The 230686-nt window shown below is 59.9% G+C and carries 208 protein-coding genes and 3 tRNA genes (1 of these 211 cut by a window edge); 104 read left to right on the top strand and 107 right to left on the bottom strand.

Annotation, left to right across the window (positions count from 1 at the left end):
- Positions 1 to 759, top strand: partial view of a M48 family metalloprotease gene (locus tag QD357_RS06165; RefSeq protein WP_107109814.1) — the 3' portion only. Its footprint begins 702 nt before the window's first position; 759 of the gene's 1461 nt are visible here — the last part of the coding sequence; the start codon falls outside the window, past its left edge; it ends in the stop codon at positions 757 to 759.
- Positions 760 to 885: 126 nt separating this feature from the next.
- Here QD357_RS06165 and QD357_RS06160 read toward each other — a convergent pair whose 3' ends face one another.
- From QD357_RS06160 to QD357_RS06140, 5 genes are all read right to left on the bottom strand, one after another.
- Positions 886 to 1749, bottom strand: a complete 864-nt coding sequence (locus QD357_RS06160; protein WP_107109952.1) for an RNA polymerase factor sigma-32 — start codon at positions 1747 to 1749, stop codon at positions 886 to 888.
- Between the two features lie 406 nt (positions 1750 to 2155).
- Positions 2156 to 2728, bottom strand: a complete 573-nt coding sequence (locus QD357_RS06155; RefSeq protein ID WP_107109815.1) for a CarD family transcriptional regulator — start codon at positions 2726 to 2728, stop codon at positions 2156 to 2158.
- A gap of 400 nt (positions 2729 to 3128) precedes the next feature.
- Positions 3129 to 3467 carry a ferredoxin FdxA gene (gene fdxA, locus QD357_RS06150; protein WP_107109816.1) on the bottom strand — a complete coding sequence of 113 codons (339 nt, stop codon included), beginning with the start codon at positions 3465 to 3467 and terminating at the stop codon, positions 3129 to 3131.
- Positions 3468 to 3674: 207 nt separating this feature from the next.
- Positions 3675 to 4079 carry an RNA-binding S4 domain-containing protein gene (locus tag QD357_RS06145; protein WP_107109817.1) on the bottom strand — a complete coding sequence of 135 codons (405 nt, stop codon included), beginning with the start codon at positions 4077 to 4079 and terminating at the stop codon, positions 3675 to 3677.
- Positions 4080 to 4082: 3 nt separating this feature from the next.
- Positions 4083 to 7250 (bottom strand): helicase-related protein, encoded by a 3168-nt coding sequence (locus QD357_RS06140; RefSeq protein ID WP_414124115.1) that lies wholly within the window; start codon positions 7248 to 7250, stop codon positions 4083 to 4085.
- A 1291-nt stretch (positions 7251 to 8541) separates the two neighbouring features.
- Between QD357_RS06140 and QD357_RS06135 the strand changes: the two genes are divergently transcribed.
- The 3 genes from QD357_RS06135 to QD357_RS06125 all read left to right on the top strand — a co-directional run bounded on the left by QD357_RS06135 (position 8542) and on the right by QD357_RS06125 (position 9341).
- On the top strand, positions 8542 to 8697 hold the full coding sequence (locus QD357_RS06135; protein ID WP_107109819.1) for a DUF3309 domain-containing protein: 156 nt from the start codon (positions 8542 to 8544) through the stop codon (positions 8695 to 8697).
- Positions 8698 to 8742: 45 nt separating this feature from the next.
- The gene (locus QD357_RS06130; RefSeq protein ID WP_107109820.1) at positions 8743 to 8997 is read left to right on the top strand and encodes a YMGG-like glycine zipper-containing protein; all 255 of its coding nucleotides are present in this window, start codon (positions 8743 to 8745) and stop codon (positions 8995 to 8997) included.
- Positions 8998 to 9167: 170 nt separating this feature from the next.
- Entirely contained in the window at positions 9168 to 9341 is a 174-nt protein-coding gene (locus QD357_RS06125; protein WP_181316111.1) for a hypothetical protein, read from the top strand.
- 45 nt (positions 9342 to 9386) lie between these two features.
- Here QD357_RS06125 and QD357_RS06120 read toward each other — a convergent pair whose 3' ends face one another.
- Positions 9387 to 10112, bottom strand: coding sequence for a beta-ketoacyl-ACP reductase (locus QD357_RS06120; RefSeq protein WP_107109821.1), 726 nt, complete (start codon positions 10110 to 10112; stop codon positions 9387 to 9389).
- Between the two features lie 209 nt (positions 10113 to 10321).
- Complete coding sequence (locus QD357_RS06115; RefSeq protein ID WP_107109822.1) at positions 10322 to 11503, bottom strand: acetyl-CoA C-acetyltransferase; 1182 nt, start codon at positions 11501 to 11503, stop codon at positions 10322 to 10324.
- A gap of 238 nt (positions 11504 to 11741) precedes the next feature.
- Here QD357_RS06115 and phaR point away from each other — a divergent pair, with 238 nt between their 5' ends.
- Positions 11742 to 12314 carry a polyhydroxyalkanoate synthesis repressor PhaR gene (gene phaR, locus QD357_RS06110; protein WP_107109823.1) on the top strand — a complete coding sequence of 191 codons (573 nt, stop codon included), beginning with the start codon at positions 11742 to 11744 and terminating at the stop codon, positions 12312 to 12314.
- 96 nt (positions 12315 to 12410) lie between these two features.
- Here the strand turns inward: phaR and QD357_RS06105 are convergent, their stop codons facing one another.
- From QD357_RS06105 to mtgA, 5 genes are all read right to left on the bottom strand, one after another.
- Positions 12411 to 12818 carry a hypothetical protein gene (locus tag QD357_RS06105; RefSeq protein ID WP_107109824.1) on the bottom strand — a complete coding sequence of 136 codons (408 nt, stop codon included), beginning with the start codon at positions 12816 to 12818 and terminating at the stop codon, positions 12411 to 12413.
- Positions 12819 to 12982: 164 nt separating this feature from the next.
- Positions 12983 to 13168 (bottom strand): 50S ribosomal protein L32, encoded by a 186-nt coding sequence (gene rpmF / locus QD357_RS06100; RefSeq protein ID WP_003543812.1) that lies wholly within the window; start codon positions 13166 to 13168, stop codon positions 12983 to 12985.
- A 179-nt stretch (positions 13169 to 13347) separates the two neighbouring features.
- Complete coding sequence (locus tag QD357_RS06095; RefSeq protein ID WP_107109825.1) at positions 13348 to 13995, bottom strand: glutathione S-transferase family protein; 648 nt, start codon at positions 13993 to 13995, stop codon at positions 13348 to 13350.
- 12 nt (positions 13996 to 14007) lie between these two features.
- On the bottom strand, positions 14008 to 14736 hold the full coding sequence (locus tag QD357_RS06090; protein ID WP_107109826.1) for a DUF1868 domain-containing protein: 729 nt from the start codon (positions 14734 to 14736) through the stop codon (positions 14008 to 14010).
- 88 nt (positions 14737 to 14824) lie between these two features.
- Positions 14825 to 15535, bottom strand: coding sequence for a monofunctional biosynthetic peptidoglycan transglycosylase (gene mtgA / locus QD357_RS06085; protein ID WP_107109827.1), 711 nt, complete (start codon positions 15533 to 15535; stop codon positions 14825 to 14827).
- A gap of 217 nt (positions 15536 to 15752) precedes the next feature.
- On the opposite strand from mtgA, the gene QD357_RS06080 reads away from it, so the two are divergent.
- Complete coding sequence (locus tag QD357_RS06080; protein ID WP_107109828.1) at positions 15753 to 16667, top strand: polyprenyl synthetase family protein; 915 nt, start codon at positions 15753 to 15755, stop codon at positions 16665 to 16667.
- Positions 16668 to 16711: 44 nt separating this feature from the next.
- On the opposite strand, the gene QD357_RS06075 is transcribed toward QD357_RS06080, so the two are convergent.
- On the bottom strand, positions 16712 to 17740 hold the full coding sequence (locus QD357_RS06075; protein ID WP_107109953.1) for a GlxA family transcriptional regulator: 1029 nt from the start codon (positions 17738 to 17740) through the stop codon (positions 16712 to 16714).
- 116 nt (positions 17741 to 17856) lie between these two features.
- Between QD357_RS06075 and QD357_RS06070 the strand changes: the two genes are divergently transcribed.
- Positions 17857 to 19251, top strand: a complete 1395-nt coding sequence (locus QD357_RS06070) for an FAD-binding oxidoreductase (protein WP_107109829.1) — start codon at positions 17857 to 17859, stop codon at positions 19249 to 19251.
- 197 nt (positions 19252 to 19448) lie between these two features.
- Positions 19449 to 20090, top strand: coding sequence for a LysE family translocator (locus tag QD357_RS06065; RefSeq protein ID WP_107109830.1), 642 nt, complete (start codon positions 19449 to 19451; stop codon positions 20088 to 20090).
- Positions 20091 to 20123: 33 nt separating this feature from the next.
- Here the strand turns inward: QD357_RS06065 and ispG are convergent, their stop codons facing one another.
- Entirely contained in the window at positions 20124 to 21377 is a 1254-nt protein-coding gene (gene ispG, locus QD357_RS06060) for a flavodoxin-dependent (E)-4-hydroxy-3-methylbut-2-enyl-diphosphate synthase (protein WP_107109831.1), read from the bottom strand.
- Positions 21378 to 21506: 129 nt separating this feature from the next.
- Positions 21507 to 22706, bottom strand: a complete 1200-nt coding sequence (locus QD357_RS06055) for an MFS transporter (RefSeq protein ID WP_107109832.1) — start codon at positions 22704 to 22706, stop codon at positions 21507 to 21509.
- 254 nt (positions 22707 to 22960) lie between these two features.
- Here QD357_RS06055 and QD357_RS06050 point away from each other — a divergent pair, with 254 nt between their 5' ends.
- Positions 22961 to 23833, top strand: a complete 873-nt coding sequence (locus QD357_RS06050) for a DMT family transporter (RefSeq protein ID WP_107109833.1) — start codon at positions 22961 to 22963, stop codon at positions 23831 to 23833.
- A 144-nt stretch (positions 23834 to 23977) separates the two neighbouring features.
- On the opposite strand, the gene QD357_RS06045 is transcribed toward QD357_RS06050, so the two are convergent.
- A complete protein-coding gene (locus QD357_RS06045; RefSeq protein ID WP_107109954.1) occupies positions 23978 to 24490 on the bottom strand; it encodes a BA14K family protein in 513 nt (170 codons plus the stop codon).
- 160 nt (positions 24491 to 24650) lie between these two features.
- Between QD357_RS06045 and QD357_RS06040 the strand changes: the two genes are divergently transcribed.
- The 4 genes from QD357_RS06040 to QD357_RS06025 all read left to right on the top strand — a co-directional run bounded on the left by QD357_RS06040 (position 24651) and on the right by QD357_RS06025 (position 27536).
- On the top strand, positions 24651 to 25130 hold the full coding sequence (locus QD357_RS06040) for a GNAT family N-acetyltransferase (RefSeq protein WP_107109834.1): 480 nt from the start codon (positions 24651 to 24653) through the stop codon (positions 25128 to 25130).
- A 112-nt stretch (positions 25131 to 25242) separates the two neighbouring features.
- Complete coding sequence (locus QD357_RS06035) at positions 25243 to 26016, top strand: amino acid ABC transporter substrate-binding protein (RefSeq protein ID WP_107109835.1); 774 nt, start codon at positions 25243 to 25245, stop codon at positions 26014 to 26016.
- 81 nt (positions 26017 to 26097) lie between these two features.
- Positions 26098 to 26778, top strand: a complete 681-nt coding sequence (locus tag QD357_RS06030; RefSeq protein ID WP_107109955.1) for an amino acid ABC transporter permease — start codon at positions 26098 to 26100, stop codon at positions 26776 to 26778.
- Positions 26775 to 27536 (top strand): amino acid ABC transporter ATP-binding protein, encoded by a 762-nt coding sequence (locus tag QD357_RS06025; protein WP_107109836.1) that lies wholly within the window; start codon positions 26775 to 26777, stop codon positions 27534 to 27536. Before QD357_RS06030 ends, QD357_RS06025 begins: the two co-directional genes overlap by 4 nt.
- 116 nt (positions 27537 to 27652) lie before the next feature.
- Here QD357_RS06025 and aidB read toward each other — a convergent pair whose 3' ends face one another.
- The 3 genes from aidB to QD357_RS06010 all read right to left on the bottom strand — a co-directional run bounded on the left by aidB (position 27653) and on the right by QD357_RS06010 (position 32877).
- Positions 27653 to 28474, bottom strand: a complete 822-nt coding sequence (aidB, locus tag QD357_RS06020) for an AidB family quorum-quenching N-acyl homoserine lactonase (RefSeq protein WP_107109837.1) — start codon at positions 28472 to 28474, stop codon at positions 27653 to 27655.
- 82 nt (positions 28475 to 28556) lie between these two features.
- A complete protein-coding gene (gene pyc, locus QD357_RS06015; RefSeq protein ID WP_107109838.1) occupies positions 28557 to 32018 on the bottom strand; it encodes a pyruvate carboxylase in 3462 nt (1153 codons plus the stop codon).
- A 118-nt stretch (positions 32019 to 32136) separates the two neighbouring features.
- Positions 32137 to 32877 carry a helix-turn-helix transcriptional regulator gene (locus tag QD357_RS06010; protein ID WP_107109839.1) on the bottom strand — a complete coding sequence of 247 codons (741 nt, stop codon included), beginning with the start codon at positions 32875 to 32877 and terminating at the stop codon, positions 32137 to 32139.
- A gap of 367 nt (positions 32878 to 33244) precedes the next feature.
- On the opposite strand from QD357_RS06010, the gene QD357_RS06005 reads away from it, so the two are divergent.
- Positions 33245 to 35014, top strand: a complete 1770-nt coding sequence (locus QD357_RS06005; protein ID WP_107109840.1) for a glucan ABC transporter ATP-binding protein/ permease — start codon at positions 33245 to 33247, stop codon at positions 35012 to 35014.
- 448 nt (positions 35015 to 35462) lie between these two features.
- On the opposite strand, the gene QD357_RS06000 is transcribed toward QD357_RS06005, so the two are convergent.
- The 15 genes from QD357_RS06000 to QD357_RS05930 all read right to left on the bottom strand — a co-directional run bounded on the left by QD357_RS06000 (position 35463) and on the right by QD357_RS05930 (position 58997).
- Complete coding sequence (locus QD357_RS06000; RefSeq protein ID WP_107109841.1) at positions 35463 to 36554, bottom strand: porin; 1092 nt, start codon at positions 36552 to 36554, stop codon at positions 35463 to 35465.
- A gap of 343 nt (positions 36555 to 36897) precedes the next feature.
- A complete protein-coding gene (locus tag QD357_RS05995) occupies positions 36898 to 38112 on the bottom strand; it encodes an OpgC family protein (protein ID WP_107109842.1) in 1215 nt (404 codons plus the stop codon).
- A gap of 191 nt (positions 38113 to 38303) precedes the next feature.
- The gene (locus QD357_RS05990; protein WP_107109843.1) at positions 38304 to 46814 is read right to left on the bottom strand and encodes a GH36-type glycosyl hydrolase domain-containing protein; all 8511 of its coding nucleotides are present in this window, start codon (positions 46812 to 46814) and stop codon (positions 38304 to 38306) included.
- A 424-nt stretch (positions 46815 to 47238) separates the two neighbouring features.
- Positions 47239 to 47922, bottom strand: coding sequence for a helix-turn-helix domain-containing protein (locus QD357_RS05985; RefSeq protein WP_210318822.1), 684 nt, complete (start codon positions 47920 to 47922; stop codon positions 47239 to 47241).
- Positions 47923 to 48196: 274 nt separating this feature from the next.
- Entirely contained in the window at positions 48197 to 48355 is a 159-nt protein-coding gene (locus QD357_RS05980) for a hypothetical protein (protein WP_181316113.1), read from the bottom strand.
- Between the two features lie 167 nt (positions 48356 to 48522).
- The gene (locus QD357_RS05975) at positions 48523 to 48717 is read right to left on the bottom strand and encodes a hypothetical protein (RefSeq protein ID WP_107109844.1); all 195 of its coding nucleotides are present in this window, start codon (positions 48715 to 48717) and stop codon (positions 48523 to 48525) included.
- A 164-nt stretch (positions 48718 to 48881) separates the two neighbouring features.
- Complete coding sequence (locus tag QD357_RS05970; RefSeq protein WP_107109845.1) at positions 48882 to 49631, bottom strand: ABC transporter ATP-binding protein; 750 nt, start codon at positions 49629 to 49631, stop codon at positions 48882 to 48884.
- Positions 49628 to 50461 carry an ABC transporter ATP-binding protein gene (locus QD357_RS05965; RefSeq protein WP_107109846.1) on the bottom strand — a complete coding sequence of 278 codons (834 nt, stop codon included), beginning with the start codon at positions 50459 to 50461 and terminating at the stop codon, positions 49628 to 49630. Before QD357_RS05965 ends, QD357_RS05970 begins: the two co-directional genes overlap by 4 nt.
- Entirely contained in the window at positions 50458 to 51384 is a 927-nt protein-coding gene (locus tag QD357_RS05960; protein ID WP_107109847.1) for an ABC transporter permease, read from the bottom strand. Before QD357_RS05960 ends, QD357_RS05965 begins: the two co-directional genes overlap by 4 nt.
- On the bottom strand, positions 51381 to 52448 hold the full coding sequence (locus tag QD357_RS05955; protein WP_107109848.1) for an ABC transporter permease: 1068 nt from the start codon (positions 52446 to 52448) through the stop codon (positions 51381 to 51383). The genes QD357_RS05960 and QD357_RS05955 overlap by 4 nt, the downstream gene beginning before the upstream one ends.
- 21 nt (positions 52449 to 52469) lie before the next feature.
- Positions 52470 to 54110: an ABC transporter substrate-binding protein gene (locus tag QD357_RS05950; RefSeq protein ID WP_414124114.1), complete on the bottom strand. Its 1641-nt coding sequence runs from the start codon at positions 54108 to 54110 to the stop codon at positions 52470 to 52472.
- A gap of 38 nt (positions 54111 to 54148) precedes the next feature.
- The gene (locus tag QD357_RS05945; RefSeq protein ID WP_107109850.1) at positions 54149 to 55216 is read right to left on the bottom strand and encodes a dipeptidase; all 1068 of its coding nucleotides are present in this window, start codon (positions 55214 to 55216) and stop codon (positions 54149 to 54151) included.
- A 175-nt stretch (positions 55217 to 55391) separates the two neighbouring features.
- Positions 55392 to 56417: an ABC transporter permease gene (locus tag QD357_RS05940; RefSeq protein WP_107109851.1), complete on the bottom strand. Its 1026-nt coding sequence runs from the start codon at positions 56415 to 56417 to the stop codon at positions 55392 to 55394.
- A 33-nt stretch (positions 56418 to 56450) separates the two neighbouring features.
- Entirely contained in the window at positions 56451 to 57992 is a 1542-nt protein-coding gene (locus QD357_RS05935) for a sugar ABC transporter ATP-binding protein (protein WP_107109852.1), read from the bottom strand.
- 75 nt (positions 57993 to 58067) lie between these two features.
- A complete protein-coding gene (locus QD357_RS05930) occupies positions 58068 to 58997 on the bottom strand; it encodes a sugar ABC transporter substrate-binding protein (RefSeq protein WP_107109853.1) in 930 nt (309 codons plus the stop codon).
- A 387-nt stretch (positions 58998 to 59384) separates the two neighbouring features.
- Between QD357_RS05930 and QD357_RS05925 the strand changes: the two genes are divergently transcribed.
- A complete protein-coding gene (locus QD357_RS05925) occupies positions 59385 to 59891 on the top strand; it encodes a DUF1993 domain-containing protein (RefSeq protein WP_414124113.1) in 507 nt (168 codons plus the stop codon).
- Positions 59892 to 59912: 21 nt separating this feature from the next.
- Here QD357_RS05925 and QD357_RS05920 read toward each other — a convergent pair whose 3' ends face one another.
- The 4 genes from QD357_RS05920 to QD357_RS05905 form a co-directional block, all read right to left on the bottom strand.
- Positions 59913 to 61469: an alkaline phosphatase family protein gene (locus QD357_RS05920; protein WP_107109855.1), complete on the bottom strand. Its 1557-nt coding sequence runs from the start codon at positions 61467 to 61469 to the stop codon at positions 59913 to 59915.
- Positions 61447 to 62430 carry a UDP-glucose 4-epimerase GalE gene (galE, locus tag QD357_RS05915; RefSeq protein WP_028751579.1) on the bottom strand — a complete coding sequence of 328 codons (984 nt, stop codon included), beginning with the start codon at positions 62428 to 62430 and terminating at the stop codon, positions 61447 to 61449. Before galE ends, QD357_RS05920 begins: the two co-directional genes overlap by 23 nt.
- A gap of 122 nt (positions 62431 to 62552) precedes the next feature.
- Positions 62553 to 62741 carry a hypothetical protein gene (locus QD357_RS05910; protein WP_107109856.1) on the bottom strand — a complete coding sequence of 63 codons (189 nt, stop codon included), beginning with the start codon at positions 62739 to 62741 and terminating at the stop codon, positions 62553 to 62555.
- A 130-nt stretch (positions 62742 to 62871) separates the two neighbouring features.
- Complete coding sequence (locus tag QD357_RS05905) at positions 62872 to 63438, bottom strand: cytochrome b (RefSeq protein WP_107109857.1); 567 nt, start codon at positions 63436 to 63438, stop codon at positions 62872 to 62874.
- A 237-nt stretch (positions 63439 to 63675) separates the two neighbouring features.
- On the opposite strand from QD357_RS05905, the gene QD357_RS05900 reads away from it, so the two are divergent.
- Positions 63676 to 64962 carry a nucleotide sugar dehydrogenase gene (locus QD357_RS05900; protein ID WP_107109858.1) on the top strand — a complete coding sequence of 429 codons (1287 nt, stop codon included), beginning with the start codon at positions 63676 to 63678 and terminating at the stop codon, positions 64960 to 64962.
- Positions 64963 to 64969: 7 nt separating this feature from the next.
- Here QD357_RS05900 and QD357_RS05895 read toward each other — a convergent pair whose 3' ends face one another.
- On the bottom strand, positions 64970 to 65902 hold the full coding sequence (locus QD357_RS05895; RefSeq protein WP_107109859.1) for an NAD-dependent epimerase/dehydratase family protein: 933 nt from the start codon (positions 65900 to 65902) through the stop codon (positions 64970 to 64972).
- Between the two features lie 189 nt (positions 65903 to 66091).
- Between QD357_RS05895 and QD357_RS05890 the strand changes: the two genes are divergently transcribed.
- Both QD357_RS05890 and QD357_RS05885 read left to right on the top strand, forming a co-directional pair.
- Positions 66092 to 66667, top strand: a complete 576-nt coding sequence (locus QD357_RS05890) for a sugar transferase (protein ID WP_107109860.1) — start codon at positions 66092 to 66094, stop codon at positions 66665 to 66667.
- Positions 66668 to 66878: 211 nt separating this feature from the next.
- The gene (locus QD357_RS05885; RefSeq protein WP_245407529.1) at positions 66879 to 68213 is read left to right on the top strand and encodes an O-antigen ligase family protein; all 1335 of its coding nucleotides are present in this window, start codon (positions 66879 to 66881) and stop codon (positions 68211 to 68213) included.
- 23 nt (positions 68214 to 68236) lie between these two features.
- On the opposite strand, the gene QD357_RS05880 is transcribed toward QD357_RS05885, so the two are convergent.
- The 6 genes from QD357_RS05880 to QD357_RS05855 all read right to left on the bottom strand — a co-directional run bounded on the left by QD357_RS05880 (position 68237) and on the right by QD357_RS05855 (position 73396).
- Positions 68237 to 69373 carry a glycosyltransferase family 4 protein gene (locus tag QD357_RS05880; RefSeq protein ID WP_107109862.1) on the bottom strand — a complete coding sequence of 379 codons (1137 nt, stop codon included), beginning with the start codon at positions 69371 to 69373 and terminating at the stop codon, positions 68237 to 68239.
- A gap of 123 nt (positions 69374 to 69496) precedes the next feature.
- Positions 69497 to 70045 (bottom strand): dTDP-4-dehydrorhamnose 3,5-epimerase, encoded by a 549-nt coding sequence (rfbC, locus tag QD357_RS05875; RefSeq protein WP_107109863.1) that lies wholly within the window; start codon positions 70043 to 70045, stop codon positions 69497 to 69499.
- Between the two features lie 67 nt (positions 70046 to 70112).
- Complete coding sequence (gene rfbA / locus QD357_RS05870) at positions 70113 to 71000, bottom strand: glucose-1-phosphate thymidylyltransferase RfbA (RefSeq protein WP_107109864.1); 888 nt, start codon at positions 70998 to 71000, stop codon at positions 70113 to 70115.
- A gap of 79 nt (positions 71001 to 71079) precedes the next feature.
- Positions 71080 to 71979, bottom strand: a complete 900-nt coding sequence (rfbD, locus tag QD357_RS05865) for a dTDP-4-dehydrorhamnose reductase (protein WP_107109865.1) — start codon at positions 71977 to 71979, stop codon at positions 71080 to 71082.
- Positions 71976 to 73043: a dTDP-glucose 4,6-dehydratase gene (gene rfbB, locus QD357_RS05860; protein WP_107109866.1), complete on the bottom strand. Its 1068-nt coding sequence runs from the start codon at positions 73041 to 73043 to the stop codon at positions 71976 to 71978. The genes rfbD and rfbB overlap by 4 nt, the downstream gene beginning before the upstream one ends.
- A 270-nt stretch (positions 73044 to 73313) precedes the next feature.
- Positions 73314 to 73396 (bottom strand) — tRNA-OTHER (locus QD357_RS05855).
- A gap of 294 nt (positions 73397 to 73690) precedes the next feature.
- Between QD357_RS05855 and QD357_RS05850 the strand changes: the two genes are divergently transcribed.
- From QD357_RS05850 to QD357_RS05835, 4 genes are all read left to right on the top strand, one after another.
- Positions 73691 to 74455, top strand: a complete 765-nt coding sequence (locus tag QD357_RS05850; protein ID WP_414124112.1) for a toprim domain-containing protein — start codon at positions 73691 to 73693, stop codon at positions 74453 to 74455.
- Positions 74448 to 75983: a phage/plasmid primase, P4 family gene (locus tag QD357_RS05845; RefSeq protein ID WP_414124111.1), complete on the top strand. Its 1536-nt coding sequence runs from the start codon at positions 74448 to 74450 to the stop codon at positions 75981 to 75983. The genes QD357_RS05850 and QD357_RS05845 overlap by 8 nt, the downstream gene beginning before the upstream one ends.
- Positions 75984 to 76385: 402 nt before the next feature.
- Positions 76386 to 76610, top strand: coding sequence for a hypothetical protein (locus QD357_RS05840; protein ID WP_414124110.1), 225 nt, complete (start codon positions 76386 to 76388; stop codon positions 76608 to 76610).
- 9 nt (positions 76611 to 76619) lie between these two features.
- Positions 76620 to 78641, top strand: a complete 2022-nt coding sequence (locus QD357_RS05835) for a hypothetical protein (RefSeq protein WP_414124109.1) — start codon at positions 76620 to 76622, stop codon at positions 78639 to 78641.
- On the opposite strand, the gene QD357_RS05830 is transcribed toward QD357_RS05835, so the two are convergent.
- Positions 78638 to 78820: a hypothetical protein gene (locus tag QD357_RS05830; RefSeq protein ID WP_414124108.1), complete on the bottom strand. Its 183-nt coding sequence runs from the start codon at positions 78818 to 78820 to the stop codon at positions 78638 to 78640. The genes QD357_RS05835 and QD357_RS05830 overlap by 4 nt on opposite strands.
- Positions 78821 to 78895: 75 nt before the next feature.
- Here QD357_RS05830 and QD357_RS05825 point away from each other — a divergent pair, with 75 nt between their 5' ends.
- The 7 genes from QD357_RS05825 (at position 78896) to QD357_RS05795 (ending at position 83852) form a co-directional block, all read left to right on the top strand.
- Positions 78896 to 79447: a hypothetical protein gene (locus QD357_RS05825; RefSeq protein WP_414124107.1), complete on the top strand. Its 552-nt coding sequence runs from the start codon at positions 78896 to 78898 to the stop codon at positions 79445 to 79447.
- Positions 79448 to 79463: 16 nt separating this feature from the next.
- Positions 79464 to 79643, top strand: coding sequence for a hypothetical protein (locus tag QD357_RS05820; protein ID WP_414124106.1), 180 nt, complete (start codon positions 79464 to 79466; stop codon positions 79641 to 79643).
- A gap of 96 nt (positions 79644 to 79739) precedes the next feature.
- Positions 79740 to 80966 carry a phage major capsid protein gene (locus tag QD357_RS05815; RefSeq protein WP_414124105.1) on the top strand — a complete coding sequence of 409 codons (1227 nt, stop codon included), beginning with the start codon at positions 79740 to 79742 and terminating at the stop codon, positions 80964 to 80966.
- Complete coding sequence (locus QD357_RS05810; RefSeq protein WP_414124104.1) at positions 80966 to 81487, top strand: HK97 family phage prohead protease; 522 nt, start codon at positions 80966 to 80968, stop codon at positions 81485 to 81487. Before QD357_RS05815 ends, QD357_RS05810 begins: the two co-directional genes overlap by 1 nt.
- Positions 81484 to 82632, top strand: a complete 1149-nt coding sequence (locus QD357_RS05805; RefSeq protein ID WP_414124103.1) for a phage portal protein — start codon at positions 81484 to 81486, stop codon at positions 82630 to 82632. The genes QD357_RS05810 and QD357_RS05805 overlap by 4 nt, the downstream gene beginning before the upstream one ends.
- 4 nt (positions 82633 to 82636) lie before the next feature.
- Complete coding sequence (locus tag QD357_RS05800) at positions 82637 to 82822, top strand: hypothetical protein (RefSeq protein WP_414124102.1); 186 nt, start codon at positions 82637 to 82639, stop codon at positions 82820 to 82822.
- Positions 82812 to 83852 carry a tyrosine-type recombinase/integrase gene (locus QD357_RS05795; RefSeq protein ID WP_414124101.1) on the top strand — a complete coding sequence of 347 codons (1041 nt, stop codon included), beginning with the start codon at positions 82812 to 82814 and terminating at the stop codon, positions 83850 to 83852. The genes QD357_RS05800 and QD357_RS05795 overlap by 11 nt, the downstream gene beginning before the upstream one ends.
- 59 nt (positions 83853 to 83911) lie before the next feature.
- Here the strand turns inward: QD357_RS05795 and QD357_RS05790 are convergent.
- The 3 genes from QD357_RS05790 to QD357_RS05780 all read right to left on the bottom strand — a co-directional run bounded on the left by QD357_RS05790 (position 83912) and on the right by QD357_RS05780 (position 85423).
- A tRNA-Gln gene (locus tag QD357_RS05790) sits at positions 83912 to 83985 on the bottom strand.
- A 249-nt stretch (positions 83986 to 84234) separates the two neighbouring features.
- Positions 84235 to 84870 carry an NrsF family protein gene (locus tag QD357_RS05785; protein ID WP_107109867.1) on the bottom strand — a complete coding sequence of 212 codons (636 nt, stop codon included), beginning with the start codon at positions 84868 to 84870 and terminating at the stop codon, positions 84235 to 84237.
- Entirely contained in the window at positions 84857 to 85423 is a 567-nt protein-coding gene (locus QD357_RS05780) for a sigma-70 family RNA polymerase sigma factor (protein ID WP_107109868.1), read from the bottom strand. The genes QD357_RS05785 and QD357_RS05780 overlap by 14 nt, the downstream gene beginning before the upstream one ends.
- A 388-nt stretch (positions 85424 to 85811) precedes the next feature.
- Here QD357_RS05780 and QD357_RS05775 point away from each other — a divergent pair, with 388 nt between their 5' ends.
- Positions 85812 to 86102, top strand: coding sequence for a DUF2282 domain-containing protein (locus tag QD357_RS05775; protein WP_107109869.1), 291 nt, complete (start codon positions 85812 to 85814; stop codon positions 86100 to 86102).
- Between the two features lie 55 nt (positions 86103 to 86157).
- On the opposite strand, the gene QD357_RS05770 is transcribed toward QD357_RS05775, so the two are convergent.
- A complete protein-coding gene (locus QD357_RS05770; protein ID WP_107109957.1) occupies positions 86158 to 87114 on the bottom strand; it encodes a hypothetical protein in 957 nt (318 codons plus the stop codon).
- Between the two features lie 477 nt (positions 87115 to 87591).
- Here QD357_RS05770 and QD357_RS05765 point away from each other — a divergent pair, with 477 nt between their 5' ends.
- Complete coding sequence (locus tag QD357_RS05765) at positions 87592 to 88515, top strand: DUF1003 domain-containing protein (RefSeq protein WP_107109870.1); 924 nt, start codon at positions 87592 to 87594, stop codon at positions 88513 to 88515.
- A gap of 121 nt (positions 88516 to 88636) precedes the next feature.
- Here QD357_RS05765 and QD357_RS05760 read toward each other — a convergent pair whose 3' ends face one another.
- Positions 88637 to 88909 carry a hypothetical protein gene (locus tag QD357_RS05760; RefSeq protein ID WP_107109871.1) on the bottom strand — a complete coding sequence of 91 codons (273 nt, stop codon included), beginning with the start codon at positions 88907 to 88909 and terminating at the stop codon, positions 88637 to 88639.
- 284 nt (positions 88910 to 89193) lie between these two features.
- Between QD357_RS05760 and QD357_RS05755 the strand changes: the two genes are divergently transcribed.
- Positions 89194 to 89412: a hypothetical protein gene (locus tag QD357_RS05755; protein ID WP_028751596.1), complete on the top strand. Its 219-nt coding sequence runs from the start codon at positions 89194 to 89196 to the stop codon at positions 89410 to 89412.
- A 915-nt stretch (positions 89413 to 90327) separates the two neighbouring features.
- Entirely contained in the window at positions 90328 to 90636 is a 309-nt protein-coding gene (locus QD357_RS05750) for a hypothetical protein (RefSeq protein WP_107109873.1), read from the top strand.
- A gap of 41 nt (positions 90637 to 90677) precedes the next feature.
- On the opposite strand, the gene QD357_RS05745 is transcribed toward QD357_RS05750, so the two are convergent.
- Positions 90678 to 90767, bottom strand: a tRNA-Ser gene (locus QD357_RS05745).
- A gap of 307 nt (positions 90768 to 91074) precedes the next feature.
- Here QD357_RS05745 and rplU point away from each other — a divergent pair.
- From rplU to QD357_RS05725, 4 genes are all read left to right on the top strand, one after another.
- The gene (gene rplU, locus QD357_RS05740) at positions 91075 to 91392 is read left to right on the top strand and encodes a 50S ribosomal protein L21 (protein WP_028753733.1); all 318 of its coding nucleotides are present in this window, start codon (positions 91075 to 91077) and stop codon (positions 91390 to 91392) included.
- A gap of 32 nt (positions 91393 to 91424) precedes the next feature.
- Positions 91425 to 91694 carry a 50S ribosomal protein L27 gene (rpmA, locus tag QD357_RS05735; protein WP_028753734.1) on the top strand — a complete coding sequence of 90 codons (270 nt, stop codon included), beginning with the start codon at positions 91425 to 91427 and terminating at the stop codon, positions 91692 to 91694.
- Positions 91695 to 91820: 126 nt separating this feature from the next.
- A complete protein-coding gene (locus QD357_RS05730; protein WP_107109886.1) occupies positions 91821 to 92456 on the top strand; it encodes a GNAT family N-acetyltransferase in 636 nt (211 codons plus the stop codon).
- Positions 92453 to 93040, top strand: a complete 588-nt coding sequence (locus tag QD357_RS05725; protein WP_107109887.1) for a GNAT family N-acetyltransferase — start codon at positions 92453 to 92455, stop codon at positions 93038 to 93040. The genes QD357_RS05730 and QD357_RS05725 overlap by 4 nt, the downstream gene beginning before the upstream one ends.
- 44 nt (positions 93041 to 93084) lie before the next feature.
- On the opposite strand, the gene QD357_RS05720 is transcribed toward QD357_RS05725, so the two are convergent.
- Entirely contained in the window at positions 93085 to 93936 is an 852-nt protein-coding gene (locus QD357_RS05720) for an endonuclease/exonuclease/phosphatase family protein (RefSeq protein WP_107109888.1), read from the bottom strand.
- A 181-nt stretch (positions 93937 to 94117) separates the two neighbouring features.
- On the opposite strand from QD357_RS05720, the gene obgE reads away from it, so the two are divergent.
- From obgE to modC, 7 genes are all read left to right on the top strand, one after another.
- A complete protein-coding gene (obgE, locus tag QD357_RS05715; RefSeq protein WP_107109889.1) occupies positions 94118 to 95239 on the top strand; it encodes a GTPase ObgE in 1122 nt (373 codons plus the stop codon).
- Positions 95236 to 96405 carry a glutamate 5-kinase gene (proB, locus tag QD357_RS05710; protein ID WP_107109890.1) on the top strand — a complete coding sequence of 390 codons (1170 nt, stop codon included), beginning with the start codon at positions 95236 to 95238 and terminating at the stop codon, positions 96403 to 96405. The genes obgE and proB overlap by 4 nt, the downstream gene beginning before the upstream one ends.
- A complete protein-coding gene (locus QD357_RS05705; RefSeq protein ID WP_107109891.1) occupies positions 96398 to 97681 on the top strand; it encodes a glutamate-5-semialdehyde dehydrogenase in 1284 nt (427 codons plus the stop codon). The genes proB and QD357_RS05705 overlap by 8 nt, the downstream gene beginning before the upstream one ends.
- A gap of 37 nt (positions 97682 to 97718) precedes the next feature.
- Positions 97719 to 98300 (top strand): nicotinate-nucleotide adenylyltransferase, encoded by a 582-nt coding sequence (locus QD357_RS05700; protein ID WP_245407539.1) that lies wholly within the window; start codon positions 97719 to 97721, stop codon positions 98298 to 98300.
- Between the two features lie 678 nt (positions 98301 to 98978).
- On the top strand, positions 98979 to 99776 hold the full coding sequence (gene modA, locus QD357_RS05695; protein WP_107109893.1) for a molybdate ABC transporter substrate-binding protein: 798 nt from the start codon (positions 98979 to 98981) through the stop codon (positions 99774 to 99776).
- Between the two features lie 87 nt (positions 99777 to 99863).
- Entirely contained in the window at positions 99864 to 100565 is a 702-nt protein-coding gene (gene modB / locus QD357_RS05690; RefSeq protein WP_107109894.1) for a molybdate ABC transporter permease subunit, read from the top strand.
- Positions 100562 to 101635, top strand: a complete 1074-nt coding sequence (modC, locus tag QD357_RS05685) for a molybdenum ABC transporter ATP-binding protein (RefSeq protein WP_107109895.1) — start codon at positions 100562 to 100564, stop codon at positions 101633 to 101635. The genes modB and modC overlap by 4 nt, the downstream gene beginning before the upstream one ends.
- A 6-nt stretch (positions 101636 to 101641) precedes the next feature.
- On the opposite strand, the gene QD357_RS05680 is transcribed toward modC, so the two are convergent.
- Positions 101642 to 102034 (bottom strand): winged helix-turn-helix domain-containing protein, encoded by a 393-nt coding sequence (locus tag QD357_RS05680; protein ID WP_107109896.1) that lies wholly within the window; start codon positions 102032 to 102034, stop codon positions 101642 to 101644.
- Positions 102035 to 102308: 274 nt separating this feature from the next.
- On the opposite strand from QD357_RS05680, the gene rsfS reads away from it, so the two are divergent.
- From rsfS to QD357_RS05650, 6 genes are all read left to right on the top strand, one after another.
- Complete coding sequence (gene rsfS, locus QD357_RS05675) at positions 102309 to 102755, top strand: ribosome silencing factor (RefSeq protein WP_107109958.1); 447 nt, start codon at positions 102309 to 102311, stop codon at positions 102753 to 102755.
- A gap of 115 nt (positions 102756 to 102870) precedes the next feature.
- Positions 102871 to 103353, top strand: coding sequence for a 23S rRNA (pseudouridine(1915)-N(3))-methyltransferase RlmH (gene rlmH, locus QD357_RS05670; protein ID WP_107109897.1), 483 nt, complete (start codon positions 102871 to 102873; stop codon positions 103351 to 103353).
- Between the two features lie 180 nt (positions 103354 to 103533).
- Complete coding sequence (locus tag QD357_RS05665) at positions 103534 to 105009, top strand: murein hydrolase activator EnvC family protein (RefSeq protein WP_414124100.1); 1476 nt, start codon at positions 103534 to 103536, stop codon at positions 105007 to 105009.
- On the top strand, positions 104999 to 106327 hold the full coding sequence (locus QD357_RS05660) for a S41 family peptidase (RefSeq protein ID WP_104824886.1): 1329 nt from the start codon (positions 104999 to 105001) through the stop codon (positions 106325 to 106327). The genes QD357_RS05665 and QD357_RS05660 overlap by 11 nt, the downstream gene beginning before the upstream one ends.
- Before the next feature lie 221 nt (positions 106328 to 106548).
- Positions 106549 to 107733, top strand: a complete 1185-nt coding sequence (locus QD357_RS05655) for a divergent polysaccharide deacetylase family protein (protein ID WP_107109899.1) — start codon at positions 106549 to 106551, stop codon at positions 107731 to 107733.
- Between the two features lie 16 nt (positions 107734 to 107749).
- Positions 107750 to 108289: an RNA pyrophosphohydrolase gene (locus QD357_RS05650; protein ID WP_107109900.1), complete on the top strand. Its 540-nt coding sequence runs from the start codon at positions 107750 to 107752 to the stop codon at positions 108287 to 108289.
- A 146-nt stretch (positions 108290 to 108435) separates the two neighbouring features.
- Here the strand turns inward: QD357_RS05650 and bfr are convergent, their stop codons facing one another.
- Both bfr and QD357_RS05640 read right to left on the bottom strand, forming a co-directional pair.
- Positions 108436 to 108921 (bottom strand): bacterioferritin, encoded by a 486-nt coding sequence (gene bfr / locus QD357_RS05645; RefSeq protein WP_146144011.1) that lies wholly within the window; start codon positions 108919 to 108921, stop codon positions 108436 to 108438.
- Positions 108887 to 109144 (bottom strand): (2Fe-2S)-binding protein, encoded by a 258-nt coding sequence (locus QD357_RS05640; protein ID WP_343070018.1) that lies wholly within the window; start codon positions 109142 to 109144, stop codon positions 108887 to 108889. The genes bfr and QD357_RS05640 overlap by 35 nt, the downstream gene beginning before the upstream one ends.
- Between QD357_RS05640 and QD357_RS05635 the strand changes: the two genes are divergently transcribed.
- A complete protein-coding gene (locus QD357_RS05635) occupies positions 109025 to 109321 on the top strand; it encodes a hypothetical protein (protein ID WP_343070017.1) in 297 nt (98 codons plus the stop codon). The two genes, QD357_RS05640 and QD357_RS05635, sit on opposite strands and share 120 nt — an antisense overlap.
- Before the next feature lie 18 nt (positions 109322 to 109339).
- On the opposite strand, the gene QD357_RS05630 is transcribed toward QD357_RS05635, so the two are convergent.
- The 3 genes from QD357_RS05630 to QD357_RS05620 are packed head-to-tail and all read right to left on the bottom strand — an operon-like array spanning position 109340 to position 115246.
- Positions 109340 to 112813 (bottom strand): error-prone DNA polymerase, encoded by a 3474-nt coding sequence (locus QD357_RS05630; protein ID WP_107109903.1) that lies wholly within the window; start codon positions 112811 to 112813, stop codon positions 109340 to 109342.
- Complete coding sequence (locus tag QD357_RS05625) at positions 112810 to 114237, bottom strand: Y-family DNA polymerase (protein WP_245407542.1); 1428 nt, start codon at positions 114235 to 114237, stop codon at positions 112810 to 112812. The genes QD357_RS05630 and QD357_RS05625 overlap by 4 nt, the downstream gene beginning before the upstream one ends.
- 40 nt (positions 114238 to 114277) lie before the next feature.
- Positions 114278 to 115246 (bottom strand): ImuA family protein, encoded by a 969-nt coding sequence (locus tag QD357_RS05620; RefSeq protein ID WP_245407530.1) that lies wholly within the window; start codon positions 115244 to 115246, stop codon positions 114278 to 114280.
- 163 nt (positions 115247 to 115409) lie between these two features.
- Between QD357_RS05620 and QD357_RS05615 the strand changes: the two genes are divergently transcribed.
- Entirely contained in the window at positions 115410 to 115847 is a 438-nt protein-coding gene (locus QD357_RS05615) for a metallopeptidase family protein (protein WP_107109905.1), read from the top strand.
- A gap of 19 nt (positions 115848 to 115866) precedes the next feature.
- Here QD357_RS05615 and QD357_RS05610 read toward each other — a convergent pair whose 3' ends face one another.
- Positions 115867 to 116073: a DUF1737 domain-containing protein gene (locus QD357_RS05610; protein ID WP_107109959.1), complete on the bottom strand. Its 207-nt coding sequence runs from the start codon at positions 116071 to 116073 to the stop codon at positions 115867 to 115869.
- Between the two features lie 122 nt (positions 116074 to 116195).
- Positions 116196 to 117146: an HpcH/HpaI aldolase/citrate lyase family protein gene (locus QD357_RS05605; RefSeq protein ID WP_107109906.1), complete on the bottom strand. Its 951-nt coding sequence runs from the start codon at positions 117144 to 117146 to the stop codon at positions 116196 to 116198.
- 126 nt (positions 117147 to 117272) lie between these two features.
- Between QD357_RS05605 and QD357_RS05600 the strand changes: the two genes are divergently transcribed.
- The 11 genes from QD357_RS05600 to QD357_RS05550 all read left to right on the top strand — a co-directional run bounded on the left by QD357_RS05600 (position 117273) and on the right by QD357_RS05550 (position 127315).
- A complete protein-coding gene (locus QD357_RS05600; RefSeq protein ID WP_107109907.1) occupies positions 117273 to 117503 on the top strand; it encodes a hypothetical protein in 231 nt (76 codons plus the stop codon).
- Positions 117504 to 117685: 182 nt separating this feature from the next.
- Positions 117686 to 118294, top strand: coding sequence for a 3-isopropylmalate dehydratase small subunit (leuD, locus tag QD357_RS05595; RefSeq protein WP_107109908.1), 609 nt, complete (start codon positions 117686 to 117688; stop codon positions 118292 to 118294).
- 189 nt (positions 118295 to 118483) lie between these two features.
- Positions 118484 to 119302 carry a sugar phosphate isomerase/epimerase family protein gene (locus tag QD357_RS05590; protein ID WP_107109909.1) on the top strand — a complete coding sequence of 273 codons (819 nt, stop codon included), beginning with the start codon at positions 118484 to 118486 and terminating at the stop codon, positions 119300 to 119302.
- Between the two features lie 262 nt (positions 119303 to 119564).
- Positions 119565 to 120677 carry a 3-isopropylmalate dehydrogenase gene (gene leuB, locus QD357_RS05585; protein WP_107109910.1) on the top strand — a complete coding sequence of 371 codons (1113 nt, stop codon included), beginning with the start codon at positions 119565 to 119567 and terminating at the stop codon, positions 120675 to 120677.
- A 131-nt stretch (positions 120678 to 120808) separates the two neighbouring features.
- A complete protein-coding gene (locus QD357_RS05580; RefSeq protein ID WP_245407531.1) occupies positions 120809 to 121564 on the top strand; it encodes a phosphatase PAP2 family protein in 756 nt (251 codons plus the stop codon).
- Positions 121565 to 121763: 199 nt separating this feature from the next.
- Positions 121764 to 122507 (top strand): lipid A 1-phosphatase LpxE, encoded by a 744-nt coding sequence (lpxE, locus tag QD357_RS05575; RefSeq protein ID WP_107109912.1) that lies wholly within the window; start codon positions 121764 to 121766, stop codon positions 122505 to 122507.
- Between the two features lie 319 nt (positions 122508 to 122826).
- Positions 122827 to 123120, top strand: a complete 294-nt coding sequence (locus QD357_RS05570; protein ID WP_107109913.1) for an ArsR/SmtB family transcription factor — start codon at positions 122827 to 122829, stop codon at positions 123118 to 123120.
- Between the two features lie 161 nt (positions 123121 to 123281).
- Positions 123282 to 124031, top strand: a complete 750-nt coding sequence (locus QD357_RS05565) for a glucose 1-dehydrogenase (RefSeq protein ID WP_107109914.1) — start codon at positions 123282 to 123284, stop codon at positions 124029 to 124031.
- 303 nt (positions 124032 to 124334) lie between these two features.
- A complete protein-coding gene (locus QD357_RS05560; protein ID WP_107109915.1) occupies positions 124335 to 124844 on the top strand; it encodes a Dps family protein in 510 nt (169 codons plus the stop codon).
- A gap of 327 nt (positions 124845 to 125171) precedes the next feature.
- Positions 125172 to 126206 carry an aspartate-semialdehyde dehydrogenase gene (locus QD357_RS05555; RefSeq protein ID WP_104824905.1) on the top strand — a complete coding sequence of 345 codons (1035 nt, stop codon included), beginning with the start codon at positions 125172 to 125174 and terminating at the stop codon, positions 126204 to 126206.
- A gap of 287 nt (positions 126207 to 126493) precedes the next feature.
- On the top strand, positions 126494 to 127315 hold the full coding sequence (locus QD357_RS05550; RefSeq protein WP_107109916.1) for a lytic transglycosylase domain-containing protein: 822 nt from the start codon (positions 126494 to 126496) through the stop codon (positions 127313 to 127315).
- A 75-nt stretch (positions 127316 to 127390) separates the two neighbouring features.
- On the opposite strand, the gene QD357_RS05545 is transcribed toward QD357_RS05550, so the two are convergent.
- Entirely contained in the window at positions 127391 to 128032 is a 642-nt protein-coding gene (locus tag QD357_RS05545) for a carbonic anhydrase (RefSeq protein WP_107109917.1), read from the bottom strand.
- Between the two features lie 72 nt (positions 128033 to 128104).
- Entirely contained in the window at positions 128105 to 128980 is an 876-nt protein-coding gene (gene pdxY, locus QD357_RS05540) for a pyridoxal kinase PdxY (protein WP_107109918.1), read from the bottom strand.
- A gap of 294 nt (positions 128981 to 129274) precedes the next feature.
- On the opposite strand from pdxY, the gene QD357_RS05535 reads away from it, so the two are divergent.
- Positions 129275 to 134065 (top strand): NAD-glutamate dehydrogenase, encoded by a 4791-nt coding sequence (locus QD357_RS05535; RefSeq protein ID WP_107109919.1) that lies wholly within the window; start codon positions 129275 to 129277, stop codon positions 134063 to 134065.
- Positions 134066 to 134213: 148 nt separating this feature from the next.
- Positions 134214 to 135602: an MFS transporter gene (locus QD357_RS05530; RefSeq protein ID WP_107109920.1), complete on the top strand. Its 1389-nt coding sequence runs from the start codon at positions 134214 to 134216 to the stop codon at positions 135600 to 135602.
- A gap of 157 nt (positions 135603 to 135759) precedes the next feature.
- Here QD357_RS05530 and purH read toward each other — a convergent pair whose 3' ends face one another.
- The 4 genes from purH to htpX form a co-directional block, all read right to left on the bottom strand.
- On the bottom strand, positions 135760 to 137376 hold the full coding sequence (gene purH / locus QD357_RS05525) for a bifunctional phosphoribosylaminoimidazolecarboxamide formyltransferase/IMP cyclohydrolase (protein WP_183940098.1): 1617 nt from the start codon (positions 137374 to 137376) through the stop codon (positions 135760 to 135762).
- 89 nt (positions 137377 to 137465) lie between these two features.
- Positions 137466 to 139112, bottom strand: a complete 1647-nt coding sequence (locus QD357_RS05520) for a heparinase II/III family protein (protein WP_107106356.1) — start codon at positions 139110 to 139112, stop codon at positions 137466 to 137468.
- Positions 139113 to 139262: 150 nt separating this feature from the next.
- Complete coding sequence (locus QD357_RS05515) at positions 139263 to 140663, bottom strand: RsmB/NOP family class I SAM-dependent RNA methyltransferase (protein WP_414124125.1); 1401 nt, start codon at positions 140661 to 140663, stop codon at positions 139263 to 139265.
- Entirely contained in the window at positions 140654 to 141640 is a 987-nt protein-coding gene (gene htpX / locus QD357_RS05510; protein ID WP_107106358.1) for a zinc metalloprotease HtpX, read from the bottom strand. Before htpX ends, QD357_RS05515 begins: the two co-directional genes overlap by 10 nt.
- Before the next feature lie 108 nt (positions 141641 to 141748).
- On the opposite strand from htpX, the gene QD357_RS05505 reads away from it, so the two are divergent.
- Both QD357_RS05505 and QD357_RS05500 read left to right on the top strand, forming a co-directional pair.
- On the top strand, positions 141749 to 141967 hold the full coding sequence (locus QD357_RS05505) for a DUF1674 domain-containing protein (RefSeq protein ID WP_107106359.1): 219 nt from the start codon (positions 141749 to 141751) through the stop codon (positions 141965 to 141967).
- A gap of 73 nt (positions 141968 to 142040) precedes the next feature.
- On the top strand, positions 142041 to 143048 hold the full coding sequence (locus QD357_RS05500) for an alpha/beta hydrolase family protein (RefSeq protein ID WP_107106360.1): 1008 nt from the start codon (positions 142041 to 142043) through the stop codon (positions 143046 to 143048).
- Between the two features lie 74 nt (positions 143049 to 143122).
- Here the strand turns inward: QD357_RS05500 and acs are convergent, their stop codons facing one another.
- Complete coding sequence (gene acs / locus QD357_RS05495; RefSeq protein ID WP_107106606.1) at positions 143123 to 145081, bottom strand: acetate--CoA ligase; 1959 nt, start codon at positions 145079 to 145081, stop codon at positions 143123 to 143125.
- A gap of 222 nt (positions 145082 to 145303) precedes the next feature.
- Here acs and QD357_RS05490 point away from each other — a divergent pair, with 222 nt between their 5' ends.
- The gene (locus QD357_RS05490; RefSeq protein ID WP_028753780.1) at positions 145304 to 146011 is read left to right on the top strand and encodes a DUF1013 domain-containing protein; all 708 of its coding nucleotides are present in this window, start codon (positions 145304 to 145306) and stop codon (positions 146009 to 146011) included.
- Positions 146012 to 146070: 59 nt separating this feature from the next.
- Here QD357_RS05490 and QD357_RS05485 read toward each other — a convergent pair whose 3' ends face one another.
- Positions 146071 to 146730 (bottom strand): YggS family pyridoxal phosphate-dependent enzyme, encoded by a 660-nt coding sequence (locus QD357_RS05485; RefSeq protein WP_107106361.1) that lies wholly within the window; start codon positions 146728 to 146730, stop codon positions 146071 to 146073.
- Positions 146731 to 146930: 200 nt separating this feature from the next.
- Between QD357_RS05485 and leuS the strand changes: the two genes are divergently transcribed.
- Genes leuS through holA form a run of 3 tightly spaced genes read left to right on the top strand, consistent with a single transcriptional unit; the run spans position 146931 to position 151124 of the window.
- A complete protein-coding gene (gene leuS, locus QD357_RS05480) occupies positions 146931 to 149561 on the top strand; it encodes a leucine--tRNA ligase (RefSeq protein WP_107106362.1) in 2631 nt (876 codons plus the stop codon).
- Positions 149551 to 150072, top strand: coding sequence for an LPS assembly lipoprotein LptE (gene lptE, locus QD357_RS05475; protein WP_107106363.1), 522 nt, complete (start codon positions 149551 to 149553; stop codon positions 150070 to 150072). The genes leuS and lptE overlap by 11 nt, the downstream gene beginning before the upstream one ends.
- Positions 150073 to 150086: 14 nt before the next feature.
- Positions 150087 to 151124: a DNA polymerase III subunit delta gene (gene holA / locus QD357_RS05470; RefSeq protein WP_107106364.1), complete on the top strand. Its 1038-nt coding sequence runs from the start codon at positions 150087 to 150089 to the stop codon at positions 151122 to 151124.
- 14 nt (positions 151125 to 151138) lie between these two features.
- Here the strand turns inward: holA and QD357_RS05465 are convergent, their stop codons facing one another.
- From QD357_RS05465 to hemE, 8 genes are all read right to left on the bottom strand, one after another.
- Complete coding sequence (locus QD357_RS05465) at positions 151139 to 152023, bottom strand: ParB/RepB/Spo0J family partition protein (RefSeq protein WP_107106365.1); 885 nt, start codon at positions 152021 to 152023, stop codon at positions 151139 to 151141.
- A 31-nt stretch (positions 152024 to 152054) separates the two neighbouring features.
- The gene (locus QD357_RS05460) at positions 152055 to 152852 is read right to left on the bottom strand and encodes a ParA family protein (RefSeq protein ID WP_107106366.1); all 798 of its coding nucleotides are present in this window, start codon (positions 152850 to 152852) and stop codon (positions 152055 to 152057) included.
- 19 nt (positions 152853 to 152871) lie between these two features.
- Positions 152872 to 153489: a 16S rRNA (guanine(527)-N(7))-methyltransferase RsmG gene (rsmG, locus tag QD357_RS05455; RefSeq protein ID WP_107106367.1), complete on the bottom strand. Its 618-nt coding sequence runs from the start codon at positions 153487 to 153489 to the stop codon at positions 152872 to 152874.
- A 25-nt stretch (positions 153490 to 153514) separates the two neighbouring features.
- On the bottom strand, positions 153515 to 155395 hold the full coding sequence (mnmG, locus tag QD357_RS05450; protein ID WP_107106368.1) for a tRNA uridine-5-carboxymethylaminomethyl(34) synthesis enzyme MnmG: 1881 nt from the start codon (positions 155393 to 155395) through the stop codon (positions 153515 to 153517).
- Between the two features lie 107 nt (positions 155396 to 155502).
- On the bottom strand, positions 155503 to 156822 hold the full coding sequence (gene mnmE / locus QD357_RS05445; RefSeq protein ID WP_107106369.1) for a tRNA uridine-5-carboxymethylaminomethyl(34) synthesis GTPase MnmE: 1320 nt from the start codon (positions 156820 to 156822) through the stop codon (positions 155503 to 155505).
- A 243-nt stretch (positions 156823 to 157065) separates the two neighbouring features.
- Positions 157066 to 158331 (bottom strand): transcription termination factor Rho, encoded by a 1266-nt coding sequence (gene rho, locus QD357_RS05440; protein ID WP_004127423.1) that lies wholly within the window; start codon positions 158329 to 158331, stop codon positions 157066 to 157068.
- A 201-nt stretch (positions 158332 to 158532) separates the two neighbouring features.
- A complete protein-coding gene (gene hemJ, locus QD357_RS05435; RefSeq protein WP_107106370.1) occupies positions 158533 to 159105 on the bottom strand; it encodes a protoporphyrinogen oxidase HemJ in 573 nt (190 codons plus the stop codon).
- On the bottom strand, positions 159083 to 160117 hold the full coding sequence (hemE, locus tag QD357_RS05430; protein WP_107106607.1) for a uroporphyrinogen decarboxylase: 1035 nt from the start codon (positions 160115 to 160117) through the stop codon (positions 159083 to 159085). The genes hemJ and hemE overlap by 23 nt, the downstream gene beginning before the upstream one ends.
- 399 nt (positions 160118 to 160516) lie before the next feature.
- On the opposite strand from hemE, the gene QD357_RS05425 reads away from it, so the two are divergent.
- From QD357_RS05425 to dnaQ, 5 genes are read left to right on the top strand one after another with little or no spacing between them, the layout of a single operon-like run.
- Positions 160517 to 161338 (top strand): pyruvate, water dikinase regulatory protein, encoded by an 822-nt coding sequence (locus tag QD357_RS05425; RefSeq protein WP_107106371.1) that lies wholly within the window; start codon positions 160517 to 160519, stop codon positions 161336 to 161338.
- 35 nt (positions 161339 to 161373) lie between these two features.
- On the top strand, positions 161374 to 161973 hold the full coding sequence (locus tag QD357_RS05420; RefSeq protein WP_107106372.1) for a Maf-like protein: 600 nt from the start codon (positions 161374 to 161376) through the stop codon (positions 161971 to 161973).
- Positions 161966 to 162823 carry a shikimate dehydrogenase gene (locus tag QD357_RS05415; protein ID WP_107106373.1) on the top strand — a complete coding sequence of 286 codons (858 nt, stop codon included), beginning with the start codon at positions 161966 to 161968 and terminating at the stop codon, positions 162821 to 162823. Before QD357_RS05420 ends, QD357_RS05415 begins: the two co-directional genes overlap by 8 nt.
- Complete coding sequence (gene coaE / locus QD357_RS05410; protein WP_107106374.1) at positions 162823 to 163440, top strand: dephospho-CoA kinase; 618 nt, start codon at positions 162823 to 162825, stop codon at positions 163438 to 163440. The genes QD357_RS05415 and coaE overlap by 1 nt, the downstream gene beginning before the upstream one ends.
- 1 nt (position 163441) lies before the next feature.
- A complete protein-coding gene (dnaQ, locus tag QD357_RS05405) occupies positions 163442 to 164158 on the top strand; it encodes a DNA polymerase III subunit epsilon (protein WP_107106375.1) in 717 nt (238 codons plus the stop codon).
- An 82-nt stretch (positions 164159 to 164240) separates the two neighbouring features.
- On the opposite strand, the gene secB is transcribed toward dnaQ, so the two are convergent.
- Together secB and QD357_RS05395 are read right to left on the bottom strand one after the other, a co-directional pair.
- Positions 164241 to 164723, bottom strand: a complete 483-nt coding sequence (gene secB / locus QD357_RS05400) for a protein-export chaperone SecB (protein WP_107106376.1) — start codon at positions 164721 to 164723, stop codon at positions 164241 to 164243.
- Positions 164724 to 164817: 94 nt separating this feature from the next.
- Positions 164818 to 165348: an FxsA family protein gene (locus QD357_RS05395; RefSeq protein WP_107106377.1), complete on the bottom strand. Its 531-nt coding sequence runs from the start codon at positions 165346 to 165348 to the stop codon at positions 164818 to 164820.
- Positions 165349 to 165493: 145 nt separating this feature from the next.
- Between QD357_RS05395 and QD357_RS05390 the strand changes: the two genes are divergently transcribed.
- From QD357_RS05390 to gyrB, 5 genes are all read left to right on the top strand, one after another.
- Entirely contained in the window at positions 165494 to 166195 is a 702-nt protein-coding gene (locus tag QD357_RS05390; protein WP_107106378.1) for a Tim44/TimA family putative adaptor protein, read from the top strand.
- On the top strand, positions 166192 to 167310 hold the full coding sequence (locus QD357_RS05385; protein ID WP_107106379.1) for a murein transglycosylase A: 1119 nt from the start codon (positions 166192 to 166194) through the stop codon (positions 167308 to 167310). The genes QD357_RS05390 and QD357_RS05385 overlap by 4 nt, the downstream gene beginning before the upstream one ends.
- Positions 167310 to 167885 (top strand): Smr/MutS family protein, encoded by a 576-nt coding sequence (locus QD357_RS05380; protein WP_107106380.1) that lies wholly within the window; start codon positions 167310 to 167312, stop codon positions 167883 to 167885. Before QD357_RS05385 ends, QD357_RS05380 begins: the two co-directional genes overlap by 1 nt.
- The gene (locus QD357_RS05375; RefSeq protein WP_107106381.1) at positions 167882 to 168247 is read left to right on the top strand and encodes a helix-turn-helix domain-containing protein; all 366 of its coding nucleotides are present in this window, start codon (positions 167882 to 167884) and stop codon (positions 168245 to 168247) included. Before QD357_RS05380 ends, QD357_RS05375 begins: the two co-directional genes overlap by 4 nt.
- A gap of 149 nt (positions 168248 to 168396) precedes the next feature.
- Positions 168397 to 170832, top strand: a complete 2436-nt coding sequence (gyrB, locus tag QD357_RS05370; protein WP_107106382.1) for a DNA topoisomerase (ATP-hydrolyzing) subunit B — start codon at positions 168397 to 168399, stop codon at positions 170830 to 170832.
- Between the two features lie 68 nt (positions 170833 to 170900).
- Here gyrB and QD357_RS05365 read toward each other — a convergent pair whose 3' ends face one another.
- Both QD357_RS05365 and QD357_RS05360 read right to left on the bottom strand, forming a co-directional pair.
- The gene (locus tag QD357_RS05365) at positions 170901 to 171500 is read right to left on the bottom strand and encodes a nitroreductase family protein (protein ID WP_107106383.1); all 600 of its coding nucleotides are present in this window, start codon (positions 171498 to 171500) and stop codon (positions 170901 to 170903) included.
- A gap of 81 nt (positions 171501 to 171581) precedes the next feature.
- Positions 171582 to 171881, bottom strand: a complete 300-nt coding sequence (locus tag QD357_RS05360; RefSeq protein WP_107106384.1) for a DUF2218 domain-containing protein — start codon at positions 171879 to 171881, stop codon at positions 171582 to 171584.
- 154 nt (positions 171882 to 172035) lie between these two features.
- Here QD357_RS05360 and QD357_RS05355 point away from each other — a divergent pair, with 154 nt between their 5' ends.
- The 6 genes from QD357_RS05355 (at position 172036) to QD357_RS05330 (ending at position 178374) form a co-directional block, all read left to right on the top strand.
- The gene (locus tag QD357_RS05355; protein WP_107106385.1) at positions 172036 to 172989 is read left to right on the top strand and encodes a glutathione S-transferase family protein; all 954 of its coding nucleotides are present in this window, start codon (positions 172036 to 172038) and stop codon (positions 172987 to 172989) included.
- A gap of 64 nt (positions 172990 to 173053) precedes the next feature.
- Positions 173054 to 174472 (top strand): pyridoxal phosphate-dependent decarboxylase family protein, encoded by a 1419-nt coding sequence (locus tag QD357_RS05350; protein WP_107106386.1) that lies wholly within the window; start codon positions 173054 to 173056, stop codon positions 174470 to 174472.
- Between the two features lie 125 nt (positions 174473 to 174597).
- Positions 174598 to 175440 carry a fumarylacetoacetate hydrolase family protein gene (locus QD357_RS05345; RefSeq protein WP_107106387.1) on the top strand — a complete coding sequence of 281 codons (843 nt, stop codon included), beginning with the start codon at positions 174598 to 174600 and terminating at the stop codon, positions 175438 to 175440.
- 209 nt (positions 175441 to 175649) lie between these two features.
- The gene (gene phaZ, locus QD357_RS05340) at positions 175650 to 176924 is read left to right on the top strand and encodes a polyhydroxyalkanoate depolymerase (RefSeq protein WP_107106388.1); all 1275 of its coding nucleotides are present in this window, start codon (positions 175650 to 175652) and stop codon (positions 176922 to 176924) included.
- 158 nt (positions 176925 to 177082) lie between these two features.
- Positions 177083 to 177523 carry a DUF2852 domain-containing protein gene (locus QD357_RS05335; RefSeq protein ID WP_107106389.1) on the top strand — a complete coding sequence of 147 codons (441 nt, stop codon included), beginning with the start codon at positions 177083 to 177085 and terminating at the stop codon, positions 177521 to 177523.
- Positions 177524 to 177612: 89 nt separating this feature from the next.
- A complete protein-coding gene (locus QD357_RS05330; protein WP_107106390.1) occupies positions 177613 to 178374 on the top strand; it encodes a M48 family metallopeptidase in 762 nt (253 codons plus the stop codon).
- 70 nt (positions 178375 to 178444) lie between these two features.
- Here QD357_RS05330 and QD357_RS05325 read toward each other — a convergent pair whose 3' ends face one another.
- Entirely contained in the window at positions 178445 to 178879 is a 435-nt protein-coding gene (locus tag QD357_RS05325; RefSeq protein ID WP_107106391.1) for a winged helix-turn-helix transcriptional regulator, read from the bottom strand.
- Positions 178880 to 178968: 89 nt separating this feature from the next.
- On the opposite strand from QD357_RS05325, the gene QD357_RS05320 reads away from it, so the two are divergent.
- Entirely contained in the window at positions 178969 to 179784 is an 816-nt protein-coding gene (locus QD357_RS05320; RefSeq protein ID WP_107106392.1) for an oxidoreductase, read from the top strand.
- Positions 179785 to 179826: 42 nt separating this feature from the next.
- Here the strand turns inward: QD357_RS05320 and QD357_RS05315 are convergent, their stop codons facing one another.
- Positions 179827 to 181485 carry a Na/Pi cotransporter family protein gene (locus tag QD357_RS05315; RefSeq protein ID WP_107106393.1) on the bottom strand — a complete coding sequence of 553 codons (1659 nt, stop codon included), beginning with the start codon at positions 181483 to 181485 and terminating at the stop codon, positions 179827 to 179829.
- A 280-nt stretch (positions 181486 to 181765) separates the two neighbouring features.
- Between QD357_RS05315 and QD357_RS05310 the strand changes: the two genes are divergently transcribed.
- The 5 genes from QD357_RS05310 (at position 181766) to QD357_RS05290 (ending at position 186894) form a co-directional block, all read left to right on the top strand.
- Complete coding sequence (locus tag QD357_RS05310; protein ID WP_107106394.1) at positions 181766 to 182440, top strand: phosphoribosylanthranilate isomerase; 675 nt, start codon at positions 181766 to 181768, stop codon at positions 182438 to 182440.
- Positions 182437 to 183651, top strand: a complete 1215-nt coding sequence (gene trpB, locus QD357_RS05305; protein WP_107106395.1) for a tryptophan synthase subunit beta — start codon at positions 182437 to 182439, stop codon at positions 183649 to 183651. Before QD357_RS05310 ends, trpB begins: the two co-directional genes overlap by 4 nt.
- Before the next feature lie 10 nt (positions 183652 to 183661).
- The gene (trpA, locus tag QD357_RS05300) at positions 183662 to 184501 is read left to right on the top strand and encodes a tryptophan synthase subunit alpha (protein WP_107106396.1); all 840 of its coding nucleotides are present in this window, start codon (positions 183662 to 183664) and stop codon (positions 184499 to 184501) included.
- A 92-nt stretch (positions 184502 to 184593) separates the two neighbouring features.
- Entirely contained in the window at positions 184594 to 185505 is a 912-nt protein-coding gene (gene accD / locus QD357_RS05295; protein WP_107106397.1) for an acetyl-CoA carboxylase, carboxyltransferase subunit beta, read from the top strand.
- A 60-nt stretch (positions 185506 to 185565) separates the two neighbouring features.
- The gene (locus QD357_RS05290) at positions 185566 to 186894 is read left to right on the top strand and encodes a bifunctional folylpolyglutamate synthase/dihydrofolate synthase (protein ID WP_181315980.1); all 1329 of its coding nucleotides are present in this window, start codon (positions 185566 to 185568) and stop codon (positions 186892 to 186894) included.
- A gap of 253 nt (positions 186895 to 187147) precedes the next feature.
- On the opposite strand, the gene trxA is transcribed toward QD357_RS05290, so the two are convergent.
- The 7 genes from trxA to ahcY all read right to left on the bottom strand — a co-directional run bounded on the left by trxA (position 187148) and on the right by ahcY (position 200916).
- Positions 187148 to 187468 (bottom strand): thioredoxin, encoded by a 321-nt coding sequence (gene trxA / locus QD357_RS05285; protein WP_028753820.1) that lies wholly within the window; start codon positions 187466 to 187468, stop codon positions 187148 to 187150.
- A gap of 75 nt (positions 187469 to 187543) precedes the next feature.
- A complete protein-coding gene (gene addA / locus QD357_RS05280; protein ID WP_107106398.1) occupies positions 187544 to 191110 on the bottom strand; it encodes a double-strand break repair helicase AddA in 3567 nt (1188 codons plus the stop codon).
- Positions 191103 to 194291 (bottom strand): double-strand break repair protein AddB, encoded by a 3189-nt coding sequence (gene addB / locus QD357_RS05275; RefSeq protein ID WP_107106399.1) that lies wholly within the window; start codon positions 194289 to 194291, stop codon positions 191103 to 191105. The genes addA and addB overlap by 8 nt, the downstream gene beginning before the upstream one ends.
- A 3-nt stretch (positions 194292 to 194294) precedes the next feature.
- A complete protein-coding gene (locus QD357_RS05270) occupies positions 194295 to 195026 on the bottom strand; it encodes a nucleotidyltransferase family protein (protein ID WP_107106400.1) in 732 nt (243 codons plus the stop codon).
- Positions 195027 to 195102: 76 nt separating this feature from the next.
- The gene (gene tsaE / locus QD357_RS05265) at positions 195103 to 196614 is read right to left on the bottom strand and encodes a tRNA (adenosine(37)-N6)-threonylcarbamoyltransferase complex ATPase subunit type 1 TsaE (RefSeq protein ID WP_107106401.1); all 1512 of its coding nucleotides are present in this window, start codon (positions 196612 to 196614) and stop codon (positions 195103 to 195105) included.
- Positions 196611 to 199199 (bottom strand): PAS domain-containing sensor histidine kinase, encoded by a 2589-nt coding sequence (locus tag QD357_RS05260; protein WP_107106402.1) that lies wholly within the window; start codon positions 199197 to 199199, stop codon positions 196611 to 196613. Before QD357_RS05260 ends, tsaE begins: the two co-directional genes overlap by 4 nt.
- Before the next feature lie 316 nt (positions 199200 to 199515).
- Entirely contained in the window at positions 199516 to 200916 is a 1401-nt protein-coding gene (gene ahcY / locus QD357_RS05255; protein ID WP_107106403.1) for an adenosylhomocysteinase, read from the bottom strand.
- A 294-nt stretch (positions 200917 to 201210) separates the two neighbouring features.
- Here ahcY and QD357_RS05250 point away from each other — a divergent pair, with 294 nt between their 5' ends.
- The gene (locus QD357_RS05250) at positions 201211 to 201840 is read left to right on the top strand and encodes a glutathione S-transferase family protein (RefSeq protein WP_107106404.1); all 630 of its coding nucleotides are present in this window, start codon (positions 201211 to 201213) and stop codon (positions 201838 to 201840) included.
- A 23-nt stretch (positions 201841 to 201863) separates the two neighbouring features.
- Here the strand turns inward: QD357_RS05250 and QD357_RS05245 are convergent, their stop codons facing one another.
- The 5 genes from QD357_RS05245 to QD357_RS05225 all read right to left on the bottom strand — a co-directional run bounded on the left by QD357_RS05245 (position 201864) and on the right by QD357_RS05225 (position 205881).
- Positions 201864 to 202139 (bottom strand): HPr family phosphocarrier protein, encoded by a 276-nt coding sequence (locus tag QD357_RS05245; RefSeq protein ID WP_028753828.1) that lies wholly within the window; start codon positions 202137 to 202139, stop codon positions 201864 to 201866.
- 19 nt (positions 202140 to 202158) lie between these two features.
- Positions 202159 to 202560 carry a PTS sugar transporter subunit IIA gene (locus tag QD357_RS05240; protein ID WP_004127534.1) on the bottom strand — a complete coding sequence of 134 codons (402 nt, stop codon included), beginning with the start codon at positions 202558 to 202560 and terminating at the stop codon, positions 202159 to 202161.
- A gap of 150 nt (positions 202561 to 202710) precedes the next feature.
- On the bottom strand, positions 202711 to 203163 hold the full coding sequence (locus QD357_RS05235; RefSeq protein ID WP_107106405.1) for an HPr kinase/phosphorylase: 453 nt from the start codon (positions 203161 to 203163) through the stop codon (positions 202711 to 202713).
- On the bottom strand, positions 203160 to 204953 hold the full coding sequence (locus QD357_RS05230; RefSeq protein ID WP_181315981.1) for a sensor histidine kinase: 1794 nt from the start codon (positions 204951 to 204953) through the stop codon (positions 203160 to 203162). The genes QD357_RS05235 and QD357_RS05230 overlap by 4 nt, the downstream gene beginning before the upstream one ends.
- Positions 204954 to 205149: 196 nt before the next feature.
- Positions 205150 to 205881, bottom strand: coding sequence for a response regulator transcription factor (locus QD357_RS05225; RefSeq protein WP_210203675.1), 732 nt, complete (start codon positions 205879 to 205881; stop codon positions 205150 to 205152).
- A 351-nt stretch (positions 205882 to 206232) separates the two neighbouring features.
- On the opposite strand from QD357_RS05225, the gene QD357_RS05220 reads away from it, so the two are divergent.
- From QD357_RS05220 to QD357_RS05210, 3 genes are all read left to right on the top strand, one after another.
- Positions 206233 to 207843: a phosphoenolpyruvate carboxykinase gene (locus QD357_RS05220; protein ID WP_107106408.1), complete on the top strand. Its 1611-nt coding sequence runs from the start codon at positions 206233 to 206235 to the stop codon at positions 207841 to 207843.
- 110 nt (positions 207844 to 207953) lie between these two features.
- Positions 207954 to 208388 carry an alternative ribosome rescue aminoacyl-tRNA hydrolase ArfB gene (gene arfB / locus QD357_RS05215; RefSeq protein ID WP_107106409.1) on the top strand — a complete coding sequence of 145 codons (435 nt, stop codon included), beginning with the start codon at positions 207954 to 207956 and terminating at the stop codon, positions 208386 to 208388.
- 272 nt (positions 208389 to 208660) lie between these two features.
- Positions 208661 to 209269, top strand: coding sequence for an alpha-ketoglutarate-dependent dioxygenase AlkB (locus QD357_RS05210; protein ID WP_107106410.1), 609 nt, complete (start codon positions 208661 to 208663; stop codon positions 209267 to 209269).
- A 3-nt stretch (positions 209270 to 209272) separates the two neighbouring features.
- Here QD357_RS05210 and coaA read toward each other — a convergent pair whose 3' ends face one another.
- From coaA to hisB, 7 genes are read right to left on the bottom strand one after another with little or no spacing between them, the layout of a single operon-like run.
- Positions 209273 to 210268: a type I pantothenate kinase gene (gene coaA, locus QD357_RS05205; RefSeq protein WP_107106411.1), complete on the bottom strand. Its 996-nt coding sequence runs from the start codon at positions 210266 to 210268 to the stop codon at positions 209273 to 209275.
- Positions 210269 to 210274: 6 nt separating this feature from the next.
- On the bottom strand, positions 210275 to 210589 hold the full coding sequence (locus tag QD357_RS05200) for a phosphoribosyl-ATP diphosphatase (RefSeq protein WP_028753836.1): 315 nt from the start codon (positions 210587 to 210589) through the stop codon (positions 210275 to 210277).
- Positions 210590 to 210604: 15 nt separating this feature from the next.
- Entirely contained in the window at positions 210605 to 211393 is a 789-nt protein-coding gene (hisF, locus tag QD357_RS05195; RefSeq protein ID WP_107106412.1) for an imidazole glycerol phosphate synthase subunit HisF, read from the bottom strand.
- Positions 211390 to 212133, bottom strand: coding sequence for a 1-(5-phosphoribosyl)-5-[(5-phosphoribosylamino)methylideneamino]imidazole-4-carboxamide isomerase (gene hisA / locus QD357_RS05190; RefSeq protein ID WP_107106413.1), 744 nt, complete (start codon positions 212131 to 212133; stop codon positions 211390 to 211392). Before hisA ends, hisF begins: the two co-directional genes overlap by 4 nt.
- A 25-nt stretch (positions 212134 to 212158) precedes the next feature.
- The gene (gene hisH, locus QD357_RS05185; protein WP_107106414.1) at positions 212159 to 212809 is read right to left on the bottom strand and encodes an imidazole glycerol phosphate synthase subunit HisH; all 651 of its coding nucleotides are present in this window, start codon (positions 212807 to 212809) and stop codon (positions 212159 to 212161) included.
- 2 nt (positions 212810 to 212811) lie between these two features.
- Entirely contained in the window at positions 212812 to 213294 is a 483-nt protein-coding gene (locus QD357_RS05180; RefSeq protein WP_107106415.1) for a DUF2628 domain-containing protein, read from the bottom strand.
- A 25-nt stretch (positions 213295 to 213319) separates the two neighbouring features.
- Positions 213320 to 213928: an imidazoleglycerol-phosphate dehydratase HisB gene (gene hisB / locus QD357_RS05175; protein WP_107106609.1), complete on the bottom strand. Its 609-nt coding sequence runs from the start codon at positions 213926 to 213928 to the stop codon at positions 213320 to 213322.
- A 215-nt stretch (positions 213929 to 214143) separates the two neighbouring features.
- On the opposite strand from hisB, the gene hslV reads away from it, so the two are divergent.
- The 6 genes from hslV (at position 214144) to QD357_RS05145 (ending at position 223236) form a co-directional block, all read left to right on the top strand.
- Positions 214144 to 214671, top strand: coding sequence for an ATP-dependent protease subunit HslV (hslV, locus tag QD357_RS05170; protein ID WP_107106416.1), 528 nt, complete (start codon positions 214144 to 214146; stop codon positions 214669 to 214671).
- A 43-nt stretch (positions 214672 to 214714) separates the two neighbouring features.
- The gene (gene hslU, locus QD357_RS05165; protein WP_107106417.1) at positions 214715 to 216022 is read left to right on the top strand and encodes an ATP-dependent protease ATPase subunit HslU; all 1308 of its coding nucleotides are present in this window, start codon (positions 214715 to 214717) and stop codon (positions 216020 to 216022) included.
- 215 nt (positions 216023 to 216237) lie between these two features.
- Complete coding sequence (locus tag QD357_RS05160; protein ID WP_107106418.1) at positions 216238 to 217191, top strand: DUF1402 family protein; 954 nt, start codon at positions 216238 to 216240, stop codon at positions 217189 to 217191.
- A gap of 47 nt (positions 217192 to 217238) precedes the next feature.
- Positions 217239 to 218633: a cytochrome P450 gene (locus QD357_RS05155; protein WP_107106419.1), complete on the top strand. Its 1395-nt coding sequence runs from the start codon at positions 217239 to 217241 to the stop codon at positions 218631 to 218633.
- A 313-nt stretch (positions 218634 to 218946) separates the two neighbouring features.
- Positions 218947 to 220950, top strand: coding sequence for a hydantoinase/oxoprolinase N-terminal domain-containing protein (locus tag QD357_RS05150; protein WP_107106420.1), 2004 nt, complete (start codon positions 218947 to 218949; stop codon positions 220948 to 220950).
- A gap of 117 nt (positions 220951 to 221067) precedes the next feature.
- A complete protein-coding gene (locus QD357_RS05145; RefSeq protein WP_107106421.1) occupies positions 221068 to 223236 on the top strand; it encodes a malate synthase G in 2169 nt (722 codons plus the stop codon).
- 253 nt (positions 223237 to 223489) lie between these two features.
- Here QD357_RS05145 and QD357_RS05140 read toward each other — a convergent pair whose 3' ends face one another.
- On the bottom strand, positions 223490 to 224164 hold the full coding sequence (locus QD357_RS05140) for a L,D-transpeptidase (RefSeq protein ID WP_107106422.1): 675 nt from the start codon (positions 224162 to 224164) through the stop codon (positions 223490 to 223492).
- A 181-nt stretch (positions 224165 to 224345) separates the two neighbouring features.
- Here QD357_RS05140 and QD357_RS05135 point away from each other — a divergent pair, with 181 nt between their 5' ends.
- Positions 224346 to 224834, top strand: coding sequence for an MmcB family DNA repair protein (locus QD357_RS05135; protein ID WP_107106423.1), 489 nt, complete (start codon positions 224346 to 224348; stop codon positions 224832 to 224834).
- 3 nt (positions 224835 to 224837) lie between these two features.
- On the opposite strand, the gene QD357_RS05130 is transcribed toward QD357_RS05135, so the two are convergent.
- The 4 genes from QD357_RS05130 to QD357_RS05115 form a co-directional block, all read right to left on the bottom strand.
- A complete protein-coding gene (locus QD357_RS05130; protein WP_107106610.1) occupies positions 224838 to 225425 on the bottom strand; it encodes an ActR/PrrA/RegA family redox response regulator transcription factor in 588 nt (195 codons plus the stop codon).
- A gap of 74 nt (positions 225426 to 225499) precedes the next feature.
- Entirely contained in the window at positions 225500 to 226837 is a 1338-nt protein-coding gene (locus tag QD357_RS05125) for an ActS/PrrB/RegB family redox-sensitive histidine kinase (RefSeq protein ID WP_107106424.1), read from the bottom strand.
- A gap of 2 nt (positions 226838 to 226839) precedes the next feature.
- Entirely contained in the window at positions 226840 to 229308 is a 2469-nt protein-coding gene (gene hrpB / locus QD357_RS05120) for an ATP-dependent helicase HrpB (protein WP_107106611.1), read from the bottom strand.
- Positions 229309 to 229313: 5 nt separating this feature from the next.
- Positions 229314 to 230264, bottom strand: coding sequence for an ornithine cyclodeaminase family protein (locus QD357_RS05115; protein WP_107106425.1), 951 nt, complete (start codon positions 230262 to 230264; stop codon positions 229314 to 229316).
- Positions 230265 to 230686: the final 422 nt, after the last annotated feature.

The raw sequence follows: 230686 nt of genomic DNA, 5'->3' as shown, positions 1-230686 counted from the left end.
AGCCTCGACTTCCTATCGAGCCATCCGAGCACGCCGCAGCGCATCGATCTTGCCAAGACGCATGCCCGCGAATTCGGCGAGGAGGGCAAGGTCGGCGATACCGGCCGCGACTATTACCTCAATGGCATCGACGGCCTGCTTTATGGCGACAGCCCCGAAGAAGGCTATGTGCGCGGCCAGACCTTCCTGCACGGCGGTCTCGGCATTCGCTTCGAAGTGCCGCCCGATTTCCACATCGATAACAAGGTCGAGGCGGTCATGGCGACTGGCCCCGGCGACATCGCCGTCCGCTTCGATGGCGTGGCGGACAGCCAGAATCAGAACCTGACGAATTATATTTCGAGCGGCTGGGTCACCGGTCTCGATCCCTCGACCATCCGGCCCATCACGGTCAACGGCATGGAGGCGGCCACCGCGCGCGCCTCGGCCGATCGCTGGGATTTCGACGTCACCGTCATCCGCGACCGCTCGCAGATCTTCCGCTTCCTGACGGCCGTGCCGAAAGGCAACACTGCCGCTCTGCAGCAAACGGCCGATGTGCTTCGCTCCAGCTTCCGGCACATGACGCCGGAGGAAGCCTCGTCGCTGAAGCCGCTGCGCGTGCGCGTCGTCACCGTCAAGGCGGGCGATAACATCACCACCCTCGCCGCCCGCATGATGGGCACCGACCGCAAGCTCGATCTCTTCAAGCTGATCAACGCCTTGCCATCAGGCGCAAACGTCGCGCCCGGCGACAGGGTCAAGATCATTTCCGAATAATTGAATCGCGTACCTTCGCCCCAACGCGAAAAAGCCGCGCACAAAGCGGCTTGAAGGGCGTTATCGGGAAAGCTGCTTTTTTGGCTGGCGCCTCGACCCTTCTCCCCATGGGGAGAAGGGTTTTCATCAGGCATAACTCGCCATGCGCGGATCGGCGTCGACCAGGGCGCTGCGGAGTTTCTCCATGGCGCGGCTTTCGATCTGGCGCACGCGTTCCTTGGAAATGCCGAGATCGGCACCCAGCTCCTCCAGCGTCGCACCATCCTCCACCAGGCGGCGTGCGCGGATGATCTTCATTTCACGCTCGTTGAGGTGCTTCAACGCGGAAGCCAGCCAGATGCGGCGGCGTTCGCCGTCGATCATATTGGAGACCTGTTCGTCCGGCAGAGGCTCGTCGCTGATCAGGAAATCCATGCGCTCGGCGCTTTCGGCGTCGCCGGAAATAGACGGCGCCTGCAAGGATGCATCGTTGCTGGAAAGGCGCGCATCCATGGTCTGCACATCGGCAAGGCTGACGCCGAGGGCGATGGCGATTTCCTCGTGGATGGACTGCACGGTGACGCCGGTATTGCCTCTGGCGAGCTTGGCGCGCAGGCGGCGGAGATTGAAAAACAATGCCTTCTGCGCCGAACTCGTGCCTCCGCGCACGATCGACCAGTTGCGCAGGATATAATCCTGGATCGAAGCGCGGATCCACCAGCTAGCATAGGTCGAGAATCGTACTTCCCGTTCCGGTTCGAACCTTGCCGCCGCTTCCAGGAGACCTACATAGCCTTCCTGTACCAGATCGCTCATCGGCAAGCCGAAATTGCGGAATTTGCCCGCCATCGAAATAACGAGGCGCATGTGGGCTGTGGCGATCTTGTTGCGAGCGCCGCGGTCGTCGTGATCCTTCCAGCGGATGGCGAGATCGTGCTCTTCGTCACGGCCGAGATAGGGAGCGGCCATCGCGATCTTAATCATACGCCGATCTGCAGACATATTCTTCATATGCATATCCCCTAATCCTGCCCCAAAATCGTCTCTGTGCCACGGTCAACGGAAAAGGCAGCAAACATCGTTTCCGGACATTGCTGCGCGGGTGAAAATCTATGAATGGAATTCAATTGGAGGCCGATCTCCGGATATCCGACGATCGGTTACGGGTCTAATTCGGCTTCACCAAAATGACCTAGCGAACGAAATGACTTCCGATCGCCGGGAAATTTCCAATCAAAACACATGGGGTCCGGTCCTCGTGAATGTTAAGGGAAACGGCTGCCCGAGAAACTCACATCATGAGAAAGCGCGCAGCAGTCGCGAATACGAGGCATAAACGCATCAGACCAAAAAAGGTTCCAAAGAAAAAACCCGGCGCGAGGGCCGGGTTTTTTGACGTGGTATGTGACCTCTGGCCTTATGCGGCTTCGTCCTGGGAATCGTCTTCTTCGACGACCTTGCCGCGCTTCGGGCCCTTGTTCAGGTTGACTTCGACGAGGCGAACGGCCTCGGTCTCGGACATCTTGTTGACGGCGGCGATTTCGCGCGCCATGCGATCGAGTGCAGCTTCATAGAGCTGACGTTCGGAATAAGACTGCTCAGGCTGGTTCTCAGCGCGATAGAGATCGCGAACAACTTCGGCAATCGAGATAAGATCGCCCGAATTGATCTTGGCATCATATTCCTGGGCCCGGCGCGACCACATGGTGCGCTTGACGCGGGCCTTGCCCTGAACAACCTTAAGCGCCCGATCGACAAAATCCGTCTCGGAAAGCTTACGCATTCCAATGCTCATGGCCTTTGCCACAGGCACCTTCAGACGCATCTTGTCTTTTTCGAAGTCGATTACAAAAAGCTCAAGCTTCATGCCTGCGACTTCCTGCTCTTCAATCGCGGTGATCGTACCAACGCCGTGGGCGGGGTATACGATCGCTTCACCGGTCTTGAAGCCATGGCGTGCTGCTGAAGGTTTTTTCTGCTGGATCGTCATTCTTTTCAAAAACTCCCTGTTACGCACCCAGCGTGAGCCGGGGCCGGGTCAGTCAGGCCCGGTTGAGACGGAAGCACCGTCGGGGTGACTTCATCCTGGTCCAGCCAGACGCGTGCAAAAAGAAATCCGTTCATCGCGATCCCAGACCCCGACACCTCAAAACGTTGATATGTCAAGGAAACCGCGTACGGATTTGTTAGTTGCTTTCGTGATGGTTTGGGGCACGCGAAATGCCGCAGTGGATCAGTATGAGGAAGCTATCACAAAAATCTGACTAAATCAATAATTTGCTTTACGCACACCAAAGCGGCCACGTCGACCGCTCCAGCGGCCAACGGCAATGATTCGTCTTTATGCGCTATCGACTACACCTTTATCGGCGGCCTGTCACGACCTTCAATCAGTCACCTGAACCGGGGTTGGCCGAGAAGTATTTCTCAAACTTGCCCTGTTCGCCATCCATTTCCTTGGCTTCCGGAAGGGGATCGCGCTTGACTGTGATGTTCGGCCAGATCGATGCGTAATCCGCATTGATTTTCAGCCACTTGTCGAGACCCGGCTCGGTATCGGGCTTGATAGCCTCGGCGGGACATTCCGGCTCGCAAACGCCACAATCGATGCATTCATCCGGATGGATGACGAGAAAATTCTCACCCTCGTAGAAGCAGTCCACGGGGCAGACTTCCACGCAATCGGTGTATTTGCAGCGAACGCAATTGTCGGTCACGACATATGTCATGAAGCACTCCAGGAATGTCTCTCGTTTCCGCGGATGCGCAACCTGGAACGTCGCGCTTTTCCCTCGGAAGCCGGCGGGCAAGCGGACGCGCTAGGCGCAGGCATGCCGACCGGCTGGTTACCAGCGGGTTGACCGTGAGGTATCGACTTTGCCAACCAATTTCAAGGGATAAACAATCCCAAAATCATAGAGGCCGGGCAGAGTTTTCTAATCATCGTCGGAGGTCAGGCGGTCGATAGCGCGTCGGTCGCGCTTCGTCGGCCGTCCGCTACCGGGCGCGCGGAGCGCCTGTTCGAAGGGAGTGAGACGTTTTGTCTCATCTGGCGGCGGCGTCAGGTCCTCGTAAAGCAGCTTCGCTTCTTCGAAAGGCCCCCTCCGCTCGCCCGTCTGACGCACGATCAGGACGACGTCGCGCCGCTCCAACGACAGCTCGATCCGGTCGCCGGCCTTGACGCCATAGCTCGGCTGCGCGACCCGCTCGCCGTTCACCCGCACGCTGCCGTTCTGGACATAGACCTGCGCCAGCGAGCGGGATTTTACCATGCGGGCAAAGAACAGCCACTTGTCGATGCGCTGACGCGAACCGGAAGATGGCTGTTTTTCGTCCGTCATGGCCTATTTCTTCATCTGCTCCTTGAGGGCTGCGAGCTTGGCGAAAGGAGAATCCGGATCGATCGCCTTTTCCTTGCGCGGCGGCTTGGCCTCGAAGCGCAACGGCTGCGATGCACCGCGATTGTTGCGGTCGTTCCGGTCATTGCGATCGTTACGCTCTTTCCGGTCGCCACGATCCTGGCGGTCGTTGCGGTCGGAACGATTGCCCTGGTGCTGCGGACGGCCGCCGTCGCGATTGCCGCGCGGTCCCTTGTTGTCACCACGGGCTTCACGCCCTTCGCGATTGCCTTCACCGCTCGCTTGCTGCTCACCACCGCCATTGCGGCGATTGCCCTGCTGACCGCGTCCCTCGCCCTGATGGCCGCGACGATCGCCATGGCCGCGTCCGCCCTGACGCTGCTGGTTGTCGCTGCGTCCGCCAAGACGCCAAAGCAGAACCGGCTTCGGCTCTACCGGCTCGGCGGTGACGATATCGGCACCCGCCAGCTCGGTTGCGGCCTCGGCAGCTTCCGTCGACTCTGCAGCGGCAGCAGCCGGCTCAGCAGGGGCTTGCTCTACGGCAGCGGCGTCCTGCGCGGCAGCTTCACCTTCCGTAGCCGGCTCATCGCTGTGGCTGTCGGCATCATCATGATCGGCTTTGTCGGCGACAGCTTCGGCAGCCTGCGCCGCCGCAGGCGCCGAGGAGGCATCCTGCTGCGAAAGGAAGGCTGTCGCGTCTTCGGCCTTCACAGCGTCAGCGCGGTAGCCGAGACCCTTCAGGATCTCTTCCATATCTTCCAGCGTCGCGCCGAGAATGGAAAGCATTGCCGTCGTCGTCGTGAAGCGACGACCATCATAGGCGCCTTCCGGACGCGACGCCTGGCCGGGCTTCCACTGCAACAGCGGACGGATGATATCCGCCAGCCGCTCGAGAATATCGATACGCACCGCGCGCTTGCCGAGGAAACGGAAGCCGGCGAGCTTGTAGAACATACGTTCGAAAGTCGGATCGGTAACCACGGACGTGCGGCCCGCCGCCAAAACCGGGATCAGGTCGCCATAACCCGGCTTGTCGAGGCCGTCGTTCTTCAGCGCCCAAAGCAGGGTGATGAGTTCGGCCGGAGCCGGCTTCAGCAGGGCGGGGACGAAAATGTGGTAGGCGCCGAAGCGGACGCCATAGCGGCGCATCGAGGCGCGCGCATCCTGGTCCAGCGACTTCACCTCTTCCGTGACGTCGCGGCGGAAGAGCACGCCAAGATTTTCGACGAGCTGGAAGGCCAGCCCCTTGGCAAGACCCTGCAAATCCTCGGCGCGCGACAGATCGTCGAGCGGCTTCAGCACCGTGCTGATATGATGGTTCACGAAGCGCTCAATACGCGCAGCGACATGATCGCGCGCATTGCCCGTCAATTGCTCGTCGGCGAGCAGGATGACGCGCGGACGCATGACGTGATCGCTGCCCGACAGCCGCGCCACAGGATCGCCAAGCCAACGGACGAGACCGTCCGCACTGATCGCCAGATCGCTGTTGCCGGCCGCATGGATACGGGCGGCCCGCGCCTCGAACTCCAGCGCCAGCGCCTTTTGCGAGGCGGTCTGGACGGCCTTCGCGTCCGGCCCCTCGGTTCCCGCGATTGGCGTGAACCGGAATCCGGTCAACTGTCCCACATGATGCCCCTCAACGAAGACATCCCCATTCACACTGATTTCAGCTTCCAGCATCGCATTCTCTCTCAGGCGCTTCATGAGCACAGATGTCCTGCGATCAACAAAGCGTTTCGTCAACCTTTCATGTAACGCATCGGACAATCGATCTTCGATTTCCCGCGTCTTTTCTTGCCAGTGTGTCGGATCGGCAAGCCAACCGGGCCGGTTCGACACATAGGTCCAAGTCCTTATCTGCGCGATTCGCGCCGAAAGCGTGTCGATCTCACCATCTGTCCGATCGGCGCGGTGCACCTGCTCGGCCAGGAAGTCCTCTTTTACCGTGCCATAGCGTACAAGGTCGGAAAAGAGGGTGGCGATAAGATCGGCATGCTGGGCGGGCGTAATCCGCCGATAGTCCGGAAGCGCACAGGCTTCCCATAATTTTTCCACTCGCGCCGGATTATTGGCAAGATCGGAAATTTCCAGATCGCGCGACAAATATTCCAGCGCCTGCTGATCGACCGATGGCAGCGCGCGTGTCAAGCCCTGCACACGCGGCGCGCTCTCAAGACTCGCCCGCAGCGATGCGATCGAGGAGAAATCGAATTCCTTGGTGCGCCACTGTAGCACTTTAACCGTATCGAACTCGTGACCTTCGATGCGCCGAACCAATTCATCGTCGAAGGGATCGACCTGGCCCGTGACACCAAAAGTGCCGTCCTTCAGATGGCGCCCGGCGCGGCCGGCGATCTGGCCGAGTTCGGCCGGATTGAGATTGCGGAACTGATAGCCGTCGAACTTGCGATCCTGGGCAAAGGCGACGTGGTCGACATCGAGATTGAGGCCCATGCCGATCGCGTCGGTCGCCACCAGATATTCGACATCGCCGTCCTGATAGAGCGCCACTTGCGCATTGCGCGTCCGCGGGCTGAGCGCGCCGAGAACGACAGCCGCTCCGCCGCGCTGGCGACGAATGAGTTCGGCGATGGCATAGACTTCATCGGCGGAGAAGGCGACGATCGCCGTGCGCTGCGGCAGGCGGGTGATCTTCTTCTGCCCGGCATAAAAGAGATGCGACAGCCGCGGCCGCTCGACGACGGTGATCCCCGGCAAAAGCTGCTCAAGGATCGGCCGCATCGTGCCGGCGCCGAGCAGCAGCGTCTCCTCGCGCCCCCGCAAATGCAGGATGCGGTCGGTAAAGATATGGCCGCGCTCCAGATCACCAGCGAGCTGCACTTCATCGATGGCGACGAAAGAGGCCCGCGTCTCGCGCGGCATGGCTTCGACGGTGCAGACGGAATAACGCGCATTCGGCGGCGAAATCTTCTCTTCGCCGGTGACCAGCGCGACATACTGCGCCCCAACCTTCTCGACGACACGCGTATAGACCTCGCGCGCCAGCAGCCGCAGCGGCAGGCCGATCACGCCGTTGCCGTGCGCCACCATGCGCTCGATGGCATAATGGGTTTTGCCGGTGTTGGTGGGTCCGAGCACCGCGGTCACGCCGCGTCCGCTCAGGATCATTGGCTGCGAAGTCTGAGTCATAGGTCCATGCATGGGCGAGAAACCACTGTCTTCCGATCAGCAAGGTCCCCAAGGAAGAAAAGAAGAGATGACGACCATATGTGACAAAGGCAAGACCTGATTCAAAAAACAACGGCCGCAATATGCGATTTTATCTTCGGCAGGTTCAACCAAGAGCTACATTCTCCCTACATCCCACACGAGTCCTGTCGAGTGGGGAACAGCTTGAGAACGAATCGGCGACGAATCGCTGACTCCGTTTAGTTCCGCTTCTGTTCACTACTATATATGGATTTTGATTCGCAAATGCCCACCAGATCGTGAATCGCCATTTGGACCGCTTTTTCACATGAATCATGAGTCAAGCGACGAGTCCGGCGGAACGATGCCCTCACACAAGAACATGGTTAACCGTTTGTAAATTTGGCGAATTTCTCAGAACAAGACCCGAATGATTTCGGCATTAAGATTCGGGCCAAAGCCGGAACGAATCGGCGACGAATCGCTGACTCCCATCAGTTCCGCATCCGTTCTCCACAATATCTAGTGTCTTAGCCAACGAAATACACAGGACTCTGCAGGGTTGAAGCGCCGAATCACGTCGAATCGTGGATTGCAATTAACCTTTGAGCGAAACGTAATATAAAAAGCTCACAATTTCGCGTGGTGATTGAATCCGTTAACTTATCGATCAAAGCCGGAACGAATCGGCGACGAATCGCAGATCAACTCATGTACTGTATTTGTTCACGGCTAGATATAGCGTTCGGATGAGGAAGCTCATCCAAATGGGGAATGACGCAACAAAGGAGGTAGAAAAAAAATTGCGCGGTATTAACCATTTCGACCGGGATAGTACCACTTTTGGGCGATGAGGCCTAAATTCCCTCTCCTAAAGAGGTAGGTCCTTCCGGGACGCAATCCCTGCCGCCGTTAACCAAAGCCCAAATGCAGAACGAATCGCTGACGAAACACGGACACGTCCGCTTTCTCGTTTCGTTCACCGCAACATATTGTATTTAAAGCAATTTTTAACCATATGCGGAACTCGTTGTTATGTATTCTCCGCATGACGCCGATGCCTACGTTAACATTTTGACTCGACATGCCGGCTCATCTTCATGTCTTGTTATTTCTGAGCCGGAACAATTTCTCGTGAAATAAGTTTCTATCGACAGCGGCATTGGTGCGCTCCTATTCGCCAGGAACGGTAGATAAGGACGCACCGGCACTTGTAATCTAGCGCATCTATCCGCCTGCGTGCGGTCGCTCTGGCGGGATGCTCTAGGCGCTGGACGCGGAGGAATACGCCATGCTTGGTACAGTACTGCTCGTGATTTTGATTCTATTGTTGATCGGAGCGCTCCCGAACTGGGGTTACAGCCGAGGTTGGGGTTACGGTCCATCGGGTGGTCTCGGACTGGTTTTTGTTATCATTCTCATTCTGCTATTGATGGGCCGGATCTAATCCGGCCGATATTGTTGAAGACCTCACACACTAGGGAGCAATGCTATGAAGAAAATTATCGTCGCGATCGCCCTTGTCGGAGCACTTGCTTCGTGCACGGCAACGGAAAAGGGGACAGCCATCGGCGCCGGAACCGGCGCGATCATAGGCGGCGTCGCCAGCAATAGCTGGGGCGGCGCCGCAATCGGCGCCGTCGCCGGTGGTGCCGTCGGCTACCTGATCGGCCGGTCCCAGGAGCGCCCAGGCTATTGCATCTATCGCGACCGCAACGGCCACCGCTATGAGGCTCGTTGCCGCTAAGCGCTTACACGCAAGGATCGATTTCCTTCAGCCCGATCATCAACGCTTCGTTGACGATCGGGCATGAACTTTATCTTTCGAAAATTTCGGGCCGATTTTCTTAAGACGAACACTCACATCCACGCCGGTTTCGGGGGATCGCGTCAACGTTTTTTGAAAGGAACGGCACCATGGCCGAATTCATCGCGAGCGCCGCGGCGCTCACACTTCTCGGCACCACATTTTATGTACTGGGTCATGCCGTACGAATGCGGGAGAAGGAAATGCGCCGCGTGGCCCTCGAGGCCGTCGTTTTGGAATTCAAACCCCGGCCGCAGCAGCCCAGGAATTCAAGCCGGCAATGACTGCCGGGCATTCCCGGCAATCATCCGCCACGTCATTCCATCAGCTCAAACGAAGAACTGCCCGCCATTGGCGCTGATGGTCGATCCCGTAATGAAGCCGGCGTCGTCGCTGGCAAGGAAGACCGCGATGCGGGCGATTTCCTGGGGCTCGCCGAGACGACCAACCGGGATCTGCGGGATAATGCGCTCGTTCAGCACCTTTTCCGGCACCGCAAGCACCATCTCCGTGCCGATATAGCCGGGGCAAATGGCGTTGACCGTAATGTTCTTGGCAGCACCTTCCTGTGCAAGCGCCTTGGTAAAGCCGAGATCGCCAGCCTTGGCGGCGGAATAATTCGCCTGACCCATCTGGCCTTTCTGACCGTTGATCGAGGAGATGTTGATCACACGGCCGAAGCTGCGATCGCGCATGCCCTGCCAAACATGATGGGTCATGTTGAACAGGCCGGTGAGGTTCGTATTGATGACATCATGCCACTGCTGCGGCGTCATCTTGTGGAACATGGCGTCGCGGGTGATCCCGGCATTGTTGACGAGGATGTCGATCGGACCAAGCTCGTCCTGGACCTTGGCGATGCCCGCACCGCAGGCTTCGTAGTCAGACACATCCCACTTGTGAACGGAAATGCCGGTCTCGTCCCGGAAAGCCTGCGCCTTCTCGTCATTGCCGGCATAGGTTGCTGCAACCCGGTAGCCCGCATTGCGCAACGCAATCGAAATGGCCGCTCCAATACCGCGCGTACCGCCTGTCACCAACGCTACTCTGCTCATAGTCCACTCCCCTCTGTTGTCGCCAAAACGGGATGAGCAATCTCGAATCGTTCATCCGTCGCTTGCCATTTATTTTAGAATGATCTTATTCACAACCCTCGCGCGTTTGATATTCGAGCGAAGCGACCAGAGCGCTATGCCGCTCCGGTCTTTTGAATCAAGAGCATCCCTATCCGTTTGCAGGAAATTCCACCTGACAGCGGATGCTCTTAGAGCGCCTCGAAACACATGGCGACGCCCATGCCGCCGCCGATGCAGAGCGTTGCGAGGCCCTTCTTGGCGCCGCGACGCTTCATTTCGAACAGCAGCGTGTTGAGGATGCGGGCGCCGGAGGCACCGATCGGATGGCCGATGGCGATGGCGCCGCCATTGACGTTGACAATCGACGTATCCCAGCCGAGATCCTTGTTGACGGCGCAGGCCTGCGCGGCAAATGCCTCATTGGCCTCGACGAGATCAAGATCGCCGACGGACCAGCCCGCCTTTTCCAAGGCCTTGCGCGAGGCCGGGATCGGGCCGCTGCCCATGATCTGCGGGTCGACGCCGGCGGTTGCCCAGGAGACGATGCGGGCCAGCGGCTGGATGCCGCGGCGCGAGGCTTCCGCCTCGGTCATGAGCACGGTAGCGGCCGCGCCGTCGTTGAGGCCCGACGCATTGCCGGCCGTCACCGTGCCTTCCTTGTCGAAGGCCGGGCGCAGCTTGGTCATGCCGTCCAGCGTCGCGCCGAGACGGATATACTCGTCGGCGTCGACGCTGACGTCGCCCTTGCGGCCCTTCACGATGAAAGGCACGATCTCATCCTTGAAGCGGCCGGCAAGCTGGGCAGCCTCGGCCTTGTTCTGCGAGGAAACGGCGAACTGATCCTGGTCGTCGCGCGAAAGTTGCCACTGGCGGGCGATGTTTTCCGCCGTGATGCCCATGTGATAGCCGTAGAAGGCGTCCGTCAGACCATCCTTGATCATCGTGTCGATCATCTTCATGTCGCCCATCTTGGTGCCACCGCGAAGATGCGCGGCATGGGGAGCCATCGACATGGATTCCTGGCCGCCGGCGACGATGATCTTGGCATCGCCGGAAGCGATTTGCTGCATGCCGAGCGCAACGGCGCGCAAACCCGAACCGCAGAGCTGGTTGACGCTCCAGGCGGTCGCTTCCTGCGGGATGCCGGCTTTCATCGCAGCCTGGCGGGCCGGATTCTGCCCTTCGCCAGCCTGCAGCACCTGGCCGAGGATCACCTCGTCGACTTCCCTGCCCTCGACACCAGCGCGCTCCAATGCGCCCTTGATCGCAGCTGCGCCGAGCTCATGAGCCGGAATGGTCGCAAAGGCGCCGTTGAAGGAACCGACAGCAGTGCGAGCTGCACTGGCGACGACGATAGATGGATTGCTCATGGAAGCCTCCTCACAGGTTGAACATATATAAGTCGAAACTGTCAAAGCTTTGCGCCCGAGTCAAACGCCAAGAATTTCGATCTTGCAGATTTCATGAAGCCGTCATTGCCGGCAAAAAATCCAATTAATGGAAAGGGCTTGCCGCATTGCACAAAGCGATTGTCACCAAGCTTCTTTTGCGTCTACACTTAGCGGTGGAGGAGTTTCCATACAATCAGACGGGTCCAGGAGACTGATAATGGCAAAGAATGAGGGCCAGATCGTAATCAAGAAATATGCCAATCGCCGCCTATACAATACTGGCACCAGCACATACGTGACGCTGGATGACCTGGCGGAGATGGTGAAGAAGGGAGAAGAATTTATCGTCCAGGATGCAAAAAGCGGCGAAGAAATCACGCATTCGGTGCTGACGCAGATTATTTTCGAACAGGAATCGAAGACCGGAAATACGCTGTTGCCGATTTCATTCCTGAGGCAACTGATCACCTATTACGGCGATCAGATGCAGATGGTCGTACCGAGCTTCCTCGAACATTCCATGCGCGCCTTCACCGAGCAGCAGACGCAGATGCGCGAGCAGATCAACCGCGCCTTCGGCGAAACGCCGCTTGGCAAGAATCTGCAATTGCCGATCCAGATGGTCGAGGAACAGGTCCGTCGCAATACCGAAATGTTCCAGCAGGCCATGCAGATGTTCTCGCCCTTCATGAAGCCGCCGGCGAAAGAAAGCCGCAAGGCAGAGGCAAAAGACATCGACGAGCTGAAAGAGCAGCTCCGCGCGATGCAGAATAAGCTGGATAGTTTGTGAGTTCCTCCCCTCGCCCCAGCGGGGCGAGGGTGGCGCAACGCCTGCTCAATCATGCTCCGTATAACCTTCTCCCCGCCGGGGAGAAGTCAAAAGCCCTTACAAGCCGATCGAAACATCCCGTCCCGCCGAGCGGATCGAAATCGTGAATCCGCCGATGACGTCGATGAAGGCAATCGTCATAAGGACGAAGAAAGTCTGCGTCGCCGCATCCTTGACCAGCAGGAATTCGACGAGATAGGCGATGAACACCAGCATCGACAGCATGTGATTGAGCAGTGAGCCCGAACCATTGCGCGTCGCCTTCAGGATTTCGAAGAACAGCATGATCAGCGCGATGACGATAAAGAGATCGCCGAGCTGCAGCGTCCATGTCGCGCTCGAAAGCATCGCGAGAGCAAGCATGACATCGTTAAGGGAAGCAATGCCGCCGGCGCCCATCAAACCCAGCATCGCCAGATTGTAGAGCACGAGGGGAACGATCATCAGCGGGAAGGCAACAATCATAGTCGGGAAAATCTCTTCGAAATTGAAGTCGCCGCGAGTTTTAGCGCAAAGGCCCAAAAGTGCGAAGCGGTTTTCGGACGCAACCTGCTGGACGAAATGCGCAAACAGAAAAAGGCCGGCGAAACGCCAGCCTTTGAATCTCAGCCCTTACGGGAGCGCTTAAATTATGCGCTTTCCTTCGGCGTCAGAACCTGACGGCCGCGATACATGCCGGTCTTCAGGTCGATATGATGCGGGCGACGCAGTTCGCCGGAGTTCTTGTCTTCGACATAGGTCGGAGCCTTCAGCGCATCAGCCGAGCGGCGCATACCGCGCTTGGACGGGCTCGTTTTTCTCTTCGGTACAGCCATTCTCGTTACTCCACTTTGCGGACGAAACATATCAGCGGCCAGCCAGGCGGCCGAAACAGACATGGATCAATTTCGGAAATTGGGCGGGCTTATACATGGCTAAAGGGGCTTTGACCAGTCCCTTCCCGCATTTTTTGCCCGCACCGTCGGATTCAGCCGGATGGAAGCCGAATCACCGATCAGGCTTCGTCCTCCGGCACGATCCACGGCTCCTCACGCGCCGCCTTTTCCCATTTCTGCCAGGCGGGCAGGGCTTTCATCGCAGCCATGTAGTCCAGCGTATCGGCAGCACTGACGAGATCATAAACCTCCAACCGATTGACGATCGGCGCGAACATGGCGTCTGCGCCGGAGAAAGCGCCGAACAGGAAGGGGCCGCCGGAACGGGCGCGCATCTCGCGCCAGATCGTCTCGATCCGCGCCACATCCTCCATGACGCCTTCCGGCAGATCGAGCCGGCTGATGGGACGACGGATGTTCATCGGGCAGGCATTGCGCAGCGCCCGGAAGCCCGCCAGCATTTCCATGGAGATCGAACGCGCCATCGCACGCGCCTGCCGCTCTCTGGGCCAGAGGCCGGCGTCAGGGAAAAGCTCGGCCGCATATTCGATAATGGCGAGTGATTCCCAGACCTTCAAGCCGTCATGAACCAGCAACGGCACCCTGCCCGTCGGCGAAACCTCGCGGATGCGCGGGTTGCCGGCCGGAAAATCGAAGGGGATCAGCACCTCTTCGAAAGCGATGCCGCAACCCTCCAAGGCGATCCACGGCCGAAACGACCAGGAGGAATAGTTCTTGTTTCCGATATAGAGGGTCAGCTTGTCCATGGTTTGTCCTTCTTATTTTTGGAACTCGAACACCAGAAGTTCCTCGAAATGCTTCATGTCGTCGAAGGCGCAGAAGGCCGGCGGGCGCAGTTCGAGAACCGGCACTTCGGCGCGGACTTCGGCGGCAACCTTGTCCAGCATTGCCTGCCAGCCTGGCAGCGCCTCATCATCCAGCCGCTCGATGACATAGGCGAAGGTGATGTGGAACGGATAGACGTCATGATCGGGGTGGCGATAGCCGAGAAGATCCGCAAGAGCGTTGCGCCACTCCCGTATCACCTTCCGATCCGTCTCGGTCGCACCATCCATCAAAAGGCCGCTCGGCCGCGCATGCGTCACCGCCACCTTGAAGGGATCGCGCATGGAAAAGGCCTTCAGGCGCTCGCCCATGATCTCGGTCATCTCGTCGACCGGCGTATCCTGGGCAATATCCGCCGGCCAATAGGGCTGGTTGCGGCGGTATTCGATAATACCCTGAAACAGCGTCATATGCAGGCTGGAAATCGGCGTGAAGGTGAATTGCGAAGCTTCCGGCATGGCCAGAAATTGCTCGCGAGCAGCAACGAGGGCGCGCTGCGTTTCGGAGCCCTCCACCACATGGCAGACGATCGTATTGCCCGGCTCATATTGGAAATTGCCCGAGAGATCAAAGCGCGTGCCGAGATGAATGGACGGTTCGGGATGACGGCTCTTGGAATATTGCAGCAGTTCGGGCGAAAAGACATCGAGCTCATGGGGCAGGTCCGATTTGGTTGGCAGATCACCCGCCCTTACGTCAGAAGCAAGAATGCCAGATGACGGTTAGCCGATCGAACGACAAGTTCTGATATCAGTTATAAAGGCATTTGATGTACTCGCCGGAATTCTTCGCCCGCCGCTGGATCAGCGAGGCGAGCTGGCGCAGTCCGCGCCCCGGCTTGCTCGCCACCCGGTCGATCGGATTGGGCAGGGAAACGGCGAGAAGGGCGGCCTGACGAGCGTTCAACTTGGAGGCCGGCACTTTGAAGTGATAGCGAGCCGCCGCCTCTATGCCATAAATGCCCGGCCCCCATTCGGCGATATTCAGATAGATTTCCATCATTCGTCGCTTCGACCAGACGAAGGATGAGGAAACGGCCAGCGGCAGTTCCAACGCCTTGCGCACGAAGGAGCGGCTGTTCCAGAGGAAAAGATTCTTCGAGGTCTGCATCGGGATGGTGCTGCCGCCCCGCGTGGCCTGGCCCCGCAGCGTATCCTGCACCAGCATGCGCATCTCGCCCCAGTCGACCCCGCCATGAAAACAGAACTGCCCGTCCTCGGAGACCATGACCGACTGCACCAGCACCGGCGCTATCTCATCGAAGGAAACCCATCGGCGATCGTATCCCTGAAAGGTGACGGCATCGCGCAGCATCAGGGTCGAAATGGGGTGAATGAACGGCAGAACATAAAGGAGGATGAGCAGATAGGGCAGCAGCATCAAACCGACGACGACGAGAACAATGCGCTGCCAGAGCGGACGGGCCTTGAACCGCGCAAGCCGGCCTGGGCTTTGCCGCATCTCGGCTTCCTCATCGCTGTCAGTCGATATGTCCAATTGCTGAAGGCCCTCAGTCACTCCACCCCCCGAACATCCTTGCACGTCCGAGGAACACGCCAGGAATGTTCCAATTGTCATACCGTCTACACAGAGCGATGACCAGAGTGCGACGAGATTCCCACCTTGGCTGTTGACAATTCTCGTTGCCAGCAACACGCACTCATGCCAAACAGCGGCCATGGACAGCACCAACTCCTCCTTCGAACATCGCCTCAGGGACAATGCCGGCAAGGTCGAGGCTATCCTGAGCCAGCTACTTGCCGATGCTTGCCTGAGCGGCGAAATCACTCGCCCCACCCGCCTGCTCGAAGCGATGCGCCATGGTGTGCTGAATGGTGGCAAGCGGCTGAGACCGTTTCTCGTGATGGAGACTGCCGCACTTCTCGGTGGTAACGACGACGCAGCACTCCGCATCGGCGCGGCGCTCGAATGTGTGCACTGTTATTCGCTGGTGCATGACGACCTGCCGGCCATGGATGACGACGACCTGCGCCGCGGCCAGCCGACCGTGCATATCGCCTTCGACTATGCGACAGCGATCCTCGCCGGCGACAGCCTGCTGACCTACGCTTTCGATATCATCGCCGCACCGGAAACCGACCTGCCATCGAACCGAAAGATCGAACTCGTGCTGGCGCTGTCGCGCGCCGCCGGCATTGGCGGCATGGCCGGCGGCCAGACCCTTGATCTCGCTGCCGAAAAAGAGGCTCCCGATGAGCGCGGCATCACCATGCTGCAAGCGATGAAGACTGGTGCGCTGATCCGCTTTGCCTGCGAAGCCGGCGCCATCATTGCCGGCGCCTCGGCTGAAAACCGTCAGCGGCTGCGAACCTTCGGCGAAAAGATCGGCCTCGCCTTCCAACTCGCCGACGATCTCCTCGACCTCACCGCCGATGCCGCCACCATGGGCAAGGCCACCGGCAAGGATGCCGGCCGCGGCAAAGGAACATTGGTGGCGCTGCACGGCCAGGCCTGGGCCGAAACCACGCTTGCCCGCCTGGTGACGGAAGCTGCGGAGCTGCTATCCCCTTATGGAGAGAAGGCGACGTTGCTGATCGAGACGGCACGCTTCGTGGCGAGCCGCAGGAGCTGAAATTTTCGTGCCGAGAGCACGGGTGGACGAGCGAAGTTGTCGTGTCAGCTAGCGGCCAGCTTTGACAAATGGCCGAAACGAAGCCTGTACTGGGCGGGCGTCAGGCCGGTCTTGCGTCGGAACAGGCGGTTCAGAAAGCTAACGTCCTCGTAGCCGACCTCGTCGGCTATGGCTTCCACACTCATCTCACTCGTCTCAAGCAGTTGCTTGGCTTCCTCAATCCGAACCGCATGGAGATAATCGATCGGCTTCATCCCGGTCGCCTTCGTGAAACGACGAAGGAAGGATCGTTCGGGCAATCCGGATCGTGCGATGATCGATGCGATCGGCGCACGTGTCCGGTAGTGGAGCGCCAGCCATTCCTGACAACTGCCGATCATAGGATCGTCCGAGCAGCGGCGACAGGTAAGAGATGCGAATGGCTGCTGGCCAAGGTCATGCCACTGCAGCATATAGACCTTGGCGACCTCGATCGCCTCCTTCAGCCCCACGAATCTCGCGATGACATAGAGTGCGAGATCCTGCCAGCTCGAACCTCCTCCGGCCATGACGATCCGCTCACCTTCGCCCGTGAGAACGAGGGAACGGTTGATGTTCACGTGCACACGAGGATAATTGTCCGCCAACGTCGAGACATAGCCCCAATGTATGGTCGCCTCGCAATCCGAGAGCAATCCCGCTTCGCCGAACAGGACTGCCCCGGAGCACGCGCTCGCAAGGAATGATCCACGTTGGTAGTTTTCGGCCAGCCATTGCGCTTCGGGATCATATTGGCCGGAGACGCTTTCGCCTGGGTTCACGAAGAAGTCGGGAATGCAGACGATGTCTGGCGACGGGCAGTCATGTAGGGCGAAGTCTGGATGGATCCGCACCTCGTTTATCGCCCGAAAATTCTCGACGCTTCTAGCGACGACATAAGGCCGCATCCGTGCCTCGCAGATCTCGCCCCTGGTTATGAACGGCCAGTCGCGACCGGGCGACGAGAACAGATCGAGCATGCCGTAGAGGGTCGAGGCCGTCGCCGCGGGGACGGCGAGTATCGCGACGTTCAGTGGTCGATCGCCTGCGGACATCGAAATCACCCCCATCAAATGGCGGAAATCACCAGGTCATGGCATTTATAGCTTTAGCACCTCATCCGACGTTGAACTAGCTTTGAGACATTTCGGGCAGAAGGCGGAGGTTCGACATGTCGACTGACCAGCTACGCAATGGCTTTCGCGGAGAACTGCTGGAGCCTGATGACGCCGGATATGAGCAGGCCAGGATCGTCTGGAACGGCATGATCGACAGGCGGCCGGCGGTGATCGCGCGGTGTCGCAACGCCGCCGACGTCGTTCTCGCCGTAAACTATGCCCGGGAACACGATCTCCTGATCGCCGTGCGAGGCGGCGGCCACAACGTCGCGGGATACGCTGTCTGCGATCGCGGGATGATGATCGACTTGTCGCAGATGAACTCCGTGCGCGTGCCTCCCGAACTCGATCGCGTGTTCGTGGAAGGAGGCGCGACCTGGGGCGACGTCGACGCGGCCACGACGCCGTTCGGCAGGGCCACTCCCGGCGGCCTCATTTCCGCGACCGGCGTCGCTGGCCTCGCCCTTGTCGGCGGCATCGGCTGGCTGCGGGGAAAGCATGGATTGAGTTGCGACAACATAATCTCGGTGGAATTGGTGACCGCCGACGGGCGCTTGGTTCGCGCCAGCGCAGCGGAAAATCCAGATCTCTTCTGGGCGCTTAGAGGCGGAGGCGGCAATTTCGGTGTCGTCGTCAATTTCGAGTTCATGCTCCATGAGATCCCGCCGCTGCTCATGTTCTGCGCGCCAGTCTATCCGGAGGAGAGAGCCGTGGAGGTACTCGCCCTGTGGCGCGACTATATGGCGGGGGCGCCCGACGAAGTCACAGGATTGGCCGAGTTCTCCACGGTCCCCGACGATCCGGCCTATCCGCAGAATTGTTGGGGCCGCAGGGTATTGAGCTTGGCGACAGTCTACGACGGTCCGGCGGAGACCGGCGAGCTGGTCACGATGCCGCTTCGTCAGTTCGGTGAACCCCTGATGGATTTCAGCGACCGCCTGCCATACCGCACCCTGCAGACGCTCTATGATGGTCTTTTTCCAAAAGGGCGCGACCGGTGCTACTGGAAGTCCACCTATCTCGCGCATCTAAGGCAGGAGACGATCGAGGCGATTGCGGCTGGACTGGACAGACGGCCATCGGAGATGACATTCGCATCCATCTGGAAGTTTGGTGGACAGTTGGGCCGCGTCGCCGCCGACGCCACCGCCTTCGGCGACAGGTCCATGCCCTTCATGCTTAGCCTCGACGCCATTTGGTCGTCGCCGTCGAACGATGAAGCCAACATCGCATGGGTGAAGTCGGTTTGGAACGACATGCAGGTTCATGGCACCGGGAGGAGTTACCTGAACTTCCCGGGCCTCGGGGAGGCCCAAAATCTTGTAAGGGACGCCTTTGGGCCTGATGTCTTCGAGCGACTTCTGCGGATCAAGAGAAAATACGATCCGGGCAATCTGTTTCGAATGAATCAGAACATCTGCGAGCAGCAGCAAGCTTTAATGGGCTAGAGAGCCGGCCAACTCTATTTCGCCGGAGGCGAATGCGAGAAGATCGCACCATGGCGACATGGCGCAAAATGTCACCATGACAAGAAATCTTCGGGACAAGAGTGACGTTCCGACGATTCCATGGCAAGTCTGGCGCCAATTGCAGTTTCAGGCACGCGGAATAGGCCGCGTCGTCTGAAATCCTGCGGAGCCATCCCATGCATGAGGCACTTGCCTATCTGCCGCAGATCCTGCCGGCCTATATTGCCTATCTCATTGCCGTCGTCAGTCCCGGACCGGCGATCATGGCCATCATCGCAACGTCGATGACGCATGGCCGTAAGGCGGGCATGACAATTTCGCTTGGCATTTTCGGTGGTTCGCTGACCTGGGCGACCGCTGCCGCCGCCGGGCTTGCCACGCTGTTGCAGACCTATGCGATGGCACTCGAGATCCTGAAGATTTTTGGCGGGCTCTATTTGCTCTATCTCGCCTACAAGGCATTTCGCGCGGTGCGGGCAAGCGGCGACTTGCCGGCCGTCAAGGAAGAAACAAGAAGCCCCAGCTTTAAGTCGCTGATCCTGCGCGGCTACGGCATTCACGTCACCAATCCGAAAGCGATCTTCGCCTGGCTCGCCATCATCGCGCTGGGCATGCCGCAGGGCGCACCGGCCTCCGTCGCCGTGCTGATCATCGCAGTCTGCTGCACGACCGGTTTTGTCGTGTTCATGGGCTACGCGGCGCTGTTCTCCACGCCGCATGCCTTGAAAATCTACAGGAATGCACGCCGGTGGATCGAAGGCGCCATGGCTGGCTTCTATTGCTTCGCCGGAATCAAACTTTTGACCAGCAATATCTGAGGCCAAGTATCTGAGGGCAGATCCAGCGGCGGATCACTCCGCCGCTGCGCTCTTCTGGCCGAAACGCTTCTCGATGTAATCGGTCACCAACGCTTCGAAGTCCGAAGCGATATTGGGGCCGCGCAACGTCATCGCCTTCTGGCCATCGATGAAGACGGGGGCCGCCGGCGTTTCGCCGGTGCCGGGCAGCGAGATGCCGATATCGGCATGCTTGCTTTCGCCGGGGCCGTTGACGATGCAGCCCATGACGGCAACGTTCAGTGCCTCGACGCCCGGATATTTCTCGCGCCAGACCGGCATGTTCTTGCGGATGTCGTTCTGGATGTTCTGGGCCAGTTCCTGGAACACAGTCGAAGTCGTGCGGCCGCAGCCGGGACAAGCGGCGACGACAGGAATAAACTGACGGAAGCCCATGACCTGCAGCAGCTCCTGCGCCACCTGCACTTCGCGGGTACGATCGCCATTCGGCTCCGGCGTCAGCGAAACGCGGATGGTGTCGCCGATGCCATGCTGCAGAACATAACCCATGGCCGCCGACGAGGCGACGATGCCCTTGCTGCCCATGCCGGCCTCGGTCAGGCCGAGATGCAGCGCGTGATCGGAGCGGGCGGCGAGCATGGAATAGACGGCGATCAGGTCCTGCACTTGGCTGACCTTAGCCGAGAGAATGATGCGATTGCGCGGCAGGCCGATTTCCTCGGCGAGATCGGCTGATATCAGCGCCGACTGCACGATCGTCTCGCGCGTCACCTCGCGGGCCGACAGAGGCGAACCTTCGGCAGCATTCTTATCCATCAGCGCGGTCAAGAGATCCTGGTCGAGCGAGCCCCAGTTGACGCCGATGCGCACCGGTTTGTCATAGCGGATCGCCATCTCGATGATTTCGGCGAACTGCTTGTCCTTCTTGTCCTTGAAGCCGACATTGCCGGGATTGATGCGGTATTTCGCCAGCGCCTCGGCGCAAGCCGGGTGGTCGGCGAGCAGCTTATGACCGATATAATGGAAATCGCCGATCAGCGGCACGTCCATGCCGAGGCGCAACAGCCGCTCGCGGATCTTCGGCACGGCGGCGGCACTTTCGTCGCGATCGACGGTAATCCGCACCAGCTCCGAACCGGACCTATAGAGCGCCGCGACCTGCGCCACCGTCGAATCGACATCGGCGGTATCGGTGTTGGTCATGGACTGCACGACCACGGGCGCGCCGCCGCCGACAATGACGCCGCCGACATCGACGGCAACGGAGGAACGGCGCGGCTTCGGATCGAAATCACTGGCGGACGACATGGAGAACTCTCGTTAGCCTCGGGAAATGGGTGCCTTTCAGGTGGATCACGGAGCGGTCGTTGTCAACCGCTTCGGGCATCACTTTTGCTCAGGCGAAAGCATGGTCGATAGCAGGCGAAAGCGACCAAATTAATGCGAGCCGCCGCCGATGCCATCGGCATAACGCGCCAAGGACGACAGCGCCAGCACGACAAGCAGCAGGACCGGCAACGCCATCAAAACCGGCGAGAAGCCGACGTGTTCGGCAGCAAAGCCGATCGCAGACGGGGCGACCAGCATGCCGGAATAGCCCATGGTGGTGACGACGGAGATGCCGATGCCCGGCTGCAGCCCCGGAATATTGCCCGCAGCCGAAAAGGCGATCGGCACCATGTTGGAAATGCCGATGCCGCATAGCGCGAAACCGACAATGGCCAGCTCTGCATTCGGCGCCAGCGCCGCGAGCAACATGCCGACAATCGCAAAGACCGTGCAGACACGCAGCGTCTTGACGGCGCCCAGCCGGTCGCGAACGAAATCACCGGCAAAACGCATCGTTGCCATGGTGAGCGAGAAGGCGGCGAAGCCGAAGCCCGACAGCGTTACCGATGCGCCCTTTTCCTGGCCGAGATAGAGCGCGCTCCAGTCGAGCACCGCCCCTTCCGGGATCATGCAGAACAGCGCCATCATGCCAAGCAGCCAGGGCAGCGGGATCATCGGCAACCGCGCCTTCGGCTTTGCCTCATCCGGATGCGGCTGGTCACCGAGGATCATCGGCCAGGCGACGGCGAGAAAGAGAAGAGCAAGGGCGGTGGAGACTTCGGCATGGCCGAGCACGCCCCAGCGCGAGATCAGAAAACCGCCGATCGCCGAGCCAATGAGACCACCGAGGCTCCAGAAGGCATGGCAGGACGACATGATCGCCCGATGCATGGATTTCTCCACCGATACGGCATTGGCGTTCATCGCCACATCCATGGCGCCGATGAAGCCGCCGAACAGGAAGAGAGCGATCGCGGCGGTCCAGACATTCTGGGTGACGGTCAAGGCGAGCAGCATCGGCAGCAGCAGCACGGCAAAAGCCTTGACGACGATCTTCGAGCCGCGCCCTGCAATCTGCGCACCCGCCATCGGCATCATTACCAGCGACCCCAGGCCGAAGACCAGGATCATCAGGCCGAGTTCGAATTTGGTCAGTTGCAGCCGCTCGGCGAACTCCGGAATCTTTGGCGCCCAGCAGCCGACGGTGAAGCCATTCATCAAAAATAGCAGGGAAACGGCGGCGCGAGATTTTGTGAAAAATCCGCTTCTACGAGCCTGAAAGCTACCGGATCGTGTCATATCATCCATAAGAAATCCCCCAAATCGGTGGCCGCAGGATATTTAAATCGATTAGAATCTCAATATCCGAAAAGACTCACATTGGTCACGTTTCGTCTCCGCCTGTTAAATCGGAGGCAAGGAAGTCACAACCGCAAATAATATTATGAACCCGGTCTACCCCGCCCATATGGCCTATTGACGGCGAAAAACTAGGCTCCTATCGGTTGAGCCTTAAAAGAGTTTTCGGCCGGCCTGCTTCGAGCCATTCCCCTGGTGCTTCCGTGAAAAACCCCATCAGCTACGGCATCCTGCTTACGGTGTTTGCCTACATGCTGTTCACTGCCCATGATTCGGTGGTGAAACTGCTCGTCACCGACATTCCGGTCTGGCAGATCCTCTTCTGGCGCAGTTGCACCATCCTTGCCGGCTGCTTCCTCTTCGAGGGGCCGGCACTGGTGCGCAAGGTCCGCCGCTCGCCGATCATCAAGCCGATGATCGTGCGCAGCATATTGCTGGTGATCGCCTGGACTTCCTACTATTCCGCCGCCCGCTACCTGCAGCTCGCCGAAGTAACGACGCTTTACTACGCCGCCCCGGTCGTCGGCACGATTCTCGCGACCTTCGTGCTCCGCGAGAAGGTCAGCTTCGTCCGCTGGATGGCGGTTGGCCTCGGCTTTTGCGGCGTGGTGATCGCCTCCAATCCAGTCGGCCTGTCGATCTCCTGGCCCGTCTATCTAGCGCTGCAGGCCGCCGTGCTCTGGGCAACCGGCATGGTACTGCTGCGCAAGACCGCGCTGCACGAGAAGAGCCATATCCAGATGGCCGTCTCGAACATCATCTTCATCCTGTTGACCGCCACCATGGCCATCCTGCATTGGCATACGCCAAGCGCCTATCAGGTGCTGCTGCTTTTCGGCGGCGGCGTCATCGCCGGCGCGGGACAGCTTGCCCTGTTCGAAGGCATGCGGCAGGCTCCGGTCTCCGTGCTGGCGCCGTTCGAATATACCTCGCTCATCTCAGCCTTCCTGCTCGGCTTCCTGATCTGGGGCGATATCCCGAAGGCCAACACCTTCGTCGGCGCAGCCTTCATCCTCAGCGCCGGCCTGATCATCATCGTCAGCGAGCGGATGAAGGGAAGAGTAGCAACCGTTTGAGGTGGAGCAGATAGCGGTTTCTGAGGCTCGTTATGCACTGTCGCTTCTGTTGGCCATACGCGCGACTCGACGGCAATCACGATCCGGCCGACCGGCGGCTCTGCGCCACCGGCAGCCATTCCGATAGATAGTTTTACGCCATCACTAGTATGGCGCAACGCACGGCCGTCGCGGACCGTAAGAGGGCTGGAACGTGTCGTCGTAAGCCCTGTAGGACCGATAACGCGCATAGCACCAGCGCACATGCCCACTGCCACCATAATAGGCCCGGCGGTAGTACCGTGGTGCGTAGTAGTACCGCGGCGCGTAATAGCCCGAACCATAGTAGGACGGGCCGTAATAGCCTGGGTCGTAGTAGCCAGAGCCATAATAACCAGAGCCGTAGTAATTCGGCTGCGCCAGCAGCCCGCCGATTAGTGCGCCTGCGGCGAGGCCGCCAAGCGCCCAGCCCCAGTTGTCGCCATGGTGGTGATGATAGTACCCGCCATATCCGCCGTATCCACCATGATAGTATCCGCCGTGACCGCCATGATAGTCCACCGGCTGCGCCTTCGGCGCCTCGACCTTCGGAATGACAATGGTCGGAAACGCCAGGGCCGGCGAGACGCTCATCAACGTCGTCGCGAGCGACAAGGCAACGATTGCTAGCCTCTTCATTGACTTCACCTTTCCGTCTAAATCGCAGCCGGACATTATAGCGCGGAAAGGGCCATATGGCACTTAATTTCCAGGCCGGCGGCAGCGCCTATAGGGCCGACTTTTGTGGCCATTTCGCACCGGCGGGACGCTTCATTCCATCCGGCGTGGAACCAATGTTATGAATGGACTTATGATGACGCGCGAACCTGGACCCCAAGACAAGGATTGGATCGTCAAGCTCCTCACGGAACGATGGGGCGACACGAAGGTCGTCGCTCATGACGAGACTTTTGATCTACTGGATCTGCCGGCTCTCGTCGTTGATCCTGACCAGGGATTGGCAACCTACCGGATGCAAGGCAATGAGGCGGAACTGATGTCGCTGGATGCTGTTCGCCCCGGTCAGGGCGTGGGAACGGCCTTGATCGACGCTCTGGCCGATCAGTTGCGTCGGCAAGGCCTATCCGCACTCTGGGTCATGACCACGAACGACAATCTCGATGCTCTCCGCTTTTACCAACGCCGAGGTTTTGAACTTCGGCGGGTTCGACCTGGGGCGGTCGACAAAGCGCGGTTGCTGAAGCCAAGTATTCCAAGGATCGCCGACAACGGAATCCCCATCAGAGACGAACTCGATTTGTGCCTTCGGCTTCTTTGAGAAAAATATTCGCAATTGCCGATTTCTTTTGCAGTTTTCTACGCTTCACTGCCCTAGATTTTCTGCAATGTATTCATCATCGATTGAACCGATCAAGAAACGGAAGAAAACAATGAACTGGTTGAAGACTGTCGCCGCTGCCGCCCTCGTTCAGGCTGCGTTCCTGCTGCCCGCCCATGCCGGCGATAACCTGAAGGCGATCCAGTCCGCCGGCGTCCTGAAGGTCGGCACGGAAGGCACCTATGCTCCCTTCACCTATCATGACGAAAGCGGCAAACTCGTCGGCTTCGATGTCGAGATCGCCGAAGCGGTCGCCGGCAAGCTCGGCGTCAAGGCACAGTTTCTGGAAGGCAAGTGGGACGGCCTGATCGCCGGCCTCGACGCCAACCGTTACGACACCGTCATCAACGAAGTCGGCATTACCGATGCCCGCAAGCAGAAATATGATTTCTCCGATCCCTATATTGCTTCCAAGGCCGTGCTGATCGTCAAGGAAAGCAATAGCGACATCAAGGACTTCGCCGATCTCAAGGGCAAGAAGGCCGCGCAGTCGCTGACCAGCAATTTCGGCAAGCTCGCCACGCAGTCCGGTGCTGAACTCGTCGGCACGGATGGCTTCGACCAATCGATCCAGCTCGTGCTGACCGGCCGCGCCGATGCCACCATCAATGACAGCCTGTCCTTCTTCGATTTCAAGAAGCATAAGCCCGATGCGCCGGTGAAGATCGTCGCCCAGCAGGCCAATGCCGATTATTCCGCCGCCATCATCCGCAAGGGCGAACCGGAGCTGCAGGCTGCCATCAACAAGGCGCTGGCCGACATCAAGGCCGACGGCACCTATGCCAAGATTTCGCAGAAATACTTCGGCCAGGACGTTTCGAAGTAATAGGCATAGACGCCAAATTGTGAAAAAGATGCGTCCGGACCCGTTTCCGGACGCATTCTCTTATTGAAAGGCCGCTTTTTCGTGCAGCACTGGTTGCAATTGTGGTGGGAGTCTCTGGGCACGCTGCTTTGGGCGGGGCTCGTCTTCACCATCCCGCTCACCCTGATCACTTTCGTTCTCGGCTTGCTGCTCGGCCTGCTCACCGCCGTCACGCGGCTTTTCGGCCCGCGCCCGCTCGTCGCCGTTGCACGCTTCTACGTCTGGGTGATCCGCGGCACGCCGCTGCTGGTGCAGCTCTACGTCATCTTCTACGGCCTGCCGAACATCGGCATCCTGCTCGACGCCTTTCCGGCCGCTGTGATCGGCTTCACGCTGAGTGTCGGCGCCTATACGTCGGAGATCATCCGCGCCGTGATCTCCTCCGTTCCGAAGGGACAATGGGAAGCCGCCTATTCCATCGGCATGAGCTGGCGCCAGGCGATGAGCCGCACCATCCTGCCGCAGGCTGCGCGCGTCGCCGTGCCGCCGCTGTCGAACACCTTCATCTCGCTCGTCAAGGATACGTCGCTTGCCGCGGCGATCACCGTGCCGGAGCTGTTTATGGCAGCACAGCGTATCGTGGCAACGACCTATGAGCCGCTGATCCTCTATATCGAAGCGGCCCTGATCTATCTTGCCATGAGTTCTGTCCTGTCAATGCTACAGGTCTCTCTCGAACGCCGTTTCGCCCGCTATGGCGGCACGCTGGAGGCGCAGACATGATCGAGCTGTCGCACATCGAAAAACGCTTCGGCGATAATGTCATCCTGAGAGACATCAGCCTGCTCATTCCGGAAGGCACCGTGACGGCGCTGGTCGGCCCTTCAGGCGGTGGCAAGAGCACGCTGCTGCGCTGCATCAACCTTCTGGAAATCCCAACGGCCGGCATGATCCGCATCGGCGAGGAAACGACCACCTTTCAGCCGGGCAAGAAGATCGGCTGGCAGGATATCCAGAAAATTCGCCGCCAGACCGGCATGGTCTTCCAGAATTTCCAGCTCTTTCCGCATCAGACGGCGATCGAAAACGTCATGGAAGGTCTGGTGACCGTGTTGCGCTGGCCGGCCGAAAGGGCGCGCGACCGCGCCGTCGAGCTTTTGACCAAGGTCGGCATGGCGCACAAGATGGATGCCTGGCCCTCGACGCTATCGGGCGGGCAGCAGCAGCGCGTGGCGATCGCCCGTGCGCTTGCCCCCTCGCCCCGCGTTCTCCTCTGCGACGAACCGACTTCGGCGCTGGACCCCGAACTCGCCGCCGAAGTCGTCGACGTTCTCGGCCGGCTCGCCAACGAAGGCACGACCATGGTGATGGCAACGCACGACCTGCGCCTCGCCTCGAAGATCGCCACCAGCGTCGTCTTCCTCGAGGCCGGCAACATCGTCGAAACCGGCCCCTCCCGCACCCTCTTCGGCGCCCCCACACAGGAGCGCACGAAGCAGTTCATCTCGACGCTGAATGCGGGGCACAGCTACGATATCTGAGGGAAAAACCCTCGCCCCATCGGGGATCCGAAGGGTGGGTTGAGACCCGTGGCTCGACCCCGGTATGGGTCGCGTGGAACGCGTGGGGTGAGGGGGCAGGAAAAGGGCCAAGTATGTCACACCGGCAAGATTTGGTAGCCCTCGGAGACCCGCTGTACGCGACCGAAACCGCTGATGTGGCCACCGGCGATGATCCATCCTTCGCGGGCAGCATTTTCCAGTGTTGCTTGGCGAGTTTGCGCCGCCATCTCGGGGTCGACATCGAAGACCAGCCCGATCTTTGGATCACCGGGTTGAAGATCTTGTAGGTGCAAGGTGTCGCCCCAGATCAAGAGAGCGTTGTCCTCGCCACGAACCAGATATCCGGTGTGACCGGGAGTGTGGCCCGGTAGAAGACGCGCCTCTATGCTGGGGAACACCGGACCTTCCGGAATCGGCCGCACCCGCGATCCATATACGCGCTGGAGCTGTTCGGCCGCCTTGAAGCCACCCCGCCGCGCCTCCGGCGTCGCCTGCCGAGCCGCCGGATCGGTAAAAAAGGCGAAGTCGCTCTCCGGCACGAACACATCGGCATGAGGGAAATACGGGGTATCTCCATCGAGCAAGCCGAGAGCATGGTCGCCATGGATATGGGTGATCAATATACGCTGGATCTGGTCCGATGTGATTCCAACCTCATGCAGCGCAGATCGCGCGTGACCATATTGAGGTCCCCACGATGTCCCGGTGCCGGTATCCACGAGAATGATACCGTCGGCGCCCCGCAGGGCGAAACAGTTTACATCCACCTGAAGCGTCGGTTTTCCCCACGCGTCGATGGCGCGCTGCCGTGCAACGCTGCCATCTGTATGGATCAACACATCCGCTGGCGCTTCGAAGACGCCGTCACGCAAAAGGATGACGTCATATTGCCCGAAGCGATGAGAACTGATTGTCATCGATGGGATTTCGTCTTCAATTCCGCATTCAGAGAAGGGGCAGGCTCAAAGAGCTGCCCCTTCCTTGTTTCGCTATGGACGTTCAAGCCCCGTAAACCACCAGCAGGTCCTTGGCGTCGATCTGGTCGCCGGCGCGGACGAGGACTTCGGCGATGGTGCCGTCTTTCTCCGCATGCAGGGCCGTTTCCATCTTCATCGCCTCGATGGAGACCAACACGTCGCCGGCCTTGATCTCCTGGCCGGGTGTGACGAAAACCGTCGAGATGACGCCCGGCATCGGTGCGCCGACATGGGCGGCATTGCCGACTTCGGCCTTGCGGCGGATGGCACTGCCCGACGCACCATGGGCACGGTCCGGCACCTTGATGCGGCGCGGCTGGCCGTTGAGTTCGAAGAACACGGTGACCATACCCTTGTCATCGGTGGCCGTCATTGCCTGGTTGACAATGACGAGCGTCTTGCCCTTCTCGATCTCGGCAAACAGCTCGTCGCCTTCCTTCAGACCGTAGAAATAGGCAGGCGTCGACAGGACCGACACCGGACCATAGGTATCGGCGGCCAGCGCATAGTCGGTGAAGACCTTCGGATACATCAGGTAGGAGGCGAATTCGAAGTCGTCGACCTTGCGTTCCAGCTTGGTCTCGATGACCTTGCGTTCGGCATCGAGATCGGCTTCGGCAAGCAGCGAGCCGGGGCGGACCGTATAGGGCTTCTCCCCCTTCAGCGCCTTCTTCTGCAGCGCTGCCGGCCATCCGGACGGCGGCTGGCCGAGATCGCCCTTCAGCATGGAAACAACCGAATCCGGGAAGGCGATGTCCTTGGCGGGATTTTCGACATCGGCAACCGTCAGGTCCTGGGACACCATCATCAGCGCCATGTCGCCGACCACCTTCGAGGACGGCGTCACCTTGACGATGTCGCCGAACATCTGGTTGGCATCAGCATAGGCCTGCGCCACCCGATGCCAGCGGGTCTCGAGACCGAGCGAACGCGCCTGCTCCTTGAGATTGGTGAACTGGCCGCCCGGCATTTCGTGCAGATAAACTTCCGAGGCCGGTCCCTTGAGGTCGCTTTCGAAGGCCGCATATTGATGGCGCACCGCCTCCCAATAGAAGGAGATGCGACGGATCCATTCGGGATCGAGGCCCGGATCGCGCTCGGTGCCCTTGAGCGCTTCGACGATCGAGCCGAGGCAGGGCTGCGAGGTGTTGCCGGAGAGCGCATCCATCGCCGCATCGACCGCATCGACGCCGGCATCGACCGCTGCCAGTACGGTTGCGGCTGCAATGCCCGAGGTGTCGTGCGTGTGGAAGTGGATCGGCAAGCCGGTCGCCTCACGCAGCGCCTTGAACAGCACCTTGGCCGCAGCCGGCTTCAAGAGGCCGGCCATGTCCTTCAGCGCGATGATATGGGCGCCCGCCTTTTCCAGCTCGACGGCGAGATCGGTATAATATTTCAGGTCGTATTTCGGGCGGGCGGAATTGAGGATATCGCCGGTGTAGCAAATCGCTGCTTCACAAAGCTTGTTCTCCTCGGCAATGGCATCCATCGACACGCGCATGTTTTCGACCCAGTTCAGGCAGTCGAAGACGCGGAAGAGGTCGATGCCGCCCTTGGCCGCCTGGCGGACAAAATATTTGACGACATTGTCGGGATAGTTGGTGTAGCCGACGCCGTTGGCGCCGCGCAGCAGCATCTGCAAGAGCAGGTTCGGCGCACCCTCGCGGATCAGCGACAGGCGCTCCCACGGATCTTCGGTCAGGAAGCGCATGGAGACGTCGAAGGTGGCGCCGCCCCAGCATTCCAGCGACAGCAACTGCGGCAGAGCGCGCGCATAGGTGCCGGCGACCCGGGCGATGTCGAAGGTGCGCATGCGGGTGGCAAGCAGCGACTGATGGCCGTCGCGCATCGTCGTGTCGGTCATCAGTACACGCTTTTCGCCGCGCATCCACTCGGCGAATTTCTGCGGGCCGAGCTGATCCAGACGCTGCTTGCTGCCGTCGGGAACCTTACCGTCGATATAGGGCAATACCGGCTCGGCCGCCTTCGGCGACGGCGCCGGCCGGCCGCGGGCTTCCGGATGGCCGTTGACGGTGACGTCGGCGAGATAGGTCAAAAGCTTGGTGGCGCGGTCCTGACGCTTGACCTGCTGGAACAGCTCCGGCGTCGTGTCGATGAAGCGCGTCGTATAGCTGTTATCCTTGAACTTCGGATGGGTGATGATCGCTTCGAGGAAGGTCAGGTTCGTGGCGACGCCGCGGATGCGGAATTCGCGCAGCGCGCGGTCCATGCGGGCAATCGCTTCCGACGGGCTCGGCGCCCATGCCGTCACCTTGACGAGCAGCGGATCGTAATAGCGGGTGATGATGGCGCCGGAATAGGAGGTGCCGCCGTCGAGGCGGATGCCGAAGCCGGAGGCCGAACGATAGGCGGTGATGCGGCCGTAATCCGGAATAAAATTATGCTCCGGATCTTCCGTCGTCACGCGGCACTGCAGGGCATGGCCGTTGAGGCGGATGTCCGCCTGCTTCGGAACGCCCGATTCCGGCGTGCCGATGGCGAAGCCGTCGAGGATATGGATCTGCGCCTTGACGATATCGATGCCGGTGACGACTTCGGTCACCGTATGCTCGACCTGGATGCGCGGATTGACTTCGATGAAGTAGAATTTGCCGGTATCGGCATCCATCAGATATTCGACGGTGCCGGCGCCGACATAGTTCGTGGCTTCAGCGATCTTCAGCGAATAGGCGGCGAGTTCCTGGCGCTGCGCTTCTGTGAGATAGGGTGCCGGTGCACGCTCGACGACCTTCTGATTGCGGCGCTGAACCGAACAGTCACGCTCGAACAGATGCACGACATTGCCGTGCGTGTCGCCCAGCACCTGGCTTTCGACATGGCGGGCGCGCTCGACCAGCTTTTCCAGATAGACCTCATCCTTGCCGAAAGCGGCCATCGCCTCGCGCTTGGCTTCGGTCACTTCCTTGGCGAGATCGGCCTTGGAGCGGATGACGCGCATGCCGCGGCCGCCGCCGCCCCAGGAGGCCTTGAGCATGACCGGATAGCCGATCGCCTCGGCCATCTTGGCAACCTCCGCCATGTCATCCGGCAGCGGCTCGGTGGCCGGCACGACGGGAACGCCGACCGAAATCGCCAGATTGCGGGCTGCCACCTTGTTGCCGAGCTGGCGCATCGTATCGGCGCGCGGGCCGATGAAGATGATGCCGGCGGCATCGCAGGCATCGACGAATTCCGGGCTTTCCGACAGCAAGCCGTAGCCGGGATGGATGGCATCGGCGCCGGACAACTTGGCGACGCGGATGATCTCGTCGATCGACAGATAGCTTTCGATCGGCCCGAGATCGCGGGCCAGATGCGGGCCGCGGCCGACCTGATAACTTTCATCCGCTTTGAAACGATGCAGCGCGAGTTTGTCTTCCTCGGCCCAGATGGCGACTGTTTTTATGCCGAGCTCATTGGCCGCGCGGAACACGCGGATCGCTATCTCGGAACGGTTGGCAACCAGGATCTTGGAAATGGGCAATGCGCTCTCCCTCACGAAGCCGAAAGCGGGCCATGCTGCACCCGCGAAGGGAATTCTTAACTTCTTGTCACAAGAAGTTCAATTTCCCCTGCGACATCCGACATCAAAATAGTTGCCATTACGGAATAAGTCCGTTTCTGAACGCGATGGCAACGATATGCTGGCGGTTTTTGGCGTTCAGCTTGTCCTGGATGCTGTTCATATACCAATCGACCGTGTGATTGGAGATCTTGAGCATCCGGCTGATCTCCATGGAGGTCATGCCTTCTGCCAGAAGATTCAACACCTCCGTCTCGCGCCGCGTCAGCTTGACGTCGATTGTAGACGGCTGTTCCAGCGAATGCGCTTCATTGCGCAGCTCCAGTAGCCGCCAGAAGGCTTTTTTCGCCACCGCCTCGAACAGGGAGATTTCGACGGGCGACAGGTCGACCACGTTGCCGCCGATCGTCATGCTGCCGAGCAAGCCGCTGCGTCCATAGATGGGGAAGATGTAGCCATCGATCAGCCCGTTGGCGCGGGCATCGGCCATCATCTGCTCCATGCGCCGGCGCAGCGGATCGCCCTTCAGCGCCGACATGGCTTCGCGCCAGCGAAAAGGCCGTTGCGCCCGGCCGAGATAGCGGATGGTAGGGTCGACAAGCAGGTATTTCTTGGAGACATAAGTGAGGGGCCATTTGTCGGGCCAGCGCCCGGCCAGCATCACCGTCATGGGGTCCGTATTCGGCCGCGGCTGCTTCAGCAGACCATAGAAATCGAACTTATAGGACCTAAGAACCAGCTCCAGTTCCGCCACGACATTCTTGGCAAGCTTGCATTCTTCAATGACCACAAGCAATTGTATTAAGGAATGAATATTCACATATACCCCCTGGCCTAAAAGCCTGGTCGTTCGTCAGCAGATGCCGCCCGCATTTCCCGCGAGCCTCCGAGGCGGCTGATGGCGCGCAAACATAATCGGATCGAAATTAAATTAAACGTCTTTGGCGAAAAATTTTGTGATCAACCCTGAATAGCAACCACATCGCCGCCCGACAATGCCATGATATAAACTATTCTCAAATTGTCGCATTTTCCTGACAACCGATTGCACGCCCCTGCAGCACCCGGCAAAACGCCAAAAAATTCGCCTGAAAAAACAGTGTAGGATTCCGTTAATCGCCGGTTCAGGAACCAATCTGTAGCATCCGAGCATTCCGTATTTCGCAGATGCACAGAGGGTGCCAGACGTGTCGCTGTTCAAAGTCTATGCAAGAGCCCTGAAGTATCTTGGCGCGTATCGATATCGCGTCTGGATGGTTGTCATTGCAAACATCGCATTGGCGATGACGACTATTTACGAGCCGGTTCTGTTCGGCCGCATCTTCGACGCCATTGCCAAAAAGCAGGCTGCGGCGCCGACGATGATGCTGTGGGCTGGTTTCGCCGTCTTCAGTGCGGTTGCCTTCATCGTCGTTTCCCGCGAGGCGGATCGTCTTGCCCATGGACGCCGCGCCTCGCTGCTGACCGAAGCGTTCAGCCGCATCATCTCCATGCCGCTCTCCTGGCATAGCCAGCGCGGCACGGCGAGTGCGTTGAACACGCTGCTGCGCGCTTGCGAAGCCCTCTTCGGTCTGTGGCTCGAATTCATGCGCAACCATCTGACGACGGCAGTCGCTCTCATCGTGATGATCCCGACCGCCATCGCCATGGACCTGCGCCTGTCGGCCGTTCTCATCCTGCTCGGCGTCTTTTACTGGATCATCGGCCGTCTGGTCATGAACCGGACGAAGGATGGCCAGACCTCGGTGGAGAGCCATTACAATACCGTGTTCTCGCACGTCAGCGACTCGATCAGCAACGTCTCGGTGCTGCATAGCTACAACCGTATCGAAGCCGAAACCAAGGCGTTGAAGTCCTTCACCGAACGACTGCTCGCCGCCCAGTATCCGGTTCTCGACTGGTGGGCGCTGGCCGGCGCGCTGAACCGTACGGCTTCGACCGTCGCGATGATGGCGATCCTGATGATCGGTACGCTGCTCGTCCAGGACGGCAGCCTGAGCCTCGGTGCGCTCATCACCTTCATCGCTTTCGCCAACGTGCTGATCGGCCGTCTGGAACAGCTCCGCAACTTCGCCAACCAGATCTTCGAAGCACGCGCCAAGCTAGAAGACTTCTACACGCTGGAAGATTCCGTCCGCGACCGCGAAGAGCCGGCCGGCCTTGCTGAAATCAAGGACGTCAAGGGCGAGGTTGAGTTCCGCAACGTGTCCTTCGGCTTCGGCAATACGTCGCAGGGCCTGCGCAACATCAACTTCACGGTGAAGGCCGGTCAGACGGTCGCCATCGTCGGCCCGACCGGCGCCGGCAAGACGACGCTGGTCAACCTGCTGCAGCGCGTCTTCGACCCGCAGGACGGCCAGATCCTCGTCGACGGCAATGACATCACCAAGGTGACGCGCAAGTCGCTGCGCCGCTACATTGCCACCGTCTTCCAGGATGCCGGCCTGCTGAACCGCTCGATCAGCGACAACATCCGTCTCGGCCGCGAGGGCGCGACGGAAGAGGAAATGGTTCGCGCTGCCGAGGCGGCTGCCGCCAATGACTTCATCGAGAATCGCGAGAGCGGTTACGAGACCCGGGTCGGCGAACGCGGCAACAAGCTCTCCGGCGGCGAGCGCCAGCGTATCGCTATTGCCCGCGCCATCCTCAAGGACGCGCCGATCCTCGTGCTCGACGAGGCGACCAGCGCGCTCGACGTGGAGACCGAGAACCGGGTCAAGGCGGCGATCGACAATCTGCGCCAGAACCGCACGACCTTCATCATCGCTCACCGCCTGTCGACGGTACGCGAGGCCGATATCGTGCTCTTCCTCGACAACGGCCGCGTCATTGAAAACGGCAGCTTCAACGAGCTCAGCCAGAGCAACGGCCGCTTCGCCGCCCTGCTCCGCGCCAGCGGCATCCTGACGGACGACGAAGTCCGCAAGGCACACGCAACGGAAAACGAAGCCGCCTAGCATTTCGCAGGGGCCTAAAGATCGAAGCCGGGAGAGTGATACTCTCCCGGCTTTTTTGTTGCCGAATTTTCGCCAGACGGCATTTGTCAGGCGAGCGCGTTACCGCCGCAGCTTTGTGCCTGGCCCCTCACCCCAACCCTCTCCCCGCTTATGCGGGAGAGGGAGCTTACCGAGCAAAGTCAGCACATTTAGTCCATGGCACAGAGCGTGCCCCAAACACGGAACTGGTCCCCTCTCCCCGCAAGCGGGGAGAGGGCTAGGGTGAGGGGCTCTGCCAAATACCCGGGCCATACCCAAAAACAAGAAAGGCCCGGCAGGGAAAACCGGGCCTTTCTCCTTCTCTGATCGGAGGTCAAATCGGTAGTGGCGTCAAGCTGGAGTTACGGCCGACGTCAAACCGGTAGTGACGGGTCAACCTGGTTATGACCAAGGTCAACCCGGGATCAGATCAGAACTTGCGTTCGAAGCGAAGCACGCCGGCCCACTGGTCCTTGTCGGCCGCATCCCAATCTGTGTAGGAGACTTCCGGCTCGATCAGCAGGTCCTTGACCGGACGCCAAGCGACGTTGGCGGTGGCGGCAAAGATCTTCGAGTCGGTATAGGCTACCTGCGCATTGGCCTGCAGCTTCGGCGTCAATTGATAGCTGGCGCCGGTCCAGAAGGCCCAGTCGCCCCAGCCGCAATCCGCACCATTGGTCGGGCAGGCAGAACGGTTGCTGTTGAGGTAGGACCCGGCATACTTGTTGAGCTTGTCGCCGTCCGTGTTCCAGCCGCCCATCAGGAAGGCCTTGAAGTCACCGAAATCGGCATCGATACGCGCCTTGATGGCGCCTTCCTCGACAATGCTGTCATAGCCGCCGATAACCCGCAGCGTCCATGCACCTGCCTTGTAGCCAGCGCCGGCGACAACGTCGGGAGCATAGTGATCGGCCTTGCCGGTTCGCCATGCGCCGCCGTAGGAGGAGGTGTCGGCGGACGAGTTGGAATCTTCCAGCGAGATCACCGCCGTGAAGCCGTTGCCAGCATCATATTTGTAGGTGAACTGGTTGAGTTCCTTCGGGCCGTCATAGACGACGTCGTCGTTGATGACGTTGCCGGCATAGCCCATGTAGAGATTGTACTGCGAGTCGAGCTTACCGACGGTGAAGCCGGCGAGGCTGATATTGGCCCACAGCAGCTTGGTGGAGGTGCTGCCGCCTTCTTGCCAGTCCCAACGGTAGACGGTGTTGGTCTTCAGCGGGCCGTATTCGGTATCGCTGGCCGTGTCGATGTAGAGCTCGGCGCGGGTGTGCCAGAGCGTACCGTTCCTGCTGTTGGCGTTGTAGGCATCGTACCACTCGCCTTCGGTACGGACGCGGCCGCCGATCTTGAGGCAGGTTTCGGTGCCCGGAATAAAGAAGTAGCCGGCGCCATAGGCGTCGCAAATGCGAACATATTGAAGCGGTTCCGGTTCGGCGGCCACGATGGCGTCAGCCGCCTGCGCCCCCGATACGGCGGCCAGGGCGGCGGCCGAACCGAGAAGAAGACTTCTGATATTCATAGATTACTCCAATCCAGTATCGATTGGGCATGAGTGATCGCGCCGAGAATTCGACGTCCCTACCCCATTCCCGTTTTGACAATCCCCACGAATGCGTCGCGTCCGTTTGGACGCGTATAGCGCCGGGGTGACGGCACTCCCCGAGCGCCCTCACAAACCGGATGTATGTAATTCAATTTTGCACAACAAGATTTTGAGCAATAGAATCTTTGCTGCAGCGCAATGAGCCGCCATTGCGTTGCAGAAAGATCACGTCACACTTCGTTCACATAGCGTCGCAAATCGAATTACCGATATAAATCAGTAAATTATTCGTTGTGGTACCAAATGGCCGCAGAGCCGACTATCGGCGCTTTTCGATTTGCACCGGCAGCGGAATGCTCGCGACAGACGTTGAAAGCGGCCGGCGGCTGGCGCCATCCAGCCGTTTGTGCTCGAGATAATAGGCATAGGCGAACTGCGCGACGAGGCCGACGATGACATAGGCACCGCCGACGGCCGGGTCCTTGTCGGTGACGTAGAGGATCACCTGGCCGGCCATGGCGAGAATCGTGCCCGCAACGAAGATGCTGAGGGAATGCCGCCCGAGGATTGCCAACGGATGATCGGCGGACCGACGCAGCAGCCGCGAAATGGTCGGTAGAGTGATGATGAGATAGGCAAGCGCCAGCACATGCAGCAAGCGCGGCAGCGACAGAAACGTCTTGTCGAAACCGGTGACGACCGTCGGCAGGCCGAACGCCGCGAGATGATCGCCCAGCACCCAGAGCTTGTCGGTGACCCAGATGAAGGACAGGATCACATAGGCGAGCGATAGCGCAAACAGGACCGGATTATAGGATATCCGGCCACCGCGCTTCACATGCATGACGGCAACGAAGCCGATGACGAACAGGAACTGCCAGGAGAGCGGATTGAGGAACCAGAAGCCGTCCAGCAGCATGGTGTGCGGCGCGATCTGATAGATGCCCGCGACCAGCCAGACGCCAGCCGAAACCGAAAGCAGAAGCAGCGGGCTTCGCGCCTCCAGCACCATGATCAGCGGCAGCATCAGGAACAATGCGCCATACATCGGCAGGATGTTGTTGTAACCGATCTGGTGTCCGAGCAGCAGCAGGGCGGCAATGCCGCGGGCGGGATCCATCAGCACGGCGAGGATGTTCACCTCGCAGAGCAGGCCCGCATGCCGGAATATCCAAGCGCCGGAAATGAACAGCACCAGCGTGATGAAAGTGGTGATCATGTGCGCCGTATAGAGCGTGAAGGCGCGCCTGACCGCTTTCCAGGCGATCGACAATCGGTTGCCGGGCTTGAACCGCGTGCCGTAGGCAAGACCGACGGAGATGCCAGAGATCAGCACGAAAGCTTCCGCCCCATCGGAGAAGCCGAAATTCTTGGTGGTCAGCCGCTCAAGGAACTGACCGGGCACATGATTGATGAAGATCGTGATCAGGGCCAAAGCCCTTAGAACATCCAGTCTGGTATCCCGCTGCGCCCCTGGCATCGGCAAGCGCACCGGACTTGCCGAGGCTAGATCGATATTCGCCCTGGAATTCATGGATCTCTCCTGTTCCGACAATCAAATGCGATCGTGGCCAAAGAGTTCCCATTGCTGCGCCCCCGCGCCCCGGAGGGCGCGTAAGGTCGCAGCAACGTTTTTGATGGCGCATAGTTTTTCCGGAAATCGATTCCGACTTTCGGGGCTATGCGCTGGCCCCGATCGTCAAAGCGAAACAGTGCGGGAAAACCCTACTGTCCGATCGGATAGCCCTCTTCGGGATGGGCGATCGCCCTGTCATTCACGGTAACCAAGTATCCCTTAGCATCGGGCGCTTTTGAGACGGAAATACGGTATTTTCCGCTCGGCAGATCGAGGTCCGCCGCAAAACCATCCCACTTCGACGGCAGTGCCGGCTTGACGTAGAGATGGCCGTTTTTGACACGGATACCGAGAATCCCCTCAATTGCTACGCGATAAAGCCATCCGGCCGAGCCCGTGTACCATGTCCAGCCGCCGCGGCCGGTCAATTGCCCCTCGCCATAGACGTCGGCGGCAATGACATAAGGCTCCACACGGTAAGTATCGGCCTGATCACGATTTCGTGCATGGTTCACCGGATTCAGCAGTTCGAAGCAATGCCAGGCATCGTCGCCGCGATTCATTTCCGCCAGTGCCATGACCACCCAGGTAGCGGCATGGGTATACTGGCCACCGTTTTCGCGGACACCCGGCGGGTAGGCCTTGATGTAACCCGGATCTCGCGCCGACTTGGCGAAAGGCGGCGTGAACAGCCGGATGATGCGGTTGTCATCATCGACCAGCTTTTCGAGAACGGCGTTCAGCGCCTTCTCGCCGCGCTCGCGGTCGCCTTGGCCGGAGAGAATATTCCAGGACTGCGCGATCGAATCGATCTGGCATTCGAAATTCTCGTCCGAGCCGAGCGGGCTGCCATCGTCGAAGTAGCCGCGACGATAATGACCGCCATCCCAGCCCGCCGTTTCCAGCGCCTTGCGCAATTCCGGCAGATGCTTCTTCCAGCGCTCGACGCGCTCCTTGTCGCCGCGGGCTTCCGCGTAGGGCAGAAAAGCGTTGAGCGTGCCAGCCAGGAACCAGCCGAGCCAAACGCTTTCACCACGACCCTGGATGCCGACGCGGTTCATGCCGTCGTTCCAGTCGCCGCCGAGGATCAGCGGCAGACCGTTGCCGCCCTTGCGCTTGATCGCGAGATCGAGCGCCAAAGCCGCATGCTCGTAGACGCTGACCTTATCCTGCGACACGGTCGGCTGGTAGAAAACGTCATGCGTGCCGGGCATGAGGGCCGCACCTTCGACGAAGGCAAGCTCTTCATCGAGGAGCGACTTGTCGCCGGTCACGGTGCAATACTGGTCGATGGCATAGGCGAGCCAGACGACATCGTCAGAGATACTCGTGCGTACGCCGGCGCCGCTGCCCGGCAGCCACCAATGCTGCACATCACCTTCGCGGAATTGGCGTTGCGCCGCATTCAGGATCTGGTTGCGGGCAAGCTCCGGTGCGTGCATCAGGAATGCCAGCGTATCCTGCAACTGGTCGCGGAAGCCGAAAGCACCCGACGACTGATAGAAGGCCGTACGTGACAAGATGCGGCAACCGAGGCTCTGGTAGGGAAGCCAGGCATTGATCAGGTTGTCCATCGCCTTGTCCGGCGTCGAGATCTGCAGACGGCCGGTGAAGCCGTCCCAGAAGCCGCGGCTGGCCGAAAGCACGGCCTCGAAATCGGCCTTGCGGATATCGGCAACCAACGCACGCGCCTCTTCGATCGAAGCGGTATCGCCCATATAGAGGCAGATATCCTTCTGCTCGCCGGCTCCGACAGTCAGGTCGAAGGCGAGTGCCGCGCAGGGATCGCCGTCGAGATCGGTGGAGTTGGAGAGGACCGCGCCGGAAACGACCGCTTCCGGCATCTGCACCGTGCCATGGCGGCCGATGAATTCGCGGCGGCTGGCTGAGAAGCTCGAATGTCCTTCGCTCGCCGCCATGAAAGCGACACGCTTGGAATAGTCGATGCTGTAGGCATTGTTGGCAAACAGCGCACCCGTTTCCTCATCCAGCGACGATAGGATGAACGGCCGCGTCTTGTTCGGATTGGTGCCGAGGACCCATTCCGCATAATTGTAGAGCCGCAGCCGGCGGGCGCCGTCGCCCGTATTGCGGATGCGCAGGCGGAAGAGCTTGACCGGACGCTCGCGGTCGACCGTTTGCGTCAGTTCCAGCGCAATGCCGTTTTGCTTGCTCGAGAACACCGAATAGCCAAGCCCGTGACGGGCCTCATATCGCACATTCGGATTGCGCGACAGGCTCGCATAGGGAGTCATGACCGTGTTGCTGTCGAGATCGGTCACGTAAAGCGCCTCGCCCGGACGGTTGATGACCATGTCGTTGGTCCACGGGGTCAACTGATAGTCGCGTGAGTTATGGCTCCAGGTGAAGCCACCGCCTTCGGCCGGCACATGGAAGCCGAAGCGCTCGTTGGAGATGACGTTGATCCACGGCTGCGGCGTCGACTGACCGCCGGCGAGCCGGACGACATATTCGCGGCCATTGTCGGCAAAGCCGCCATAACCGTTCCAGAAGTCCAGATCGTCCTGCGCTTCCAGTTCGTCGGCTGCGAAAACCGATTTCTGCGGCACCATCGGCACGGCAAGACGATTGACCGGCGCCGGCCCATCGGATTGCGCGGAACCGAACAGCGTCGCCGCACGGGCGATTTGATCGACGAGCTTGCCGTTGCGTGCATGGAAGATCACGCGCGAGGCAGCAAGAATCTGCTGGTAAGTCTCCTGCTCGATCAGATCCTTGCGGACCGAGAAGATATTCTGACGCAGCCCTTCGCCCTGATTGTGGCGAATATGCTCGACGAGCTTGTCCAGCTCGCGCTGCATGTCCTGGGCCTGATCGACGGCGCGCTCGTTGACGATCACCAGATCGGCATTGATGCCGCGCGAACGCATATATTCCGCCGCGCTCAGCGCTTCCCTGGCGATTTCGAGATCGATATCGTCATTGATGCGCAGCGTGAAGATCGGGAAATCACCCGAGATCGTCACCGGCCAGAGCGCCGACTGCGAATGCAGGCCAGCCTGAACGGTGGCGCCGTCGGCGCGCAGATGCATATCCGGATAGACGAGATAGCGCGCAAGCTTCTGGAAGGCTGCGGCCTGCTGCGAGGTGACGCCGACATGGCGCATCTGCATCTGCGTGCGCGTCCAGGCCTGCGTGAGCTCGATGCCGAACGTATCGGGATTGCGGTAGCGATCGACCGCCTTGTCGACATCCTCACGATGCGGTGCGGCGATCGTCCAGAAGATCACGCTGACCTTCTTGCCCGCCGGCACGCGCACGACGCGGCGCAGCGAAAGGCAGGCGTCCATGGTGAAGCCATCCGTACCGGAGAGGACTGCACCCGGATCGAAAGCAGCAGCTTCCGCCAGCGTCCGGCCACGGCCGAGGAACTTGCGGCGGTCCGTCTCGAATTCAGTCGGACGCTCGGTGCCGGCATTGTCGACGACCAGGTGGGCGACAGACATGTCAGGCTCGTTATAGTCGCGCTTGTTGCGCTCAGCGCGGATCACATCGCCGCTGCTGCCGATTTCGGTGCGCACGAACATGCGGGCAAAGACCGGATGGCCGGAATCGACGTCATCGCTTGCGATAGCCGGCTCGAGATAGGAGGTCACCTCGATGAAGCGATCCTCCGCGCCCATGTTGAGCAGCGTCACGCGGCGGCCTTCGGCATCGTGTTCGGTTGCGACGATGCACTCGACGTCGCTGGTGAGATCACCCACCGTCTTGCTGTATTCCGCCTTTTCATCGCTGAAGGTGACCTTGACCTTCTCGCCTTCGACGCTGCGCGGCTCGGAGGTGGCCGACCACCACTGGCCGGACGCGGTATCGCGTAGGAAGATGAAGGTGCCCCAACGGTCTTCCGTCGGATCGGCCCGCCAACGCGAGACGGACAAGCCGTTCCAGCGCGAATAACCGGCGCCAGTCGCCGTGAGCATGACGGCATAATGACCGTTGGAGAGGAAGGCGAGTTCGCGGTCCTGCGTGGCCGGATCGGCGATCTTGCGGATTTCCGGACGCAGCATGTCTTCCTGGATATTCGCCGGCTGGTCGCTCTCGTGCTTGGCGGCCATGACCGGGATGTCGCGCGGCGCCTTTTCCTGCAGCAGCAGTTCGGCCGCTTCGATCACCGGATCGGCGTGGAAGAGCTCGCGCAGGCGACCATTGAAGGCGACGTTGGCAATAGCCGCAATCGACATGCCGTGATGGTGGGCATAATAGTTGAAGACCACCGCGCACTTCTTGCCTTCCGGAACGCGGGTCGGCGTGAAGTCGACGGCGTCGTGGAAGCCATAGGTGCCGAGGGCGCCGACCTTGCGCAGCTTCTGCAGGTTTTCGAGCGCCGCTTCCGGCCGGTATTGGCTGGCGAGGATAGAGGCATAAGGCGCGATGACGGCATTCTGGCCGAGGCCGCGCTTCAGGCCGAGCGAAGGCACACCGAAGTTGGTGTACTGGTAGTGCATATAGTGGTCGCGGGCGTTGAACGCCGCTTCCGAAATGCCCCAGGGAATGCCGGCGCCGAGGCGCTTGGCATAGTTCATCTGCTCCTGAACGATCAGATTGTTGGTCTGGTTCAGGATACCGCCCTGACGCTCCTGCATGACGAGCGGCGGCATCAGATATTCGAACATCGAGCCGGACCAGGAAACCAGCGCGCCACGCGAGCCGATCGGCACGACCTGGCGGCCGAGACGATACCAATGCTCCGTCGGCAGGTCGCCCTTGGCGATGGCGAAGAGGCTGGTAAGACGGGCTTCGGACGCCAGCAAGTCGTAGCAGGCGGCATCGAGTTCGTTGGTTTCGACGCGGAAGCCGATGGAAAGCAGGCGCCGTTCCGGGCGGTAGAGGAAACCGAATTCCATACCGAAGGCGGTCTCGCGCATGCGGTCGCGCAGCTTGGCCAGGCGCTGACGCAGCGCATCGACATTGGCGAGATCGAAGACGCTGTCGGCGATATGGCCTTCGCAGACCTTCACCAGCGATTCCGACCAGGTGAGCACCTCGCCGCTCTGCGGCGACTTGACCTCGTGGTCGAGGTTGGCGGCGAGTTTCTGGATATCATGCGCCAGGACGGACAGGTTGATGATGCGGATCGAGGCGAACTCGTGCTCGCGCTTGACGGCCGCCAGAGCGTTGCGGAAGCCGATGATGCGCTCTTCCAGGCGATGGCGCAGCGGACGAACGGTCTTGCGGTCATCCGGCAGTTCGGCAAGCATTTCGCCGAGAATGCCGGCGACATCGCCGATACCGTCGAGGTTGCCCTGCATATGCGCGGAAGGTGCTTCCGCCCAGATGCGGCAGGCCGAAGACACGGCGATCAGATGGCCGGCAAAGTTACCGCTATCGACCGCCGAGACGTAGCGCGCGCCCATCGGCTTCAGCGTATCCGTATGATACCAGTTGCAGAGATGCCCGCGGAATTTCTCGAGCTTCTCGACGGTCGCCATGGTCTTTTCCATGCGATCGATGGTTTCTTCGAAGGAAATCCAGCCGAAATTGCGGGCCGAAATCACCGAGAGCAGGTAGACGCCGATATTGGTCGGCGAGGTACGCGAAGCAACCACCGCATGCGGCGTCTGCTGCACATTGTCCGGCGGCAGGTGGTTCTGCTGCTCGACAACGAAGGTGTCGAAATAACGCCAGGTGCGCCGCGCGATCTTGCGCAGCTCGGCCGAAACGCTTTCCGGCACTTCGAGCTTGTCTTCGGTTTCCGCCGTCTGGCTGACATACCAGGCGATCGCCGGCGACAGAATCCACAGCAGCGCGAAGGGAATGCCGACAAAGAAGGCGTTGTCGCCGGAAAGAGACGCGAAAGCCAATGCCAGCAGCGCCAGCACCGGTGCGTGCCACATGACGCGGTAATGGCCGAGGATCGTCGTCTGGGCAGCCGCCTGGGCGCTGGCCGCCGTGCGCCATTGCAGCATCAGCTTGCGGCTGACGAAGGCACGGTAGAGCGAGCGGCCGATAGCGTCAGCCATGATGCAGGCGCCGTCGGCGATGAAGACGATCCGTAGCGCTACTTGCGCATTGGCGGCACGAATATCCGACCAGACCGTATAGAGATGGGCGCGGGCGACGATATCGCTGGTGCGCGGAATGATGCCGTTGATCAGCGACAGCGTCGGTGCCACGAACAGGCAGAAGATCAGCAGGATCTGCCAGATCAGGGCGGCGAACGGCCCCATGAAATACCAGCCGAGCACGGAGGCGAAGAACCAGGCGATCGGCGTCAGCGAGCGGCGCAGATTGTCCATCATCTTCCAGCGGCCGAGGCCGGTGACACCGCGCTTCGGATTGAAGAGATAGGGAAGCAACTGCCAGTCGCCGCGAGCCCAGCGATGCTGGCGCGAGACTTCGACTTCGTAACGGATCGGGAAATCCTCGACGAGTTCGCAGTCAGTAACTAGGGCGCAGCGCGCCATCGAGCCTTCGAGCAAGTCGTGGCTGAGAACCGCGTTCTCCTCGATCTTGCCCTTCAGCGAAGCTTCGAACGCGTCGACATGATAGAGGCCCTTGCCGGTGAACGTACCTTCCTCGACCAGGTCCTGATAGACGTCGGAGACAGCAAAGACATAGGGGTCGAGACCGCGGTTGACGGAGAAGACGCGCTGGAACACCGAAGCGTCCTTGCCGGTCGTCAGCGACGGGGTGACGCGCGGCTGCAGCACGCCGTAGCCACGCACGACACGCTTGGTTTCAGGATCGAAGACCGGGCGGTTGGTCGGATGATGCAGCTTGCCGACGAGCTTCGTGACCGTGTCGCGCACCAGGCGCGTATCGGAATCGAGCGTCATGACGTATTGCACGTTCTTCGGCACGGTATTGGCGCCGGGCAGGAAGGTCGTGTCGCGGTCGCCGCGCAGCAACAGGTTCAGTTCGTGCAGCTTGCCGCGTTTGCGCTCCCAGCCCATCCAGGCGCCTTCGGCCGGATTGTAGAGGCGGCGGCGATGCAGCAAATAGAAGCGCTGCTTGCCGTCTTCCGCATAGCGGGCCGAGAGATTGGCGACTTCGCGACGGGCGTAATCCAGAATTTCCAGATCGCGTTCGCTCTCTTCTTCCTTGCTGTCCGGCCAGTCGCTCAGCAGCGCGTAATAGACTTCGCCAAGCGGATTGGCGAGATAATGAACTTCGATGTTGCGCACCAGTTCGTCGACGCTGTCGCGATTGGCGATCAATGTCGGCACGACGACCAGCGTGCGGGCCTCTTCCGGAATGCCCTCCTTGAACTCATAGCCGACGAGACGCGCCGGCGTGAGGTACATGGTGACCACGAAGTTGAACAGGCCGGTGGCGCCTTCCGATGCCGGCAGCGAGAACATCAGCAGCAGGATTATGGTTTCAGCCCAGCCCATGCCGGCCTGGATCATGAAATAACCAACGATCCAGAGAGCGATGACGGTGAGCAGAAGAACGGGGGCGGCGATCGCCAGCCAGTTGAACTTGCGCCACTGGCGGACGAAGCGCTGCGACAGCTTCGGGCGGAAGCCGATCGCCTTTTCCAACTTCTCGATCTGCTGGCCGACAATGAAATCGCCGATATTCGGCTCATGCGGCTGCGGCTCGCCCGAGGCCTTGGCCGCTTCGGTCATGGCCATGGCGACCTGGGCGATCTCCATTTCCGTCTTGTCGGAGCGGCGGGCAAGCTTCTCGATGGCGCGGCGATAGCTGTTGCGTGAGCCGGGATCGAGCTTTGCGTAATCGGTCTCGTCCCAGAGCAGCTTGTCGACCGCGCTGACCTCCTCGACCCAGCCCGACCAGTCGGTGTCGTCGATCAGCCGCAGGCTTTTGATGATGTTGCCCATCGTCACATTGCCGGACGACAGGCGGTTATGCTCGGCCATCATGACGGTTTCGGCATCGGTGCCGGCTTCCGTCAGGCGCCTTTCCAGCCAGGTGACGGCAAGGCCAGAGGTATGCGAGCCATCGCGCAGGCGATAGAGGAACTGCGTGGCGAAGGTATTGTCTGATGTATAGGGCTCGAGCGTCCTCAGGAACTCGGTGACCTTGGCGTCGTCATTGAGGCGAATGAGCTCATCGACCGCGGCGTTGGCCTTCTTGCGCGTCAGGCGGCTCTGCTCGACGCGGCTGGAGATGCGACGCAGATTGTCGACGAGAACATAGCGCACCAGCGACGGAACCGCCCAGAGTTCACCGATCTTCAGCATCTCGTGCGACTGGAAGCCTTCGACGAGCGCCAGCAGGCCCTGGTTGGATACGGTGCTGTGCGTGTGGGCGACATAGAGCCAGGCAAGCGCCAGCGTGCGCGGCATCACCATGCCGTCTATGGTGATCTTCTGCAGTTGATCGTAGTACTTCTTCGGGAAATCGCGGCGGACTTCCTGGATCGCTTCCTCGATGATGTAGTGGTTGTCGAGCAGCCATTCGGCCGCAGGTGTGATCGATTCGCCGGCGTCGACGTCGGCATTGGCCGAACGATAGACGCGCAGGATCTCTTTTTCGTTCTCCTTGTGCCGGTCGAAGAAATCGAAGGACGCAAAGCCCGGCAGCTTCGTCGCAGCGCCGTTGCGGGCGAAGATCGCACCGCATTCCCGGATCTGATCGTTGGAGAAGTAGGTGGCACGGATCGAATCGTTATGATCGATCTGCTTGGCTTCAGAATCGCGCGGCGGAACAGTGGAGAGATTTTGAGATGTCATGGATTCGTGTTCTGGGTCCAAACAGAGTGACAGGCATTGTCGCCTTTAACGTCTCTTGTCCTGCCTCACACAACTATTCATGCATTTGGACCCTTTGCTTCGCTTCCCGGCGTGCGAAGGGGATGAATTCGAAGTGGCGGCTTAGAACAAACGTATTCAGGCGAAGATTTTCACGGCCTCTTCGTCAAGATCATGGCAATTTTGCGCCACCATTCGAAACAGGCTTCCGTGAAACTTGAGACGCAACCGGATGATTCCGGCAGCAGTCCGCTCGTGTCAAAGACAATCGATCAAGGTCATGAGGCATTCTCCTTAGGCTGATTTCTTGCGACCGCAAATCGGCAGGGCTTGGTAGGTTGAGCCCTGCATATCCCGCGGAAGATGAACTTAAACTGAACTCCCTCAAAAGATTCGCAAATTCCTCTCAAGAGCCGTTTTTTTCCGGGTAGGAAATGATCGACAGAAAGCGGATCGGCAGACTTGTCAGCACCTCCGGACCATGCGGCGCATCGGCGTCGAAGAACAGGCTGTCGCCGGGCCGCATCGCATAGAGCTTGTCGGCGTGACGGTATTCGACCTCTCCTTCCAGCATATAGATCAATTCCAGCCCTTCATGTTGAAACGCCGGAAAAACATCGGAATTGGCCGTTAGCGTGATGAGATAGGGTTCGACCTGCAATCCGCTAGACCCGTTGGCGATATGGCCGAGCAGATTGTACTGATGACCGGCGCGCGTCCCTCGCCGCTCCATCTCCAAACCCTCGCCGGCCCTGACGAAGACGGCGTTGCGTTTTTCTTCGAAACGCCGGAATAGCGATGTGACAGGCACACCGAGCGCCCGAGCCAGGGCCTGCAATGTGGTGAGAGACGGCGACGTGTTGCCGTTTTCGATCTTTGAGAGCATGCCGAGCGATATGCCGGTTGCCGAGGCAAGATCGGCGCCGGTGATGCCGAGCTTCTTGCGAAAGGCACGAACCTCGTGGCCGATCGCCAATTCGAGATTATTCTCCTTGGCGTCGCGTACGGCATGCGAATCCTGGTTCAGGACCGCCTTCACGTCGAGAGCACCACTCCGCCTGCTGCTGCGCCCAGCCCCCACCTTGGTCATGCTTCCGCCCCACTGTACTTTGTGTTTTGGCGGAGCTTACTGTTTTCATGAAGCGCATTCTATTGGGCGCAAGAAATTTTCTTTGCCCAGCAAAGTTTTGACAACGGTGGGAAAGAAGAGTTGCCGTAAGGTAAGGTTTCAACTTGGAACAAATAGGAATGTAATGGTAACCGTCAGGAAACAGAGAGGGGATGACCATCATCCTACAGCGCGCCGCAACGGCAGGCGCAAGATATGACCGATCAATGCCGGTCATATCATTCTTGCGGCGCGCTTAGATAACGATGCCGCAGACGATTGCAGCGATAAAGACAAACGCGGCTGAAAACAGCGCAACGTGGATCGCAGTCTGAATCTTGCTCCGCGTCGTTGCTACGCGCTTAGAACCGTCGAACTGATTCACATGCGTATTAGACATACCCAAATTCGCCATGTGTTGCCTCCGTTCGTTATTTTTTCGATGTTTTGCGGGCGAGTTCACGCCCGACATTCATACAATCCCTATCAATTAGGTAGAGATGGTTTTTCTTCCAGAGGCCAACGAAGGAAAAAATAAACCACTGGATGACGGTCGGGCTCGAAAGATCAGCAAAGCCGAAATCAGCAGAGAATACGGCGAGCCCAGATCAAAGTGCGCTCTACGGCGCTTACTTCGGGTTCGGGAGCCGCAGCTTCGGTCGGACCGATCTGACGGCGGCTCTTTTCTTCCGGCAGAGTGACGGCCAACGCGTCCTCCTCTTTCGCCGGCTGTGGCGGATGAAGATAACCCATGGTCATGCCACCCATGAAAAACATGCCTGCCTCCACTCGTGTATGACCCGTAACAGGGATCACGAAAGTTAACCGCCATTAATGGGATCATGACAGAATTGCGGCACGAGTCAATAGTCTATACGATTGGTCGTCTTTTAAGCGCTGCTTAACTAAAAGAGTGTTGAAGACACAACGAATACAGCTAGTTAGGCGCGGACAAAACCCTTGCTCGCAATCATCAGGTTGCGCGTGTAGTCCTGCTTGACATCGCCAGCCGCCAATTCTTTTGCGCTCAGACGCTCGACGACGGCGCCATTCTGCATCACCACCAGACGTTCGCACATATGCGTGACGACGCCGAGATCGTGGCTGACCATGACGAAAGTCAGGTGACGATCCCTGCGCACCTGCTCCAGCAGATTGAGCACTTCCGCCTGCACGGAAGCGTCCAGCGCCGAGGTCGGCTCGTCGAGCAACAGGATCGACGGCTCGACAATCAAGGCCCGGGCGATCGCCACGCGCTGACGCTGGCCGCCCGACAATTGGTGCGGATAGCGAAAACGGAAGCCCGACCCAAGGCCGACTTCGTCGAGCGCCCGGGTGATGCGCGTCTCGCTGTCGCCGATACCGTGGATCGCCAGCGGCTCCAGCAGCAGCCGGTCGATGGTCTGACGCGGGTGCAGCGAACCATAGGGGTCCTGAAACACCATCTGGACCTGGCGATAGAACGCCTTGGCGCGTTTCGCCCCCTTCAGCACCTCGCCATCGACGCGGATTGAGCCGCCGCTGACGGGCGCAAGACCGGCGACGGCGCGTAACAAGGTCGACTTGCCGGAACCGGACTCGCCGACAAGACCGAAGGATTCGCCCTTGTTCACATCGATACTGACCGCATCGAGGGCAGAATAACCGTCATAGACGACGCTGAGGCCGTCGACTGCAAGCGCTGCCGTCATGCCGCCCACTCCGGCTTGCGGTCGAGGACCGGCAGCGGATGGCGGTTCTCACCGATCACGGGCATGCAGTTCAACAGGCCGCGCGTATAGGGATGCTGCGCATTGTTGAGATCGGCAGCCTTCAGTTCCTCGACGATCTTGCCGGCATACATGACGATGACCCGATCACAGAAGGAAGATACCAGCCTCAAATCGTGCGACACGAAAATCAGCCCCATGCCACGTTCCGATACCAGCCTGTCCATGATCCTCAGCACATCGAGCTGCACGGTGACGTCGAGCGCCGAGGTCGGCTCGTCGGCGATCAGCAGTTCCGGCCCGGCGATCAGCATCATCGCGATCATCGCGCGCTGTCCCATGCCGCCGGACACCTCATGCGGATGCAGCTCGTAGACGCGTTTGGGATCGCGGATCTGCACGGCTTCCAGCATGGCCAGCGCACGGTCGCGCGCTTCCGCCTTGCTGACCTTCTCGTGCGTTCGCAGCGTCTCGGTGATCTGCTTGCCGATGGTCATCACCGGGTCGAGCGAATATTTCGGGTCCTGCAGCACCATGGCGATGCGCTTGCCGCGCAGAGACCGGCGCTCCCTGGCCGAGACCGACAGCAGGTCTATGCCGCTGAAGTTCAGCTTGTCCGCCGTGACGATGCCATGTGACGGCGTCAGCCCCATGATGGCGCGGCCGGTCTGCGATTTGCCCGAACCGCTCTCGCCGACGATGCCGAGCCGCTCGCGGCCGAGCGTGAAGGATACGCCGCGCACGGCCTCGATCACGCCGGTGCGGGTAGGATAACGAACCCTGAGGTTCTCGACCGTCAACAATGCCGTCATTGGCCGCTCTCCTTCGGATCGAGCGCATCGCGCAGGCCGTCACCGAGCAGGTTGAAGCCCAGGCTGACGATCAGGATGGCGATACCTGGCATCGCCGCGACCCACCATTGATCGAGATAATATTTGAACCCGGTGGCGATCATCGCGCCCCATTCTGGCAGGGGCGGCTGTGCGCCGAGGCCAAGGAAACCGAGGCCCGCTGCGGTCAGAATGACACCGGCCATATCGAGTGTCACGCGCACGATCACCGAGGAAATGCAAAGCGGCATGATATGGCGAAAAACGATACGCATCGGCGAGGCGCCCATGAGCTGCACGGCGGCGATGTAATCGGAGCGCCGCACTGTCATCGTCTCGGCCCGCGCCAGGCGCGCATAGGGTGGCCAGGAGGTGATGGCGATAGCGATGATGGCATTCTCGATGCCGGGGCCGAGCGCGCCTGCAAAAGCGAGCGCCAGCACCAGTTTCGGAAAGGCGAGGAAAATATCGGTGATGCGCATCAGCACGGTATCGATCCAGCCACCTGCATAGCCAGCTATCATACCGATAAACAGCCCCAACGGCGCCGAAATGATCGCGACGAGCACAACGATATAGAGGGTCCATCGCGACCCATAGATCAAACGGGACAGGATATCGCGCCCGAGATTGTCGGTGCCGAGAAGATAGCCACCAGTGCCGGGCGGTTTCAGATAGGCGTTGGTCAGATCGCCGATCGTTGGCGGATAGGGGGCGATGACATCGGCAAGGGCCGCCACGAGAACGAGGGCGACAATAATCAGCAATCCGAGAACGGCCAGCCGATTGGCGGAAAATTGCCGCCAGGTGACATAGGCGCGCCCGAGGCTCGCCTGCCGGCGCGACTGCGGCCGATCCGACAGCAGCCAGTCACGCCAGGAAAGTTGCGTGGTCCCAGCCGTCATTTACGTCGCGTCCTTGGATCGAGAGTGCGGTAGAGCAAGTCGGAGAGCAGGTTGATCCCGATGAAGACCGTACCGACGATGACCGTGCCGCCGAGCACGGCGTTCATGTCGGCATTTTGCAGCGAACTGGTGATATAGAAACCGATGCCCGGCCAGGAAAAGACGATCTCGGTCAGCACAGAGCCTTCCAGCAATCCGGCATAGGAGAGCGCAATCACCGTGATCAGCGGCACGACGGCACTGCGCAGCGCATGGCCCCAGATCACCCGCGTCTCCGAAAGCCCTTTGGCGCGGGCAGCGACGATATATTCCTGACCCAGCTCGTTCAGCATGAAACTGCGTGTCATCCGGCTGATATAGGCCAGCGAGAAATAGCCGAGCAGCGAGGCCGGCAGAATAATGTGACGGAAGGCATCCCAGAACACATCCCATTGCCCCTGCATGGCACTGTCGAGCAGATAGAAACCAGTGATCGGCGTGAACGTATATTCGAAGGCGATGTCGATGCGGCCAGGATAGGCCACCCAACCCAGCTTGGCGTAGAAGATGACGAGCGACACCATCGCCAGCCAGAACACCGGCACCGAATAGCCGACAAGTCCGATGACACGGACGATCTGGTCGACGAAGCTGTTGCGGCGCACGGCGGCTAGCACACCAAAGGGAACGCCGAAAACCGCGCCGATGATCGTGCCGACGGTCGCAAGCTCCATCGTCGCCGGAAAGACACGCCGGATATCGTCCATCACCGGATTGGTCGTCAGCACGGAGGTACCGAAATCGCCGGTCAGGGCACTCAGCAGATAATAGTAGAACTGCAGATAGAGCGGCTGATCGAGATGCATTTGGCGGCGCAGCCGCTCCAGCACCTGCGCAGGCGCATGGTCGCCGGCAATCGCCAGCGCCGGATCGATCGGGATAACGCGCCCGATGAAAAACGTGACGGCGAGAAGGCCGAGATAGGTCGTGACCGCCACGACGAGGAAGCGCAAAACACCCATCGCAATGGGCGCGGCACGGCCCTTTTTGGGCCGCACCTCCATTTTCCGTTCGACTGTGCTCAAAGAACTAGTCCTATCGGACCATTACTTCGACACTGGCCAGACGAAGTTGGTGTCGAAGCTCGGGCCGAGCTTGAAGTCCTTCACATCCTTGCGATAGCCGGCGACTTCCGTCTGCTGGAACAGGAAGACGAACGGGCTGGCATCCAGGTACTTCTTCTGGATATCTTGATACATGGCGCCGCGCTTGGTGGCGTCGACCTCGAACAGGGCAGCCTTTGTTTCCTTGTCGAGCTCCGGCGTCGTCCAGTCGTTGCGCCAGGCGAGCGTCTTGTTGGTGCCTGCGTCGGAGTTGTCAGGATTGTTCGTGAACGTATCGGCGTTGGAATGGGGGTCCCAATAGTCGTTGCCCCAGTTGCCGAAATAGATGTCGTGGTTACGGGCGCGATACTTGGTGAGCTTCTGCTTGCCGTCGCCGGGAATGATCTCGACCTTGATCCCGGCCTGGCCGAGCGTCTGCTGGATCGAGGTGGCGACACCCGTATCCGGCTCGATGCTGCGCACGTCCATCGTCACGGAGAAGCCATTGGGCAGACCGGCCCTGGCGAGCAGTTCCTTGGCCTTGGCGACATCGAGCTTGAACGGATTTTCATCCAGAGAGCCAAGCATGCCCTTCGGCTCGAAGGTCTGATGGATTTCGCCGATGCCCTTGATCAGCGTCTTGCTGATGGCGTCGTAATCGACCAGGTACTTGAACGCCTGCTGCACTTCCGGCTTGGCAAGGTTCGGGTTCTTCTGGTTGAGGCTGACGTAGTAGATCGTGCCCTTCGGCGCATTGGTGGAGGTAAGTTCAGCGTTCTTCTCGACGGCCGCGAGGTCCGTCGGCGACAGGTTGCGGGCAACGTCGATGTCACCATTCTCCAGCGCCAGGCGCTGTGCGGAGCTTTCCTTCATGAAGCGGTAGATGACGCGCGCAAGCTTCGGCTTTTCGCCGTAATAATTGTCGTTGCGCTCCAGAACGACGGCCTCGTTGGCGCGCCATTCGCGCAGCTTGAACGGACCGGAGCCGGCAAAGCCGGTCTTCAGCCAGCCATTGCCGAAGTCGTTGTCATACTTGTAATCGGCCGACGGTGTCACCGGCTTGACGTGCTGCGTCACCAGCTTCTTGTCGACCACTTCCGCAACGGTCGCCGTCAGGCAGTTCAGCACGAAGCTCGGCGCGTAGGGCTTGTCGACGGTGAAGGTGAAGGTGCTCGGATCGGTCGCTTTCGCCTTTTCCGTGACATTGGCGCCGGTCAGGCCGAACTGAGTGAGGATGAAGGCCGGGCTCTTGTCGAGCTTGACGACGCGCTCAAAAGACCAGGCGACGTCATCGGCGGTGATCGGATTGCCCGAAGCAAACTTCAAGCCGGGCTTCAGCTTGAACGTATAGGTCAGGTGATCGTCGGAAACCGACCAGCTCTCGGCAATATCGCCCTGGATCTTGGAGGTGTCGTTGATATCTAGGCGAACGAGCAGGCTGTAGGTGTTGCCGGTGACTTCGGCAGCGGAGAGTTCGTAGGCTTCGGCCGGGTCCATGCTGAGAATGTCGTCGAAGGCGAAGCCTTCGACCAGCGTGTCCTTCGGCGTCGTGGCGAAGGCGCTCGGCACGGCCATCGTCAAAAGCGAGAGAGCCGCACCGGCCGAAAGGATGCGGAAGCTGCGGTTCATCTTGGTCATCATCATTGTTTTCGTTCCCTTATTTTAGCTTTTGTTACTACGAATCACATACGCGGTCTGCTGCTCTCTCCCCAAGCAGAGGCCAGGATACGAAGCCAGTTCTCCCTGCACAGCTTCACAAGATCGGCTTCACCATAGCCAACGTTCCTGAGCGCAGCAATCAGCTTTTGATTGCCTGCAGCATCGCTGATTTCATGCGGAATCGTCGCCCCGTCGAAGTCCGATCCGAGGCCGACGCAATCGATGCCAACGCGGCTGACGAGGTGGTCGACATGGCGAACCATCACCTCGATCGGCGTGTTGGCATCCGAGCGGCCATCCTCACGCAGCATGGCCGTCGCATAGTTCAGGCCGACGATGCCGCGGCTCTCCCGGATAGCGTCGAGTTGCCTGTCGGTGAGATTGCGAGCGACGGGGGTCAGCGCATGTGCATTGGAATGGCTGGCAACCAGCGGCTGATCCGATGTCTTCGCCACATCCCAGAAGCCCTTTTCGGTGATATGGGCGAGGTCGATGACGATGCCGAGGCGGTTGCATTCGCGCACTAGCGCAAAACCTGCATCCGTCAGGCCCGGCCCTGTATCCGGTGAACTCGGATAGGCGAAGGGTACGCCATGGGCAAAGACGTTGTTGCGGCTCCAGACGGGACCGAGCGAACGCAGGCCGGCCGCGTAGAAGGTTTCAAGCGCGACGAGATCCGCGTCGATCGCCTCGCAGCCTTCCATATGCATCACCGCAGCGAAGATGCCCTTTTCCATGCAATCGCGGATTTCCGCGGTCGAGCGGCAAAGCTTCCAGACACCGGCGCGATCGAGCTTGAGGGCGATCGCTGCCATTTCGAGCGCGATATCGAGCGACGGCGCACGCTCCAGCGGCGGCGAGAGCGGCGTGGCATAGTGGCCGTTGCGGTCGGGATCGGCGAAGACCAGATTTCCGGAGGGGATGTAGATGGCGCAGAGGCCACCGGCCAGCCCACCAGCCTTGGCGCGACGCGCATCGATGTGGCCGGTCGATGCCCCATCCCTGAATTCCGCGACCGGATCGGTTCCGTCGCGGGCATGATTCCAGAGTCTTAAGAGAACGTCGTTATGGCCATCGAATACGGATTGCATTGTCTATCCTGGATAGTGTGCTCGAAGGAGCAGCGGGAAGCGGCCAGAATAGAAAAGATGGCAGGATTCGCCATAGCTAAATGAAAAAAATCTGCATTAGCATAGAATGACGCCGCAAACGAAAAAGGCGGGGGCAAAACCCCCGCCTCGAGATATCAGATGAAACGCGGCCGTTTCAGTGTTTGGCCCGCTTCTTCTGGCGGTAGACGTCGATTGCGACAGCGGCAACGATGATGACGCCCTTGGCAATCTCCTGGTAGTAGGCATCGACGTTCAGGAAGGTGAAGCCCGAGATCATCACACCGAGAATGACGGTACCGATGATCGTGCCGGTGATACGGCCAACACCGCCCGTGAGCGAGGTGCCGCCGATAACGGCAGCGGCGATCGCATCCAATTCATATGTCACACCCATGCCGGCCTGCGCAGTCTGGACGCGGGCGGCGGTGATGATGCCGGCGAGACCGGCGAGCAGACCGGCAATCGCGTAGACCTTCACCAGATGCGCCTCGACATTGATACCCGAGACGCGTGCCGCTTGCACATTGGCGCCGATCGCATAGGTGAACTTGCCGTAGCGCGTGTAGCGCAGCACGATATGGAACACCAACGCGACGAGCAGGAAGACGACGACGGGCCAGATGCCGGTGCCGATGAAATTGAACTGATCGGTGAGGCCGGAGACCGGCTGCCCCTTCGTGTACAATTTCGACAGGCCGCGGGCCGAAACCATCATGCCGAGCGTCGCGATGAATGGCGGAATCTTGGTTTTCGTGATGAGCTGGCCGTTGACGTAACCGGCGGCCAGACCGATCAGCAGGCCGACGCCGATCGGAATGAAAAACGGCAAATCGGTCAGAGATGGATAAAGCGCCCGCGCCCAGGTCGAGGACTGTGCGAAGCTCGCCGCCACCATGGCCGTCAACCCGACGACGGAGCCCGATGACAGATCGATACCGCCGGTGATGATGACCTGCGTCACCCCGACCGAGATGATGCCGATGACGGAAACCTGCAGGATCATGATCTTCAGGCGCTGCACATTGAGCAGGAAGCTCTGGCCGACGAAAATCCAGCCGAGGATTTCGCAGACGAGCGCAATGCCGATCAGCACGAGGAAGATCCCGAGTTCCGGCGGCACGCGGCGGCGCCTGGGGCGCGTCACTGACGGTGCGGTCGCCTCTGCAACTTTGCTAACCATGGTTCAATCCTCCCTTTGCGACGGCCGGGCCGATCATTGCGCCGCCAGCTCCATCACCTTGACTTGGGTTGCTTCCGCGCGATCGAGAAAACCGGTCACCCGTCCCTCATGCATCACCATGATGCGGTCGCTCATACCGAGCACTTCCGGCATCTCCGATGAGATCATGATGATGGCGACGCCATTGCGCGCCATTTCCGTGACCAGACGGTGTATTTCCGCCTTGGCGCCGACATCGATGCCGCGGGTCGGTTCATCCAGGATCAGAATACGCGGATTGGTGAGCAGCCAACGGCCGATCAGCACCTTCTGCTGATTGCCGCCGGATAGATTTTCGACCCGCTCATCGAGATTCGGCGTCTTGACGCGCAGCTTGCGCGCCATGTCTTCGCAGGTCTCCTCGATCGCGCCCTCCTGCACGAAACCGGCCCGCACGAACTTGTCGTGCAGCACGGCGACCTGCATGTTCTCGAGCACGCTGAGGATCAGCAGACAGCCGGTATCCTTCCGGTCTTCCGTCAGGAACGCCATGCCGTGCCGGATGGCCATCGCCGGCGAGGAGATATCGACCTTCTTGCCGAAAAGCTCGATCGTCCCGGACGAGGCCGGCGTCACGCCGAAGATCGTCTCGGCGACATTCGACCGGCCGGAGCCGACGAGACCCGCGACCCCCAGGATTTCACCGGCCTTCACATCGAAGGAAACATCGGAGAAGACGCCGTTCAGAGTGAGCCCCTTGACGGAAAGGACCGTATCACCGATCGGCACTTCCTCTTTCGGGAACATCTGGGTGATCTCGCGGCCGACCATCATGCGGATGATGTCGTCGCGGGTGACATCGGTGGACAAATGCGTGCCGATGTATTTTCCGTCGCGGAACACCGAAAATTCATCGGCGATCTCGAACAGCTCGTTCATCTTGTGGGTAATGTAGACGATGCCGATGCCCTGGGCACGCAGATCGCGGATGATCTCGAAGAGATGCGCCACCTCGCGTTCTGTCAGCGCCGAAGTCGGCTCGTCCATGATCAGTACGTCGGAATTGTAGGATACCGCCTTGGCGATTTCGACCATCTGGCGGTTGGCGACCGAAAGATCGCGCACCTGAATTTCAGGATCGATGGTGATGTTCAGCCGACGAAAGAGCTCTTCAGTCTTCCTGTTCATCTCGGCATGATCCACGAAGCCCAAGCGGTTCTTCGGCTCGCGGCGGATCCAGATATTCTCGGCGACCGTCATGAATGGCATCAGGTTGAGTTCCTGATGGATCATCGCGATGCCGTTCTCCAGCGCATCCAGCGGCGATTTCAGGCGGATCTCGACGCCCTTCAGGCGCACTTCGCCCTGATCCGGTATATAAATGCCGGCCAAAATTTTCATCAGCGTCGACTTGCCGGCGCCGTTTTCGCCCATCAGCGCATGCACGGTGCCGCGCTTCAGACGGAAGGAAACATCATCGAGGGCCAGCACGCCCGGAAATTCCTTGCGAATGCCTTCGGCACTCAGCAGATAGGCGGCATTGGGGACCGCGCCGCTGGCGCGCACCGCAGCCATGGTGGATGGGCTCACAACCATCTTTTCCCTCCCGGGAGCTGTCGGAATTTGGGGATGCGGGCTGTTGCGCCCGCATCCGTCGCTAACAGCGCTCTGTTAGTTCTTCTTGACGAAGTCCTTGACGTTCTGGGGCGTCACGAGCTGGAAGGGAATATAGACCTTCTTGTCGACCTTATCACCCTTGGCAAGCTTCAGCGCGGCATCGACCGCACCCTTGCCCTGACCGGCTGCGTCCTGGAAAACGGTGACATCGAGGTCACCGGCCTGCATGGCTGCCAAGGCGTCCTGCGTCGCGTCGACACCGCCGATGACTACCTTATCCATCGACTTTCCGGCTGCCTTCAGCGCCTGAATGGCACCGATCGCCATTTCGTCATTGTTGGAAATGACGGCATCGAATTCCAAACCGCTGGAGAGCCAGTTGGTCATCAGGTCGGAGCCCTGGGTACGCTGCCAGTTGGCGGTCTGTTCCTGAACGATCTGGATGCCCTTGCATTCGTCGGTGGCGAGAACGTCATGCACGTCCTTGGTACGCATGCGGGCTGCCTGGTTCGACAGTTCGCCCATCATGACGACGGCCTTGCCCTTGCCCTTCAGCAGGCGGCAAACTTCCTTGGCTTCCAGCGTGCCGGATTCCTGCTCGTTGGAAGCGACGAAAGCCTGTTTATCCGGCAGGCTGTCGACGTTTGCCGGTTCGCGGTTGACGTAGATCAGCGGAATTTTCGCATCAGCGGCCAGTTTCGAAATGGCAGCCGTGGCGTCCGTATCAACTGGGTTGACGATGATGGCGTCAACGTGGCTGGCGATGAAGTTCTGGATCTGGCTCTGCTGCTTGGCGACGTCGTTCTGAGCGTCTTCGACCTGTAGCGACACGCCCTTCATGGTCTTGGCATAATCCTGCATGCCGTTGCGCAGAACGGTCAGGAAGTTGTCGTCGAACAGCGCCATCGAGACACCGATGGTCTGGGCATGGGCCGCAGTCGACAGCATAAGGGCCATCGCGGAGCCCAGGATGAGTTTTCTCATGATTTTTTCCTCCAACTACGGTGTCCGGCTACACCCCTCCTTAACGCCGGAGCCCCCGGTCTCCACCGTAGGGCCAGCAATCCGAGCTGCCATCTCCCATAACGGCAACCCAAAAACGGAACAAACAAACCGTAAAATTCCATCTGCGGAATATTTATTCCATTTTTCGACAAAAACGTCAACACTATTTTGTAGTCGCAATGACGGAACTGGCGATCGAAGCGCAGCCGGTAATTTTCGGCCGAAAAAGGCTGTAAAAGGCGGTGATCAAGCCTACATGTGAGCGGCCAATCCGATGGAACAGACATTCCATCGACATTTGAATGGCGTAAAATTCCGTCGATATCGGGCCGAGACCACCTCATCGGCCGACCATGGAGAACCAGCATGCCCTCGATGTACCGCTTCTCAGTCCCCATCTTTCAACGCGGCCTCGCAAAACTTTCGACCTATCTCGACAAGATCGAGGCCTATGCGGCCGAAAACGACACCGATCCGAACGACCTTGTCGGCGCACGCCTCATTGACGACATGCTGCCGCTCTCCGGCCAGTTTCAGCGCGCCACCGACAGCGCCAAACTCGCGATCGCCCGCCTGACCGGCATCGACGCACCGCGCTTCGAGGACAACGAGACCACCGTTGCCGAGCTGCGCGAACGCCTAAAGAAGACTGAGGATTTCCTGGCGACGGTGACGCAGGAGACGATGGAAGGCAGCGAAAACCGGGAGGTGATCGTTACGCCCGGCGGCAACAAGATCGTGTTCAGCGGCGAAAGCTATCTCGCAACCTTCGCGCTGCCGAACTTCTTCTTCCACGTTACCACGGTGCACGACATTCTGCGCAGCCGCGGGCTGCCGGTCGGCAAGATGACCTATCTCGGCTCGTTTTCCTGATAGCCTGCTATGTAAATCTGATCAGGGCCGGCGAGAGACCGGCCCTGTTTCCGTCAGTTCGGTATAGGCGAGCGTCTGATCGAGATGCCGCGCCCTGAGCGACAGCAGCTTTTCGGCATAGGCAAGCCGGGTCGCCGCATAATTCGGGTCGTCCGCGAGATTGATAAGTTCCATCGGATCCTTCGCCAAATCGAATAGCAAGGGCGGCAGTCCGGCGAAATGGACGTATTTGAAGCGCTCGCCTCGGATGACAGCGAGATTGCAGGCATTCGACCTGAGCCCAAAATGCCGTTCTGCGTCGCCCCTGGCGATATCGCGGAAATCGAACTCCCAGAAGGCCGCATCGCGCCAGTCCTCCGGCTCCGCACCCTCGATAAAGGGCAGAAGCGTCTCGCCGTCGAGGTGATTGTCGGGCAGGAGGCCCAGGCGATCGCAGAGGGTCGGAAAAATATCGGCGGCGCTGGTGAAGTGGTCTACCTGCTGGCCCATACCGCCAGGCTGTCCCGGATCGCGGATGACCAGCGGGATGTGATAGCTGCCATCGAAAAAGCCGCCCTTGCCGAGCATCCAGTGATCGCCCATCATTTCCGCGTGGTCCGATGTGAACACGATCAGCGTATCGTCCCAGGCATCCGCATCTCTCAGCGCCTGCCAGATCCGCCCGAGCTGCGTGTCCACTTCGGCGATCATGCCGTAATAGATGGCGCGGATCGCCGACAGATCTTCAGCCGTCCAGTCGCTTGCAGGCCCCTCACCGCCATGGATGAAGCCGCCCTTGCCGATCAGTGGCATGGCGTAGGCGAGAAAGGGATGCGCCGTCTGCTCCGTCTGGCGGTCCGCTGCGCGCGCAAAAGCCGGTCCGTCGCTTGCGGCAAACATGCGGTTATAGGGTTCCGGCACCGAAAACGGCGGATGCGGCCTGAGAAAGGAGACATGCGCGAACCAGGGCTCGTCCTGTTCGCCGAGCCAGCGAATGAACTCCCCGGCAAGAAAAGCCGTCTGCGTCTCATCCTTGGAATAGGCAGGCGCCGCATTGGAGATTTCACCGGGCTTGGCACCGACGGGAATATGAATATTGCGGCTCGTCGCACCCACATGGCCGTGCGAGCGCAGCCATGAGAGCCATTGCTTTTCATGCTCCGGCAGAAGCTGACGCGCGCTGAAGCCCGGAAGCACGCCCTCATAGGTCGTCAGATACGGATCATTCGGGTCCATGCCGCGCGGATCCGGCGCCGTATCGGTATAGCCGAACAAGGTCGGATCGTAGCCGGCGCGGCGGGAGGCGGCCGCCAGATTGTCGAAGCGGGCATCCAGCGGCGAACCATTGCGGCAGACGCGATGGTTCATTTGATAGAGACCGGTATAAAGCGTCGCCCGCGCCGGCGAGCAGGGCGCTGCTCCGGCGAAATGCCGGCGGAACAACACGCCGTCCCGCGCCAGAGCATCGACATTGGGCGTCTTGACGCAAGAATGACCGACGGCGGAGAGACAATCGCCCCGCCATTGATCGGCCGATATCAGCAGCACGTTCGGGCGTTTGCCCGAAGCGCGCCGCTCAATGCTGGTTGGATTTGGCATGCCAATTCCAGGCGGATTCGATAATGCGCGACAGGTCATATTTCGGCGACCAGCCGAGAACGTCGCGGGCCTTATCGTTATTGGCAACCAGCGTGGTCGAATCGCCCTCGCGGCGGCCAACATATTCGACGGGGAAAGGCCGGTTCGACACCGTCTCGATCGTCGACAGCAATTCCTTGACCGTCGTGCCCGTACCCGTACCGAGATTGAGCGCCACCGATTCACCGCCCCGCAGCAGATATTCCACCGCCCGGACATGTGCATCCGCAAGATCGAGGACGTGGATATAGTCGCGCACGCAGGTGCCGTCGCGTGTGTCATAGTCGCTGCCGAACACCTTGAAGCCCTGACGACGGCCAAGCGCCGCATCGATCGCCAACGGGATGGCGTGGGTTTCCGGCGTATGCCATTCACCGATGCGCCCTTCGAAATCGGCGCCGGCCGCATTGAAATAGCGCAGCACCACGGAGCGCAGCCCCTTGTATTGGTCATAATCGGCAAGCGCCTGCTCGACGATATATTTGGTGCGGCCATAGGGATTGATCGGCACCTGCCGGTGGCTTTCGTCGAGCGGCACGCTCTGCGGCAGGCCATAGGTCGCGCAGGTGGAGGAAAACACGAAAGCGCCGATGCCGGCCGCCTGCGCCGCCGATAGCAGCGTCAGCGTGCCGATGACGTTGTTCTCATAGAAGGAGACAGGGTCCTTGACCGACTCGCCGACTTCGATCAGCGCCGCAAAATGCAGGATAGCGGCCGGCTTGTATTTCGCCAGGACTTCATCGAGCCGCGCCCGGTCGCGAATATCACCCTCTTCCGCCGGACCCCATTTGACGAATTCGCGGTGACCGTTGGAAAAATTGTCGTAGACGACGGGCTGAAACCCCTTGTTCGCCAGATCCAGACATGTATGCGAGCCGATATAACCGGCTCCCCCGACCACCAGAACCGTTTCTCCTGCCATGACCATCCCTTCTCAAAGACTGACTGCTCAAGCACGCAACATCGTGCTCGAATCCCCGCGTAGAGTTAGAGACCTGTAGATCAGTTGCAAGACCAGAAAAAGACTGGAGCTTTGAAGCCGCTCTAATGGCTATGCTCGCTTTCCAGCGCGGAGATCTCGTCGGAAACCTCCCGGATCCTGTCCCTCAGCTCCACCTCGGTGCCGTCGTCGACCTCTCCCTCGCCAAAACAATAGCGTGCTATATGCAGCTCGAGCCTGGATTCGAGCTCCGCGCGCCTGGCGTATAAATGGGCAAGATATGTGTTACGCATTGCGAACCACGCATTCCGAGAAATATGTCTCTGAATACTAAAATAGGTTCGCAGCGAAGGGTTTCGATAGGGGACGCCGCGACCTTTTGGCCTGCCGCGGCGATTTGAGGGTGAACCAGTCCGGCAGCGCCTATCCGCGCGCAGGGATCATCCGGACAAGCACGCGGTCGCGAAGCACATAATGATGCATGAGGGCCGCTGCGGCATGAGTTCCCGCGATGGCGATGATTGCCCAGGCGGTGTAGTCGTGCAATTCACTCATCAGATGCCGTGTCGGCTGATCAAGAACGAGCAAAGGCGGCACCGAGAACAGGCCGAAGAAGCTCGGTCCGTTGCCGGAGACCCAGATCATCAGGAAGCCATAGGACACCTGCGAAATCATCAGCGCGTAGAGAGCGAGATGCGTAAGCGTCGCCACCACATGCTGAAGCCCGGAGACGGCTGGCGCTGTGCGCTGGCGGGTCGCGACGCGCCAGACAATGCGCAGGATGAGGACAGCCGCTAGCAGAACGCCGAGCGAGATATGCACGAAGATCAGGTCTCCACGAAGAGGCGTTCCACGGGCAACGAAGCCTCGGGCCTCGGCCAATGCGAACAAGGTCAGAACCAGAAATGCCGTCAGCCAGTGGAGTGCGATGGTGAAATGGTCATAGCGGGCCGCCCGCTTGTCCGCGGCGGCGATATTGAAATTACTCATGATTTGCGATCTCCTTGGGAGGGAACGAGCAGAAAACACGCAAGACTTCCGTTTTATTCGTTCACCTCGAAAAGATGGCCGGCGTGCGGCGACGCCCCGCGGATGCGTCTATTGCAAAGCCTCGGCCTGATCGTCACATTGATCTGACTTGCACCCGAATTGGCCTCTTCTAACAAAGATTTGCGCTGACACGCCGCTTAGGTTTGGCTAATTCAGGTCGATTGTTCGAGGTGGATTGTGTTGAGCGAAAAAATTGCCGTCATTGGCCTGGGTTATGTCGGATTGCCTGTCGCGATCGCCCTGGCTGAGAAATTCTCCGACGTGGTCGGCTTCGATATCAAGACGTCCCGCGTCGCGGCCCTGAAAGCCGGAGAGGATGATACCCGCGAGGTTTCATCCGCACGTCTGAAGGAAAGCGGGCTGCGCATCAGCAGCGACATTCACGACCTGCAAGACCGGGATATCTTCATTGTCGCCGTTCCGACGCCGATCGATAGGAACCGGCAGCCGGATCTGCGCCCGATGATCTCCGCCTCACGCACCGTCGGCCAGGCTTTGAAGAAGGGCGGCATCGTCGTCTATGAATCGACGGTCTATCCCGGCGTGACGGAAGACGTGTGCGGCCCCGTGCTTGCCGAGGTCTCGGGCCTGCGCCAGGGCGAGGATTTTCACGTCGGCTATTCGCCTGAGCGGATCAACCCCGGCGACAAGGAGCATACGTTCGAACGCATCGTGAAGGTCGTCGCCGGAGACAACGAGGAAACGCTCGATAGGATCGCCGCCGTCTATGGCGCGGTGGTCCAGGCTGGTATCCACCGCGCGCCCAGCATCAAGGTGGCGGAAGCCGCCAAGGTGATCGAAAACACCCAGCGCGACCTCAACATCGCCTTGATGAACGAGCTGTCGATCATCTTCGAGAAAATGGACATCCGCACGGCCGACGTGCTGAAAGCGGCCAGGACGAAATGGAATTTCCTGCCCTTCACGCCCGGTCTGGTTGGCGGCCACTGCATCGGCGTCGACCCCTATTATCTCACCGCCAAGGCTGAGGAACTCGGCTATCATCCGGAAGTCATCCTCTCCGGCCGCCGCATCAATGACGGCATGGGCGCCTTCATCGCCCAGAAACTCATCAAGATGCTGGTATCAGCGCAAAAGCCGATCAACGGCGCCCGGATCGGCATCTTCGGCCTGACCTTCAAGGAAAACGTCCCCGATCTGCGCAACAGCCGCGTGCCGGACATCATCCGCGAACTGCATCAATTCGGCCTCGAACCGCTGGTGCACGACCCCATGGCCAGCCATCACGAGGCGGAGGAGGAATACGGCGTGCGGCTGGCGGCACTCGAGGATTTCGGCAAGCTCGACGCCCTCGTCCTTGCCGTGCCGCACAAGTCCTATTTGACCGATGGCGCTGCGCAGATTCTTGGTCTGCTTGGCGAGAACGGCGTGGTGGTCGACGTGAAGGCCGCGTTGGAGCAGAGCAATCCGCTGCTCGAGGGGCATGCTGTCTGGAGCCTGTAAGCAGCAGTCAGCGATCCCGCTCGGATGCCGCAACCGTCAGCCGCAGACCGTCCTCGACCGAAAAAGGCGGCGACCAGCCGGTGATCGCCGTCGTCTCGCCAATATCGACCTGCAGCGACCCCAAGAGACGTTGCGCCGCCGCGCGACGGCCAAGCAGCGCCGCAAGCCCTTCCAGCAGTCGCGGCGGTACGGGCAGCAGCAGCGCTTTTCGCCCCATCGTCGAAGACAGCTTGCCGATCAATTCGCCGATCGAAAGATCCGCGCCGTCGCTGATCAGGAACACGCGATTTCCCACATCGGTATGGCGCGCGCAGAGCAGGATGAAATCGACGAGATTGCCGACGAACACGAGGGATCTCCGGTTTGCGACCAGGCCGAACGGCCAAGGGAACGGCCGCTTGGCCCATTTCATCAAGCTCGCGAAATTCGCCTTCACCCCAGGGCCATAGACAAGAGGCGGGCGGATGATGACGACATCCATCTTCGTTTCGTTGCCGATGGCCAGGAGCGCCTCCTCCGCTTCCCGCTTCGATTGACCATAGGCGTCCTCCGGATGCGGCGTATCGGACGCGGTAAACGGCTTGCCCGGTGCGATCGCCTCACCATTGACCTTGATCGAACTCAGGAAAATGAAGCGCTTGACGCCGGCCTTCGCCGCCTGCCGCGCCAGATTGACGGTGGCGTCGACATTGGCGGCGCGAAAGGCGGCAAGCGGATCGGCCGAGGTGTCGTTCATGACATGGACACGCGCCGCCAGATGCACGACCGTTTCGACGCCGGCGAGCGCGCCGGCCCAATCCGTCCCGCTATCGATGTTGCCCATGGCCAGAAAACCCGGCTTCGCCGCGCGGCTGACCGGTCGATAGGCCATCTGTCTCCGCGAAAGCTCGGCACAAAGCGCCTGCCCGACAAAACCCGTCGCGCCCGTCACCAGGATCATGCGTCTGCCACCCCTTGTTCTGCCCGATTTTCATTCCCGTCATGCTTTGCACAATCCCTCCTCGGGGAACAAGCCCGGCAAAATTCGTGATGAGGGCGATTGTGAACAAGTCCACGATATGAGATGCACTCCGCACAAAGCCGTCATCGGCGCAACGACACACGAGCCCCGGCAGAACTACCAGAAACGATGCCCTATACGATCGCCAAGCGCCTTTTCGACTTCCTTGCCGCCCTCGGGGCAACATTGGTCTTTTCCATCCCGATCCTGATCGTCGCCATCGCCGTCCGATTGACCTCCCCCGGTCCCGTTCTCTACTGGTCGGACCGTGTCGGCCGTGGAAACAAGATTTTCCGCATGCCGAAATTCCGCAGCATGCGGACCGACACGCCGGCGGTTGCGACCCATCTGCTGAAGGACGCCAACGCCTATCTGACGCCGATCGGTTCCTTCCTGCGCAAATCCAGCCTGGATGAGCTGCCGCAGCTCTGGTGCATCCTGAAGGGCGAGATGAGCATTGTCGGCCCTCGCCCGGCCCTCTTCAACCAGCATGACCTGATTGCGCTGCGCACCGAGCGTGGCGTCGACGCCCTGCCGCCGGGTTTGACTGGCTGGGCGCAGGTCAATGGCCGTGATGAGCTGCCGATCCCGCAGAAAGTGGCGTTGGACGAAGACTATTTGCGCCGGCGCTCGTTTCTCTTCGATCTCAAGATCATCGTCCTGACGGTGCTGAAAGTTCTGCGCAGCGACGGAGTGACGCATTAGCGACGCGGCGATATCAGAAGGTTTTGATATCATAAACGGACCGCATAAAGTGTCGGCCACCGAAATGCCGTATTCATGCCGGCTTGCGACCTTACGGGCCAGCGGAGACCGGCTGGCAGAAATATGAACAAAGGCGGACGCAATATTGGCTCAGTTGCAGGCGAATAAACCACAAGTCGATCGTGGGTCCGGAAGCAATGCCGGAGAACTCGTGCCTGTCGTCCTGCCGCAGCGCTTGATCGTCCTTGGCAGTCTCCTATGGCTCATCGTCGTATCGCCGCTCTTTGTCGAAAGCGCCGCCTATCGGTATGTCGCGCCCTTCATCGCCCTCATCGCCCTGCACTATTACCGGAAAGCGTCGGTCCGCCCGCGCACAGACTGGCTCGGATGGCTGTGCATGGCCTGGGGCACCTATGTGCTCGTCCGCTTCGTCGCCATCTTCCTCCTGACGCCGGCGCATTTGATCGGCGCATCCGACTGGCTCTATGCCTATCCCCTCTTCTTTCCGATCCTCGGCGTTGCCTTGTTGCTCTACGAACCGGTGCTGGAAAAAATCGTCGCCGCTGTTCTTGCGATGGCGCTGATCATGCTGATCGCCACGCAGCATTTTCGCGAGGTCTTTGCCGGCGAAACGGTGCGCCCGCTGATCATGAACAATCAGATTCATGGTGCAGTCGCCTGCGGCCTGATCCTGATCCTCACCGCTTTCTGGCTGCTGCACTATCTGACGGACAAATCCAGCAACCGGTCGATCGCTCGCTTCGCGTATATCGTCTCGCCATTGATTGCCATTCTCTGTCTGATCGCCATCTACGGCGCCAAGTCGAAAGGCGTCTGGCTAGCGCTCGCCGCCACGCTGCCAGTGCTGGGGCTGGTGACCGTGACCTATCTGCGCTTGAAAACCGGCCTCATCGTCGTCGCCTGCGCAGCAGTGCTTTTGCTGGCGGGCGCCTATGCGGTGCGGCACAATATCGAAAAGACCGCTGGCCCGACGGTGGCTTCCACCATCGAGATGTTCGACAACATCACCAAGAGCCGCGATCTCGGCGACGCCGTATCAAGCACCATCACCTCTGATGCCACGCCCTTTGCCATGGATGCCCGACTTCAGCTTTGGTCGAATGGCTGGGAACTGTTCTCCTCCGCGCCCATTTTCGGCTGGGGCGGCGAATGGGTGGAGCGCTGGAAGCATACGCGCTATGCCGACGTCCAATATACGCTGCTGCACAACGGCTATCTCGAAATGCTGGTGCGGCACGGATTGTTCGGCGGCCTCGTCATGGCCCTCATTCTCGCCGCGCTCATCTCCAATGTCTGGCGTGCCCGTAAAGCTGGCCTGATACCGCGTACCGCCTGGCATGCCTATGCCGTCTGTCTGTTCTTCTTTTCGCTGACGCTGCTCAGCAACTCCAACAACCGCCTCGCGATCGGCGAAAGCCTAGCGCTGACAAGCTCCGCCTTCGCCTTCTGGTGCCGCATGCGCTTGAAAGGGGAACGCTTGTTGATGCCGAGGACGAAACCACAGGCGGAAGCGGTCAGCGCCTGATCACGAGCGGGTCCCCTACGCTGTTAGCGCTTACCTGCGCCGGACGGCATTTGACTGTGCAGTCGTTTGTAGAGCACAGCATAGGCATTACCCATCCGCTCGGCGGTAAAGCACTCTTCGTATCGCAGGCGAGCCGCTTTGCCTAAAGACGATGCCGTCTCGCCATCGGCAATAAGACGTCCCATTGCATCTGCAAGTGCCGCTGGGTCGTTCGGCCGCACGACATAGCCCGTTTTGCCGTTTTGATTCACGAAACTGGTGCCCGTACCGATTTCACAGGAAATCATCGGTTTACCGAACATCGCGGCTTCGACAAGCGAAAGGCCGAATGCTTCCGAGCGGAGATTGGAAGGGAATACGAATCCCGTGCAGAGTTCGAGAAGGGCAGTCTTGTCCGCATCCGGCAGCGCGCCGAGAAAGATGACGTTTCCGAGGCCGTGCTGCTGCGCATATTCCTTCAACGATGCTTCCATCGGACCTTCGCCGACGATGACAATATCGCTGGCCGTCTGTCGCGCAGCCTCAAGAAGGATGTGAACGCCCTTATAATAGCGCAGTACGCCTACAAAGAGGAAAAACGGCTTGGGGAATCGTGCCCGCCAACGCGCCCTATCCTCTTCCTTTGCCTTCCGATAATCCGCCTCGTCCAGGCCAAGCGGGATGACGGTGGTCTTGTCCTTGTAGCGCTGCAAGACCGCGCTCGTCGCCAGATAGTTCGGGGAGGTGGCCACGATCGCGCCGACGCTCGCCAGGAAACGGTGCATGACCGGTTCGTAGAGCTTCAACAGAAACTTCTGCTTCACGATGTCGGAATGGTAGGTCACGATCGTCGGCTTGCCGGGCGGGGCGGCAAGATGGACGATATCCATCATCGGCCACGGGAAATGGTAGTGGATGATGTCGGCCTTCCGGCTCAGCTCCCGAAAGCGGCCGAATGCCTCGCGCGAAAAGCCGGTGGAGGCAAATTCCAAATCGAGCTTCGCCTTATGGGCCATATGGCCGTCGAATTCGACGTTGCCATTCTCAGGCGTCTTGCTGAGCGAGAGGACGTCGGACTGTATGTCGTGCCCTGCGACGCCCTTGACGATCGCATGGATTGTCCGCTCGATCCCGCCGAAAGTATCCGGCCAGTATGTTTTGAAAAAATGTAGAACGCGCATGTCATTCCTGTAGCGAGAGAAGCTGCGCAGGTCCATAACCGGCATCGCTCGAAGCGCCGGATGTCAGATCAACCCTTCATGCCGCAGACGATCCACCATCTTCTGCACGCGGCATATGCAGGCTCAATCGAAGATCTCGGCATCCGCCAGCAGCGGTTGCCGCTGATCCTTGTCGGAAAACGTCAGGGGGCCGACCGTTTTCCAGTCGATTGCGAGCGTCGGATCGTCCCAGCGAATCCCGCGGTCGCACTGCGGCGCATAATAGTCGGTGGTCTTGTAAAGGAATTCGACGCGGTCGCTCAGCGTCAGGAATCCATGCGCAAACCCTTCCGGAATCCAAAGCTGACGCTTGTTCTCCTCCGACAGAAGGACGCCGACCCATTGCCCGAAGGTCGATGAAGACCGTCTGATGTCGACGGCGACATCATACACCTCTCCGATGACGACGCGAACGAGCTTGGCCTGAGCATGTGGCGGCAACTGATAATGCAGGCCGCGCAGGACGCCCTTCCCGGACCGGCTGTGATTGTCCTGCACGAATGTCGCGCTTCGCCCGATCGCCGCTTCGAATTTGACCTGGCTGAAGCTCTCGAAGAAAAAACCGCGATCGTCGGCAAACACCGTCGGTTCGATGATCTTGACGTCCGGTATGGCGGTATCGATGGCCTTCATCTGTCTTTCCTGCTTCACTCTGCCCGCATCGGAGGGACCAGCGGGTGCAACATTACCAAGCGCGTGGTTAAAATACCCGTTCCCGCAAAATCCCGAGAAGATACTGCCCATAGGCGTTCTTCTTCAGCGGATCGGCCAGGGCCTCGACCTGGGAAGCATCGATCCAGCGGCTCCGATAGGCGATTTCCTCGGGGCAGGCGACCTTCAGGCCCTGCCGGCTTTCGATGGTGGCGATGTAATGGCTCGCCTCCAGCATCGATTCATGCGTGCCGGTGTCGAGCCAGGCGTAGCCGCGGCCCATCGTCTGGACATCGAGCTGCCCTGCCCTAAGGTAATGCGCGTTGACATCGGTTATTTCCAGTTCGCCGCGCGGCGAAGGACGTATGGACTTCGCCACATCGACCACATCGGCATCGTAGAAATAGAGCCCTGTGACAGCATAGTTGCTCTTGGGGACTTTCGGCTTTTCTTCGAGGCTGATCGCGCGACCCTGAGCATCAAATTCGACCACGCCATAACGATGCGGGTCCTGCACATGGTAGGCAAAAACGGTGGCACCGCCCTGCTTGTCGCTTGCTTGATGAAGAAGCTTGGTGAAATCGTGCCCGTAGAAGATGTTGTCTCCCAGCACCAAGGCCGACGGGGCGCCGTCGAGAAACGACTCGCCGATAAGAAACGCCTGCGCAAGACCATCGGGGCTCGGCTGAACCGCATAGTCGAGCTTGATGCCCCACTGGCTTCCGTCTCTTAACAACTGCTCGAAACGAGGCGTATCCTGCGGCGTCGAAATGATGAGGATTTCGCGAATGCCGGCCAACATCAAAGTCGTCAGCGGATAGTAGATCATCGGCTTGTCGTAGATCGGCAGGAGCTGCTTGCTGACGGCAAGGGTCGCTGGGTATAGGCGCGTTCCGGATCCGCCGGCGAGAATGATGCCCTTACGTGCTGTATTCATTGTAGAAAAGTCTCGACTCGAATTCTTTGCAGGCAATCGGATAAAAAACGACAACTATAATTTTAGAACTTCGCGCAACTCAACTTGAAGCGGGAGAAAGCCTCGCGATCACCTCCGTCACACCCTCCTGCCAAGCCGGAAGATCCAACCCAAAACCACCCGTCAGTTTCGCGCAGTCCAACCTGGAATTATGCGGCCGCTTCGCCGGCGTCGGATATTCGGCGGTCGAGATCGGCTTGAGAGCATCGAGCGTCAGCGCAAGATTGAAGTTTTTCGCGGATGCTTCGCGGACGATATGTGCGGCATAACCATGCCATGACGTCTTGCCCTCAGCGCTCAGGTGATAGGTGCCCGATACATCAGGCGTATTCGAACCACTGACGATGTCGACGATCCTGCGCGTGACATCCGCAATCAACGCCGCCGAAGTCGGTGCGCCGATCTGATCGGCGACGACGTTCAACGCACTGCGCTCCTGCGCAAGACGCAGGATGGTCTTGAGGAAGTTGTTGCCGTGATGGCCGTAAACCCAGCTCGTCCGCAGGATGACGTGATTTGCGCCAGCGGAGCGCACCGCCTCTTCGCCCAGCCACTTGCTTTCGCCATAAACCGACTGCGGATTGACAGCATCGCTCTCCACATAAGGATCGGCTTTCATGCCGTCGAAGACGTAGTCCGTCGAATAATGCACGAGATAGGCGCCGTTATCGGCGGCCCAGCGGGCCAGCACGCCGGGTGCCGTGGCATTGACCGCCATCGCCTGCCCTTTTTCGCTCTCGGCACGATCGACGGCCGTATAGGCGGCGGGATTTACGATGATCGCCGGCTTGTGCTCCCTGAGCACCGAGAGAATGCTCGCCTCATCCGACAAATCCATCTCCGCGCGCGTCGCGGCGATTATTTTGCCCAGGGGCGCCAGGGAACGCTGCAATTCGAAACCGACCTGCCCATTGGCGCCGGTGACCAGAAGCGCGCTCACGCCTGAACCTCATACTGCTTGCCGACCCATTCGCGGTAAGCGCCGCTGGTGACGTTCCCTACCCAATCCTGATTGGCGAGATACCATTCGATCGTCTTGCGAATGCCGGTTTCGAACGTCTCTTCAGGCTTCCAGCCCAGTTCGCGCTCGAGCTTGCGGGCATCGATCGCGTAGCGGCGATCATGACCAGGCCTGTCCTTCACGAAGGCGACCTGGTCCTTGTAACGACCGCCGCCAGCCTTCGGCCGTAGCTCGTCGAGGATGCTGCAGATCGTATGCACGACGTCGAGATTGGGTTTTTCGTTCCAGCCGCCGACATTGTAGGTCTCGCCGACCTTGCCGGATTGAAGCACGCGACGGATGGCGCTGCAGTGATCTCTGACATAGAGCCAATCGCGAATCTGCTGACCATCGCCGTAGATCGGAAGGCTCTTGCCTGAGAGCGCATTCAAGATCACCAGCGGGATCAGCTTCTCCGGGAAATGGTAAGGGCCGTAGTTGTTGCTGCAATTCGTCGTCAATACCGGCAGGCCGTAGGTATGATGCCAGGCGCGCACCAGATGGTCCGACGCAGCCTTGCTTGCTGAGTAGGGGCTGTTCGGCTCGTATCGATTGAGTTCGTTGAACGGCGCATCATCCTTAGAAAGCGTGCCGTAGACCTCGTCGGTCGAGACATGAAGCAAGCGAAACGCCTGCTTCTCGTCACCCGGCAGGCCGTCCCAATAACCACGAACCGATTCGAGCAAATTGAACGTGCCGACGACATTCGTCTGAATGAACTCGCCAGGTCCATGAATGGAGCGGTCGACATGGCTTTCGGCGGCAAAATTGACGACGGCGCGCGGTCTATGGGTGGCGAGCACATCACCGACCAAATCGCGGTCTCCAATGTCGCCATGAACGAACACATGGCGATGATTGCCGTTCAATCCTTTCAGCGTATCCAGATTGCCGGCATAAGTCAGCTTGTCGAGGTTGATCACCACCTCATCGAAGCGATCCAACCAATCAAGAACGAAGTTCCCCCCGATGAAACCGGCGCCCCCAGAAACCAATATCGTCATTTCGCTTTCAGTCTCACTAAGCCTTTTAATACAACTTCCAATATGACAGCGGTCGCCAGACCTATATTTTCGGGAAAAATTGCCGATGAATGGCTGACTTCTACAACGTCTACGAACGTTTTGAAAAGCGTTTCGCTGCGACTTCGCTTAAAAATTGTCCCAGCATCCAGCGATTTTCGGTCGCGAAAAATGCTAACAACAGCGCATGGGGAATCATGGCCCGGACAGCTATGCCTGCGAAGGAAGATCTGTTGATTGGAGCGCTTAGATTGGCTGGGAAACCTGGATTCGAACCAAGATTAACGGAGTCAGAGTCCCTACCGGCTTACTGAATATAAGGCGCTTTTTTCCCGACTATGAGGAAAAAGCACCATGCAATATCAAATAGTTACAAAAGATTTCCCGACCGTAAAACCGCCGCCCAAAATGAAAACGACCGCCCCGACTGGCATCGGGAACGGTCGCGAAACGGGATACCATTGTGGCGATATCGGCAGTCTGCATAGCACAGGCGAGGCGCTCTCGACAAGAATCGACGGTGCCGCGATATGAACATTCAACAGGCTGCACGAGCGCTCGGCGGCGATGTCGTCGCGCGGGATAGTATCAATTGCCCCGGTCCCGGTCATTCCGTGGGTGACCGGTCATTGCGGGTCACCTTCAACGGTTCTTCCTTCACGGTCTATTCGCAAGCTGGCGACGACTGGAAACGGTGTAAGGACTACGTGCGCGATCGCCTCGGATCCGGTTACGTGGCGGTCACAGCGTCGACGCCGGAAGACGATCGACGGAAAACTGAGTTCGCGCTCAATATCTGGCATTCGGCGGTTTCAATCGTCGGCTCACCGGCCGCTGCCTACCTTTCGAGCCGCGGCGTGCCTTATCAGAGCGAGGCGTTGCGCTGGCATCCGTTTTGCCCATTCGGCAACGGCGTCAAGGTCGGGTGCTTGGTGGCGCTGGTGCGCAATATCATCACTGATGAACCGCAGGCAATTCACCGTACGGCAATCGACTGGAGCGGCCGGAAGCTATCAGAGCTCGACGGCAACGGCCGGAAGGCGCTCGGATCGGTCAAAGGCGGCGCCATCAAGCTTTTTAGCGCCGTCGATTCACTCGGCATCGGTGAAGGCATCGAAACCACGCTTTCAATCCGCCAACTTCCCGGCCTGGACACCCTTCCCGTTTGGTCGGTGCTCAATGCTGCCGGCGTGGCGGCGTTTCCGGCCCTCCCCGGCGTCCGATCTGCATTTGTCGCCATCGATAACGACCGATCCGGGACCGGTGAAAAGGCGGCTTCGGCGCTCCTTCAAACGCTAACGGCTTCGGGCACCAAATTACAGTCAATCAGAACGCAAAAGGTCGGCACCGACCTGAACGATCTCATTATGGAAATGGCAGGGCGCAATGTTTAATCCAACACTCGGCTTGCCGGCTGGAATTATCATCACCGAAGACAAGCCGCGAACCTTCGAAGACATTCTAGCCGAAGCGAACAACCTTGTTGCTGATGACGTGGCGGGTATCGAGCGGCTTTGCGACGAGGCGGCAACGCTATCACCGATCAAAAAAGATGCTGTGCTAAGCCGCATCAATCTCGTCACTAGCATATCTCTCGCCACGCTGAAGAAACAGGCAGACGGCCACGGGACCAATAACGAGCCCGATCATCTGGACCTTGCCCGGAAAGTTGTCGCGTCGATCGGTCCCGAAAATATTATCCAGGCCGGACAATTTACCTGGAAATTCGCGACTAATGGGGTTTGGAAACGCTGTGATGACCGTGAGGTGAAACAGGGTGTCCAGGCGACATTAGAAAACGAGCGTCTTGCCGTAACGTCATCGCGCGTAAATGGTGTGACGGAGATACTGAAGAACGAGATTTTCAAAGTCGACCACGAATTCAATCGCGGCAACCCGGAAAGCGTCAATTGCCTGAACGGCGAGCTTGAACTTGTCGGCGAGCATTGGCTTTTGAGATCGCATCGACGCGAGCTTTACCGCACCACGCAAATCCCGATTGCTTTTGACCCGCACGCGACAGCGCCGCTTTTTTGGCAGTTCTTGAACGATATTTTCCGCGATGACCCGGACCGCAACGAAAAGATGACGGTCGTGCTGGAAATGATGGGCTATTCCCTCATGGGCCACGCCAACCGCGAAAAATTCATGCTTCTGATTGGGTCGGGTGCTAACGGCAAGTCTGTAATCTTGGCGACGTTGGAAGGACTTCTAGGCAAAGAAAACGTCGCTGGCGTTCAGCCTGCAAATTTCGATAACAGGTTTCAACGCGGTCACCTGGACCAAAAACTAGCCAATATCGTCACGGAATTGAAGCAGGGCGAGACGATCGCGGATGCTGAACTGAAGGCGATAACGAGCGGCGAGCCGGCGACGGTCGAACATAAAAACAAAGACCCGTTCGTTATGCGCCCATTCGCTACGTGCTGGTTTGGCACTAACCACATGCCTCACACCCGCGATTATTCAGATGCGTTTTTCCGACGGGCGATCGTGCTTCCGTTCAACCGCGTCTTTGCGCCTCACGAGCAAGACCCCGGATTGAAAGAGAAGTTGGCGAGAGAACTACCCGGCATTCTGAATTATGTCCTTTGGGCATATGTCCAGGTGGTAAAGCGTGGCGGCTTCACTATCCCGGCGTCTTCTCTAGCGGCACAACGCAAGTGGCAGATTGAGGCTAACCAGGTTGCTCAGTTTGTCGAAGATCGTTGCGACGTACGGGCAGACGGCAAGGCCACAATCGAATTGTTGTATTCGATCTATCAAGGATGGGCCCAATCCGTGGGCGTCCGTCAGACGCTCGGCCAACGCCACTTTTGCGACCGGTTGGAACAGTTGGGCTACATGCGCGCCAAAGGTACGGCCGGCGTACGCATAATTTCCGGTTTGACCCTGAAGGGGATGCCGGCGGGGCTGCAATAATGATCATAAATGTAAAATGAGTGGCGCAAGTGGCGCAATTCTCAATTCCTTACGTGAAGAGAAAGACAAACCCTTTACGTGCACGTCAACGATTATGATCCGAATATAAGAATGATGCACGAAAATTGCGCCACTTGCGCCACTCATATGAATCTCGATCCGGCGAGAAAATCGCTCAAAGCTGACGCGCCACGGACCGGCCCCCAGACACTTTTTCGCTAGTGCACTGTCGGGACAGATTCGGGATATGTAATAACGTAACATTATCGCTTGTTAGCGCCGCAAAAGTGCATTCATGCGGAGAACCTTTATCCACAAACTCTACACCGTGTCACTTGACACGGTTTGTGGAGGCGTGCTACATGACACGATATGAGCAAGTCGTAAAGGATCACTGTCATGATGACGGATAAGAGTTACACGCCGATCGGAACGGACTTCGACCAATATATAGCCGCCTTCTTCAGCGGTGAACTATCGTCAAAGGCGCTGGATTTGATTGAGAAGGCATTCTTTGCCGGCGCCGCCTCGGCAACCGGCATTTTGAAGTGCAGCCCGGAAAGGCTCGATACTCTTTGCGATGAACTCGCGGATCACGCCGACAAGCGGGAAACGCTGAATCACTGAATACCAACCATGAGCGGCGGGACACTCCACCATGCCCGCAGTTCGAACCTCAAGGAGGTCTTAATCGCAACAAAGGTGGCGAAAGTGCTTACAGCAAATCAAATATATCGAAATTGGGAACTTGACGGCGTGCCATCCTCTGGCAATCACTCGCCCAAATTAGGGGAGATTCGCGCCTGGGGGTCGTGGATCGAAGGCGTCATTGCCGCATTCACAGCGAACGGCGGCTTGATTTATTCGAGTTTGGCGCTCTTGAACGCCGATCTTGCACATGCCGCGAATTCCATGGCGTGGGTAGTCGGTGATGCGACAGTTGCGAATAATGGTATTTATCGCAAAAACGGCGCGTCTGGCTCGGGCTCGTGGACGCGTGTTGCGGATCTTCCGTATTCCTTCATCGTCGGCACCGACGCGGGCGCCGGCACGCCGAACGCCATCCAAGCAACGACGTCGATTCCGGTATCCGGCGCGGCTTTGATCGTCATGAACGTTTTCGAGGCGAATACCGCGTCACCTGTGACAGTATCGTTTAACAACGGCGCGGTTTTGACGATCAAAACGAATAGCGGCAATGATCCGGCTGTTGGCGGTTTGGTCGCCGGTATGCTGCTTTTCGGCTATATCTCAGGGACGACATTTCGTCTTATCAGCGATCAGGCTTCGAACGCGATTGTTGCTGCGGCGGAAGCGGCACAAGTTGCGGCAGAAGAAGCGCGCGATGTGGCGTTGTCAGCGGCATCTGCGAATATCTCGAATGTGATAAGCCGCGCCGTCGCTCAATCCATCGCATTCCCTGCCGGAACATCTTATGTCCGCACCGCTGGCGATGCTGTCGCGGGCGATTTGGGCGCGGCAATTTACGCGCCGATAGCCTCGCCTCCGATCTTAGGTTTTCAGGACTTGAATGGTCATTATTGGGAACTGCGCGAAAACGAAATCCTTCCAGAAATGGCCGGAGCAGTGGCAAACGACAACAGTAAGTCCGCAGCGAACAAGGCAGCGTTCCAGAAGGCTGCGAATACCGGACTGATTTTGAGCGTTCCCGGAAAAACATATTATTGCGACCCCGGCGTTACGTTTGAATTCGGTGGAGCGAAAGGGAAGAAGGGAAAATCTCAGATTGTCACCGGTGATACTTCGTCCGCCAACTTTTTCGTTGTTGACTCGACGGATCCGGTTGTTTTTGAGGATTTGTATTTCATCGCGAATAATCTCGCTAAATTGTCTGGCGCAGCGATCCATTTAAATAGTTCTACAAGTATTAATCAAGATTCCCGGATTGCTGGATGCATTTTCGCGCAGTTTCCTATTTGTATAAATACTCTGAATGCTTACACTTATACTTTTATGGACAATGTTTTCTCGCAATATGACATTGGTATAATTGTTCAGGACGACATTAGTCCGGACGGCGGCGATAGTCAGATTTACGGAAACCGATTTGTAACGTTGCGCGGAAGTCCCAACGAAATCGGCGTATTGCAATACAACTCAGGCGGCATGAAGTTTTTCGGAAACAAAGTAAACGGTGGAAAAACCGGCTATTTGTTTTCTGCGAAAGGTGGCAGCGCTATGCCAACCCAATCGACGTCAATCCTTCTTATCGAAAGCAATTCGTTTGAAGGGCAACAGAATAACAACATTTATGTAGATCGTGACGGATCCGCCAACCCTTCCATTAGCTTTTCGCATCTGCTCATCAATGGGAATCAGCTAAATCTAGCGAGTTCGACCGCAGCCGCGAATAATGTCGGTATCGGATCCGCCTTGAATCTCAAATGGGCGATTGTCAGTAACAATATCGTCCAATTGTCGCCGATCGCGGGAAGCAGCGGTATCAACATCGCTGCAGTGTCTCATGCGAGCATTCTAGGCAACGTCTTCGGTGCAACGGGCGTCGGCAAAGGAACGGGTGTAACCCTAGGGGCAAACAGTTTCGTTACTTTGGGACCGAATCGCTATGATCAGAATCTAGCGGGAAGGTATTCCGCCGTGACACCCGGCAACGTGGAAGTAATCGGTAACGGTTAAGGCGACCACTTAAGAAAAGCCTTTGCCTTCGCCAACCTGGCGGCGCGATCTTCACGTAAAGCAAGTTCGCGCTCCAGCCGTTCGAATATCGGCCACGCTTTTTCGCCGTTTGGCGAACGCTCAATGAATTCTGCCAGAATCGCCATCGTTTGGCGTATTTGGTCAATTGTGACGGTCATGACGCTTTTCCTCTATCCACAAACCTTAAACCGTGTCCATTGACACGTTTTTCAAACCGTGCTAGGTGACACGATATGAGCAACGATGATCTGACAACTTTCACTCCGGGTGAAGTCGAAGCGGTAACCGGTCTATCAACCGTGATGCAGCGCAATTGGCGCCGGCACGGCTATTTGCCGGCAACAAAAGACGGACATGCAAGATTCAATGCGTTCGAAATGGCCCGTCTCATGGTCATGAGAATGTTCAGCGACCGCGGAATCGGGCCATCAGAGTCATTCGAGATAGCTGGGATTTGCTCCGTCGGTATAGTCTACTCGGCACTTCAAGAACGTATGGCTTACAATGCCAATATGGATCTTGAAGCACTGCGCAGGGAACATATCGATCTTCAATCCATAAGCAGGCGCATAATCAGAGAATATACCGGCGCCGGCAACGCACCGGCGCAATATTTTATATGGTGGGCTGACGGCACGCATGTTTGGCATCGCTCGCTCAGTGACGCTTTTCCTCCATCTGATTTCCGAGATCCTAGAACCGTTGGTCTTGTCATGCTGCTGGACCTTAACGCGCTTGGGCGGGAATTACTCGCCAAAATCCGCAAACCGATTGCGCATGTGTAAACAAGGATTTCCAGAAATGATGAACCCACAAAAGGTTTTCGACCCGGAAGAAGCCGCGAAATACATCTCAAACGGCGGTCTTAGCAAACTGCCTTTGGAACAACTGCATTGGTTCATGACTGTAACGCGGTCTATGGCCGATCTTGCTGAAGCCGAAATTAAGCGCCGGGGAGTTCATCCCCTTCTCCCGCGCTGAACTCCCATCAAAACCTATCGTGCCGGTTTCATCTTCCGTACCGGCACGACGCACCAAAAAGGAGGTCAATTTTTAAACCCGGAAGGATGCCCGACCATGATCAGACTGCACGAACTTATCGAACAGCGGGCGGCTATCGTCACTCGCATGAACGAAGCCCATCAGGCAGACAATAACGATGCCTTCACGACCGCCGAAACTGAACTGCGTGCCGTTGATGCGCAGTTGGAGCGCGCAAAGAAGATAGATGCTGCCGAACGCGCTGAACCTGGTCGCCCGATCAATGGCGATGCCAAACTTGATACCGAAATTCGTTCTAAGTTCCGCGTCACCCGTGCCATCGCGGCCCAGGCCGGTCTAGCCGTCGACGCCGGCTTTGAACGTGAGGTGCAGGCCGAACTGTCGAAGCGTGCCGGCCGTCCTGCTGAAGGCATCTTCATTCCGACCGAAGTTTTCGAAACTCGTGTGCTGACGACTTCGACGGGCGCCGAGCTCGTGCCTACCGATCATCGCCCGGATCAATATATTTCCGCTCTCACGGCTTCATCTGTTGTTCGTGGCCTTGGTGCTCGCGTCCTGTCGGGTTTGACTGGCAATCTCAGCATCCCGCGTGAAACGGCAAGTCCTGCGATCGGTTGGGTTGCCGAGAATGCCGCCCTATCGTCCGGCGATCCCGATTTCGACGCGGTGACCCTCAGCCCCAAGCATGCCGGCGCACTCAGCGAGTTCAGCCGCAATATGCTTCTCCAGGCTTCACCTGATGTTGAAGTGCTGCTTCGTCAGATGCTCGCACGCGATATTGCGCTCGTGATCGATCGCGCGGCCATTCAGGGCGGCGGCGCCAATCAGCCGAAGGGCGTGCTTGCTACCACGGGCATCGCAACGCAAGCCTACACGACCGATCTTTTCACCACGACGGCCGAAATGATCGCCAAGGCGGACATTGCTAATGTTGCCACGGCGCGGCGTAGCTTCCTGACGACCAATCTCATCAAAAAGATTTGCTCGTTGGAACTGGACGCGAACAAGCTACCCGTGGGTATCGCACCGATCTTCCACAATGAGCCGACGACGTTTTCTAACCAGGTGCCGACGACTCTTGGCTCCGGCGATGAACACGGGCTGATCTATGCCGATTGGTCGGAACTGCTTATCGGTATTTGGTCAGAAATTGACATCCTCGTGAACCCCTTCGAGTCGACCGCCTACAGCAAGGGTAACGTCTCGATCCGGGCTATGGCGACAGTCGATTGCGGCGTTCGTCACCCGCTGGCGTTCGTGTCAGCAACGGGCGTCGAAACAACTAGCGTGGCGATTGCCTGATGATTGAGCGGCGTTCTTTCAACGAGATTCGGACCGTCGGCCGGCGTATCGAAGGATACGCCGCCACGTTCAACAGCGAAGCGCGCATAGGCAAGTTCGTGGAAAAGATCGCCCCCGGCGCCTTTCGCGAAGCATTGGCGGGAGATGTTCTCGCCATGCTCGACCATGATCCGGGAAAGGTGCTTGGCCGCACCCGTTCGGGCACACTGCGGCTGACAGAGGATAGCCGCGGTTTGGCTTTCTCGCTTGATCTTCCCGACACTCAGCCGGGCCGCGACGTGCTCGCCCTTGCCGAGCGTGGCGATTTGGGCGGCATGTCTTTCGGCTTCACGGTGCCCCAGGGCGGCGAAAGTTGGCAGGGCGAACAGCGAACCCTACGCAACGTTTCGCTTAAGGAAATTAGCGTTGTCTCCGCATGGCCTGCCTATCCCGACACTGAAATTGCTTTGCGCGCACGCCAGAACGGTGCAGATGCTGAACGCCGACGGCGCGCGCTTATCCTTGCGAGGGTAAACGCATGAGCCTGATCGAACGTATTGCCGGTTTTGTCGGCTATGAAAAACGCGCCGCCGTGACTGACCCTTCATGGGCTGCGCTCGCGCCGAATATAGGTTGGTTGCAAGGCCTATCGGCGCGCGCAAGCGAGAATCTATCCACGGTCCTTGCTTGCGTAAATTCCATCTCGACCGCGTTGGCCTATGTCCCGGTCATCGTCTATCGCCGCGACAACGACGGCAATCGGGTAGAGGTTACGACGCATCCGTTGTCCCGAATCGTGCGTGCCGGCGCCAATGGGCAAATGACATGGCCGGACTTTCTTGAACACCTGGTCGCAAGTACGCTTCTAAACGGCAACGGCCTTGCCGTGATCGACTGGAGCGGCAACGGACAGCTTTCCGGCTTTCGGTTTGCGCCTTGGAGCTTCGTGACCGTATCGGAACTGTCGAGCGGCCGACTCGCCTATGATGTTTCTGACGGACGCGGGAACACACGTCGTTACCTTGAAGGTGAAGTTATTCACCTTCGTGACCGGACCGACGACGGGAAAATAGGTCGCTCACGGTTATCCCGTGCCGCTGAAACCGTCGACGCTGTTCATGCCGCTAACACCCATGCGCGGGCATTCCTCAATAACGGCGCCTCTCCGTCTGGTGTTCTCGAAACGGATAACAAGCTATCGCCGGAAGCGGCGACACAGATAGCAGCGTCGTGGAAGAATCGGCACGCCGGTGCCGCTAACGCCGGTTCCACACCGATTCTTGAGGAAGGGTTGAAGTGGAAAGTATCGCAAATCAACCCGGAAGATGCCGAATTGCTCGAAACCAGGCGATTCGGGGTTGAGGAAATCGCGCGCCTCTTTCAAATCCCGCCGCCGATCGTCGGTGATTACACGCACAATACATTCACAAATAGCGCGCAAGCCGGCCTATGGTTTGCAACGTTCTGCCTTTCGCCGTGGGCGAGAAAGATCGAAGCGGAATTCCTTCGATCCGTGCTGTCCGGCCCCTACGAAATGGAGCTTGATCTATCCGGCTTCCTTCGTGGCGATCCTGAAACGCGATGGAACACCTATAAAATCGCGATCGAAACAGGCGTTCTTGACGCTAACGAGATCCGCCAAATTGAAGGCTGGAACCCACGCAAGAAGACGACGAACGAGGCTTAATGCAATGGGGCGTCGTCAAGCAACATATTCCGCTGCCGATATTGCCAGAGCCGTCAAAGGCGCGCGCGATGGCGGAATCGTGGTCGGGAGAGTAGAAATTGAGCAAGGAAAAATAATAGTCTTTGCCCAATCAACTAAGCCCGATCCACAATCCGCCTTGGATCAATGGATAGAAAAAGATGCGCGTTAGGTTGAAGGGCATTAACAGCAAGACAAAGACGCTCGCCAACGGTGAAAAGCGGACATACTGGTACGCTTGGAAGGGTGGGCCGTCACTTCCGGGAAAGCCTGGCGATCCTGAATTTATCGCCGCCTACAATGATGCTGTCGCAAAAAAGGTCATGCCCAAGTCCGGCACACTTCAAGGCGTTTTAAACGGGTTTCAAGAAAGCTCCGAATGGGAAGACCTCGCGCCGCGCACGCGGTCGGACTACACCAAACTAATCAAGGTGATCGAAAAGAAGTTCGGCAATTTCCCCATTTCCGGTTTATCCGATCGGAGGGCGCGCGGAATTTTCCTTTCCTGGAGAGACGAGCGCGCAAAGGCGTCCCGCCGCCAAGCCGATTACGGATGGCAGGTTTTCGCACGTATTCTGTCATGGGCATTAGGCCGTGGTTTGATCCCGGCGAATCCGTGCGAAAAGGGAGGTCGCGTTTATCGCGGCAGTAGAGCCGATAAAATCTGGACGCTCGATGATGAGTCGGCCTTTTTGGCGACTGCAAAGCCCAATTTACAATTGGCGCTTATCCTTGCTCTTTGGACAGGGCAACGGCAGGGCGATCTATTGCGGCTTTCCTGGACGCAATATGACGGGAAGGTTATTCGCCTTCAGCAAGGCAAGACCGGCGCGCGCGTCGTTATCCCGGTTGGTGGGCCCCTGAGGTTAAGGCTAGATCCGCTCAAGCGGCGCGATGGGAATGTACTCGTGAACCTTGAAGGCGAGCCGTGGACCGAAGACGGCTTCCGTTCCTCATGGGCAAAAGCGTTTAAGAAAGCCGGCCTATCGGGCATCACGTTCAACGACACTCGCGGAACTGCTGTAACCAGGCTCGCCCTTGCTGGAGCTACAGAAGCAGAGATAGCGACTATCACCGGTCACAGCTTGCGCGACGTTCGTTCGATTCTGGACGCTCACTATCTTCACCGCGATCCAAAGCTCGCAGAAAACGCGATTCTCAAGCTGGAAGAGTTCGAAAGGAGAACGAAGATTCCCGACTAAGCTCCCGACCGTCACAGGATGTTCTAGTTAGAAAACGGAAAAAGCGCTTTAAAAACAATTGGCTGGGAAACCTGGATTCGAACCAAGATTAACGGAGTCAGAGTCCGCTGTTCTACCATTGAACTATTTCCCAACAGCCGCCGGACGTTGAACGCCCCCGCGGGGAAAGCAGCGCCTCTATAATGGAATTCGCCGCGGATGCAAACACTTTAACGCCCATGAATGAGATTTTTTGGGCAAGGCACAGCCAACAGACAAGATAGTCCCTGAACAACGGCGTTTCCAGCCACTATTTGAAAACTGGCCGGACGCCTTCCCGGCAGCTTCGATCAATCCAGCGATAGCGTTTACGACCGCCGCGTCGCCGTCCAGCCCCAATCCATCACCAGCGCAGCATGCGCCTGCCGACGAGATATCCAACCGACGTCACCGCAGCAATGGCGATCGGATACCACAGCAGGACGAAGAGCGGGCTGTCATCCGTGCAATTGGAAGCATAGAAGGTGGCGGCGACGCCGCTCGCGGCAAGCCCGGCGACTGCGCCGGCGAAACCCGGATTTTCCGGCGCCCCTTGGCGCAGCGCAAAGAGGAAACAGGCAAGCGGGCCGATCGACAGCAGCGGAATGAGTGTCAGGCAGAAGCGGGCATTGTGCCCGATCATGCGTGCGCCCCAGCTATCGGCCGGCATGACCATCATCTCGGCGAGAGCTGCAGCGACCAGCAGTAGCGGTGCCGCAAAAAGCGCCCAGCCCCAGGGACGCAGCGACACGCCGGGACGGCCGACGCGAAAGACGACGGCCCCGGCGGTGACGGCCAGCGCGATCGTGACGACGAATTTGAACAGGAAGCGCACCGTTTCCATGGCGGTGCCTATATCGGCACGAAAACCGATCGCCGCGAAGAAGATCGCGCCGCTGATGAGGATGCCACCGACGACCGCCAGCATCAGCGCCTGCCCGATCCGCGAACGGACCGGCGCATCCTGCGCCAGAAGATTGATGAGGTCATCGGTTTTCACGTGTCTCGCTCCGATATAAGGCGGCAAGCGCCTTCAATGCGCGATGCAGGGCGACGCGCACTGCACCCTCCGTCATCTTCAGCCGATCGGCGGTCTCGCGCACGCTGGTTCCCTCGACGGAAATCGAGCGTACGATGGTCCGCTGCGGATCTTTCAGTTGCTCCAGCATACGATCGACATCAAGCCGATCCAAGGTATCCGTCTGCTCTTCCGCCTCCAAAATATCGATGACATCGTCGATCGGCACGTTCACATGCCGCCCGCGTCGCCTCAGGCTGTCGATCAGCTTGTTGCGCACGATGGTCGATATCCACGGGCCGATCGGACGCGAGGTATCCCACGTTCCGCGTTTCAGATGTATCGTCAGCAACACTTCCTGGACCACGTCCTCGGCCTCGCTTGCCGGCGCGCCGAACTGATCGCAACGCCGGCGCGCCATTGCGCGCAGGTATGGAGTGACGGCAGACAGGAAGCGATGATAGGCCTGCGCATCGCCATCGATGGCGGCCCGCATCCAGACTGCCCATTCCTCTTCGCGCGCCGAATAATTCATTCGGCATCTCCTTCTACGCGCGACCGCAGGCTTTTGTTACCGGCAATGGTCATTCTTTTGCAAAACCTTGCCTCAATCGGATTTCGGCCAAGACAGATGCGCCAGAGATTGGGCATCGTCAGGTGATTCGACCACTATGAGGCATGAAAGAGTGCCGCTTGGAAAGGTCGTTATTCCACATCCGCTACGTATTGACCCTCGGCCTCAGCGATCTTCCCTGCCGCTCCCTTTGTCTCACGGAAACCAAACCTCATTTATTGCTTCCGATATACATCCAAAGAATGGAATAATGGACTGCGTTGAACAGACGTTTGCCCGTGGCGTCTGTAATCGCCGCAGACGCCTGCGCAATCCGCGGACAGCTCATGCTTTTTAGGGAAACAAGCTTATGAGGGACAGCGTCGTCACTGTGGCTATTGCCAGCATGCTGGTGTCCGCGGTCGCATCCCTTATTGCGGCTCCAGCCGCAGCGGCCGACGGCAAGGCGAAGGAAAAGTGCTACGGCGTGGCCCTCAAGGGCCAGAACGATTGCGCGGCCGGCGCAGGCACCACCTGTGCCGGCACGTCGACAATCGACTATCAAGAGAATTCCTGGAAGCTGGTGCCCGCCGGGACCTGTGAAATGATCAAGACGCCGAACGGCCATGGCACCCTGGCACAAGGACCGGCGCCCGCTTGACCGAAGCCAGCCGTCGGGAGCCCGGATGTCCGGGCAGAGCCCAACGGATCACCACCTATCGCAGAACCGGCTCTCCATGGAATCGGCGGCGCGACGGCTTCGAAACGCCGAAACCGACTTCCATCATCAGCCGTGGCTTTTGCGTCGGCACGGTACCCATGTGGAAACCGAAGGGATCTTCGACGAAGCCGAAACCGGCTTTGCCGGTCAGCGTGACGGCGCTTTCCTCTCCGTAAAATCGAAGAACCTCTTCTGCCGGATGGCCGACCAGGAGGGTCAATTGATGCTTCACCCGCCGCCTTCTATGGCTGCCCTTGACGAAGACGTGCGGCCCGGTGCCTTCATCCACATCGACCAGATTGAAGAAGAACTTCAGCATTCGCCAGTCATCGAGGTCGAAATGATATTTGTCGAGCGAAGCGAGGCTGCGATCCGCCTCCGAGGCCTGCGTCGGAAAACTCCACCAGATGCGCGTGGTTATCACTTGGGCCTGCCCGCCGAGATAGTGCCGGGCCACGTCGCCAAGCAGAGGATCGCGCTGAACCGCGAGGACCGCATCGCAATCGAGCGAACGCTCGAAAAAATGTCCGCTGAGAAGAGGCCGGCCGAAACGCGCCTCCGCATCCGCATGTTCGGGCGCCACGAATTCAAGCTTCCTATCAAAATTGCCGAAGCAGCCGGTGGTTCGGGCAAATTCGGCAATGTCGCGGTGAATGCTCTCGGGCAGGATCAAACCGGGGAAAAGCCCATCCGTCCGCAGCGCATTGACAACTGCGTCGCACTCGATCCCTGAAAACATCGATTGGCCGGCCCCCGGACGCGCCACAGGCCGCCTGGTCGCCAACCAATGCATACGCCGAAACGGCATCGTTCGGGCCAGCAGAAACATCGGCAGCCAAGCCGGATTTTCCCGCACGTCCGTCAAATAGGTGGGTATTCGAACAGCCATTCGCTTCAGGCGGCCGCCCTTCCGGGCGATGGACTCCAAGTCGTCAGCCGGAGGATTGTGCATCGGTATCCTTTCCGCACGCGCATGAATCGACAACAACAGGCGAAGCTTGTTGAAAAATTCGCCGGAGGTAATCCTTTTCGGCGCCGCAAGACGCCTGTTGCAGCGCGGCAAATAGAAGCTCCTCAACCGGGGTCAAGAGGCTGGAAAGGCACATTCCTGCTTGTTTTACGAAAATCCGCGAGACGATCGCCTTACGATTTTACAAATGTTTTCAAGGACTCACGGGTCGGTTGTTAAATGTTGCTGTACTTTGCTGGCGATGAACGGATGTAGCGCTATTCGCTCCGCCGACCGCAATTTATTTGCCATTGTTTAGGATAAGAGCGCTAGGAAGCATTTACAGCGAACGGGTGGCCGACCGAGACTGAGGCGAAACTGGAACAGTTTTCTAGGAGTCGATCGCGCAGTCAATTTACAGTCACAATCCTGTTCCGATCATCGGCTAGACGAACGAGCAACTGCGAAAGAGGGCGGCATATGACAGAGACAAAGACCTTTGATCCGGCGGAAGGCATCGTCGACTTTGACGCGGGCGAAGGTGAAGCAGCGACCGTGGTGATGGACGACTACACGAAAAGCCTCGCCCGGGCGAAGGCCAAGTCCGTCAAGCTCGTCGACGCTATCACCGGCGCAACGCTCAAGAAGAAGGATGCGGTGCATTTTGATGACCTGCGCCCCTCGCTTGCGGAATTCGTGCGCCACAGACATCCGGACATCCGCTCCGACGACTATATCAGCCGCAAGGCGATGGACGATTATCGCGCCCAATATATCGCCGAACTGCTGGTAGACGAGCGCGGCGAACTTTCCAACCTCGAAGACGAAGTCGTCGAAAGCCTGAAGACGCACGACACGCTCGCCGAGAACATCGAAGAGGACTACGAGGATCATCGCTCCATCGGCGACCGCATGGCCGATATGGTCGCGTCCTTCGGCGGAAGCTGGACCTTCATCATCTCGTTCTGCTTGTTTCTGACGGTGTGGATGGGCATCAACCTCGCCATGGGCGAAAAGAGCGCCTTCGACGTCTATCCCTTCATCCTGTTGAACCTGATCCTTTCAACGATCGCCGCCCTGCAGGCGCCGATCATCATGATGAGCCAGCGCCGGCAGGAAGCTAAGGACCGCTTGCGCGCCCTCAACGACTACAAGGTCAACCTGAAGGCCGAATTGGAAATCCGCCACCTGCATGAAAAAGTCGACCATCTCCTCAATCGCCAATGGGAGCGGCTGACCGAAATCCAGCAGATCCAGATCGAGATGATGCTGGAACAGGCCAAGGCGGCCACCCGCGCGCTGAAGGTCAGCAAGGCATCGAAAGTGAAGACCAATGCCTTGAAGAACCTCTTCGGCGGCAAGCCCAAGCCGGAAGCCGAGGAGCCGGAGGATTCGGCGGAATAAAGCCGATTGGCTTGGTGGGCGCCGCCCGCCAGGCCTGCCGTCTTAACACATGCTCGTACATTCAGAGGCCGCCATTGTCCCCTCGGCCTCTTCTCTCGAACAGAAAAATACGCCTGGTTTCCTATGGCTGCGGATGAACGGCCATCCGCGCTCCCGTGGGCGCATATTCGCTCGACGACAGGCCGGAAGCCCGCCGGCAGCATAGCCGAACCCCGTCGGAAACGTATTTCTTGTTGTAGACGCAGGGAGCCCTCTCCGCGGTGCCGGGCAGCAACAAAGCGCTTTCCGCGATCTCGGCTGCGGGTATTATCGACGACACACGGATAATGTTTTGCGCCGCATCAGCGGCCGTAGCACCCCAAAATACGACGAGAAAACACACGATCGTTCTCATGCCCCTCTCCTTTATGTTAGAAATTAAACAATAAACCTGAAGTTGTTTGTCGTCAATTTAACACTCTTAAGGTAGCTAGAACGGATGAGGCTGGCACGCGACGCAGCTCTGCCGGATGCGATTTTCGCGATGCTGCACAAGACGATAGATCGAATAAGCTCAGCATTGTGGGCCTGGGAAGGACGCTAGGCGACGTAATACCTACGTGTTAGCCACCATAGTAAGGTTGACTCGCGGTTTGCGCGTCCTAAGCTTCACCTTGGAACTACCACTGAGGTGTCGCCATGACCTACTTCGAGGAGACCAAAAGAATAGCATGCGAAAATGACGCCGGGCGCCGCATCGTCATTATCGAACAATTGAAATGGCCCAAATTCGCCTTCTCGGACCGACCGGGAGGCCCCGTCTTCGACTACATGACGGAAGACGGACAGATCGCCAACAAGCTGGACGACGAGAACTTCCTTTTGCTCCTGACGGACGAAGTCTTCCATCGCGCCTAGCGCACCCGCTTTCGGGTGAAATCGCCAGCAAACGGAAAAATGCCCCTGGAGTCAAAGACCGGAGCGACCTTTGTGCGTTCAAATGAACGCACGGCGCTCTGACCGAACAAGTCAGCCTCCATCACAAGCGCGGCAAGCTTCGCACATCCCTCATACAAGATACTCCTAATGCGCCGTTGAACTCGGCGCAAATAGAGAAGGGGGATATAGTTATGGACTACGACTGGGACGGCGTGAAGACACGCCGCATGAGGATGCTGAAGCTCGGCATATCACTATTCATCTTCGCGATGACCTTGGTAGGGCCGACGATGTTTCTTTTACATTTTAGGTAGGGAAGGGCGTATTTAATCGGCGGGCTAGAGCTTGGCCGTAGGCGGAAGCCGCTGACGCTTGGCGGAAAGTCAGCATGCTGCGCAAGCAATATGGCGACGGAGAGGCGAATTCGACCACTCTGCCATCTCTTCGGGTATGTTGGTCGACGCATTTGAAGCGCAGGCGTTCTCAATAACGATAGAAGAATGGGTGGCAATTTGGGACACCTTCCGAAGTATCGTTTCTCTGCAGAGTTTTGAGCGCAATTGCCTCACGGAGATTGTCTCAGGATTGTCGAAAGCATTGATGCCGCTTTGATTGATACCATCGTCTGGCACGAGATCGGGACAAGTTGATGACAACGTTGATTAAAATCCTAAAGATTGAATTTATCGGCCTCTAGCATATGGCGAGCTAGTCTCTCTCCAGACAACTTTTCCTTTGGTTGAGGCCGGAATGATTAGGATTGCTGGACCCTTGGCTCTCTGCGCAGTGACGCTGGGCTCATGCTCGGGTGAGAACCAAAGTCCGGACGTGCAGAAATTTGAACGGAGCGAACTCCACGCCCTAGGCAGATCCTGCAACGGAGATTTTTTTGCTGTGCGCGATGGCAATTTTGTGTGGGTCAGCGGCCTAGAAACGCAGATTGTTCAGAAGGATGTTAAGATAGCTGATCTTGGATCACATCGAATCGCCATCACTGCCACCTTCAAGGCGGGAAGCATCGTTACAACGTTCGCGTTAAATGACGCAGGAAACATCGCGAAGGTCGCGGACATAACATTCAACACAGATCTGCCCCCAGAAGCATGGGCCAGAGCCGGCATTGATCGTGAGCAATTCGATGCGAAGCTAAAACAGTTTAAGACCATCCCGACAATGGTGCTTTGTCCGCCAGCGGCCACTTAGGCTGTGATGTCTCTTAAACTCAGCCTCGGCTGAGCGAAAAATGGCGGAGAGGGTGGGATTTGAACCCACGATGCCCTTGCAGGCATGCCGCATTTCGAGTGCGGTGCATTCGACCACTCTGCCACCTCTCCGGTTATGCTGGTCGGCGCGTTTCTCAGCGCGGGCTGTCTCATAGCGAGAGAAGGATGGGATGGCAAGGGTGAATATTCAAGCTTTTCATCCTTTTGCCTTGACAGATCACAGGCCCTTATATATCCCGTGCGACGCAATAGGTGTGGATAAGTCCGTGCCTTGGCCGCCCTGCTTTGTGCGGGGCTTCACCGGCAGATCCTTTTCGAGGCCGCAAGCCTTTGAAATCCCTGCTAAATTTAGACTGATAAAAAGACGGCCGCTCGCCTTTGTGGTGAGAGAGCCGGAACGAACATGAAAGGATAAAAAATGTTCGCAGTCATCAAGACCGGCGGTAAGCAGTACCGTGTGGCAGCAAACGACGTGCTGACCATCGAGAAGCTGGAAGTCACCGCCGGCGACACCGTAGAATTCACCGAAGTCCTCGTTATCGGCGAAGGCGCCGACGCTGCGATTGGTGCTCCCTTCGTCAAGGGCGCTTCCGTCAAGGCCGAAGTGGTCGAGCACAACCGCGGCAAGAAGGTCATCGCCTTCAAGAAGCGCCGTCGTCAGAACTCGAAGCGTTCGCGCGGCCATCGCCAGCATCACACGGTCGTCCGTATCACGGACATCGTGGCTGCCAAGTAAGTAACGGGATCAAGGTTTAAAGGAGAACTCCAATGGCACACAAAAAAGCTGGCGGTTCCTCGCGCAACGGTCGCGATTCCGAATCCAAGCGCCTTGGCGTGAAGAAGTTCGGCGGCGAAGCCGTCCTCGCAGGCAACATCATCGTGCGTCAGCGCGGTACGCAGTGGCATCCGGGTTCCAACGTTGGCCTCGGCAAGGATCACACGATTTTTGCGCTTACGGCGGGCAACGTGAACTACCGTACGAAGGCCAATGGCCGCGTGTACGTATCTGTAATGCCGAAAGCGGAAGCAGCGGAATAAGCCGGTAGCGCTCTAAAACAGCCGGCGTCTCATCGACCCGGCTGACGCATCAGGTTCAGTCAAGAAAAAAGGGGAGATGGGGCGCCATCTCCCCTTTTTCTTTACCCCAACCAGGAGGACTGAACCATGCAAGGCGAATTGTTAAGGGAAGACCAATCGAGGTCTCCCGAAGAACGGCTGAGGCCGGAGCGGTTAAGGACCGATTGCCCTGTCTTATTGTCGGAAAGGCTCGTCATGCGCGCGCCCCACGAAGAAGACATTGACGCCCTTGCCCATCTCGCCAACAACGCCAACGTCGCCACAATGGTATCGCGTATGCCGCACCCGTATACGACCAATGATGCCGCCGATTTCGTGCGACGCACGAAGCTTGGCGAGATTGGCAAGTGCGTCTATGCGATCACCAAAGCCGAAAACGGCGCCTTTCTCGGTTGCTGCGGCGTCGAGCCGACGGCCGACCCAGAGACCGTCGAGATCGGCTATTGGCTGGGCGAGCCCTATTGGAACAAGGGCTACATGACGGAAGCCGCCCATGCCCTGATCGACATGGTCTTCCGGACGCGCGAAAACGTCGCCCAGATCGATGCCCGTTGCCGGGTGATGAACGTCGCCTCCAGGCGAGTCTTGCAGAAGTGCGGCTTCCAGTTCCAGGGATCCGGCCTTGCCGCATCGCTGGCGCTTGGCAGCACGGTATCGGTCGAATGGTACCGGCTCGACCGCAAGACCTGGATGTCATTGCGTAGCTGGGGAGGTCTGAGATGAACGCCGCCATCCTCCCCCGCCGTGACGTCAGGCCCCTGACGCCCGGACCGACGCCGGTCATCCGGACCGAGCGGCTGACGCTGCGCCCGCACCGGCTCGGCGACGCCGACTCGATGACGGAATCCCTGTCGGATTTCGCCGTCACCCGCATGCTGGCCCGTGTGCCGGTGCCATACGACCGACAGGATGCGCTGGATTGGCTGATCCCGCGCACCGCCGGCCTCGAGAGCGACTGGATGCTGGCCATCACCGAGCGCGACGATGTCCATATCGGCTGCGTCGGCATCGATCTCCGGCATGGCCGCTGGCATCTCGGCTACTGGCTGAACCGCTACTACTGGCGGCGCGGCATCATGAGCGAGGCTGTCGCGGCCGCGCTCGAGCGCTTCGCCCGTCGCATGCCCGAGGTCGCCGTGTTCTCCGGCGTCTTCGCCGACAATCCGGCGTCGTTGAAGCTGCAGCAGAAGCTCGGCTTCGACATCATCGGCTGCGCGGAGGTCTACAGCTTCGCCCGCAACACCATGGTTCCGCATATCGAAACCGTGCTGAAGCCGGGCGCGCTGCGGCTCTCGCAGGCGGCATGAGGCCCCGAAACAGTCATCGCCGGCTCTGTCCGGCGATGACACCTTTATCCGTCGATCTCAATCCACACCGGAAAATGATCGGACCCTTCCGCATCGATATCCACATGGGCCGATCGCAGACGATCACTGAGCCCGCAACTGATGAAGCAATAGTCGAGATGCATGCGCTTGCTACGATCGTTCGGATCCATCCAGCTATAAGCTTCCGGCTTCAGCCAGCCGGCGGCATCGAGCGCGTCGGTCGGCACGTCGAAGCGCGGCAGACGGCCGTAGAAGGCGTCTTTCAGGCCGGCAAGCGCACAATATTCCGGCGATTCCGGCACCATGTTGAAATCGCCCATCAGGACAAAATCCTCCGGCAGCGGCGGATCGGGGAGGTCGATCTCGATTGCGCCTGTCAGCGAACCGCCATCGCGCGCAAAGTTGATCGCATGATCCCGAAGACAGTGGATCTGGCGGATGCGCTCGTCCGGAGAGACGTGGTCGAGCTGCACGGAATAGGCCCGGATGGCGGCGCCGGGCGCATGGATCACCGCCTCGACGGCAGCGCGCTGCAGATTGAGTTTGGAAAGCGTGCGGCTGCGCGGCAGAAGCAACGTCCGTGTCGCAACGATCGGCCAGCGCGACAGCACCATATTGCCGAACTGAAAGCGGAGATCGCGTGGACCGGCGCCGAGCGGCAGCAGGTCCATCCCCACCCCATAGATGGAGTAATAGCCGGGCAGCAACGCTTCGATCGCCGCGACCATGTCGATGCCGCCGTTGCGGGCGAAGCCGCGGGTTACCTCCTGCAAGGCAATAATATCGGCGCCCGCAAGGTTGGCGACGATGCGTTCGAGATCATATCTACCGTCGAGGCCGAAGCCGTACTGGATGTTATAGCTCACCAACTTCACGATAATCTTTGACCTCCGGCTGAACGGCCTATATCGAAGGCGACATGACGGGCAAATGACCGCGCCGCCTGTCCTGGCGGACATGCAGAGGACGCGGTAACAATTGAAAAGAGCGCAGAGGCTTTCTTGAATCCCATTCGATCTCAGGGGTTATGCGCCAATACCGAGTGACGGAAGTAAAATGAAATTTCTCGACGAAGCAAAGGTCTATATTCGGTCTGGTGATGGCGGCGCGGGTAGCGTCTCCTTCCGGCGTGAGAAATTCATCGAGTTCGGCGGTCCCGACGGCGGTGATGGCGGCCGCGGCGGCGATGTCTGGGTCGAGGCTGTCAACGGGCTGAATACGCTGATCGATTTCCGCTATCAGCAGCATTTCAAGGCCACGATCGGCATGCACGGCATGGGCAAGAACCGCGCCGGCGCCAAGGGCGCCGACGTGACGCTGAAGGTCCCGGTTGGCACGCAGATTTTCGAGGAAGACGAAGAAACCCTGATCTGCGACCTGACGCAGGAGGGCCAGCGCTTTCGTCTCGCCGCCGGCGGCAATGGCGGCTTCGGCAACGCCTATTTCAAATCCTCGGTCAATCAGGCGCCCGATTGGGCCAATCCCGGCCTGCCGGGCGAGGAAAAGACCATTTGGCTGCGGTTGAAGCTGATTGCCGATGCCGGTCTCGTCGGCCTGCCGAATGCCGGCAAGTCGACCTTCCTTGCCGCCGTCAGCCGCGCCCGGCCGAAGATAGCCAACTATCCGTTCACGACTCTTCATCCCAATCTCGGCGTCGCCACCATCGACAGCCAGGAATTCATTCTGGCCGATATTCCCGGCCTGATCGAAGGCGCGCATGAGGGTGTGGGCATCGGCGACCGTTTTCTCGGTCATGTCGAGCGCACCCGCGTGCTGCTGCATCTCGTCTCCGCCCAGGAAGAAAAGGTCGGCAAGGCCTACAAGACCGTCAAGCACGAGCTGGAAGCCTATGGCAACGACATCACCGACAAGCCGGAGATCGTCGCACTGTCGCAGATCGACGTGCTGGACGACGAAACTCTGAAGAAGAAGACCCGCGAACTGGCGCGCGCCTGCGGCAAGACGCCGTTCCGCATTTCCGCCATCACCGGCAGCGGCATGACCGAGGTGCTGCGCGCTTTGCGTGACGTGATCGTCGAGGCGAATGCAGGCATCCAGGAAGAGAAGCCGGCGAAAGCGCCGAAGCTGCGCCACCGCGACATGCAGCCCTCCGCCGGTGCGGACGAAGATGAAGGCGATCATGGGCGCCTCAGTGACGACGGGGATTATCAGGGATGACTGCCCGCAAGCCACTCGAGCGCTACCGCCGTATCGTCATCAAGATCGGCTCCGCCCTTCTCGTCGACCGCAAGGCAGGCCTGAAGAAGGCCTGGCTTGATGGCATGTGCGCCGATATTGCCGGGTTGAAGGCCAAAGGCGTCGATGTCCTCGTCGTCTCCTCCGGCGCCATTGCGCTCGGCCGATCCGTGCTCGACCTGCCCTCCGGCGCGCTGAAGCTGGAGGAAAGCCAGGCAGCGGCCGCCGTCGGTCAGATTTCTCTGGCGCGCGCCTGGTCCGAAAGCCTGTCGCATGACGATATCGTCGCCGGCCAGATCCTGCTGACGCTCGGCGACACCGAAGAGCGCCGCCGCTATCTCAACGCCCGCGCCACCATCAATCAGCTCCTGAAGATCAGGGCCGTGCCGATCATCAACGAAAACGACACGGTCGCCACCAGCGAAATCCGCTATGGCGACAATGATCGCCTCGCCGCCCGCGTCGCCACCATGACCGGCGCCGACCTGTTGATCCTGCTGTCCGACATTGATGGGCTCTACACTGCTCCGCCGCATCTCGATACGCAGGCAAAATTCCTCGAAACGATCGCCGAGATCACGCCGGACATCGAAGCCATGGCCGGCGGCGCCGCTTCGGAACTGTCGCGTGGCGGCATGCGCACCAAGATCGATGCCGGCAAGATCGCGACCGGCGCCGGCTGCGCCATGATCATCGCCTCGGGCAAGACGGATCGGCCGTTGAACGCCATCGCAAACGGCGCGCGCTCCTCCTGGTTCGCGCCTTCGGGCACGCCGGTCACCGCCCGCAAGACCTGGATTGCCGGACAGTTGCAGCCGGCCGGTGAGCTGCATGTCGACGAGGGCGCCGTCACCGCGCTCGGAGCCGGCAAGAGCCTGCTGCCCGCCGGCGTGCGCAGCATCGTCGGCCATTTCAGCCGCGGCGACACCATTGCCGTCATCGGCCCGTCCGGCCGGGAAATCGCCCGTGGCCTTGTCGGTTACGATGCCGAGGAGGCCCGCCAGATCACCGGCCGCAAGTCGACGGAGATCGAGGCGATCCTCGGTTACCCCGGCCGCGCCGCCATGGTGCACCGCGACGACCTCGTCATGACTGCGTCCGTCAAGACGAAGGCCGAGAAATTGAAGAAGGATGAAGCCCATGCTTGATACCGTCGCACAAAGCCCCGACATCGATACTTTGATGAACGATATCGGCCGCAAGGCCCGGGCTGCGTCGCGACCTCTGGCCTTCGCTTCGACCGAGAGCAAGAACAAGGCCTTGGAAGCCATGGCGGATGCCATTCTGGCCCGCAAGGATCATATCCTTACCGAGAACGCCAAGGACCTGAAAGACGTCGAAGGCACGGATATGCTCGCCTCCTTCGTCGATCGCCTGACGCTGAACGACAAGCGCGTCATCGAGATGGCCGAAGGCATTCGCGCCATCGCCGCACTGGCCGATCCCGTGGGTGAAGTCATCGCCGCCTGGGATCGTCCGAACGGCCTGAAGATCGAGCGTGCGCGCACCCCGCTCGGCGTCATCGGCGTTATCTTCGAAAGCCGGCCGAACGTCACCGCCGATGCCGGCGCGCTGTGCCTGAAGGCCGGCAATGCCGTGATCCTGCGCTGCGGCAGCGATTCGCGCCGGTCGTCCCAGGCGATTCATGAATGCCTGGTCGAAGGGCTGAAGGCGGCGGGCCTGCCGGAGCACGCCATTCAGCTCGTGCCCGTCAGCGACCGCGCCGCCGTCGGCGCCATGCTGCGCGGCCTCGAAGGCAATATCGACGTTATCGTGCCGCGCGGCGGCAAGAGCCTCGTCGCTCGCGTCCAGACCGAGGCAGGCGTGCCGGTCTTCGCGCATCTGGAAGGCCTCTGCCACATCTACATCGATGCCTCGGCCGATCTGGAAATGGCTAAATCCATCGTCGTCAACGCCAAGATGCGCCGCACGGGCATCTGCGGCGCGGCCGAAACGCTGCTGGTCGATTCGAAGGTCGCTTCCACCCATTTGAAGCCGCTGCTCGATGGCCTTGCCGCGGCAGGCTGCGAAATCCGCGGTTCCGCCGATGTGCTCAAGCTGATGCCCGGCCTCAAGGCGGCAACGGAAGAGGACTGGTCGACCGAATATCTGGCCGCGATCATCTCGGTCGCGCTGGTCGACGGCATTTCCGGCGCCATCGCCCATATCGGCAAATATTCGTCGAACCACACCGAAGCCGTGATTGCCGAGGATGCCGCAGTCGTCGAACGCTTCTTCACCGAGATCGATTCGGCGATCCTGCTGCACAACGCCTCGACGCAATTTGCCGATGGCGGCGAGTTCGGCATGGGCGCGGAGATCGGCATCGCCACCGGCAAGATGCATGCGCGCGGGCCGGTCGGCGTGGAACAGCTTACCTCCTTCAAATATCGCGTGCGCGGCACCGGACAGATACGGGCCTGACGTGCATAGAGAAGAGATCGATTACCGCTATCAGCGCATGCCACATGCCGAACGCGGCATGGTAGTCGGTCTTTTCGGCGGCTCCTTCAATCCGCCGCATCAGGGCCATGCCCTGGTGGCTGAAATCGCACTCCGCCGGCTCGGCCTCGACCAACTCTGGTGGATGGTAACGCCGGGCAATCCGCTGAAGAGCCGTAATCATCTCGCGCCGCTTGCCGAACGCATCGCGCTCAGCGAGGCGATCACCCATGATCCGCGCATCAAGGTGACGGCTTTCGAGCAGACGCTCGGTATGAGCTACACGGCCAATACGCTCGCCTACGTCAAGGCGCGCAATACCCACGTTCACTTCATCTGGGTCATGGGCGCCGATAGCCTCAATACGTTTCACCGCTGGCAGAAATGGCAGGAGATTGCCCGCACCTTTCCGATCGCCGTCATCGACCGGCCGGGATCGACGCTGTCCTATCTCTCCGCAAAAATGGCCAAGACGTTTCACTACGCGCGCGTCGACGAGGACGACGCCCGGGTCTTGTGGAAAAAACCGGCGCCCGCCTGGACCTTCATCCACGGCCGGCGCTCGACATTGAGCTCTACCGCCCTGCGCGCAGCACAATGACCGCTTAGAGCAGTTCCAGGAAAAGTGCGCAGCGGTTTTCCGTCCGGAATGCGTCAAAACAAAGGGATAGAGCGGGAAGGCAATTCCTTGAAACGCTGGACCGCTCTGGACGCAATATCGACTCTAAATTTTTCGGAAAAACCTCCAAAATGAAAAAGCCCGACGGGGGAGGAGATCCGTCGGGCTTTCAAACCTGATCAGCAACTGGGAGGAGGAGAGTTGCTGATCCATATCGAAAGGCATTGGGAGGAGGAGATCGCCGTTTCGATGATTATGTTTTAGCAGATTTGACCAAATGATAAAACGCTGATAGCGCAATGCAGCAATGCATTATCATCATAGCTATGAAAACGATCTGCCCAAAAACGCTTCTTTTTCATGATCTGACCAGGAACCCTGGGCTGTCTCAAGAATAGCACGCCTGAAAACTCCTGTGAAATTGCACGATTCTTAACGTTACGTCTTACGCCGTGAGCGTTTGCCAGTGCGCTGAGCGAATCAAGCCATGCATTTCTGCAGTAACAAAGCAGCCCAATATGCGCCCCAAAGGCAAATCCCTATAAAATTCGTAGAGTTACGTCCCTCAACAACGCTATGTTTTCCAAAATATATCCCTAGCCAAGCTTCTTCGGTCGTTATATCTCTCGCAATACGACGACACCTTTCGGGAGAAGCATGATGGCCTCGAGCCGCCGCCAATGGATCAAACTTGCAATCGCCGCCCTTTCCGCCGCCTGGCTTGGCATATCCGCAATTCCTGCGCCGGCCTTTGCCGCCGACAAGATCACCGTCTTTGCCGCTGCGAGCATGAAAAACGCGCTGGATAACATCGACGCTGCCTTCACCAAGGAAACCGGCAAGCAGGTCACCGTCTCCTATGCAGCAAGCGGACCTCTGGCCAAGCAGCTCGAAAACGGTGCGCCGGCCGACGTCTTCATCTCCGCCGACACCGACTGGATGGACTATGTCGCCAAGAAAAAGCTGATCAAGGACGACAGCCGCGTCAACCTGCTCGGCAACAAGATCGTTCTCGTCTCCGCCAAGGACAAGGCTAAGCCCGTCGAGGTGAAGCAGGGTATGGACCTTGCAGGCCTTCTCGGCGATGGACGCCTGGCGATCGGCCAGCCGGAATCGGTGCCGGCAGGCAAATACGGCAAAGCGGCGCTGGAAAAGCTTGGCGTCTGGTCTTCCGTCGAGAAGAAGGTCGCCGGTGCTGAAAGCGTGCGCGCCGCGCTCGCGCTGGTTTCACGCGGCGAAGCGCCCTACGGCATCGTCTACCAGACCGACGTTTCCGCCGATCCGGGCGTCGCCGTCGTCGGCACCTTTCCGGAAGACAGCCATCCGCCGATCATCTATCCGATCGCGATCACGGCCAGCAGCACCAATCCAGACACGCAGGCCTATGTCGATTATCTGAAATCGGCTAAGGCTGTTCCGTTCTTCGAGCATGAAGGCTTTACGGTTCTGAAGCGCTGAGCGCTATCGCTCGACCGTAGGCAAAAAGCTCATCTCTACAGGCTCGCCGGCTAATGGCGGGCCTGACATGTCTTTGCGAGGCCGGACTTGGACGCATTGGGTTTGAGCAGCGATGAATGGACGGCGATCGAGCTGAGCCTGCGCGTCTCGACCGTCGCCATGCTGGTGAGCCTGCCCTTCGGCATTGCCGCCGCGATGGTGCTTGCGCGCGGTAAATTCTGGGGTAAATCGATCTTCAACGGCATCATCCACCTGCCGCTGATCCTGCCGCCCGTCGTCACCGGCTTTATCCTCCTCATCCTCTTTGGCCGCAAAGGCCCGATCGGTGCTTTGCTCGACCAATATCTCGGTATCGTCTTCTCCTTCCGCTGGACCGGCGCAGCACTTGCCTGCGGCGTGATGGGCTTTCCGCTGATGGTCAGAAGCATCCGCCTGTCGATCGAAGCGGTCGATCGCAAACTTGAGGAGGCCGCTGGTACGCTTGGTGCCAGCCCGCTCTGGATATTCCTCACCGTGACCTTGCCGCTGATCCTGCCCGGCATCATCGCCGGCATGATCCTGTCCTTCGCCAAGGCCATGGGCGAATTCGGCGCCACCATCACCTTCGTCTCCAACATTCCAGGCGAAACACAGACGCTGTCGTCGGCGATCTACACCTTTACGCAGGTTCCCGGCGGCGATGCCGGTGCGCTGCGGCTGACGATCGTCGCCATCGTCATTTCCATGGTGGCATTGCTCGCCTCCGAATTCCTCGCTTATCTCGCCGGCAAGAGGGTGGATTGGGAATGACGCTGACCGTCGACATCCGCCATCGATTGGGCGCTTTCTCGCTCGAGGCCGCTTTCACTTCCGACGGCGGCGTCACGGCCCTGTTCGGCCGCTCCGGCTCCGGCAAGACCTCGATCATCCGCATCATCGCCGGCCTGATCCAACCCGATCATGGCCGCGTCGACCTTGATGGCACAGTGCTCGCAGATACCGACGCCGATGTCTTCGTCCCGCGCCACCGCCGCCATTTCGGCTATGTCTTTCAGGAAGCGCGGCTGTTTCCGCATCTTTCCGTGCGGCAGAACCTGAATTACGGCCGGTGGTTCGCGCCGAAGAGCGCACGCAGCGAAAGCTTCGATGGAGTCGTCGATCTCCTCGGCATCGAAACGCTTCTCGATCGACGGCCTGCGAAACTTTCCGGCGGCGAAAAGCAGCGTGTCGCCATCGGTCGCGCCCTGCTGTCGTCACCGCGGTTGCTGCTGATGGACGAACCGCTGGCCGCACTCGACGAGGCCCGCAAAGCCGAGATCCTGCCCTATCTCGAACGGCTCCGCGACGAGACGAAGGTGCCGATCATCTATGTCAGCCATTCCATCGCCGAGGTAGCGCGGCTGGCCAACCGTGTCGTTATGATGCGCGACGGCAAGGTGGAGGCAACGGGAGCGGCGGTCGACATCTTCAGCCAGCTTTCCGGCCCGCAGGCTATCGACCGTCGCGAAGCCGGCGTTCTGCTCGAAGGCCGCGTGGAACATATCGACCGCGAGCACCGCCTGACCATCGTGGCGCTGAGAGCGGCAAAGCTCTTCGTACCCGGCGAAGCGGCTGCAATCGGCAAGACCGTTCGCGTCCATATCCCCGCCCGCGACGTCATACTGGCAACGGCGCGGCCAGAAGGTCTCAGCGCCCTCAATATCCTCGAAGGCCGGGTGCTTGCCATTGGCACAGCCGCCGACGGCACCGTGGAAGTAAAGGTGGATTGCGGCGGCGACACCGTACTTGCCCGCATCACGCAGTTTTCGTCTGAACGGTTGGGTCTGCAGATCGGATTGCCCGTCCATGCGGTCATCAAGACCGTAGCGCTCGAATCGTAAGCGCGATCAGGACTCTGTTTGCGGCTCTGCGGCGGCCTCTGCGGGGTTGCGATTGGCCTCCAGCCATTCGAGATCGCCGGCAATCGCTGCCCGTACAGAGTTCTCCATGCCGCGGAACCGCCGCAGTAATTCCTCGCCGAACGGCGTTAATGCAGCGCCGCCGCCATTCTGGCCGCCGCGCTGGGATTCGACCACCGGCTCCTGGAACATATGGTTCAATTCGCTGATCAGCAGCCAGGCGCGGCGATAGGACATGTCCATGGCCCGGCCGGCCGCCGAGATCGAGCCGGTTTCGCGAATATGTTCAAGCAGTTCCATCTTGCCGCGACCAAGCCGGTCCTGTCCCGGAAAATTGATCCGGAGAATGGGCTTCAGGGACTGTTGCGGGGCTTTGGTCATGGCGTCGGAGCGTTTCGATCTGCTCCTGTGTATACGCGTCCTTGGCTCGCCTGTACATGGGAAGCGGGAGGGCGGCGGCCTCTGCCGAATTTTACATCACCTAACGTGAGTTGGCGCCTCCGTTGAGGAGTTGCGTGGACAATTGCCCATATATGGTGCGAAAGCGGTGAAAAATACCACAAAAGCTTGTCTTTACGTCCAATAGATGACAACCAGCGTCTTGAAACCTTAATGCTTTGGTGCCTATCTTTAAGGCGTGATCGACTCAGATCATGTGCCTGTTCTGTTACTCAAGGAAGGAAGAGCACTGACAACAGTACACGCCAAGGGAAGAACGCCTGTCGTTATCCCGAAGAGCCCGGAACGTGGCGTCGATGCCGCTGCCCGCGCCCTGCAAGCCGTCCTCGTAAGCCTCGAGGACTCCAAGGCCGAAAATATCGTCACCATCAACATTGCTGGCAAGTCCGCGCTTGGAGACCACATGGTCGTCGTCTCCGGACGCTCGAACCGGCATGTCCTGGCGATCGCCGACCATCTGATCACCGACCTCAAGGACGAAGGCCTGGGCAATGCCCGCGTCGAAGGCCTGGAAGGCGGCGACTGGGTGCTGATCGACACGGGTGACATCATCATTCACGTGTTCCGTCCCGAGATTCGCGAGTTCTACAACATCGAAAAGATGTGGGCAGCACCCGATCTCGACGAAGGCACGCTGCACTAACCTGTTCCGGGCATTATTCCCGGTCCCGGTTAGTAGTATCGAATCGCCGGACATGTTTGTCCGGCAACGATCTATATTTGTGCCGCCATGATGGCGGATATGCTTGGGAGCGGGAATGCGGATAGGTCTTTTTGCCGTGGGACGGTTGAAAACCGGCCCTGAAAAGGATCTTGCGGCCCGCTATCTCGACCGTTTCGCCAAGGCTGGTCCGGCAATCGGCCTCGAATTGGCGCGCATGACCGAAGTCGCCGAAAGCCGCGCATCCAACGGCGAGACGCGCAAGCGCGAAGAAGCGGTCCTGTTGCAGAAAGCGCATCCGGACGGCGGCGTCCTCATCCTCCTCGACGAGCGCGGCAAGGCGCTAGACAGCGAAGCCTTTGCCACTTTGCTCGGCACATTCCGCGATCAGGGCAAGCGCGATCTTACGATTGCCATCGGCGGTGCCGACGGTCTCGACCCCTCCCTTTACGACAAGGCCGACGCGACCATCTGCCTCGGCAAAATGACCTGGCCGCACCAGCTTGTGCGCATTCTCATCGCCGAACAGCTCTACCGCGCCGTCACCATTCTGTCCGGCCACCCGTACCACCGGGTTTGATGTCTTCTGCTTGGAATCGAAAAGCTCGAAAACAGTTTGGCTTTCCGATATTTTGCGTTAACGGAACGCTCACACAGGCGTGTTTTGATTCCCGCCGCAAAATTGATGATGCTTCCTAGATAATCGCGCCAAACCGGTTTAATTTCACGCGATTTGAAGGGGCTAAGCCCAAACGACTGGATGAGAAAAACCCCGCCCACGCTTTTCCGCTTGCTGCTGCCCTCCCTGGCAGTGTGCCTTGGCGTCGGCGTCTATCTGGAAAGTCCGTTTCAATTCCGGGACATGGCCCTGGCGCAGGAAGATGACGGTGCTTCGCCCGCTCTCGCGCCAACCAAAGACGATCAGCCCGTCGCCACATCGACCGCACCATCGGCGCAGCAGCCGGAACAGGCGCCAGATCCGGCCGCCGACCTTGCTCGGAAGCGCGACCAGACCCGCGCCGAGCTGCAGGAATTATCAAAGACGATCAGCCTTTCCTCCGACAAGACGAAAGCCCTGGAAGACAGCATCGCTTCGCTCGACAAGAGCACCGACAGCCTGCGCCAAGCGTTGATTGACAGCGCCGCCCGCCGAAGGGATATGGACCGCAAGATTCAGCAGAGCGAAAAGACGCTGACCGATCTCGCGGTCAAGGAAGACAAGATCCGCCAATCGCTGCATGAGCGCCGTGCGCTGCTGGCCGAAGTTCTGGGCGCGCTGGAACGCATGGGCCGCAACCCGCCGCCGGCGCTGCTGGTGACGCCCGACGATGCGCTTGCTTCCGTGCGTAGCGCCATCCTGCTCGGCGCCGTCGTTCCCGGCATGCGCAAGGAGACGGACAAGCTCATCGCCGACCTCACCGATCTCACCAAGCTGCATGCCGCCACCGCGGCAGAAAAGGCTGATCTCACGGCCACCATGACCAACAGTCTGGAGGAAGAACGGCGCATGGACATGCTGATCGCCGAAAACGACAAGCTCAGCCATGAGAACGCCGCCAAACTGGATGCCGAGCGCAAGCGTTCCGAGGAATTGGCGGGCCAGGCGACCAGTCTCGAGGGCCTCGTCGCGTCGCTGGAAAGCCAGATCGGCTCGGTGCGCGATGCCGCCGCCGCGGCCCGCGCGGAAGAGGCCCGCCGCGAGCAGATGACCGATCAGCAGCGCGAACAGGCAAAGGCCCTGGCCGAAAACGGTGTGCCCGATAAAAACCGCATTGCGCCCGCATATCCGTTTTCCGACCTTAAACGGAAATTGGAGCTGCCTGTGGCGGGTGATATTCTCCGCCAGTTCGGCGACGATGATGGTACGGGGCATACGGCGATGGGCCTGACCGTCGCAACCGGCCCCGATGTGCTCGTCACCGCTCCCGCCGATGGGACGGTCGTTTACGCCGGCGCGTTTCGCAGCTATGGCCAGATGGTTATTCTCGATACCGGCGACGGCTACCATATGGTGCTGTCGGGAATGGACGCGATCAAGACGCGTCTGGGCAAATTTGTCTTCGCTGGCGAACCGCTTGCTGTGATGGGCCAAAAAAGAGTCGCGAGCGCGACTGCATTGGCGCTGGAAACGGATCGGCCAACGCTTTACATTGAATTTCGAAAAGATGGGAAGCCGGTCGATTCTCGGCCTTGGTGGACCTCCAAAGACACTGGAAAGGCACGCAATGATACGTAGGGCTTCTCTTGTTCTCGTTGGCGCATTGATGGGTGCGACCGCGATGAGCGTCATCTACACGGCGGTAGCGCCGGCGGAAGCCGCAGGCGCTTCCACGTACAAGGAACTGTCGATTTTCGGCGACGTCTTTGAACGTGTGCGCGCGCAGTACGTAACGCCGCCCCAGGAAGACAAGCTTATTGAAGCCGCCATCAACGGCATGCTGTCCTCGCTGGACCCGCATTCGAGCTACATGAATGCCAAGGACGCCGACGATATGCGCACCCAGACCAAGGGTGAATTCGGCGGTCTCGGCATCGAAGTGACCATGGACAACGACCTGGTCAAGGTCATCACGCCGATCGACGACACGCCCGCCGCCAAAGCCGGTGTTCTCGCCGGCGACTACATCACCGCCATCGACGGCCAGTCGGTCCGCGGCCTCAAGCTGGAAGACGCCGTCGAGAAGATGCGCGGCGCCGTCAAGACGCCGATCAAGCTGACGCTGATGCGCAAGGGCGCCGACAAGCCGATCGAACTCACCATCATCCGTGACGTGATCGCCGTTGCTGCCGTCAAGTCGCGCGAAGAGGGCGGCGATGTCGGTTATCTCCGCATCATCTCCTTCACCGAAAAGACCACGCCGGACCTGGAAGCCGCGATCGCCAAGATCAAGAAGGATATCCCGGCTGACAAGTTGAAGGGCTATGTCCTCGACCTGCGCCTCAATCCGGGCGGTCTGCTCGACCAGGCGATCAACGTCGCTGACGATGTGCTGGAGCGTGGCGAAGTCGTCTCGACCCGCGGCCGCAACCCGGACGAAACCCGCCGCTTCAACGCCGGCCCGGGCGATCTGACCGACGGCAAGCCGATCATCGTGCTCATCAACGGCGGTTCGGCATCGGCATCGGAAATCGTTGCCGGCGCCCTGCAGGATCTGCGCCGCGCCACCGTTCTCGGCACCCAATCCTTCGGCAAGGGCTCCGTGCAGACCATCATCCCGCTTGGCGATGGCAACGGCGCGCTGCGTCTGACGACGGCGCTCTATTACACGCCGTCGGGCCGTTCGATCCAGGGCACCGGTATTACGCCTGACGTCAAGGTCGACGAGCCGCTGCCGGATGACCTGAAGGGCAAGCTGGTGACGGAAGGCGAATCCAGCCTGCCGGGCCACATCAAGGGCCAGAGCGAAACCGATCAGGGCTCCGGCTCGGCCGCCTACGTGCCGCCGGATCCGAAGGACGACGTCCAGCTCAACTACGCGCTCGACCTGTTGCGTGGCGCAAAGACCGACCCGTCCTTCCCGCCGAACCCGGAAAAGGCGGTTTCCTCCAAGTAAGGAAATAGCGCCGGGCTGGAAACAGACCCGGCGCGTTCATATCAAGAGCGAGGTGACTCATCTCATCTCGCTCTAACTATTTGAATAAGCAGGATCTTATTCGAAATCCATTTTGGATCTGCTTGAGTGTTTTGAATCTGGAGCGTCCTTCCGCTTTGATGGTTGCATGACAGCGGAAGGCACAGGGGCAGACAGTTTCCCTTTTGGGGTGGATACGGACTTTGGGAACGGATTTGCATGCACCGCTGGGCCAGAACCGCGGCTCTGGCCGCAAGCCGCGGCGTCCGCCCTTCGGGCGCATCCTCGCCGGCTTCTGCCTGATCGCGATCGCCAGTTTTTCGCTCTATTCGGCACTGCTGCGCGACAACCTGCAGAAAACTCCCCCCGTCGAGACCACAGCGAAGGTATCGCCGCCTCAAGCCGACGATAAGCAGGCTACAGCCGATCAAACCCCGGGCCTGAAGCAGGTCGATCCGCAATCCGGCGCCGATACGCATCGGGTCATCACCAGCGATGGTTCCGTTGTGACCATGTTCAGCCCGAACACCCGCGATGGCGATGGCCCCGTACTGATCAATGCCAATCAGGTCGGCCAGGATCCGCGCATGGCGGCAACGCCGAACGACAGCCTGCTGGAGGATTCGCCTTTCGGCAAGCTGCCGATTACCGCGCCCGGTGGCTTGAGACCGATGGACCAATATGCGCGGCCATGGTCCGGCGCCCGCGGCACGCGCATCGCCATCGTCGTCAGCGGCCTCGGCCTCAGCCAGACCGGCACGCAGCGCGCCATCGAGAAACTGCCGGAGGATATCACGCTCGCCTTTGCCGCCAGCGGCAACAGTCTGCAGCGCTGGATGCAGGAGGCGCGGCGGGGCGGCCATGAGATTCTGATCCAGGTACCTTTCGAGCCGTTCGATTATCCCAGCAACAATCCGGGACCGGATACGCTTCTGACCTCGCAGCCGGCGGCCAAGAATATCGAAGACCTGCACAAGGCCATGGCCGAAATCACCAATTATACCGGCGTGATGAACTATCTCGGCGGGCGATTCCTGTCGAATGCCGGCGCCATGGAACCCGTCATGCGCGATATCGGCAAGCGCGGCCTGCTGTTCCTCGACGACGGCTCCTCGGCGCAGTCCAAATCCGGTACTATCGCCAAGGCGCTGGAGATGCCGCATGCCTTTGCGGATCTGCAGCTCGACGGAGAATTGAAGCAGGATGCCATTCTGAAGAAGCTCGACGAGCTGGAGCGCATCGCGCGCCGCAATGGATCGGCAATCGGCGTTGCATCCGCTTTCGACGAGAGCGTCGACGCCATTAGCAAATGGAGCGAGGAGGCAGCCATGCGCGGCATTGAGATCGTCGCCGTCTCCGCCCTCGCCGACGACCCAAAACATCCCTGAGGCTTAGAGGATAATCATGAGCAAGAGCCACTTCCCCGTCAGAGCTGAAGACCTGCCCTATCGCGCTTGCGTCGGCATCATGGTGCTCAACCGCGATGGGCTGGTCTGGGCCGGCAAGCGCATCCCGGACGGCAATTCCGAATATGACGGCTCTCCGCATCTCTGGCAGATGCCGCAGGGTGGCATAGACGAGGGCGAAGACCCGCTGGCGGCGGCCTATCGCGAGCTCTACGAAGAGACCGGCATGAAGACCGTGACCCTGCTCGCCGAAGCCAAGGACTGGATCAATTACGATCTGCCGCCGCAGTTGATCGGCATCGGCCTCAGGGGAAAATTCCGCGGCCAGACCCAGCGCTGGTTCGCCTTCCGCTTCGACGGCGACGAGAGCGAAATCGCCATCAACCCGCCGCCTGGCGGTCATGAGCCGGAATTCGATGCCTGGGATTGGAAGCCGATGGCAGAGCTGCCCGGCCTGATCGTCGCGTTCAAACGGTCGGTCTACGAACAGGTCGTCGCCGAATTCCAACATCTGGCCGGTCTGAAGGCGGAAGATTGAGGGCGTTCCGGCCACCTTTCAGGCGGCCGGAAGCAATAGAGCGGTTCAGCTTTTCACAGCATCTAACAACCGCTCTATCACTTTGTTTTTACGCAATTCCGGACGGAAAACCGCTTCGCACTTTTCCTGGAATTGCTCCAAGCCAATTATTCAGCAGAATCAGCGGAATCGGCGTTGAGCTGGCCGTATTTGGCCTCGCCGATCTTTTCGAGCAGTTCGATCTGGGTTTCCAGGAAGTCGATATGGCCTTCCTCGTCCGCCAGCAGCTCTTCGAACAGCTTCATCGAGACATAGTCGCCGGCATCGTGACAGATATCGCGCGACTTCTTGTAGGCGGTGCGGGCATCATATTCGCCGGCGAGATCGGCCTCCAGCACTTCCTTGACGTTCTGGCCGATGCGCAGCGGCGCCAGCGTCTGCAGGTTCGGATGTCCTTCGAGGAAGATGATCCGAGCGACGAGGCGATCGGCGTGGTGCATCTCTTCGATGGATTCCGCGCGCTCCTTCTTGGCAAGCTTGGTATAGCCCCAATCTTCCAGAAGCCGGTAATGAACCCAATATTGATTAACTGCACCGAGTTCGAGAAATAGGGCCTCGTTAAGCCGCTCGATGACTTTTTTGTCGCCTTTCAATGTCCGCTCTCCTGTTGTCTTCATGAAATTTTTTCAAGCGGGACATGAAATCAAATATTTCCGCCTCCGTCGAGTGGCGGCGGGCATGATAGTCCTCGGTCGTCTGTATAATGATGTCGACGACATTCGGGAAACAGCCGCAGCAACGGCCACGCTTCGACATGGCGTGATAGACCTTGGCAGGAACGATGAGCTGCCAACAATCCTGATCGAGGAGCTCGATAATCGTCTCCCGGATTTCCTTGTCGGTGATGTAATTACAACTGCAAACCAGCATTCTTCGCTCAGCCCGTCAAACATGACATCTGCTGTCTTGTTATCTGCGAAAGAAGACGATCTTTGTCAAGAAAAATCGATTCATTTTCCAGCGGGCAAGCCGGACAAGGTCACTTCAGCGTGAGCCCTAACATCCGGCGCATCAATGGAAGTTACGGCCTCGCGGCATGACGCTTGCCGTCTGGGCGATAGTGCTGCGGCCATCTGCCGCTATCTCAGCAGTCTGCTCGCGCACCGACCGGCTTTCGGCAAGCCGCTTCTTTTGCCGATGATCCATGGTCGGACGCAGGGCCTCATCCGCCCGATCGTTGACGCCGAACCGCCTGGCTTCGCGTTGCAGGATCCCCAGCGCTGGTGTCATATCCTCGATATAATCGACCACCACATGGATGACACCGCTCTCGCTCTGCAAGCGGCCGCGTATCTTGACCAGCCGGGCGCCCATCACGATGGCCCGGTATTTCTCGAACATCTTCGGCCAGACGATCGCATTGGAGACGCCGGTCTCGTCCTCCAGCGTCATGAAGATCACGCCCTTCGCCGATCCCGGTCGCTGCCGCACCAGCACCAGCCCGGCAATCGTCACCATCCTACCATTAGGAACATTGGGCAAATCCCGGTTCTGCACGATGCCCAGTCGGGCGAAATCCGCACGCAGGAAGGACACCGGATGCGCCTTCAGCGACAGCGAAAGATAGCGATAATCCTCGATCACCTGCTCGCCGGGGAGCATTTCCGGCAGGGAAACTGCGGGCTCGACTTGCAGGTCGGTCCGATCGGCAAGATCGAAGAGGGGAAGCTTTTCCGCGGCGCTGCCGACATCGAGCGCCCTGACAGCCCATAGCGCCTCGCGACGGCTGAGGCCGATCGAGCGAAAGGCATCGGCATCGGCCAGGCGCTCGATAGCGGACTTGGCAAGCCCGGAGCGCAGCCAAAGATCGCGCACGGACCGATAGCCATCGCCGCGGCGCTCGACGAGCTGTTCCATCTCATCCTCGGACAAACCTTTGACCTGCCGGAAGCCGAGGCGGACGGCACATTGCGCCTTGATGATCTCGCGCATCGACGCATGACGCGGCTCGACGGCATCCTGATCGAAACGCGCCTTCTCCAGCAGGCAATCCCAACTGGAATGATTGACATCCACCGGCCGCATCTCGACACCATGCTCACGCGCATCGCGCACGAGCTGCGCCGGCGCATAGAAGCCCATAGGCTGGGCATTCAGGATCGCCGCACAGAAGACATCGGGATAATAGGCCTTGAGCCAGGAAGAGGCGTAGACGAGAAGCGCAAAGGACGCCGCATGGCTTTCGGGAAAGCCATATTCGCCGAAGCCTTCAATCTGGCTGAAACAGCGCTCCGCAAAGTCCCGAGGGTAACCGTTCGCGACCATGCCCGAAACCAGGTCCTGCTTGAATTCGTCAACCTTCCCCGTTCGTTTGAATGTCGCCATGGAACGGCGTAGCCGATCGGCCTTGGCGGGCGAGAATCCGGCCGCTGTAATGGCAATCTGCATCGCCTGCTCCTGAAACAGGGGAACTCCCAATGTTCTTTCCAAGACCGCTTTCAATTCCGGACGATGGTATTCGATCGGCCTATTATGAAGAATGTCATCCCGCCGCTTGAGATAAGGGTGAACCATGTTGCCCTGGATGGGACCGGGCCGGACGATCGCCACCTCGATGACCAGATCATAGAATTTGCGAGGACGGAGACGCGGCAGCATGCTCATCTGTGCCCGGCTTTCGATCTGGAAGACGCCGATCGTATCGGCGCGGCAGATCATGTCGTAGACCGGTATGCGATCGGGATATTCGCCGCTACCAAGATCGGCGAGCTGCTTCTTCACATCGTAATGCAGCAGCAACAGATCGAAAGCCTTGGCGAGACAGGTCAGCATACCGAGCGCAAGCACGTCGATCTTCAGTATGTTGAGATTGTCGAGATCGTCCTTGTTCCACTCGATCATATAGCGATCGTCCATCGCCGTGTGCATGATCGGCACCACCTCGTCCAATCGATCCCGGGTGATGACGAAACCGCCGACATGCTGGGTCAGATGCCGCGGAAACCCCATCAGAGTCGTGGCGTAGGAAAGGACGTTGCGTGTCGTCTTGTCCTTGAGATCAAGACCGGCAATCTTCGCCTCGCGTTCGGACAACTCCTCCGTCGACCAGCCCCAGACACCGCTTGCAAGGGCAGACTGCACATCCTCGGACAAGCCGAAAGCCTTGGCGACTTCGCGACCGGCCGAGCGCGCCCGATAGCTGGTGACCGCCGCCGTCAGCCCGGCATGCTCCTTTTTGTAATGCTTGTAGATGAATTGGATGACCTCTTCACGCTTCTCATGCTCGAAATCGACATCGATATCAGGCGGCTCCTCGCGTTCCGTCGATATGAAACGCTCGAAGAGCAAGCTTGTTATTTCCGGATTGACCTCGGTAATCCTGAGGCAATAACAGACCGTCGAATTGGCCGCCGATCCCCGTCCCTGGCACAGGATATTCGCGCTACGGGCAAACTCCATGATGCGGTGCACCGTCAGGAAATAAGGCTCATATTGCCGCTCACGAATGAGCTTGAGTTCATGCTCGATCTGCATCGAGACCTTTTCGGGAATCTTTTCAGGAAAGCGCCTTCTGGCCCCCTCCCACGTCAGTCGCTTCAGCGTCTCCGCAACGGTCTCGCCATCAATGCTTTCGTCGGGATAATTGTGCTTCAACTCGTCCAGCGAAAAAGACAGCCGGCTAAAAAACTTCTGCGTATTGGTGATCGCCTTCGGATAATCCCGGAACAAGCGTGCCATCTCGACCGCATTCTTCATGTAGCGTTCGGCATTGGCCGCCAGTTTGAAGCCGGCCTCGGCGATCGGCACATGCTCGCGGATCGAAACGACGATATCGGCAAGCGGCTTGCGTTCGGTCGCGTGATAAAGCGGCTGGTTGCTGGCGATTAGCCGCACGCCGTTGCGCAATGCGATGATGGAGAGCGTAGCAAAGACCAGCCGATCCCTACCATCATAGGCCGGCGACAGGACCAGATGGAGCTTGCGGCCGAAGCGGGCCCATAGTCGCGCTAGGCACTGTTCCAGCTTGGCCTGCCCCTCCGACGTCTCGACGCTATCAGCATCAGGAACAAGGGCCAGCATCATCTCGTCGCCCCATTCCATGAGGTCGCTTTCATTGAGGATACAGACGCCTTTCTCGCCGCTCAGATTGCCGGCGCTCAACAGCCGGCAGAGATGCGCCCAGCCCTTGCGGTTCTGCGGATAGGCAAGGATGTCGGGCGTACCGTCCGAAAACACCAGGCGAGCGCCGGGTTGGAAGGGAACCGGCTTCAGGAGGGGCTTTTCCGGCTCCCCCTTGGCTCGAAGCTCCCTGTTGTTCCTAGCGGCCTCTTCATATTTTTCTCGGAGAACTTTGGTATGCGCATGCGCCTTGACGACGCCTGCAACCGAATTGCGGTCGGCAATTCCAAACCCCGAAAGTTTCAGGATAGCGGCTTGCGCCACTATTTCTTCCGGATGCGAGGCGCCTTCGAGAAAGGAGAAATTCGTTCTCACCCCGATCTCGAAGAAGGGTACGGGGTCGTGAAAGCTCGGGCGCGCATTCATGCGAAGACCCCGTGCATGTACCAGTCCGGCGCCGTTCCGCCTCGGCCGTAGAGACCCTTGCGAAACAGCCAGAAACGATGGCCCTCTTCATCCTCGATCTGGAAATAATCGCGGGCAGGCTCCTCCTTTTCCTCGACCCACCATTCCGCCGAAAGCCGCTCCGGCCCTTCGGCTCGGCTGACCCGATGCATGATCCGTCGCCAGCGAAACTGCCGGGGAGGACCGTCGGGCACTTCGGCGGCAACGGTTTCGACCAGCTCCGGCATGCGAAACAGCCGCAGCGGCCGCTCACCGCGGAAGAAGCCAGACCCGGCATCTTCCTTACCTATCCGCCGCCGGGAAGCGAGAAGCCCCATGGCCGGCATCGGTCGCACGGCCCGCTCGGGAATATGGCTTTCCTGCAATTCGAAACCCTGCAGGCAATCCGGCCCCAGCCGCGCAGCCACCCGGTCGACAAAAGCGGCGAGCGACGCGTCCTGGCGGCCTTCTCCGACAAAATCGCCCTGCATCGCGTCGAAAGGCGCATGCTGCAGCACATTGAGACGGACGATTTCAAAGCCGTATCCCACATCGAGATCGTCATGAATGGCGGTGAAGCGCTCCGTGAACAGGTTGGCGATCCGGCTCGGCTCCCGCAGCGGCTGCGATGCGCCGGCGGCAATGCGGAACACAGCGCCATCGACCCGGAACAACAAAAGTTCGAAGGAGCGGCCGCCGACACCGCGGGCCTCCAGCCCCGGCTTCAAGGTTTCGGCAAGCTGACGGGCAAGCTGCAGAATATCGTCTTCCGCCTGCACCGGCTCGGCAAGCCGCCGCTCGGCTGACAATTGCGCAACCGGCCGACGAGGCGAGATAGGCTCCTCGTTGAGGCCGATGGCCTGATCGAGCCGCAAAAGGAGTTGCGCACCGAAACGGCGGGTCAGCGGCGCCCGCGGCGCTGCCAGGAGATCGCCCACCTGCCTCAATCCCAGCTTCTGCAATGCGGCGACGGTTTCCTCGCCAAGCCTGAGCGAGGCGACCGGCAGCGGCGCCAGCGCCTCTTCCATGGCCTCCGGAGGAACAACGCGGCTGTCGTCGAAGCGGGCAACCGCCCAGGAAAGGCCCGGTGCGGAGGAAATGGCGCCGCGCACATAGAGACCAAGCCGGGAAATTCGGATCAGAATATCCTCGAGCAGCGCCTCTTCGCCGCCGAAGAGATGGGCGCAGCCGGTGATATCGAGGAAAAGCCCATCCTTGCCGTCGATCGCCACCAGCGGCGTATAGCGATCGCACCAATCGGCGATCGCCTCCAGCAGTTTGCGGTCCGCGCCCGGGTCCTCTTCGACGACGTCAAGGGTGGGACAGATTGCCTTCGCCTCGGCAACGCCCTGTGCGAGCTTCAGGCCGATCGTCTCGGCCCTTTCATTGAGCGCGGTGAGCCGCATGGCATTGTTCAGCTTGCCGGCACAGGCGAGCGGCGGCGCCTCAAGCCGACCGGTCGAACGCCAGGACAGACCCCATCGCTTGCGCGCGATCCGGTCGGTCGGCAGGTGCGGAAAGGTCAGCGCCAGAATGCGCTGCGTGTTCACCGGGAAAGGCAGGGTGCTGAGCGTCGAGGACAGGGGCAAACTGGCGGTCATGGGCATTCCACTCCAGGGTTATGGAAAAGGGCGCCGGGTTACGGCTTTTTTCCAGGGTGAGACGAAAGGCCGGATGACCGATGCTGCCGCCAAGCAGCGATCCGTCCGGCAAGGGCCGCGCCAGGGCCGGCGCGGGTTCGACGGCGAGACGGAAGAGAGCGCTGCTCGCCTCCTCCTCGCCCGCTTGACGCAACAGAAACAAGGGCCGCCCCGCCGCCTTGGCCCGCAGCGCCAGCCGCCGGCTCTCGGTCAGCCCGAAGCGGGCCGGATTGCCGCGCACCTCCAGAATGACGACCGCAAAGGCCGCACTGGCAAGCGCCGTCTCCGCCAGCCATAGCGCCTCTTCCAGCTTGCGCGGCGACGCCTGTAGAAAGCCGGCCGGCTCCAATCCGAAATCCTGAAGCCCGAGCGCATAGGGCAGGCCCGCCTCCATCCCCGCGACAGTATCGCCGATCCACAAAACCGGCGATACGGCCGTGGTTTTGCCGACGGCTTGCCCCCGAGGCCGCCCTGCAAACACTCTGAGCCGGGCAGCAAGAGCAAGGGTGAAACCGCTCGCCGCTCCGGCATCACGCAAGGCGAGCGAACGGATCTCCGTCAGCGCATCCAGCGGCACGCCGCCCTGCATCGCCTCGTCGAGAGCGGCAACCCCTATTGCAAGCGGCTGGACAGCATCGGCCGAACCGGCCTCCGGCTCTGCCGCCCGTGTCTCATGCGCCATGGCTGCCAGCGCCGGTATCGGCCTGCCTTCCAGTCGGGCAATGGTTTCACGCAGGGCAAAAAGCGTCTCCCGCGCCACGGCGGCCTCAGCCATGACGGTAGCTCCAGATCAATTATGTTCCTGTTATGTTCTTATGGATTCCAGAGGTCGGAAGAAGAGTCAACACCATTTTATGAGAAAATATTCCTCTGCCTGAATCCACTCTCGAAAAACCGAAACAAAGGCTCTATATGACCAGCTAAGGAAGGAAGCATTCATGGCCCGCATTGACCAGAGCGAGGATTGGCGGGACCGCCATGCCCCCTCGATCAGCACATTCGAATCCCTGGCCACGGAGGCTTACAGCCACCTGCCGGACGAATTCCGTTCGCTCACCGGCAATCTCATCATCCTCATCGAAGATTTCCCCGACGACGACGTGTTCGAGGACATGGCGCTGGAAACGCCGTTCGACCTGCTCGGTCTGTTCGAAGGGCGCGGCATATCGGAGCGTTTCACAGCCCAAACCGGGGAAATGCCGAACAAGATCCGCCTCTATCGCCGGCCGATCATCGATTATTGGGCGGAAAACGACGAAACCCTCGGGGACATCATCACCCATGTCCTGATCCACGAAATCGGCCACCATTTCGGCCTGAGCGACGAGGACATGGAACGCATCGAGGCGAGCGCCGAAGAGGCGACGGACCGCTGAATAAGCGATCCTGTTACTCTTACTGCTCCGAAAGCTTCATTTCCGGATCGTAATCCTTGCCCGCGACGTCCTTGACGACTGCCTGGCCGCACAGCATTAGGCCGGTCGCCGCATTGAAGGCGTAGGTCGGCGAGCCCGAGAGTTCCCAGCCTTTGTTCAGCGCCGCGGTCACCTTATGGCAGAAGGAAGCGTCGTCGGGGCCGGTAAGGAAGCGATAAAGTTTCATCAAATCGTCTTTCATAACCTAGCAGTTCAGCGCTTCACGGAATCTCTGAACTGCTCTATCTCTTTGTTTTCACACAATTCCGGACGGAAAGCGGTTCACGCACTTTTCCTGGAATTGCTCTATCAGCCTTCATCCCGAGGTGCGGCCGTAGACAACCGCAAAGGACGCTCTGAAATCAGGCGAGCTTTATGGACCAGTCTCTCCGCCTGGACAAGATGCAGCCGCTCGACCATGCGCCCGCCGAGGTTCACGACATTGAGACCGGCCGCCGCCGGATCGGCGAAAGCGGCGATAATGGCTTGCGCCTCGGCAAGAGCGGCCTCGTGCGGCCCGAAATGCCGGTTGGCGGCTTCGATCTGGTTTGGATGGATCAGCATCTTGCCGGCAAAGCCCATGGCTCGGCCCTCCGCACATTCGACGTCGAAGGCTTCCATATCCTTGAAATCGTTGAAAACACTGTCGATGGCGTCGAGCCCATAGGCGCTGACGGCCAAGATCACCTGCATGAGCCACGGCATGAGATAGGTGCGGCCCGGCTGCGGCAACACACCGGTTTCCTTGCGCAGATCATTGAGGCCGACGGTCAAACAATCGAGCCGGCTTCCCGGTGTGCGGCCGGCCTCGGCGATGGCCGCGGCATTCAAGACGCCGCGCGGCGTCTCGATCATCCCCCAGATGCGCAGGCTCTCCGGCGCATCCGCCTCGGCAAGCCTGTCGCTGACAACAGTCACATCCTGCGGCTCGTCGACCTTTGGCAGAAGAACCGCATCGGGCTCAAGCGCCAGCACCAGCTCCAGGTCTTCGGCACCGAAGCCGGATGACAGCGTATTGATGCGGATGATGCGCTCCTTGCCAGCCTCTCCTTTGCCGGCAAGCAGCGAGCCGGTGAAAAAAGCCCGCAAATTCTCCCGCGCTTCCGCCTTTTTCTCCGGCGCCACGGAATCCTCGAGATCGAAGATGACTGCGTCGCAATCGAGATCGGCTATCTTCTCAAGCGCACGGCGGTTGATCGCAGGGACACTCAGCACCGAGCGGCGCAGACGGACGGAACGGGGAGGGGCGAGACGGCTCATGATGCAGTTTTGCCGCGCTTTCCGCCGTCAAGCAAGACAACAACGGGCAAGACAACAAAAAGCCATGCTCCTCTTGCAGAGAGAAGAAGAGAGGACCACATTGCCATGAGTAGAGAGGTCTCGACCATGCAGAATATCCGTTCCCTGTTCATCGCGCTTGCCGGCATCACCGTGTTTGCAGCCCTGGCGCTGTTTACCGTTTCAATCACGCTCGCTGTCGGCGGCATCCTCACCGTGCTTATGGTGGGCCGCGCGATTTCGTTGCGGATGAAACCTGCTCCGGTGCGTGCCAAGGCGAATGCTCAGCGCGAAATGCGCGTTTGGAACGACGGCCGCGGCACGATCATCGACCTCTAAGCCAAGATCAGGGCAGGGCGGCGCCTCGCCGCTCTCCAATGCGCTTAATCCACGCGCAATTCCTGAACTGCGGCCAAGGCGCCCGGTTTAGAGCATTTCCAAGATTCCCCTTCATTTTTGCCGGGATTTGCTCTATTGGCAGGATAATTCGTGCATAGACGAAAATTGAAGGCAGGACCCCCATGGACAAGTTCGTGAAGTTGACTGGTGTCGCAGCACCCCTCCCGGTCGTGAATGTCGATACCGACATGATCATCCCGAAGGACTATCTGAAGACCATCAAGCGCACCGGTCTTGGCACGGGATTGTTCGCCGAAGCCCGCTACAATGAGGATGGTTCGCCGAACCCGGATTTCGTGCTGAACAAGCCGGCCTATCAGAATGCCAAGATTCTCGTCGCCGGCGACAATTTCGGCTGCGGTTCCTCGCGCGAACATGCCCCGTGGGCACTGCTCGACTTCGGCATCCGTTGCGTCATTTCGACCAGCTTCGCCGACATCTTCTACAACAACTGCTTCAAGAACGGCATTCTGCCGATCAAGGTCAGCCAGGAAAATCTCGACAAGCTGATGGACGACGCCTCGCGCGGCTCCAACGCCATCCTGACGATCGATCTGGAAAACCTTGAGATCACCGGCCCGGACGGCGGTTCGATCAAGTTCGATCTCGACGAATTCAAGCGTCATTGCCTGCTGAACGGCCTCGACGATATCGGCCTGACGCTGGAAAAAGCCAAAGCGATCGACAGCTTCGAAAAGACGAATGCCGCATCCCATCCCTGGGCTGCCTGATCGATTTCATCATCACATTTGCGTGTCGAAGCCGGGCTGAAAAGCCCGGCTTTTTGTTTTCATGCCGTGGCAAGCTGATGACTTTGCCGGCTGTAATATGCCCGACAAAAAGGGGGATCATATAGCCTTTGCGGAGCCCCTCTGGCCGCTCCCGCTCCCTCCATCTCCTCCTCCCGATCGGAGCATTTCATGTCTTCCCTTCCCATTCTTGGCGCCGCCATGACGCTTGACGACGTCGAAACCCATCGCAACTGGCTGCTCGAAAAGCGGCGCGACTTGGAACTGCAGAGCTTCGTCGAAGCCGAAATCTTGAATGGCGACTGGGCGCCGCTTGCCGAGCGCGCGAGGAAGCTGCTTGACGGCCATCAGGGCCGCCTCGGCATCCACGGCCCGTTCTGGGGCTTCATCATCGCCTCGCAGGACCCGGAGATCCGCGCCGTCGTCACGAAGCGCCTGCTGCAGGCACTCGACGTCTGCGCCAATATCGGCGCCACCCAGATGGTCATCCATAGCCCCTATACGTCATGGTCCTACAACAACCTCGACAACAACAAGGGTGAACGCGAGAAGATCATTGAATACACGCATCTGACGTTGAAGGATGCCGTGAAGCGCGCCGAAGACATTGGCCTGACCATGGTCATCGAGAACATCGAGGATAAGGATCCCCATATCCGCGTCGGTCTTGCCGACAGCTTCAACTCGCCCGCCGTCGCCGTTTCGATCGACACCGGCCATGCCCATTACGCGCACGGCTACACCGGTGCACCGCCGGTCGACTACTACGTCCACGCCGCCGGCAACCGCCTCCAGCACGTCCACCTGCAGGATGCCGACGGCTATGCCGACCGCCACTGGAGCCTCGGCGAAGGCAATATCCACTGGCGCGCCGTCTTCGCCGCCCTTGCCAAGCTCAACAGCAATCCGCGCCTGATCATCGAGATCAAGGACAAGTCCAAGATCCCGGCATCGGCAGCCTATCTCGCTTCGCTTGGATTGGCTGAGTAAAGATAAAGCAACGCAAGCCATCCGCCCTCGTGGTTCGAGACGGCCCTTTGGGCCTCCTCACCATGAGGGCTCGTCCTCTCGCCTGGCTTATAGTTCGCTCCGCCCTCATGGTGAGGTGTGAAGCCCAAAGGGCGCAGCCTCGAACCACGAGGGTCGGCCGCAAAAGCCCCAAACCGTACCGTTTCCGCCCCTTCCTCGCTTGAAAAGCCTTCTTGGCGGGTCTAAGAACCCGCAACTTATTTCTTTTGCGGAGGCTTTTCCCATGACAGTGCGCAATCTCTTCCTCCTGCCGGGTGACGGCATTGGTCCCGAAGCCATGGGCGAAGTCCGCAAGATCATCGCCTATATGAACGAGGCGAAGAATGCCGGTTTCGTTACGGATGAAGGCCTTGTCGGCGGCAGCGCCTATGATGCGCATGGTGTCGCCATCTCCGAAGAGGACATGCAGAAGGCGCTTGCGGCCGACGCCGTGCTCTTCGGCGCCGTTGGCGGCCCGAAGTGGGACGACGTTCCCTACGAAGTGCGCCCGGAAGCCGGCCTGCTGCGCCTGCGCAAGGACCTCGAGCTTTTCGCAAACCTGCGCCCGGCCATCTGCTATCCGGCGCTGGCATCGGCTTCCTCGTTGAAGCCGGAACTGGTCGACGGCCTCGATATCCTTATCATCCGTGAGCTCACCGGCGGCGTCTATTTCGGCGAGCCGAAGGAAATCATCGACCTCGGCAACGGCCAGAAGCGCGGCATCGACACCCAGGTCTACGACACCTACGAGATCGAGCGCATTGCCGGCGTCGCCTTCGAACTGGCACGCACCCGCAACAACCGCGTCTGCTCGATGGAAAAGCGCAACGTCATGAAGTCGGGCGTGCTCTGGAACCAGGTCGTCACCGCGACGCACAAGGAAAAATATGCCGACGTGCAGCTTGAGCATATGCTCGCCGACGCCGGCGGCATGCAGCTCGTTCGTCAGCCGAAGCAATTCGACGTCATCGTCACCGACAATCTCTTCGGCGACATGCTGTCCGACGTCGCTGCCATGCTGACCGGCTCGCTCGGCATGCTGCCGTCCGCTTCGCTCGGCGCACCCGATGCCAAGACCGGCAAGCGCAAGGCGCTCTACGAGCCCGTGCATGGCTCGGCCCCCGACATCGCCGGCAAGGGCATCGCCAACCCGATCGCCATGATCGCCTCCTTCGCCATGTGCCTGCGCTACTCCTTCGGCCTGGTGGCCGATGCCGATGCGCTGGAAAAGGCAATCGCCAACGTGCTCGACAGCGGCATCCGCACCGGCGACATCATGTCGGCTGGCAGCCGCCAAGTCGGCACCGCCGAAATGGGCGATGCCATCCTCGCCGAATTCAAGGCGCTGTCGGCATAATCGCGGTCTGATATTTCATGTGAAACATCAAAGGCCCTCGCTCTCGGCTTGCAGAGCGGGGGCTTTTCGTTGAACTCCGCGCGGCGGACCCTTATTTCCGTTGGATGAGCACGGAAACGACATCGCCGCCGGTGAGCACAATCCAGAAGCAATCACGGCCTTGGCAGAGGCTGGCGCGGCGTTATGACCTTCGCCGCAACCGTCATGGCCCCCTTCCTTGGCTTGGCTACACGCTGACCGCGGTCAACATCGTCATTCTTGCCTTCCTCGTCTTCGATACGCCACTTGGACAGGCTGCAAAGAACCTCTCGCCGCAACTGATCGCAGTCGCAGGCGCCATCACCGATATCGGCAGGCTGGCCTGGATCCTCGCCGCTATCGCCGTCGTGTCTGCCGTCGGCCTTTTCATCCTACGTCGTGCACCGACGCACGGCCGTTACCGGGCCGCCCTTTTCATCCGGATGATCGCCTATGTCGGCCTGTCCGTTCTCACGACCAGCATCGTCGTCAATCTTCTGAAATACGCGATCGGCCGCGCCCGGCCCCCTCTTTATGATCAATACGGCATTTTCGGTTTCGAGCCGTTTCACGGCGACTTTCTGTTTGAAAGCTTTCCCTCGGCGCATTCGGCCAATGTGGGTGCGCTCTTTGTCACTCTGGCCCTGCTTTTCCCGCGATTCCGGCTGCTGTTCATCGGCATCGGCCTTTGGCTTGGCGCTTCGCGCATCATCATCGGTGTCCACTATCCAAGCGATGTCACCGCCGGCCTGGCGCTCGGCGCCTGGATCGCTTTCGCCGTTGCGATCCTCTTTTCCCGTTTCGGCCTGGTTTTTTCCGTGGTCAAAGACGGGTGGCCGCGGCCGCGGCTGAACCACGGGCTTCGCTGAACCACCGACCGTCTTAAATCTGTAAAAAAACTGTTGCAGGAGCCTGCTACAGCAATTCCAGGAAAGTGCGTGAGCCGCTTTCCGTCCGGAATTGCGTGAAAACAAAAAGATAGAGCAGTCCAGCGATTCCGTGAGGCGCTGAACTGCTCTGGGCGTAATTGCCGACTTGGGTAGGAAGTAGCGGCGACAGGCGGTGGATATGCAGGCGATCTTGACGTCTCTGGACAGGCGGTGGCGGCGGAACAAGAGCGGCTTCGCACCGTCGCATTGGAAGATCTGTCTGTTCCTGACCGCCAATGTCGTCTTGCTCGCGGCGCTGCTGTTCGATTGGCCGGTCGGCGCCAACATCAAGAACATCGCTCCACCCATTCATTTCTTCGGCAAACTGCTCACCAATTTCGGCGAATCCGGCTGGATCATCCTGCTCAGCGCCTTTCTGTTCTTCGAAGGCTGGGCCGGCAGCCGGCTGTTGCAATCGCCACGCTGTCGTTGCCAGGCCCTGCGCATCTGTCAGATCGGCGGCTATCTGCTGACGACCATCACGCTGTCGGGTATCATCGCCAATCTCCTGAAGCGCGCCATCGGCCGTGCCCGCCCAATGCATTTTGAGGATTGGGGTCCTTTCGGTTTCTCGCCCTTCAACGGCCATGCCGGCTTCGAAAGCTTCCCGTCCGGCCATGCGACCACCATCGGCGCCTTCTTCGTGGCGCTTGCCTTCCTCTTCCCGCGCTATCGTTACATCTTCATCGCCTGCGCCCTCTGGCTGGCGACCACGCGCGTGATGATCGGCGCCCACTATCCGAGCGACGTCATCGCCGGCCTCGCCCTCGGCGGCTGGTTTTCCTTCATGGTGGCGATCGTCTATTCCCGCTACGGCCTGCTCTTCCGCATCGGCGAGACCGGCTGGCCGGTGCCGAGATTGCCGCTGTTGAAGGGGAAGTAACCTCTTTGCCGCGGCCTTGGGGCCACCCTCGTCCTTCGACAAGCTCAGGATGAAGGTGGAGCGCATACCGCGCCCGGCCACAGGGGATAAAGTCCTTCACTCCGAGGAGCGAAGCCAAAAAAGGTTAGCCCTCATGGTGAGGCGGCGCACAGCGCCCTCGAACCACGAGGGCGGATGAGGGAAAAGAAAATTCCCCTCATCAATATGCCACGCAACGCACCATCACACCTCGAATAGTTGCCAAGTATTGCCTGCATTCATATATCTGAAGCGGCGAATTTGCGGGAAATCCATTCCCCGTTCGAGTGTGGCGAAGACAATGACCGATGCAGGACAGACGCGACTGAGCGAAAGGCAACTCGGGTTGATTTCCCGGGCGCTCGCCGAGCCGCGCCGCGTGCAGATATTGAAGGAAATCGGCGGTCGCGCCGAGCCTATGCCTTGCAGCATCCTGACGCAGTGCCATGCTGTCAGCGCCGCGACGATATCGCACCACATCAAGGAACTCGAAAACGCCGGCCTCATCGAGATCGTGCGGGAAGGCAAGTTCGCAAACTTGCTGCTTCGGCGCGATGTCCTGAATGCCTACATGGCGGAACTCGCCACCATCTGACAATTCTTTTCCCTCCGCCCGCAACGGCTGCTCTTGTATCAGTTAGATGATTATCTAAATATCAAAGGGACGGGATGAAGGTCGACACACTAAGGCCCTCGTCTGCGTCAACAATTCGATAGTTATAAAATTATCTAACAACCTTCTCGACAGGAGATAACATGAGCAAGCTGGCAGGCAAGGTCGCGATCGTGACCGGAGCATCGAAGGGTATCGGCGCAGGCATCGCCAAGGCATTGGGCGAGGCAGGCGCGGCCGTCGTGGTCAATTATGCGTCGAGCCGGGAAGGCGCCGACAAGGTCGTGGCCGAGATCACCGCCAAAGGCGGCAAGGCGATCGCAGCACACGGCGATGTTTCGAAATCCGCCGACGTGAAGCGGCTTTTTTCCGAAACCAAGGAAGCCTTCGGCGGCCTCGACATCCTCGTCAACAATGCCGGCGTCTATCAATTCCAGGCGCTGGAAGAGATCACCGAAGAAGAATTCCACCGCGAATTCAATATCAACGTTCTCGGCACACTGCTGACGACGCAGGAAGCGGTGAAACATTTCGGCCCCGAAGGCGGGAACGTCATCAACATCGCCTCGACAGCCGTTACCATGAACCTGCCGACCGCTGCGGTCTATACGGCGACCAAGGCCGCCGTCACCTCGATCACCCAGATCCTTGCCAAGGAACTCGGCCCACGCAACATCCGCGTCAACACCATCTCGCCCGGCGGCGTCGAGACTGAAGGCGTCATCGCGGCAGGCATTATCGGCAGCGATTTCGAGAAGCATATGGTTTCGCAAACACCGCTTGGCCGCCTCGGCCAGCCGACCGATATCGCTCCGATCGCTGTTTTCCTCGCCTCGAAGGATTCCGGCTGGTTGACGGGCGAAACCCTCTATGCCGGCGGCGGCTTGAAGTAACCGCTTATCCCGCAGAGCCGCTTTCCTCCCAACGAGGGAAGCGGCGTCCCCCATGCCATGGCCGATCCGGCCGGCCGGCACCTCCGGCAACAATTGCCAAACCGCATCCGTCTTCATACTATCATTGCCGTTCGGGTTTTTCCGTCGATCCGCAGCCACTTTTGCTGCAAACGACATCTTGACCGCGAAAACCTTCACGACAGATCCTATCTGCAATGCGATCCCTTGCGAGCGAACGCCGTAAATTCCTGTGAAAGTCTCTGAGAGATCGCTGTTGCGACCAACGAAACGGAGCACGTCATCATGAATACCGCCAATACCAAATCGAAACTGGGCACGCGCACCAATCTCAGCGAAGAAGCGACACGCGATATTTCCGCAGCACTGAATGCGCTGCTGGCCGACGTCTTTTCCCTTTATCTCAAGACCAAGAATTTCCATTGGCATATGAGCGGGCCACATTTTCGCGATTACCACCTGTTGCTGGATGAGCAGGGCGAGCAGATCTTCGCCATGACGGACCCGATGGCCGAACGGGCCAGAAAGATCGGCGGCACCACGTTGCGTTCGATCGGCCACATCGCCAAGCTGCAGCGCATCCCCGACAATAATGCCGAATATGTCGACGCTCAGGATATGCTCGCCGAACTGGCCGACGACAATCTCAGGCTTTCCGCCGAAATCCGCGCCACGCACGATGTCTGCGATGAATATGGCGATGTCGCCACCGCCAGCCTTCTTGAAAATTGGCTGGACGAGACGGAACGCCGCATCTGGTTCCTGTTCGAATCCACGCGCAACAGCAGTCGCTGAGGCTGAGATCGATTTCCGCGTTCCCGCCTCGGTGGGAACGCAAAATCCTTGACTCCTGTGGAAAACCCCTTAGAACCGGCGACGGAAAAGGAAGACCTCCATGGTTCGCTTCGAACAGATCGATAGATTCGATCACCTGGCAGAATTTGCCGGGCAGGAGTTCCGTTTTCCGGTTTCTTCCAAAACCAAGGCCAAAACGACGACGAAAACCGTCTGACGTCTCTGGCCTGCCGCTCTCTCCCCGGCTCGGCTGGGGACAGGAACCGGTCGTCATGACCGTGGTTCCCCCCTCGCCAAAGAGGAGAGAAGAGAAAGAGAGCTTGAGAAATGGGTTTCAAAGTTGCAGTTGCGGGCGCGACCGGGAATGTCGGCCGCGAAATGCTCAATATCCTGTCCGAACGCGGTTTTCCGGCTGACGAGGTCGTAGCGCTCGCATCGGCCCGCTCGCAGGGCACCGAAGTTTCCTTCGGCGACCGGACGCTGAAGGTTTCGAACCTGGAGAATTACGATTTCTCCGATACCGATATCTGCCTGATGTCGGCCGGCGGCGATGTCTCCAAGAAGTTCTCGCCGAAGATCGGTGCCCAGGGCTGCGTCGTCATCGATAACTCCTCGGCCTGGCGCTACGACGCCGACGTGCCGTTGATCGTGCCGGAAGTGAACCCCGATGCCGTCACGCAGTTCACCAAGCGAAACATCATCGCCAATCCGAATTGCTCGACCGCGCAGCTCGTCGTGGCGCTGAAGCCGCTACATGACTTTGCCAAGATCAAGCGCGTCGTCATCTCCACCTACCAGTCCGTTTCCGGCGCTGGCAAGGACGGCATGGACGAGCTATTCAACCAAACCCGCGCCGTCTTCGTCGCCGATCCGATCGAGTCGAAGAAGTTCACCAAGCGCATCGCCTTCAACGTCATTCCGCACATCGATGTCTTCATGGAAGACGGCTACACCAAGGAAGAATGGAAGGTGCTGGCCGAAACCAAGAAGATGCTCGATCCGAAGATCAAGGTCACCTGCACCGCCGTGCGCGTGCCGGTCTTCATCGGCCATTCGGAATCGGTCAACATCGAATTCGAAAACGAAATCACTGCCGATCAGGCTCGCGATATCCTGCGCGAAGCCCCGGGCTGCCTCGTCATCGATAAGCGCGAAAACGGCGGCTACATCACGCCTTATGAGTCTGCTGGCGAAGACGCGACCTACATTTCGCGCATTCGCGAGGATGCGACGGTCGAAAACGGTCTCAACATCTGGGTCGTCTCCGACAATCTGCGCAAGGGCGCGGCACTGAACGCCATCCAGATTGCCGAACTCCTGATCAACCGCGGCCTCGTCAAGCCGCGCAAGCAGGCGGCCTAAACGGTTTATAAACCAATTTACGGTTCTTAAACCTTTGCTGGCTAAGCAGGATTTAAAGAAAAGCCTCGTCATTTCGCATCGAAAGGCGAGGCTTTTACAAAGCTGCTTAGGTGCAATGTTTCACGTGAAGCGAAATATTGATCGCGAAAACGTGATAATGACAGAATTGCCGGATACTGGCATGGTCCGGTCACAGTAAGACCGCGTGTAGGCCTGGAAAATAGAAGGCTTATGCGCCATCAAAAACCGTTACCGCGTCTCGCGCGGTAAGAATTCGGGGACTCTGAATGCGCATGACAAAGTCTGGAATGGCAGCTCTCGTAGCAGGCGGGTTGCTGTTGGTGACGCCGTTTGCGGCCAATGCGGCAGCTTGTGGCAATACGTCGGCTGGTTTTGAGAATTGGGTGCAGCAATTCAAGCAGGAAGCCCAGGCTCAGGGCGTCAGCGCCTCTGTTCTCGACCGGGCCTTTGCCAACGTGCACTACAATCAACCAACCATCCGCGCCGATCGCGGTCAGAAAAGCTTCAAGCTCTCCTTCGAAGACTTCATGAGGAAGCGCGGCGGCCAGACGATCATTACCCGCGGCAAGGCCATGAAGCAGGCCAATGCCCCGTTGTTTGCGAAAATCGAGAAGCGCTATGGCGTGCCCGCCGGCCCGATCATTGCTATCTGGGGCATGGAAACCGGTTTCGGTGGCTTCATGGGCGACCAGCATACGCTTTCCGCCGTGTCGACGCTCGCTTATGACTGCCGCCGCTCCGATTATTTCACCGATCAGCTCTATGCCGCCCTCAAGCTCGTCGGCGAAGGCTATCTTAGCCCGACCGCCCGCGGTGCAGCCCATGGCGAAATCGGCCAGACGCAATTCATGCCGAAGAACGTCGTCAATTTCGGTGTCGACGGCGATGGCGACGGCAGGGTCGATCTGGTCGGATCCCGCGCCGACGCGCTGGCCTCGACTGCAAACTTCCTGAAGGGCCATGGCTGGCAGCCGGGTCTTGGCTATCAGCCCGGCGAGCCGAACTTCGCAGCGATCGGTGGCTGGAACGATGCAGCCGTCTACCAGCAGGCAATCGCCTATATCGGCAAGCAGATCGACGGCCAATAATCACGGCGACAAAATTGATAAAAGGCGCTCGGCCAAATGGCCCGGGCGTCTTTTTCGTTTGTCCCTATCGAGGTCTCAGATTTCCGGCCGGATAAAATCGCGCGTCTCGGGGTCCATCACCCACAGCTCGCCAGTCGAAATATCGAACCACGCACCGTGCAGGCTCAATTTCCCTTCCTCTTCCAGCGCCTTGATATCAGGAAAGCTGCGCAGATTATTGAGCGAATTGCGGATGGAGATGCGCTCCAACGCCGTCTGCCGCTCGGCCGGCGTCATGACGTCATTGCTCTGGATCTGCTCGGCGGCCGGCTTTACGAGGCCCATCCAGCGGCCGATGAAATCGCCCGGCGACAGCGGCTCGGCATTCGGGTCCAACGCTGCGCGGATACCGCCGCAACGACCATGCCCCATGACCACGATATCTGAGACCTTCAGCGACTGCACCGCGAATTCCAGAGCTGCGGACGTCGAGTGAAAATGACCATCCGGCTCGTAGGGCGGCACCATATTGGCGACGTTGCGGATGACGAAAAGCTCTCCGGGACCCGCATCGAAAATAGTCTCCGGTGCAGAGCGGCTGTCGGAACAGGCAATCACTAGCGCCGCGGGCTTCTGCCCATCCTCCGCCAGACTGCGATAGCGCTCGCGTTCGTCGACGTAACGCCCGCTCATGAAGTTGCGATAGCCATTCAGAAGGGAGGTAGGAAAGCTCAGCATAGTATTGAATTACAGCGCACTGCGGCCGATGGCAACTATTGCGCTGCAAAAACCTATCGCCCGAGCCGATCGCTATTTCTTCCGCCGTTGCGCCGGATGCAGCAGGCGCCGCATCTGCACCATTGCCATGGGGGTCGATAGGCTGGAAGCATCGGCGGCGAGCGTCAATTCGTCGCTGCCGCGCTTAACCGCCCGCGCCAGCACTTCGTAGACGCTGGCCGTGGTCAATTGCAAAGCCCGCTCTTCGTCCATCCCTGACAGCAGCCGCGACAGGAACACGGCCGAGAGCAGGTCGCCGAGCCCGTTCGGCGCCTTGTCGATGCTGCGATGTTCGGCAAACAGCGCGTTGCGGCCGCTGAGATAGAGATTTCCGGTGCCGCCGGTCATCATCGGAACGGCCGACGTTACCAGCATGCGCGGCGGCCCCAGCGCCAGGGCAGCCTCCATGACGGCATTGTTGTCCTCTAGCGGCGCGCCGGCGAGCCAGGCAAGCTCGTGGCGGTTCGGCGTCGCCAGCGATGCAAGCGGGATGAGGTGATCGCGGATCGCTTCCGCGGTTGCTTCCGGCACATAAAGCCCACCGGAATCGCCGATGACGGGATCGCAGGCATAGAAGATATCGGGGTTCTTTTCCCGCAGTGCCGTTACCAACCGCGCGACGGAGCGCACTTGCGCTGCATTGCCGAAATAACCCGACAGCACCGCCTTCACCTCCGCCAGCCAAGGCGCGGCGATGAGATCGTCGATCGCATGGTCGAAATCCGCCTCGGCAAAGGTTAGCCGGGTGGAGCGGCCATGGCCGGGGTGCCAGGGCAAAACGATGGTCGGCAGCGCCCAAACGGGGTGACCCAGGGTTTCCAGCGCGAAGACGGCGGCGCGATTGCCGACGGAGCCTCTGACGACATGGCTGGAGATGACGATAACGGCGCCTGCCGCAGTGTCCGACATGATGCTTGTTTCCAGTTCCGATCTTCGGGCCACGATGGCGCCGGTGATGATCTCTTTATCGTCAGTCTGTCAACCACGCTTCACAGAGTCATGAAAACCTCTGTTGAGGACGCAATATCGCCAATTCTGCGCCGATTTTCCCGCGATTTGCATCGAGATCACAAAAACCAGCAAGATTTTTCAAAATTTGAGGCCAAATCCGTCGAAAAGCGATGAAATCCGCATTCATTTTGCCAGTTTTTTCGATAAATCTTCTGATAAGGTCACCAAAACTCTGAAATGGGGAGGAATTTCATGGCATCGAGGACCAATCCGAAACGGGAAAAACAGATCGAAGCGGCCCGCAAGATCGCCGCCGCGACCGGCGAGGCGCATCTCGATCCGGAAATCCTGTTCGGCCGGGCGAGCAATGACGATATGGAGCGCTACAGCCCGGAAATGCTGGCTCTTGCCGCCGTGCATGCGGCGGGTGAACTGGCGGCCTGGAGCGGCTCGTCTCCCCGTGTGACCATCGAACAGGTCGCCAATATCGAGCCCGAAGGCGCACCCGTTTCGATCCTGTCTATAACGGATCATAACATGCCGTTCCTCTACGAATCGGCGATGGGCGAGGTGACGAGCAGCTACCGCGACCTTTACATGGCGGTGCATCCGATCCTCGTCATCGAAGACGGCAAGCAACCCACGCTCTATTCCGCCGATCAACCAAGCGATCCGGCCAATCGCGTCAGCCATATTCAACTGCACCTGTCGCCGCTGACCGCGGCGCAGGCAGCGGACTTGATCAAGCGCGTGCAAACCGTGCTCGACCAGACGCATCTGACCGTTTCCGACTGGAAGCCGATGCTGACGCGGCTGGATACGGTGATATCCGAGCTTTCCACTTACGAGACCACCGGCCGTCGTAAAGCGGATCGCGATGAAGCGCTGGCCTTCCTCGCCTGGCTGCGCGACGGCAATTTCACCTTCCTTGGCATGCGCGAATATGTCTATTCCGGCAAGGGCGCCAGCGCCAAGGTGGAGCGCGACCGCGGCGCCGGCCTCGGCATCCTCTCCAATCCCGATGTCCTCGTCCTGCGCCAGGGAAAAGACGCCGTCACCACGACCCCGGAAATCCTGGCCTTCCTCGAGGGACCGGATTTCCTGATCGTCACCAAGGCCAATGTGAAGTCTGTCGTCCATCGTCGCGCCTATATGGACTATGTCGGCGTCAAGCGTTTCGATGCCGATGGCAAGGTCACCGGCGAACTGCGCATCGTCGGCCTCTATACATCCACCGCCTACACCAGCGCCGCCGCCGAAGTGCCGCTGCTGCGTTCCAAGGTGCAGAAGGTCAAGGACTACTTCGGCTTCGACCCGGCCAGCCATTCCGGCCGCATGCTGGACAACACGCTGGAATCCTATCCGCGCGACGATCTTTTCCAGATCGATACGACGCTGCTCGCAAGCTTTGCCGAACAGATCAACGACCTTGCCGATCGGCCGCGCGTCCGTGCGCTGCCGCGCATCGACCATTTCGATCGCTTCGTCTCGGTCATCGTCTACGTTCCGCGCGAGGAATATGATTCCTCCGTCCGGGAGCGAATCGGCAATCATCTGAAGACCGTCTATGACGGCCGCGTCTCCGCCTACTACCCAGCCTTCCCGGAAGGTGGCGTGGCGCGCGTGCATTTCATCATCGGCCGCAGCGGCGGCAAGACCCCGCACATTCCGCAGGCCAGGCTTGAAGCAGCGATCCGCGCCATCACCGCCCGCTGGGACGACCGCTTCGAAATGCTGGCCGGGCCTAAGGCGCCGCATATCTCCGTCAGCCAGGCCTTCCAGGAGGCCTTTTCGCCGGAGGATGCCGTTGCCGACCTGCCCAACATCATGGCCATTGCCGGTGCCGGACAGATCCGCATCGCCTTCTACATCCGCAAGGATGAAACGGGCGATATCCTGTCCCTGAAGATCTTCCACGGCGAAGGCAATCTGGCGCTGTCGCGCCGCGTGCCGCTGCTCGAAAACCTCGGCTTCAACGTACTCAGCGAGCGGACCTTCGACATATACGTCACCGCCAAGAACGGCGGGAACGGCCATATCGTTCTCCATGATATGGAGCTCGAAGCTCGCGGCGGCGTGACGATCGACCTCGCGCGCCACGGTGCGGCGCTGGAGGAAGCCTTCCTCGCTGCATTCGGCGGTACGATCGACAATGATAGCTTCAACCGGCTGATCATCTCCGCCGGCCTTTCCGCCCGCGAAACCAACGTCCTGCGCGCCTATGCCCGTTATCTCCGCCAGGCTGGCATTGCCTATTCGCAGGATTACATTGCCGCGACGCTGGACAAATATCCGCGCATCGCGGGCTCGATCTTCCGCCTGTTCCACGACACGCTCGACCCCAGGCTCAGCGAGAAGAACCGCACGAAGAAACTCAGCGACTTGCATGCGACGATCGAGACCGAACTCGCCGACGTTCCAAGCCTCGACGACGACCGGATTCTCCGCCGCTACGTCAATGCCGTCGACGCGACGCTGCGTACCAACCATTTCCAGAGAAACCCAGATGGCACGCCAAAGGCCATGCTTGCCTTCAAGCTCGATCCGAAGCTTCTGGACGGTCTGCCGGAGCCGCGGCCTTTCCGCGAGATCTTCGTCTATGGCGTCGAGGTGGAGGGCGTGCACCTGCGCTTCGGCAAGGTCGCCCGCGGTGGCCTGCGCTGGTCGGACCGCGCTGAAGACTACCGTACCGAGGTTCTGGGCCTTGTGAAGGCGCAGCAGGTGAAGAATGCCGTCATCGTGCCTGTCGGCGCCAAGGGCGGCTTCTATCCGAAGAAACTTCCGGTCGGCGGCAGCCGCGACGAGATCTTCAATGCCGGCCGCGAAGCCTACAAGACCTATATTCGCACCCTGCTGTCGATCACCGACAATATCTCGGGCAACGATATCGTCCCGCCGCCGGACACTGTGCGGCAGGATGGAGACGACCCCTATTTCGTCGTCGCCGCCGACAAGGGCACGGCTACTTTCTCCGACACCGCCAATGCCCTGGCGCAGGAAGCCGGTTTCTGGCTCGACGACGCCTTTGCCTCGGGCGGCTCGGCCGGCTACGACCACAAGAAGATGGGCATCACCGCCCGTGGTGCCTGGGAGACCGTCAAACGGCACTTCCGTGAAATGGATATCGATATCCAGACGACGCCCTTCACCGTCGCCGGCGTCGGCGACATGTCCGGCGACGTCTTCGGCAACGGCATGCTGCTGTCACCCAAAATCCGCCTGCTCGCCGCCTTCGATCACCGCGACATCTTCATCGATCCGGATCCGGACATGAAAAAGACGCTTGCCGAGCGGCAGCGGCTTTTCAATCTCGCCCGCTCGAGCTGGCAGGATTTCGACAAGAGCGTCCTGTCGAAGGGTGCGATGATCATCTCGCGTTCGGCCAAATCGGTGACGCTGACACATGAGGCCGCTGCCACTATCGGCATCGACAAGACGGTGGCGACACCCTTCGAGATCATGACGGCGATCCTGAAGAGCCCGGTGGACCTGCTCTGGTTCGGCGGCATCGGCACCTATGTGAAGGCGCCGGCCGAAACGGATTCGGAAGTCGGCGATCGCGCCAACGATCCGATCCGCATTACCGCGGAGGAGGTTCGCGCGAAGGTCATCGGCGAAGGCGCCAATCTCGGCGTCACCCAGAAGGGCCGCATCGCCTACGGCCTCAAGGGTGGACGCTGCAATTCCGACGCCATCGACAATTCCGCCGGCGTCAACACCTCGGACGTCGAGGTCAATATCAAGATTGCGCTGGCATCCGCCATGTTTGATGGCCGCCTGACGCGCGCCAAACGCGATACGCTACTGGCATCGATGACCGACGAAGTCGCGACACTGGTGCTCCGCAACAACTATCTGCAGTCGCTGGCGATCTCGCTGACGGAACGCAAGGGCACTGGCAACGGTCTGGAGCTCAGCCGCTTCATGAGTGTTCTCGAAGGCGCAAAACAGCTCAACCGCAAGGTCGAGACGCTGCCGGACGACCAGACCTTTGCCGAGCGCTACGCCAATGGCCGGCCGCTCAGCCGCGCCGAGATCGGCGTCCTGCTCTCCTATGCCAAGATCGTCCTCTTCGATGCCTTGGCGGCGAGCGACCTGCCGGACGACCCCTATTTTGCCGCGACGCTCAGCCGATATTTCCCGGCGAAGATGCAGCGCTCACATGCCGCCGATATCGCCGGCCACCGGCTGCGCCGCGAAATCATCGCAACGGCATTGGCAAACGAAGCGATCAACCGCGGCGGACCGGGCTTTGCCGTCAGCATGATGGATGCAACGGCCGCTTCTGCCGCTGAAGTGGTCAAGGCTGCCGTGCTCGCCCGCGACGGCTTCGATCTCGACAGGCTGTGGAACGAGACCGATGCGCTCGACGGTAAAGTCGGCGGCCAGACGCAGAACCGCGTCTATGGCGAAATCACCGAAGTCTATACGGTGCTGACCCGCCTGCTGCTGAAAACCGGAGCGGCCAAAGGCGACATGGAGGAAACCGTTAGCCGGCTTCAGGCAGCATTGAAACGGCTGCGGCCTGTCTTCCTCAGCCAGATCCCGGCGGATTTCGCAGCCGAGATCGCGACCCGGCAGGCGGATTATCAGACCGCCGGCCTCCCGGAAAAGCTCGCGTCCGAGATCGCGACGATCTACGCGCTCGTCCTCGTGCCGGAGATCATGCAGATCGCCGAGCGCACGGGCGATACGCTCAACCGCGCCGCCGAAAGCTACTTCACGGTGTCGCAGACCTTCCGCGTCGGCCGCCTGCTACTTGCCGGCAGCCGGATCATCACCGGCGATCACTATGAAAGCCTGGCGCTGGCCCGCAGCCTCGACCAGATCGCAGGCGCTCGCCGCGATATCGTCATCTCGGCGCTCAGCAATCATCCCAAGGACAAGCAACCGATCCTCGCCTGGCACGCCGAAGACCGCATCCGCATCAACCGCATTGCCGAAGAGCTTGCGGGCCTCAGCGAAAGCGGCGATCCGAACCTTGCCCGGATTACCGTTGCCGCCGGCCTCCTGACCGACCTTGCGCATGACCGGGCGAGATGACACAGTCCGCCCGGTTCGATTGAGCAATTCCAGGAAAACTGCGAAGCGGTTTTCCGTCCGGAATGCGTAAAAACAAGGATAGAGCGGGAAAGCGATTCCGGGAAACGCTGAACCGCTCTATCCGCGCTATGGAAACAGGGGCAGGCATTTGGTGGCTACAGAAATAAGGGACGATGCGCCGGCAAAAGTGCCGGCGCGGGGCATCTGGGGGTGGATGTTCTTCGACTGGGCGGCACAGCCGTTCTTCACCGTCGTCACCACCTTCATCTTCGGTCCTTATTTCGTCGCGCGGCTGACGGCGGATCCCGCCTCTGCGCAGATAGACTGGGCTAACATGGGGACGATCTCTTCGGTGATCATCGCCGTGTTGTCGCCGGTACTCGGTTCGATCGCCGATCAATCTGGCGCTCGCAAGCCCTGGATTGCCTTCTTCGCCGTCATCAAGATCGTAAGCCTCCTCTGCCTCTGGGGCGCGGCACCAGGCTCGCCTTTGATCTATCCCATCATCTTCATGATCCTCGCGTCGATCTCGGCCGAGTTCTCGATCGTTTTCAACGATTCCATGATGCCCCGGCTGGTCGGCAAGGACGATGTCGGCAAGCTGTCAAACGCTGCCTGGGGACTTGGCTATCTCGGCGGCATGATCGTATTGATCACCGTCGTAACGCTGCTGGCCGGCGATCCGCAAACCGGCAAGACTATTTTCGGTCTGAAGCCGCTCTTCGGCCTCGACGCAAGGCTCGGCGAGGATGCGCGCATCACCGGGCCAATCTCTGCCGTGTGGTATTTCATCTTTATCCTGCCGATGTTTTTGTTCACGCCCGACGCCCCACGCGGCCTGCCGCTTTACGCAGCAGTGCGTTCGGGCCTGCGCGAGCTCTCGACGACCTTGGGTGAATTGAAGCGCCGGCGCGGCATCAGCCTCTTCCTCATTGCCCGTATGATCTATCAGGATGGCGTCAACGGCCTGCTGTTTCTCGGCGGCGCCTTTGCTGCAGGCATGTTCCATTGGACAACAATCGAGATCGGCATCTACGGCATCATCCTCAACGTCATCGCGATTTTTGGCTGCTTTGCGGCTAGCTATGTCGACCGTTGGCTCGGCTCGAAAACGACCGTCCTCATCAGCCTAACATTGTTGCTTATCGCAACCCTCGGCATCATCTCGACAGGCCCGGGCTTCACGCTTTTCGGCCTCGTACCGCTCTCGACGGTCAGCTCCGGCGGTCTGTTCGGCACCGCAGCGGAAAAAGCCTATATCGGCTACGGCCTATTGATCGGCATCGCCTTCGGCCCTGTGCAGGCCTCATCGCGCTCCTATCTTGCCCGCAGCGTCAGCCTTCATGAGGCGGGCCGCTATTTCGGCATCTACGCACTCTCCGGCCGAGCAACCAGCTTCATGGCGACGCTATTCTTCTCTCTGGTGACCTATTGGAGCGGCTCAGCGCGCCTTGGCATGGCAACGCTCATCATTTTCCTCGCTGGCGGGCTGCTGCTACTGCTGCCGACACCGTACCCGGCTGACAAGGCGAAGTAAAATATCCCTCCTTTGATAAGGGATATACCGGTGAGATGACTAGCCCTCATGGTGAGGAGGCCCACAGGGCCGTCTCGAACCACGAGGGCGGGTGGTAGCCTACGGGGCCACCCTCGTCCTTCGACAGACTCAGGATGAGGGTGGAGTAGCGACGATGTTAGTGACGGAAGTGGCGCACGCCCGTGAAGACCATCGCGACATTGTGCTCGTTGGCAGCATCGATGACTTCCTGGTCACGCATCGAACCACCCGGCTGAATGACGGCCGTAGCACCTGCGGCAATCGCCGAGAGCAGGCCGTCGGCAAACGGCAGGAAGGCTTCGGACGCCACGGCGGAGCCGCGCGTTAGCGGTTCGACAAGCCCCATGGCCTTGGCGGCTTCCTCAGCCTTGATCGCGGCGATGCGGGCCGAATCGACGCGGCTCATCTGGCCGGCGCCGATACCCGCCGTCTGGCCATCCTTGGCGTAGACAACGGCGTTGGATTTCACATGCTTGGCGACACGGAAGGCAAACTTCATGTCTTCCAGCTCCTGCGCCGTCGGTGCACGCTTGGTGACGACCTTCAGCTCCATATCTTCGACCAGCGCATTGTCGCGATTCTGCACCAGCAGACCGCCAGACACGGTCTTGGCGGTCAGGCCGGCTGCACGCGGATCGGGCAGGGCGCCGACGGAAAGCAGGCGGAGGTTCGGCTTGCGGGCGATAATTGCCTTGGCTTCTTCGCTGACCTCAGGCGCGATGATGACTTCGGTGAAGAGCTTGACGATCTCTTCTGCCGTTTCCGCATCGAGCAGGCTGTTCAACGCGATAATGCCGCCGAAGGCCGAGACGGAATCGCAGGCAAGAGCCCGCTTATAGGCTTCAAGGAGGCTCGGACCGGTGGCAACGCCGCAGGGATTGGCATGCTTGATGATCGCGCAGGCCGGACCATTTTCCGGCAGGAACTCGGCAACGAGTTCATAAGCGGCGTCCGTATCGTTGATGTTGTTATAGGAAAGCTGCTTGCCCTGGAGCAGCGCCGCCGTTGAAACGCCGGGACGGTTCTCGCCGGTGACGTAGAACGCCGCCTTCTGATGCGGGTTTTCGCCGTAACGCATCTCCTCGCGCAATATGCCGCCGATGACGCGGTGGCGCGGCGTGGCGATATCGAGAGCTTCGGCAAACCAGTTGGAGATCATCGCGTCATAGGCAGCGGTGCGGGCGAAAGCCTTGGCGGCCATGCGCTGACGGAAGGCATAGGCCGTCTGACCGGCATCGGCCGAAAGCTGCTCCAGCAGCTCCGGATAGTCGGCCGGATCTGTGAGGATCGTCACATAGGCATGGTTCTTGGCCGAAGCGCGGATCATGGCGGGACCGCCGATGTCGATATTCTCGACAGTCGTCGGATAATCGCCGCCGGCCTTGCGGACATCTTCGAAGGGATAGAGATTGATGACGGCGAGGTCGATGCCCTCGATGCCGTGCTCCTTCATCGCCGCCTGGTGCTCGGCGTCATCGCGAATGGCAAGCAGACCGCCATGCACCTTCGGATGCAGCGTCTTGACGCGGCCGTCCATGATCTCCGGAAAATTCGTCACTTCCGACACATCGGTGACGGCAAGGCCGGCGGCCGCGATCGTCTTGTGCGTGCCGCCGGTCGACAGCAGGCGCACACCCTTTTCGCTGAGTGCCCGGGCAAGCTCGACAATGCCGGTCTTGTCCGAGACGGACAGAAGCGCGGTCTTTACCTTCACTTTGTCGGGGGCTGGGATTTTTTTGGAAACGACGGCCATGGCTTTCTCCAGTCTAGCGTGAGGAGATGTCCGGCAAGAACGGCGCGGGACAATATGCCCGCCCCGTTAACACAGCTTAAGCACTTAGCCTATGGCCGATGGGATAAAAACCAGCGGATTTCCGGCTTTTCGGCGATCGGGAAAACGATCTCGAGCTGGTCGGAGGAGCGCATGCCGGAAGCGTCGGCAAAAAAGATATCCTCCGCCACCAACACCTCGTTGCCCGGTGAGGAGAATACCCAGGTCTCGCCGTCAGGTGCAATCAGCAACGCCGCATCGGTTTCGGTCTGCAGCAAACTGATGGAGGGATGAACGTGGAAGCGGGCAGAGGCCAGACCGTCGCTCTTCAGCAGCGATTTCTTGCCCTCCGGCACGAAAAAGCGGTCACGACCGGCAAGAATAGTGCCGCTGGCATTCAGGCTCAGCTCGCGCTCATGGGCATAACCGAAGGTCGAGAGATAGCCGTCATGCACCGCCCGGACATAGTCACGGCCATCTTCCGTCTCGGCGCGGTCGACGATGACCTTCTTCACCCCGCTGACCATAACGGGACCGAGAGATTTCGACTTGGAAAACAGGCTCGACGAGGTATCGTCGAGCGTCACCGTCGAATGCGCCGCCGTGGCGCGCGCTGCCTGAAGATAGCGGTCACCGGCAAAATTCGGCGAGCCGGAATTGACGATGAAGCGGTATTTGCCGGAAGACATTTCGAAGGACAGGCAGCCCGCATGCGCCGTGCGGCTGAGATCCGCAGAAGCGGGCGCCCCGGTATCGATGATGACCACGGCCTGTCCGGCTGCCAGCCGATGGTATTTCGTATGCGGTAGCGCCTTGAACACCTGGCCGGCGGTTTCGTCATAGCGCAGGACGGACATCAGCTCGTTGGCAAGCGTCGACGTCGCGCCATTGAACAGCGCGAGATCGCCATCCTGATGCCGGAAGAAACGCAGGGCGGGATACATGCGGTCGATGCCGGGGATCAGCCGCGGCGGCGCATCATGGCCGAGATTGACGTAGGTCTGGCGCAACGGCAACAGATCGAGCAGCAGCTCCAGCGCCACGCGCGGATTGCGCGAGATATGCCCGCCATCTTGAAGGATCTGCCGGTCGATTTCGCGGTCGAGTGCCTGGCCGGCGCGCTTCAGCGTCGAGGCGCCATTCGGCATGGCGACCGAGGACATGGCAAGCGCGATCCGCACCCGAAACCGTGTCTCGCCGTCACGCGTCGTTGCTGCCACGCGGCGGAGATAACGGACATGGAAGACCAGCATGCGCATGAAACGGCGATAAAAGCCGCCATCGGTGCCCTGCAGGACCACGGGCGAATGCGACAACCAGGCGATCAACCGCTGTGCCGCAATATCGGGCGACCAGGCTATCCCATGCAGCCGACGGCCGTGCACGGCCATCCAGTCATTGAGGATGGCGCGCGCCAGGGCCGAGGCCTGATCGCTTTTCTCCGCCCGCAAATGCCGCAGCCAGCGGAAGCTGTGCAGGCGCGCGGCAAAGGCCTGCGACGGCAGCTCCAGGGCGAAGGGCGATTTCCCCTCCGTCTCCAGCACCCGGCCGGCCAACAGAATCCGGCCGTTCAAAAGCTCTTCGACGAAAAAAGGATCGATGCTGCGCAGGTCCGTCGGGGCCACGATCAATCGTTCCGGCACACGCATCGTGTGGCGGGTGAGACGCAATCGCGTCAACGCCGCGCGGCGCGACATTCGCCGCCATGCTTCCCGCATGTGTAAACTCACCGAACCCTGCCGGAAAACTGCATATTTGCTTATGCTTACTCTCTATCTCGGTGGTTAAGAAGAGGTTAGGAATATGCCAAATAAGGACATTGTGCCCTACTTTTGATCAGCTCGAGCGTAAGCGTTCAAAGCTCGCCACTATCGCGTGCGCCGTAGCACCACGGCGAAGAACCCATCCAGTCCGGAAGCAAAACCGCCGGCAAGCGGCAGCATGTCGGGCGTAGTGCGGAAAGCGCCGAGAGGCGAGATCGCGGCTTCGAGACCGGGCCAATCCTCGGGCTTGATCGGCACACGCTCAACCGTGTCCGTCTCAGCTAGAACGCGGGCAACAAGATCCTCGCCCTCTTCCGGATCGAGCGAACAGTTGGAGAAGACCACAAGCCCGCCAGGCTTGACCAGGGTCAGCGCGTGACGAAGCAAGCGCTCCTGCAGGCCGGCAAGCTTGGCGATATCCTCCGGCCCCTTGGTCCAAAGCACATCCGGATGACGGCGCGTCGTCCCTGTGGAAGAGCAGGGGGCATCAAGAAGAGCCGCCTCGAAGAGATCGTCGGGCTGAAACTTGGCCATGTCGGCGACGATGGTTTCCGCCTCCAGCCCAAGCCGTGCCAGATTGGCGGAAAGTCGCTTGAGGCGATTGGCGGATTGGTCGAGTGCGGTCACCTTGCCGCCGGCGAGGATGAGCTGCGCCGTCTTGCCGCCCGGCGCGGCACAGAGATCCACGACGTTGCGGCCGGCAAGCGAACCGAACAATTTTGCCGGAATGCTGGCGGCGGCATCCTGGACCCACCATTCGCCTTCTGAAAATCCGTCGAGCGAGGGAATGGAGCCTTCGAAGGCGGCGAGCCGCACGCCACCGGTCGGCAGAACGACGCCATTCAAGCGCTTCGCCCAGCCTTCGGCATCGGATTTCACCGTGACGTCGATCGCCGCCGGCTCCAGTTGCGTATCCGAAATCCTGGACGCGGCTTCAGCGCCATAGGCAGCTTCGAGACGCGTCAGGAACCAGGCCGGCATGGCGGGCACATTGGCAACCCGGGTCAGAATCTCCTGCTTCTCCCGCCCGATTCGCCTGAGAATGGCGTTAACCAGCTTGGCAAAACGGCGATTGCGCGGATCCTGGTTGGCCTGCTCGACGGCGATATCGACAGCGGAATGATCCGGCACGTCGAGATAGAGCATCTGCGCGGCCCCGACCACCAACACATGATGCAGGGCGCGGGCGCCTTCCGGCAGTGGCGAATCCAGCAGTGAAGCAATCGCCGCGTCGATGCGCGGCAAATGCCGTAGCGCCGAATTCAGAATGGCACGCACCAGTGCCCGGTCGCTCTCACCAAGCGCCTTATAGGCGGGATTGCCGCCTTCGGCATCCAGCATGCCATCGAGCGGCGTTCTGCGATCGATGACCGCGGCCAGGATCTTTGTTGCGGCGGCGCGCGCCGCAAATCCCGGCTTGGCGGGACCCGAATCATGCGGCGGGCGATTGCCGGATTGACTTCTGTCTTTGTTGAAAGGCTTCTTATTGTTGGTATTCAAGACCAGGGTCCCTTCGGCGGTTGCGAACCACCGCGACCCGTATTCGGCACGGAGCGCGATTTGCGCTCCGGATTAGCAGTCAAGATCGGTCCCGTCGAGCCAAAGCCGGGCTGCATGTCGGCAGCAGGGCCGCCACCACCGCCGTAGCGCGCCATCTTATGCAGCGCCGCGATGCGGTTTTCCGTATCCGGGTGCGTGGAGAACAGATTGTCCATGCGCGCACCGGAGAGTGGATTGATGATGAACATATGCGCCGTCGCCGGATGCCCTTCGGCCTCTTCATTGGGGATATGCTCCGCTCCACGGGCGATCTTACCGAGCGCCGAGGCGAGCCAAAGAGGATTGCCGCAGATTTCCGCACCGCGGCGGTCGGCCGAATATTCGCGCGTGCGGCTGATCGCCATCTGCACCAGCATGGCGGCTAGCGGAGCGACGATCATCGCCACCAGCACGCCGATCATGCCAAGGGGATTGTTGTTGTCGCGGCGCCCGCCGAAGAAGAAGGCGAAATTGCCGAGCATGGAAATGGCGCCGGCCAGCGTCGCCGTGATCGTCATCGTCAGCGTATCGCGGTTCTGCACATGCGCCAGCTCATGCGCCATGACGCCGGCGACTTCCTCCGGTGTTAGCGCATTGAGCAGACCTGTCGAGGCGGCGACGGCGGCATTTTCGGGATTGCGGCCGGTGGCAAAGGCGTTCGGTTGCGGGCTGTCATAGAGATAGACTTTCGGCATTGGCAGGCCTGCATTGCGCGCGAGGTCGCGGATGATGCGATAGAATTCCGGCGCGCTGCGCTCGTCCACTTCCTGGGCGTTGTAGGTGGAAAGCACCATGCGATCGGAATTCCAATAGGAAAAGAAATTCATGCCCGCAGCGGCGACGAGCGCAATCATCATGCCGGCTTGGCCGCCGATCAAATAGCCGACGCCCATGAACAGGGCGGTCATGAAGGCAAGCAGCATGGCTGTGCGCATAAGGTTCATCTGATGTCTCCATCACATCGTCAGTCCGAACCTTTCTCTTTGCGGCCGGACGCACTATGATTTGGCTATTCACCCGCCTATTTCAACGGTTCCGGGCCGCTTCACACCATGCAGACTGCAGATAACGATAATAAAAACGACGTCGACACCCATGCGGCGCCTTGCAAACCGCTCTCGCCAGCCGCCAAACGAGCGCTCGCGGAAGCCGAGGAGCGCCGTAACGCCCAAACGCAATCCGATCTTCCCCCCGAAACCGGCGGCCGCGGCGGCGCCGAGCCCTCGCGATTCGGCGATTGGGAGATCAATGGGCGCGCAATCGATTTTTGAGAGCGGCTCTAAAGGCCATTCTTCACGAACTGCCCTCGCGCCAACAATCGGGGTGCCGCCGTAAGGGAAAGCAATGCCCGTAGGCTTTCGTCAGGGTCTGTCTTTCGATGCAAATCGAACGAACTGGGACAGCACCGGTCCGCGCCCGCTCGCTTGGTCCGCCTGGTATCCTGCGATCGATGAAGCGATCGAGATTCCGCCGTCCGCGCCTTCCTGGTTTAAACGCCAGGCCATTGCGTTCGACGCGCCGATCAAACTATCTCCCAATCCGCGACCTGTGGTGCTCTTATCCCATGGCTCGGGTGGCGTCGCCACCGGATTGGAATGGCTCGGCCATTATTTGGCGCAATCCGGCTTTGTAGCCCTGGGCGTCAACCATCATGGCCATACCGGCAGCGAGCCCTGCAGGCCTGAAGGCTTCCTGTGCCTTTGGGAGCGGGCAACCGACTTGAGCGCCTTGCTCGATGCCAATGATTGTAAAGAGGCTCTAGGCGGGACATTCGAGAGCCGTGCCTATGTCGCGGGCTTCTCTGCTGGCGCCCACACCGCCATGCTGGTCTTAGGTGCGCGGATTGCCTACTCACAGTTCGAGCCGGATAACCCTCAAAAGAGCCCCATACGAGGTCCGAGAGAGTTCCCGGATCTCGCCGATCATATTCCCTCGCTGCTTCAGAACAGAATTTTTCTGGAATCATGGAGCCGGCGAAGGAACAGCTTCAAGGATGATAGATTCAAAGCTGCCTTAGCGATCGCGCCGGGTCGTTCGGTCCTTGGCTTTGCCGAAGAAAGCCTCGAGCAGATAAAGACACCGGTTCACATCATCGGAGGCGACGCGGACACCATCGCGCCAGCCGCCGAATGCTGTTCTTGGCTTCACAACAAGATGCGGTCGAGCTGCCTGGATATCATGGAGGGAGGAGTAGGCCACTACACCTTCTTGCCGGAACCCACGCCTCAAGGCATTGAAGCGGACCCAGACATCTTTCGAGACGCAATTGGCCTGGAGCGAAAGAGCGTGCACGATCGGATTGCCCGCGCGGCGGTCGCCTTTTTCAACGCTTCTGGGCGAAGTGAGGATTAGGCGAGGGAGAAACGCTCGCCTAATCCTAAGAAATCGCCATCTCACCCCCGCAAAAGGAGCGAGATAGCCTGGCATCAAGCCGCATCAGCCCTGTTCTGCCGGTTGGCGATCAGATCATCGACAACAGCCGGATCGGCCAGCGTCGACGTATCGCCGAGCGCGCCAAAATCGTCTTCGGCGATCTTGCGCAGGATGCGGCGCATGATCTTGCCGGAGCGGGTTTTCGGCAGGCCGGGGGCGAACTGGATCTTGTCGGGCGAGGCGATCGGGCCGATTTGCGCGCGAACGTGCTTGACCAGCTCCTGCCGCAACGTATCCGAACCTTCCTGGCCCGCCATCAGCGTCACATAGCAATAGATGCCCTGACCCTTGATCGAATGCGGATAGCCGACAACGGCGGCTTCCGAGACATGCTGGTGCGAGACGAGCGCCGATTCGACTTCGGCCGTGCCAAGACGGTGGCCGGAGACATTGAGCACGTCGTCGACGCGGCCGGTGATCCAGTAATAGCCGTCCGCATCGCGCCGGCAGCCGTCGCCGGTGAAATATTTGCCTTTATAGGTGGAGAAATAGGTCTGGATGAACCGTTCGTGGTCGCCATAGACCGTCCGCATCTGTCCAGGCCAGCTATCGGCGATGACGAGATTGCCGTCGGCCGCCCCTTCCAGCAGGTTGCCCTCACTGTCCACCAGTTCCGGCTGGATGCCGAAGAAAGGTAGGGTCGCCGAACCCGGCTTCAGATCGGTGGCGCCCGGCAGTGGCGTAATCATGTGGCCGCCGGTCTCCGTCTGCCACCAGGTATCGACGATCGGGCAGCGACCGTCGCCGACAACGTTGTAGTACCACTCCCAGACTTCCGGATTGATCGGCTCGCCGACCGTGCCGAGTAGGCGCAGGCTGGAGCGCGACGAGCGCTTGACGAAGTGATCGCCGGCGCCCATCAGCGAGCGGATCGCCGTCGGCGCCGTATAGAAGATATTGACCTTGTGCTTGTCGATGACCTCCCAGAAGCGGCCTTGATCCGGGAAATTCGGCACACCTTCGAACATCAGCGAGGTCGCGCCGTTCGCCAGCGGCCCGTAGACGATATAGGAATGGCCGGTCACCCAGCCGACATCGGCTGTGCACCAGTAGATATCGCCGGGGTGATAGTCGAAGACATATTCATGCGTCATCGCCGCATAGACGAGATAGCCGCCCGTCGTGTGCAGCACGCCCTTCGGCTTGCCGGTCGAACCGGAGGTATAGAGGATGAACAACGGGTCCTCCGCCTTCATCTTCGCAGGCGGGCAATCCGGTTTCACCTTGGCGGTTTCCTCGTGATACCAGAGGTCACGGCCCGGTGCCCAGCCGGTCTTGCCGCCGGTGCGGCGCACGACCAGGACCTTTTCCACGGTGACATAATGCCGGCCGGCAATATGGATCGCCGTATCGGTATTGTCCTTGAGCGGCACCGGCTTGCCGCCGCGCAGGCCCTCGTCGCAGGTAATGACGAAGGTCGACTGGCAATCGATGATGCGGCCGGCCAGCGCCTCGGGCGAGAAACCGCCGAAGACGACGGAATGCACCGCGCCGATGCGGGCGCAGGCGAGCATCGCATAGGCAGCCTCGGGGATCATCGGCATATAGATGGTGACGCGATCGCCCTTCTTGACGCCTTGCTTCTTCAGGACATTCGCCAGCCGGCAGACATGCTCGTAGAGCTCGTTATAGGTGACCTTCTTGTCGATATAGGGATTGTCGCCTTCCCAGATGAAGGCCACGTCTTCGCCATGCTTCTTCAGGTGACGGTCTATGCAGTTGTAGGAAACGTTGGTCAGCCCGTCTTCGAACCATTTGATCGAGACTTTCCCTCTGAAGGACGTGTTCTTGACCTTAGTGTAGGGCTTGAACCAGTCGATCCGCTGGCCGTGTTTGCCCCAGAAATAGTCGGGATCCTCGACGCTCTGCCTATACCATTTCTGATATTTCGCGGCATCAATCAAAGCGCGCGCTTGAACCGGCTTGGTGACCGGATGAATCTTTTCCGACATGGTTTCCTCCTCAACCTTGGCACCCGCCATCGAGATCATGGGTGCTCATTCCACGCAATCAATAGCAGCTCAAGTTACGACAGCAATTAGACAAAGCGCATTTCATCCGCAAAGAATTGCAATTCCGCAACACTGCGGTTATATAGGGCCATATTTCCCGGACAATGTGGTGTTACACCCCGGACCGCGACACCGGCGCGGACTGACAGAAGGACTATATCCATGGCTCAACAATTGCTCATGCCGAAGGCAACAGCCATCTGGCTTGTCGACAATACGGCCTTGTCGTTCGATCAGATTGCACAGTTCTGCAAGCTGCATCCGCTCGAAGTCAAGGCAATTGCCGATGGCGAAGCCGCTCAGGGCATCAAGGGCCTCGACCCGATTGCTACCGGCCAGCTCTCCCGCGATGAAATCGCACGCGCCGAAGCCAATCCGAACCACAAGCTGAAGATTTCCGAACCGAAGGTTCGCGTGCCGGAATCCAAGCGTCGTGGCCCGCGCTATACGCCGGTCTCCAAGCGCCAGGATCGTCCGAACGCCATTCTCTGGTTGGTCCGCAACCATCCGGAACTGAAGGACGCGCAGATTTCCCGCCTCGTCGGCACCACCAAATCCACCATCGAGCAGATTCGCGACCGCACGCACTGGAACTCAACGAACCTGACGCCGATGGATCCGGTGACCCTCGGCCTCTGCAGCCAGATCGACCTCGACATGGAAGTCGAAAAGGCCTCCAAGGGCCGTCCGCTGCCGACCGCCGCCGAACTCGGCGCGACGCTGCAGCCGGCACAGGAAACCGAGAAGCTCGGCTTCAGCTATGATCGCGATGACGAGAAGGAAAAGGAAATCGACGCCGACGCCGTCTTCGCCAAGCTGAAGTCGCTGAAGTCCACGACGCCGGACGATGACGACGACGACCGCTACTAAGACACGACCGATTCCGTGATTCGAAGCCCCGGTGAAAGCCGGGGCTTATTTTTTGGCCTTCACCGCGCGCCGAAAATTGCCGAGCCAACGCGAACGCTGGTAGCGCCAAAAGCCACGGCGATCTCATAGTCGCTCGACATGCCCATGGAGAGTTTTTCAATACCGGCCTTGGCTGCGAGCTTGGCGAGCAACGCGAAGTGCGGCCCAGGATTCTCATCCGCTGGCGGAATGCACATCAGCCCCTCGATCGAAAGTCCAAGCTCCTTCCGGCAGAAGTCGACGAAGGTGACCGTATCGTCAGGCGCGATTCCCGCCTTCTGCGGCTCCAGGCCGGTATTGACCTGCACATAGAGCCTCAGCATCTTGCCCTGGCGTTTCATCTCATCAGCCAAGGCGCGGGCGATCTTTTCCCGATCGACAGTTTCGATAACGTCGAACAACGCCACGGCATCCGCCGCCTTGTTCGATTGCAGCGGCCCGATCAGGTGCAGCTCGATTCCCGGTGTTTCGGCCTTGAGCTCCGGCCACTTGCCCTGGCTTTCCTGCACGCGGTTTTCGCCAAACACTCGCTGGCCGGCCAAAATCGCGGGGCGGATCGCTTCCGCATCGAAGGTCTTGGAAACGGCGACGAGCTGCACGGCGCCCGCCGGCCGGCCGGCCTGACGCTCCGCCGCCGAGATATGGGCACGAACCGCGTTCAATCGCTCTTGAAGTTCCATCTTTTCGCCTCGATATTTGCGACTGTTCCTGACACTTTGCAGTAATGAGGCAACCGGCCTTTGCCAAGGGCCGATGCCGTCGAATCCGGCTTTGCTTTGCAAGATAAGGCACTTGCCGCACCCACTAAACTTGACGCTTGGTTGGTTTCGTGATGAAGGTCACGGCCAACTCCCCATGATTTTCCGGAATACAAGATCAGATGGCTACCGAACGTTATAATCCGCGCGATGCCGAGCCTCGCTGGCAGCAGAAATGGAACGAGGAAAACGTCTTCCTCACCGACAACGCCGATCCGCGCGAGAAATATTACGTCCTCGAGATGTTTCCCTATCCGTCGGGCCGCATCCATATGGGCCATGTGCGCAACTATGCCATGGGCGACGTCGTCGCCCGCTACAAGCGCGCCCGCGGCTATAATGTCCTGCATCCCATGGGCTGGGACGCCTTCGGCATGCCGGCAGAAAACGCTGCCCGCGACAACAGGGTGCATCCAAAGGAATGGACCTACCAGAACATCGCCTCGATGAAGGAGCAGTTGAAGGCCATGGGCCTGTCGCTGGACTGGAGCCGCGAATTCGCCACTTGCGATGTCGACTACTACCATCGCCAGCAGATGCTCTTCATCGACATGATGGAGAAGGGCCTGGTCTACCGCAAGAAGTCCAAGGTCAACTGGGACCCGGTCGACAACACCGTGCTTGCCAACGAGCAGGTCATCGACGGTCGCGGCTGGCGCTCCGGTGCACTGGTCGAACAGCGCGAGCTGACGCAATGGTTCTTCAAGATCACCGAATTCAGCCAGGAACTGCTGGACGCGCTGGATACGCTCGACCACTGGCCGGAAAAAGTGCGGCTGATGCAGAAGAACTGGATCGGTCGTTCCGAAGGCCTGACGATCCGCTGGGAGATCGTGCCGGAGACCTCGCCGAACGCGGACCGTGAAATCACCGTCTATACGACTCGTCCGGATACGCTCTTCGGCGCCTCCTTCCTGGCGATTTCGGCCGACCACCCGCTGGCGAAGGAAGCGGCGGCCGTGAATCCGGCTATCGATGCCTTCTGCGAAGAATGCCGCCGCGCCGGCACCTCGCTTGCAGCACTTGAGACTGCCGAGAAGAAGGGCATGGATACGGGTATCCGCGTCCGCCATCCGCTCGACCCGTCCTGGGAGCTGCCGGTCTATATCGCCAATTTCGTCCTGATGGATTACGGCACGGGCGCCATCTTCGGCTGCCCCTCCGGCGACCAGCGCGACCTGGATTTCGCCCGCAAATACAGCCTGCCCGTCGTGCCAGTCGTCATGCCCAGGGATGGTGACGCAGCCAGCTTCGCCATCGGCGATGTCGCCTATGACAGCGACGGCGTCATGATCAATTCCCGGTTCCTCGACGGCATGAGCATTGAGGAAGCTTTTGAGACGGTGGCAACGAAATTGTCGGCGACAAACCTTGGCAATGCGCCGCAGGCCGAACGCAAGGTGAATTTCCGCCTGCGCGACTGGGGCATTTCGCGCCAGCGCTATTGGGGCTGCCCGATCCCGGTGATCCATTGCGACGACTGCGGCGTGCTGCCGGTGCCGAAGCAGGATCTGCCCGTCAAGCTGCCGGATGATGTCACCTTCGATCAGCCGGGTAATCCGCTCGACCGCCATCCGACGTGGCGGCATGTCGCCTGCCCGCATTGCGGCAAGGATGCCCGCCGCGAAACCGACACCATGGATACCTTTGTCGATTCGAGCTGGTATTACACCCGCTTCACTGCACCGTGGGAAAACGAACCGACCGACAAGGCCGCGGCCGATCGCTGGCTGCCCGTCGATCAATATATCGGCGGCATCGAGCATGCGATCCTGCATCTGCTCTATTCCCGCTTCTTCACCCGTGCCATGCGCGAAACCGGCCATGTCGAGGCGAAGGAACCCTTCAAGGGCCTGTTCACGCAGGGCATGGTGGTTCACGAGACCTATAGCCGCGGCAACGGGCTGACGCGTGAATGGGTGTCGCCGGCCGACATCCGCATCGAGGAAACCGACGGTCATCGTCGCGCGACTTTGCTGTCGACCGGCGAAGAGATTGCCATCGGCGCCATCGAGAAGATGTCGAAGTCGAAGAAGAACGTCGTCGACCCCGATGATATCATCGCTTCCTACGGCGCCGATACGGCTCGTTTCTTCGTGCTGTCCGATTCGCCGCCCGATCGTGACGTGATCTGGTCGGAAGCGGGCGTTGAAGGCGCGCATCGTTTCACGCAGCGCATGTGGCGCCTGGTGTCTGAAGCGGCAGAGGCATTGAAAGCCGTTGATGCGACTCCGGCTAAGGAAGGCGAAGCGCTGGCGATTTCACAGGTCGCGCACCGGACGCTGAAGGCGGTTCAGGGCGATTACGACAAACTCGCCTTCAACAAGGCCGTCGCGCGCATCTATGAATTCGTCAATGCACTGGCTGCGCCTCTGGCCAAGGTTGCCGCCGGCGACACGGATGCCAGCTATCGTTCCGCAGTCCGTGAAGCGGTTGAGATCCTCATCGCATTGGTCGCACCGATCACGCCGCATCTGGCCGAGGAATGCTCGACAGCACTTGGCAACATGCATCTGGTCGCCATGAGCGCTTGGCCGAGCTACGACGAAGTGCTCGTCATCGAGAATGAGATCGTGTATCCGGTGCAGATCAACGGCAAGAAGCGCGCCGAATTGACAATTGCGCGCGATGCAGATCAGAATGCCGTGCAAGAGGCTGTACTCGCCCTGGATGCCGTCGGAAGCGCATTGAATGGTCAGGCGCCAAAGAAGATCATTGTCGTTCCACAGAGGATCGTGAACATTGTCGTCTGATAATCTTTTCAAGCTCGCTCGCGCTGCAGGCGTTGCGTCTCTGGTTGCCGTTGCCGGTCTTTTGTCTTCCTGCCAGGTCCGGCCGCTTTACGCGGAAAGCACCGGCGTCACCCAGAAGCTCGCTGACGTTGCTTTTTCCGACGCCGGCACGCGCGTGGGTCAGCAGGTTCGCAATCAATTGATCTTCATCGCCGGCCGTGGCGCCGGCGAAACGAAAACCCCGAAATACACCGTCGATCTGAGCGTCAGCTCCGGCACGGGCGGCGTTCTCTACCTGCCGTCCTCTGACACCTCCGCCGCAGGCCGCACGACCGTGACAGCATCCTTCACGCTGAAGAATGTTACCGATGGCAAGGTTCTGAAATCCGGCAGCCGTTCGGTCACGTCTCTGGTGGACTTCCCGACCCAGGAATTTGCCAAGGCGCGCGCCATCCGCGATTCGGAAGACCGCGCCGCGCGCGAAGTCGCCGAACTGGTGGGCGCCGACATCGCTGCCGCGCTTAGCCGCTGATATGAGCGCGCGGCATGGCGGAAATCAAATCTCACGAGTTTGACGGATTTCTTCAAAACGCCGCGCGCAATTACCGCCTTTTTGTCATCTATGGTCCTGACCGCGGCCTTGTGTCCGAGCGGGCAGGACAGATCGCCGGCAAGATCGGCGTCGATTTGAACGACCCTTTTTCCCTGATCAAACTCGATGTAGGCGATCTTCAGAACGATCCCGGCCGCTTGCTCGACGAAGTCAACGCTATTGGCCTGTTCGGCGGCGAAAAGCTGGTGTGGATCCGCGGTGCGGCCAATGAAAAGGCTCTTGTCGAATCGCTACAGATCATTGCCGACAATCCGCCGGATGCCAGTTTTGTCATCGTAGAAGCCGGCGATCTGAAAAAGGGCTCCGGCCTTCGTAAGGTAGCTGAAAGCTCCAAAGCTGTCGCAACTATCCCTTGCTATCCCGATGATATTCGCGCACTGAATGCTCTCATTGATACCGAACTCGCCAATGAAAATCTGCGCATTACACCGGCGGCGCGGCAGGTCCTATTGGAGTTTCTAGGCGGCGATCGTATCGCTTCGCGCAATGAGGTCCGCAAACTGGCGCTTTATTGCCGGGGGCAGGGGACGATCGAAGAGGACCATGTCACCGATATTATCGGCGATGCCAGCGCCATTTCGGCGGACGACGCCGTGGACGCCATTCTCAAGGGCGATTCCGAAGCCTTTCTGCATGCCATGCAAAAGATCGCATCCTCCAAGACACCGATGTTTCTGGTCTTGCAGGGCTGCCTCAGACAATTTCAGCTATTGGACGTCATGCGCACCGAAATGGACGAGAAGCGCGTGCCGCCGGCACAGGTCATGCAGACTCTCGGCCGGCATCTGCATTTTCGACGCAAACCGATCATCGAGCAGGCTCTGAAAAGCTGGACGGCCCCGGCAATTGCGCGGGAAATGAACCGATTGCAGGCTGCCATTCTTCAAACGCGGCAGCGCGCCAGTCTGGAAGACACGATCGCCACACAGACGCTGCTGGCGACCACGCTACAATCGGCCCGCAAGGGCTGACTCACGCCAACAGATCAACGCCGCTCCAGCAACCGGCAAATCTCTTCAAGCTGCTCCAGGGTCTTGTAGGAGATCTTGACCTGACCGCCCCTGCCACGATGGTTGATCGAGACATCCAGGCCCAGCGTGTCGGACAATGTTCTTTCCAACGCCAGCGTATCGGAATCCTTCTCGTCCTTGCGGGCGCCCGCGGGCCGGGGATCGTTTTGCGCCTTGATATCATTCTGCGCCAGGCGCTCGGCATCCCGCACCGACATGCCCTTGGAAACGATCGTCCGGGCAAGTGCGGCCGGATCGGAGGTGGAAACCAGGGCACGCGCATGACCGGCCGAAAGGCTGCCGCCGGCAAGCATGTCGCGAACCGGTTCCGGCAGCTTTAGCAGGCGCAGCGAATTGGCGACATGGCTGCGGCTTTTGCCGATGATCTCGCCAAGATCGTTTTGCGTATAACCATGTTCTGCAATCAACTGTTCGTAGCCAAGCGCTTCTTCCAGAGGATTGAGGTCCGCACGCTGAACGTTTTCGACAATGGCGATTTCCAGAGCGGTTTTATCATCGACATCGCGCACGATCACCGGAATTTCGATCAGACCGGCCAGTTGCGCGGCGCGCCAGCGCCTTTCTCCGGCTATGATTTCATAGCGATCGGTCGAAACCGTACGCACGACCACCGGCTGAACGATGCCGTGCTGTCGGATAGAGCTGGCAAGATCGTGCAGCTCGGTTTCGTCGAAATAGCGACGGGGGTTCTTCGGGTTGCGACTGATGAATTCGATCGGCACCATGCGATCCGGATTGACGCTTGGCCTGCCGGCATCCACCGGTGTCGGCTGGTCCATCTCTCCGATGAGGGCGGCCAAACCGCGGCCAAGGCGCCGTTTCGAAAGATCATCATTCATCGCAATTACTCACTCCAGAACAAATAGTGAATCAAGCCGCCGCCTTGCGCTGCCGCTCCCGCTGGATCACTTCCGACGCCAGTTGCAGATAGGCTTGGCTGCCGGCGCATTTCAGATCGTAAAGGATTGCAGGTTTGCCATAAGACGGCGCTTCAGACACGCGAACATTGCGCGGGATCAACGTGTGGTAGACCTTCTCACCCAAATGCGTCCGCACGTCGTTGACGACCTGCTGTGCAAGGTTGTTGCGGGAATCAAACATGGTCAAGACAATCCCCTGGATATCGAGCAGAGGATTGACGGTGCGCCGCACCTGATCGACGGTCTCTAGCAACTGGCTCAGACCCTCCAGGGCAAAAAACTCGCACTGCAGCGGCACCAGAACCGAATGGGCTGCCGCCATGGCGTTCATGGTGAGCAGATTGAACGAGGGAGGGCAATCGACCAGGATATAGGAGAAGGCTGTAGCGCCTGCACCATTCAGAGCGCGGCGTAGCCGGAAGACGCGGTCGGCCTGCTGGGCGATTTCCATCTCGATGCCGAGCAAATCCATCGTCGAGGGAACGATGTAGAGATTCGGAACCGCCGTTTCTTGGACCGTATCGAGAATCGTATGGGTCCCGACCAGAAGATCATAGGAGGATACTTTTCGATCCCGCCGCTCAATGCCTAAGCCGGTGCTGGCGTTGCCTTGCGGATCGAGATCGACGATCAGAACACGTTCGCCGATCGCAGCCAACGCCGTGGCCAGGTTGATCGCAGTGGTTGTCTTGCCGACACCGCCCTTTTGATTTGCGATAGTAATAATCCGGTTTCGCTCGCCGATCATTGCCGCATATCCATTATGGTTAAATTCGACGTCGAGGGCGATTTAACTCCAAAACAACAGAATCTCGCTCGACAACACTGTTGTGTTTTACCAGACCAAATTCCCACCGACCACGGGCTTTCTCGACCTCGCGCTCGTAATCCCGGCCTTTATGCAGCAGCAACCGGATATTTTCATTGCGCTCCGCCCACGGTGCTGCGTAGTCCAGCAGCACATCCAGCTCGGCGAGCGCTCTTGCTGAAATCACGTCGCAGTAGGGAATGACCTTCACCGCCTCTTCAATGCGGACGGCATGGACAGCGCCGCGGGCCTCACATTCCCTGAGGCAGACTCGCAAAAACGCAGCCTTTTTCTGATTGCTCTCCACCAGATCGACATGCCCATCCGCCTGTTCCGCAAGGAGAATCGCGGTGATGATACCGGGAAACCCGCCGCCGCTTCCGAGGTCAACCCATCGAGCTGGCTTCGGATGAAGTTGAAAGATCTGGGCGCTATCGGCGATATGTCTTTGCCAGAGGTCGTTGATAGTAGAGGGTGCAACCAAATTGATAGTCTTCGCCCACTTCTGAAAGAGCTCAGCAAAGTGCTGCAGACGTCCTTGTGTTTCACGTGAAACACGCACACCGTTTAATTCCATGGCAGGACTCTCACACCTTGCAATCTCAGGAAACAAGCTTCCGCTCTTCCGGTCCAATCTGCTTCCGCAGGTGGGCTAGCAAGAGCGATATCGCCGCCGGCGTCATCCCGTCGATCCGCGACGCCTGCGCAATATTTTTTGGTCGTGACACGGTCAACTTCTGTTTCAGCTCATTCGATAGGCCGGATAGTCCTGAGAAATCAAAGTTCAACGGAATCAGACGTTCCTCTTCGCGACGCACCTGCACGATGTCGGAGGTTTGGCGATCCATATAGACCGCATAAGCAGCCTCGATCTCGACAGCTTCGACAACGCGCCCCTCAATCGAGCTCAACTCCGGCCACAAAGCAGACAGCGATTCGATGGATTGGCCCGGATAGGACAGCAGATCATATGCCGATCGGCGCTGGCCATCCTTGTTCAAATGCAGCCCGGCTTTCGCCGCTTCTGTCGGAGTGACGCTCAAGCCCTTCAATTGAGTCCGTGCCTGCTCTAGCTTCTCCATATATCCATTAAACCGTTCAGCGCGATTTGCGCCGACGCAGCCAATGGAGATACCGAGAGGTGTCAGCCGAACATCGGCGTTGTCTGCCCGCAGCGACAAACGATATTCGGCGCGCGATGTGAACATGCGATAGGGCTCAGCTACGCCGCGCGACGTGAGATCGTCAATCATCACACCGATATAGGATTCCGTGCGGCTGAACTGTATAGCCTCGCCACCAGCGGCCAAACGAGCTGCGTTCAGGCCGGCAATTAAGCCCTGCGCTCCGGCTTCCTCGTATCCGGTCGTCCCATTGATCTGCCCTGCCAGAAACAGCCCGGGAATCTTCATCACTTCAAGTGATGGCTTCAACTCGCGTGGGTCAACATGGTCATATTCAATCGCATAGCCGCACTGCAGAATCCGAACTCGTTCCAGGCCCGGAATGGTTCGGATAAAGGCGTCCTGAACCTCCTCTGGAAGCGACGTCGATATTCCATTCGGATAGATGGTGGTGTCGTCCAGTCCCTCGGGTTCCAGAAAAATCTGGTGGCCGTCGCGTTCGCCGAATTTGACGATCTTGTCCTCGATTGACGGGCAGTAGCGCGGCCCGACACCTTCGATCTGGCCAGAATACATCGCCGACCGCATGAGATTGTCAGCGATGATCTTATGGGTTTCTGAGGTTGTCCGCGTCACGCCACATTCGATTTGCGGATTGACGATGGTATCCGTCATGAAGGAAAACGGCACTGGCTCATCATCGGCACCTTGGCGTCCTACAGAATCCCAATCAACGGTCGTGCCATCCAGGCGCGCCGGCGTGCCAGTCTTCAGGCGGCCAAGCGCCAGGCCGTAGCGTTGCAGCGTGGCGGACAGCCCCATCGAGGGTTCCTCGCCGACACGGCCGGCCGGAATCTTTTTGTCACCAATATGGATCAGGCCGCGGAGAAACGTGCCGGTCGTCAGGACGACAGCACCGCAGCGGAGAACGCGGCCGTCCTTCAGAACCACCGCTGAAACGCGATCGTTCTCGATAGCGAGATCAAAGGCATCGCCTTCGACCACGTCCAGATTTTCGATCGCATTAATTTCGGCTTGCATGGCGAGACGATAAAGCTTGCGATCCGCCTGTGTACGGGGGCCGCGAACGGCCGGACCCTTCTTCCGATTCAGCATACGGAACTGGATGCCTGCCGCATCTGCGACCCGACCCATCAAGCCGTCAAGCGCGTCAATCTCGCGAACCAGATGACCCTTGCCCAGACCACCAATTGCCGGATTACAGGACATCACACCAATCGTATCGCGCTTATGAGTGACCAGGGCTGTTTGCGCGCCCCAGCGGGCAGCCGCAGCCGCAGCTTCGCTGCCCGCATGTCCACCACCCACGACTATCACGTCATATGTCTTATCGAGCATTGTCAGAACCTCGGTATTGCCGTCTCTTTGGCACACCAAATTTAGGAGTCAAGAAGGTTTCACGTGAAACGTTTTCTACGGCATGTCCGCGCCGTGTTTCACGTGAATCATTTGCCGATGCAGAATTCGGAGAAGATGACATCGAGCAGATCCTCGACATCAACCCTTCCGGTAATGCGGCCCAAACTATGCGCCGCCTGCCGCAGGAATTCCGCTCGTATATCCAGTCCAGCAGAAACGGAGCTTACGGCGCACCCCAGTGATTCAAGGCTATCCGCCAAAAGCGTCCGATGTCTCAAACGACTTGGCAACGCCAGCGATAGAGCTGCAGACCGCATTAGCAAATCGTTAACCAACAACTGGTGCAATTCCGTCAGACCAGTCCCAGTCGTAGAGGAAATGCAGAGATCGTAGCTTCCAGCTTCGATCGGATGAATATCCGATTTGGTGCCAATCCGAAAGACTTTCCCATTGAACCCGGCAAAGTCCGTTTGTGCGGTAACACCAATTTCAGCAAGCGAGAGGATGATATCCGCTTCTGCCGCCGTCTTCAGAGCCCGCTTGATCCCCTCGCGTTCGATGACTTCATCCGTGTCTCGCAGTCCGGCGGTATCATAGAGTCTAACCGCATATCCCTCGATATTGAGATCAATATGCAGAACATCGCGCGTCGTCCCGGCAATATCCGTCACGATCGCCACTTCTCGCCGCGCCAGTGCGTTCATCAAGCTCGACTTGCCGGCGTTGGGCGCGCCAGCAATGACAACCTTCAACCCGTCCCTGACGATCTCACCAAAATCGGCGCCAGCGAGATGATCCGACAATTCGGACTGCAGCTTCGCCATATCCGCCCAGACCATATCGGACACTGAGCCTGGAACATCGTCTTCATCGGCAAAATCCAATTCAGCCTCGATGAGAGCACGAGCACGCGTCAAACGGTCGGCCCATCCCTCATAGAGCTCCGAAAGGCCACCCGCTGTGTGTTCCACGGCCAATCGCCGCTGCATTTCCGTCTCGGCGGCAATGAGATCTGCCAAGCCTTCCACTTCCACGAGGTCCATCTTGCCATTCTCAAGGGCACGGCGCGAAAATTCGCCATGTTCGGCCATCCGACATCCCTGGAAGGACGCCAGCTCTTTGAGGAGGGCGGCAACAACAGCTTTGCCCCCGTGAATGTGAATCTCGGCGCAATCCTCGCCGGTAAAGGAAGCCGGAGCAGGAAAAATAAGAACCAGTCCACGGTCGACAACAAGACCGTTTCGAGTCCGAATCGTTTTTAACGCCGCTTGCCGTGGCTTTGGTAGCGATCCAACGAGCGTCTTTGTCGCGACCAGAGCCTCCGGCCCGCTGATGCGCACGACTCCGACCCCAGCCGGCAGACCGCCGCTCGATAGCGCAAAGATCGTGTCGTTAAAATTCTGCATGGGATTGATCCGCGTCCGAATCGTTTTGGCCGAGATCGATTTTCAAAACCTAAAACGCATCGCGACCATTTGGATTCGCTTCCCGCATCTTCGGTCGCCTGTCGTCTCGCAAAACCGCTGCACACTTTTGCGCGACATCTCTTAAAAGTCACGCTCACAAACAAAATCGGGCCGCATAAAAGCGACCCGATCGGTTTCTTTCGACTTGCCTCACTCTGGAGTGAGGATAAATCCGGCTAAGGATTACGTGTTCATCGAGTCGAAGAAGTCCGGATTGTTCTTCGTCTGCTTCAACTTGTCGATGAGGAATTCGATCGCATCGGTCGTACCCATCGGTGCAAGGATACGGCGGAGAACGAAAATCTTCTGGAGATCCTGGCGCGGCACGAGCAGGTCTTCCTTACGAGTGCCGGACTTGAGAATATCCATGGCCGGGAAGATGCGCTTATCGGCAACCTTACGGTCAAGAACGATTTCCGAGTTACCAGTGCCCTTGAACTCTTCGAAGATCACTTCATCCATGCGGCTGCCGGTATCGATCAGCGCGGTCGCGATGATGGTCAGCGAACCACCTTCTTCGATATTACGCGCGGCACCGAAGAAGCGCTTCGGACGCTGCAAGGCGTTGGCGTCGACACCACCAGTCAGAACCTTACCGGAGGAAGGAACGACGGTGTTGTAGGCGCGGCCGAGGCGGGTGATCGAATCGAGCAGGATAACAACGTCACGGCCATGCTCGACTAGGCGCTTGGCCTTTTCGATGACCATCTCGGCAACCTGTACGTGGCGAACGGCCGGTTCATCGAAGGTCGAGGAAATGACCTCGCCGCGCACCGAACGCTGCATATCCGTCACTTCTTCCGGACGTTCGTCGATCAGCAGAACGATCAGATAGCAGTCCGGGTGATTGGCGGTGATCGAATGGGCAATGTTCTGCAGCAGCACTGTCTTACCGGTACGCGGCGGCGCCACGATCAGACCGCGTTGGCCCTTGCCGAGCGGCGCTACGAGATCGATGACGCGCGGCGACAGGTCCTTGGAGGTCGGAACGTCGAGTTCCATACGGAAGCGTTCATTCGGATAAAGCGGCGTCAGATTGTCGAAATGGACTTTGTGACGAATCTTTTCCGGATCGTCAAAATTGATGGTGTTGACCTTCAACAGCGCGAAATAACGCTCGCCTTCCTTCGGTCCGCGGATCGGCCCCTCGACCGTATCGCCCGTCTTCAGCGAGAAACGGCGGATCTGCGACGGGGAGATATAGATATCGTCCGGACCCGGCAGATAATTGGCATTGGCAGAACGCAGGAAACCAAATCCGTCCTGCAGAACCTCGACAACGCCTTCGCCGATAATTTCCACGTCCTGGCTGGCAAGCACCTTCAGAATGGCAAACATCAATTCCTGTTTGCGCATCGTGCTTGCATTTTCGACCTCGAGCGATTCGGCAAAGGCCAGGAGATCGGTCGGGGATTTATTCTTAAGTTCTTGAAGCTTCATTTCAGCCATGAAGGGATTTACTCTGTTTTAGAAAGGGGAAAGGCAATGTTGGTCGTATTCAGAACCGCGATGAGGGTGTTCGCGGGCGACAGAACTGATACATGCCACGAAGAAGAGATGGCGGGAAAATAGCGATTCACTTTGTGCCCCGCAAGGGGGGCTGACAAAATGAAAGAAATTTAACGTCAGTGCTAAGTTTTGCTTCTTATTTCATGCAAACGGCTTCACCACGACGAGAATGACGATCAGGATCATCAACACCGTCGGCGCCTCGTTCATGAACCGCCAGTAGCGGGCCGAATGACGGTTTTCATCGCGCGCAAAGGCTCGAACGGCGCGGCTGAAGAACATATGGACACCCGTCAGCAGCACGACCAGGCCGATCTTGGCATGCAGCCATCCGCCGTGGAAATCATAGACCGACCAGGCGAGATAGAGCCCGAAAATCCAGGTCAGCATCATTGCCGGCGTCATGATCACCCGCAATAGCCGCCGCTCCATCACCTTGAAGGTCTCAGACTGCTGCGAGCCGGGCTCGGCGTCGGTGTGATAGATGAAAAGCCGCGGCATATAGAAGAGCCCGGCCATCCACGAGATCACAGCGATGATATGGAACGCCTTGATCCAGAGGTAGAGATTGTCCGGATGCCAGGCAAACAGGCCAATCGCCAACGCTGCGAATAGGAGGATCATGAAATAGGCGCGCCGGCTGGCGTAGGCGCCTGGACGAGGGTCTATCTGCTTTTCCGCGTTCACCTCGTCACCCCTTCCATGCACGCACATGCTCGACCAGAGCGGTGACGTGAGATGGATCGGCCTGAGGGGTAATGCCATGGCCAAGATTGAAGATCAGCGGACCATGGCCGAGATGCTGCAGGACGTCGTCAATTCCATCCCTGAGGGCCTTGCCGCCGGCAACGACACGCATCGGATCGAGATTGCCCTGCACCGGTCCTTCCTGCTGCAGTTCCTTGGCAAAGGCGAGCGGCACGGACCAGTCGAGACCGATTGCATCGGCCCCCGTCTTCTGCCGGTAGGTCTTCAACATATATCCAGCGCCCTTGGCAAAGGCGATGACCTTTGCTTTCGGCCTCTGTGCCTTGACCGAAGCGATGATTCTGGCAACCGGCTTGACCGCAAAAGCCTCAAACTCCTTTTCGCCGAGAACGCCAGCCCAGGAATCAAAGATCTGCACGGCATCGGCACCGGCATCAATCTGCGCCAAGAGATAGTCGGCGGAAATATCGGCAAGCAGCATCAACAGATGCTCGAATGCCTTTGGATGCCGATAGGCGAAAAGCCGAGCAGGGGCCTGATCCGAAGTGCCGTGGCCAGCGATCATATAGGTCGCAACCGTCCAGGGTGCTCCACAAAATCCGAGCAGCGTCGTTTCCTCAGGCAGCTCGCTGCGCAGCCGCCGCACCGTCTCCATGACCGGGGCCAGATAATCGACCACGCCACCGCCCTTCAGCGCCTGAATGCCGGCTTCATCAATGGGATCCATCTCCGGGCCATGCCCTTCGGTATAACGGACATTGCGCTTCAGCGCGTCGGGGATCACCAGGATATCGGAAAACAGGATCGCAGCATCAAAGCCATATCGCCGGATCGGCTGCATGGTCACTTCGACCGCATGCTCCGGGCTATAACAGAGTTCGAGAAAGCTTCCGGCCTTTGCCCGTGTCTCTCTATATTCCGGAAGATAGCGGCCAGCTTGGCGCATTAGCCAGAGAGGGGGAGGGGTCAGCGTTTCTCCACCCAGCACCCTCATAATCTTCCGGCGTTCATCGCTCACAGACATCACCCCATATAAAACCAAACATATATCTAAGGTTTCTATTTCTTAGAGTCGGTGACTATCAAGGATTAAAATCCATCCACGACTGATCCAAAATGTCGCGCATCCGTCAATATCCGGCAAAGAGTTCAGCATAAGTGCTGGATATGTGGAAAAGCGAAACGTTACGGCAATCTTTTGAAGGACTTGGCTCCTATTTCATTTCAGTCCAGACTGGGGATAAAGTGGGGAGCCTTGCTAACGAATGCAAATTATCCACATTGCCCACAAACCCAAAGAAGCGCCCTCGTCAAAATTCGAAATGTGGAAAAGTCGGCGGTTTTCCACTTGCCCCAGAGCGGTCGGTTCCCGTACCTCTCTTCTCTCCCGAGATATCAACAGGTGATGGAAAGTAGCGTGGAAAACCGGACAAGCTTCTTTCATCTGCATCTGATTTCTGACTCAACGGGCGAGACTCTGATTTCCGCCGGCCGCGCCGCCTCGGTGCAATTCCATGCCAGCCAGCCGCTCGAACATGTTTATCCGCTGATCCGGAATCGCAAACAGCTCCTGCCGGTTCTGGAAGCGATCGACCACAGTCCGGGTATTGTCCTTTATACGATCGTTGACCGCGAGCTTGCCGATTTCATCGACGAGCGCTGCCGCGAAATGGGCGTGCCCTGCGTCAATGTCCTTGAACCAGTCATGAATGTCTTTCAGACCTACCTCGGCACGGCGTCGCGCCGCCGGGTCGGCGCCCAGCATGTCATGAATGCCGATTACTTCGCGCGCATCGAAGCGTTGAACTTCACGATGGATCACGACGATGGGCAGATGCAGGATGACTATAATGATGCCGATGTCGTCCTCGTCGGCATCAGCCGGACATCGAAGACGCCGACCAGCATCTATCTTGCCAACAGAGGCATCAAGACGGCCAACATTCCCATCGTCCATGGCGTGCCGTTGCCCGAAAGTTTGATCCGGGCGACGAAGCCGCTGATCGTCGGGCTGGTGGCGACCACCGACCGGATATCGCAGGTTCGCGAAAATCGTATCCTCGGTGCAACAGCCGGTTTTGATCGCGGTGACTATATCGATCGCGCGACCATCTCCGAGGAGCTGAAATATGCCCGCTCGCTCTGTGCCCGGCACAATTGGCCGGTCATCGACGTCACTCGCCGCTCGATCGAAGAGACCGCCGCCGCCATTGTTGCCCTGCGCCCGAAGCTGCGCTAAGCGCTGAATTCCATGATTTCCGAGGTTCGTTTGATATGACAGCGCCGCTCATCCTTGCTTCTTCCAGCCCATTCCGGTGGATGCTGATGCAAAATGCCGGCCTGCATTTCCAGGCGATCGCGGCTAATATCGATGAACGTGCGATCGAAGCACCGCTGGAGCAGGATGGCGCCGGGCCGGATGCCGTGGCACTGGTGCTCGCCAAGGCCAAGGCGAAAGAGGTGAGCGATCGTTTCCCCGACTCGCTCGTCATCGGTTCAGATCAGACAATGTCGCTTGGCGATGAAGTCTTCCACAAACCGAAGACGATGGCGGATGCGGAAAACCATCTGCGAACGCTATCCGGCAAGACCCATCGTCTGAACAGTGCCATCGCACTGGCGCGCAATGGCGACATCATCTGGGAACATGTGTCCCACGCCGAATTGACCATGCGCGATCTCTCATCCGATTTTATCCATCGCCATCTGAGCCGTGTCGGCGACAAGGCGCTGTCGAGCGTCGGTGCCTATCAGCTCGAGGCGGAGGGGATACAGCTTTTCTCGAAAATCGACGGCGATTATTTTACCATCGTCGGGTTGCCGATGCTGCCGCTCCTTCAGCAGCTTCGCGAACTGGGAGTGATTGATGGGTGATTCACGTGAAACATTCGGCCCCAACGCCTTCGTTACGGGCTTTCCCGTCAAGCATTCCCGCTCACCCTTGATCCATGGCCATTGGCTGCGCGCGCTCGATCTTGCAGGCAGCTATCGCGCCCATGAAGTCTCGCCGGATGATTTTCCGGCCTTCATTGCTTCATTGAAAGATGGCTCAAGCGGCTTCGTCGGCGGTAACGTGACGATCCCGCACAAGGAGACGGCATTTAAGCTGGCGGACCGGCCGGATGAGTTGTCTGAAGAGCTCGGGGCTTCGAACACACTCTGGCTTCAGGACGGATTGCTGCATGCGACGAACACGGATGGCCGCGGTTTCACGGCCAATCTGGATGAGCGCCATCCCGGTTGGGATCGTACCGACCGCGTGGTGATCATGGGTGCCGGCGGCGCCAGCCGGGCCATCATCCAGGCGGTGCGCAATCGTGGTATTGGGGAAATTCATGTCGTCAACCGCACTGTCGAGCGGGCGCGGGAACTGGCGGGTCGGTTCGGCGAGCGTGTGCATGCCCATCCGATGGCAGCGCTGAACGAGGTGATGCGAGGTGCCGGCCTCCTCGTCAACACGACCTCGCTTGGCATGGATGGCGAGGCGGCACCACAGATCGATTTTTCGCCGCTTGCTGAAAATGCCGTCGTCACCGACATTGTGTATGTGCCGCTGAAAACGCCGCTGTTGACTCAGGCAGAAGAACAGGGCTTCGCCATTGTCGATGGCCTTGGCATGTTGTTGCACCAAGCTGTGCCGGGTTTCGAAAAATGGTTCGGCAAGCGTCCGGTGGTGGATGAGGCGCTGCGGGCACTGATCATCGCCGATATGGACAAACATTGATGATCCGCGTTGGCCTCACCGGATCGATCGGCATGGGAAAATCGACGTCGGGAAAACTCTTCGCCGAAGCCGGCATCCCTGTGAATGATGCCGACGCCGTGGTGCATGATCTCTATAGCGGCGAAGCCGTGCCCCTGGTCGAAGCCGCTTTTCCCGGAACGACGAAAGATGGAGCTGTTGACCGCCAGGAACTTGGCCGCAAACTCGCCTCCGATCCATCCGGTTTTAAGCGACTGGAAGCCATCGTCCATCCGCTGGTGCGGCAGCGCGAGCGGGAGTTTTTGGATGAACAGACTGCCGCCGGCGCCGATATCGTCGTGCTCGACATCCCCCTGCTGTTCGAGACCGGCGCCGACGAAAGGGTGGACAAGATCGTCGTCGTCAGTTGCGATCCGCAGATTCAACGGGAAAGAGTGCTTGCCAGGCCGGGCATGACTGAGGAAAAATTCAACATGATTCTCTCCCGCCAGACGCCGGATGCGGAGAAGCGGGCACGGGCCGATTATATCATCGACACCGGCGGCAGCATCGATGCGGCGCGGAAGCAGATAAAAGACATCATAGCCGATCTGCGGCAGCGGCCGGCAGACAATGGATCGACAGGCGGAGAGCCCTGATATGCGTGAAATCATTTTCGATACGGAAACGACCGGCCTCGATAATAGAGCCGACCGTGTCATCGAAATCGGCGGTATCGAACTCTTCAATCACTTCCCGACCGGCAAGACCATCCATATCTATATCAATCCCGGCGACCGCAAGGTCCATCCGGACGCGCTTGCCGTGCACGGCATTACCGACGAATTCCTGAAGGACAAGCCGTCCTTTGCCGATGTTGCCGACGAGATTCTTGCCTTTTTCGGCGAAGCGAAGTGGATCGCCCACAATGCGACGTTCGACATGGGCTTCGTCAATGCCGAATTCGCACGGCTTGGCCGTCCGCCGATCCTGCCCGACATGGTGACCGATACGCTTGCCATGGCTAGGCGCAAACATCCGATGGGGCCGAACTCGCTGGATGCACTTTGCCGTCGCTACGGCATCGACAATTCCCACCGCACCAAACACGGCGCGCTTCTCGACTCCGAATTGCTGGCTGAAGTCTACATCGAGATGATCGGTGGCCGGCAGACGGCCCTTGGTCTCGGCAGCATCAATGGTTCATCTGCACGGTCCCGGCAGGCCGACGATATCGAAGAGATCGCTGCGGATATCCTGGTGCGACCGAAGCCTCTGGCAAGCAGATTGAGCGAGGCCGAGCTGGAAGATCACGCCGCGCTGATCGCCAAGATGGGCGAAAAGGGCATCTGGTCGAAATACCGCACCGTGAATTGAAGACATAGTCCAAGCTCCAAAAGAAAATGCCCGGATCGAAATCCGGGCATTTTTGTTTCCATCGATGGAAAAAATCGAAGGCTTAGTTCGGAACTGCTTCGACCTGGGCGCGGGCCTGTTCTTCCGCAACGCGCTGGGTGAACATCTGCGCGAAATCGATCGGGTCGATCATCAGCGGCGGGAAACCGCCATTGCGGGTGACGTCGGCGATGATCTGACGGGCGAAGGGGAACAGCAGGCGCGGGCACTCGATGAAGAGCAGCGGCAGCATGTGTTCCTGCGGGAAACCGGTGACGCGGAAGACGCCGCCATAGACCAGCTCGGTGTGGAAGAGAACGCGGTCGCCATCCTTGGCTTCGGCATTCAGCGTCAGCACGACGTCGAAATCCGATTCCGACAGCGGGTTGGCGTTGACGTTGACATTGATGTTGATATCGGGGGCGTTTTCCCGGGCCTGCAGCGAGCGCGGAGCACCAGGATTTTCGAAGGAAAGATCCTTGGTGTATTGAGCAAGGATGGAAAGGCTCGGGCTGGCTGCGCCGTTACCGCTGTTCTCGTTGGCCATGGGGGTTTCCTCTGACGTCAATGGGTGTCGCCATCTAGCATTTCGAATAAGGGCTTACAACCCTTGAGGCTTTGGCCGTCCTTGGCCGCTTTGCCTACTCTTCAAGGCGCTTTTTGTCAGACCAGGGCGAGTTGCGATTGGGCTCGCGATGAAAATCGGTTTCGTCCAGATCGACGACATTCCCGGGTCCGCGCGGCCGGGTTTGAGGGCCGGGACCTGAGTTCGGGCCTTGTCCGGCGCCACGTCTGAAGGCGCGCGAGCTGCCCAGAACGACGATGCGCTTCCGCAGAACCTTCCAGGCGAGCTCACGGATCGCCGGAATGAAGAGCAGCAAACCGATAATATCAGAAATGAAGCCAGGCAGCATCAGCAGGAATGCGGCAACGACGATCATAGCGCCATGCACCATCTCGCGTCCCGGATCACCGCCATTGCGGCTCTCGGCGGAAATGCGCTGCAGGATACCGATGCCCTGGATTCTAAGGAGAGCAGCACCTAAGAGGGCGCTAAGGATCACGAGGCCCAATGTCGCCCAGACGCCGACCATCTTGCCGACGATGACGAATCCGGCGATTTCCGCAAGCGGCATCAGAAAGACGAGGATAGGAACGAGGGATATGCGCATGTTAACGTATCCTGGAAGCGGTCTTATACGCTTAGCGTTAGTCTATCGCGTATAATAAAGATACCGGTCCGCTATTTGAATGATAGATCGATGCGGACTATATGGGGATTGAAACTCTTAATTTTAACGGCGGTTCCGATACGAGATGGGTGCAAACGACTTTGTGACGATCTTTTTCCTGGTGGCAGCGGTGCTGATCTTCTTTCAGCTCCGGAGCGTCCTTGGCCGCCGCACGGGGAATGAGAAGCCGCCGCGCGATCTCTATGGTTCTCCCGATTCTGCTACGGGTCCGACCGTACCGGATGCCGGCAAGGTGGTGACCCTGCCGCGACGCGATGCGACAGAGGATGAGGATCGCTTTGCTGCCATCGACGCCTTCACGGCAGCAGGCACGCCGCTCAACGATTCGCTGCGCGAACTGAGCAAGGCCGATCCCAACTTCAATCCGAAGGAATTCGTCAACGGCGCCCGCATGGCCTACGAGATGATCGTCATGGCCTTTGCCGATGGTGATCGCAAGGCGCTGAAGGGCCTGTTGTCGCGCGAGGTCTATGAAGGCTTCGATGCCGCCATTACCGAGCGCGAAACCAGGGGCGAAAAGGTGAAGTCTACCTTTGTCGGCATTGATAAGGCCGATATCCTCAGCGCCGAGATGAAGGGCACGGAAGCCTTTGTGACGATGCGCATCGTCAGCCAGATGATTTCGGCGACCTATGACAAGGCCGGCACGCTGATCGACGGCGATGCCGAAGCCGTTGCCGAGATCAGCGATCTCTGGACCTTTGCCCGCGACAGCCGTTCGCGTGATCCGAACTGGAAACTCGTGGCGACCGAATCCGAACAATGACGACCCCATCGCAGGATTTCAGGCTTGAGCCGGCAACCTTCGCCGATCTGAAGGGCTGGAAGGATGACGATCCTTCCGGCCTTTTTCGCGCCATGGAAGACTGTCGAGCCCATATCAGAGATGTAAAGCCCTATCGCACCGGCGCAGCCGGGCTGACCGCAAATGACCTTCTGGCCCTGCTCGACGAGGCCAAGGGTTATGAGCCCAGGGATGCCGCCGAGGCCCGAGCCTTCTTCGAAGAACGCTGCCAGCCCTTCTTCATTCGCCGAGGCGACGGCGCCAGAGGTTTCGTCACTGCTTTCTACGAGCCGGAGATCGCAGTCTCCGCAACGCCGGACGAGACCTATCGCTACCCCTTCTATCGCCGGCCGGACGATCTGATCGACCTCGACGACACCAACCGGCCTACGGATCTCGATCCGTCCTATATGTTCGGCCGCCTCAAGGATGGGATCATCTCCGCTTATCCCGATCGTGGCGAGATCGATCGAGGATATCTGAAGGGCAGGGGCCTGGAGATCGCCTGGGCGAAGTCCGAGGTCGATGTCTTCTTCGTGCATGTCCAGGGAGCGGCGCGATTGCTCTATCCCGATGGGCGGATGGGTCGCATCACCTATGCCGCCAAGGCCGGTCATCCCTTCTCGGCCGTCGGCCGTCTGCTGATCGAGCGCGGCGTGCTCGACAGGACGACGATTTCGATGCAGACGATCCGCGATTGGCTCTATGCCCATCCGCAGGAAGTCGATGAGGTGCTGTGGCACAACAGGTCCTACATCTTCTTTCGTGAGGCCGATGTCAGCGATGCCTCGCTCGGTCCGATCGCAGCGGCGAAGGTGCCGCTGGTTGCCGGCCGCTCGCTGGCGGTCGACCGGTTGATCCACACCTTTGGCTTTCCCTTCTTCATCCAGTCGGAAAGCCTGACCCATCTCGATGGCGGCAAGCCTTTTGGGCGGCTGATGCTGGCGCTCGATACCGGCTCGGCGATCGTTGGCCCGGCGCGTGGGGATATCTTTACCGGTTCCGGCTACGATGCCGGAGAGCTTGCCGGCACCGTGCGCAATGATGCGGATTTTTATATATTGGTTCCGAAGGCGGCAGCTCAGAGGTTCGGCTGATGGCTTCAGAACGACAGACCAAGGAACGAAAGCTCAGTACGGACGAACGCATCCTCTGGGGCAAGGTGGCGAAAAGCACCCGGCCGATGCCGGAACGGCTCGCCGATATCGAAGCTTTCGACGAGGTTCTGGCGGCGGAGGCACAGGCCGAAGAGACCGCACGCGCCGCGAAGGCGACGGTCTCTGCCGATCCGCAAACTGCGCCGGTACCAGCCAAACAACCCTCCGGCACGCATCATCCGCTGGAACGCCCGGTCAAGCGCAAGATCGCCAAGGGCCGGCTGGCGCTGGAAGCACGGATCGACCTTCACGGGCTGATCCAGAGCGAGGCGCACGCCATGCTCCTCGATTTTCTGCTGCGGGCGCATCAGCGCGGCCTTCGCCATGTGCTTGTCATCACTGGCAAGGGCAGCTCCATGGGCAGCGAGGGCGCCTTGAAGCGTGCCGTGCCGATGTGGTTTTCCAAGCCGGAATTCCGGTTCCTGATTTCGTCCTATGAGACGGCGGCGCAGCATCATGGCGGTGATGGCGCTCTCTATATCCGCCTGTCGCGGCTGAAGGGGGAGAGGCTGTGACCCCCTTCGGCGAAGCGGTGAGAAAACTCAGGGCGCGCAAGGGTGTCTCGCAGAAGGAAATGGCCGCGGCCTTGAATGTGACTCCGGCTTATTTATCCGCCTTAGAACATGGAAAGCGCGGTACGCCGACCTTCGATCTGCTGCAGCGTATCGCCGGATACTTCAACATCATCTGGGATGAGGCCGAGGAATTGTTCCTGCTGGCGCGCTTTTCCGACCCGCGCGTCGTCGTCGATACCTCTGGCCTGGCGCCCGAATATACGGCCTTTGTCAATCGGTTGGCAGGCCAGATTCGCGGTCTCGATGCAGCAACGATCAGGGAGCTGTCCCAGCTTCTCGAAAATGCCGGTAAAAGCGGCTGAAAACCGCCTTAATCCCCTGCTTTATGCCTGATATGAGGGGCCTTCCATTTGGAAGTTCGGGGCGAAACATCCTATATTCAGGGAAAGAAAAACCGCTGATTCGGCAGTGATCGGCAGGGTTCTCTAAAACACTGGAAAGACTTCAATAAATGACCGACACATCCGTAACCGAAAACGGCGGCAATGCCGAGTATGGCGCAGATTCCATCAAGGTTCTGAAGGGCCTTGATGCGGTGCGCAAGCGCCCCGGCATGTACATCGGCGACACGGATGACGGCTCGGGCCTGCATCACATGGTTTATGAGGTGGTCGACAACGCCATCGACGAGGCGCTGGCCGGTCATGCCGACATCGTCACGGTGGCGCTGAATCCCGATGGTTCGGTGACCGTCACCGACAACGGTCGTGGCATCCCGACGGACATCCACACCGGCGAAGGTGTTTCCGCGGCCGAAGTCATCATGACCCAGCTCCACGCCGGCGGTAAGTTCGACCAGAACTCCTATAAGGTTTCCGGCGGTCTGCATGGCGTCGGCGTCTCCGTCGTCAACGCGCTGTCCGTCTGGCTGAAACTGAAGATCCGCCGCCAGGGCAAGATCCATGAAATGAGCTTCACCCACGGCGTCGCCGATGCGCCGCTCAGGGAGACCGGCGATGCCGGCAACGAGACGGGCACGGAAGTTAGCTTCATGCCGAGTTCGCTGACCTTCACGATGACGGAATTCGACTACGCGACCTTGGAGCATCGCCTGCGCGAACTGGCGTTCCTGAATTCCGGCGTCCGTATTCTCCTGACCGACAAGCGGCATTCGGACATCAGGCAGGAAGAAATGATCTACGACGGTGGCCTCGAAGCTTTCGTCTCTTATCTCGATCGCGCCAAGAAGCCGCTGGTCGACAAGCCGGTTTCCATCCGCGGCGAAAAGGATGGCATCACCGTCGAAGTGGCGATGTGGTGGAACGACAGCTACCACGAAAACGTGCTCTGCTTCACCAACAACATCCCGCAGCGCGATGGCGGCACGCATATGGCCGGCTTCCGTGGCGCGCTGACGCGCCAGATCACCTCCTATGCCGACACTTCCGGCATCACCAAGAAGGAAAAGGTGACGCTGACGGGTGATGATTGCCGCGAAGGCCTAACGGCGGTGCTTTCGGTAAAGGTTCCGGACCCGAAATTTTCCTCGCAGACCAAGGACAAGCTGGTGTCGTCGGAAGTGCGTCCGGTGGTCGAAAGCCTCGTCAACGAAGCGCTGAGCACCTGGCTTGAAGAACATCCGGCCGATGCGAAGGTGCTAGTCGGCAAGGTCGTCGAAGCCGCCGCCGCCCGCGAAGCCGCCCGCAAGGCGCGTGAACTGACCCGGCGCAAGGGCGCTCTCGATATTGCGTCTTTGCCCGGCAAGCTTGCCGACTGCTCCGAACGCGATCCGGCCAAGTCCGAAGTCTTCCTTGTGGAGGGCGATTCGGCAGGCGGTTCGGCCAAGCAGGGCCGTTCGCGCGAAAACCAGGCCATCCTGCCGCTGCGCGGTAAGATCCTCAACGTCGAGCGCGCCCGCTTCGACAAGATGCTGTCGAGCCAGGAAATCGGCACGCTGATCACCGCCCTTGGCACCGGCATCGGCAAGGACGAGTTCAACGCCGACAAGCTGCGCTACCACAAGATCATCATCATGACGGACGCCGACGTCGACGGCGCTCACATTCGCACGCTGCTGCTCACTTTCTTCTTCCGCCAGATGCCCGATCTCATCGAGCGCGGTCATCTCTATATCGCACAGCCGCCGCTCTATAAGGTGACGCGCGGCAAATCCGTGCAATATGTGAAGGATGAGAAGGCGCTGGAAGAATATCTGATCGGCCAGGGTCTCGAGGATGCCAGCCTGCGTCTCGGCACCGGTGAAGTCCGCGCCGGCCAGGATCTGCGCGAGGTCATTGCCGATGCGCTGCGCCTGCGCACGCTGATCGACAATTTGCATTCTCGCTATAACCGCGCCGTCGTCGAACAGGCGGCGATTGCCGGCGCCCTGAATGCCGAGTTGGTCAGCAACCCGGCACGGGCCGAAAGCCTGGTGAATGATGTTGCCAAGCGGCTCGACATCATTGCCGAGGAAACTGAACGCGGTTGGAGCGGTGGTCTCACCAGCGAAGGCGGCTTGCGTTTCGAGCGCATGGTGCGGGGCGTCAAGGAAGTTGTCGTTCTCGACATGGCGCTGATCGGTTCGCAGGACGCACGTCTTATCGATCAGCTCGCTTCGCGCCTCAAGGAGACCTACGACCTGCCGCCGAAGCTCGCTCGTCGCGACGGCGAAACCGAGATTTCCGGTCCGCGCATGCTGCTGGAAACCATCTTCGCCGGCGGCCGCAAGGGTCTTACCATGCAGCGCTACAAGGGTCTCGGCGAGATGAATGCCGAGCAGCTTTGGGAAACGACACTCGATCCGAACGTCCGTTCGCTGCTGCAGGTCAAGGTCACCGATGCGACCGATGCCGACGGTTTGTTTGCCCGGCTCATGGGCGACGAGGTCGAGCCCCGGCGCGAATTTATTCAGGACAACGCACTGAGCGTCGCCAACCTCGATATCTGATCGCTGATTTCAGAAATTAAAAAAGGCCCGCCTGAAACATCGGGCGGGCCTTTGCATTTCAAGATCAACTACTTGGCGATAAAGGTGCCGTTAAAGGCAACTTCGGAAAGCGGCTTGCGATGGTTCGGCACTTCGCGTTCCCTCAGCTTCTCCGGAAGCTGATCCTTGTCGCCAATCTTGCCGATCGCAACGGCAGCCTCGACGCGGAAGCCTTCCGGGATACCAAGAACCTCATAGGATTTCTCGACATGGAAACCACCCATGCCGTGAGCTGCGTAGCCGGCTAGGTGCGCCTGTAGCGCCAAGAAGCCCCAAGCTGTACCAGTGTCGAAGGAGTGGCTGTAGTTGGGCTTCTGTTCGGCCGAGCCGAGTTCGCCGTTATGGGTGCGCGAAACGACGAAAAGCAGCGCTGCGGCGGATTTCGCCCAGCCCTGGTTGAACTCGATCAGCAGATCGAGGAATTTCTCCCAGTTCTCCGAGCCGCGCAGCGCGTAGACGAAGCGCCAGGGCTGCATATTGGAGGCGGACGGCGCCCAATGGGCGGCTTCCAATATGGTCAGGAGATCGGCCTCCGGCATGGTTTCGTTGGAATAGGCACGCGGCGACCAACGGTCGAGAAAGAGCTTGTCGATCGGATATTGCGATTCGCGGGAATTGCTGGACGTCATAAGATTCTTTCCATCTGAGGAAGGCAGTCGCGGACCGTTGGGAGCGGAAAGGCGACCGGCCTTGGCGGATACGAGGCGAACCTATACCCGGCTTGCATCCGCAGTCCAGACCACGTCGAGTTCTTCGCGGAAGGCAAATCGCTTGAGGTGATCGGTCACCACATTCTGCATGCGCTCGAGATCCTGCGGATTTTCGACGTGCAGGGTCATTCGCAAAACGGAGGCATCGGCCGCGAATTCGACAGAGGTTTCAGGGCTGAACGGCACTTTGCCGGCGGTTTCGTTGAATTCGACGGTGAATCGGTGGCTCCAGTGCTTGCAAAGCTGCTGCAGATAGCGGCTGGCATGCTCGGTTTTCACGGAAGAAACGGAAGTAGGCATAGGGCGCTCCAATAACTGGAATTTGTCAGGCAAGTTTATAGTCGCATCAGGTCTCGCCCGGTAGACAGTCTGTTTCAACATTGCGTTATTTCGGTGAAACCCGATTTCGCTATGATCCCCGGCGTCAAAACGCGCGCGAATTGGAGACAGAACCGTGCTGGTGAGCGGAAAGTGGATGGAAGACTGGCAGCCGGTCCAGGCCAAGGATGAAAAGGGCGGCTTCGTTCGCCAGACCTCAAGCTTCCGCAATTGGGTGACATTAGATGGGCGGCCGGGCCCGACGGGTGAGGGTGGTTTTGCTGCCGAAGCCGGCCGTTATCATCTCTACGTCGCTCTCATCTGCCCCTGGGCCTCTCGCACGCTCATCGGCCGCAAGTTGAAGGGCTTGGAAGATGCCATTTCCGTATCGGTGGTCGAGCCGGCCTTGAGCAAGCAAGGCTGGCGCTTCGGCAATTACCCCGGCGCGACCGACGATCCGGTCAACGATGCCAGCTATATGCATGAAATCTATACGAAGGCCGATCCGCTCTTCTCTGGCCGTGCCACCGTGCCGGTGCTTTGGGACAAGCGGAAGAGCACGATCGTCAACAACGAATCCGCCGATATCCTGCGCATGTTGAACGACGGTTTCGGCGATCTCGCCCGCCATGCGATCGATCTTTATCCGGCCGGTCAGCGTGAAGCCATCGATGCTTTCAACGCCCGCATCTATCCGGTCCTCAACAATGGCGTCTACCGCGCCGGCTTTGCGACGACACAGATCGCCTATGAGGAAGCCTTCCGCGATGTCTTCGATTGCCTCGATCGGGTCGAAGGCGAGCTGGAAGGCAAGGATTTCCTCTTTGCCGGTCACCCGACCGAAAGCGATATCCGGCTTTTCGTCACGCTCGTTCGCTTTGATGTTGCCTATCACGGCCTATTCAAATGCAATCTCCACCGGCTGTCGGACTATGCCAATCTCCAGGCCTTCTGCCGTCGCATGCTCGACTGGCCGGGCGTTGCCGAGACCGTCAGCTTCGATCATATCAAGCGCGGTTACTATTCGATCGCCGCGCTCAATCCGACGGGAATTGTGCCGGCAGGCCCGGCGCTCGACGAGCTTTTCTGATACTCGACCGGCTCCGAAAACCGGTCTAAGGTCAGCCTCTGTCTGACGGAGCCAGGAGGCGGTCATGAACTGGGAGGAATTTCGGCGCTGGTCGGAAAAGGCGGCGGATTGGGGTGCGGACTATCGCGCATCGCTCCGCGACCGGCCTGTGCGGGCCCAGACGGCGCCGGGCGAAATCGCCGCGCATATCGCCGGCTCTCCACCCGAAACCGGCGAGGCGATGGAGGATATCTTCAAGGATTTTGAGGATATCCTCGTTCCCGGTATGACGCACTGGCAGCATCCGCGCTTCTTCGCCTATTTCCCCGCCAATGCCGCCCCGGTCTCGGTCATTGCCGAATATCTCGTCAGCGCGATCGCTGCCCAATGCATGCTCTGGCAGACCTCGCCATCCGCCACCGAGTTGGAAACCAAGGTGGTCGATTGGCTGCGCCAAGCCCTCGGCCTCCCCGACAGTTTCACAGGCGTCATCCAGGATTCCGCCTCCACGGCGACGCTGGCGGCCGTGTTGGTCATGCGCGAAAGGGCGCTTGGCTGGCAGGGCAACAGCCAAGGCCTCGCGGCGAACAAAGCGGTGCGGATCTATTGCACCGATCAGGTCCACACGTCGATCGATCGCGCCATCTGGATATCCGGCGTCGGGTCGGAGAACTTGGTCCGCATTCCCTCCGGCGGCCCGAACAGCGCGATGGACACGCAGGCATTGGCGGCGGCGATCGAGCGCGATCGCGCGGCGGGCCTGCTGCCGGCCGGCGTGATTCCCTGCGTCGGCGGCACCAGCATCGGCGGCTGCGACGATATCGCTGCGGTCGTCGACGTCGCTCACCGTTATGGGCTTTATGTGCATGTCGACGCTGCCTGGGCCGGTTCGGCGATGATCTGCCCGGAATTCCGGACGCTGTGGCAGGGTGTCGAGCAAGCCGATTCCGTCGTCTTCAATCCGCATAAGTGGCTTGGCGCCCAGTTCGATTGCTCAGTCCAGTTCATCCGCGAACCGGAATCCCTGGTGCGTACGCTGGCAATCCATCCGGAATTTCTGCGCACCCATGGCCATGATGGCATTACCAATTATTCGGAATGGTCGGTGCCGCTCGGTCGCCGCTTCCGTGCTCTGAAACTCTGGTTCCTGCTGCGCTATCATGGCCTCGAAGGGTTGCGGACGATGATCCGCAATCATGTCTCCTGGTCGCAGAATCTGGCTAAGCGTCTGGCCGCCGAGCTGGATTTCGAGATCGTCACCCAACCATTCCTGTCGCTGTTCTCCTTCGATCACAAGGCGCCTGCCGGCATGGATCAAGAAGAGCACACGCAACGCCTGATCGCGGCGATCAACAATGACGGCCGCATCTATCTGACGCAGACCCGTGTCGGCGGTCGATTGGTCATCCGTTTCCAGGCCGGCCAGTTCGAGGCGACGACGGAGGACATCGATACGGCCTTCGACGTCATCGTCGAAATCGCTAGATCGCTGCCTACAAGCTAGGGGCGCTGTTTTTCCAGCGGAGAGCCATACTAGGCTCTCCGAAATCGATGGGTGACACTGGTGAATAATTCGTTCATATACGGTGAAACCAATCTCGTCTTTGAAAATGCAGGGAAGGAAGACCCATGAAATTGTTGCGTGTTGGCGAAGCCGGCAAGGAAAAGCCGGCGCTTCTGGATAGCGACGGCAAGATCCGCGATCTCTCCGCTCATGTCGCCGATATCGGCGGCGAGGCGATTTCGCCCGCCGGTCTGGCGAAGATCGCCGCCCTCGATCCGAAGAGCCTGCCGGAACTGGCCGAAGGCCGTATCGGCGCCTGCGTCGCCGGCACCGGCAAGTTTATCTGCATCGGCCTGAACTTCTCCGACCATGCCGCCGAAACCGGCGCCACCGTACCGCCGGAGCCGATCATCTTCATGAAGGCCACCTCCGCCATCGTCGGCCCGAACGACAACGTGCTGATCCCGCGTGGCTCGGAAAAGACCGATTGGGAAGTCGAACTCGGCGTCGTCATCGGCAAGACGGCGAAATATGTCAACGAAGCCGATGCGCTGGATTATGTCGCCGGTTACTGCGTCTCCCACGATGTCTCCGAACGCGCCTTCCAGACCGAGCGTTCGGGACAGTGGACCAAGGGCAAGTCCTGCGACACCTTCGGCCCGATCGGCCCCTGGCTCGTCACCAAGGATGAAGTCGCCGATCCGCAGAAGCTCGGCATGTGGCTGAAGGTCAACGGCAAGACGATGCAGAACGGCTCGACCAAGACCATGGTCTATGGCGTTGCCTATCTCGTCTCCTATCTCAGCCAGTTCATGTCGCTGCATCCGGGCGACGTCATCTCCACCGGCACGCCTCCGGGCGTCGGCATGGGCATGAAGCCACCGCAATATCTGAAGCCCGGCGACGTCGTCGAACTCGGCATGGAAGGTCTCGGCGCGCAGCGCCAAACCTTCCTGGCCGACGCTTGATGAACGTGCACGATCAGGAACTTTAACGTTTTGAGACCATTATTGATGCCGGAGACGTAATTCTCCGGCATTTTTGCGTGCGCAAGATTCCGAAAGGGTTATGTTGCCCTGCAACAAAAGCTGCTAGTCTCGATAAAAGAGTTTTTCATGGATGAGGGTCGCGCTGGGGGAGCGTTCTTCGTCTGATCACCTCGAAAGGTAATGATTTTATGTTTTATCAGCTCTATGAACTCAATCATGCCGCCCTCGCACCTTTCCGCGCCGCTGCCGACATGATGCGCCTGGCCTATGCCAATCCCCTCAATCCGCTGTCCCATACGATGCTCGGCCGTACGGTGACCGCAAGTCTCGAAGTCTTCGAGCGCACCACCCGGCGCTATGGCAAGCCGGAATTCGGTCTGCATGAAACCTCGATCGGGGGTAAGCAGGTTTCGGTCCACGAAAAGATCGTCTGGAACAAGCCCTTCTGCAATCTGATCCATTTTGAGCGCAGCCTGCCGGCCGGCCATGGCAGCGATCCGCGTATCCTGATCGTCGCGCCGATGTCGGGTCACTATGCGACGCTGCTGCGCGGCACCGTGGAAGCGCTGCTGCCGAGCGCCGATATCTACATCACCGACTGGATCGATGCCCGTATGGTGCCGATGACCGAGGGCACCTTCGATCTGGAAGACTACATCGATTACGTCATCGAGATGCTGCATCATCTCGGGCCGGACACCCATGTCATTGCCGTCTGTCAGCCCTCCGTGCCGGTTCTGGCCGCAGCCGCGGTGATGGAAGCGGCCGGCGATCCGCTGTCGCCTTCGTCGATGACGCTGATGGGCGGCCCGATCGACACGCGCATCAATCCGACAGCCGTGAACCAGCTCGCCAAGGACAGGCCGCTCGAATGGTTCGCCGACAATGTCGTCATGAACGTGCCCTGGCCGCAGCCGGGCTTCATGCGCCCGGTCTATCCCGGCTTCCTGCAGCTCTCCGGCTTCATGTCAATGAACCTCGACCGGCACATGATTGCACATAAGGACTTCTTCATGCACCTCGTCAAGAACGACGGCGAGCCGGAGAAACACCGCGATTTCTACGACGAATATCTGGCAGTCATGGATTTGACGGCGGAATTCTACCTGCAAACCGTCGATCAGGTGTTCATAAAGCATGCGCTGCCGAAGGGCGAGCTGGCGCATCGCGGCCAGCGCGTCGATCCGACGGCGATCCGCAATGTGGCACTGCTGACGGTAGAAGGCGAAAACGACGACATTTCCGGCGTCGGCCAGACCAAGGCGGCGCAGACCATCTGCACCAATATCCCTGAGGATATGCGGATGCACTATCTGCAGCCGGATGTCGGACACTACGGCGTCTTCAACGGCTCGCGTTTCCGTCGCGAAATCGCGCCGCGCATCGTCGCTTTCACCCGGGAACACAGCCGCACCGGAAAGCCGGTCGTCAAACGTGTGATCAAGGGCGGAAAATCCGCCTGAAATTGCAAAGAATTAGCTTTTGTTGAATTATTGGGCCGGATTCAAAGGCTTGTCCGATTTTCCGGCTAAAAGGCATTGAAGGCTCACGAAGAGGTTACCATCTCGATTCCAGCGGTTCGGCATGTGGCCGGGCCGCTCTACTGCGAGGATACCTCACGATGAACCACCAGTCAGCATTGCTTCGCCCGGATTGGACTCCGGCTACCATTGCCCTGATGATACTTGGCTTCGTGGTCTTCTGGCCTCTGGGTCTCGCCATGCTTGCCTATATTCTCTTCGGCGAACGCCTGAGAGATTTCAAACGGGATGTGAACCAGAGGGCCGACGGCATGTTTGCCGGCTGCGGCCGCCACCGCGGTCGTTATCGCCAGCATTTCTCCACCGGCAATGTCGCCTTCGACGATTGGCGGCGGGCAGAGCTGGAGCGCCTCGAAGAGGAGCGCCGCAAACTCGATGAAATGCGCGCCGAGTTCGACACCTATGTCCGCGAACTCCGACGCGCCAAGGATCAGGAAGAGTTCGACCGTTTCATGCGCGACCGCAACAACGTCAAGCGCAATGATGAGAACGGCCCGGCTTCCGAATTTAAGACGCCGTAATTGCAACAGCTTTTCCAGTCAGAACCGGCATCCGGCGATGCCGGTTTTTCTTTGCCAGAAACCCACGCGAATCGTATAAAACTGCTTTCATGTTTCCGCTTTCGTCCAGATCCCGCCGACCTGTTCCCAAGCCGCCCGCGCCGGAAACGCGCACGTTGGACGTGGCCGGTAGGCTGATGCCACTGACGATCCGCCAGCATGAACGGGCGACGCGGATCACGCTTAGGATCGAGCCCGGTGGGCGGGCGCTGAAGATGACCATTCCGCGCGGCCTGGCGGCCCGTGAGGTCAATGCCTTCCTCGACCGGCATCAGGGCTGGTTGCTGACCAAGCTTGCGAAATTCTCCACACAGGGAAATCTTCAGAGCGGCAGCGAAATCCTCCTGCGCGGCATCCGTCATCGGATCGAGCACACCGGCAGCCTGCGCGGCCTGACCGAGGCGGTCATCGCCGACGGCGTGCCGGTGCTGCGCGTCAGCGGCCTGCCGGAACATGCCACCCGCCGCATCGCGACCTTCCTCAAGAAGGAGGCCCGTGCCGATCTGGAAAAGCTGGTGGCGGTGCATGCGAAAGCGATCCGCGCGACCGTCTCCTCCATCAGTATGAAGGATACCCGCAGCCGCTGGGGTTCCTGCTCCTCGGGGGGAAATCTGAGCTTCTCCTGGCGCATCGTCATGGCGCCGCCGCTGGTGATCGACTATCTCGCTGCACATGAAGTTGCGCACTTACGGGAAATGAACCACGGCCCGCGCTTCTGGGCGCTCTGCCGCAAGCTCTGCCCGGACATGGACGAAGCCAAGGCCTGGCTGAAGCGTCATGGCAGCCAGCTACACGCCATCGACTTCGATTGAGTAGCACGCCCGAACTTACCGAAGGCGCCTGAATTTCCGCACGCGACGACGTTGTCTCTCGCGCTAAGGTTCATTCAGGCATGGCAACGCGGATGGGACGTGTTCCGATCGGGGCGCCGGTCGCGCGGTCGATGGTGACGGGATCGATTTCGGTACCGGCCTCAGCGTCAAAGAAGCGTGTCACATCGCCACCAACAGACCGATGCTTCCGCCCCCATGCCCCAATCGCAAATAGCACCGGCAGGAAGTCTTGGCCCGCGACCGTCAGCACATACTCATCGCGCGGCGGTCGTTCCGAGTAGCGCCGTTTCTCCAATAGCCCGTGTTCCGTAAGCGCGGAGAGGCGAGCGGTCAGCATTGTCGGCGCAATACCCAGGCTCTTGCGGAATTCGTCGAAGCGAGTGAGCCCCGCATGGGCATCCCGCATGATCAGCATGGTCCACGCATCGCCCACCAATGCAAGGCTACGGGCGATCAGACATGGTTGGTTTGAAAGATTCTTCATGTCGATATCTTTTTGATAGTGACTAACTACTGATTTGATAGTAATCCAGCGTTCATCAATGTTCCACGATAAAATAAAGGCAGAGCTTGATGAGCAAGACAGAAAACGGCGTCGCCCTGGTCACGGGCGCTTCCTCCGGTATCGGGTTGGTGACTGCACGCGCGTTGCGACGCGCTGGATACCGGGTATTCGGAACCAGCCGTAAGCCCATGCCGGATACTCCGGACGGCGTTGCGATGCTGGTATGCGACGTTACCAACGATGGTTCGGTGCAAAGGACGGTCGATGAGATATTGGCCCGCGCCGGTCGGATCGATCTTCTTGTCAACAATGCCGGCATCGGATTGCTCGGCGCGGCAGAGGAATCCTCCGAGGCGCAGGCGAAGGCTCTGTTCGACGTGAACTTTTTCGGCGTCCTGCGGATGACCAATGCAATACTTCCGGTGATGAGACGTCAGCGAAAGGGCAGGATCATCAATATGAGTTCCATCCTTGGGCTGATCCCCGCTCCCTACAACGCACTCTATGCATCGACCAAGCACGCGGTCGAGGGCTATTCCGAATCCCTTGACCACGAAGTCCGCACGCAGGGAATCCGCGTCGTGCTCGTGGAGCCCGGCGTCACCCGCACGTCCTTCGAAGAGAACCTGACGCGACCGGATCATCCGCTTCCGGTATACGACACAGCGCGCACCAATGCGGAGGATCTGATGCGCAACGTTATTGGGACGGGCGATGCGCCGGAAGTGGTTGCCGATATGGTGCTCAAAGCCGCTAACGCCGCATCGCCGAAGAGGCGCTACACCGCAGGAAAGGCAGCGGGGCAGGTCCGCTTCATACGCCGCTTCCTGCCGGAGTCCTTCGTCGACAAGAACCTTCGCAAGTTCAGCAGGCTTCCCGACTGATAGCGCTGCACGGCAATTGGTGGGCCTGATTGAGCCCGGACCTTAGTCCGCAGGCCCTCCATGCCCGAGAAGATGCGCTGCCGACCGCCAGGCGTGATGTGCGATCCGGTCGAGCCGTCTGACGGTATCGATCCGCGTGAAGGCTTCGGTGGCGACCAGCTTTCCCGGTGCGACGGAGGCAAGCGTTGCGGCGCGATGGTCCCGTTTCAAAGCGTTGAGCTCTCTTGCGGCCTCCTCTGCTTCAGAGAGCGCCGTGATCACCTCGGGCGAAATGCTCCAGCCAATGGGCGCGGCTTGCGCGCTGAGGGCGGATTCGGCGGTGATCGAGTGCCCGACCGTCTGTGCCGCGCGCATGACCCGTGCGCACAGCACAGCGGCATGACGATCAAGGGTGGCTTCGGCCGGCAGATCGGGAAATTCGCCCTCTGCCAAAACGTCTACAAGGCGCGAGGCGTGATCGAGCGCGTGCAGCGTGCTCGTCATGCGCAGCCGTTCGGCCTCCGTCTCGGGCGGCTCCTTCAATTCGGAGAGGAAATCCCGCACTTCCCGAAGCGCGACACCTGCCGGAGTGCCCTGCGCCGCGGGGCCTGCTTTGGCACCCGAAAGTGCCGCGGAAACCGAAGCGGCGCTTGTTGCGAGCATATCCGCCAGGACACGCCGCACGGTCTCGACCGCGATCACCGGACTGGCGAGCACGCTCGGATCGAGCGCGCGCTGCAGCCCTGTCTGCTTTGTGGGTAGCAGGCGCTCGACGATGCGGGCGAACCATTGCGTAGCCGGCAGGAGCGCCGCGACGCCGACCACATTGTAGGCTGTATGATAGGCGGCAAGCAGCGTCATTCCGTCGACCGACGTGGAGAAGCCGTTCATCAGCGCGGCTGTGAACGGAAAGGCGACGATCGCGATCAACGCTGCGATGATCTTGAACAGCACATAGGCAAGGGCGAGACGCTTGGCTGTCGTACTGGCACCGAGCGCCGCCAATGCGGAACTCGTCGCCGTCCCGATATTTTGACCGATGATAAGCGCTGCGCCCTGCTCCAAGCTGACCGCTCCGGCGTAGAAAGCCGCAATGGTGACGGCGATTGCCGCCGTCGAGGATTGCATGACCGCAGTCATCGCCAAGCCGATGACGATGAGCGCCATCAGCCCGACGAACCCCGCGCCCCAGCCAACCCCCGGTGCGCCGAGCACTGCGGGCAGGTCGGAGGGATGCAGGCTCTCCGCAAGACCTCCCATGCCCTGCTGCAGCGTCGTCAGCCCATAAAGCACCAGCGCGAAACCCGCCAGCGCGCTGCCCGCCGCCGCGATCCGCCCGCCGCCCAGTAGCTTGGCAAGTGCGCCGATAAAGATCATCGGCAGCGCATAGGTCGAAAGCGAGACGCGCACGCCGATCAGCGCCACCAGCCAGCCCGTTCCCGTCGTGCCGACATTGGCGCCGAAAACGATCCCAAGCCCCTGCGGAAAGGTCAATAGGCCGGCATTGACGAGGCCGATCGTCGTCATCGTCACCGCACTCGACGACTGCACGAGAAGCGTGACGATCGCACCCCAGAAAGCACCCGAGAGTGGCGTGGCCGCCGCAGTGCCCAAGGCAACGCGCAAAGCGGAGCCTGCCAGCGCCTTTAGGCCGTCGGTCATGACGGTCATGCCGAGCAGAAACAGCCCGACCCCGCCGAGAATGGCGACTGCTGTCGACATGCACGTTCGTCCGCTGCGCTGTGGTCTTGCCTCATGGGAGTCATAGCACCAATCGCTCTGGTTGCCGATAGTCTCCCGCTGCATCGGCGCTCATCGTTCGAAATGGGCAGGCGCTGCCGTCGCCTCCGTGCAGCGTGGTACCAGTGGCGTTCGAACGGCTGGGAGCAGCTATATTGCTGGTCAAAGGCCCATTGATGAGCTTCGCTGCCGAGCTGCGTAAAATTCCGCGTTCGTTGCCTTTAGGCTCGACTCTTTTGCAATTTCATGTCACTCCGCTGCCATGAACCCCGATATCAAAATTTGTGGCCTGAAGACGCCGGAAGCGGTAGATCGCGCTCTTGAGCGCGGCGCCACCCATATCGGCTTCATCTTCTTTGAAAAGAGCCCGCGCTATGTGGAGCCGGATGTGGCCGGCCAGTTGGCGGAACGCGCGCGCGGCAAGGCAAAGATCGTCGCCGTGACGGTCAATCCCAGCAATGACGATTTGGATGAGATCATCTCGCTGGTGCGTCCGGATATGCTGCAGCTCCATGGCAATGAAAGCCCGGAGCGTGTGCTGACGATCAAAGCGGTCTATAATGTGCCGGTCATGAAGGCCATGGCGGTGCGCACCGCCGACGATCTGAAGCGGGTGGAATCCTATATCGGCATTGCCGACCGCTTCCTGTTCGATGCCAAGCCGCCCGCCGGCTCCGAGCTGCCGGGCGGAAACGGCATGTCCTTCGATTGGAGCCTGATGAGCTGGCTCGACGATCGGGTGGATTACATGCTGTCGGGCGGCGTCAACAAGGACAATGTCGCTCAGGCCTTAGCATCCACCAAGGCTACGGGCATCGATCTTTCCTCCGCCCTTGAAAGTGCGCCGGGCGTGAAGGATCTGAACAAGATCGACCAGTTTTTCGACGCTTTTGCAGAAGCATGTCTGCCGGAACCGGCAGCAGGGAGTAGAGAGTGAACCAGACGCCAAAACTGAATTCCTTCCGCGCCGGCCCCGATGAGGACGGCCGTTTCGGCATTTATGGCGGCCGTTTCGTGGCCGAAACGTTGATGCCGCTAATCCTGGATCTGCAGGAGGAATGGAACAAGGCGAAGAATGACCCTGCGTTCCAGGCGGAGCTGAAATCGCTCGGCGCCCATTATATTGGCCGCCCGAGCCCGCTCTATTTCGCTGAACGGCTGACGGCCGAGCTTGGCGGCGCCAAGATCTATTTCAAGCGCGAAGAGCTGAACCATACCGGCTCGCACAAGATCAACAATTGCATCGGCCAGATCCTGCTCGCCAAGCGCATGGGCAAGACCCGCATCATCGCCGAAACCGGTGCCGGCCAGCATGGCGTTGCGTCTGCGACAGTCGCCGCCCGCTTCGGTTTCCCCTGCGTTGTCTACATGGGCGCGACCGACGTCGAGCGTCAGGCGCCGAACGTTTTCCGCATGAAGCTGCTCGGCGCGGAGGTGATTCCGGTCACCGCCGGCAGCGGCACGCTGAAGGACGCCATGAACGAGGCCCTTCGCGACTGGGTCACCAATGTCGACGACACCTATTACCTGATCGGCACGGCCGCCGGCCCGCATCCCTATCCGGAAATGGTCCGCGACTTCCAGTCGGTGATCGGCACGGAAGCCAAGCAGCAAATGCTGGAGGCCGAGGGCCGCCTGCCGGATCTCGTCGTCGCTGCCGTTGGCGGCGGTTCGAACGCGATCGGCATCTTCCATCCCTTCCTCGATGACGAGGACGTCAAGATCGTCGGCGTCGAAGCCGGCGGCAAGGGCCTGCAAGGTGACGAGCATTGCGCTTCGATCACCGCCGGTTCGCCCGGCGTGCTGCATGGCAATCGCACCTATCTTCTGCAGGATGGCGACGGCCAGATCAAAGAGGGACATTCGATCTCGGCCGGCCTCGACTATCCCGGCATCGGCCCGGAGCATTCCTGGCTGAACGATATCGGCCGCGTCGAATATGTGCCGATCATGGACCACGAGGCGCTGGAAGCCTTCCAGACCCTGACGCGCCTCGAAGGCATCATCCCGGCGCTGGAGCCGAGCCACGCGCTCGCCGAAGTCATCAAGCGCGCGCCGAAGATGGGCAAGGACGAGATCATCCTGATGAATCTCTCCGGCCGCGGCGACAAGGACATCTTCACCGTCGGCAAGATTCTGGGAATGTGAGTTAGACACCATGACCGCACGTATGGACAAACGCTTTGCCGCTCTGAAGGCTGAAGGCCGCCCGGCACTCGTCACCTATTTCATGGGTGGCGATCCCGATTACGAGACCTCGCTCGGCATCATGAAGGCGCTGCCGAAAGCCGGTGCCGACGTCATCGAACTCGGCATGCCCTTCTCCGACCCCATGGCCGATGGCCCGGCGATCCAGCTTGCCGGCCAGCGCGCCCTGAAGGCCGGGCAGACGCTGAAGAAGACGCTGCAGCTCGCCGCCGATTTCCGCAAGACGGATGGCGATACGCCGATCGTGATGATGGGCTACTACAATCCGATCTATATCTACGGCGTCGAGACATTCCTCGACGACGCGCTAGCCGCCGGGATCGACGGCCTGATCGTCGTCGATCTGCCGCCGGAAATGGATGACGAGCTCTGCATCCCGGCGATCCGCAAGGGCATCAATTTCATTCGTCTCGCGACGCCGACCACCGACGACAAGCGCCTGCCGACCGTGCTGAACAATACGTCCGGCTTCGTCTACTACGTCTCGATGAACGGCATCACCGGCTCTGCTTTGCCGGACCCGTCGCTGGTCTCCGGCGCCGTCAAGCGCATCAAACAGCATACCGACCTGCCGGTCTGCGTCGGCTTCGGCGTCAAGACGGCCGAGCACGCCAAGCTGATCGGCGCTTCCGCCGATGGCGTTGTCGTGGGCACGGCCATCGTCAACCAGATCGCCACCAGCCTGACCAAGGATGGCAAGGCGACCGCTGACACCATCCAGGCCGTCGCGACGCTGGTGCGCGGTCTCTCGACGGGAACGCGTTCGGCGCGCCTTGTTGCTGCCGAATAGTTTTCCCACATAGGCGGAAGCTTCGACCGGAACAGGTTGAAGAAACGGCCTATGCCCATATCGGTTAATTCAGTCGATCAGGAGTTTTCGAATTGAACTGGATCACGAATTACGTCCGCCCGCGGATCAATTCCATGCTGGGCCGCCGCGAAGTGCCGGAAAATCTCTGGATCAAGTGCCCGGAGACCGGCGAGATGGTCTTCCACAAGGATCTGGAAGACAATAAGTGGGTCATTCCCGCTTCCGGTTTTCATATGAAGATGCCGGCCAAGGCTCGCCTTGCCGATCTCTTCGACAATGGTGAATATGAAGCGCTGTCGCAGCCGAAGGTCGCGCAGGACCCGCTGAAGTTCCGCGATTCCAAGAAATATACCGACCGCCTGAAGGACAGCCGCGTCAAGACCGAGCAGGAAGACACGATTCTTGCCGGCGTCGGCAAGGTTCAAGGCCTGAAGCTCGTCGCTGTCGTGCATGAGTTCAATTTCATGGGCGGTTCGCTCGGCATCGCTGCAGGCGAAGCGATCGTCAAGGCGTTCGAACGCGCCATTTCCGAAAAGTGCCCGCTGGTGATGTTCCCTGCATCGGGCGGTGCGCGCATGCAGGAAGGCATTTTGTCCCTGATGCAGTTGCCGCGCACGACGGTCGCCGTCGACATGCTGAAGGAAGCCGGTCAGCCCTATATCGTCGTGCTGACCAATCCGACGACCGGCGGCGTCACGGCCTCCTACGCCATGCTCGGCGATGTCCATCTTGCGGAACCGGGTGCGGAAATCTGCTTTGCCGGCAAGCGCGTCATCGAACAGACGATTCGCGAAAAGCTGCCAGAAGGCTTCCAGACCTCGGAATATCTGCTTGAGCACGGTATGGTCGACATGGTCGTCAAGCGCCATGATATCCCCGACACCCTGGCAACGCTGCTGAGGATACTGACCAAGAAGCCGGCGAATGACGTATCTGCCAAGGACCTGAACGGCGCAGCACTGCCGATGGTGGCGAGAGCCTGACCTAAAACGGAATGGCCGAAAGGCGGAGGGTGCGGGATGACGGCTATGGATCAATCCGCAATGAGCGAGGCGGCACGGGAAATCGACAAGCTGATGGGGCTGCATCCCAAAGGCTTCGATCTCTCGCTGGACAGAGTCACCCGGCTGCTCGACATTCTTGGCAATCCGCAAAAAAAGTTGCCGCCGGTGATCCATGTCGCCGGCACCAACGGTAAGGGTTCGGTGACGGCCTTCTGCCGCGCGCTTCTCGAGGCCGGCGGCCTGAGCGTGCATGTCCATACCTCGCCGCATCTCGTCAATTGGCATGAGCGTTATCGCATCGGCGTCAAGGGCGGCCGCGGCAAGCTCGTCGACGACGCGGTCTTCGCCGATGTGCTGCGGCGGATTGCCGACGCCAATGCCGGCGAGAAGATCACGGTCTTCGAAATCCTGACCGCGGCCACTTTCATGCTGTTTTCCGAGCATCCGGCAGATGTCGCGATTATCGAAGTCGGCCTCGGCGGCCGTTTCGACGCCACCAACGTTATTTCCGACCCGGCCGCTTCGGTCATCATGCCGATCTCGCTCGATCACCAGCCCTATCTTGGCGACCGCGTCGAGCTGATCGCCGCCGAGAAGGCGGGGATCATGAAACCTGGTCGTCCGGTCGTCATCGGCCATCAGGAGTATGATGCCGCCCTGGACGTGCTGATATCGACGGCCGAGCGGCTGCGCTGCCCGACCGCGGTTTTCGGCCAGGATTTTTCCGCCCATGAGGAATATGGCCGGCTGGTCTATCAGGACGAGTTCGGGCTCGCCGACCTGCCGCTGCCGCGCCTGCTGGGCCGGCATCAATATGCCAATGCCGCCGCCGCCATCCGCGCCGTCAAGGCCGCGGGCTTCATCGTTACCGAGGTGATGATGGAAAAGGCGATGATGTCGATCGAATGGTCGGGTCGTCTGCAGCGGTTGACGGAGGGCAATTTGCTGCCGCACGCGCCGCAAGGCGCGGAAATCTGGGTCGATGGCGGTCACAATCCCGGCGCCGGCGAGGTCATTGCCGAAGCCATGGCCAATTTCGAAGAGCGTCAGCCGCGGCCGCTATTCCTGATCACCGGCATGATCAACACCAAGGATCCCGTCGGTTATTTCAAGGCGTTCACCGGCTTGGCGGAAAAGGTCTATTGCGTACCGATCCGCGGCAGCGAGTCGATGATCGACCCGGTGGTTCTGGCGGGCTCGGCCTACGATGCCGGCTTGGTGGCCGAGCCGATGTCGAGCGTCGGTCAGGCGCTGGATGCAATCAGAGAGCTGGCCATGCCCGATTTGCCGGCGCCGCGCATTCTGATCGGCGGCTCGCTCTATCTCGTCGGCGATGTCCTTGCCGATAACGGCACACCGCCAAAATGATTCCGGTGAGGTGGTCATCAACCACCCGCCCTCGTGCTTCGAGACGAGCGCTGCGGGCCTCCTCGGCATGAGGGCTGACCTTTTCGCCCAGCCGCACTAGGGCTCATCATTCATCTCTGCGTTGCCGTTGCGACGAGCCCGCTCCATCCTCACCCTGAGGTGCGAAGCCTCGAAGGGCGAGGATGGTCTGTGTTCTCCGACCAACAAAAAGCCCGCACGAAGCGGGCTTTTTCATTCTCTCAGTCGATACCGATCAAGCGGCGCTGGAAATCCAGCTCTGCAGGGCGGTCTTGGGAGCGGCGCCAACCTTGATGTCGGCAACTTCGCCGGCCTTGAACATGGCAAGCGTCGGGATCGAGCGAACGCCGAACTGGGCAGCCAGTTCCGGGTTTTCATCGATGTTGAGCTTGGCGACCTTCACCTTGCCTTCGAACTGTACAGCGAGCTCTTCGAGAGCAGGCGCGATCATCTTGCACGGACCGCACCATTCGGCCCAGAAATCAACGACGACAGGCTCTGCGGACTGCAGGACTTCGGCAGCGAAGTTGGAGGTATCGACTTTAACGGTAGCCATAGGCTGCTCCTTACCAGGATTTGCGGGTTGCTAGATATGTGATGGTGCGGTGCCCAAATTTCAATATTTGGTATTTCACTTTGTTTTGAGCTCCGCAAGCGCCAATGCGAGCGCTTCTTGGGAGAGCGTATGGATCGAGGCGTTCTCGGTATAGACAAGCACGCAATCGATGCGTTTGCCGGGATAAAGCGGCGAAAGGATCTCGCGATAGATGGCAAGCTGTGCGCGGTGGGCGAAGGGAATCTCTTCGGCGACACGCGGCGGCACGCGATTCGTTTTGTAGTCGAGGATGACCACACGGTCGTCGAGTGCGGTCAGCCGGTCGATGCGGCCGGAGACGGCGTAGTTCTGATCGGCGAGCGTCAGCGTGCCCATGATCGAGACTTCGGCCTGGGCATGGGCGCTGAAAACGCCCTGCAGCTCTGGGTGCGACAGCAGCGCCATCACCGAGCCGATCAGCGCTTCGCGTTCGGCCTGCGGCCAGAAGCGCGCGGCTCGCTCGGCATAGCGCCGCGCGGCATCGGCGCGACCCGCCGGCGCGATCTCCGGCAAAGTCTGCAGCATGCGGTGAATGAAACGCCCCTTCTCCAAGGAGCGATCCGATTTGGCCTTCTCGGTGAACAAGGGTGAGGCGACAAGCAGATTGTCGGCCTCGTCGTCGATGATGGTGCCGGCACCGGAAGGGCTGAGCGGTCTGGGCAGGTTTCGCTGCGCCGGCAGCGGCCGGCACAGTCCCGCCGGCAACGCTCCTCGGTCCACAGCCGCTTCCACCTGTTCCATATGCTCGAAACTGCGCTCGACTTGGGTGACCCGCCAGCTCAATCCCTGCCATTCGCCGTCCGGTCCGGAGAAGGTGACAGGGGTGCAGCGCTCGCCATCCTGGCGCAGCGTCCGGGAAATCATAGCATGCCATGTATCGGCGTTTTCGCGGATGCCGCGATAACCGCAGACGATCAGCCGATCGGCAGCCCGGGTCATGCCGACATAGAGCAGGCGGCGATATTCCTCCTCCGCTAGCGCTTGCAGCCTCGTCGCATCGGCCTGTGTCAGCGAGTTGGCGAGCGCGCTGACCGGCACCCAGACGGGCAGCGGGATTTCGCCCTTGCCGGTCTCGATCAGCCGCAGCTTGGGCAGATGCGTATGGGTAAAGGCTTTGCCGCCGCCATCGACGAGGAAGACGATCGGCGCTTCCAGGCCTTTGGAGGCATGCACCGTCATGATGCGCACCTCGTTGCGGCCCTTATCCTGCTCACGCTTCACGGTCGGCGCTTCCAGCTCCAGCGTCGAGATGAAGGATTGCAAGCCCGGCAGGCCGGAGGTTTCGTGGTCCAGTGTGAAGGTCAGGAATTCATCGAGGATGTCGCTGACTTCGGTGCCGAGCCGCGCCAAGAACTGCCGCCGGCCACCGAAGCTGCCGAGAACGCGCGCGTAGAAGTCATGCACGGACAGGCTTTTAGACAGTGCCAAGAAGGTTTTCAGCCGGTCGACCGCATGGCGGAAGCGCTCATTGCCGTCGTCGGCGAATCTCTGCAGATGGCTCCAGACGCTTTCATCATCGCCACGATAGGCCGCGACCGCGAAAACATCGTCTTCGCCGAGATCGAACAGAGGGCTTTTCAAAAGTGCCGCCAGCGAAAGATCGTCTTCCGGCAGCAGCAGGAAACGGCCAAGCGCCAAAAGGTCCTGGATAGCAATGTGGCTGGTCAGCACCAGACGGTCGGCACCGGCGACGGGGATATTGTTGCGCCGCTTCAATGCTCGGGTCAGCGCGTTGACGAAGCTGTCGCGCTTGCGCACCAGCACAAGGATATCGCCGGCCTCGATGAAGCGGGCCTTTCCCTTCTCGATGATCGTCTCGCGGCCAATGATGTTGCCGATCGTCTGAGCCATTCGCCGCGCCAGGATCGCCGCCGGCGCACTTTCCGGCGCCGAATCGAAGGGAGCCGTCCAGTCTTCTTCCTTCGCCAGTGGCTCCGGCGCAATCATCTCCCAGAGATCGACGGCGCCAGGATGACCGATGCGGCTGGAGCGGTGCACGACCGGCTCGGCGGCGGCGCTGAGGCCGCGGGCGTTCTCGGGCGCCGTGAAGACATGGTCGACGGCAGCCAGCACATCGGCGGTCGAACGGAAGGAGAGCGGCAGGCGGATCGATGAAAACTGCTGGCCGCTGCTATCCACGCGCCTCCGCGTGCGATCGCTTTCCTCGGAGAACCGCTCGGGCCGCGCGCCCTGGAAGGAATAGATCGACTGCTTTTCGTCACCGACTGCGAAGATGGTCCTGAGGGTCGGGCGCGCGCTTTCGCCGGAGAAGAAGTCTTCTGCCAGCGATTGGATGACGCTCCACTGGATAGGACTAGTGTCCTGCGCCTCGTCGACGAGGATATGGTCTATGCCCTGGTCCAGCTTGTAGTGGATCCAGGGGCCGACATCTTTCTTGGTCAGGAGATCGGCGGTGCGGGTGATCAGGTCTTCGAAATCGAGCTGGCTGCGCCGCTTCTTCAATTCCTCATAGTCGCGGTTCAGCCGGTCGGCGAGTGTGAGCGCTGCCCGTGTGGCGCGATACATTCGCATCAGCTTCAGCCGGTCGCGACAGGCGACGACATGGGCGCGGGCGGCGGCAACGGCGTCGGCCAGCTCAGGCGCATCCGCCAGCATCGCCTTGACGAAAAACTGGCTATCCGACTTCGGTTCGCCCTTGGCGGTCAGCATGACCTTTTCGAGGATCTCCGCGCGGGCGATCGGGTTTGCCTCGCGTTTGGCAAGGCGTAGCCCGTAGGCGATATCCTGAGCTTTAGCCCCGCCCTTCAGATCGGCAAGGCTGAGATAAAGCTCCAGCGTCGAGCCGGAAAGGCCGGGCAGCGGCCAATATTGCTCCGCGATCCCGGCTTCCGTATCCTCAGGAGAAAGACCGAGCCGGGCGAGCAACGCAGCCTCGACGCCGCCCTTTCGTTCGGCTTCCGCCGTGAAGCGCCTGATAGCGTTGCGGTTGGCGACGATCTCGCCAAGCAATGTCTCCAAGCCTGATTCATCACCGAGATCAAGCACATAGGCGAAGGCCTCGGCAAGCTCGGCATTCGGATGTTGCGGCGTTGCCGTCAGCAGCGATCGACGGGCATCATCCAGCAGGGTTGCCGCGGCCCGATCGTCGAGAACGGAGAAATGGCCGGCGACATTGGCTTCCAGCGGGAATTGATGCAGCAGCGCCTCGCAGAAGGCGTGAATCGTCTGGATTTTCAGACCGCCCGGCGTCTCCAATGCCTTGGCAAAGAGGCGGCGTGCCTCGGCAAGCTTCAAGAGACCCGGTTCCGCACCTTCGATCTCGGCGATCCGCGCCTTCAGCTCTTCGTCCGGCAACGTTGCCCAGGCGGCCAGCCGATCGAAGACGCGGTTCGACATTTCGGAAGCGGCGGCCTTGGTGTAGGTGAGGCAGAGAATGGCCGACGGCCGCGCGCCGGCAAGCAACAGGCGGATGACGCGCTGCGTCAGGACATGCGTCTTGCCGGAACCGGCATTGGCCGAGACCCAGGCGGATCGTTCCGGATCGGAGGCAATGGATTGCTGCACCGTCGTCCAGCCGATCCAGACGCCGGGATCGTCGCTGTCGGGCAGGGCGGCCAGCTCGCCGTTGGAAAGCTCATTCATCGCCGCCTCCCTCCTGCTCGGTCTCCGCCGTCGACCATTCGGAGACGCGGGCGAGGTGATCGTAGTCGCCGCCATATTCGAATTGCTGGGCAGGGATCAGCCGTGACGAGAAGCCCTTTTCGCCGGATTGTAGCAGGGTGACGAATTTGACGAGCTGGTCCATCGACTCCTCGGCCAGATCCATAGCCGACTTTGTTTCCGTCTTGCCGCCGCGGCCGGAAAGTTCGTTGTTGACCTGATCGACCTTGAAGCGGTCGCCAGGCCTCAGCCGGACATAGAGCAGGTTTTCCGGAACGAGCGGGCCGACATTGCGGAAAGCGCCAGCCTTGAGGGCATAGGCTTCCAGCGCCAATTGCGGATCGAGCAGCGCGCGGGCCTGCGCCGGGGAGGGATTATAGCCGGTCTTGTAGTCGATGATATCGGCGGCTTTGCTGCCTTTGAAATCGATGCGGTCGGCAACGCCGGTCAGGCGAATGCCGATCGGCTCGATCTCGACGCCGGCCGGCACTTCCGTTGCCGTCGTGCGGATCTCCGGTCGCCGTTCCGTTTCCCAGGCGAGGAAGGCGCGGGCCACTTCGCGGAAACGCGGCCGCCAGACGCTGTCGATATGAACAGGCAGTTGTTCGGCATCGAAAAGCTCGGCGACGATACGATCCATAGCCAGCGAGGCATCCGGTGTTCCCGCGATATGACCCTCACGGATAAAGCGATCGATGATCTTGTGATAGAGCGTGCCGCGCTCCGCCGGGCCGGGATCGCGGTTGAAGGGAGCGATCGGGTCGAGCCGCAGGACGCGTCGGGCGTAGATCGCATAGGGATCGCGGCGAAGGCGGCCAACCTCGCTGAAGGAATAGCTTTTCGGCTGCAGCTCGGCCGGCGGTTTCGGAGAGGGCCTTGCCGCCGGGGCCTGGTTTTCGCCCTCGTCGATCATGCCGGCCCAGTGGCGGTATTGATCTCCGCGCGCCTTCAATTCTCCGGCAAATGTCTTGCCGCCCAGCGCCATCAGCCGCTGCAGCCATCGCGACGCCACCGTCGGGGTCGAGCCCTGTCGCAGTGCACGCGAATAGATCAGGTCGCGCGTCCCGTTCGCCATTTCAAAATCGTGGGCGAGCTGACCGATGCGGCGCTCCGGCGGCTCCAGGCCGATCTCGGTCTTCATCGTGCGGGAGATGAAGGGATTGTTGGCGGTCTGGCCCGGCCAGGAGCCCTCGTTGAGCCCGCCGAGAATCAGCGTATCGACGCTTTGCAGGCGCGCTTCCAGCGTACCGAAGATGAATAGGCGAGGATGGCTCAGCGCCCGCGGCTTGACTGCCTGACCGGCGGAGAGCGCAGCCATGATATCGATCCACTGCGGCCCATCCGCTTCGAGCTGGCCGTCGGTGTCCATGACCTCCTTCAGTAAGCTCGCCAGCGTATCGCCGGCCTCACCGGACCAGAGTCCGGCCAGATTGCCACGCTCATCAGCGGCAACGGCCTCAAGGGCGCGTCCCGTCCGGTCGGCCCATTCGGACAGCGTGGGAAGTCCGGCGGATGAGGGCGATAGCGCGGAAGCCAGCGGCTCGCATGCCATAGTGATCTTTCGAGCCAACGCGTGTGCGTGCCCTACGGCTTCCGAGGACAGGGATTTGCGCCACTGCGGCGGATGACGGTCCATCGCCTGTTCGGTGAGCTGCCGGTCGAGCAGGGACTCCAGCGTGCCGATATCGACATCGGCGATGCCGCCTCTCAAGGCGAGGATTTCCAGCGCATCGACGCCAAGCTGCAACGCATCCGGGCCAAGGCCGAAACGGGCGAGGGGATGCTTGATGAGCGAGACGATAGCAACGGGATCGCCCGGGCGAAGCGTCGCCTCCAGCAGCAATTGCAGCAGCGCCCCTTGCGGCGTGGCGGCAAGCGGCGTGCCGGCCGAATCGTCGGCGGTGATGCCGAAGCGGGCGAGCTCCGCCGTCACCCGCCGCGCGAGGTTGCGGTCCGGTGTGATCAATGCCGCTTGGCTCTCGCCGCCGTTGCGCCCCGGTTTCTCCAGCGCGAGCCGCAAGGCGATGGCGATTGCCGTGGCCTCCTCGCGCTCGTTCGTAGCCTCGATCAGCGCGACCTCGGCGAAGGCTCGTGCAATAGCGTCCGGCGCCAGTGTTTTTTGCCATGCACCCCAGCCGCTGGTCGCTTTCGCCGGCGCCAACGCGCGCGACAGGACCTCGGCGCGCATTTGCATGCTCTCCGGCGCTTCGGCGACGGTTTCCACGTCGCTTCGTTCCACGCGCAGCCGCTTCAACAGCAGCGACAGGCCATATTGCGAATGGCTGCGCGTTGTCGGATCGACCCTTCCGCTGGTGCTCGTCTCCGGGGCCACAAGCCGCCAATCCTCTTCCGGCATCGTGAGATCGAGGCCCGGCAGCACGATGACGCCCTGCGGCAGCGAGGCGACGGCGGCAATCAGCTCTGCCGTTGCCGGCACGGAACCGGTGGAACCGGCGATGATGATCGGTCCGGCATGCTGCACCGTGGCGAGCCGCTGCGCTTCGGCACGCAGGATGGCATTGCGGTGCCGGGCGGGCGAGGATTTGCCCAGTTCTTCCAGCCGTGCCGGCCAGAAGGCGCTGGCGATCTGCAGGAATTCGGCCGTCAGTTGCCACCAAAGCGCATGGTCTTCGGCGCTGAGATTGCCAAGATCGGCCCAGTCGCGATCCTCGGTCTCGATGGAATCGATAAGTTCGGCCAGATTGCGTGCCAACCAGATGGCATCCGCCGGGCTTGCCGGAGCGACGAGCGGCGAATCCGAATGAATGTCACGGACGATCTGCGGCAGCCTGTTACGCCAGGCAAGGATCAGCCGCGCCAGTTCCAGGAGCCGCGCGGTATTGGCGAGCGGCTGCGCCAGATCGGCGGTGGCGGGCAGTGCCTCTTCGAAATAGCCGCTATCGTCGTCGGTCTCGCCGAGCGGGCGGATCACCGGCAGGATCGCGGAGCGACCGCCGAGCAGATCGACGAATTCCGAACGCAGCACGCGCGCGGCACGCCTTGTCGGCAGGAAGATGGTGACCTTGGCAAGCGATAGCGGATCGCCGGGATCGTGGCGAAAGTGCTCGGTCAGCCGGCCGTCGCAGAGCGCGCTGGCAAGGGTCCTCAGAAAGGGCAGGCCTGCCGGGATCGTCAGAATACGTTGCCGGTGCCCGCCCGTCATCCGTCACGCAAACGCCCGGAAAGTCCGGATCGTTTCCTCCGCCTCGCCGATCGCCTCCGGCGTGCCGACGGTCAGCCAATGGCCGTCGAGCATCGTGCCGTAAAGCCGGCCCTTGGCGATCGCCTTGTCGAAATAGATGTTGATGTTGAAGGCATCATTGGGCGCATCATCAAGAAGGGATGGGTTCATGACAAAGGCACCGGCATAGACGACGCCGTTGTGCTGGGCGTCGCGATAGCGTGTGAGGCGACCGTCGTCAGCTATGCTGAAGTCATTCTTGCCGTTATGCCCTGTGGTTCTTTCCAGCTCGACGCACAGCATAGCCATGTCCATACGCTTCTCGTCGTAGAATCCGGCTAATTGTTCGAGGTTCGTTGGGTGACCGGGCTTCTCACCGATCCAGAACAAGTCGGCATTCATGACGAAAACCCGATCGCGGTCTAGCAGCTTCAGTCCTTTGACGATGCCGCCGCCATTGTTCATCAGAGCTTCCCGCTCGTCGGATATCAGGATTTCAAGGCCGCGATAGCTGCGCAGATGCGCCTCCATCTGGTCCGCATGGTGATGGACGTTCACGACGGCTCGCTCCACGCCGGCTTCGGCCAGCGCATCCAGCGCATAATCGATCATCGGCTTACCCGCGATCTTTACCAGCGGCTTCGGAATGGTGTCGGTCACTGGCCGCATGCGGGTTCCAAGCCCCGCCGCCAATACTATGGCTTGTCTGATAGTCATCTCGTCTCGAATTTGTGATTCGCTCAGCTTTCTTCCTTTAGCACATCGGAGGAAAACCGTCGCCGCTCTCGGGCAGCTAGACGCCGCCTATGCCAGTCCTTGCACACCATTCGCGCAAGGGAACGAGCGTTTCGTGTTCGAAAGCGATGGCGAGATAGGCGAGCGTGCGCGGCATATGCTTCATGTAGCCGGGCTTGCTGTCGCGCTGCAGCAGCCGCACCCAGAGGCCGGCGAGCTTGCAATTGCGCTGCGCCGACATGATCGCCCAGCTCTTCAAAAACTTCGCTTCGTCGAAACCGCCTTGGGCATGCCGGAGCGATAGATAATCCGCCATCAACTGATCGTGCAGATCGCGTTCGATGGTAACGCGCGCATCCTGAACGATGGAGGCGAGGTCGTAGGCGGTCGGCCCGATCATCGCGTCCTGGAAATCGATGAGGCCGATTCGCTGGATGTCTTTTTCCTTGGCTCGCCAGATGATGTTCGGCGAGTGGAAATCGCGCAGCAGCAGGTTCTTTTCCGTATCGTCCAGTTCATCGATCAGGCCGTTCCAGATCGCCAGGTAGTCCGCCCGTTCCTCATCGCTCGCCGGCGCGCCGCGTTTCCAGGGCAGATGCCAGTCGATGAGCAGCCGCGCTTCCATCGTCATGGCCGTCCGGTCGAAATCCGGAATATGATGGACATGATCCGGCGTGACCGGGATATCCTGCGGGATATCAAGGCTATGCAGATGCGCCAGGCAGGCGACGCTTGCCCGATAGCGTTCGGCAATCGGCTTGCCTTCTGCGTTAAGCACGCCATCGGTGCCGAGATCCTCGATCAACAGAATGCCCTGGTCGTAGTCGGCCGCGAAGATCTCCGGCGCTGCAAAGCCGTTTTCGCGCAGCACATTGGCGATCGCCACGAACGGATAGGCGTCCCAGGCGAGATGCGCGACCTTCGGATAGGACTTTCCGGCAAGCACGGGCGGTCCCTCTGGCAGTCGCGGCCAATCCATCAGGATCACGCGCTTGCCGCCGCCATGCGGATGGATGGACTCATAGGCGCGCAGCGAAGCGTCGCCCGTCAGGAAACGGCGCTCGGCGCCGGCATAGCCATGTGCATCGAGGAAAGCGCGGATCGCCAGAACGCGCTGGATGCGGGCGAATTGCTTGGCCGGCGCCGTGATCGTCGCTCGACGGCCTTCGCCCTCATGTTCGAGTCTGAGATCGATACGTTCTTTCGGCAGTTCGCCTTCGGCCATCTCCGGCCATTCCACCAGGCAGACGCCGGTCTGCAGCGCCTCGTCGAAGCCGAGTTCGTCGAGTTCGCTCGGGTCGCCTAAGCGATAGAGATCGAAATGCGAGACCGGGATGCGCAGCTCGTAGGATTGCACGAGCGTGAAGGTCGGGCTTGGCACGTCCAGCTCGGCATCGTCAGCCATGGCGCGCAGGAGGGCACGCGCCAGCGACGATTTGCCGGCGCCGAGATCACCCGACAGCGCCAGGCAATCGCCGGCCTTGAGCGCCAGCGCCAGATCCTCGCCCAAGCGAGTGGTTGCCGCGTCGTCTGCCAGGAAAAGGGAGATGCTGGTGTTCGCTGCTGTCATTCTGCTGCGACGGAGTGCGGCAATTCGGCGGAGGGAATCCGGCAGGTGACCGTGGTTCCCTTGCCCGGCTGGCTTTCGATCGAGACCTGGCCGTCATGCAGGCTGACGAAGCTTTCGACGATGGAGAGACCGAGGCCGGCGCCACTGCGCTTGCCGCCCTTGCCGCTGGAGGCAAAGCGGTTGAACACCGTGCGCATGATCTCTTCCGGAATGCCCGGACCCTTATCGGCGACCGAGAAGACGAAATCCGTGCCTTCGCGCGCGCATCTGAGCTCGATCGTCGAGCCTTCCGGCGCGAAATTGGCGGCATTGGTCAGCAGCTTGAGCAATATCTGCTTCAGCCGCTGCTGATCCGCCACAACGGAACCGAGGTGGGCGGGCACGGTGATTTCCAGCGTGACGCCGCTTTCCTGCAGCCGATCGGCGATCTGCATCGATACTTCGTCGAGCAGGTCGTCCAATCCAATCTCGGAATAGTTCAGCCGCATGATGCCGGCATCGACGGTCGCAAGATCGAGAATGTCGTTGACCAGCGTCAGCAGCACCGAGGACGAGGTGGAGATATGATCGATATACTCCGCCTGCCGGTCGTTCAGCGACCCGATGCCCGGCGTCTTCAACAGATCGGTAAAGCCGATGATGTTGGTCAGCGGCGAGCGCAGCTCGTAGGAAACATGCTGGACGAAATCGTTCTTCAGCTCGTCGGCCTTCAGCAGCGCCTCGTTCTTTTCCGTCAGTGCCCGCTCTGCCCGTACGCTGTCCGTCTTGTTGACGAAGGTCAGCATGGTCTGGGCGTTCGGCAGCGGAATGACCGCATAGTCGAGGACGAGGTTGGAATAGAGCTCCAGCGTGCCTTGCGACGACGGGCGTTCGTCGTCGAAGCTGGTGATTTGCTCCGCAAAGCGCTTCCAGCCGTCCGGCCGGTCGTAGGAGGGCGCGCAGGCCTCGGCCAGCGCCTGGATATGCGTGTCCGGCTTGGCCTGGGCCTCGGTGATGTTCCACAAGATGCGGAATGCCGGATTGGAGAGGCGGATGCGGCCATCGGGACCAAAGACGGCAACGCCTTCGGAGAGATGGTCGATGGTCTCGCCCTGCACCTTGACCAGCGTGTTGTAGCGCGTTTCGAGATCGACCTGTTCGGTCAGGTTCTCGAACACCCATGTAGCGCCGCCTTGGGGATGGGCGGTGGCGAAAACCCTGAGGATCTGACCATTCGGCAGGTGCCAGAGGTCGGATTGCGTGTCGAGCGCGCGATAGACGGACAAGACGCCGTCTTTCCAAGTCTTCCAGTTCAGCTGCTCGGGCAGCTTCTTGGCACCGCGCAGCCGATCCAACAGCTCGCTATTATCAGGCTTCTTCTCGAGGAAGGCGATGTCGAGTTCCCAGAGCTGGACGAAGGCCTGATTGTAGAATTGCAGCCGCCGGTCGCCATCGAAAATCGCGACCGGTGTCGCCAGGTGATCAAGCGTCTCGGCATGGCTCTTCAACGTGCGCTCCAGCTCGGCGCGGACCGCTTCCGCTTCAGAGACGTCGATAGCGATGCCTGCCGAACCGTCCGATGATTTGACGTCGATGACATCGAAGAAGGTGCGATTGCCATGGACGACGGTGGAAATCTTGTCGTGAAAGGGCGATTCCGGCGTGGTGGAGGCGCGGATGCGTTCGCGTGCGACGGTCGTCAGGAACTCACGGCCTTCGCGGATGGCTTCATCCGGCGACACGGCCTCGACTGCCTCGCCATAGGCTTGGTTGACCCAGGTCAGCTTGCCCTCGGTATCGCGCCGCCAGACGGGCAGGTCGATGGCATCGAGCAGGTTCTGGAACGCGGAGATCGAGGTCATCAGCCGGTCGCGCTCGATCTTCAGCTCGGCCAGTTCGGCGCGTAGATTGTTGAGTGCGATGAAGCGGACGAAGGCGCGGCCGCCGGATATGCGGCCCTGCGCTTCCAGGATCTCGTCACGGTTCGTCTCGACCACCATATCGAAGCTTTGGCCGCTGCCGCGCAGCTTATCGATCGCCTTGTCCAGCTCTCCGGCGGACCAGGATTTCAGCCAGCGGCCGAAAGCGAGGAATTCGTTGTCTTGCGGCGCACCGGTCTCGACGGGAAGCTGGCCAAGCAGCTCCGGCCGTGCGTTCTGCCCGTCCCAGATGACGATCCGGCGGTTCTTGTCGGCGATCAGCGCCTGATACTGCGAAATGCGCTGGTTAGCGTCCGAAAGCGCCGTGCGGATTTCGCGGCTCTCGCTTTCCATGTTGCCGCGCTGGCGGATCATCCATACCGTCGACAGGAGCGCCGCTGAAATCACGCCAAAGATGACGGAAAAAATGACCATTTCCGAGGAGGTAAAGAGACGGACTGCAGCCGGCGTGCCAGCGCTTGTCTGTGCCAGCACAGGACCCGCCAGGCCGCTGACGATGCCGCCGAAAACGCTGAAACGCAGCAGGCGGGCCAATGAGGCCAACCGGCCTGCATTCGTCCGCCGCTTTGCCCGCGGTAAAAGCATATATGCGCCGCCCTGCTGCCGCCGCGCGATCGCCGCTAGGGGTATCGCTGGCTCAGGCAGGTTGTCTTTCCCTTCAGACATAAGCGGTCTGTCTCCGTCCTTCAGAGCATGATGCCGAAAATGTAAGCGGTTTTCGGACGACATCATGCTCTACTTATTTGATTGTAGAGCGGATTCAGATTTTAGGTCGTGTCGACCTAAAATCATCCGACTCTGCTGTGCCGCATCTCGACAAGACATCCCATTTTCATGGCTCCGGGCATGCCCGGTTCGTCACGAATCAAGTCTAAAAACAATACTGCCTAAGGGAATCGTCGGGAAGGGAGCCGGCCAAAAAATAAGCCCCGGCATTTGTCAATGCCGGGGCCACAAGATATTGTGGATATCGATCGTAAGATCAGTATCTGTAGTGGTCAGACTTGAACGGGCCCTGCGGAGTGACGCCTATATAGGCAGCCTGTTCTCCAGAAAGCTCCGTCAATTTCACGCCAAGCTTGCTGAGGTGCAGGCGAGCAACCTTCTCGTCGAGGTGCTTCGGCAGCACGTAGACCTGGTTCTGGTACTGGCCGGGCTTAGTGAAGAGCTCGATCTGTGCCAGCGTCTGGTTGGTGAAAGAAGCCGACATGACGAAGGACGGATGGCCGGTGGCGTTGCCGAGGTTCAGCAGGCGACCTTCCGACAGCAGGATGATGCGGTTGCCCTTGGCGAACTCGATCATGTCGACCTGCGGCTTGATGTTCGTCCACTTGAGGTTACGCAGCGCCGCAACCTGGATCTCGTTGTCGAAGTGGCCGATGTTGCCGACGATAGCCATGTCCTTCATCGCGCGCATATGGTCGATGCGGATGACGTCCTTGTTGCCGGTGGTGGTGATGAAGATGTCGGCCGAGGAGACGACGTCTTCGAGCTGAACCACTTCATAGCCGTCCATGGCAGCCTGCAGAGCGCAGATCGGGTCGACTTCCGTGACCTTGACGCGCGCGCCAGCGCCCGAAAGCGAAGCAGCCGAACCCTTGCCGACGTCGCCATAGCCGCAGACGACGGCGACCTTGCCGGCCATCATCACGTCGGTAGCGCGGCGGATGCCGTCGACCAGCGATTCCTTGCAGCCGTACTTGTTGTCGAACTTCGACTTGGTGACGCTGTCGTTGACGTTGATCGCCGGGAAGGGCAGCAGGCCCTTCTGGCTGAGCTGGTACAGGCGGTTAACGCCGGTGGTCGTTTCTTCGGTGACGCCCTTGATGGCTTCGCGCTGCTTGGTGAACCAGCCCGGCGATGCCTGGAGGCGCTTCTTGATCTGCGCGAAAAGGATTTCCTCTTCTTCCGAATGCGGATTGGAGAGCACGTCCTCACCGGCTTCGGCGCGGGCGCCGAGCAGGATGTACATGGTGGCGTCGCCGCCATCGTCGAGGATCATGTTGGAAACGCCGCCATCGGTCCACTGGAAGATCTTGTCGGTGTAGGTCCAGTAGTCTTCGAGGCTTTCGCCCTTGATGGCGAAGACCGGAACGCCGGAGGCGGCGATTGCAGCAGCGGCATGGTCCTGGGTCGAGAAGATGTTGCAGGATGCCCAACGGACTTCTGCGCCGAGTGCGACCAGCGTTTCGATGAGAACGGCGGTCTGGATCGTCATGTGCAGCGAGCCGGTGATGCGCGCGCCCTTCAGCGGCTGTGCTTCGCCGAACTCGGCGCGGCAGGCCATCAGGCCCGGCATTTCGGTTTCAGCGATCGTGATTTCCTTGCGGCCGAAGTCGGCAAGACCGATATCCGCGACGATGTAGTCCTTTTCAGTGCTCATGAAGATCTCCAGCCTGAACGATGCAAACGGACCACAGGCGAACGCCTCGGCCGAATGCAACAAGAATTGCACGCTGACAGCGTGTGGGATGATGCCCTGTAGCAGGCTTCAAGCTGGAAATCAATGTTGATATAAAGAAGTCTTTATGTCTTTATATCCATCGATTTTTAGCGCTGCTGTCTCGGCCGTAAAATATCCAGGCCGTGCCAACCTGTCCGATTGGAGCGCAAGATTCGGATTGCGCAGTCGGCTGTAGCGAGCAAACTCGGCTTTTTCACAGCCGAGGGAACTGCCATGCTCACGCTTCATGATTACCTGCCATCGCAGAACGGCTGGAAAGCCAGGGTTCTGCTCGGGCTACTCGAAATCCCCTATACCAGCCATCTCGTGTCGATTTTCGAAGGCGAGAGCCATACCGACGCTTTCCTGGATCTCAATCCCGCGGGCGCGGTTCCCGTCCTCGAGCTGGAGGATGGACGGGCGATCGCGGAATCGAATGCGATCCTCACCTATCTTGCCGAGGGCACGCCCTTTCTGCCCGCAGACCGCTACCAGCGCGCCAAGGTCATGCAGTGGTTGTTCTTCGAGCAATACCATATCGAGCCGGTCATCGGCTCACTGCGCTTCTGGACGCTGACCGGGCGGATCGAGCGCAATCAGGGCATGGTTTCGGGGAAGCGCGAAGCTGCAGTCCGCGCTCTCACGGCAATGGAACGCAGCCTTGCCGGTCTTTCGTTTCTTGTCGGGAATGATCTTTCGATCGCGGATATCGCGGTCTATGCTTACAGCCACCGAGCCGCGGATTGCGGCTTTCCTCTGACGGATTATCCGGCGATCGCCGCCTGGGCTGGTCGTGTCCGAGATGCCATTGGTCCCGGCTACCCCGTGCACCCATACAGCATCGATCCGCATTCCGGCGCTTGAAGCCGCGGGGAGCGGGGAGGAGATTACATCTCTTCGCCGAACTTGTCGGCGACCAGACGATCCAGCGCATCGAGTGCCTCGGCGGCCTGGATGCCGCTGGCGGTGACGAGCACGCTGCAGCCGGGGCTTGCGGCAAGCATCATCAGGCCCATGATCGAGTTGCCGCCCACCGTGGTTCCGTCCCTCGAGACGGTGATGGTGGCGTCATAGGCTTCGACGGTCTGTACGAATTTGGCGGAAGCGCGGGCATGCAGGCCGCGTTTGTTGATGATCAGAAGTTCCCGGGAAAGTTCCGTCATAGGCGGGATGTTTGTCTCGTCATTTGCCGCTGAGTACACGGCTGGCCACGTTTATATATTTGCGTCCGGCCTCGGAAGCTTCAACCAGAGCCTTCTCCATGTTGTTGTCGCCCCGAACGCCCGCGAGCTTTATTAACATCGGCAGATTGACGCCGGCAATAACCTCTGTGTGGCCGCTATTCATGACCGAGATCGCGAGATTGGAAGGAGTGCCGCCGAACATATCGGTAAGAATGATGACCCCGTGCCCATCGTCGGCGCCGGCAACCGCCTGCAGGATGTCCTGCCGCCGCTTGTCCATGTCGTCTTCGGGACCAATGCATACCGTCTCTATGAACTTCTGCGGACCAACGACATGCTCTACCGCATGCCGAAACTCTTCAGCCAGCTTGCCATGAGTGACAAGCACAAGTCCGATCATGATATTACTGCTCCCATCGCACACAAACAGGTGGCACTTACCGCAATGCAGCAATGTCGTCCACCAGTGGGGGGACATCTTGGCTATGAAAAGACGAAGTGCAAGCTTAAAATATGATATTTGGGCGGCTGCGGGGGCCTAAATGGCCGATTAACCCAAACTGATGATGGTTTTCGCCATAATCACGGCGAGCGGATTCGCCGATGCTGCGGACAGGCGGATCAGCGGCAGGCGAATGGATTCTGTGACATCGGCCTTTTCGTCCTCTGGGGGAAGCCGCTCGGCCGTCGCCGGATCGACCGGGCGTATGGCGTAATGCATTTCAGCCTCGGAAACATGGGGAAGCCGAACGATGCCGGTATAGCGGATCTCCATCAGGCCGGCGATAGAAGGCGGGCATTCGGCGATGACGGCACCATCACGCTGGGTGATGAAAACCCGATCATCGGCGACCAATGCGGCGGGGAACCCAAGCGGCTTGGCAGCCGCAAGGCAGGCAAAGGCAAGCGAGGACTTGCCGCTGCCAGATGGCCCCAGAAACAGCAGGCCGGTCTTGCCGACGACAATCGCTGTCCCGTGGACATTGGTCGCTTTGCTGCTCATGCCGGTGTTTCGGCCGGCAACGACAAGATGAAGCGGGCGCCGAGCAGCGCCGCGCCATCACCATCGACAATGTTTTCAGCACGCAGGGATCCGCCATGCGCCTCGGCGATCTGCCGGCTGATCGACAGGCCCAAACCGGAATTCTGCCCGAAACCTTCCGCTTCCGGCCGGTCGGTATAGAAGCGCTCGAAAATGCGGTCGATATTTTCCGCCTGGATGCCAGGCCCGTTATCCTCGACATATATGACGCAACGCGTTCTCGTGCGCGTCAGCCTTACCGTGATTTTTCCGGTGTCCTTCGCGACGAAGGAGCGAGCATTTTCAATGAGGTTGGTGACGATCTGGCCGATACGCAGGTCGTGGCCGTCAATGGTGAACTTGGTTTTCGCACCCGGCTTGCGGTCGACGATATAGTCTATCTCGACCGCCTTCTTCGAATGCCCGACCTGTCGGGAAATATCGATCATGTCGCGCAGCAGCACTTCCAGATCGAGCGATCTCGCATCGGAGCGGGCAAGTTCGGCATCGAGGCGGGACGCATCGGAAATATCGCTGATCAGCCGGTCGAGGCGGCGCACGTCGTGCTGGATGACATCCATCAGCCGTTTCTTGGATTCGTCGCTCTTGGCAAGCGGCAACGTCTCGACGGCGCTGCGCAACGATGTCAGCGGGTTCTTAAGCTCGTGGCTGACATCGGCGGCGAAACTTTCGATCGCGTCGATACGGTCATAGAGCGCTGACGTCATGTCGCGCAGCGCGATCGACAGGTTGCCGATTTCGTCCTGGCGGGCGGAGAAATCGGGAATTTCCTCACGCTCCTTCGCCCCACCGCGGCGCACACGAATGGCGGCCGCCGAAAGCCGGCGCAGCGGATTGGCGATGGTCGAAGACAAAAGCAGCGACAGAACGACGTTGACCAGGGTTGCGACGCCGAAGACGCGCATGATCGCCAGGCGTTCGGCATGGACGATCTTGTCGATATCGCCGGCCTGCGTCGACAACAGCAACACGCCGAGCACGGCGCGGAAGCGCTGGATGGGCACAGCGACCGAGACGATCAGCTCGCCTTTTTCTGTGGTGCGCACCACGGCGCCGCGCACGCCGGTCAGCGCATTCATCACTTCCGGATAGATCGAACCGTCACCGCCGGGCGCTTCCTTGTAAACCGGCAGGTTGCCCGGCTGCAGCATCTTGTTGAGCAGGCCGCTGAACCAGTCCGACCAGCTCTGCGCCGCGTCGTCCACTGGCGGCAGATCGTAGCGCAGCACTTGACCGCGCGAATAGAGATGGCGGCTGTCGAGCAGCAAATTAGCGTCGGCGTCGAAGATGCGGGCGCGGGTGCGCGTCGGCGAAATCAGTCGCGTCAGCACCGGTGCCACCTTCTCCGGATCGATCGGGAATTCCAGGTCCTCATCGTTCGGGACGGGCGTGATGCTCTGCCCCGCCTGGAGTTCCAATAGCTTCTGCGGATCGATGGTGATGGAGTTGGTATCGACCGAAGCCGATGCCGAGACGGCGCCGGCGATGATTTCGCCCTGCGTCAGCAGGCTCTCGACGCGGGCGTCGATCAGGCCCTCGCGGAACTGATTGAGATAGAGGATGCCGCCGACGAGAACGACGAGGGCGGCGAGGTTGAAGAACAGGATGCGCCGCGTCAGGCTCGAGAAGACGGCATTGCCGAAGATGCGGCGGATCAGCGTGAAAGGGTGAGTCCACCGACGGCGGGCGATTCTGACGTCGCTCGGGCTTTCCGTGTCGTCGATATCCCTATCTTGCACCAGTTGTGCCAAGCCAGCGGCCCTTTCGAAGAACAGGATCGGCGATCCTGTCCGCATGCTCTTATTCCATTGTCCGCCGCACGGTCCAGTGAGCTATCCGAGCATGATGCCGAAAAGTCTAAGCGGTTTTCGGACGACATCACGCTCTATTCTTTGGTTCCAGAGCAGATTCAGATTTCAGGTCGATTCGACCTAAAATCATCCGGCTCTAGGCCGCTTCGCGGAAGCGGTAGCCGACTCCATACAGCGTTTCGATCATATCAAAATCGAGATCGACCATCTTGAATTTCTTGCGAAGCCGCTTGATGTGGCTATCGATGGTGCGGTCGTCGACATAGACCTGCTCGTCATAGGCGGCGTCCATCAAGGCATCGCGGCTTTTCACGACGCCAGGGCGCTGCGCCAGGGAATGCAGGATGAGGAACTCCGTGACGGTCAGCGTCACCGGTTCGCCCTTCCAGGTGCAAGTATGGCGTTCCTGGTCCATGACAAGCTGTCCACGCTCCAGCGAGCGGGCCTGCTGTGCGGCGCCCGGCTTCGCGGCAGTGCCGCTATTGGCCGCGTTCGCGGCTTCACGGGCGGAGGCGCGGCGGAGTACCGCCTTGACGCGCTCGACCAGCAGACGCTGCGAGAACGGCTTGGTGATGAAGTCGTCGGCGCCCATCTTCAGGCCGAAGAGCTCATCGATCTCTTCATCCTTCGAGGTCAGGAAGATCACCGGCAGATCGGACTTCTGCCGCAGGCGGCGCAAAAGCTCCATGCCATCCATGCGCGGCATCTTGATATCGAAGATCGCCAGTTGCGGCGGCCGGGCAAGCAAACCGTCGAGCGCCGAAGCGCCGTCCGTATAGGTCTCTACCTTATATCCCTCGGCCTCCAAGGCAATCGACACGGAAGTCAGGATATTGCGGTCGTCATCAACGAGCGCGATTGTCAACATGGTGTTCGTCTCCGTCATCAGTGCGCGTCTCTCCCGGATTTGGAATCCAGCCCAGGTGGCTTGCCAGCTCGTTGGCGGTAACCTGGCGCGCTTATGGGGATAAAGGTGGAACAAATTGTGGCAAAGATAAAGAGGCGGATTGCCGGACTCACAAACAGTTAACCAAGGGTTGTGTGACGAAACGTCTCGGCGACACCCATTCAAACGATTTAAAAATATCAAAAATTATTTAAATCGATTAAATACATGATATCATTCGATTTTTTTCGCTGTACTCTCTTGTGCTTTTAAAAAGACACCTCTACGCTTTATTTAGTTTTAACGGCTGAGGCCACGTAGAGGAATAGAACGATGGAGCAATTCGGCGTCCGTAATCCCGTAACCGAACTCGAATCGATCGGCCTGGGAGCCGCCGCCAGTGTTCGTTATAACCTTCTGGAGTCTCATCTTTACGAGGAAGCGATTCGTCGGCGGGAAGCCGATTTGACTGCTCATGGCGTGCTGAGAGCATTGACCGGACAACACACCGGCCGTTCGCCGAAGGACAAGTTCGTCGTCCGCAATGCGACCACCGAAGATCAGATCTGGTGGGACAACAATAAGCCGATGTCGCCGGAACATTTCGCGCTGCTGCATAAGGACATGCTGGCGCATGTACACGGCAAGGATCTGTTTGTTCAGGATCTCATCGGCGGCGCCGATCTGGATTACGCCCTGCCGACGCGCGTCGTCACCGAATTCGCCTGGCACTCGCTGTTCATCCGCAACCTACTCATTCGTCCGGAACGGTCGGCGCTGGAAAGCTTCATACCGAAGCTGACGATCATCGATCTGCCGAGCTTCCGTGCCGATCCGGAGCGCCATGGCTGCCGCACGGAAACGGTGATCGCCTGCGATCTCGTCAACGGCATCGTCCTGATCGGTGGCACCTCCTATGCCGGTGAAATGAAGAAATCGGTCTTCACCGTCCTGAATTACCTCTTGCCGGAACGCGGCGTCATGCCGATGCACTGCTCGGCCAATGTCGGCCCGGACGGCGATGCGGCGATCTTCTTCGGCCTGTCGGGCACCGGCAAGACGACGCTCTCGGCGGACCCGACGCGCACGCTGATCGGCGACGATGAGCATGGCTGGGGCGAAAACGGCATCTTCAATTTCGAAGGCGGCTGCTACGCCAAGACCATTCGCCTGTCGGCCGAAGCCGAGCCGGAAATCTACGCCACGACCCGCCGCTTCGGCACCGTGCTCGAAAATGTCGTGCTTGATGAACATGGCGTCCCGGATCTCGACGACGGTTCGCTGACGGAGAACACCCGTAGCGCCTATCCGCTACATTTCATCCCGAATGCTTCGGAGTCCGGCATGACCGGCCATCCGGAAACGATCATCATGTTGACGGCCGATGCTTTCGGCGTCATGCCGCCGATCGCCAAGCTGACGCCAGAACAGGCGATGTACCACTTCCTTTCCGGCTACACCGCCAAGGTCGCCGGCACGGAAAAGGGTGTCGTCGAGCCGGAGGCCACGTTCTCGACCTGTTTCGGCGCCCCCTTCATGCCGCGTCATCCGGCCGAATACGGCAATCTGCTCAAGGATCTGATCGCCCGCCACGGCGCGCGCTGCTGGCTCGTCAACACCGGCTGGACCGGTGGTGCCTACGGCACGGGCCGACGCATGCCGATCAAGGCGACGCGCGCCCTGCTGGCCGCCGCTTTGAAGGGTGATCTCGACAATGTCGAGTTCCGCATCGACCCGAATTTCGGTTTTGCGGTTCCGGTCGCCGTCGAAGGCGTCGACAGCGCTATCCTCGATCCGCGCTCCACCTGGGCCGACGGTCAGGCCTATGACGCCCAGGCGGCCAAGCTGGTGCAGATGTTCGTCTCCAACTTCGCCAAGTTCGAAAGCCATGTCGACGGCAACGTCCGCGATGCGGCCCCGGGCCTGCGTGTAGCGGCGGAATAATCCGCCGCCTGGAGGCAATGACTCACGTGAAACCCCGGCGGTCTATCTGCCGGGGTTTCATTTTGCCGTCGGCCTGTTTTCAACTGCGCGCCAATATGGGATAGACGCGCATGGCCAGCGACGCGCTTTATATCAACGACCGGATCACCATTGCCGGGTGGGAACTGACGGAACAATTCGTTCTGGCGGGCGGTCCTGGCGGGCAGAATGTCAACAAGGTCGCGACCGCCGTTCAGTTGTTCTTCAATATTCCGAATTCGCCGTCACTGAATGACCGCGTCAAGGCCAACGCCGTCCGGTTGGCCGGCCGGCGCGTCTCTAAGGACGGTGTATTGATGATCGAGGCCAGCCGCTTCCGCAGCCAGGACCGCAATCGCGAGGATGCGCGCGAGCGGCTGAAAGAGCTGATTCTCGAAGCCGCCGCCCCGCCGCCGCCACCACGCAAGAAGACCAAGCCGACCAAAGGCTCGATCGAACGGCGCCTGAAGGAAAAATCGGGCCGCTCAGAGGTCAAGAAGATGCGAGGCAAGCCCGGCGGCGAATAGGTTTCGGGCTGCCGTTTTGGTTTGATTGGGTAAAATGAGGCTTGTCAGGGGAGTCCGGCGTTGCCGTAGCTCTGTGCCTGGCCCCTCATCCTAACCTTCTCCCCGCATTGCGGGGAGAAGGGACGACAGTGTGAAACAGCGAAGCTCCCCACTCGTGACGGGTTCGGATTCGGTACGGTAAGCTCCCTCGCCCCGTAAGGCGGGGAGAGGGGCCATGCACAAGGCGCGGCGATGGTACATTCACCTGACTAGCACCACCGCAGGAAACAAAAATGCTCCTACCCAACGGAATTCGTCATCTCCCCGGCTATCTCGACCGCCCCACCCAGGAAGCGTTGGTCGAGACCATCCGCGCTGTCGTGGCGGAGGCGCCGCTCTACACACCCGCCATGCCCGGCACCGGCAAGGAAATGTCCGTGCGCATGACCAATTGCGGGCCGCTTGGCTGGGTGACGGATAAGCAGCGCGGCTATCGTTACCAGCAGACCCACCCGGTGACCGGCAGGCCCTGGCCGGCCATACCGCCGCAACTGTTCGACCTTTGGAGCAATATAGCTGGCTATGAAAAGCCGCCGGAAGCGTGTCTGGTCAATTTCTACGATGACGATGCCCGCATGGGCCTGCATCAGGATCGCGACGAACAGGATCTGGCGGCACCCGTGCTCTCGATCTCGCTCGGCAATACCTGCCTCTTCCGCGTCGGCGGCCTCAGCCGCAATGATCGTACGCTATCTTTCAAGCTTTCCAGCGGCGATATCGTCGTTCTCGGTGGGGAAGGCAGGCTTTGCTTCCACGGCGTCGACCGCATCTATCCGGCAACGTCGACATTGCTGAAGAATGGCGGACGGATAAACCTGACCTTGAGGCGGGTGAATCCGTAACTTCTAAAGCTTCCTCAACGCCACCTGTTCGATCAGATGGTTCTTGCCCTTCTGAAGGATGAGGTCGGCGCGAGGGCGGGTCGGCAGGATGTTTTGGCGCAGGTTTTTCAGGTTGATGTTCTTCCACAGCCCTTCGGCGGTCGCGATTGCCTCTTCCTCGGTGATCGAGGCGTAGCGATGGAAGAAGGAGTTGGGGTCGCGGAAGGCGGTTTCGCGCAGGTTCATGAAGCGGGCGACATACCAGTTGTGGATCAGATGCTCATCGGCATCGATATAGATCGAGAAATCGAAGAAATCCGACACCATCGGCACGATCTTGCCGTCCGCCGGCAGGTGCCGCGATTGCAGCACGTTGATGCCTTCGAAGATCAGGATATCCGGCCGGTCGACGGTCTTATATTCGTCCGGCAGCACGTCGTAGACGAGGTGCGAATAGCAGGGCGCCTTGACATCCGGCTGTCCGGCCTTGATCGCCGAAAGGAAGCGCAGGAGGGCGGCGGTATCGTAGCTTTCCGGAAAGCCCTTGCGCTGCATCAGGTTGCGGCGCTGCAATTCGGCATTCGGAAACAGGAAGCCGTCGGTGGTGATCAGATCCACTTTCGGGCTCGACGGCCAGCGGCGCAGCAATTCCTTCAGGATCCGGGCCGTGGTGGATTTGCCGACGGCGACGGAGCCGGCGATGCCGATGACAAAGGGCGTCTTGGCAACATCCGAGAGACTGAGGAACCGATTGCGCTGTTCGAACAGGATCTGCGAGGATTCCACATGCGAGGACAGCAGGCGCGATAGCGAGAGGTAGATGCGCCGGACTTCATCGAGATCGATCGGGTCGCCCATGGAGCGGAGCCGCGTCACCTCGTCGGCGGTCAACGTCAGCGGTGTATCGGCCCTGAATTTCGACCACTCGTCCGAAGAAAAGAAATAGTAGGGCGAATAGGCTTTCGCCTCAAATATATCGAGCGTCTCGTGCGGAGGCAGGGTGTGGGTCGCTATCGTCATCGCATTCTACCGGCTGGCCTTCTCCTGAAGGCCGGATTGAGCGGTGCGCCTTTCGAGCTCACCCATGACATTCTGCAACGGAATGCCTGCTATCTTCAATACGACCATAAGGTGATAAAGCAAATCGGCCGCCTCATAGGTGAGGTTGTCGCGATCGCCGGTCACCGCCGCCATGACGGCCTCGATTGCTTCTTCACCCAGCTTCTTTGCCGCTTTCGGCTGACCGGCGGCGAAAAGCTTCGCCGTCCAGGATTCCTCCGGCGACGCCTTGGAGCGCTCGGCGACGATTTTTTCGAGGTCGGAAAGGGTAAATCCGCTCATCCGTTCCATCCCTTCCTAATCGAGCCGCATGGCGATGCCATGCTGAGACATATAGTGTTTCGCTTCGCCGACCGAATAGGTGCCGAAGTGGAAAATCGAGGCGGCGAGCACGGCCGTCGCATGGCCTTCCTTGATGCCGGCAACGAGATCGTCGAGATCGCCGACGCCGCCCGAAGCGATGACAGGAACGCGCACGGCATCCGCGATCGCCCGCGTCAGCTCTAGGTCGTAACCGACTTTAGTGCCGTCGCGGTCCATGGAGGTGACGAGCAGTTCGCCGGCGCCGCGCTCGACCATCCTGCGGGCAAAATCGACGGCGTCGATACCGGTCGCGTTGCGGCCGCCATGTGTATAGATCTCCCAGGCGCTCATATTGTCGCCGCCGAGCGCCTCGGTGCGCCGCCGTTTGGCGTCGATCGAGACGACGATGCATTGATTGCCGAACTTGTCGGCGGCTTCAGCAACGAAATCCGGATTATTGACGGCGGCCGAGTTGATCGAGACCTTGTCAGCGCCGCAAAGCAGCAGCTTGCGGATATCGGCGATGGTGCGGACGCCGCCGCCGACCGTCACCGGCATGAAGCATTGTTCGGCGGTGCGCGCCACCACGTCGAAAATGGTTTCGCGATTGTCGGAAGAGGCGGTGATGTCGAGAAAGCAAAGTTCGTCGGCACCAGCGGCGTCGTAAGCCTTGGCTGCTTCGACGGGATCGCCGGCATCGACGAGATTGAGGAAATTGACGCCCTTGACGACGCGGCCGTCCTTGACGTCAAGGCAGGGGATGACGCGGGCTTTCAGGGTCATTGCGCTGCCTCCTTGGCCTGCTTGATCAGGGCCAGTGCTTCCCTCGGGTCGATCCGGCCATCATAAAGCGCGCGGCCGGAAATCGCACCTTCCAGTTTACGGGCGTCCGGTTCGAGCATGCGACGGATATCGTCCAGCGAAGCAAGGCCGCCGGAGGCGATGACGGGGATGGAAACAGCCTCGGCGAGGTCCAGTGTCGAGGCCCAGTTGATGCCGGTCAGAATGCCGTCGCGGTCGATGTCGGTGTAGATGATCGCCGCGACGCCGGCGCCTTCGAATTTCTTCGCCAATTCGATGATGCCGAGTTCGGAGGCTTCCGCCCAGCCCTCGACCGCCACCTTGCCGCCCTTGGCGTCGATGCCAACGGCGACGCGGCCCGGAAACTTTTTGCAAGCCTCGATCACCAGCGCCGGATCGCGCACGGCGACCGTGCCGAGGATGACGCGAGCAAGCCCGCGCGACAGCCAGTTCTCGATATGGTCGAGCGTGCGGATGCCGCCGCCGAGCTGCACCGGGTTCTTCGTCGCCTTGAGGATGGCGTCGACGGCCGCACCATTGACGGTCTCGCCGGCAAAGGCGCCGTTGAGGTCGACGACATGCAGCCACTCGAAGCCCTGATCCTCGAATGCCTTGGCTTGCGCGGCCGGATTGGGGTTGTAGACGGTCGCCTGTTGCATATCGCCGAGCTTGAGGCGCACGCACTGGCCGTCCTTGAGGTCGATGGCGGGGAAAAGGATCATGTTTTGGTCCTCAAAGCGCGAAGCGTCAGGGCTTCCAGCGCAGGAAATTGGCAATCAGGGCGAGGCCGAGCTTCTGGCTCTTTTCCGGATGGAACTGCGAGCCGGCCATGTTGTCGCGGCCGACGAAGGCGGTCATCGCACCGCCATAGCTGGTCGTGGCGATGACGTCGTCAGCATGATCGGCCGCCAGATGGTAGGAATGCACGAAATAGGCGTGCAGCCCGTCCGGTCCGGTCGGAATGCCGTCGAAGAGGGGATGCGGGTGCCGAAGATCCAGCGTGTTCCAACCGATCTGCGGGATTTTCAGCGTCGGATCATCCGGCGTCATCTCCTTGACGTCGCCCTTGATCCAGCCGAACCCCTGCGTGATCGTCTTTTCCAGCCCGCGCGACGACATGAGCTGCATGCCGACGCAGATGCCGAGGAAGGGGCGGCCCTTGTGTTCCACGACATCGATCACCGCATCGGCCATGCCGGAAACGGCGTCGAGCCCGCGGCGGCAGTCGGCATAGGCGCCGACGCCGGGAAGCACGATGCGATCGGCAGTGGCGACGCGCTCGGCATCGTCTGTCAGATCGATTTCGGTGTCGATACCGGCTTCGCGGGCCGCGCGTTCGAAGGCCTTGGTGGCCGAGCGCAGGTTGCCTGAGCCGTAGTCGATAATCGCGACGCGCATGGTCAGCGTCCTCCATCATAGCCGGGAAGACCGAAGCTCGGTCCGCCCTGGCTTGAGCCAGTATTCGGAGAGGAAGGAATATCCCAATTGTTCGAGCAAATATTCTCCTCGGCTTTCGGCTCGATTTCGGAGAAATGGATCTCCTCAGCCGTCGCCAGATTGGGAGCCGAAACCAGCCCTTCCGTTTTCCAGCCGCCCGCAATGAGGTTCCGGTAGGCGGCATGGCTGCCTTCGAGCGCAGCGAGGATGCGCAGGCCGAGTAGAATTGCGATGCCCGCGGCGAAAAATCCCGGCCGGCTGATCAATTCCCAGGCAATGCCCTCCAGCAGAAAGGCAGCGATCGCCAGCAGCCACAGCCGATGAAAAAGCATCCACAACGTCGGAAACAGAAACGCCGTCCAGGAAAAGCCGTCGCGGATGAAGCGCGTTCTCGCCTGGTTTTTGTCCGGTCCTCCGGGTGGCGTCAAAATCAAATAGCTTGCCATCTCTTCACTTTCCCCATGATGGGGCTCAGGCGAGGGTGCCCTTCGTCGAGGGCACGCGGCCTGCCTGCCGCGGATCAATCTCGGTTGCCGTGCGCAGCGCGCGGGCAACGGCCTTGAAGCATGTCTCGGCAATATGGTGATTGTTGGCGCCATAGTGGTTGAGGATATGCAGCGTGATGCCGGCATTCTGCGCGAGCGCCTGGAAGAATTCACGCACCAGTTCGGTATCGAATGCGCCGATCTTCGGGGTGCTGAAGGCGACGTTCCAGACGAGGAAGGGCCGGCCGGACAGATCGACGGCCGCCTTCGTCATTGTTTCGTCCATGGCGAGATCGATCGATGCATAGCGCGTAATGCCGCGCCGGTCGCCCAGCGCCTTGGCAATGGCCTGGCCGATGGCGATGCCGGTATCCTCGACCGCATGGTGGTCGTCGACATGCAGGTCACCCTTGGTGTCGATCTCCATGTCGATCAGCGAATGTCGCGAAAGCTGCTCCAGCATATGGTCGAAGAAACCGACGCCGGTCGAAATGGTCGACTTGCCGCTGCCGTCGATATTGACGGACACCGAGACCGAGGTCTCGTTGGTCTTGCGGGAAACGGTTGCCGTGCGGCTCGCTACGGTCTCTGCCATGGGCTGCTCCATCGGGATTGACGGCCGTTCCTTATCAGGCACATCCGCAAATATCCAGAAGTTAAGTCGGTATTGACTTATCTAGCCGGCTTACATGCATCATTCCGAAATAGCGGCCATTTGCAATCGCAAAAAGCCCTCTTACATAGGTGCTGACGGGGCTGAAACGCGGCCCGGCAGAAAGCCCGCCAAAATGGGGGCAAACAGGTGTTTAGATGACGACAATTGTGACTATTCGCAAGGGCGGCAAGGTAGTGATGGCCGGCGATGGCCAGGTGAGCCTTGGCCAGACCGTGATGAAGGGCAATGCCCGCAAGGTTCGCCGCATCGGCAAGGGTGATGTGATCGCCGGTTTCGCCGGCGCGACCGCCGATGCCTTTACGCTCCTCGAGCGGCTTGAAAAGAAGCTCGAACAATATCCCGGCCAGCTGATGCGCGCCGCCGTCGAACTCGCCAAGGACTGGCGCACGGACAAATATCTGCGCAATCTCGAAGCGATGATGCTGGTCGCCGACAAGCAAGTGACGCTCGCCGTCACCGGCAACGGCGATGTGCTCGAGCCGGAACACGGCGCCATGGCAATCGGCTCCGGTGGCAATTTTGCGCTCGCCGCCGCCCGCGCTCTGATGGATACGGACAAATCGGCCGAGGACGTCGCCCGCCGCGCGCTCGACATCGCCGCCGACATCTGCGTCTATACCAATCACAACGTGGTGGTCGAAACGCTCGACTCCGAGTCCTAATTCCTCTCTTGATTGTTCCTAGCCCTGACGGGAAGCACACGAAATGACCACTTTTTCCCCCCGCGAGATCGTTTCCGAACTCGACCGCTATATTGTCGGCCAGCATGAGGCCAAACGCGCCGTGGCGATTGCGCTGCGCAACCGCTGGCGCCGCCAGCAGCTCGAGCCCGATCTGCGCGACGAAGTCATGCCCAAGAACATCCTGATGATCGGCCCGACGGGCGTCGGCAAGACGGAAATCTCCCGCCGCCTCGCCAAGCTCGCCGGTGCCCCTTTCATCAAGGTGGAAGCGACGAAATTCACCGAGGTTGGCTATGTCGGCCGCGACGTTGAACAGATCGTTCGCGATCTTGTCGAAGTCGGCATCGGCCTGGCGCGCGAAAAGAAGCGCGCTGAAGTTCAGGCGAAGGCACATATGAGCGCGGAAGAGCGGGTGCTCGACGCCCTGGTCGGCGCAACCGCTTCGCCGGCAACGCGCGACAGCTTCCGCAAGAAGCTGCGCGAGGGCCAACTGGACGACAAGGAAATCGATATCGAAGTCGCCGACAGTGGCTCCGGCATGCCCGGCTTCGAAATTCCCGGCATGCCCGGCGCCAATATCGGCGTACTCAACCTGTCCGAAATGTTCGGAAAGGCCATGGGCGGCCGCACCAAGAAGGTGCGTACCACGGTGAAGGATTCCTACAAGGAGCTGATCCGCGATGAATCCGACAAGCTGATCGACAATGAGGCGATCCAGCGCGAAGCGGTGCAATCTGCCGAGAATGACGGCATCGTCTTCCTGGATGAGATCGACAAGATCGCCGCCCGCGATGGCGGGATGGGCGCCGGCGTTTCGCGCGAAGGCGTGCAGCGCGACCTGCTGCCGCTGGTCGAAGGCACCACGGTTGCGACCAAATACGGTCCGGTGAAGACCGATCACATCCTCTTCATCGCCTCTGGCGCCTTCCATGTGTCGAAGCCTTCGGATCTCCTGCCGGAATTGCAGGGTCGTCTGCCGATCCGTGTCGAACTGAAGCCGCTTAGCAAGGAAGATTTCCGCCGCATCCTGACGGAGCCGGAAGCCAGCCTCATCCGCCAGTACAAGGCGTTGATGGAGACGGAAAACCTGAAGCTCGACTTCACGGACGATGCGATCGACGCTTTGGCCGATGTCGCCGTGCACCTCAACTCCACCGTCGAGAATATCGGCGCCCGTCGCCTGCAGACGGTGATGGAGCGGGTGTTGGACGATATCTCCTACAATGCTTCGGATCGCGCTGGCGTGTCGGTGACCATCGATGCCGACTATGTGCGTGAACATGTTGGCGATCTCGCCACCAATACCGACCTGTCGCGCTTCATTCTCTAAGGGAGTTCGAGAGCATCCCGCTTTCCGGTGGAATACCCGAAGAGCGGATAAGATGCTCCAGTAGTTGCGTCTTGACATATTAATCACTCGACAGCGGGCCGTTAACTTTTTAGTTAGGGGCCCGTTTCTTTGTGTGCGATGGCTTTATTCGGCCAAGATTGTCCGTCAGGCAGCCGCATGGAAACATCGGATGAAACTTCGATAGGGCAGCCATCGTGCGACGCATTCTGATCACCCTTCTTCTGGCGGTTGTCAGCCTCTCCTGGATTCCGGCCTATGCGGACGCCGCGGCCATGGTGCCGCCGGGCAACCGCAACGCCGAGCAGCCCCCGATCCCCGGTGCCTCCGTGCGCCGCACCAAGGGCACGAATTCCACGTTCGAGCGCAAATACCAGAAGGTTCACGAACTGCTGGCGACCGATGCCCGGCTGATGTCGAAGATCAAGTCGACGGCGCGCGCCTACGGCATCGATCCGATCCACATCATCGGCGCGCTGGTCGGCGAACATACCTATAATGTCGACGCCTACGACGGCCTGCAGTCCTACTACGTCAAAGCCGCCTCCTATGCCGGCCAGAGCTTCCGCTTCGCCTATGACGGCGAAGACGTCGACGATTTCGTCGCCCGCCCGCAATTCGACGCCTGCAAGGCCAAAAGGGACTCCTATGGCCTCTGGACCTGCCGCGAAGATGTCTGGGAAAGCGATTTCCGGGGCAAGAAGGTCGGTGGCAAATCCTTCCCGGACAATCGTTTCAGCGCCGTATTCTTCCAGCCCTTTTATGCCGGCCAGACCTTCGGCCTCGGTCAGGTCAATCCGCTGACGGCGCTGGAGCTTTCCGATCTCGTTAGCAGCACGTCCGGCATTCCGAAGCTGGATGAAAAGGACGCGGGCAGCGTCTACAAGGCCATCATGGACCCGGATTTGTCGCTGGCCTTCGTTGCCGCCTCGATCCGCAAGTCGATCGATGACTACCGTTCGATCGCCGGCATGGATATCTCGGGTAATCCGGGCGTCACGGCGACGCTCTATAATGTCGGCAATTCCCGCCAGCGGGCTGCAGCACTTGCCGCCAAGAACAAGGGCGCGGCGCAGCCGGTTTGGCCGGAGGAAAATTACTATGGCTGGCTTATCAATGATAAGCTGGACGATCTGAAGTCGCTGCTCTAAACTCGGGACTTGTCTGGAAAATAAGGTTTTCGAGGAGATTGGATCTCATGGACATGATCCCGGAAGCCTTCTCTCCGCCAGCCCCGACGCCGCGCACCGTCCCGCCGTCGCGTCTGACGATCATCCGCACCATCCTGCGCAATCCGCTGGAACTATGGGGCGAACCTTCCTATACACTGCCGTGGATCATGACGCGCTTCTTTCGCGAGCACACGCTGATCGTCAATGATCCCGGCCTGATCAAGCATGTGCTGGTCGACAATGCCTCCAATTACCGCATGTCGGAGATCCGCCAGCTCATTCTCCGCCCCATCCTGCGCGATGGCCTGCTGACCGCGGAAGGCCAGGTCTGGAAGCGCTCGCGCAAGGCAGTCGCCCCCGTCTTCACGCCGCGCCATGCCCAGGGCTTTGCCGGCCAGATGCTAAGCCAGAGCGAAGCCTATGTTCGCAAATACGAGGAGGCCGGCAGCGACGGCAAGGTCTTCGATATCGCCATCGATATGACCGAGCTTACCTTCGCCATCCTCGCCGATACCCTGTTTTCCGGTGAGATCGTCACCGAAAGCGGCCACTTCGCCGATGACGTCAATCAGCTTCTGCATCGCATGGGCCGCGTCGATCCGATGGACCTTCTGCGCGCGCCTTCCTGGGTGCCGCGCCTGACCCGCATCGGCGGCCAGAAGGTGCTCGACAAGTTTCGTGGCATCGTTCGCAAGACGATGGATCTTCGGCTCGACAAGATGCGCAGGGATCGCGCCAGCGCTCCCGACGATTTCCTGACGTTGCTGCTGGAAAAGGCTGGCCCCGACGGCCTGACCATGGAGGAGATCGAGGACAATATCCTCACCTTCATCGGCGCCGGTCATGAGACGACCGCGAGAGCGCTGGCCTGGACGATCTACTGCGTCGCCAACACGCCGCATATCCGCGAAGCCATGGAGGCGGAAATCGATCAGGTGCTCGCGACCGGCGCAGAGCCCGTCGCCTGGCTCGACCTGATGCCGAATGTCCGTGCCGCCTTCGAGGAGGCAATGCGCCTCTATCCGCCGGCGCCGTCCATCAATCGCGCTTCGATTGCCGATGACGAATGGACAAGCCCAAGCGGGGAGCGCGTCGAGATCCCGGCCGATATCACCGTGCTGATCATGCCGTGGACGCTGCATCGTCACGCGCTCTATTGGGACAAGCCGCGCGCCTTCATGCCCGAACGCTTCCTTCCGGAAAATCGCGGCAAGATCAACCGCTTCCAGTACCTGCCCTTCGGCGCCGGCCCGCGTGTCTGCATCGGAGCCACCTTCGCCCTGCAGGAAGCGGTCATCGCCCTTGCCGTCATGATGCACCGGTTCCGGTTTGATCTCACCGACGAGACCAATCCCTGGCCGGTGCAGAAGCTGACGACGCAGCCGCAGGGCGGGCTGCCGATGCGGGTAACAAGGCGGTAGGGGGAAGCCTATCTCGCCCCTGGCGGCGAGAAAGCAATTTCACTGGTTTAGGAATTGCGGCGGAGAACGTGCCACATATTCAAAAGCTCAGCGCAATTTCTAAGCCATTGAAATTGCAAGAGAGGGGGTCCGTTTCTTGTTCAGGCAAATTTCTAGATTCCGTGCGTCCCTACCTACCCCCGCTCTTGCAAAAACTAAGAATTAGACGGGGACAAGCCCCCGCCTAATCCTAAGTTTTTGCTTTCTCGCCCGCCAAGGGCGAGATAGGCTCCGCGCTTACGCCTCACTCATCTCCTCAAGGGTAAACTTATCCGTGATATCTCATTTCCTGCTCGGCATCGATACCGGTGGAACCTATACCGATGCCGTCCTCTTCCACGAAGCCGATGGCGTGATCGCCAAGGCGAAATCGCTGACCACGCGGCATGATTTGGCCGTCGGTATCGCTGGTGCTGTCGATGCGGTCATCGCCAAGGCTGCCATCCCGGTTTCCGCTATCGGCCTCGTATCGCTGTCGACGACGCTCGCCACCAATGCGCTGGTCGAAGGGCAGGGCGGCCGCGCCGGGCTGGTAATGATCGGTTTCGGTCCCGACGATCTGAAGCGTGACGGCTTGGCCGAGGCGCTGGGGTCCGATCCGGTGCTGTTCCTGCCCGGTGGGCACAACGTCCATGGCAATGAGAACCCGCTCGATCTGACCGCTTTGGAAGAAGCGCTGCCGGAGCTTTCGAAGAGTGTCTCGTCCTTCGCGATCGCCGGCTATTTCGCTGTGCGGAATCCGGCTCATGAAATCCGGGTGCGGGATTGCATCCGCGAGATTTCCCATCTGCCGGTGACCTGCAGCCATGAACTCTCCTCCAAGCTCGGGGGCCCGCGCCGGGCGCTGACGACGCTTCTGAATGCCCGGCTGGTGTCGATGATCGACCGCCTGGTCGGCGCCTGCGAGGGATTTCTCGCCAAGCGTGGCATCGAAGCACCGATGATGGTTGTGCGCGGCGATGGCGCGCTGATCTCGGCCGCAGAAGCCAAGCTCCGTCCGATCGAGACGATCCTCTCCGGACCGGCGGCGAGCCTTGTCGGCGCGCGCTATCTCACCGGTCTCGACGATGCCGTGGTCTCCGACATCGGCGGCACCACCACCGATGTTGCCGTCATGGAGGCCGGCCGGCCGCGGCTCGATGCCGACGGTGCCGTGGTCGGCGGCTATCGCACCATGGTCGAAGCGGTCGCCATGCGCACCTATGGTCTTGGTGGCGATTCCGAGGTGAAGATCAACGATCGCGGCCTCGTCGCCGCCTTCGAACTCGGGCCGCGCCGCTTGCTGCCGCTCAGCCTTGTTGCGCATGTGCATGGCCAAGCGGTCCTTGGCGTGCTGGAGCAGCAATTGCGCGCTCCGCATCTTGGCCGCCACGTCGGCCGTTTTGCCGTGCGCACCGGCGTACCGGATCATTTGGCGAGCGGCCTGCAGCCGTTGGAACAGGCGCTGTTCGATAAAATCGGCTCGGTTCCCCTAGCGCTCGATCAGCTCCTGACGTCGACATCGCTGAAAGCGACCCTGGACCGTCTGGTGGCCCGCGGCCTCGTGCATCTCAGTGGTCTCACGCCCTCAGACGCCATGCATGTGCTCGGCCGGCAAAACCAATGGAACGCGGAAGCGGCTCGGCTGGGTCTGGCGCTGGCAATGCGGATGAAGGACGGCTCCGGCCGTCCGCTTGCCGCATCGGCGGAGGAACTGGCGCAAAAGATCGTCGATCGCCTGACCCGGCAATCCGCCGATGTCATCCTTGCCGCATGCCTCGCCGAGGATGGCGTTACCCATCTCGATCCGGCTAAATCGATCTCGATCGACCGCGCTCTTCGCCGCGCAACGGGCATCGCCCGGTTTGCCGTTTCGCTCGATCGTCCCCTGGTCGGTCTCGGCGCTTCCGCTCCCGTCTATTACCCCGCCATCGCCGCAATGCTGGCAAGCGAGAGCGCCATTCCCGCTGATTCGGATGTGGCCAACGCAATCGGTGCCGTCGTCGGTCAGGTTCGCGCCACCGCCACGGTGTTCGTCACCATGCCCGAGGATGGCATCTATGTGCTGAACGGGGCGGGCGAGACAATGCGTTTCACCGACGAACAGAAGACCTTTTCTGTGGCACGGGAACGGGCAATCGAGGTGGCGATGGCGCAGGCGCGGCTGAATGGTGCCGCCGATCCCGTCATCGTCATGGACGAACAGATCGATGCGCCGGAAATCGAGGGCAGTCGCAAGCTGGTGGAGGCCCGCTTCATCGCCACCGCCAGCGGCCGTCCGCGCATCGCTGCGGATTGATTATTTCTAAAAGAGCACAAATCTTTCGAACTATTGCCAAATTGACGGAGAGCGTAACCGCCCGCAAACTGGCAGCATGTTAAAATTGAGCCGTAGGACGGCCTTAGGAGTGATGGTATGAGCCGCATTGACAAGAACGGGCTTCAGATCGAACCGGTGCTTTATGATTTCCTGGTCAAGGAGGCTCTGCCGGGCTCCGGCGTCGATCCGGACACCTTCTTTGCCGGCTTCTCGGCGATCGTGCACGACCTTGCTCCGAAGAACCGTGATCTGCTCGCCAAGCGCGACCGTATGCAGGCTGCCCTGGACGATTGGTACCGCAAGAACGGCGCGCCCGTGGACATGGCCGCCTACGAAGCCTTTCTGCGTGAGATCGGCTATATCATTCCGGAAGGCCCGGCCTTCTCGGTCTCGACCGCCAATGTCGACCCTGAAATCGCCTCCGTCGCCGGCCCGCAGCTCGTCGTTCCCGTCATGAACGCCCGTTATGCGCTGAACGCCGCCAATGCGCGCTGGGGCTCGCTCTATGATGCGCTCTATGGCACCGACGCGATCCCCGAGGCGGATGGTGCCGAGAAGGGCAGAGGCTATAATCCGAAGCGCGGCGAGAAGGTCATCGCCTGGGTGCGGGATTTTCTCGATACCGCCGCACCGCTTTCCAGTGCGAGCTGGAAGGATGTCATCGGTTTTGCCGTCAAGGGCGGTGCATTGGTTATCGAAACGAAGAAAGGTGCCGTCGCTCTTGCCGATGCTGGGCATTTCGCCGGTTATCTCGGCGATGTCGGCGCTCCCTCGCATATTCTGCTCAAGAATAACGGCATTCACATCGAGATCGTCATCGATGCCGGTACCGATATCGGCAAGGCCGATCCGGCTGCTATTTCCGACGTCCGGCTGGAATCGGCGATCACTGCGATCATGGACTGCGAAGATTCGATCGCTGCCGTCGATGCCGAGGACAAGGCCGAGGTCTATCGCAATTGGCTCGGCCTGATGAAGGGTGACCTGACGGAAGAAGTCTCCAAAGGCGGCAAGACCTTTACCCGCCATCTCAATCCGGATGTGACCTACACCGCGCCCGACGGCTCGAACTTCGAGCTGCATTGCCGCTCGCTGATGCTGGTGCGCAATGTCGGCCACCTGATGACCAATCCGGCGATCCTCGACCGGGACGGCCATGAAGTGCCCGAGGGTATCATGGATGCCATGATCACCGGCCTGATCGCCTTCTACGATATCGGTCCGAATGGCCGCCGCAAGAATTCCCGCGCCGGCTCCATGTATGTCGTCAAGCCGAAGATGCATGGGCCGGAGGAAGTGGCTTTTGCCGTCGAGATCTTCTCGCGCGTCGAGGATGTGCTCGGCATGCCGCGCAACATCATCAAGATGGGTATCATGGACGAGGAGCGCCGCACCACGGTCAACCTCAAGGAGGCGATCCGCGCCGCTAGCGAACGAGTCGTCTTCATCAACACCGGCTTCCTCGATCGCACCGGCGATGAAATCCATACCTCGATGGAAGCCGGCCCGATGATCCGCAAGGGCGACATGAAGCAGGCCGCCTGGATCGCGGCTTACGAAAACTGGAATGTCGATATCGGCCTGGAATGCGGCCTCTCCGGTCACGCGCAGATCGGCAAGGGCATGTGGGCCATGCCCGATCTGATGGCGGCGATGCTGGAGCAGAAGATCGCGCATCCGAAGGCCGGCGCCAATACCGCCTGGGTGCCGTCACCGACGGCCGCCACGCTGCATGCGACTCACTATCATCGTGTCAACGTCGCCGAGGTCCAGCAGGGCCTGAAGAGCCGCGCCCGCGCCAAGCTTTCCGATATTCTCTCCGTGCCGGTCGCGCCTCGCCCGAACTGGACGCCGGAAGAAATCCAGCGCGAGATCGACAATAATTGCCAGGGGATCCTCGGCTACGTCGTTCGCTGGGTCGATCAGGGCGTCGGCTGCTCCAAGGTGCCCGATATCAATAATATCGGTCTGATGGAGGATCGCGCCACGCTGCGCATCTCCGCGCAACACATGGCCAACTGGCTGCATCACAAGGTCATTACCGAAGCGCAGATCGTCGAGACCATGAAGCGCATGGCCGCCGTCGTTGACCAGCAGAACGCCGGCGATCCGCTCTACATGCCAATGGCCGGCAATTTCGATGGCTCGGTCGCCTTCCAGGCGGCACTTGATCTCGTCCTCAAAGGCCGTGAGCAGCCCAACGGCTACACCGAACCGGTCCTCCACCGCCGCCGTATCGAACTGAAGGCGAAGCAGGCGGGGTGACCCTTCTCTCGACCAGAGGCCGCCCCGATCCTCCGAGGCCTTGTCGCTTGCGCTGACGCTCCAGTGTCAAGCCGCCTCAGGACGAGGTGGAGAGAGTCTTGCGGCTGGGGAAAGAGATCAGTCCTCATGGCGCGGAGGCCTGCAGGGCCGTCTCGAACCACGAGGGTGGGCGGGGCGGTTAGCATCGACCCCAAACAAAAAGGCCGCCGGACAACGATCCAGCGGCCTTTTGAATTCTAAATAATACCAGCGATTACTGGATCACGACGACCTTGGTGCTGTGACCCGGCAGAACGCGGTTGTAAAGGTCGATGACGTCCTGGTTCATCAGGCGGATGCAGCCCGAGGAAGCGGCAGTGCCGATCGAAGCCCATTCCGGCGTGCCGTGCAGGCGGAACAGCGTATCCTGGCCCTTCTCGTTGTAGAGATACATGGCGCGGGCGCCGAGCGGATTTTCGAGGCCCGGGTTCATGCCGTCATCGACGTACTTGGCGATTTCCGGACGGCGGACCGCCATTTCCTTCGGCGGATGCCAGCTCGGCCATTCCTGCTTCCAGGCAACATATGCCGTGCCCGACCATGCAAAGCCCTGCTTGCCGACGCCGATGCCGTAGCGCATGGCTTCGTTGTTGCCCAGGATGTAATAGAGATGGCGCTCGCGGGTGTTGACGATGATCGTGCCCGCAGCTTCGTCAGACTTGAAAGAGACGATCTGGCGGCGGAACTGCGGCTTCACCTTCTGGATCGGGATCGCCGGCAGTTGGAAGCCGTTGTCGCTCGTGACGCCGTAATCATTGTCGAACGTCTTCACGGTGTCGGAGGCGGAGTTGGCGGTAGCGGTCGGCGTGGCTGCGGCAGTGGTGGCATAACCAGCCGTGGCAAGCGTTGCGACAAGGCCGAGTGCGGTCATAGCATTGCGGATGCGCATGGAAGTCTCTTGGTGAGTTGTGACAGGGAATGGGATGGTATCAACCATCTTTGACTACGGTTTATTTTCTATTAAATTTAGCTTTGCAAGCTGGTGTGGGGCGACAAAAATAGCTCCGCTGCGCAAATTAAAGGGACATGGTTTTTTTGCAACAACGCTTGTTCGGTCCCCGAGGCAATTCATGACGATTTTGAGCGTTTACAATAACAATCCGTTAATAGATGGCCGCCAGTCAGAACGGGCGATGCTTGTACGCAGGGGCGTGCAACTATTACTGCACGAGATGCGCCATGCCGTCTTGCCGGAACTGCCGCTCGCCAGCGGCCGTCGCGCCGACCTCATCACGCTGTCCGAAAAAGGCGAGATCTGGATCATCGAGATCAAATCCTCGATCGAGGATTTTCGCGTCGACCGCAAATGGCCGGATTACCGCCTGCACTGCGATCGCCTGTTCTTCGCGACGCATAAGGACGTGCCGCTCGATATCTTTCCGGAAGACTGCGGGCTTTTCCTGTCGGATGGCTACGGCGCGCACATGATCCGCGAAGCGCCGGAACATCGCCTGCCGCCGGCCACGCGCAAGTCGGTGACGCTGAACTTCTCCCGCGCCGCCGCCCAGCGGCTGATGCTGGCCGAATGGGCGACGGGCAAGTCTTTTTCGTCTGAATGAAGGTTATTTCGGCGCGCGCTTGGCGAGAATGCGTTGCAGTGTGCGGCGATGCATATTGAGGCGGCGGGCCGTTTCGGAGACATTGCGTTCGCACATTTCATAGACGCGCTGGATATGCTCCCAGCGAACCCGATCGGCCGACATCGGATTTTCCGGCACTTCGGCCTTTTCGCCTGGCCGCTGCGTCAGTGCCGCATAGACGTCGTCGGCATCCGCGGGCTTGGCCAGATAATCGAGCGCACCGAGCTTCACCGCGGTGACTGCCGTTGCGATATTGCCGTAGCCGGTCAGCACCACGATATGCGTGTCGTCGCGCCGTTGCCGGATTGCCTCGATAACGTCCAGGCCGGTACCATCCCCCAGACGGAGATCGACTACGGCGTATTTCGGCGGATTGGTCTTGGATTTGGCAACGCCTTCCGCCACTGATTCCGCCGTATCGACCGCAAAGCCGCGTGTCTCCATGGCGCGCGCCAGCCGGCGCAGAAAGGGTCCGTCGTCGTCGACGATCAGCAATGTCGCGTCGGGGCCGATATGGTCCGCGATGTCCTTGGCCCCCGCATGAGGGTCGGTCAGCTCTTTATCCGTCATCATGTTCAATCCCGGCGACAAACCGCCTGCATAGTCCTACTGACTTTAACGACCGGTGTTTTAAGCCGTGAAATTCATTTTGTCGAATTACTGTCGATTAACATGCGCGGCCATTCGATGCGGATGCGCGCACCCGGCGTTTCCGGATCTCGATTGCCGAAGATAAGCACTGCACCCGAACGCTCCAGCAGGGTTTTGGCGATGAATAGGCCTAGTCCGAGGCCGCCGGCCGTATCGTCGCGCTGCCGTGTCGTGACATAGGGCTCGCCGATCCGCGTCAAGATATCGGCAGAATAACCGTTGCCGTCGTCCTCGATGACGATCGCCAGCGTATTGGGATCGTATTCTACCGTGACGGTCACTTTCTTTCGGGCGTAGTCGACGGCGTTTTCGATGAGATTGCCAAGCCCGTACATGATGCCGGCATTGCGGTTCAGCACGGGTTCGCCGACCCGTGGGCTTTTTTCGATCAGCTCCAGCTTGATGCCGAATTCGCGGTGCGGCGCGATGATCTCCTCCATCATCGATGACAGCGTCAGCCGTCGCATATGCGCCTCGTCCTCGGAGGAGAGTGTCGTCAGCCGTCGCAGGATGTCGCGGCACCGCTCGCTCTGGCTCCGCAGCAGCGCCACATCCTCGCGGAAGCGGTCGTCCTCCCTGAGTTCGCGTTCCATCTCCTTGGCGACGACGCTGATGGTTGCCAACGGTGTGCCGAGTTCGTGCGCCGCCGCGGCTGCCAGTCCGTCGAGCTGTGACAGATGCTTTTCCCGCTGCAGCACCAGTTCCGTCGCCGACAGCGCATCGGCAAGCTGCGTCGCCTCCATGGAGACGCGGTAGGCGTAGAAGGCGGCAAAGGCCATGGTCGAGGCGATCGAACACCAGACGCCGAGCTGCATCACGCTGTGAACATTGATCTCGACGCCGTCATACCAGGGCAGCGGAAAAGGCGAGAAGGCAAGGCCGGTGATGCAGATCATCGCCAGCACGATCAGCGTCATGCTGTAGCGGATCGGCTGTGAGGCAAAGGAAATGATGACAGGGACGCAGACCAGCGCAGAAAAGGGGTTGGCAAGCCCGCCGGTGATCAAGAGCAACCCGCAAAGCTGCAGAAGATCGAGGCCGAGCAGCGCAAAGGCGGCCGGCGGCTCCAGGCGGTGCGTCGGCGGATAGCGCAGCGTCAGGAAGAAGTTGATCCAGGCAAGGCAGGCGATCAAGACGCAGCAGGCGAGCAGCGGCAGCGGAAATTTCAGCCAGAAGGCGACGATCATCACCGTCACCGTCTGGCCGCCGACCGCAAGCCAGCGCAGCCGCACCAGCGTCTGCAGCCTGAGCCGCCGGCTGGTGTGGTGATCGTCCTGCGGCTTGGCGTCCGCATCCGCCATCTTGTCCAATCCTCTGAAGAAACGGGCCATTCTCAGGTACCACGCGGCTTGGCTCTTGTCGTCGGCAAAGCATCTGCCGGATCCTCCGGCCAGGGGTGCCGGGGGTAGCGTCCGCGCATGTCGGCGCGCACGTCTTTCCATGACCCGGCCCAGAAGCCGGGCAGATCGCGCGTCGTCTGGATCGGCCGGTGCGCCGGCGACGTCAGTTCCAGCACCAGCGGCAGCCGCCCACCGCCGACGGCCGGATGCTGCTTCAACCCGAAAAGCTCTTGAACGCGGATCGTCAGCAGCGGTTCCTCGCCTTCATATTGGATCGGATGGCGTTGGCCGGTCGGGGCTTCGAAATGCGTCGGCGCCATCCGACCAAGGTCGCGCTGCAGCTCATGCGGCACCAATGACATCAGCCCATTGGAAAGCCCGCCAGCCGAGATGTCGGAAAGGCCGCGTGCCTCGGTCTGGAACGGCGTGAACCATTCGTCCAACTGCGAAAGCAGGGCTTCGTCGCTCATGTTTGGCCACGGCTCCCCGATCGTCCGGTGCAGGAAGCCGATCCGCTCGCGCAATTGCGTCGCCTCCTTCGAAAAGGGCAGGACGCCGAGCCCAAGCTCGCGAATGCCGTCGGCCAGCGCCTTTGCGGCCTGCTCGCCGGTCGGTCTCGGCAAAGGCGTTTCCTCGAAGATGATGGCGCCGAGCCGCGTGACGCGGCGGGCGCGCACCTGCCGGCTGGCCTTGTCGAAGACGCTCTGGTCTTCCGTGCGGATTTCGCCCGGCAAATGCTCCTCGACGTCAGCTCGCGCAATTTCCGCTGCCGCCAGGATACGAGCCTGCGCCGCCCGGCCGGTCAGATCGGCAATCACCAGCATCGGCGAACCGGCCAGGCGTTCCGTCTCCGGCAATTCGGCGCCGCGCCCGTTCGCCATGACAAAGCGCCCGCGTCCGCCACGCTGCAGGGCGATACGGTCTGGGAAGGCATGCAGCAGCAATGCGCCGGCCAATATAGGTACTCCCGTAGCCGCAGCCTTGCCTTCGCCGGCTGCTGCAGCCAACCGCCCGGCCAGCCGGCGCGATGCCTCGGCCCTCTCGCCCTTTTCCGTCTTGAACCGCCGCAGGCGCTCTTCCAGATCGATGCTCTGTCCGCCCAGCCCCTGTTCCGTCAGCAGTACGGCGAGCATCGCTGCCTCTCGCGCCTGGCCGAATTCCGCTGCCGAGATCACCATGGCCGAAAGCCGCGGCGGCAAGGCTAGATCGCGCATCAGCCGCCCGCGCGTGGTCAGTCCGTTTTCGGCGTCCAGAGCCCCCAATTGCCGCAACATCGCGCGTGCCTCGGCAAGGGTCGTCGCCGGTGGTTGATCGACAAAGGCAAGTGTTGAAGGGTCCTGTACGCCCCAATGAGCAAGATCGAGCGCCAGCCCGGAAAGATCGCTGGAGAGGATCTGCGGCGGCGTGAAGGCCGGCAGCGCCGCCGTCTGGCCGGGATGCCACAATCGGATCGCAATACCGGGCTCGGTTCGTCCCGCGCGGCCGGCACGCTGATCGGCGGAAGCCCGCGATACCCGCACCGTCTCCAGCCGGGTGATGCCAGTCGACGCTTCGAAGACGGGCAGCCGCTGCAGGCCGCTATCGATGATGATGCGCACGCCGTCGATGGTGATCGACGTCTCGGCGATCGACGTCGCCAGCACGATCTTGCGCGTGCCTTTGGGCGCCGGACGGATCGCCGCGTCCTGTTCCTTCTGTCCGAGATTGCCATAAAGCGGCGCGATCACGGTCTCCGGCGCTATCAGGCCTTCAAGCCTTTCCACCGTGCGGGTGATTTCCGCCTGTCCGGGCAGGAAGGCGAGGATCGACCCCTGTTCCGTTGCATGCGCGTCGAGAATCGCCCGTGTTACCGTGTCCTCGATCCGCTCGCCGGCCGGCCGGTCTTGATGGCGGATGTCGATCGGGAAGCTGCGGCCCATGCTTTCGATGACGGGCGGACGCCCGAGCAGGGCAGCGACGCGTTCGACATCGAGGGTTGCCGACATCACGAGGATACGCAGATCCTCGCGGAGCGCCGATTGTACGTCCAGCGCCAGTGCCAGGCCGAAATCCGCATCCAGCGAGCGTTCATGGAATTCGTCGAAGATGACCGTGGAGACGCCGGATAGTTCGGGATCGTCGAGGATCATCCGCGCGAACACGCCTTCCGTCACCACCTCGATGCGCGTCTTTGCCGAAACCCGGTTGTCGAGCCGCATGCGGTAGCCGACAGTATCACCCACCTGCTCGCTGAGCAGCGAGGCCATGCGCGCCGCCGCGGCCCTTGCCGCGAGCCGTCGCGGCTCCAACAGGATGATTCTTCCGTCGCCGCGCCAGCCCTGACCCAGCAGATAAAGCGGCACCAGCGTCGTCTTGCCGGCGCCGGGAGGCGCTGACAAAACCGCGCGCCGCTCGTCCGCGAGCGCTGCGCCGATATCGGCGAGCACGTGCGAGACCGGCAGCTCGGGCAGCGAAGGTGTCATGCGCGTCACGCCCTGTCGCCTCGCATATGTTCATAGGCGAGGATCGCACCGGCGAGATCTTCGAGCGCCGCACCCACAGATTTGAACAGGGTTATATCGTCGTCATTGGTACGCCCCGGCCGCGTCCCGCGTACGAGCTCGCTGAGCTCCGCGTGGATCGCATCTTCCGTCAGCACGCCGCTTTTCAGCGGCTGCACGATATCACCAGCTTCCTTCATTGCGCCGGCGCGCGTATCGACGAAGACCTGCGCTCGCCGGATCGACGTATCGTCCGTCTCGCGCATATCCGGCTTGAAGCCGCCGACAAGATCGAGGTGCGCTCCCGGCTTCAGCCATTCCCCGAGGACGACCGGCGTGCTCGACAGCGTGCCGCAGGAGATGATGTCGGCGCTGCCAGCAGCCGCTTCCAGATCGGTGATCACCTGCACGGTCAAACCAAAGGCACGCGCCTGATCCGCCACCTGTTGTGCCTTACTGCGATCGCGGCCCCATATGCCGATCCGCTTCAGCTCCCGTCCCTCGGCATGCGCCTGGATCAGGTTGAGCGATAGCCGCCCCGTACCGCAGATCAGCAGTTCTTCCGCATCCGCGCGTGCGAGATAGCGGGCCGCCAGTGCCGAGGTGGCCGCTGTTCGCCGTGCCGTGAGTTCGCCGCCGTCGATCGCCGCCAGCATCTCGCCCGTCCTGCCGGAGGAAAGCAAATAGGTTCCGAAGATTGCCGGCAGTGTGCGCCCGGCATTGCCCGGGAAAACCGAAACCATCTTCACGCCCATATATTGCCCCGGCAGCCAGGCCGGCATCAGCAACAGCGTCGCATTGCTTTCGCCGGGCACCTCCATATCGTGGTGATGCCGTACCGGCATGACGCAGCCGCCGGCAAACATCGTGGCGATCGCCTCGATCAGCGCTGGCAAGGCTAGCGCCGAACGCGTCTGCTCTTCGTCGAGAACCAACATTATCAGCTCCTTCATTGCTCAGCTCTCTATTAGGTCCTGGGCGATAAACTGGCAATTAGCGGCACAGGCACCGGCCCGAAGCCGGGCTTGAAAGCTGGCTTGGCGCTCCATTTCCTCCGTGAAGACGGGAATCTGCGAGAACCCGTAAAATGAATCCGGAAAATGGCCCTCAAGCGGGCGATTTTCCCGCCAAGTTTTATACATTGAAAAATCCCCCAACAAAATCAGTCACTTACAAAAATGTCAGAATTTTTACAGAGAGGGTGTTGACTATGTTCGGGTGGGGGGTCTATAAGCCCGATCACTGACGAGGGCGGCGGCGCTGCTGGCGACGAAGTCTCTCGCTCTAGAGTTTCCTGGATTGGCTGCGATGCTGATTGGTGGTTCTGAGCTTAGGTGCTTGGGCTTGCGGGAAGGATATT

Source organism: Rhizobium sp. BR 317, assembly GCF_047445835.1.
In the GTDB taxonomy this organism is placed as follows: Bacteria; Pseudomonadota; Alphaproteobacteria; order Rhizobiales; family Rhizobiaceae; genus Rhizobium; species Rhizobium paranaense.
The sequence above is the reverse complement of the archived record's forward strand: the minus strand, read 5'-3'. Positions and strand labels throughout refer to the sequence as shown.

What these genes read in the sequence shown, in the direction of transcription:
- QD357_RS06160 (WP_107109952.1), bottom strand. Translation starts at nt 1,749, where the DNA reads ATGAAGAATATGTCTGCAGATCGGCGTATGATTAAGATCGCGATGGCC.
- QD357_RS06155 (WP_107109815.1), bottom strand. Translation starts at nt 2,728, where the DNA reads ATGACGATCCAGCAGAAAAAACCTTCAGCAGCACGCCATGGCTTCAAG.
- fdxA (WP_107109816.1), bottom strand. Translation starts at nt 3,467, where the DNA reads ATGACATATGTCGTGACCGACAATTGCGTTCGCTGCAAATACACCGAT.
- QD357_RS06145 (WP_107109817.1), bottom strand. Translation starts at nt 4,079, where the DNA reads ATGACGGACGAAAAACAGCCATCTTCCGGTTCGCGTCAGCGCATCGAC.
- QD357_RS06140 (WP_414124115.1), bottom strand. Translation starts at nt 7,250, where the DNA reads ATGACTCAGACTTCGCAGCCAATGATCCTGAGCGGACGCGGCGTGACC.
- QD357_RS06135 (WP_107109819.1), top strand. Translation starts at nt 8,542, where the DNA reads ATGCTTGGTACAGTACTGCTCGTGATTTTGATTCTATTGTTGATCGGA.
- QD357_RS06130 (WP_107109820.1), top strand. Translation starts at nt 8,743, where the DNA reads ATGAAGAAAATTATCGTCGCGATCGCCCTTGTCGGAGCACTTGCTTCG.
- QD357_RS06125 (WP_181316111.1), top strand. Translation starts at nt 9,168, where the DNA reads ATGGCCGAATTCATCGCGAGCGCCGCGGCGCTCACACTTCTCGGCACC.
- QD357_RS06120 (WP_107109821.1), bottom strand. Translation starts at nt 10,112, where the DNA reads ATGAGCAGAGTAGCGTTGGTGACAGGCGGTACGCGCGGTATTGGAGCG.
- QD357_RS06115 (WP_107109822.1), bottom strand. Translation starts at nt 11,503, where the DNA reads ATGAGCAATCCATCTATCGTCGTCGCCAGTGCAGCTCGCACTGCTGTC.
- phaR (WP_107109823.1), top strand. Translation starts at nt 11,742, where the DNA reads ATGGCAAAGAATGAGGGCCAGATCGTAATCAAGAAATATGCCAATCGC.
- QD357_RS06105 (WP_107109824.1), bottom strand. Translation starts at nt 12,818, where the DNA reads ATGATTGTTGCCTTCCCGCTGATGATCGTTCCCCTCGTGCTCTACAAT.
- rpmF (WP_003543812.1), bottom strand. Translation starts at nt 13,168, where the DNA reads ATGGCTGTACCGAAGAGAAAAACGAGCCCGTCCAAGCGCGGTATGCGC.
- QD357_RS06095 (WP_107109825.1), bottom strand. Translation starts at nt 13,995, where the DNA reads ATGGACAAGCTGACCCTCTATATCGGAAACAAGAACTATTCCTCCTGG.
- mtgA (WP_107109827.1), bottom strand. Translation starts at nt 15,535, where the DNA reads ATGCGGCAAAGCCCAGGCCGGCTTGCGCGGTTCAAGGCCCGTCCGCTC.
- QD357_RS06080 (WP_107109828.1), top strand. Translation starts at nt 15,753, where the DNA reads ATGGACAGCACCAACTCCTCCTTCGAACATCGCCTCAGGGACAATGCC.
- QD357_RS06075 (WP_107109953.1), bottom strand. Translation starts at nt 17,740, where the DNA reads ATGTCCGCAGGCGATCGACCACTGAACGTCGCGATACTCGCCGTCCCC.
- QD357_RS06070 (WP_107109829.1), top strand. Translation starts at nt 17,857, where the DNA reads ATGTCGACTGACCAGCTACGCAATGGCTTTCGCGGAGAACTGCTGGAG.
- QD357_RS06065 (WP_107109830.1), top strand. Translation starts at nt 19,449, where the DNA reads ATGCATGAGGCACTTGCCTATCTGCCGCAGATCCTGCCGGCCTATATT.
- ispG (WP_107109831.1), bottom strand. Translation starts at nt 21,377, where the DNA reads ATGTCGTCCGCCAGTGATTTCGATCCGAAGCCGCGCCGTTCCTCCGTT.
- QD357_RS06055 (WP_107109832.1), bottom strand. Translation starts at nt 22,706, where the DNA reads ATGGATGATATGACACGATCCGGTAGCTTTCAGGCTCGTAGAAGCGGA.
- QD357_RS06045 (WP_107109954.1), bottom strand. Translation starts at nt 24,490, where the DNA reads ATGAAGAGGCTAGCAATCGTTGCCTTGTCGCTCGCGACGACGTTGATG.
- QD357_RS06040 (WP_107109834.1), top strand. Translation starts at nt 24,651, where the DNA reads ATGAATGGACTTATGATGACGCGCGAACCTGGACCCCAAGACAAGGAT.
- QD357_RS06035 (WP_107109835.1), top strand. Translation starts at nt 25,243, where the DNA reads ATGAACTGGTTGAAGACTGTCGCCGCTGCCGCCCTCGTTCAGGCTGCG.
- QD357_RS06025 (WP_107109836.1), top strand. Translation starts at nt 26,775, where the DNA reads ATGATCGAGCTGTCGCACATCGAAAAACGCTTCGGCGATAATGTCATC.
- aidB (WP_107109837.1), bottom strand. Translation starts at nt 28,474, where the DNA reads ATGACAATCAGTTCTCATCGCTTCGGGCAATATGACGTCATCCTTTTG.
- QD357_RS06000 (WP_107109841.1), bottom strand. Translation starts at nt 36,554, where the DNA reads ATGAATATCAGAAGTCTTCTTCTCGGTTCGGCCGCCGCCCTGGCCGCC.
- QD357_RS05995 (WP_107109842.1), bottom strand. Translation starts at nt 38,112, where the DNA reads ATGAATTCCAGGGCGAATATCGATCTAGCCTCGGCAAGTCCGGTGCGC.
- QD357_RS05990 (WP_107109843.1), bottom strand. Translation starts at nt 46,814, where the DNA reads ATGACATCTCAAAATCTCTCCACTGTTCCGCCGCGCGATTCTGAAGCC.
- QD357_RS05985 (WP_210318822.1), bottom strand. Translation starts at nt 47,922, where the DNA reads ATGACCAAGGTGGGGGCTGGGCGCAGCAGCAGGCGGAGTGGTGCTCTC.
- QD357_RS05980 (WP_181316113.1), bottom strand. Translation starts at nt 48,355, where the DNA reads ATGGCGAATTTGGGTATGTCTAATACGCATGTGAATCAGTTCGACGGT.
- QD357_RS05975 (WP_107109844.1), bottom strand. Translation starts at nt 48,717, where the DNA reads ATGTTTTTCATGGGTGGCATGACCATGGGTTATCTTCATCCGCCACAG.
- QD357_RS05970 (WP_107109845.1), bottom strand. Translation starts at nt 49,631, where the DNA reads ATGACGGCAGCGCTTGCAGTCGACGGCCTCAGCGTCGTCTATGACGGT.
- QD357_RS05965 (WP_107109846.1), bottom strand. Translation starts at nt 50,461, where the DNA reads ATGACGGCATTGTTGACGGTCGAGAACCTCAGGGTTCGTTATCCTACC.
- QD357_RS05960 (WP_107109847.1), bottom strand. Translation starts at nt 51,384, where the DNA reads ATGACGGCTGGGACCACGCAACTTTCCTGGCGTGACTGGCTGCTGTCG.
- QD357_RS05950 (WP_414124114.1), bottom strand. Translation starts at nt 54,110, where the DNA reads ATGATGATGACCAAGATGAACCGCAGCTTCCGCATCCTTTCGGCCGGT.
- QD357_RS05945 (WP_107109850.1), bottom strand. Translation starts at nt 55,216, where the DNA reads ATGCAATCCGTATTCGATGGCCATAACGACGTTCTCTTAAGACTCTGG.
- QD357_RS05940 (WP_107109851.1), bottom strand. Translation starts at nt 56,417, where the DNA reads ATGGTTAGCAAAGTTGCAGAGGCGACCGCACCGTCAGTGACGCGCCCC.
- QD357_RS05935 (WP_107109852.1), bottom strand. Translation starts at nt 57,992, where the DNA reads ATGGTTGTGAGCCCATCCACCATGGCTGCGGTGCGCGCCAGCGGCGCG.
- QD357_RS05930 (WP_107109853.1), bottom strand. Translation starts at nt 58,997, where the DNA reads ATGAGAAAACTCATCCTGGGCTCCGCGATGGCCCTTATGCTGTCGACT.
- QD357_RS05925 (WP_414124113.1), top strand. Translation starts at nt 59,385, where the DNA reads ATGCCCTCGATGTACCGCTTCTCAGTCCCCATCTTTCAACGCGGCCTC.
- QD357_RS05920 (WP_107109855.1), bottom strand. Translation starts at nt 61,469, where the DNA reads ATGCCAAATCCAACCAGCATTGAGCGGCGCGCTTCGGGCAAACGCCCG.
- galE (WP_028751579.1), bottom strand. Translation starts at nt 62,430, where the DNA reads ATGGCAGGAGAAACGGTTCTGGTGGTCGGGGGAGCCGGTTATATCGGC.
- QD357_RS05910 (WP_107109856.1), bottom strand. Translation starts at nt 62,741, where the DNA reads ATGCGTAACACATATCTTGCCCATTTATACGCCAGGCGCGCGGAGCTC.
- QD357_RS05905 (WP_107109857.1), bottom strand. Translation starts at nt 63,438, where the DNA reads ATGAGTAATTTCAATATCGCCGCCGCGGACAAGCGGGCGGCCCGCTAT.
- QD357_RS05895 (WP_107109859.1), bottom strand. Translation starts at nt 65,902, where the DNA reads ATGATCCTGGTGACGGGCGCGACGGGTTTTGTCGGGCAGGCGCTTTGT.
- QD357_RS05890 (WP_107109860.1), top strand. Translation starts at nt 66,092, where the DNA reads ATGCCCTATACGATCGCCAAGCGCCTTTTCGACTTCCTTGCCGCCCTC.
- QD357_RS05880 (WP_107109862.1), bottom strand. Translation starts at nt 69,373, where the DNA reads ATGCGCGTTCTACATTTTTTCAAAACATACTGGCCGGATACTTTCGGC.
- rfbC (WP_107109863.1), bottom strand. Translation starts at nt 70,045, where the DNA reads ATGAAGGCCATCGATACCGCCATACCGGACGTCAAGATCATCGAACCG.
- rfbA (WP_107109864.1), bottom strand. Translation starts at nt 71,000, where the DNA reads ATGAATACAGCACGTAAGGGCATCATTCTCGCCGGCGGATCCGGAACG.
- rfbB (WP_107109866.1), bottom strand. Translation starts at nt 73,043, where the DNA reads ATGACGATATTGGTTTCTGGGGGCGCCGGTTTCATCGGGGGGAACTTC.
- QD357_RS05845 (WP_414124111.1), top strand. Translation starts at nt 74,448, where the DNA reads ATGTTTAATCCAACACTCGGCTTGCCGGCTGGAATTATCATCACCGAA.
- QD357_RS05840 (WP_414124110.1), top strand. Translation starts at nt 76,386, where the DNA reads ATGACGGATAAGAGTTACACGCCGATCGGAACGGACTTCGACCAATAT.
- QD357_RS05835 (WP_414124109.1), top strand. Translation starts at nt 76,620, where the DNA reads ATGAGCGGCGGGACACTCCACCATGCCCGCAGTTCGAACCTCAAGGAG.
- QD357_RS05830 (WP_414124108.1), bottom strand. Translation starts at nt 78,820, where the DNA reads ATGACCGTCACAATTGACCAAATACGCCAAACGATGGCGATTCTGGCA.
- QD357_RS05825 (WP_414124107.1), top strand. Translation starts at nt 78,896, where the DNA reads ATGAGCAACGATGATCTGACAACTTTCACTCCGGGTGAAGTCGAAGCG.
- QD357_RS05820 (WP_414124106.1), top strand. Translation starts at nt 79,464, where the DNA reads ATGATGAACCCACAAAAGGTTTTCGACCCGGAAGAAGCCGCGAAATAC.
- QD357_RS05815 (WP_414124105.1), top strand. Translation starts at nt 79,740, where the DNA reads ATGATCAGACTGCACGAACTTATCGAACAGCGGGCGGCTATCGTCACT.
- QD357_RS05810 (WP_414124104.1), top strand. Translation starts at nt 80,966, where the DNA reads ATGATTGAGCGGCGTTCTTTCAACGAGATTCGGACCGTCGGCCGGCGT.
- QD357_RS05805 (WP_414124103.1), top strand. Translation starts at nt 81,484, where the DNA reads ATGAGCCTGATCGAACGTATTGCCGGTTTTGTCGGCTATGAAAAACGC.
- QD357_RS05800 (WP_414124102.1), top strand. Translation starts at nt 82,637, where the DNA reads ATGGGGCGTCGTCAAGCAACATATTCCGCTGCCGATATTGCCAGAGCC.
- QD357_RS05795 (WP_414124101.1), top strand. Translation starts at nt 82,812, where the DNA reads ATGCGCGTTAGGTTGAAGGGCATTAACAGCAAGACAAAGACGCTCGCC.
- QD357_RS05780 (WP_107109868.1), bottom strand. Translation starts at nt 85,423, where the DNA reads ATGAATTATTCGGCGCGCGAAGAGGAATGGGCAGTCTGGATGCGGGCC.
- QD357_RS05775 (WP_107109869.1), top strand. Translation starts at nt 85,812, where the DNA reads ATGAGGGACAGCGTCGTCACTGTGGCTATTGCCAGCATGCTGGTGTCC.
- QD357_RS05770 (WP_107109957.1), bottom strand. Translation starts at nt 87,114, where the DNA reads ATGCACAATCCTCCGGCTGACGACTTGGAGTCCATCGCCCGGAAGGGC.
- QD357_RS05765 (WP_107109870.1), top strand. Translation starts at nt 87,592, where the DNA reads ATGACAGAGACAAAGACCTTTGATCCGGCGGAAGGCATCGTCGACTTT.
- QD357_RS05760 (WP_107109871.1), bottom strand. Translation starts at nt 88,909, where the DNA reads ATGAGAACGATCGTGTGTTTTCTCGTCGTATTTTGGGGTGCTACGGCC.
- QD357_RS05755 (WP_028751596.1), top strand. Translation starts at nt 89,194, where the DNA reads ATGACCTACTTCGAGGAGACCAAAAGAATAGCATGCGAAAATGACGCC.
- rplU (WP_028753733.1), top strand. Translation starts at nt 91,075, where the DNA reads ATGTTCGCAGTCATCAAGACCGGCGGTAAGCAGTACCGTGTGGCAGCA.
- rpmA (WP_028753734.1), top strand. Translation starts at nt 91,425, where the DNA reads ATGGCACACAAAAAAGCTGGCGGTTCCTCGCGCAACGGTCGCGATTCC.
- QD357_RS05730 (WP_107109886.1), top strand. Translation starts at nt 91,821, where the DNA reads ATGCAAGGCGAATTGTTAAGGGAAGACCAATCGAGGTCTCCCGAAGAA.
- QD357_RS05725 (WP_107109887.1), top strand. Translation starts at nt 92,453, where the DNA reads ATGAACGCCGCCATCCTCCCCCGCCGTGACGTCAGGCCCCTGACGCCC.
- obgE (WP_107109889.1), top strand. Translation starts at nt 94,118, where the DNA reads ATGAAATTTCTCGACGAAGCAAAGGTCTATATTCGGTCTGGTGATGGC.
- proB (WP_107109890.1), top strand. Translation starts at nt 95,236, where the DNA reads ATGACTGCCCGCAAGCCACTCGAGCGCTACCGCCGTATCGTCATCAAG.
- QD357_RS05705 (WP_107109891.1), top strand. Translation starts at nt 96,398, where the DNA reads ATGCTTGATACCGTCGCACAAAGCCCCGACATCGATACTTTGATGAAC.
- QD357_RS05700 (WP_245407539.1), top strand. Translation starts at nt 97,719, where the DNA reads ATGCCACATGCCGAACGCGGCATGGTAGTCGGTCTTTTCGGCGGCTCC.
- modA (WP_107109893.1), top strand. Translation starts at nt 98,979, where the DNA reads ATGGCCTCGAGCCGCCGCCAATGGATCAAACTTGCAATCGCCGCCCTT.
- modC (WP_107109895.1), top strand. Translation starts at nt 100,562, where the DNA reads ATGACGCTGACCGTCGACATCCGCCATCGATTGGGCGCTTTCTCGCTC.
- QD357_RS05680 (WP_107109896.1), bottom strand. Translation starts at nt 102,034, where the DNA reads ATGACCAAAGCCCCGCAACAGTCCCTGAAGCCCATTCTCCGGATCAAT.
- rlmH (WP_107109897.1), top strand. Translation starts at nt 102,871, where the DNA reads ATGCGGATAGGTCTTTTTGCCGTGGGACGGTTGAAAACCGGCCCTGAA.
- QD357_RS05665 (WP_414124100.1), top strand. Translation starts at nt 103,534, where the DNA reads ATGAGAAAAACCCCGCCCACGCTTTTCCGCTTGCTGCTGCCCTCCCTG.
- QD357_RS05660 (WP_104824886.1), top strand. Translation starts at nt 104,999, where the DNA reads ATGATACGTAGGGCTTCTCTTGTTCTCGTTGGCGCATTGATGGGTGCG.
- QD357_RS05650 (WP_107109900.1), top strand. Translation starts at nt 107,750, where the DNA reads ATGAGCAAGAGCCACTTCCCCGTCAGAGCTGAAGACCTGCCCTATCGC.
- QD357_RS05630 (WP_107109903.1), bottom strand. Translation starts at nt 112,813, where the DNA reads ATGAATGCGCGCCCGAGCTTTCACGACCCCGTACCCTTCTTCGAGATC.
- QD357_RS05625 (WP_245407542.1), bottom strand. Translation starts at nt 114,237, where the DNA reads ATGCGGCTCACCGCGCTCAATGAAAGGGCCGAGACGATCGGCCTGAAG.
- QD357_RS05620 (WP_245407530.1), bottom strand. Translation starts at nt 115,246, where the DNA reads ATGGCTGAGGCCGCCGTGGCGCGGGAGACGCTTTTTGCCCTGCGTGAA.
- QD357_RS05615 (WP_107109905.1), top strand. Translation starts at nt 115,410, where the DNA reads ATGGCCCGCATTGACCAGAGCGAGGATTGGCGGGACCGCCATGCCCCC.
- QD357_RS05610 (WP_107109959.1), bottom strand. Translation starts at nt 116,073, where the DNA reads ATGAAACTTTATCGCTTCCTTACCGGCCCCGACGACGCTTCCTTCTGC.
- QD357_RS05605 (WP_107109906.1), bottom strand. Translation starts at nt 117,146, where the DNA reads ATGAGCCGTCTCGCCCCTCCCCGTTCCGTCCGTCTGCGCCGCTCGGTG.
- QD357_RS05600 (WP_107109907.1), top strand. Translation starts at nt 117,273, where the DNA reads ATGCAGAATATCCGTTCCCTGTTCATCGCGCTTGCCGGCATCACCGTG.
- leuD (WP_107109908.1), top strand. Translation starts at nt 117,686, where the DNA reads ATGGACAAGTTCGTGAAGTTGACTGGTGTCGCAGCACCCCTCCCGGTC.
- QD357_RS05590 (WP_107109909.1), top strand. Translation starts at nt 118,484, where the DNA reads ATGTCTTCCCTTCCCATTCTTGGCGCCGCCATGACGCTTGACGACGTC.
- leuB (WP_107109910.1), top strand. Translation starts at nt 119,565, where the DNA reads ATGACAGTGCGCAATCTCTTCCTCCTGCCGGGTGACGGCATTGGTCCC.
- lpxE (WP_107109912.1), top strand. Translation starts at nt 121,764, where the DNA reads ATGCAGGCGATCTTGACGTCTCTGGACAGGCGGTGGCGGCGGAACAAG.
- QD357_RS05570 (WP_107109913.1), top strand. Translation starts at nt 122,827, where the DNA reads ATGACCGATGCAGGACAGACGCGACTGAGCGAAAGGCAACTCGGGTTG.
- QD357_RS05565 (WP_107109914.1), top strand. Translation starts at nt 123,282, where the DNA reads ATGAGCAAGCTGGCAGGCAAGGTCGCGATCGTGACCGGAGCATCGAAG.
- QD357_RS05560 (WP_107109915.1), top strand. Translation starts at nt 124,335, where the DNA reads ATGAATACCGCCAATACCAAATCGAAACTGGGCACGCGCACCAATCTC.
- QD357_RS05555 (WP_104824905.1), top strand. Translation starts at nt 125,172, where the DNA reads ATGGGTTTCAAAGTTGCAGTTGCGGGCGCGACCGGGAATGTCGGCCGC.
- QD357_RS05550 (WP_107109916.1), top strand. Translation starts at nt 126,494, where the DNA reads ATGCGCATGACAAAGTCTGGAATGGCAGCTCTCGTAGCAGGCGGGTTG.
- QD357_RS05545 (WP_107109917.1), bottom strand. Translation starts at nt 128,032, where the DNA reads ATGCTGAGCTTTCCTACCTCCCTTCTGAATGGCTATCGCAACTTCATG.
- pdxY (WP_107109918.1), bottom strand. Translation starts at nt 128,980, where the DNA reads ATGTCGGACACTGCGGCAGGCGCCGTTATCGTCATCTCCAGCCATGTC.
- QD357_RS05535 (WP_107109919.1), top strand. Translation starts at nt 129,275, where the DNA reads ATGGCATCGAGGACCAATCCGAAACGGGAAAAACAGATCGAAGCGGCC.
- purH (WP_183940098.1), bottom strand. Translation starts at nt 137,376, where the DNA reads ATGGCCGTCGTTTCCAAAAAAATCCCAGCCCCCGACAAAGTGAAGGTA.
- QD357_RS05520 (WP_107106356.1), bottom strand. Translation starts at nt 139,112, where the DNA reads ATGCGGGAAGCATGGCGGCGAATGTCGCGCCGCGCGGCGTTGACGCGA.
- htpX (WP_107106358.1), bottom strand. Translation starts at nt 141,640, where the DNA reads ATGAACCTTATGCGCACAGCCATGCTGCTTGCCTTCATGACCGCCCTG.
- QD357_RS05505 (WP_107106359.1), top strand. Translation starts at nt 141,749, where the DNA reads ATGCAGACTGCAGATAACGATAATAAAAACGACGTCGACACCCATGCG.
- QD357_RS05500 (WP_107106360.1), top strand. Translation starts at nt 142,041, where the DNA reads ATGCCCGTAGGCTTTCGTCAGGGTCTGTCTTTCGATGCAAATCGAACG.
- acs (WP_107106606.1), bottom strand. Translation starts at nt 145,081, where the DNA reads ATGTCGGAAAAGATTCATCCGGTCACCAAGCCGGTTCAAGCGCGCGCT.
- QD357_RS05490 (WP_028753780.1), top strand. Translation starts at nt 145,304, where the DNA reads ATGGCTCAACAATTGCTCATGCCGAAGGCAACAGCCATCTGGCTTGTC.
- QD357_RS05485 (WP_107106361.1), bottom strand. Translation starts at nt 146,730, where the DNA reads ATGGAACTTCAAGAGCGATTGAACGCGGTTCGTGCCCATATCTCGGCG.
- leuS (WP_107106362.1), top strand. Translation starts at nt 146,931, where the DNA reads ATGGCTACCGAACGTTATAATCCGCGCGATGCCGAGCCTCGCTGGCAG.
- holA (WP_107106364.1), top strand. Translation starts at nt 150,087, where the DNA reads ATGGCGGAAATCAAATCTCACGAGTTTGACGGATTTCTTCAAAACGCC.
- QD357_RS05465 (WP_107106365.1), bottom strand. Translation starts at nt 152,023, where the DNA reads ATGAATGATGATCTTTCGAAACGGCGCCTTGGCCGCGGTTTGGCCGCC.
- QD357_RS05460 (WP_107106366.1), bottom strand. Translation starts at nt 152,852, where the DNA reads ATGATCGGCGAGCGAAACCGGATTATTACTATCGCAAATCAAAAGGGC.
- rsmG (WP_107106367.1), bottom strand. Translation starts at nt 153,489, where the DNA reads ATGGAATTAAACGGTGTGCGTGTTTCACGTGAAACACAAGGACGTCTG.
- mnmG (WP_107106368.1), bottom strand. Translation starts at nt 155,395, where the DNA reads ATGCTCGATAAGACATATGACGTGATAGTCGTGGGTGGTGGACATGCG.
- mnmE (WP_107106369.1), bottom strand. Translation starts at nt 156,822, where the DNA reads ATGCAGAATTTTAACGACACGATCTTTGCGCTATCGAGCGGCGGTCTG.
- rho (WP_004127423.1), bottom strand. Translation starts at nt 158,331, where the DNA reads ATGGCTGAAATGAAGCTTCAAGAACTTAAGAATAAATCCCCGACCGAT.
- hemJ (WP_107106370.1), bottom strand. Translation starts at nt 159,105, where the DNA reads ATGTGCGTGCATGGAAGGGGTGACGAGGTGAACGCGGAAAAGCAGATA.
- QD357_RS05420 (WP_107106372.1), top strand. Translation starts at nt 161,374, where the DNA reads ATGACAGCGCCGCTCATCCTTGCTTCTTCCAGCCCATTCCGGTGGATG.
- QD357_RS05415 (WP_107106373.1), top strand. Translation starts at nt 161,966, where the DNA reads ATGGGTGATTCACGTGAAACATTCGGCCCCAACGCCTTCGTTACGGGC.
- coaE (WP_107106374.1), top strand. Translation starts at nt 162,823, where the DNA reads ATGATCCGCGTTGGCCTCACCGGATCGATCGGCATGGGAAAATCGACG.
- dnaQ (WP_107106375.1), top strand. Translation starts at nt 163,442, where the DNA reads ATGCGTGAAATCATTTTCGATACGGAAACGACCGGCCTCGATAATAGA.
- secB (WP_107106376.1), bottom strand. Translation starts at nt 164,723, where the DNA reads ATGGCCAACGAGAACAGCGGTAACGGCGCAGCCAGCCCGAGCCTTTCC.
- QD357_RS05395 (WP_107106377.1), bottom strand. Translation starts at nt 165,348, where the DNA reads ATGCGCATATCCCTCGTTCCTATCCTCGTCTTTCTGATGCCGCTTGCG.
- QD357_RS05390 (WP_107106378.1), top strand. Translation starts at nt 165,494, where the DNA reads ATGGGTGCAAACGACTTTGTGACGATCTTTTTCCTGGTGGCAGCGGTG.
- QD357_RS05385 (WP_107106379.1), top strand. Translation starts at nt 166,192, where the DNA reads ATGACGACCCCATCGCAGGATTTCAGGCTTGAGCCGGCAACCTTCGCC.
- QD357_RS05380 (WP_107106380.1), top strand. Translation starts at nt 167,310, where the DNA reads ATGGCTTCAGAACGACAGACCAAGGAACGAAAGCTCAGTACGGACGAA.
- gyrB (WP_107106382.1), top strand. Translation starts at nt 168,397, where the DNA reads ATGACCGACACATCCGTAACCGAAAACGGCGGCAATGCCGAGTATGGC.
- QD357_RS05365 (WP_107106383.1), bottom strand. Translation starts at nt 171,500, where the DNA reads ATGACGTCCAGCAATTCCCGCGAATCGCAATATCCGATCGACAAGCTC.
- QD357_RS05360 (WP_107106384.1), bottom strand. Translation starts at nt 171,881, where the DNA reads ATGCCTACTTCCGTTTCTTCCGTGAAAACCGAGCATGCCAGCCGCTAT.
- QD357_RS05350 (WP_107106386.1), top strand. Translation starts at nt 173,054, where the DNA reads ATGAACTGGGAGGAATTTCGGCGCTGGTCGGAAAAGGCGGCGGATTGG.
- QD357_RS05345 (WP_107106387.1), top strand. Translation starts at nt 174,598, where the DNA reads ATGAAATTGTTGCGTGTTGGCGAAGCCGGCAAGGAAAAGCCGGCGCTT.
- phaZ (WP_107106388.1), top strand. Translation starts at nt 175,650, where the DNA reads ATGTTTTATCAGCTCTATGAACTCAATCATGCCGCCCTCGCACCTTTC.
- QD357_RS05335 (WP_107106389.1), top strand. Translation starts at nt 177,083, where the DNA reads ATGAACCACCAGTCAGCATTGCTTCGCCCGGATTGGACTCCGGCTACC.
- QD357_RS05330 (WP_107106390.1), top strand. Translation starts at nt 177,613, where the DNA reads ATGTTTCCGCTTTCGTCCAGATCCCGCCGACCTGTTCCCAAGCCGCCC.
- QD357_RS05325 (WP_107106391.1), bottom strand. Translation starts at nt 178,879, where the DNA reads ATGAAGAATCTTTCAAACCAACCATGTCTGATCGCCCGTAGCCTTGCA.
- QD357_RS05320 (WP_107106392.1), top strand. Translation starts at nt 178,969, where the DNA reads ATGAGCAAGACAGAAAACGGCGTCGCCCTGGTCACGGGCGCTTCCTCC.
- QD357_RS05315 (WP_107106393.1), bottom strand. Translation starts at nt 181,485, where the DNA reads ATGTCGACAGCAGTCGCCATTCTCGGCGGGGTCGGGCTGTTTCTGCTC.
- QD357_RS05310 (WP_107106394.1), top strand. Translation starts at nt 181,766, where the DNA reads ATGAACCCCGATATCAAAATTTGTGGCCTGAAGACGCCGGAAGCGGTA.
- trpA (WP_107106396.1), top strand. Translation starts at nt 183,662, where the DNA reads ATGACCGCACGTATGGACAAACGCTTTGCCGCTCTGAAGGCTGAAGGC.
- QD357_RS05290 (WP_181315980.1), top strand. Translation starts at nt 185,566, where the DNA reads ATGAGCGAGGCGGCACGGGAAATCGACAAGCTGATGGGGCTGCATCCC.
- trxA (WP_028753820.1), bottom strand. Translation starts at nt 187,468, where the DNA reads ATGGCTACCGTTAAAGTCGATACCTCCAACTTCGCTGCCGAAGTCCTG.
- addA (WP_107106398.1), bottom strand. Translation starts at nt 191,110, where the DNA reads ATGAATGAGCTTTCCAACGGCGAGCTGGCCGCCCTGCCCGACAGCGAC.
- addB (WP_107106399.1), bottom strand. Translation starts at nt 194,291, where the DNA reads ATGACGGGCGGGCACCGGCAACGTATTCTGACGATCCCGGCAGGCCTG.
- QD357_RS05270 (WP_107106400.1), bottom strand. Translation starts at nt 195,026, where the DNA reads ATGACTATCAGACAAGCCATAGTATTGGCGGCGGGGCTTGGAACCCGC.
- tsaE (WP_107106401.1), bottom strand. Translation starts at nt 196,614, where the DNA reads ATGACAGCAGCGAACACCAGCATCTCCCTTTTCCTGGCAGACGACGCG.
- QD357_RS05260 (WP_107106402.1), bottom strand. Translation starts at nt 199,199, where the DNA reads ATGTCTGAAGGGAAAGACAACCTGCCTGAGCCAGCGATACCCCTAGCG.
- ahcY (WP_107106403.1), bottom strand. Translation starts at nt 200,916, where the DNA reads ATGAGCACTGAAAAGGACTACATCGTCGCGGATATCGGTCTTGCCGAC.
- QD357_RS05250 (WP_107106404.1), top strand. Translation starts at nt 201,211, where the DNA reads ATGCTCACGCTTCATGATTACCTGCCATCGCAGAACGGCTGGAAAGCC.
- QD357_RS05245 (WP_028753828.1), bottom strand. Translation starts at nt 202,139, where the DNA reads ATGACGGAACTTTCCCGGGAACTTCTGATCATCAACAAACGCGGCCTG.
- QD357_RS05240 (WP_004127534.1), bottom strand. Translation starts at nt 202,560, where the DNA reads ATGATCGGACTTGTGCTTGTCACTCATGGCAAGCTGGCTGAAGAGTTT.
- QD357_RS05235 (WP_107106405.1), bottom strand. Translation starts at nt 203,163, where the DNA reads ATGAGCAGCAAAGCGACCAATGTCCACGGGACAGCGATTGTCGTCGGC.
- QD357_RS05225 (WP_210203675.1), bottom strand. Translation starts at nt 205,881, where the DNA reads ATGTTGACAATCGCGCTCGTTGATGACGACCGCAATATCCTGACTTCC.
- QD357_RS05220 (WP_107106408.1), top strand. Translation starts at nt 206,233, where the DNA reads ATGGAGCAATTCGGCGTCCGTAATCCCGTAACCGAACTCGAATCGATC.
- arfB (WP_107106409.1), top strand. Translation starts at nt 207,954, where the DNA reads ATGGCCAGCGACGCGCTTTATATCAACGACCGGATCACCATTGCCGGG.
- QD357_RS05210 (WP_107106410.1), top strand. Translation starts at nt 208,661, where the DNA reads ATGCTCCTACCCAACGGAATTCGTCATCTCCCCGGCTATCTCGACCGC.
- coaA (WP_107106411.1), bottom strand. Translation starts at nt 210,268, where the DNA reads ATGACGATAGCGACCCACACCCTGCCTCCGCACGAGACGCTCGATATA.
- QD357_RS05200 (WP_028753836.1), bottom strand. Translation starts at nt 210,589, where the DNA reads ATGAGCGGATTTACCCTTTCCGACCTCGAAAAAATCGTCGCCGAGCGC.
- hisF (WP_107106412.1), bottom strand. Translation starts at nt 211,393, where the DNA reads ATGACCCTGAAAGCCCGCGTCATCCCCTGCCTTGACGTCAAGGACGGC.
- hisA (WP_107106413.1), bottom strand. Translation starts at nt 212,133, where the DNA reads ATGATCCTTTTCCCCGCCATCGACCTCAAGGACGGCCAGTGCGTGCGC.
- hisH (WP_107106414.1), bottom strand. Translation starts at nt 212,809, where the DNA reads ATGCGCGTCGCGATTATCGACTACGGCTCAGGCAACCTGCGCTCGGCC.
- QD357_RS05180 (WP_107106415.1), bottom strand. Translation starts at nt 213,294, where the DNA reads ATGGCAAGCTATTTGATTTTGACGCCACCCGGAGGACCGGACAAAAAC.
- hisB (WP_107106609.1), bottom strand. Translation starts at nt 213,928, where the DNA reads ATGGCAGAGACCGTAGCGAGCCGCACGGCAACCGTTTCCCGCAAGACC.
- hslV (WP_107106416.1), top strand. Translation starts at nt 214,144, where the DNA reads ATGACGACAATTGTGACTATTCGCAAGGGCGGCAAGGTAGTGATGGCC.
- hslU (WP_107106417.1), top strand. Translation starts at nt 214,715, where the DNA reads ATGACCACTTTTTCCCCCCGCGAGATCGTTTCCGAACTCGACCGCTAT.
- QD357_RS05155 (WP_107106419.1), top strand. Translation starts at nt 217,239, where the DNA reads ATGGACATGATCCCGGAAGCCTTCTCTCCGCCAGCCCCGACGCCGCGC.
- QD357_RS05145 (WP_107106421.1), top strand. Translation starts at nt 221,068, where the DNA reads ATGAGCCGCATTGACAAGAACGGGCTTCAGATCGAACCGGTGCTTTAT.
- QD357_RS05140 (WP_107106422.1), bottom strand. Translation starts at nt 224,164, where the DNA reads ATGCGCATCCGCAATGCTATGACCGCACTCGGCCTTGTCGCAACGCTT.
- QD357_RS05135 (WP_107106423.1), top strand. Translation starts at nt 224,346, where the DNA reads ATGACGATTTTGAGCGTTTACAATAACAATCCGTTAATAGATGGCCGC.
- QD357_RS05130 (WP_107106610.1), bottom strand. Translation starts at nt 225,425, where the DNA reads ATGACGGATAAAGAGCTGACCGACCCTCATGCGGGGGCCAAGGACATC.
- QD357_RS05125 (WP_107106424.1), bottom strand. Translation starts at nt 226,837, where the DNA reads ATGGCCCGTTTCTTCAGAGGATTGGACAAGATGGCGGATGCGGACGCC.
- hrpB (WP_107106611.1), bottom strand. Translation starts at nt 229,308, where the DNA reads ATGACACCTTCGCTGCCCGAGCTGCCGGTCTCGCACGTGCTCGCCGAT.
- QD357_RS05115 (WP_107106425.1), bottom strand. Translation starts at nt 230,264, where the DNA reads ATGTTGGTTCTCGACGAAGAGCAGACGCGTTCGGCGCTAGCCTTGCCA.